Annotated in this window: 199 protein-coding genes, 4 tRNA genes, 2 other RNA genes, 2 pseudogenes and 2 riboswitches; of the genes and pseudogenes, 119 read left to right on the forward strand and 88 right to left on the reverse strand. The window is 65.5% G+C overall.

Annotated features, from left to right (window positions below; all coding sequences use genetic code 11):
- The coding region (locus EUV02_RS02325; protein ID WP_341533698.1) for an nSTAND1 domain-containing NTPase at positions 1–2,973 on the reverse strand (2,973 nt) is incomplete at its 3' end.
- A 2-nt stretch (positions 2,974–2,975) separates the two neighbouring features.
- Positions 2,976–4,691, reverse strand: coding sequence for a CHAT domain-containing protein (locus tag EUV02_RS02330; protein ID WP_166430466.1), 1,716 nt, complete (start codon positions 4,689–4,691; stop codon positions 2,976–2,978).
- A gap of 745 nt (positions 4,692–5,436) precedes the next feature.
- On the opposite strand from EUV02_RS02330, the gene EUV02_RS02335 reads away from it, so the two are divergent.
- The 8 genes from EUV02_RS02335 to EUV02_RS02370 are packed head-to-tail and all read left to right on the forward strand — an operon-like array spanning position 5,437 to position 11,738.
- Positions 5,437–6,249, forward strand: a complete 813-nt coding sequence (locus tag EUV02_RS02335) for a phytanoyl-CoA dioxygenase family protein (RefSeq protein WP_135244607.1) — start codon at positions 5,437–5,439, stop codon at positions 6,247–6,249.
- A gap of 55 nt (positions 6,250–6,304) precedes the next feature.
- Positions 6,305–7,066: an N-acyl homoserine lactonase family protein gene (locus EUV02_RS02340; RefSeq protein WP_135244608.1), complete on the forward strand. Its 762-nt coding sequence runs from the start codon at positions 6,305–6,307 to the stop codon at positions 7,064–7,066.
- Entirely contained in the window at positions 7,059–7,577 is a 519-nt protein-coding gene (locus tag EUV02_RS02345) for a prolyl-tRNA synthetase associated domain-containing protein (protein WP_135244609.1), read from the forward strand. Before EUV02_RS02340 ends, EUV02_RS02345 begins: the two co-directional genes overlap by 8 nt.
- Positions 7,574–8,032 carry a MarR family winged helix-turn-helix transcriptional regulator gene (locus tag EUV02_RS02350; RefSeq protein WP_135244610.1) on the forward strand — a complete coding sequence of 153 codons (459 nt, stop codon included), beginning with the start codon at positions 7,574–7,576 and terminating at the stop codon, positions 8,030–8,032. Before EUV02_RS02345 ends, EUV02_RS02350 begins: the two co-directional genes overlap by 4 nt.
- Before the next feature lie 49 nt (positions 8,033–8,081).
- A complete protein-coding gene (hppD, locus tag EUV02_RS02355; protein WP_135244611.1) occupies positions 8,082–9,155 on the forward strand; it encodes a 4-hydroxyphenylpyruvate dioxygenase in 1,074 nt (357 codons plus the stop codon).
- Positions 9,152–10,444, forward strand: a complete 1,293-nt coding sequence (gene hmgA / locus EUV02_RS02360) for a homogentisate 1,2-dioxygenase (protein ID WP_135244612.1) — start codon at positions 9,152–9,154, stop codon at positions 10,442–10,444. Before hppD ends, hmgA begins: the two co-directional genes overlap by 4 nt.
- Entirely contained in the window at positions 10,441–11,442 is a 1,002-nt protein-coding gene (locus EUV02_RS02365) for a fumarylacetoacetate hydrolase family protein (RefSeq protein ID WP_135244613.1), read from the forward strand. Before hmgA ends, EUV02_RS02365 begins: the two co-directional genes overlap by 4 nt.
- Complete coding sequence (locus EUV02_RS02370; RefSeq protein WP_207790091.1) at positions 11,439–11,738, forward strand: putative quinol monooxygenase; 300 nt, start codon at positions 11,439–11,441, stop codon at positions 11,736–11,738. Before EUV02_RS02365 ends, EUV02_RS02370 begins: the two co-directional genes overlap by 4 nt.
- On the opposite strand, the gene EUV02_RS02375 is transcribed toward EUV02_RS02370, so the two are convergent.
- The 3 genes from EUV02_RS02375 to EUV02_RS02385 are packed head-to-tail and all read right to left on the reverse strand — an operon-like array spanning position 11,711 to position 14,933.
- Complete coding sequence (locus EUV02_RS02375; protein WP_135244614.1) at positions 11,711–13,033, reverse strand: alpha/beta hydrolase family protein; 1,323 nt, start codon at positions 13,031–13,033, stop codon at positions 11,711–11,713. The two genes, EUV02_RS02370 and EUV02_RS02375, sit on opposite strands and share 28 nt — an antisense overlap.
- Entirely contained in the window at positions 13,026–14,027 is a 1,002-nt protein-coding gene (locus EUV02_RS02380) for a 4-hydroxyproline epimerase (RefSeq protein ID WP_135244615.1), read from the reverse strand. Before EUV02_RS02380 ends, EUV02_RS02375 begins: the two co-directional genes overlap by 8 nt.
- Complete coding sequence (locus EUV02_RS02385; protein ID WP_135244616.1) at positions 14,028–14,933, reverse strand: dihydrodipicolinate synthase family protein; 906 nt, start codon at positions 14,931–14,933, stop codon at positions 14,028–14,030.
- A gap of 76 nt (positions 14,934–15,009) precedes the next feature.
- On the opposite strand from EUV02_RS02385, the gene EUV02_RS02390 reads away from it, so the two are divergent.
- The 6 genes from EUV02_RS02390 to EUV02_RS02415 all read left to right on the forward strand — a co-directional run bounded on the left by EUV02_RS02390 (position 15,010) and on the right by EUV02_RS02415 (position 23,440).
- Positions 15,010–16,233, forward strand: a complete 1,224-nt coding sequence (locus tag EUV02_RS02390; protein ID WP_135244617.1) for an NAD(P)/FAD-dependent oxidoreductase — start codon at positions 15,010–15,012, stop codon at positions 16,231–16,233.
- Between the two features lie 115 nt (positions 16,234–16,348).
- Complete coding sequence (locus EUV02_RS02395; RefSeq protein WP_166430467.1) at positions 16,349–17,593, forward strand: cytochrome c peroxidase; 1,245 nt, start codon at positions 16,349–16,351, stop codon at positions 17,591–17,593.
- Positions 17,594–17,688: 95 nt separating this feature from the next.
- Complete coding sequence (locus EUV02_RS02400) at positions 17,689–18,888, forward strand: M24 family metallopeptidase (RefSeq protein WP_135244619.1); 1,200 nt, start codon at positions 17,689–17,691, stop codon at positions 18,886–18,888.
- Positions 18,889–18,925: 37 nt separating this feature from the next.
- On the forward strand, positions 18,926–20,875 hold the full coding sequence (locus EUV02_RS02405; protein WP_135244620.1) for an alpha/beta hydrolase family protein: 1,950 nt from the start codon (positions 18,926–18,928) through the stop codon (positions 20,873–20,875).
- Positions 20,875–21,258 carry a nuclear transport factor 2 family protein gene (locus tag EUV02_RS02410; RefSeq protein ID WP_207790093.1) on the forward strand — a complete coding sequence of 128 codons (384 nt, stop codon included), beginning with the start codon at positions 20,875–20,877 and terminating at the stop codon, positions 21,256–21,258. The genes EUV02_RS02405 and EUV02_RS02410 overlap by 1 nt, the downstream gene beginning before the upstream one ends.
- A gap of 352 nt (positions 21,259–21,610) precedes the next feature.
- Entirely contained in the window at positions 21,611–23,440 is a 1,830-nt protein-coding gene (locus EUV02_RS02415; RefSeq protein ID WP_135244622.1) for a bifunctional helix-turn-helix transcriptional regulator/alpha/beta hydrolase, read from the forward strand.
- On the opposite strand, the gene EUV02_RS02420 is transcribed toward EUV02_RS02415, so the two are convergent.
- Positions 23,441–24,034, reverse strand: a complete 594-nt coding sequence (locus EUV02_RS02420) for an HdeD family acid-resistance protein (RefSeq protein WP_135244623.1) — start codon at positions 24,032–24,034, stop codon at positions 23,441–23,443.
- Positions 24,035–24,114: 80 nt separating this feature from the next.
- Positions 24,115–25,485, reverse strand: a complete 1,371-nt coding sequence (locus tag EUV02_RS02425; protein ID WP_135244624.1) for an aromatic ring-hydroxylating oxygenase subunit alpha — start codon at positions 25,483–25,485, stop codon at positions 24,115–24,117.
- A 128-nt stretch (positions 25,486–25,613) separates the two neighbouring features.
- On the opposite strand from EUV02_RS02425, the gene EUV02_RS02430 reads away from it, so the two are divergent.
- Genes EUV02_RS02430 through EUV02_RS02440 form a run of 3 tightly spaced genes read left to right on the forward strand, consistent with a single transcriptional unit; the run spans position 25,614 to position 28,720 of the window.
- On the forward strand, positions 25,614–26,078 hold the full coding sequence (locus EUV02_RS02430) for a DUF3237 domain-containing protein (protein ID WP_207790094.1): 465 nt from the start codon (positions 25,614–25,616) through the stop codon (positions 26,076–26,078).
- Positions 26,075–26,986, forward strand: a complete 912-nt coding sequence (locus EUV02_RS02435; RefSeq protein ID WP_135244625.1) for a winged helix-turn-helix transcriptional regulator — start codon at positions 26,075–26,077, stop codon at positions 26,984–26,986. Before EUV02_RS02430 ends, EUV02_RS02435 begins: the two co-directional genes overlap by 4 nt.
- 48 nt (positions 26,987–27,034) lie before the next feature.
- Positions 27,035–28,720, forward strand: a complete 1,686-nt coding sequence (locus tag EUV02_RS02440; RefSeq protein WP_135244626.1) for a class I adenylate-forming enzyme family protein — start codon at positions 27,035–27,037, stop codon at positions 28,718–28,720.
- 227 nt (positions 28,721–28,947) lie between these two features.
- Here EUV02_RS02440 and rnpB read toward each other — a convergent pair.
- An RNA gene (rnpB, locus tag EUV02_RS02445) (RNase P RNA component class A) lies at positions 28,948–29,330 on the reverse strand.
- A gap of 90 nt (positions 29,331–29,420) precedes the next feature.
- Here rnpB and EUV02_RS02450 point away from each other — a divergent pair.
- The gene (locus EUV02_RS02450; protein ID WP_135244627.1) at positions 29,421–29,663 is read left to right on the forward strand and encodes a hypothetical protein; all 243 of its coding nucleotides are present in this window, start codon (positions 29,421–29,423) and stop codon (positions 29,661–29,663) included.
- Positions 29,664–29,760: 97 nt separating this feature from the next.
- On the opposite strand, the gene EUV02_RS02455 is transcribed toward EUV02_RS02450, so the two are convergent.
- The 6 genes from EUV02_RS02455 to EUV02_RS02480 all read right to left on the reverse strand — a co-directional run bounded on the left by EUV02_RS02455 (position 29,761) and on the right by EUV02_RS02480 (position 33,497).
- On the reverse strand, positions 29,761–30,432 hold the full coding sequence (locus EUV02_RS02455) for an N-acetylmuramoyl-L-alanine amidase (protein WP_135244628.1): 672 nt from the start codon (positions 30,430–30,432) through the stop codon (positions 29,761–29,763).
- On the reverse strand, positions 30,429–31,304 hold the full coding sequence (locus EUV02_RS02460; RefSeq protein ID WP_135244629.1) for a DMT family transporter: 876 nt from the start codon (positions 31,302–31,304) through the stop codon (positions 30,429–30,431). Before EUV02_RS02460 ends, EUV02_RS02455 begins: the two co-directional genes overlap by 4 nt.
- A complete protein-coding gene (locus EUV02_RS02465) occupies positions 31,301–32,038 on the reverse strand; it encodes a J domain-containing protein (RefSeq protein ID WP_135244630.1) in 738 nt (245 codons plus the stop codon). Before EUV02_RS02465 ends, EUV02_RS02460 begins: the two co-directional genes overlap by 4 nt.
- 3 nt (positions 32,039–32,041) lie before the next feature.
- A complete protein-coding gene (locus EUV02_RS02470; RefSeq protein ID WP_166430468.1) occupies positions 32,042–32,629 on the reverse strand; it encodes a histidine phosphotransferase family protein in 588 nt (195 codons plus the stop codon).
- A 188-nt stretch (positions 32,630–32,817) separates the two neighbouring features.
- Positions 32,818–33,078: a cold-shock protein gene (locus tag EUV02_RS02475; RefSeq protein WP_135244632.1), complete on the reverse strand. Its 261-nt coding sequence runs from the start codon at positions 33,076–33,078 to the stop codon at positions 32,818–32,820.
- On the reverse strand, positions 33,078–33,497 hold the full coding sequence (locus EUV02_RS02480; RefSeq protein WP_135244633.1) for a M67 family metallopeptidase: 420 nt from the start codon (positions 33,495–33,497) through the stop codon (positions 33,078–33,080). Before EUV02_RS02480 ends, EUV02_RS02475 begins: the two co-directional genes overlap by 1 nt.
- Before the next feature lie 30 nt (positions 33,498–33,527).
- On the opposite strand from EUV02_RS02480, the gene EUV02_RS02485 reads away from it, so the two are divergent.
- From EUV02_RS02485 to EUV02_RS02500, 4 genes are all read left to right on the forward strand, one after another.
- A complete protein-coding gene (locus EUV02_RS02485) occupies positions 33,528–34,508 on the forward strand; it encodes an RluA family pseudouridine synthase (protein WP_424022166.1) in 981 nt (326 codons plus the stop codon).
- A 10-nt stretch (positions 34,509–34,518) separates the two neighbouring features.
- Positions 34,519–35,418, forward strand: coding sequence for an RNA polymerase sigma factor RpoH (gene rpoH, locus EUV02_RS02490; RefSeq protein ID WP_135244634.1), 900 nt, complete (start codon positions 34,519–34,521; stop codon positions 35,416–35,418).
- A 177-nt stretch (positions 35,419–35,595) separates the two neighbouring features.
- On the forward strand, positions 35,596–36,333 hold the full coding sequence (gene mtgA, locus EUV02_RS02495; RefSeq protein WP_135244635.1) for a monofunctional biosynthetic peptidoglycan transglycosylase: 738 nt from the start codon (positions 35,596–35,598) through the stop codon (positions 36,331–36,333).
- A gap of 45 nt (positions 36,334–36,378) precedes the next feature.
- Positions 36,379–36,888, forward strand: coding sequence for a nuclear transport factor 2 family protein (locus tag EUV02_RS02500; RefSeq protein ID WP_135244636.1), 510 nt, complete (start codon positions 36,379–36,381; stop codon positions 36,886–36,888).
- 10 nt (positions 36,889–36,898) lie between these two features.
- On the opposite strand, the gene EUV02_RS02505 is transcribed toward EUV02_RS02500, so the two are convergent.
- On the reverse strand, positions 36,899–37,678 hold the full coding sequence (locus EUV02_RS02505; RefSeq protein ID WP_135244637.1) for an arginine deiminase family protein: 780 nt from the start codon (positions 37,676–37,678) through the stop codon (positions 36,899–36,901).
- Between the two features lie 261 nt (positions 37,679–37,939).
- Between EUV02_RS02505 and EUV02_RS02510 the strand changes: the two genes are divergently transcribed.
- The 6 genes from EUV02_RS02510 (at position 37,940) to EUV02_RS02535 (ending at position 48,704) form a co-directional block, all read left to right on the forward strand.
- On the forward strand, positions 37,940–40,738 hold the full coding sequence (locus EUV02_RS02510) for a TonB-dependent receptor (protein ID WP_135244638.1): 2,799 nt from the start codon (positions 37,940–37,942) through the stop codon (positions 40,736–40,738).
- An 83-nt stretch (positions 40,739–40,821) separates the two neighbouring features.
- Positions 40,822–42,333: a tryptophan halogenase family protein gene (locus EUV02_RS02515; RefSeq protein ID WP_135244639.1), complete on the forward strand. Its 1,512-nt coding sequence runs from the start codon at positions 40,822–40,824 to the stop codon at positions 42,331–42,333.
- Between the two features lie 2 nt (positions 42,334–42,335).
- Positions 42,336–44,147 (forward strand): alpha-amylase family glycosyl hydrolase, encoded by a 1,812-nt coding sequence (locus EUV02_RS02520; RefSeq protein ID WP_135245344.1) that lies wholly within the window; start codon positions 42,336–42,338, stop codon positions 44,145–44,147.
- Positions 44,147–45,763, forward strand: coding sequence for an alpha-amylase family glycosyl hydrolase (locus tag EUV02_RS02525; RefSeq protein WP_135244640.1), 1,617 nt, complete (start codon positions 44,147–44,149; stop codon positions 45,761–45,763). The genes EUV02_RS02520 and EUV02_RS02525 overlap by 1 nt, the downstream gene beginning before the upstream one ends.
- A complete protein-coding gene (locus EUV02_RS02530) occupies positions 45,760–47,796 on the forward strand; it encodes a glycoside hydrolase family 97 protein (protein ID WP_135244641.1) in 2,037 nt (678 codons plus the stop codon). The genes EUV02_RS02525 and EUV02_RS02530 overlap by 4 nt, the downstream gene beginning before the upstream one ends.
- Positions 47,793–48,704: an alpha/beta hydrolase gene (locus EUV02_RS02535; RefSeq protein ID WP_135244642.1), complete on the forward strand. Its 912-nt coding sequence runs from the start codon at positions 47,793–47,795 to the stop codon at positions 48,702–48,704. The genes EUV02_RS02530 and EUV02_RS02535 overlap by 4 nt, the downstream gene beginning before the upstream one ends.
- A gap of 115 nt (positions 48,705–48,819) precedes the next feature.
- Here the strand turns inward: EUV02_RS02535 and EUV02_RS02540 are convergent, their stop codons facing one another.
- The gene (locus tag EUV02_RS02540; RefSeq protein ID WP_135244643.1) at positions 48,820–49,830 is read right to left on the reverse strand and encodes a LacI family DNA-binding transcriptional regulator; all 1,011 of its coding nucleotides are present in this window, start codon (positions 49,828–49,830) and stop codon (positions 48,820–48,822) included.
- Between the two features lie 162 nt (positions 49,831–49,992).
- Between EUV02_RS02540 and zwf the strand changes: the two genes are divergently transcribed.
- Genes zwf through EUV02_RS02570 form a run of 6 tightly spaced genes read left to right on the forward strand, consistent with a single transcriptional unit; the run spans position 49,993 to position 57,368 of the window.
- Positions 49,993–51,438 carry a glucose-6-phosphate dehydrogenase gene (gene zwf, locus EUV02_RS02545; protein WP_135244644.1) on the forward strand — a complete coding sequence of 482 codons (1,446 nt, stop codon included), beginning with the start codon at positions 49,993–49,995 and terminating at the stop codon, positions 51,436–51,438.
- Entirely contained in the window at positions 51,431–53,254 is a 1,824-nt protein-coding gene (gene edd / locus EUV02_RS02550; protein WP_135244645.1) for a phosphogluconate dehydratase, read from the forward strand. The genes zwf and edd overlap by 8 nt, the downstream gene beginning before the upstream one ends.
- On the forward strand, positions 53,254–54,219 hold the full coding sequence (gene glk, locus EUV02_RS02555) for a glucokinase (protein WP_135244646.1): 966 nt from the start codon (positions 53,254–53,256) through the stop codon (positions 54,217–54,219). The genes edd and glk overlap by 1 nt, the downstream gene beginning before the upstream one ends.
- Positions 54,216–54,833: a bifunctional 4-hydroxy-2-oxoglutarate aldolase/2-dehydro-3-deoxy-phosphogluconate aldolase gene (gene eda / locus EUV02_RS02560; protein WP_135244647.1), complete on the forward strand. Its 618-nt coding sequence runs from the start codon at positions 54,216–54,218 to the stop codon at positions 54,831–54,833. The genes glk and eda overlap by 4 nt, the downstream gene beginning before the upstream one ends.
- Positions 54,826–55,851: a LacI family DNA-binding transcriptional regulator gene (locus EUV02_RS02565; RefSeq protein ID WP_135244648.1), complete on the forward strand. Its 1,026-nt coding sequence runs from the start codon at positions 54,826–54,828 to the stop codon at positions 55,849–55,851. Before eda ends, EUV02_RS02565 begins: the two co-directional genes overlap by 8 nt.
- Before the next feature lie 38 nt (positions 55,852–55,889).
- Entirely contained in the window at positions 55,890–57,368 is a 1,479-nt protein-coding gene (locus EUV02_RS02570) for an MFS transporter (protein WP_135244649.1), read from the forward strand.
- Positions 57,369–57,492: 124 nt separating this feature from the next.
- Here EUV02_RS02570 and EUV02_RS02575 read toward each other — a convergent pair whose 3' ends face one another.
- Both EUV02_RS02575 and EUV02_RS02580 read right to left on the reverse strand, forming a co-directional pair.
- The gene (locus EUV02_RS02575) at positions 57,493–58,284 is read right to left on the reverse strand and encodes an enoyl-CoA hydratase-related protein (RefSeq protein ID WP_135244650.1); all 792 of its coding nucleotides are present in this window, start codon (positions 58,282–58,284) and stop codon (positions 57,493–57,495) included.
- 7 nt (positions 58,285–58,291) lie between these two features.
- A complete protein-coding gene (locus tag EUV02_RS02580) occupies positions 58,292–59,794 on the reverse strand; it encodes a tryptophan halogenase family protein (protein ID WP_135244651.1) in 1,503 nt (500 codons plus the stop codon).
- 122 nt (positions 59,795–59,916) lie between these two features.
- Between EUV02_RS02580 and EUV02_RS02585 the strand changes: the two genes are divergently transcribed.
- The gene (locus tag EUV02_RS02585; RefSeq protein WP_135244652.1) at positions 59,917–60,156 is read left to right on the forward strand and encodes a hypothetical protein; all 240 of its coding nucleotides are present in this window, start codon (positions 59,917–59,919) and stop codon (positions 60,154–60,156) included.
- Complete coding sequence (locus EUV02_RS02590) at positions 60,153–60,563, forward strand: group II truncated hemoglobin (RefSeq protein WP_135244653.1); 411 nt, start codon at positions 60,153–60,155, stop codon at positions 60,561–60,563. The genes EUV02_RS02585 and EUV02_RS02590 overlap by 4 nt, the downstream gene beginning before the upstream one ends.
- A 3-nt stretch (positions 60,564–60,566) precedes the next feature.
- Here the strand turns inward: EUV02_RS02590 and EUV02_RS02595 are convergent, their stop codons facing one another.
- Complete coding sequence (locus EUV02_RS02595; RefSeq protein ID WP_135244654.1) at positions 60,567–61,253, reverse strand: Crp/Fnr family transcriptional regulator; 687 nt, start codon at positions 61,251–61,253, stop codon at positions 60,567–60,569.
- 109 nt (positions 61,254–61,362) lie between these two features.
- On the opposite strand from EUV02_RS02595, the gene EUV02_RS02600 reads away from it, so the two are divergent.
- Positions 61,363–62,760, forward strand: a complete 1,398-nt coding sequence (locus EUV02_RS02600; RefSeq protein ID WP_166430469.1) for a DUF1254 domain-containing protein — start codon at positions 61,363–61,365, stop codon at positions 62,758–62,760.
- Entirely contained in the window at positions 62,757–64,067 is a 1,311-nt protein-coding gene (locus tag EUV02_RS02605) for a DUF1254 domain-containing protein (protein ID WP_135244656.1), read from the forward strand. Before EUV02_RS02600 ends, EUV02_RS02605 begins: the two co-directional genes overlap by 4 nt.
- Positions 64,068–64,088: 21 nt before the next feature.
- Here the strand turns inward: EUV02_RS02605 and EUV02_RS02610 are convergent, their stop codons facing one another.
- Positions 64,089–67,280: an amidohydrolase family protein gene (locus EUV02_RS02610; RefSeq protein ID WP_243445790.1), complete on the reverse strand. Its 3,192-nt coding sequence runs from the start codon at positions 67,278–67,280 to the stop codon at positions 64,089–64,091.
- A gap of 248 nt (positions 67,281–67,528) precedes the next feature.
- Here EUV02_RS02610 and EUV02_RS02615 point away from each other — a divergent pair, with 248 nt between their 5' ends.
- Both EUV02_RS02615 and EUV02_RS02620 read left to right on the forward strand, forming a co-directional pair.
- Positions 67,529–68,488: a TauD/TfdA family dioxygenase gene (locus EUV02_RS02615; RefSeq protein WP_135244658.1), complete on the forward strand. Its 960-nt coding sequence runs from the start codon at positions 67,529–67,531 to the stop codon at positions 68,486–68,488.
- A gap of 9 nt (positions 68,489–68,497) precedes the next feature.
- On the forward strand, positions 68,498–71,329 hold the full coding sequence (locus EUV02_RS02620; RefSeq protein WP_135244659.1) for an AMP-binding protein: 2,832 nt from the start codon (positions 68,498–68,500) through the stop codon (positions 71,327–71,329).
- A 10-nt stretch (positions 71,330–71,339) separates the two neighbouring features.
- On the opposite strand, the gene EUV02_RS02625 is transcribed toward EUV02_RS02620, so the two are convergent.
- From EUV02_RS02625 to cysD, 3 genes and pseudogenes are all read right to left on the reverse strand, one after another.
- A complete protein-coding gene (locus tag EUV02_RS02625) occupies positions 71,340–72,086 on the reverse strand; it encodes a 3'(2'),5'-bisphosphate nucleotidase CysQ (RefSeq protein WP_135244660.1) in 747 nt (248 codons plus the stop codon).
- Entirely contained in the window at positions 72,083–73,984 is a 1,902-nt protein-coding gene (gene cysN / locus EUV02_RS02630) for a sulfate adenylyltransferase subunit CysN (RefSeq protein ID WP_135244661.1), read from the reverse strand. The genes EUV02_RS02625 and cysN overlap by 4 nt, the downstream gene beginning before the upstream one ends.
- Positions 73,984–74,901 (reverse strand): annotated as a pseudogene (cysD, locus tag EUV02_RS02635) (sulfate adenylyltransferase subunit CysD); the annotation flags it as partial. The pseudogene cysD and the gene cysN, both read right to left, overlap by 1 nt.
- A 220-nt stretch (positions 74,902–75,121) precedes the next feature.
- Here cysD and EUV02_RS02640 point away from each other — a divergent pair.
- Together EUV02_RS02640 and EUV02_RS02645 are read left to right on the forward strand one after the other, a co-directional pair.
- On the forward strand, positions 75,122–76,348 hold the full coding sequence (locus tag EUV02_RS02640) for an acetyl-CoA acetyltransferase (protein WP_135244663.1): 1,227 nt from the start codon (positions 75,122–75,124) through the stop codon (positions 76,346–76,348).
- Entirely contained in the window at positions 76,345–76,773 is a 429-nt protein-coding gene (locus EUV02_RS02645; RefSeq protein WP_135244664.1) for a nuclear transport factor 2 family protein, read from the forward strand. The genes EUV02_RS02640 and EUV02_RS02645 overlap by 4 nt, the downstream gene beginning before the upstream one ends.
- A 26-nt stretch (positions 76,774–76,799) precedes the next feature.
- Here EUV02_RS02645 and EUV02_RS02650 read toward each other — a convergent pair whose 3' ends face one another.
- The gene (locus EUV02_RS02650; protein ID WP_135244665.1) at positions 76,800–77,468 is read right to left on the reverse strand and encodes a lambda-exonuclease family protein; all 669 of its coding nucleotides are present in this window, start codon (positions 77,466–77,468) and stop codon (positions 76,800–76,802) included.
- Positions 77,468–78,130, reverse strand: a complete 663-nt coding sequence (locus tag EUV02_RS02655) for a uracil-DNA glycosylase (RefSeq protein WP_135245345.1) — start codon at positions 78,128–78,130, stop codon at positions 77,468–77,470. Before EUV02_RS02655 ends, EUV02_RS02650 begins: the two co-directional genes overlap by 1 nt.
- A gap of 26 nt (positions 78,131–78,156) precedes the next feature.
- Here EUV02_RS02655 and folK point away from each other — a divergent pair, with 26 nt between their 5' ends.
- The 3 genes from folK to EUV02_RS02670 all read left to right on the forward strand — a co-directional run bounded on the left by folK (position 78,157) and on the right by EUV02_RS02670 (position 79,650).
- Positions 78,157–78,678, forward strand: coding sequence for a 2-amino-4-hydroxy-6-hydroxymethyldihydropteridine diphosphokinase (gene folK / locus EUV02_RS02660; protein WP_135244666.1), 522 nt, complete (start codon positions 78,157–78,159; stop codon positions 78,676–78,678).
- Positions 78,679–78,717: 39 nt separating this feature from the next.
- Positions 78,718–78,793, forward strand: a tRNA-Lys gene (locus EUV02_RS02665).
- A 137-nt stretch (positions 78,794–78,930) separates the two neighbouring features.
- Positions 78,931–79,650, forward strand: a complete 720-nt coding sequence (locus tag EUV02_RS02670) for a PEPxxWA-CTERM sorting domain-containing protein (protein WP_243445737.1) — start codon at positions 78,931–78,933, stop codon at positions 79,648–79,650.
- Between the two features lie 195 nt (positions 79,651–79,845).
- Here EUV02_RS02670 and EUV02_RS02675 read toward each other — a convergent pair whose 3' ends face one another.
- The 3 genes from EUV02_RS02675 to ffs all read right to left on the reverse strand — a co-directional run bounded on the left by EUV02_RS02675 (position 79,846) and on the right by ffs (position 82,045).
- Positions 79,846–80,163, reverse strand: coding sequence for a YbaB/EbfC family nucleoid-associated protein (locus tag EUV02_RS02675; protein WP_135244667.1), 318 nt, complete (start codon positions 80,161–80,163; stop codon positions 79,846–79,848).
- Positions 80,147–81,889, reverse strand: a complete 1,743-nt coding sequence (locus EUV02_RS02680) for a DNA polymerase III subunit gamma/tau (protein WP_135244668.1) — start codon at positions 81,887–81,889, stop codon at positions 80,147–80,149. Before EUV02_RS02680 ends, EUV02_RS02675 begins: the two co-directional genes overlap by 17 nt.
- A 59-nt stretch (positions 81,890–81,948) precedes the next feature.
- Positions 81,949–82,045: signal recognition particle sRNA small type (ffs, locus tag EUV02_RS02685), an RNA gene on the reverse strand.
- Between the two features lie 80 nt (positions 82,046–82,125).
- Between ffs and EUV02_RS02690 the strand changes: the two genes are divergently transcribed.
- On the forward strand, positions 82,126–83,061 hold the full coding sequence (locus tag EUV02_RS02690; RefSeq protein ID WP_135244669.1) for a bifunctional riboflavin kinase/FAD synthetase: 936 nt from the start codon (positions 82,126–82,128) through the stop codon (positions 83,059–83,061).
- 157 nt (positions 83,062–83,218) lie between these two features.
- On the opposite strand, the gene EUV02_RS02695 is transcribed toward EUV02_RS02690, so the two are convergent.
- The 5 genes from EUV02_RS02695 to EUV02_RS02715 all read right to left on the reverse strand — a co-directional run bounded on the left by EUV02_RS02695 (position 83,219) and on the right by EUV02_RS02715 (position 88,582).
- Positions 83,219–83,599: a limonene-1,2-epoxide hydrolase family protein gene (locus EUV02_RS02695; RefSeq protein WP_135244670.1), complete on the reverse strand. Its 381-nt coding sequence runs from the start codon at positions 83,597–83,599 to the stop codon at positions 83,219–83,221.
- Between the two features lie 574 nt (positions 83,600–84,173).
- The gene (locus tag EUV02_RS02700; RefSeq protein ID WP_135244671.1) at positions 84,174–84,788 is read right to left on the reverse strand and encodes a glutathione S-transferase family protein; all 615 of its coding nucleotides are present in this window, start codon (positions 84,786–84,788) and stop codon (positions 84,174–84,176) included.
- Positions 84,785–85,654: a TauD/TfdA dioxygenase family protein gene (locus EUV02_RS02705; RefSeq protein ID WP_135244672.1), complete on the reverse strand. Its 870-nt coding sequence runs from the start codon at positions 85,652–85,654 to the stop codon at positions 84,785–84,787. The genes EUV02_RS02700 and EUV02_RS02705 overlap by 4 nt, the downstream gene beginning before the upstream one ends.
- A gap of 10 nt (positions 85,655–85,664) precedes the next feature.
- The gene (locus EUV02_RS02710; RefSeq protein WP_135244673.1) at positions 85,665–86,774 is read right to left on the reverse strand and encodes a YeiH family protein; all 1,110 of its coding nucleotides are present in this window, start codon (positions 86,772–86,774) and stop codon (positions 85,665–85,667) included.
- 20 nt (positions 86,775–86,794) lie between these two features.
- Positions 86,795–88,582, reverse strand: a complete 1,788-nt coding sequence (locus EUV02_RS02715; protein ID WP_135244674.1) for a flavin-containing monooxygenase — start codon at positions 88,580–88,582, stop codon at positions 86,795–86,797.
- 162 nt (positions 88,583–88,744) lie between these two features.
- Here EUV02_RS02715 and EUV02_RS02720 point away from each other — a divergent pair, with 162 nt between their 5' ends.
- Positions 88,745–90,091, forward strand: coding sequence for an amidohydrolase (locus EUV02_RS02720; RefSeq protein WP_207790095.1), 1,347 nt, complete (start codon positions 88,745–88,747; stop codon positions 90,089–90,091).
- A 267-nt stretch (positions 90,092–90,358) separates the two neighbouring features.
- Here EUV02_RS02720 and EUV02_RS02725 read toward each other — a convergent pair whose 3' ends face one another.
- From EUV02_RS02725 to EUV02_RS02750, 6 genes are all read right to left on the reverse strand, one after another.
- The gene (locus EUV02_RS02725; protein WP_166430471.1) at positions 90,359–90,763 is read right to left on the reverse strand and encodes a hypothetical protein; all 405 of its coding nucleotides are present in this window, start codon (positions 90,761–90,763) and stop codon (positions 90,359–90,361) included.
- 313 nt (positions 90,764–91,076) lie between these two features.
- Entirely contained in the window at positions 91,077–91,988 is a 912-nt protein-coding gene (locus EUV02_RS02730) for a glutathione S-transferase family protein (protein ID WP_135244676.1), read from the reverse strand.
- A 40-nt stretch (positions 91,989–92,028) separates the two neighbouring features.
- Complete coding sequence (locus tag EUV02_RS02735) at positions 92,029–93,228, reverse strand: acyl-CoA dehydrogenase family protein (protein WP_135244677.1); 1,200 nt, start codon at positions 93,226–93,228, stop codon at positions 92,029–92,031.
- 15 nt (positions 93,229–93,243) lie between these two features.
- Positions 93,244–94,398, reverse strand: a complete 1,155-nt coding sequence (locus EUV02_RS02740) for an acyl-CoA dehydrogenase family protein (RefSeq protein ID WP_135244678.1) — start codon at positions 94,396–94,398, stop codon at positions 93,244–93,246.
- A gap of 33 nt (positions 94,399–94,431) precedes the next feature.
- Positions 94,432–96,036 (reverse strand): fatty acid--CoA ligase, encoded by a 1,605-nt coding sequence (locus EUV02_RS02745; protein ID WP_135244679.1) that lies wholly within the window; start codon positions 96,034–96,036, stop codon positions 94,432–94,434.
- 192 nt (positions 96,037–96,228) lie between these two features.
- The gene (locus EUV02_RS02750; RefSeq protein ID WP_135244680.1) at positions 96,229–96,867 is read right to left on the reverse strand and encodes a MarC family protein; all 639 of its coding nucleotides are present in this window, start codon (positions 96,865–96,867) and stop codon (positions 96,229–96,231) included.
- A 168-nt stretch (positions 96,868–97,035) separates the two neighbouring features.
- Here EUV02_RS02750 and EUV02_RS02755 point away from each other — a divergent pair, with 168 nt between their 5' ends.
- Positions 97,036–98,739 (forward strand): flavin-containing monooxygenase, encoded by a 1,704-nt coding sequence (locus EUV02_RS02755; RefSeq protein ID WP_135244681.1) that lies wholly within the window; start codon positions 97,036–97,038, stop codon positions 98,737–98,739.
- A gap of 7 nt (positions 98,740–98,746) precedes the next feature.
- Here EUV02_RS02755 and EUV02_RS02760 read toward each other — a convergent pair whose 3' ends face one another.
- From EUV02_RS02760 to EUV02_RS02770, 3 genes are read right to left on the reverse strand one after another with little or no spacing between them, the layout of a single operon-like run.
- Positions 98,747–99,535: an SDR family NAD(P)-dependent oxidoreductase gene (locus EUV02_RS02760; protein WP_135244682.1), complete on the reverse strand. Its 789-nt coding sequence runs from the start codon at positions 99,533–99,535 to the stop codon at positions 98,747–98,749.
- A gap of 56 nt (positions 99,536–99,591) precedes the next feature.
- Positions 99,592–100,467 (reverse strand): alpha/beta fold hydrolase, encoded by an 876-nt coding sequence (locus EUV02_RS02765; RefSeq protein WP_135244683.1) that lies wholly within the window; start codon positions 100,465–100,467, stop codon positions 99,592–99,594.
- A 5-nt stretch (positions 100,468–100,472) separates the two neighbouring features.
- Positions 100,473–101,270: a glutathione S-transferase family protein gene (locus EUV02_RS02770; protein ID WP_135244684.1), complete on the reverse strand. Its 798-nt coding sequence runs from the start codon at positions 101,268–101,270 to the stop codon at positions 100,473–100,475.
- A gap of 128 nt (positions 101,271–101,398) precedes the next feature.
- Here EUV02_RS02770 and EUV02_RS02775 point away from each other — a divergent pair, with 128 nt between their 5' ends.
- The 11 genes from EUV02_RS02775 (at position 101,399) to EUV02_RS02825 (ending at position 114,002) form a co-directional block, all read left to right on the forward strand.
- Complete coding sequence (locus tag EUV02_RS02775; RefSeq protein ID WP_135244685.1) at positions 101,399–102,199, forward strand: enoyl-CoA hydratase/isomerase family protein; 801 nt, start codon at positions 101,399–101,401, stop codon at positions 102,197–102,199.
- Positions 102,200–102,309: 110 nt separating this feature from the next.
- Complete coding sequence (locus tag EUV02_RS02780; protein WP_135244686.1) at positions 102,310–104,415, forward strand: alpha-galactosidase; 2,106 nt, start codon at positions 102,310–102,312, stop codon at positions 104,413–104,415.
- Entirely contained in the window at positions 104,412–106,355 is a 1,944-nt protein-coding gene (locus EUV02_RS02785) for a beta-galactosidase (protein ID WP_135244687.1), read from the forward strand. Before EUV02_RS02780 ends, EUV02_RS02785 begins: the two co-directional genes overlap by 4 nt.
- On the forward strand, positions 106,352–107,479 hold the full coding sequence (galK, locus tag EUV02_RS02790) for a galactokinase (RefSeq protein ID WP_135244688.1): 1,128 nt from the start codon (positions 106,352–106,354) through the stop codon (positions 107,477–107,479). Before EUV02_RS02785 ends, galK begins: the two co-directional genes overlap by 4 nt.
- A complete protein-coding gene (locus EUV02_RS02795) occupies positions 107,476–108,471 on the forward strand; it encodes a UDP-glucose--hexose-1-phosphate uridylyltransferase (protein ID WP_135244689.1) in 996 nt (331 codons plus the stop codon). The genes galK and EUV02_RS02795 overlap by 4 nt, the downstream gene beginning before the upstream one ends.
- On the forward strand, positions 108,462–109,481 hold the full coding sequence (locus tag EUV02_RS02800; RefSeq protein ID WP_135244690.1) for an aldose epimerase family protein: 1,020 nt from the start codon (positions 108,462–108,464) through the stop codon (positions 109,479–109,481). The genes EUV02_RS02795 and EUV02_RS02800 overlap by 10 nt, the downstream gene beginning before the upstream one ends.
- Positions 109,482–109,496: 15 nt before the next feature.
- On the forward strand, positions 109,497–110,942 hold the full coding sequence (locus tag EUV02_RS02805; protein WP_135244691.1) for an SLC5 family protein: 1,446 nt from the start codon (positions 109,497–109,499) through the stop codon (positions 110,940–110,942).
- A gap of 199 nt (positions 110,943–111,141) precedes the next feature.
- Positions 111,142–111,756: an outer membrane protein gene (locus EUV02_RS02810; protein WP_135244692.1), complete on the forward strand. Its 615-nt coding sequence runs from the start codon at positions 111,142–111,144 to the stop codon at positions 111,754–111,756.
- A 103-nt stretch (positions 111,757–111,859) separates the two neighbouring features.
- The gene (locus EUV02_RS02815) at positions 111,860–113,374 is read left to right on the forward strand and encodes a M20/M25/M40 family metallo-hydrolase (RefSeq protein ID WP_135244693.1); all 1,515 of its coding nucleotides are present in this window, start codon (positions 111,860–111,862) and stop codon (positions 113,372–113,374) included.
- A 4-nt stretch (positions 113,375–113,378) separates the two neighbouring features.
- On the forward strand, positions 113,379–113,561 hold the full coding sequence (locus tag EUV02_RS02820; protein ID WP_135244694.1) for an SHOCT domain-containing protein: 183 nt from the start codon (positions 113,379–113,381) through the stop codon (positions 113,559–113,561).
- A gap of 135 nt (positions 113,562–113,696) precedes the next feature.
- A complete protein-coding gene (locus tag EUV02_RS02825) occupies positions 113,697–114,002 on the forward strand; it encodes a hypothetical protein (protein ID WP_135244695.1) in 306 nt (101 codons plus the stop codon).
- A gap of 48 nt (positions 114,003–114,050) precedes the next feature.
- Here EUV02_RS02825 and EUV02_RS02830 read toward each other — a convergent pair whose 3' ends face one another.
- From EUV02_RS02830 to purT, 4 genes are all read right to left on the reverse strand, one after another.
- Complete coding sequence (locus EUV02_RS02830; protein ID WP_135244696.1) at positions 114,051–115,601, reverse strand: class I adenylate-forming enzyme family protein; 1,551 nt, start codon at positions 115,599–115,601, stop codon at positions 114,051–114,053.
- Between the two features lie 41 nt (positions 115,602–115,642).
- Positions 115,643–116,521, reverse strand: coding sequence for a glutathione-dependent disulfide-bond oxidoreductase (yghU, locus tag EUV02_RS02835; protein ID WP_135244697.1), 879 nt, complete (start codon positions 116,519–116,521; stop codon positions 115,643–115,645).
- A gap of 71 nt (positions 116,522–116,592) precedes the next feature.
- Complete coding sequence (locus EUV02_RS02840; RefSeq protein WP_135244698.1) at positions 116,593–117,264, reverse strand: hypothetical protein; 672 nt, start codon at positions 117,262–117,264, stop codon at positions 116,593–116,595.
- 5 nt (positions 117,265–117,269) lie between these two features.
- Positions 117,270–118,445: a formate-dependent phosphoribosylglycinamide formyltransferase gene (gene purT, locus EUV02_RS02845; protein ID WP_135244699.1), complete on the reverse strand. Its 1,176-nt coding sequence runs from the start codon at positions 118,443–118,445 to the stop codon at positions 117,270–117,272.
- A gap of 111 nt (positions 118,446–118,556) precedes the next feature.
- Between purT and EUV02_RS02850 the strand changes: the two genes are divergently transcribed.
- From EUV02_RS02850 to EUV02_RS02860, 3 genes are all read left to right on the forward strand, one after another.
- Positions 118,557–120,296, forward strand: a complete 1,740-nt coding sequence (locus tag EUV02_RS02850; RefSeq protein ID WP_135244700.1) for an N-acyl-D-amino-acid deacylase family protein — start codon at positions 118,557–118,559, stop codon at positions 120,294–120,296.
- 5 nt (positions 120,297–120,301) lie between these two features.
- Positions 120,302–121,318: a TauD/TfdA family dioxygenase gene (locus tag EUV02_RS02855; protein WP_135244701.1), complete on the forward strand. Its 1,017-nt coding sequence runs from the start codon at positions 120,302–120,304 to the stop codon at positions 121,316–121,318.
- 141 nt (positions 121,319–121,459) lie between these two features.
- The gene (locus tag EUV02_RS02860) at positions 121,460–123,043 is read left to right on the forward strand and encodes a L,D-transpeptidase family protein (protein WP_135244702.1); all 1,584 of its coding nucleotides are present in this window, start codon (positions 121,460–121,462) and stop codon (positions 123,041–123,043) included.
- Positions 123,044–123,056: 13 nt separating this feature from the next.
- On the opposite strand, the gene EUV02_RS02865 is transcribed toward EUV02_RS02860, so the two are convergent.
- A complete protein-coding gene (locus EUV02_RS02865) occupies positions 123,057–124,502 on the reverse strand; it encodes an MATE family efflux transporter (protein ID WP_135244703.1) in 1,446 nt (481 codons plus the stop codon).
- 184 nt (positions 124,503–124,686) lie between these two features.
- Here EUV02_RS02865 and EUV02_RS02870 point away from each other — a divergent pair, with 184 nt between their 5' ends.
- Positions 124,687–126,936: a transferrin receptor-like dimerization domain-containing protein gene (locus tag EUV02_RS02870; protein WP_135244704.1), complete on the forward strand. Its 2,250-nt coding sequence runs from the start codon at positions 124,687–124,689 to the stop codon at positions 126,934–126,936.
- A gap of 82 nt (positions 126,937–127,018) precedes the next feature.
- Here EUV02_RS02870 and EUV02_RS02875 read toward each other — a convergent pair whose 3' ends face one another.
- The gene (locus EUV02_RS02875) at positions 127,019–128,428 is read right to left on the reverse strand and encodes a helix-turn-helix domain-containing protein (protein ID WP_135244705.1); all 1,410 of its coding nucleotides are present in this window, start codon (positions 128,426–128,428) and stop codon (positions 127,019–127,021) included.
- Positions 128,429–128,602: 174 nt separating this feature from the next.
- On the opposite strand from EUV02_RS02875, the gene EUV02_RS02880 reads away from it, so the two are divergent.
- The 3 genes from EUV02_RS02880 (at position 128,603) to EUV02_RS02890 (ending at position 132,529) form a co-directional block, all read left to right on the forward strand.
- Positions 128,603–130,201, forward strand: a complete 1,599-nt coding sequence (locus EUV02_RS02880; protein ID WP_135244706.1) for an isocitrate lyase — start codon at positions 128,603–128,605, stop codon at positions 130,199–130,201.
- Between the two features lie 199 nt (positions 130,202–130,400).
- A complete protein-coding gene (locus EUV02_RS02885; protein ID WP_135244707.1) occupies positions 130,401–130,973 on the forward strand; it encodes a carboxymuconolactone decarboxylase family protein in 573 nt (190 codons plus the stop codon).
- 158 nt (positions 130,974–131,131) lie between these two features.
- Positions 131,132–132,529, forward strand: a complete 1,398-nt coding sequence (locus EUV02_RS02890; RefSeq protein WP_166430472.1) for a phosphatase PAP2 family protein — start codon at positions 131,132–131,134, stop codon at positions 132,527–132,529.
- On the opposite strand, the gene EUV02_RS02895 is transcribed toward EUV02_RS02890, so the two are convergent.
- Entirely contained in the window at positions 132,511–133,065 is a 555-nt protein-coding gene (locus tag EUV02_RS02895) for an HD domain-containing protein (protein WP_135244709.1), read from the reverse strand. The two genes, EUV02_RS02890 and EUV02_RS02895, sit on opposite strands and share 19 nt — an antisense overlap.
- Before the next feature lie 80 nt (positions 133,066–133,145).
- Positions 133,146–134,132: a helix-turn-helix transcriptional regulator gene (locus tag EUV02_RS02900; protein ID WP_135244710.1), complete on the reverse strand. Its 987-nt coding sequence runs from the start codon at positions 134,130–134,132 to the stop codon at positions 133,146–133,148.
- Between the two features lie 149 nt (positions 134,133–134,281).
- On the opposite strand from EUV02_RS02900, the gene EUV02_RS02905 reads away from it, so the two are divergent.
- Positions 134,282–135,430 (forward strand): NAD(P)H-dependent flavin oxidoreductase, encoded by a 1,149-nt coding sequence (locus EUV02_RS02905; protein WP_135244711.1) that lies wholly within the window; start codon positions 134,282–134,284, stop codon positions 135,428–135,430.
- On the opposite strand, the gene EUV02_RS02910 is transcribed toward EUV02_RS02905, so the two are convergent.
- From EUV02_RS02910 to EUV02_RS02925, 4 genes are read right to left on the reverse strand one after another with little or no spacing between them, the layout of a single operon-like run.
- A complete protein-coding gene (locus EUV02_RS02910) occupies positions 135,427–135,876 on the reverse strand; it encodes an SRPBCC family protein (protein ID WP_135244712.1) in 450 nt (149 codons plus the stop codon). The two genes, EUV02_RS02905 and EUV02_RS02910, sit on opposite strands and share 4 nt — an antisense overlap.
- 1 nt (position 135,877) lies before the next feature.
- The gene (locus EUV02_RS02915; RefSeq protein WP_135244713.1) at positions 135,878–136,351 is read right to left on the reverse strand and encodes a VOC family protein; all 474 of its coding nucleotides are present in this window, start codon (positions 136,349–136,351) and stop codon (positions 135,878–135,880) included.
- The gene (locus tag EUV02_RS02920) at positions 136,348–137,115 is read right to left on the reverse strand and encodes a VOC family protein (RefSeq protein ID WP_135244714.1); all 768 of its coding nucleotides are present in this window, start codon (positions 137,113–137,115) and stop codon (positions 136,348–136,350) included. The genes EUV02_RS02915 and EUV02_RS02920 overlap by 4 nt, the downstream gene beginning before the upstream one ends.
- Positions 137,112–137,726, reverse strand: coding sequence for a TetR/AcrR family transcriptional regulator (locus EUV02_RS02925; RefSeq protein ID WP_135244715.1), 615 nt, complete (start codon positions 137,724–137,726; stop codon positions 137,112–137,114). Before EUV02_RS02925 ends, EUV02_RS02920 begins: the two co-directional genes overlap by 4 nt.
- Before the next feature lie 115 nt (positions 137,727–137,841).
- Here EUV02_RS02925 and EUV02_RS02930 point away from each other — a divergent pair, with 115 nt between their 5' ends.
- The 3 genes from EUV02_RS02930 (at position 137,842) to EUV02_RS02940 (ending at position 141,062) form a co-directional block, all read left to right on the forward strand.
- The gene (locus EUV02_RS02930) at positions 137,842–139,233 is read left to right on the forward strand and encodes an aspartate aminotransferase family protein (protein WP_135244716.1); all 1,392 of its coding nucleotides are present in this window, start codon (positions 137,842–137,844) and stop codon (positions 139,231–139,233) included.
- A gap of 99 nt (positions 139,234–139,332) precedes the next feature.
- Entirely contained in the window at positions 139,333–140,217 is an 885-nt protein-coding gene (locus EUV02_RS02935; protein ID WP_135244717.1) for an alpha/beta fold hydrolase, read from the forward strand.
- Positions 140,214–141,062 (forward strand): class I SAM-dependent methyltransferase, encoded by an 849-nt coding sequence (locus EUV02_RS02940; protein ID WP_135244718.1) that lies wholly within the window; start codon positions 140,214–140,216, stop codon positions 141,060–141,062. The genes EUV02_RS02935 and EUV02_RS02940 overlap by 4 nt, the downstream gene beginning before the upstream one ends.
- Before the next feature lie 9 nt (positions 141,063–141,071).
- Here the strand turns inward: EUV02_RS02940 and EUV02_RS15845 are convergent, their stop codons facing one another.
- Together EUV02_RS15845 and EUV02_RS02950 are read right to left on the reverse strand one after the other, a co-directional pair.
- A complete protein-coding gene (locus EUV02_RS15845) occupies positions 141,072–142,175 on the reverse strand; it encodes a PEPxxWA-CTERM sorting domain-containing protein (RefSeq protein WP_243445738.1) in 1,104 nt (367 codons plus the stop codon).
- Between the two features lie 214 nt (positions 142,176–142,389).
- Positions 142,390–144,294, reverse strand: coding sequence for a tetratricopeptide repeat protein (locus tag EUV02_RS02950; protein WP_135244719.1), 1,905 nt, complete (start codon positions 144,292–144,294; stop codon positions 142,390–142,392).
- A 116-nt stretch (positions 144,295–144,410) separates the two neighbouring features.
- Between EUV02_RS02950 and EUV02_RS02955 the strand changes: the two genes are divergently transcribed.
- Complete coding sequence (locus EUV02_RS02955) at positions 144,411–145,592, forward strand: CaiB/BaiF CoA transferase family protein (protein WP_243445739.1); 1,182 nt, start codon at positions 144,411–144,413, stop codon at positions 145,590–145,592.
- Between the two features lie 206 nt (positions 145,593–145,798).
- Here EUV02_RS02955 and EUV02_RS02960 read toward each other — a convergent pair whose 3' ends face one another.
- From EUV02_RS02960 to EUV02_RS02970, 3 genes are read right to left on the reverse strand one after another with little or no spacing between them, the layout of a single operon-like run.
- Positions 145,799–146,626, reverse strand: a complete 828-nt coding sequence (locus EUV02_RS02960) for an enoyl-CoA hydratase/isomerase family protein (protein ID WP_135244720.1) — start codon at positions 146,624–146,626, stop codon at positions 145,799–145,801.
- A gap of 25 nt (positions 146,627–146,651) precedes the next feature.
- The gene (locus tag EUV02_RS02965; protein WP_135244721.1) at positions 146,652–148,163 is read right to left on the reverse strand and encodes an AMP-binding protein; all 1,512 of its coding nucleotides are present in this window, start codon (positions 148,161–148,163) and stop codon (positions 146,652–146,654) included.
- Positions 148,164–148,165: 2 nt separating this feature from the next.
- Positions 148,166–148,816, reverse strand: coding sequence for a Pr6Pr family membrane protein (locus EUV02_RS02970; RefSeq protein WP_135244722.1), 651 nt, complete (start codon positions 148,814–148,816; stop codon positions 148,166–148,168).
- A 168-nt stretch (positions 148,817–148,984) separates the two neighbouring features.
- On the opposite strand from EUV02_RS02970, the gene EUV02_RS02975 reads away from it, so the two are divergent.
- Positions 148,985–149,629, forward strand: a complete 645-nt coding sequence (locus EUV02_RS02975) for an alpha/beta fold hydrolase (RefSeq protein ID WP_135244723.1) — start codon at positions 148,985–148,987, stop codon at positions 149,627–149,629.
- Here the strand turns inward: EUV02_RS02975 and EUV02_RS02980 are convergent.
- The gene (locus EUV02_RS02980; RefSeq protein WP_135244724.1) at positions 149,599–150,873 is read right to left on the reverse strand and encodes an alpha/beta hydrolase; all 1,275 of its coding nucleotides are present in this window, start codon (positions 150,871–150,873) and stop codon (positions 149,599–149,601) included. The two genes, EUV02_RS02975 and EUV02_RS02980, sit on opposite strands and share 31 nt — an antisense overlap.
- 97 nt (positions 150,874–150,970) lie before the next feature.
- Here EUV02_RS02980 and EUV02_RS02985 point away from each other — a divergent pair, with 97 nt between their 5' ends.
- The 5 genes from EUV02_RS02985 (at position 150,971) to ppdK (ending at position 159,358) form a co-directional block, all read left to right on the forward strand.
- Positions 150,971–153,094: a molybdopterin-dependent oxidoreductase gene (locus tag EUV02_RS02985; protein ID WP_135244725.1), complete on the forward strand. Its 2,124-nt coding sequence runs from the start codon at positions 150,971–150,973 to the stop codon at positions 153,092–153,094.
- A gap of 45 nt (positions 153,095–153,139) precedes the next feature.
- On the forward strand, positions 153,140–153,517 hold the full coding sequence (locus EUV02_RS02990) for a DUF6481 family protein (RefSeq protein WP_135244726.1): 378 nt from the start codon (positions 153,140–153,142) through the stop codon (positions 153,515–153,517).
- Between the two features lie 132 nt (positions 153,518–153,649).
- A complete protein-coding gene (locus tag EUV02_RS02995; protein ID WP_135244727.1) occupies positions 153,650–154,543 on the forward strand; it encodes a glycine--tRNA ligase subunit alpha in 894 nt (297 codons plus the stop codon).
- Positions 154,540–156,621, forward strand: coding sequence for a glycine--tRNA ligase subunit beta (glyS, locus tag EUV02_RS03000; protein ID WP_135244728.1), 2,082 nt, complete (start codon positions 154,540–154,542; stop codon positions 156,619–156,621). The genes EUV02_RS02995 and glyS overlap by 4 nt, the downstream gene beginning before the upstream one ends.
- A gap of 52 nt (positions 156,622–156,673) precedes the next feature.
- A complete protein-coding gene (ppdK, locus tag EUV02_RS03005; RefSeq protein ID WP_135244729.1) occupies positions 156,674–159,358 on the forward strand; it encodes a pyruvate, phosphate dikinase in 2,685 nt (894 codons plus the stop codon).
- A 95-nt stretch (positions 159,359–159,453) separates the two neighbouring features.
- Here ppdK and EUV02_RS03010 read toward each other — a convergent pair whose 3' ends face one another.
- On the reverse strand, positions 159,454–160,020 hold the full coding sequence (locus EUV02_RS03010) for a hypothetical protein (protein WP_135244730.1): 567 nt from the start codon (positions 160,018–160,020) through the stop codon (positions 159,454–159,456).
- A gap of 120 nt (positions 160,021–160,140) precedes the next feature.
- Here EUV02_RS03010 and EUV02_RS03015 point away from each other — a divergent pair, with 120 nt between their 5' ends.
- Positions 160,141–161,808, forward strand: coding sequence for an MDR family MFS transporter (locus tag EUV02_RS03015; protein WP_207790096.1), 1,668 nt, complete (start codon positions 160,141–160,143; stop codon positions 161,806–161,808).
- On the opposite strand, the gene EUV02_RS03020 is transcribed toward EUV02_RS03015, so the two are convergent.
- Both EUV02_RS03020 and EUV02_RS03025 read right to left on the reverse strand, forming a co-directional pair.
- Entirely contained in the window at positions 161,805–162,758 is a 954-nt protein-coding gene (locus tag EUV02_RS03020) for a Coq4 family protein (protein ID WP_166430473.1), read from the reverse strand. The two genes, EUV02_RS03015 and EUV02_RS03020, sit on opposite strands and share 4 nt — an antisense overlap.
- A gap of 104 nt (positions 162,759–162,862) precedes the next feature.
- On the reverse strand, positions 162,863–163,942 hold the full coding sequence (locus tag EUV02_RS03025) for an NADH:flavin oxidoreductase (RefSeq protein WP_243445740.1): 1,080 nt from the start codon (positions 163,940–163,942) through the stop codon (positions 162,863–162,865).
- A 127-nt stretch (positions 163,943–164,069) separates the two neighbouring features.
- Between EUV02_RS03025 and EUV02_RS03030 the strand changes: the two genes are divergently transcribed.
- Positions 164,070–165,005, forward strand: a complete 936-nt coding sequence (locus EUV02_RS03030) for an alpha/beta fold hydrolase (protein WP_135244732.1) — start codon at positions 164,070–164,072, stop codon at positions 165,003–165,005.
- Positions 165,005–166,138 (forward strand): NAD(P)/FAD-dependent oxidoreductase, encoded by a 1,134-nt coding sequence (locus tag EUV02_RS03035; protein WP_135244733.1) that lies wholly within the window; start codon positions 165,005–165,007, stop codon positions 166,136–166,138. The genes EUV02_RS03030 and EUV02_RS03035 overlap by 1 nt, the downstream gene beginning before the upstream one ends.
- A gap of 32 nt (positions 166,139–166,170) precedes the next feature.
- Here the strand turns inward: EUV02_RS03035 and EUV02_RS03040 are convergent, their stop codons facing one another.
- The 4 genes from EUV02_RS03040 to ispH all read right to left on the reverse strand — a co-directional run bounded on the left by EUV02_RS03040 (position 166,171) and on the right by ispH (position 168,830).
- Entirely contained in the window at positions 166,171–166,341 is a 171-nt protein-coding gene (locus EUV02_RS03040) for a YegP family protein (RefSeq protein WP_135244734.1), read from the reverse strand.
- A gap of 97 nt (positions 166,342–166,438) precedes the next feature.
- Positions 166,439–166,912, reverse strand: a complete 474-nt coding sequence (gene rnhA / locus EUV02_RS03045) for a ribonuclease HI (RefSeq protein WP_135244735.1) — start codon at positions 166,910–166,912, stop codon at positions 166,439–166,441.
- The gene (gene thrB, locus EUV02_RS03050) at positions 166,909–167,871 is read right to left on the reverse strand and encodes a homoserine kinase (protein ID WP_135244736.1); all 963 of its coding nucleotides are present in this window, start codon (positions 167,869–167,871) and stop codon (positions 166,909–166,911) included. Before thrB ends, rnhA begins: the two co-directional genes overlap by 4 nt.
- Positions 167,871–168,830 (reverse strand): 4-hydroxy-3-methylbut-2-enyl diphosphate reductase, encoded by a 960-nt coding sequence (gene ispH / locus EUV02_RS03055; protein WP_135244737.1) that lies wholly within the window; start codon positions 168,828–168,830, stop codon positions 167,871–167,873. Before ispH ends, thrB begins: the two co-directional genes overlap by 1 nt.
- A gap of 92 nt (positions 168,831–168,922) precedes the next feature.
- On the opposite strand from ispH, the gene EUV02_RS03060 reads away from it, so the two are divergent.
- From EUV02_RS03060 to EUV02_RS03095, 8 genes are all read left to right on the forward strand, one after another.
- Positions 168,923–169,561 (forward strand): hypothetical protein, encoded by a 639-nt coding sequence (locus EUV02_RS03060; RefSeq protein WP_243445741.1) that lies wholly within the window; start codon positions 168,923–168,925, stop codon positions 169,559–169,561.
- A gap of 63 nt (positions 169,562–169,624) precedes the next feature.
- Positions 169,625–169,724, forward strand: a riboswitch (glycine riboswitch).
- A gap of 1 nt (position 169,725) precedes the next feature.
- A riboswitch (glycine riboswitch) is annotated at positions 169,726–169,831 on the forward strand.
- A 44-nt stretch (positions 169,832–169,875) separates the two neighbouring features.
- On the forward strand, positions 169,876–170,985 hold the full coding sequence (gcvT, locus tag EUV02_RS03065) for a glycine cleavage system aminomethyltransferase GcvT (RefSeq protein WP_135244738.1): 1,110 nt from the start codon (positions 169,876–169,878) through the stop codon (positions 170,983–170,985).
- On the forward strand, positions 170,982–171,353 hold the full coding sequence (gene gcvH / locus EUV02_RS03070) for a glycine cleavage system protein GcvH (RefSeq protein ID WP_135244739.1): 372 nt from the start codon (positions 170,982–170,984) through the stop codon (positions 171,351–171,353). The genes gcvT and gcvH overlap by 4 nt, the downstream gene beginning before the upstream one ends.
- A gap of 3 nt (positions 171,354–171,356) precedes the next feature.
- Positions 171,357–172,106: a class I SAM-dependent methyltransferase gene (locus EUV02_RS03075; RefSeq protein WP_135244740.1), complete on the forward strand. Its 750-nt coding sequence runs from the start codon at positions 171,357–171,359 to the stop codon at positions 172,104–172,106.
- An 18-nt stretch (positions 172,107–172,124) separates the two neighbouring features.
- Positions 172,125–173,483 (forward strand): aminomethyl-transferring glycine dehydrogenase subunit GcvPA, encoded by a 1,359-nt coding sequence (gene gcvPA, locus EUV02_RS03080; RefSeq protein ID WP_135244741.1) that lies wholly within the window; start codon positions 172,125–172,127, stop codon positions 173,481–173,483.
- On the forward strand, positions 173,480–175,045 hold the full coding sequence (gene gcvPB, locus EUV02_RS03085) for an aminomethyl-transferring glycine dehydrogenase subunit GcvPB (RefSeq protein WP_135244742.1): 1,566 nt from the start codon (positions 173,480–173,482) through the stop codon (positions 175,043–175,045). The genes gcvPA and gcvPB overlap by 4 nt, the downstream gene beginning before the upstream one ends.
- A 5-nt stretch (positions 175,046–175,050) precedes the next feature.
- Positions 175,051–175,482 carry a hypothetical protein gene (locus EUV02_RS03090; protein WP_135244743.1) on the forward strand — a complete coding sequence of 144 codons (432 nt, stop codon included), beginning with the start codon at positions 175,051–175,053 and terminating at the stop codon, positions 175,480–175,482.
- Between the two features lie 233 nt (positions 175,483–175,715).
- Positions 175,716–177,014, forward strand: a complete 1,299-nt coding sequence (locus EUV02_RS03095; protein ID WP_135244744.1) for an alpha/beta fold hydrolase — start codon at positions 175,716–175,718, stop codon at positions 177,012–177,014.
- A gap of 147 nt (positions 177,015–177,161) precedes the next feature.
- On the opposite strand, the gene EUV02_RS03100 is transcribed toward EUV02_RS03095, so the two are convergent.
- The gene (locus EUV02_RS03100) at positions 177,162–177,908 is read right to left on the reverse strand and encodes a helix-turn-helix transcriptional regulator (RefSeq protein ID WP_135244745.1); all 747 of its coding nucleotides are present in this window, start codon (positions 177,906–177,908) and stop codon (positions 177,162–177,164) included.
- A gap of 145 nt (positions 177,909–178,053) precedes the next feature.
- On the opposite strand from EUV02_RS03100, the gene msrA reads away from it, so the two are divergent.
- Positions 178,054–178,584: a peptide-methionine (S)-S-oxide reductase MsrA gene (gene msrA, locus EUV02_RS03105; protein WP_135244746.1), complete on the forward strand. Its 531-nt coding sequence runs from the start codon at positions 178,054–178,056 to the stop codon at positions 178,582–178,584.
- Between the two features lie 531 nt (positions 178,585–179,115).
- Here msrA and EUV02_RS15755 read toward each other — a convergent pair.
- The 6 genes from EUV02_RS15755 to EUV02_RS03135 all read right to left on the reverse strand — a co-directional run bounded on the left by EUV02_RS15755 (position 179,116) and on the right by EUV02_RS03135 (position 185,041).
- Positions 179,116–179,685, reverse strand: coding sequence for a DUF3011 domain-containing protein (locus tag EUV02_RS15755; protein ID WP_135244747.1), 570 nt, complete (start codon positions 179,683–179,685; stop codon positions 179,116–179,118).
- 16 nt (positions 179,686–179,701) lie between these two features.
- Positions 179,702–180,151: an EF-hand domain-containing protein gene (locus EUV02_RS03115; RefSeq protein ID WP_166430474.1), complete on the reverse strand. Its 450-nt coding sequence runs from the start codon at positions 180,149–180,151 to the stop codon at positions 179,702–179,704.
- A gap of 154 nt (positions 180,152–180,305) precedes the next feature.
- Entirely contained in the window at positions 180,306–182,354 is a 2,049-nt protein-coding gene (locus tag EUV02_RS03120) for a S9 family peptidase (RefSeq protein WP_166430475.1), read from the reverse strand.
- Between the two features lie 181 nt (positions 182,355–182,535).
- Positions 182,536–183,225, reverse strand: a complete 690-nt coding sequence (gene aqpZ, locus EUV02_RS03125) for an aquaporin Z (RefSeq protein WP_135245353.1) — start codon at positions 183,223–183,225, stop codon at positions 182,536–182,538.
- A gap of 75 nt (positions 183,226–183,300) precedes the next feature.
- Complete coding sequence (locus EUV02_RS03130) at positions 183,301–184,017, reverse strand: PEPxxWA-CTERM sorting domain-containing protein (protein ID WP_166430476.1); 717 nt, start codon at positions 184,015–184,017, stop codon at positions 183,301–183,303.
- Between the two features lie 94 nt (positions 184,018–184,111).
- Positions 184,112–185,041, reverse strand: a complete 930-nt coding sequence (locus EUV02_RS03135) for an L-threonylcarbamoyladenylate synthase (protein ID WP_135244750.1) — start codon at positions 185,039–185,041, stop codon at positions 184,112–184,114.
- A 117-nt stretch (positions 185,042–185,158) separates the two neighbouring features.
- Between EUV02_RS03135 and EUV02_RS03140 the strand changes: the two genes are divergently transcribed.
- Positions 185,159–186,922, forward strand: a complete 1,764-nt coding sequence (locus EUV02_RS03140) for an acyl-CoA dehydrogenase (protein ID WP_135244751.1) — start codon at positions 185,159–185,161, stop codon at positions 186,920–186,922.
- A 9-nt stretch (positions 186,923–186,931) separates the two neighbouring features.
- Here the strand turns inward: EUV02_RS03140 and EUV02_RS03145 are convergent, their stop codons facing one another.
- A complete protein-coding gene (locus EUV02_RS03145) occupies positions 186,932–187,270 on the reverse strand; it encodes a GntR family transcriptional regulator (RefSeq protein WP_135244752.1) in 339 nt (112 codons plus the stop codon).
- A gap of 135 nt (positions 187,271–187,405) precedes the next feature.
- Between EUV02_RS03145 and EUV02_RS03150 the strand changes: the two genes are divergently transcribed.
- Positions 187,406–187,930, forward strand: a complete 525-nt coding sequence (locus tag EUV02_RS03150; protein ID WP_166430477.1) for a hypothetical protein — start codon at positions 187,406–187,408, stop codon at positions 187,928–187,930.
- Between the two features lie 133 nt (positions 187,931–188,063).
- On the opposite strand, the gene EUV02_RS03155 is transcribed toward EUV02_RS03150, so the two are convergent.
- The gene (locus EUV02_RS03155; RefSeq protein WP_135244754.1) at positions 188,064–188,657 is read right to left on the reverse strand and encodes a nitroreductase family protein; all 594 of its coding nucleotides are present in this window, start codon (positions 188,655–188,657) and stop codon (positions 188,064–188,066) included.
- 156 nt (positions 188,658–188,813) lie between these two features.
- Here EUV02_RS03155 and EUV02_RS03160 point away from each other — a divergent pair, with 156 nt between their 5' ends.
- The 9 genes from EUV02_RS03160 to EUV02_RS03200 all read left to right on the forward strand — a co-directional run bounded on the left by EUV02_RS03160 (position 188,814) and on the right by EUV02_RS03200 (position 199,395).
- Positions 188,814–190,577 (forward strand): peptide MFS transporter, encoded by a 1,764-nt coding sequence (locus tag EUV02_RS03160; RefSeq protein ID WP_135244755.1) that lies wholly within the window; start codon positions 188,814–188,816, stop codon positions 190,575–190,577.
- Between the two features lie 2 nt (positions 190,578–190,579).
- Positions 190,580–191,986 carry an amidohydrolase gene (locus tag EUV02_RS03165; RefSeq protein WP_424022176.1) on the forward strand — a complete coding sequence of 469 codons (1,407 nt, stop codon included), beginning with the start codon at positions 190,580–190,582 and terminating at the stop codon, positions 191,984–191,986.
- Between the two features lie 2 nt (positions 191,987–191,988).
- Positions 191,989–193,293: an amidohydrolase family protein gene (locus tag EUV02_RS03170; RefSeq protein WP_135245354.1), complete on the forward strand. Its 1,305-nt coding sequence runs from the start codon at positions 191,989–191,991 to the stop codon at positions 193,291–193,293.
- 4 nt (positions 193,294–193,297) lie between these two features.
- Positions 193,298–193,984, forward strand: coding sequence for an NnrU family protein (locus EUV02_RS03175; protein WP_135244757.1), 687 nt, complete (start codon positions 193,298–193,300; stop codon positions 193,982–193,984).
- 34 nt (positions 193,985–194,018) lie between these two features.
- Positions 194,019–194,831 carry an SDR family oxidoreductase gene (locus EUV02_RS03180; protein ID WP_135244758.1) on the forward strand — a complete coding sequence of 271 codons (813 nt, stop codon included), beginning with the start codon at positions 194,019–194,021 and terminating at the stop codon, positions 194,829–194,831.
- A 207-nt stretch (positions 194,832–195,038) separates the two neighbouring features.
- Positions 195,039–196,376 carry a phosphoglucosamine mutase gene (gene glmM / locus EUV02_RS03185; protein ID WP_135244759.1) on the forward strand — a complete coding sequence of 446 codons (1,338 nt, stop codon included), beginning with the start codon at positions 195,039–195,041 and terminating at the stop codon, positions 196,374–196,376.
- Positions 196,377–196,759: 383 nt separating this feature from the next.
- Positions 196,760–197,554: a bifunctional hydroxymethylpyrimidine kinase/phosphomethylpyrimidine kinase gene (gene thiD / locus EUV02_RS03190; RefSeq protein ID WP_135244760.1), complete on the forward strand. Its 795-nt coding sequence runs from the start codon at positions 196,760–196,762 to the stop codon at positions 197,552–197,554.
- Positions 197,551–198,138 (forward strand): ribonuclease HII, encoded by a 588-nt coding sequence (locus tag EUV02_RS03195; protein WP_135244761.1) that lies wholly within the window; start codon positions 197,551–197,553, stop codon positions 198,136–198,138. Before thiD ends, EUV02_RS03195 begins: the two co-directional genes overlap by 4 nt.
- Positions 198,139–198,318: 180 nt before the next feature.
- On the forward strand, positions 198,319–199,395 hold the full coding sequence (locus tag EUV02_RS03200) for a site-specific DNA-methyltransferase (RefSeq protein WP_135244762.1): 1,077 nt from the start codon (positions 198,319–198,321) through the stop codon (positions 199,393–199,395).
- A gap of 17 nt (positions 199,396–199,412) precedes the next feature.
- Here EUV02_RS03200 and EUV02_RS03205 read toward each other — a convergent pair whose 3' ends face one another.
- On the reverse strand, positions 199,413–199,652 hold the full coding sequence (locus EUV02_RS03205; protein ID WP_135244763.1) for a hypothetical protein: 240 nt from the start codon (positions 199,650–199,652) through the stop codon (positions 199,413–199,415).
- Positions 199,653–199,791: 139 nt separating this feature from the next.
- Here EUV02_RS03205 and EUV02_RS03210 point away from each other — a divergent pair, with 139 nt between their 5' ends.
- The 10 genes from EUV02_RS03210 (at position 199,792) to EUV02_RS03255 (ending at position 210,822) form a co-directional block, all read left to right on the forward strand.
- Positions 199,792–201,846 carry a M13 family metallopeptidase gene (locus tag EUV02_RS03210; protein ID WP_135244764.1) on the forward strand — a complete coding sequence of 685 codons (2,055 nt, stop codon included), beginning with the start codon at positions 199,792–199,794 and terminating at the stop codon, positions 201,844–201,846.
- A gap of 290 nt (positions 201,847–202,136) precedes the next feature.
- Complete coding sequence (locus EUV02_RS03215; RefSeq protein ID WP_207790097.1) at positions 202,137–203,450, forward strand: Zn-dependent hydrolase; 1,314 nt, start codon at positions 202,137–202,139, stop codon at positions 203,448–203,450.
- Positions 203,451–203,535: 85 nt separating this feature from the next.
- A complete protein-coding gene (folP, locus tag EUV02_RS03220) occupies positions 203,536–204,624 on the forward strand; it encodes a dihydropteroate synthase (RefSeq protein ID WP_135244765.1) in 1,089 nt (362 codons plus the stop codon).
- Between the two features lie 167 nt (positions 204,625–204,791).
- Entirely contained in the window at positions 204,792–206,123 is a 1,332-nt protein-coding gene (locus tag EUV02_RS03225; RefSeq protein ID WP_135244766.1) for an ABC1 kinase family protein, read from the forward strand.
- A gap of 123 nt (positions 206,124–206,246) precedes the next feature.
- Entirely contained in the window at positions 206,247–206,393 is a 147-nt protein-coding gene (locus tag EUV02_RS03230; RefSeq protein ID WP_135244767.1) for an aa3-type cytochrome c oxidase subunit IV, read from the forward strand.
- 6 nt (positions 206,394–206,399) lie between these two features.
- Positions 206,400–207,527, forward strand: a complete 1,128-nt coding sequence (locus tag EUV02_RS03235; protein WP_135244768.1) for a Re/Si-specific NAD(P)(+) transhydrogenase subunit alpha — start codon at positions 206,400–206,402, stop codon at positions 207,525–207,527.
- Between the two features lie 10 nt (positions 207,528–207,537).
- Complete coding sequence (locus EUV02_RS03240) at positions 207,538–207,831, forward strand: proton-translocating transhydrogenase family protein (RefSeq protein WP_135244769.1); 294 nt, start codon at positions 207,538–207,540, stop codon at positions 207,829–207,831.
- Between the two features lie 44 nt (positions 207,832–207,875).
- Complete coding sequence (locus tag EUV02_RS03245; RefSeq protein WP_135244770.1) at positions 207,876–209,351, forward strand: NAD(P)(+) transhydrogenase (Re/Si-specific) subunit beta; 1,476 nt, start codon at positions 207,876–207,878, stop codon at positions 209,349–209,351.
- A complete protein-coding gene (locus EUV02_RS03250) occupies positions 209,348–209,722 on the forward strand; it encodes a cupin domain-containing protein (RefSeq protein ID WP_135244771.1) in 375 nt (124 codons plus the stop codon). The genes EUV02_RS03245 and EUV02_RS03250 overlap by 4 nt, the downstream gene beginning before the upstream one ends.
- 191 nt (positions 209,723–209,913) lie before the next feature.
- Complete coding sequence (locus EUV02_RS03255) at positions 209,914–210,822, forward strand: LysR family transcriptional regulator (protein WP_166430478.1); 909 nt, start codon at positions 209,914–209,916, stop codon at positions 210,820–210,822.
- Positions 210,823–210,985: 163 nt separating this feature from the next.
- Here the strand turns inward: EUV02_RS03255 and EUV02_RS03260 are convergent, their stop codons facing one another.
- Positions 210,986–212,092 carry a choice-of-anchor E domain-containing protein gene (locus tag EUV02_RS03260; RefSeq protein WP_166430479.1) on the reverse strand — a complete coding sequence of 369 codons (1,107 nt, stop codon included), beginning with the start codon at positions 212,090–212,092 and terminating at the stop codon, positions 210,986–210,988.
- A gap of 414 nt (positions 212,093–212,506) precedes the next feature.
- On the opposite strand from EUV02_RS03260, the gene EUV02_RS03265 reads away from it, so the two are divergent.
- Positions 212,507–213,049 (forward strand): superoxide dismutase family protein, encoded by a 543-nt coding sequence (locus EUV02_RS03265; protein WP_135244774.1) that lies wholly within the window; start codon positions 212,507–212,509, stop codon positions 213,047–213,049.
- 71 nt (positions 213,050–213,120) lie between these two features.
- Positions 213,121–213,197, forward strand: a tRNA-His gene (locus EUV02_RS03270).
- Positions 213,198–213,280: 83 nt separating this feature from the next.
- On the opposite strand, the gene EUV02_RS03275 is transcribed toward EUV02_RS03270, so the two are convergent.
- From EUV02_RS03275 to EUV02_RS03290, 4 genes are all read right to left on the reverse strand, one after another.
- A tRNA-Ala gene (locus tag EUV02_RS03275) sits at positions 213,281–213,356 on the reverse strand.
- A 65-nt stretch (positions 213,357–213,421) separates the two neighbouring features.
- The gene (gene phhA / locus EUV02_RS03280) at positions 213,422–214,297 is read right to left on the reverse strand and encodes a phenylalanine 4-monooxygenase (protein ID WP_135244775.1); all 876 of its coding nucleotides are present in this window, start codon (positions 214,295–214,297) and stop codon (positions 213,422–213,424) included.
- 38 nt (positions 214,298–214,335) lie between these two features.
- Positions 214,336–215,832 (reverse strand): ArnT family glycosyltransferase, encoded by a 1,497-nt coding sequence (locus EUV02_RS03285; RefSeq protein WP_166430480.1) that lies wholly within the window; start codon positions 215,830–215,832, stop codon positions 214,336–214,338.
- A gap of 69 nt (positions 215,833–215,901) precedes the next feature.
- Positions 215,902–215,975 (reverse strand) — tRNA-Gln (locus EUV02_RS03290).
- A 178-nt stretch (positions 215,976–216,153) separates the two neighbouring features.
- Here EUV02_RS03290 and EUV02_RS03295 point away from each other — a divergent pair.
- The 3 genes from EUV02_RS03295 to EUV02_RS03305 all read left to right on the forward strand — a co-directional run bounded on the left by EUV02_RS03295 (position 216,154) and on the right by EUV02_RS03305 (position 219,153).
- Positions 216,154–217,257 (forward strand): Ppx/GppA phosphatase family protein, encoded by a 1,104-nt coding sequence (locus EUV02_RS03295; RefSeq protein ID WP_135244777.1) that lies wholly within the window; start codon positions 216,154–216,156, stop codon positions 217,255–217,257.
- A gap of 377 nt (positions 217,258–217,634) precedes the next feature.
- On the forward strand, positions 217,635–218,294 hold the full coding sequence (locus EUV02_RS15850) for an RlmE family RNA methyltransferase (RefSeq protein WP_243445791.1): 660 nt from the start codon (positions 217,635–217,637) through the stop codon (positions 218,292–218,294).
- Positions 218,287–219,153: an NAD(P)-dependent oxidoreductase gene (locus EUV02_RS03305; RefSeq protein WP_243445744.1), complete on the forward strand. Its 867-nt coding sequence runs from the start codon at positions 218,287–218,289 to the stop codon at positions 219,151–219,153. The genes EUV02_RS15850 and EUV02_RS03305 overlap by 8 nt, the downstream gene beginning before the upstream one ends.
- Before the next feature lie 37 nt (positions 219,154–219,190).
- On the opposite strand, the gene EUV02_RS03310 is transcribed toward EUV02_RS03305, so the two are convergent.
- The 6 genes from EUV02_RS03310 to EUV02_RS03335 form a co-directional block, all read right to left on the reverse strand.
- Complete coding sequence (locus EUV02_RS03310) at positions 219,191–221,251, reverse strand: protein-disulfide reductase DsbD family protein (RefSeq protein ID WP_135244780.1); 2,061 nt, start codon at positions 221,249–221,251, stop codon at positions 219,191–219,193.
- 252 nt (positions 221,252–221,503) lie between these two features.
- Positions 221,504–222,019, reverse strand: coding sequence for a 30S ribosomal protein S9 (gene rpsI, locus EUV02_RS03315; RefSeq protein WP_135244781.1), 516 nt, complete (start codon positions 222,017–222,019; stop codon positions 221,504–221,506).
- Positions 222,019–222,501 (reverse strand): 50S ribosomal protein L13, encoded by a 483-nt coding sequence (rplM, locus tag EUV02_RS03320; RefSeq protein ID WP_135244782.1) that lies wholly within the window; start codon positions 222,499–222,501, stop codon positions 222,019–222,021. Before rplM ends, rpsI begins: the two co-directional genes overlap by 1 nt.
- A gap of 109 nt (positions 222,502–222,610) precedes the next feature.
- A complete protein-coding gene (locus EUV02_RS03325; RefSeq protein ID WP_135244783.1) occupies positions 222,611–223,570 on the reverse strand; it encodes a hypothetical protein in 960 nt (319 codons plus the stop codon).
- Positions 223,560–223,925: a DUF2237 family protein gene (locus EUV02_RS03330; protein ID WP_135244784.1), complete on the reverse strand. Its 366-nt coding sequence runs from the start codon at positions 223,923–223,925 to the stop codon at positions 223,560–223,562. The genes EUV02_RS03325 and EUV02_RS03330 overlap by 11 nt, the downstream gene beginning before the upstream one ends.
- Positions 223,922–224,965, reverse strand: a complete 1,044-nt coding sequence (locus EUV02_RS03335) for a COX15/CtaA family protein (protein WP_135244785.1) — start codon at positions 224,963–224,965, stop codon at positions 223,922–223,924. The genes EUV02_RS03330 and EUV02_RS03335 overlap by 4 nt, the downstream gene beginning before the upstream one ends.
- A gap of 126 nt (positions 224,966–225,091) precedes the next feature.
- Here EUV02_RS03335 and EUV02_RS03340 point away from each other — a divergent pair, with 126 nt between their 5' ends.
- The 4 genes and pseudogenes from EUV02_RS03340 (at position 225,092) to EUV02_RS03360 (ending at position 227,795) form a co-directional block, all read left to right on the forward strand.
- Positions 225,092–225,433, forward strand: a complete 342-nt coding sequence (locus tag EUV02_RS03340) for a hypothetical protein (RefSeq protein ID WP_135244786.1) — start codon at positions 225,092–225,094, stop codon at positions 225,431–225,433.
- Complete coding sequence (locus tag EUV02_RS03345; protein WP_135244787.1) at positions 225,433–226,344, forward strand: diguanylate cyclase domain-containing protein; 912 nt, start codon at positions 225,433–225,435, stop codon at positions 226,342–226,344. Before EUV02_RS03340 ends, EUV02_RS03345 begins: the two co-directional genes overlap by 1 nt.
- Positions 226,268–227,260, forward strand: a pseudogene (locus EUV02_RS03355) (EAL domain-containing protein). Before EUV02_RS03345 ends, EUV02_RS03355 begins: the two are co-directional and overlap by 77 nt.
- A 91-nt stretch (positions 227,261–227,351) precedes the next feature.
- Positions 227,352–227,795 carry a hypothetical protein gene (locus tag EUV02_RS03360; protein ID WP_135244790.1) on the forward strand — a complete coding sequence of 148 codons (444 nt, stop codon included), beginning with the start codon at positions 227,352–227,354 and terminating at the stop codon, positions 227,793–227,795.
- Positions 227,796–227,834: the final 39 nt, after the last annotated feature.

The following is a 227,834-nucleotide window of genomic DNA, read 5'->3' on the forward strand; positions in this document are numbered from 1 at the left end:
CGTCACGATGGTCCGGCCGTCGGGGCTGAAGGCGGCACTGGTGACCGCATCGCTATGTCCCACGAGCTTTCGCAATTCGCGCCCGCTGGCCACGTCCCACAGCCGCGCGGTCTTGTCGGCCGACGCCGTCACGATGGTCCGGCCGTCGGGGCTGAAGGTGGCACTACGGACCCAGCCCTGATGTCCCACGAGGTTTCGCAATTCGCGCCCGCTGGCCACGTCCCACAGCCGCGCGGTATTGTCGTACGACGCCGTCACGATGGTTCGGCCGTCGGGGCTGAAGGCGGCACTGTTGACCCGAACCTCATGTCCCACGAGCTTTCGCAATTCGCGCCCGGTGGCCACGTCCCACAGCCGCGCGGTCTTGTCGGTCGACCCCGTCACGATGGTCCGGCCGTCGGGGCTGAAGGCGGCACTTCTGACCCACTCCTCATGTCCCACGAGCTTTCGCAATTCGCGCCCGCTGGCCACGTCCCACAGCCGCGCGGTCTTGTCGGTCGACCCCGTCACGATGGTCCGGCCGTCGGGGCTGAAGGCGGCACTGCAGACCGGCACCTCATGTCCCACGAGCTTTCGCAATTCGCGCCCGCTGGCCACGTCCCACAGCCGCGCGGTATTGTCGGACGACGCCGTCACGATGGTTCGGCCGTCGGGGCTGAAGGCGGCACTGGAGACCGCACCATCATGTCCCACGAGCTTTCGCAATTCGCGCCCGCTGGCCACGTCCCACAGCCGCGCGGTATTGTCGGACGACGCCGTCACGATGGTTCGGCCGTCGGGGCTGAAGGCGGCACTGTAGACCCGATCCTCATGTCCCACGAGCTTTCGCAATTCGCGCCCGCTGGCCACGTCCCACAGCCGCGCGGTCTTGTCGGTCGACCCCGTCACGATGGTCCGGCCGTCGGGGCTGAAGGCGGCACTTAAGACTAGGCCGTCATGTACCACGAGCTTTCGCAATTCGCGCCCGCTGGCCACGTCCCACAGCCGCGCGGTATTGTCGTACGACGCCGTCACGATGGTTCGGCCGTCGGGGCTGAAGGCGGCACTGTTGACCCGAACCTCATGTCCCACGAGCTTTCGCAATTCGCGCCCGGTGGTGGCATCCCACAGCCGCGCGGTCCTGTCGTTCGATGCCGTCACGATGGTCCTGCCGTCGGGGCTGAAGGCGGCACTGTTGACCGGGCCGTCATGTCCCACGAGCTTTCGCAATTCGCGCCCGCTGGCAACGTCCCACAGTCGCGCAGTGTAGTCGTCCGACGCCGTCACGATAGTCCGGCCGTCGGGGCTGAAGGCGGCACTGGAGACCTGATCTTGATGACCGATGAAGCGTCTAAATTCACGATGCGCGGCTGCTTGCGCTAGAGCAACACTTAACAGTGGTTCATCCCAGTGTGTAAGAAACAGCGAAATCGGGAAGCGTCCAGCCGGATCTGCCTTCGCAATCCGTGCCATGGCGGAGGACGGGTCGGCGTCTGCTTCCTGTAACGCGAGAAGTGCGCTCGCCTGGATCAGCGCCTTTTCCGCGTTGAAGAAGGAGCGTCCTGCCAGCGCGGTCAGCAGCAACATCACCAGCGCTGCGGCCGCAACCCAGCGTGTGCGCTGCTTCGCGACATGCGCAGCGCGTTCGTTGGCCGCCGAAAGCGCCCGCTCGCGCGCCAGTTCGGCCTGTCGTCGCGCTTCTTCTGCGGCTTCGGCCTGCGCCACCTTTTCGACACTGCCGTTGTAAAAGTCGTACTCTGCGGGCGACAGGCGCAATGTTGCAAACGTGCTGCGTACCAGCGTCGTTTCTTCGGCATTGAGCCAGGTGCCGGTCTGTTCGAACGCTGACAAGCGGTCGCGGATGATCTTTTCGATCTTGAGCGCCGCCTTGCTGTCGGCGCTACGCCGGTCTGCGACGCGCAACGCCAGACTGTCGTGTGCGAGTTCAAGCAGGCCGTCGGCGTCGCGCAGGATGCGCGATTCCTGCAACTGCTGCAGGCAATAATCGTCCGCGGCATCCTCGGCGCCGCTCAGGTCGCGCACCTGCGCCTTGTCGCGCGGGATCTTGGTGCCTTCAAGCGTTGCAAATTCTTCGAGCAGATGCTGCACCATCAACGGCGCGACGCCCGGAAACTGCGCCGCCACGCGCGCCTGGATCGCGGCGGTCTGTTCGTCGAGGAAACTGCCAAGCACGTCGTCGATCTGCCCGGTGTGCGCTATGAGCGTTTCGGTAAAGACCACTGGCCCATCCTCATCCGCGGCGACCGCTTTGCGCCACAGCGAGTCAAGATAGACCTGCAGAAACGCCAGTTGTGCGCCGCTGCGCGGCCCGAGCTGCGTCATGATCCGCGACGCGGTCGCATCCCCATTTTCCAACGCAATGCCATAGGCCGCGCACATGTTGACGATGACCTGCCGCAACATCTTTTCGCCCATGGGCTCGATACGGATGCGGTGATCGAACAGTGTCGGCAGTGCTGCCTCGAACGCCCGCAACTGCGCGATATACTCCTCGCGAATGCTCAGGATGATCTTGCAGTTTACGTCGGAGGCGACGATCGTCTGCAGCGTCGCGATGAACTCGTTCTGCTCGGCCTCGCTGCCGAAGATCAACAATTCCTCGAACTGGTCGAAGATCAGGTAGATCGGCCGAAAATGATCGCGGAACAGCGCCTCGATGGCAGCGAGCGGCGCGACGTCGTCGGGAATCTTGCGCTTGGCGTGGTTGCGGATTTCATCGTGGAGCGACTGCTTTATCGAGCCGCGGCGGCGGACGAAGACCTCGAGCCAGTCGGTGGGGCGGAAGCAATCGGCAAGGCCACACTGGATGATGCTGGTCTTGCCGGTGCCCGACGCGCCGTAGACCAGAATCAAAGATGACTGGAACGTCAGCTCATAAAGCGCCTCGACCTCGGGCGTCCGGCCAAAGAACACATTGGCGTCATCGCGGTCATAGGCATCGAGGAACTTGAAGGGCGAAGGACGCGGCACCATGGCTAAAGCTGCCGTTCGATGGTGCTGCGGAAATCCAGGATCTGATCGTGGATTTCCGGATAGGATTGCGCGTCGATGTCCATCGTCCGCTTTTCATTCTCGATGAACCGGAAGACGCTGCCCTCGGCCTGACGGCCTGCGAAAAAATGCAGCTTGGAGCCGCTTTGCCCGTTGAGGGCGTTCTGATCGATGATGAACGGTGTCAGGTTGATCCAGCGTGGGCTGCCACCCTTCATCCGGTCCATCAGCAGGACTGAGTCATTATCAGCATAAAAGTCGTAATTGACCGCATTGTCTTTGCTACTGACCGTGGAAATTTGCGCCAGCCGCACCTTCAGGTGGCGGAATTGAATGACCTTCATCCGTGATTGCAGGATTTTGATGTCCTTGAATGCTGCCAGATCGTAGCCGGTGATGAAGGCGAACGGGGCCAGGAAATGGGCCAGTTGCGCTTCCGTCTGAGCGCAGAGTGCGTCATCGGCCATGTCGGCAGGAAAGTCGGCAAGCCGCCCCTGCAAGGCTTGCAGCCCTGCACGGGCTTCGGCCACCGCCGGCATCGACAGCGCTTGCGAAAGGTCGGCACATTGCGGTGGAAACGGGGTCACGTCATTGACCCGCAGCGATTCCAGTCCGGCCAGGATCAAGCCGACATAGTCGAACGTCGGGTCGTCATCCGCCACCAGCTTTGAAAAGTTGAGCACGATTTCACGCTGGTCGGTCGCCCACTTCCATTTGTTGTTGGTGCGGACGTTTTCCCAAAGCTGAATCATCACGACGAAGGCGAAGAATTTGCTTGTCGCCTTGTAGAGTCCAACAGCATCGGTCAACCATTCGCGCCCGGCATTGGAATCGGCGTTGAGGCGGCGGATGCCGAGCCCGACTGGAAAGGGAAATGCCTTGGCAACTTCTTCCCAGGTGGCGTCGATATCAATCGGTTCCCCAGTTCTGCCCGCATTCCGGATGCAGTCCTGAACTTCCCAGCAGTAGGGCGCGGCGGCTTCGAATAGCCGTGGGCCCAGCACCGTGTTGAGGACATTGGCACGGCCGCGTTCGGGTTCGGGAAGCGCGATCTTGACCGTGCGGGTATCTTCTGTCGGTATTTTCCAGTTGAGCACATCGCCGGCCGAGGGGCCGACATGCAGTGCCCAAAGCATGATCGGATCGATCGGCTCGGCGCCCAGCCGCCCGATGCCCCGCGTTTCCATGATTGGTGCCGCGTCACCCGACCTCGATTTGACCTCGGCTGCGGCGTCCAGAAATGCATCCTGGATGCACCTGCCACCGCCCAGCGATCTGTAGAACGAAAGTGCGAAATCCCGCGCGATCTCGTCATTGACGGGAGCAGCCGTGGCTATGACGGCCTTGACTCCGGCCGCCAACAGCAGCTCCACGTGACCGACAGTCGAACAGGCATTGAGAAACACCAATTGCAGACCGCGTTGACGGCCAAGGAAATCTGCAAGGCCTTCAGCATGGGCGACTTCGCCAGCCCCGTCTACCGCCTTCAATTCAAGTGTGCTTTTGCTCGCGTGCCCGCCATAGTGGAACACGGCGCCGCGCCCGTCATTGCGGATGAACAGCTGGAAAATGTCGGCGATTCCGGAACTGGGCTCGATGGCGAAGTCGATCGAACCGCGCGCTTTAGCGGGATAAAGGGCGTCGGTGATGCCTTTGCGCTCGGCATTCAGTGCTGGCAGCCCGTCGTCGGCAAATGCCATCAGAACCACCGGCTGTGTCATTGGTCATTTGCCGGCAGATCTGAATCGCTCATTGTAGAAGTCGCCCCCGCCACTTCTTCGATTGTTATCAAAATGACAGCAAATAGAAAAACATAATTTCGTTTGCATACTATCGCCGAGAGAACGGGGCAGATGGCGTGTACGGATATGTCATGTGCAGCTGTGTGAATTTGCCTAGCCGACTTGACGTTTCACCCGCTTCAATATCAGGGATGCAAGGCGATTTTCCGCTGAGAGTGCCGATCACACAGTAGGCGGCGCACCCCCAAAACCGCCCGCAGGTTAAAGCGGAATGACCGCTTTCGGGATCGACCTAGATGCCGTTGAACGACTGATTTGGAGCGCGAAGCTGCCGGGCAGCTTTTGGCCCCGCAGGCACCGATTGCGCTATCTGAGGGTTAGCCAAAACCTAAGAGTTCCCCAACGATTCCAATCCGTGAGTTTATGTAGTTAGCCAAATTAACTCATTGAATCATATACATTTGTGCAGTCCCGTAGGGATCACCATGCACCGGGCTCCAGTTTTCAGCATTATGCGGCGGCGGTACCATTTGTTTAGCGCACCGAAATGGCATGATCCTTTAACGTTCAGAACTCGAGTCTGGGATGACTGGCGTCATTCAACAAGAGTGCGGGCATTAGCTTTCGCACGGGGCTCAGCTTTAAGCGATTTGCCTTGGCTGATGCGCACTATAAGCTCGGCGGAAACTGGGGAGGGTGCTGAATGACCGATTGGGCGGAGAAGCGCGCAGCTTTCCAGCGTGATGGCGTGGTTCACATTCCCGGGTTGCTAGGTCGCGACCAACTTGAGGCGGCTTTGAAGGCTTGGGAGTGGAGCCTCGCGAATCCGACGCCGCGGAACGCACCGTGGTTGAAGCGCGACGGCAAGCCGCTGTTCTACAACGATTCCTTTCACCCCAATGTGCTCGATGGGTATCGGGAAATGCTTGAGGGCTCGCCAATCCCGGAAGCATGCGCGCAGATATGGGGAACCGATCCCGTCTGGTTCATCTACGAGCAGGTGTTCCTGAAGGAGGGCGGCGACACGCGGCGCACGCCCTGGCATCAGGATGGATCCTATATTCCGATGGATGGCGAGGACACGGCGGTTGCCTGGATCACCTTCGAGCCGTTGGCCAAGAACGACAGCCTTGAGTTCATTCCGGGATCGCACCGCGGCCCGATGTACAACACCTCGGCGTTCGATCCGAAGGACGATACGCGGCCGATCGACGAGCGACTACCGTTGCCGCGGCTGCCCGACTTCGAGGCCGAGCGCGACAGGCACAGCATCGTCTCATGGGCGGTCGAACCGGGCGACGTCATCTTTTTCCACTTTCGCACCATGCATGGCGGCGCGCCGACGCGGCCTGGCCAACGTCGGCGCACGCTGACATTACGCTTCTTCGGCGAACGGACGCATTACGATCCGAAGGCGGCTAAGTCGCTGCCGAATTTTCCCGATATGGCGACCAAGCTGAAGCCGGGCGACATCATGCGCGCGCCCGGATTCCTCCAACTGTATCCCAAGCCTTAGGCGGGGGCGCTGGAGCAGCTTGCGGCCCAAACGGTGCCAGCCTAGCAATAGCCTTATGAAGATGCATTTCCTGTCGGGCGGGCGCCTGCGCATGCGCCAACGTACTTACTATCCAGGCGCCGACCGTGATGCGCTGTTCGAGCTGCCGGTGTCGTGCACGCTGTTGCGCCACGCGCAGGGCAATGTGCTTTTCGACAGCGGTTGCCACCCCGGCGTTGTCGACGATGCAATGGGGCATTGGGGGGCGCTGGCGGCGCGGATGGAGCCGCTGCATGCGGCCACTGACAATGTCGTGGCACAACTGGCACTGGCCGGTGTTGCGGCGGACGATATCGACGCGGTGATCTGCTCGCACCTCCACACCGACCACTGCGGCTGCAACCGGTTTTTCCCGCGCGCCAGCGTCATTGTCCATGCCGCCGAGCTTGCCGCGGCGCGTGCTGATGCCGACGCTGCCAACGGCTATTACGCCGCCGACTGGGACACCGGCCAAAGTTTTGACGAACTGACCGGCGCGCGCGACGTGTTCGGCGACGGTGCGCTGACGCTGCTGCCGCTGCCCGGCCATTCGCCGGGGATGACAGTGGCGCATGTCGTGCTGCCGCGTGACGGGGCGTTCGTGCTGGCCTCCGACGCGGTGCCGGTGGCGGTCAACCTCGACCAGCGCTTCGCGCCGCGCAACAGCTGGGACATGGAATTGACCATGGCGGGTTTCGACGAAATCGCGCGGTTGCAGGCGGATGGCGCGCAGGTCATTTACGGTCATGACGATGCCCAGTGGCAGGCATTGCGCAAAGGGGCCGAATGGTATGAATGACACTGCCACCGCGCAGTCGCCAGCCGAAGCGCGGCTGCATGCGGCGCTCGATGCGCTGGGCATCGCCTGGTCGCAGGCCGAGCATGACGCGGTGTTTACTGTCGAGGAAAGCGCCCATCTCCACGTCGCGCTGCCGGGGCTGCACAGCAAGAATCTGTTCCTCAAGGACGCCGGCGCGCGCTTCTGGCTGGTGACGGTGCCCGCCGATTTGCGTGTCGACCTGAAGGCGCTGCCCACGGTCATCGGCAGCAAACGGCTGAGCTTCGGCAATGCCGTCGACATGGAGCGGCTGCTCGGGGTGACGCCGGGGTCGGTGACGCCGCTTGCCGCGATCAACGACGGCGAGGGCGCGGTGACGGTGGTGCTCGACCGTGCGGTGGCAACGGCGCCGTGCTTCCATGTCCACCCGCTGCGCAACAGTGCGTCGCTGGCGCTGGCGGGTGCCGATCTGGTGCGCGCGCTCGGCGCCTGGGGGCATGTGCCGGCGGTCGTCGCGGTGCCGGGCCTGTGACCGACAAACTCGGCCTAGACTCGTTTGTGCCCTACCGGCTGTCGGTGGTGTCGAACCTTGTCAGCGACGTCATCGCGCAGTCGTACGACCGGCTGTTCAACATCAGCATCGCGCAGTGGCGTGTCATCGCCGTGGTGGGGGAGGCCGGGCGGCTGACCCCGCAGGCGATCGGCGCGCGCACGCGGATGGACAAGATGACCGTCAGCCGCGCGGTCAAGCCGCTGATCGAACGCCGGCTGCTGGCGCGCGAAGACAATGCCGACGACGGCCGTTCGCATCTACTCAGCCTGACCGACACCGGCGCGCGACTCTACGCCGATGTCGTGCCGGCGGCGCGCGCGTTCGAAGCGCAGATGCTCGCCGATTTCGCACCTGCCGAGGTGGCAGCACTGATGTGTGCGCTCGACCGGCTCGAAGCTGCCGCGGCCCGGCTTGAGATGCCGCACGACAGTTGATGTATTTGGTAACGTATGTTACTAGATGTGCGGATAGGGAGAATTCCGCATGACTGATGCTGCACACGATAATCCTTTGGGTCTCGACGGGTTCGAATTCGTCGAATTCACTGGCCCCGATCCGCAGGCGATGGCCGACATGTTTGTCGCGATGGGCTTCACGCATCTGGCAACGCACAAGTCGAAGCCGGTGCGGCGTTACGCGCAGGGCGACGTCAATTTCCTGCTCAACATGGACACGGTGGGGCAGGCGGCCGAGTTCCGCAACGCCCATGGCCCGTCGGCAAACGCCATGGCGTTCCGCGTGGCGGACGCCGGCAAAGCGCTGGCCGAAGCGTTGAAGCGCGGTGCGAAACAGATTGTCGGCCCCGTCGGCCCGATGGAGCTCAACATCCCGGCGATCGAGGGCATCGGCGGCTCGAACCTGTATCTGGTCGACCGCTACGGCGCGCACGAAATCTATGACGTCGATTTCGTCACTGAGCCAGGCGCGGTGCGTGACAGCAATTCAGTCGGCCTGCACACGCTCGACCATTTGACGCACAATGTCGGGCGCGGCCGCATGAACCATTGGGCGGCGTTCTACGAGCGCATCTTCAACTTCCGCGAAATCCGCTATTTCGACATCGAGGGCCAGGCGACTGCACTGCTCAGCAAGGCGATGACCGCGCCCGACGACAAGATCCGTATCCCGTTGAATGAAAGCCAGGACGAGCACAGCCAGATCGAGGAGTTCCTGCGCGAATATAAGGGCGAGGGCATCCAGCATCTGGCGCTCGCCACCGACGACATTTTCGCCACCGTCGACAGGTTGCGCGCGCGCGGCATCGTCTTCCAGGACAGCCCCGACAGCTATTTCGACCTGATCGACAAGCGCCTGCCCGGGCACGACCATGACATCGAGGAAATGCGCAAGCGCCGCATCCTGATCGACGGCTCGCCCGAAACCGGCGGCGGCTTGCTGCTGCAGATTTTCACGCAGAACATGGTCGGACCCATCTTCTTCGAAATCATCCAGCGCAAGGGCAATGACGGGTTCGGCGAGGGCAATTTCAAGGCGCTGTTCGAATCGATCGAGCTCGACCAGATCCGTCGCGGGGTCATCCCGGGGACGAAGGCGTGAGCGCCTACCAGACCGGCTTCGGCAACCATTTCAGCACCGAGGCTGTTGCCGGCGCGCTGCCGATCGGCCGCAACTCGCCGCAGCGGCCGGCTTTCGGGCTCTATGCCGAGCAATTGTCCGGGACGGCGTTCACCGCGCCGCGTGCCGACAACCGCCGGTCGTGGCTGTACCGGCTGCGGCCGACGGCGCTGCACGGCGCCTATCAGCCTTACACCGGCGCACCTGACTTTGACGCAGCGCTGCCCGATGTGCCGCCGTCGCCGAACCGACTGCGCTGGTCACCGCGCGCCGCCGTCACCGGCACCGACCTGATCGACGGCACCGCAGTGATGCTGGCGAACGGCGACGCAACCACCGGCGCCGGCGTCACCGTTGGGCACTACGGGGCGACGCAGGACATGGTGGGCCGCGTGTTCCTCGATAGCGATGCCGAGCTGCTCTTCATCCCACAGACCGGCAGTATCGACTTCCGCACCGAATTCGGCCGGCTGGTCGTGGCGCCGGGTGAAATCGCCGTGCTGCCGCGAGGTATGCGTTGGCGCGCGCTGCTGCCTGATGGGGCGGCGCACGGATATGTCGTGCAGAATTTCGGCGCCGATTTCCGGCTGCCGGAGTTGGGCCCGATCGGTTCGAACGGCCTCGCCAATGTCCGCGATTTCGAAGTGCCAGTGGCGGCGTTCGAGGACGACGACACCCCGCACCAATGCATCAACCGCTACTGCGGCGCGCTGTGGGTGGCGGACGTACCGCACAGCCCGCTCGATGTGGTGGCGTGGCACGGCAATCTCTCGCCGTACAAATATGACCTGGCGAAGTTCAACACCATCGGCACCGTCAGCTATGACCACCCCGATCCGTCGATCTTCACCGTGCTGACCTCGCCCAGCGACACGCCGGGCACTGCCAACGCCGATTTCGTCATCTTCCCGCCGCGCTGGATGGTGGGCGAGGACACGTTCCGGCCGCCGTGGTTTCACCGCAACGTGATGAGCGAAGCGATGGGGCTGATCACCGGCGCCTATGACGCCAAGGCCGGCGGTTTCGCACCGGGCGCATTGAGCCTGCACAACCGCTTCACCAGCCACGGCCCCGACCTTGCGAGCTGGCGCGCGGCCACCGATGCCGACCTGCAGCCGCACAAGATCGACAACACGATGGCGTTCATGGTCGAAAGCCGCTGTCCGCTGCAGCCGACGAAGGTTGCGCTGGCCTCGCCGGCGCTGCAATCTGGCTATGACAGCGTTTGGGACGGGTTCCCGAAAGCGCGACTTGGGGATGTGAAACCATGAAGCTGGCATCGTTGAAGCATGGTCGCGACGGGCGGCTGGTCGTGGTGTCGGACGATCTGGTGTGGTGCGCCGCGCCGCCGCCGGCATGGCAGACGCTGCAGGCCGCGCTCGACGACTGGCACCATGCCGAGCCGATCCTGCGTGGCGTCGCCGAAAGCCTGGCGCATGACGCGGTGCCGCACAGCCGCTTCCATGAACGCGCCGCCGCCTCGCCGCTGCCGCGCGCGTTCCAGTGGGCCGACGGCTCGGCTTACGTCAATCACGTCGAGCTGGTGCGCAAGGCGCGCGGCGTCGAAATGCCGCCAAGCTTCTGGGAGGATCCACTGATCTATCAGGGCGGCTCCGACGGCTTTCTCGGGCCGCGCGATGCCATCCCGCTCGCCGACACCAGCTGGGGTTGCGACTTCGAAGCCGAGGTGGTCGTGGTGACCGGCGATGTGCCGCTCGGTGCAGACTATGCGACAGCGGCCGCGAGCATCCGGCTGGTCGGGCTATGCAACGACGTCACGCTGCGCAACCTAATCCCTGCCGAGCTCGCCAAGGGGTTCGGGTTCTTCCATGGCAAGCCCGCAACCGCGTTTTCGCCGGTGTTCGTGACGCCCGATGCGCTGGGTGCGGCGTGGCGCGACAACAAGCTGCACGGCCAGCTCAAGGTCGATTTCAACGACGCGCCTTATGGCCGCGCCGATGCGGGCGAGGACATGACCTTCGACTTCGCGCGACTCATCCAGCACGCCGCGAAAACCCGCGCGCTCGGGGCCGGCACGATCATCGGGTCGGGCACTGTCTCGAACCGCGACAGCGACGGCGGCCCCGGCCGGCCGGTGGCCGAAGGCGGGCGCGGCTACAGCTGCATCGCCGAACAGCGCATGGTCGAAACCATCGCCAGCGGTGCACCCAAGTCGGCGTTCATGACGCACGGCGACCGCGTCCGCATCTGGTTCGACGACGCCGGCGGCCACCCGCTGTTCGGCACCATCGAGCAGGTCGTGGCGTGACAATCATCGTTCGCGGTGACGTGACCGCGCGTCCCGAAAGCTTCGAACGCTTGCTCGAAGCATCGCTCGCACATGTTGCGCGCTCGCGCACCGAGACAGGCTGCGTCGAGCACGGCGTCGCCGTCGATGCCGAAAACCCGCTGCGGCTGGTGTTCTTCGAAATCTGGTCCGATGCCGCTGCGCTCAAGACACACTTCGCGCAACCTGGCTCGGCCGAGTTCATGGAAGCCGTCGCCGAATTCGCCGCAGACCGCGGCGGGCTTCACATCTATTCGGCGGACCGCGTCAAAGTCTGACCGGGCGCAGCGTGGCGCAGTTCGAGCCCCGTCGCATGGCCCTTCAGAAAGCCCTTCCATACCGTCACGCCGCCGGTGCCTGGGCTGTAGCCGGCGTAACGTGGCACCGCATCGGCGGCGCCCGGCGTCACCGGCCAGACGCCGTCATCCGAACTGACCACCGGCACGTCGAGATAGGTACCCATCGCGGCCTCACCCTTGAGCGTGCGGGCCAGGAATGCGGTGATGAAGTGCTGGTTGATGGCGTTGACGCGGCGCTTGCGCCACACCGCATCCTCGAACCAGTCGAAGTCCCACAATGTCGAGGTCATTTCGGGCGGCGCCGGGTTGAGCCCGATGCTGTGCCCGGCCTCGCGGAAGGTCAGCAAATAGCGGTCGGCGCGCGGCGTTGCAGCGAAGAACCCCGCTGCGCCCTTGTCATAGCCGACGACCTTGTCGCGGTTGCCGGCGATGAACAGCAACGGCACCGAAACGCCCGCCAGCCCGTCGCTGCCCCAGATGTCGAGGCCGTTGCCGCCGAACGGTGAAATCGCCACGACCGCTTTCAATCCGGCGACCTGCAGCGTGGCGGGGTTCTTGGCCAGCGTCACCAACTCGCCGCCAGGCACGCCTTTGGCGAGCATCCCCACCGGATCGATCGCGGCGCCCGCCACTGTCAGCACGCCGTAGCCGCCCATCGAATAGCCGATCAGCGCGGTGCGCGTCGGGTCGATCAGGTCGGGCAACTGCTTCTGCAGGCTGGCGGCGACAAAGGCGATGTCGCGCGGCCGGTTGACCAGCGGCCCGACGAACTTGGCGCGGTCGGCGATATCGGGGTCGTCGTGGCGGATCGCAGCGACGACATAGCCCTTCGATGCGAGGTTTTCGGTGAGCCAGCTTAGCGCCGCAGTGACATTGCCGTAGCCGTGGCTGAGCACCACCAGCGGATAGCGCCCCGGCGCCGGCTTGGCATTTTCGACCGCGATGCCCGGCACGCTGAACGCCACCGGCGGCAGCGGCGGCTCGGCGGTCATTGCGGCGCGGTAGGTGACGCGCGCGGCTTTGCTGGCTTGAGCGGGATAGAAGATATCGACCTTGAGGACGCGGTCGTGGCGCGGCACGACGCCGGTCTTGGGGTCAGTCGCCAGCACGTCGGGCTGATCCTTGTTGACCAAAGTCAGCGTCCGCACGCCGACCGCTGCCGCGCCGAGCTTCGCCAGTTCGGGGGCATCGACTTCGGGGATGCTCGGCGGCGCGACCGATTGTGCTAGCGCCGGTGCGGCGAGCAGCAGCGCAACCGCGGCAAGCCTAAACAAGCTGGAACCCCGCGGCGAACGGCTGTTCGCTATCGATCCACAGCGTGTTGAAGCCGGTGGTCCAGGCGCTACCTTCGATGCTCGGGATGATCGCGTCGAAGTCGCCGACCTTGGTGTGCGCTTCGACGCGGCCGATGAAGCGGCTGCCGATGATGCTTTCGTGGACGAAGTGGTCGCCGATACCCAGACGGCCGGTCGCGGCGAGCTGCGCCAATCGCGCCGACGTGCCAGTGCCGCAGGGCGAACGGTCGATGGCGCGGTCACCGTAGAACACGGCGTTACGGCCGTTGGCGTCGTTGGCTTTGGGTACGTCCGCCCATTGCACATGGCTGACGCCGTTGATGCGTGGGTCGTCGGGGTGAACGGGGTGGAACACCGCGCGCACCGCTTCGCGGACCTTCGGGCTGAGTTCGAGGATGCTTGCCGCACCCAGCGCGTCGATGCCGGGATAGCCCGGTTGCGGTTCGACGATGGCGTAGTAGTTGCCGCCGTAGGCGACATCGAGTGTCAGCGGCCCCAGCCCTTCGACCTCGATCTTGAGGCCGCGCGCCGCGAGGTAGGAGGCGATGTTGCGGATCTTGACCGAGGTGACCTTGTTGCCATCCTGTACATAGTCGATCTCGATGATGCCGGCGGGCACCTCGACACGCAGATGGCCGGGCGCGCGCGGGGTAATCAGACCGTGCTCGAGTCCGAACGTCACCATGCCGATCGTGCCGTGGCCGCACATCGGCAGGCAGCCGCTGGTTTCGATGAACAGGATGCCGAAATCGGTGTCGGGCAGCGTCGGCGGATACAGGAAACCGCCTGACATCATGTCATGGCCGCGCGGTTCGAAGCACAGCCCGGTGCGAATCCAGTCGAAGCGCTCCATGAAATCGGCGCGGCGCTCGGACATCGAATTGCCGCGCAGCAGCGGCGCGCCGCCGGCGACCAGCCGCACCGGGTTGCCCGCGGTGTGGCCGTCGATGGCGAAGAAAGTGTGGCGCGTCATTTAAAGCGCAGGGCGGGTGGCGGCGGCCTTTTCGACCATCGCGGTGACTTCGGCACGGCGTGCACCGGTCAGCGGCATGCGCGGCATGCGGACGCGTTCGGAACCGCGGCCCATGATCTGCTCGGCGAGCTTGATCGACTGCACCAGGTCATGTTCGGCGTCGAGGTGTAGCAGCGGCATGAACCAGCGATAGATGGTGCGCGCCTTGTCCCAGTCACCGGCCTTGACCGCTGCGACCAGCGCCACCGATTCGCGCGGGAAGGCACTGGTCAGCCCCGACACCCAGCCCTTGGCGCCGAGCATCAAGCCTTCCAAGGCGACGTCATCGAGCCCGGCCATCAGCACGAAGCGGTCGCCGAACGCATTGATCAGGTCGGTGAAGCGGCGCGGGTCGGGGGCGCTTTCCTTGACCGCGACGATGTTGGGGATGTCGGCCAGCCGCTTCAGCACGTCGATATCGATGCTGACGCGGTACGCGGGCGGATTGTTGTAGAGCATGATCGGCAGGCTGGTCGCCGCCGCGACCGCCGCGAAATGTGCGTAAAGCTCGTCGGGTTTGGGCACATAGACCATCGCCGGCAGCACCATCAGCGCATCGACGCCCAGTGCTTCGGCATCGCGCGCGAACTGCACGGCGCGTGGCGTGGTCAGTTCGGAGACGCCCGACAGCACCGGCACGCGGCCGCGCACGCTGTCCTGTGCCGCCGCCAGCACCGCGCGCTTTTCATCGGGCTCAAGGCTGTTGTTCTCGCCGCAGGTGCCGAGCAGGATCAACCCGTCGACGCCGTCATCGATCAGCGCCGATTGCACCGCCTTGGTGGCGGCAAGGTCGACCGACAGGTCAGCGTCGAACTGTGTCGTCACCGCAGGGTAGACACCGGTCCAGTCGAGCTTTGCATTTGCCACGGCAGTTCTCCAAAAAGGCCCAGAAACAGGGATGCAGCCTTATAGCGCGCCGCCCGCGAACCGAAAGCCCCGCCCCATGTCCAATTCGCCCCGCACTGCCATCGTCATCGGCGGCGGCTTGGTCGGCAGCGCCTGCGCGTTGCGGTTGGCCGGCGCCGGTCTGGCGGTGACGGTGATTGATGATGCCCCGAAGCAGCGCCCGGCATCGTGGGGCAATGCCGGGCATATCGCCGTCGAGCAGGTCGAGCCGATTGCGTCATGGGCGACTTTGCGGTCGGCGCCGCGTCGGCATTTTGCGCGCGGCGGTGCGCTCGATTTGCCGGTCGCGGCGATTGGCGCATGGCTGCCGTTCGGGCTGCGTCTGGCGGCGGCGGCAACGCGCTTCGATGCCGGCAAGGCAGCGCTGACGCGGCTGATGGCGGGCGCGATGCCGGCGTGGCGACGGCTGGCAGCGGACCTCGGAGATGCGGCGCTGCTGCGCGAGGATGGGCATTTCATTCTGTGGGAAACTGCCGCGACCGCCGCCGCCGGGCGCGCTGCCTGGGCCGCGACCGACACCGGCTCCGCGACCATCCGCGAGGCGACCGCTACCGAGATTGAGGTGCTGCGCGGTGCGATGGGGGCGGCGTTTGCCGGGGCCGTGCGGTGCGAAGGCTCGGCGCAGATTGCCGACCAAACGCAGCTTGCCGAGGCATTGGCGGCCGCGCTTGCGCGGGCAGGGGTGGTCCGGCACCTTGGCGCGGCGACGTTAGTAAAGCGAGGCGACCGTGTGACGGTAGAAGTCGGCGGCGAAGGTCTCGACGCCGATGTCGTGCTCGTTGCGGCAGGGATCGGTTCTGCAGCGCTGCTCGCCGGCGTCGGCGTGCGCGTGCCGCTGATTGCCGAACGCGGCTATCACATCGAAGCGCCCACCAGCGGCGCGATGCTGCCACCAAGGGTATTCGAGGATCGCTCGATGATCGTCACGCGCTTCGGCAACCGGTTGCGCGCCGCGAGCTTTGTCGAATTTTCACGCGCCGACCTGCCGCCCGACCCGCGCAAATGGGCGCGACTGCAGCGCCACGTTGCTGAACTCGGGCTGGCGTTCGAAGGCGAAGTCACCCCGTGGTACGGCAGCCGCCCGACGCTGCCCGACTATCTGCCCGCCATTGGCCGCGTGGCCGGCACCGCCAATCTTGCCGCGGCGTTCGGCCACAACCACCTAGGACTTACTTTGTCAGCTGTGACCGGCGAAATCGTCGCCTATATGCTGGTCGGCGAAGCCGCACCCGACCCGGCATTCTCAACGGTTCGCTTCTGAAGGCGGCTGCTGCAATTTGCTGCCTTCACAATTCTGCAATGTAAATGCGGTTGATTCTCAATAGCAATGTATGCTCTACGCAGTTGTGGATATTGCTAGAGGGCAGGGGCAGACGATGTGGCATTGGACTTGGGTGGGTGTGGCAGCAATCATAGCGCTGGCGTCGCCGGCAAAAGCGGCGCTGACGGCGCAGCAGGCATTGGGCAAATCGCTGTTTTTCGATGCGACATTGTCGCACAGCGGCAACCAGTCCTGCGGGTCGTGTCACAGCCCTGCGTCGGCATTTACCGACCCCGACAAGACGCATGCCACCTCCAAAGGCGACAATCCGACGCTTTTCGGCAACCGGAATGCGCCGAGTGCAATGTACATGGCGTATAGCCCCGACTTCCATTTCGATCCGGTCGAGGGGCTCTACGTTGGCGGCCAGTTCGGTGATGGTCGTGCCGCGACGCTCGAGGCGCAGGCCAAGGGCCCGTTTCTAAACCCGGTCGAAATGGGCAATGCCAGCCGCGCCGATGTCGTCGCGCGGCTGCAGTCCGGCGCCAACGCGGCAGCGTTCATGACGGTCTACGGTACCAATGTCTTCGATGACGTCGATGTCGCCTACAACAACCTCGCCGGCGCGATTGCCGAATATGAACGTTCGAGCGAGCTGTCGCCGTTCACGTCAAAATATGACTATTCGCTCAAAGGGCAGGCGCGGTTGAGTTGGCAGGAAATGCGCGGGCTGGCGGCATTCAATGACCCGATGAAGGGCAATTGCGCGGCATGTCACATCAGTACGCCGGGCGATGACGGCAGCCTGCCGCTGTTCACCGACTTCACCTATGACAACATCGGCAGCCCCAAGAACTGGCACAGCGATTTCCTCAGCCTCGATTTCCAGTACAACCCCGATGGCGCAGCGTTTCTCGACTATGGCCTGGGCGGCGTGGTCGGGGATGACAGCCTTTACGGCGCCTTCAAGGTGACGACGCTGCGCAACATCGCGTTGACCGCGCCCTATGGCCACAACGGCTGGTTCACCAGCCTTGACCAGGTCGTCGATTTCTATGCGACGCGCGACAGCAAGCCGGTGTGCGTCGATCCGACCGTCACCGCGACCGAGGCTGTCACACTCGGGTGCTGGCCCGCGGCCGAATTCGACGCGACCAAGAATGCCGATGAACTCGGCAATCTGCCGCTGAGCAAGCGCGACAAGGCCGATATCGTCGCCTTCCTCAACACGCTGAGCGATGGCTATGTGCCGTCCTCGAACGTTCCCGAGCCCGCCAGCTGGGCGATGATGATCGCCGGCTTCGGGATGGTTGGCGGTGTTGTTGGCTGGCGGCGGCGCCGAAACCCGCAAGCAATCTGATTTGTCTGGTTGAATCGCGCCATCAACCACCTTGCCGGCTTGTCTGGCGCGCCTGTCTGACGCAAGGTGCGGGCCGGTCAGAACAGGGAACGCGCATGGCTAACGGCATCGGTGGTTCGACGGCAGCGGCAGAGCTCGCCGCAATCAAGCCCTGGGACAAACCTGCGCCGCGCATTACCCGCGATGAGCGCGAGGCGCGTATCGATCATGCCCGTGCGCTGGTGCACAAAGCCGGCACGCATGCGCTGCTGATTGGTGCCGGCGCCAGTCTTGACTATTTTACCGGCATCCCTTGGGGCGCGAGCGAGCGGCTGGTGGCGCTGCTGTTACCGCCGCGCGGCCTGCCGATCATCATCTGCCCTGAGTTCGAGCGCGGCTCGCTCGATGCCGTGCTCGATATCGCCTGCGAAGTCCGGACCTGGGAAGAGCATGAAAGTCCCTATGCGCTGGTTGCGCACGCGCTCAACCAGACTCAAAGCAGCGTTCTGTCGGTCGATCCGCAGATGTCGTTCGTCATGGTCGACCGGCTGCGGCACGCCACCACGGGCCTGCGGACGATTGATGCCAGCCCGATTGTCGATGGCTGCCGACGTATCAAGTCGCCCGCCGAACTCGCGCTGATGCGGCAGGCCAAGCTGATGACGCTCGAAGTGCAGCGCCGTGCCGCGGCAATCCTGCGTCCCGGCATCACCGCGACCGAAATCCGCAACTTCCTCAATGACGCGCACCGCGCCATCGGGGCCGCGGGCAGCAGCTTCGCCATCGTCCAGTTCGGGCGCTCGACGGCGTATCCGCATGGGTTGCCCGGTGAAAGCGTGCTCGCCGAAGGCGACATGGTGCTGATCGACACCGGCTGTCTGGTTGCCGGTTACAACAGCGACATCACGCGCAGCTATGTGTTCGGCGAACCCAGTGCCGAGCAGCGCCGCATCTGGAATATCGAGGCGGAAGCGCAGCAGGCGGCGTTCAACGCGGTGCGTCCCGGCGTCGCCTGCGAGGCGGTCGACTGGGCGGCGCGTCATGCGCTGCAACGCCACGGCCTCGGGCCCGATTACCGGCTGCCCGGCCTGCCGCATCGCACAGGCCATGGCATCGGCCTGAGCATCCATGAAGCGCCGTATCTGGTGCGCGGCGACATGACATTGCTCGAGCCCGGCATGTGTTTTTCGAACGAGCCGATGATCGTCATACCCGACCGTTTCGGGGTGCGGCTTGAGGATCATTTCTTCGTCACTGAAACCGGCGCCGAATGGTTCACCAGCCGTTCGGTCGCTATCGACAAGCCGTTTGGCTGACACACAAGCCTTCTCGGTGGATTCAAAGGACATCCGCATGACCCATTCCGTCTGGCGCGCGCCCGCGCTCGTCGCGCTGCTGCTGCTCGGCACCACTGCAATTGCGGCGCCGGCTCCAGCGCCGAGCGTGCGCATGGTCGGCACGACGAAGCTCGAGAATGTGCCACCGATTCCAGCGGGCGTTTCGGCAGCAGTTCAGCGCTTCCAGAACTATCGCGCTGCAGTGTTGCAGGACTGGCTCGCCGACGGCTCGATGCTGATCACCACGCGGTTTGGTGCGACCAACCAGATCCACCGTGTTGCGGCACCCGGTGCGGCGCGCACGCAGTTGACGTTCTTTGCTGAGCCGGTGGCGGGGGCCGAGACCATCCCCGGCACCACCGACTTCGTGCTCGGCCGCGATACCGGCGGCGACGAATGGTTCCAGCTTTACCGCGCTGGGCTGGCGGGCGTGCCGGTGCAGCTGACCGAAGCCGGCACACGCAATGGCGGGCCGGTGATTGCAAAGGATGGCTCGCTGGTGCTGTGGGCGCGCGCCGTCAAGGGCTCGGGCGACTATGCGCTGATGGCGGCGAACCCCGCCGACCCCGCCAGCCGCCGCCTCATCTATCAGGCGCAGGGCTCGGTCAGCACCAACGACCTGTCGGCTGACAAGACGCAACTGCTGTTCGAGCGTGGTATTTCGAACCGCGAATCGCAGCTGTTCATTCTCGACATCGCCAGCGGCAAGGCGCGGCAGATCCGCAGCCAGGGCCAGCCGGCGCGTTTCGAGGGCGCCAAGTTCAGCCACGACGGCCGCAGCGTGCTAGCGATCACCGACGAAGCCAGCAACCTGCGCCGGCTGGTCAGCATCGACATCGCCACCGGCGCGCTGACCGAAGTCGCCAGCGATCCGCAATGGGATATCGAAGGCTTTGCAGTGTCGGATGATGGCCGCATCCTCGCCACCGTCATCAATGTCGACGGTGCGTCGAAGCTGGTGGTGCGCGACTTCGTCACGCGCCGCGCGTTGCCGCAGCCGGCATTGCCGCTCGGCGTTATCGATAATCTGCATTTCGCGCCCGACAACAACCGTCTCGGCTTTTCGATGCAGACACCGACGTCGGCGGGCGATGCTTGGAGCTGGGATTCGACCGCCGGCACGCTGACGCGCTGGACCAGCTCCGAACTCGGCGGGCTCGATCCGGCGAAGCTCGCGTCGCCCGAAGTCATCCGCTTCAAATCGTTCGACGGCGAGACGGTGTCGGCGCTGGTCTATCGCCCGAAGGTGGCACCCGGCACGCGCACGCCGGTGATCATCGACATCCACGGCGGGCCGGAATCGCAGACGCGCACCGGCTGGAACCCCGGCGCGCAATATTTTGCCAGCGTGCTCGGTGCCACCGTCATCCTGCCCAACGTCCGCGGCTCGGACGGTTACGGCAAACGCTTCCTCAACCTCGACAATGCCGCCAAGCGCGAGGACAGCGTCAAGGACATCGGCGCGCTGCTCGACTGGGTCGGCAAACAGCCAGATATGGATGCGGGCCGCGTCGCGGTCTATGGCCAGTCGTACGGCGGCTATATGTCGCTGGCGGTGATGACGCATTATTCGAACCGGCTGGTCGGCGGTGTCGAACGCTACGGCATCAGCAACTTCACGACGTTCCTGCAGAACACCGAAGCCTATCGCCGTGACAACCGCCGCGCCGAATATGGCGACGAACGCGACCCCGCGATGGCCAAGGCGTTCGTGACAATTTCGCCGATGAACAATCTGGCGAAAATCACCAAGCCGATGCTGGTGATGCAGGGCGCCAACGACCCGCGCGTGCCGCAAAGCGAGTCCGAACAGGTCGTCGCAGGCCTGCGCGCCAACGGCGTTGACACCTGGTACGTGCTCTATGCCGACGAAGGCCATGGCTTCCAGAAAAAGCCCAACAATGACTTGCGCCGCGAAGTCGAAACGGTCTTCCTGGGCAAATTGTTCGGAGAGGAATTGCGCTGATGGGTCACCCTGTCGAAGGCTGGTATGCCTATATGAAATCGCACGATCACGCCGCGCTCGACGCGATGCTCGCCGATGACGTGGTGTTCGAGTCGCCGGTGGTGCACACGCCGCAGCGCGGCAAGGCGATCACGCTGAAGTATCTCGGCGCGGCGGGCAGTGTGCTCGGCGGCTCGGGCTTCCGCTACGTCGGCGAATGGCGCGCCGACAATTCGGCGATCCTCGAGTTCGAGAACGAAATCGACGGTATCAAGATCAACGGCATCGACATGATCTGGTGGAACGACGCCGGCAAGATCAGCCGCTTCAAGGTGATGGTGCGGCCGTTGAAGGCGATCAATATGCTGCACGCGATGATGGGGGCCCAGCTGGCGAGCGCGTAAGGCATAATTCGCCCTTCGCGAATTCTGTCTTACGCGCCGACTCAGCGCAGCGCCCGGCCGGCGGGGTAGCGGCGATCTCGCCGATGAACCCGTCCGACGCGCGGGCTTTGCCCGCGCCCCTTCCTGCTCTTGCTATCCGCAAACACCAAAAAAAGTGGAAGCCGGCCGTGGGTTAGGGGGTCCGGCCGGCTTCCAGTTGGTCAGGCGGGCCGCATCTGCATGCGGTGCGCCCGGATTCGTCGCGGCGCTGATGCCGCCAATACTGAGCCCGATATTTGCCGCGTCTGGCCGCGGAGCCACACCCCCATTTGGGGGGTATTGGCAAAAGATTCTCAGGCGTTAAGCATCAATCATGAGCCGCGCCGCCGCCTTCCTCGATCGCTTCCGCCGCGCCACCCCCGATGATGCGTTGCTGGCGTTGCTTGCCGACGACCATGAGGGCTGGGGCGAAGCAATGGCGAAGGCGCCCGATGCGCTGCTCGCAGCCGCCACTGAAGCGATCGGCACCCGCAGCCCGCCTGCCGATTTGCAGGCCGACAGCTTCGCCTCGGCGGCGTGCGACCGCGACGGCAACATCGTCATCGCCGATCCGCGCTTCGTTGTCTGGCTCGACGGTGTCGATCCGCTCGCGGCGGTGGTGCGCCGGCTGACCCCGGAGCGACCGAGCGTTTCGGCGATTGCCGATGACCGCACCGGTCGGCCGGTGGCGCTCGCCGCTGCCGCGCCGGCGCTCGCTGCACACTGGCCGATTGCACCCGATGTCCGCGCCGTGCTGGCCGATGGCCGGGCGAGCTATGCGGTGATCGCGTTTCGCCCAGGCGCGCTGGCGTGGGAGCGAGCCGCGCAAATCTATGCCCTGACGCCGTCGCAAACCCGCCTGGTGGCGGCGCTGGCGCGGCGCGGAAATCTGCGTGCCGCAGCAAGCGACGCAGGTGTTACTTATGAAACCGCCCGCAAGCAGATTGCGCTGGTGATGGATAAGGTCGGGGCACAGCGTCAGACCGACCTTGTGCGCCGATTGCTCGCTTCCGCCGGCGGTGACTGGCGCCCGCCCGAGCATGCCGCGCGGCTGTTTTCCGACCTGTTCGCGCTGACACCGGGGCAGGCGCAACTGGCGCGCGAGATCGCCAACGGGGCAACGCGCGATGCCGCTGCCGCGGCGCAGGGCAAGTCACCGCATAGTGGCAAGGCCGATCTCAAGCTGATTTTCGCGGCGTGCGGGGTCGCCAATGCCGTCGATCTGGCGCGTATCGTCGCCGAAGTCGATGCGCTCGCCGGCCTGGTGACGGCGTGCAGCATCGAAATCATGCATATGGGGGGCCAAAATGAGCCGCTGCGTCTGCTCGCCCGCAGCAACGGCAGTGGCTGCATTGCCGTAGCCGACCATGGCCCGACGGGGGCGGCACCGGTGATCGTTTTTCACAACTCGGTGGCTGGGCGCCACCAGCCGCAGGCACTGATTACGGTGCTGCAAGCACGTGGCTTCCGGCCAATCCTTTTTGAACGTGCCGGCTTCGGGCTCAGCGATGCCGTTGCGGGCGATCCTTATGCAGCAGCCGTCAGCGATTTCGGCGATATCCTTGAGGCACTTGGCTTGGCACGTGTGCGGCTGCTGGTGCGCGGCGGCAGCACAGCGGCGCTGCATTGCGCCGCGGCCTATGCCGACCGCGTAACCGGCGGCGTGCTGCTCGGCCCTGACCCGCCGGTCGATCTTGACCGGCGCCTTGTCGGTATGATGGGACGCGGCAAGGCGCTGTTCTTCGGCACGCCGATGCTGGCGAACGCGTTTGCCAGGTTGATGTCGCGACGCTCCAATTCGGCGGTGATCGCCCGGCTCTACCGCGAAAGCGTTGTCGGCAGCCCCGTCGACACAGCAGCGCTCGCAGACGAGCAGGTGATTGCCGACCTGGTACGCGCCGGCCGCCAGTCGGCGCTCGGGATGCACGGGTTTCTGGCAGAAATGCTCTCGCACGGCGGCGGTGCGCGGCCGCCGGCACTGCCTGACGCATCAGGCTGGGTGGTGCTGACCGGCGCGCAGGACCCGCTCTATGCGTTTGACGATGCCGCCGGTTTCTGGCGCGACACGCTGCCGGGCGCACGCTTTCAAACCGTCGCCGAAGGCGGCCGCTTCCTGCACATTACGCACACGCAGGAAGTGGTCGCCGCGCTCGGCGCCACCTGATCAGCCTTGTAGGCGCTCGACCCCGGCGCTCGCCAGCCGGCGCGCCGCCATCGCCACCGTCAGTGTCGTGAAGCCGTTGAACAGCACGCTGATGCCGACGAGCGTGCCGACCAGCCAAACCGCCGAAACCGGGAACTGGTTGAACACCATCACCGCCAGAATGACCGAGACGATGCCACCGAACAGCATCCAGCCCCAGCCGTTCGCCGGCTTCATCTGGAACGACATGATGACGCGCATGACACCGTCAATGGCGAGCGCCACCGCGACGAACAGCGTCAGCGATTTCAGCCCCAGCGCCGGATGCGTGACAAAATAATAGCCGGCAACCGTAACCAGCAGCCCCCACAGGAACGCCAGCACGCCGCTGCCGAACGACCCCGCCATGAAGGCGCTGATGATGCGTGTGATGCCGACAATCAACATGACCACGCCGACCGTGATGACCACGGCGACGCCGGCAATCAGCGGCGAGAATATTGCGGCGAGGCCGACCAGCACCTCGAGCACGCCGAGCGCCATCAACCAGCCGGCATTCTTCTTGGCACGATGCAGCCAGGTTTCGATCCGTGTTTCGACTTCGCTATTCATCATCAGTCTCCCCTACCGTCAGGGCCGACAGCGTAAACCTGCAGCCGTAACGACGCAACAAGCCACCGATTTCGGGCGCGCAGTCAGCCGTTGCCGCCGGCCATATAGCTGTCAAGTGTCGCGTGATAGTGGCGAATCCGGCTTTCCTGATATGCCGCGAGCGTCACGCCGGGCTTTTTGGATGCGCGCAGGCCGCGCTGGATGCGTTTCAGATTGTCGGTGTCCTGGTCGGCGACCATCGCCGCCGAGCCGAGTTCCTTCGCGGTCGCCCAGGGCTCGTCGATGCCGAGCCAGGTGATTTCCGCGGGCTTGGGGTGGCTGCCATCGGGCGCCTTGGCGAACAGGAACATGATTTCCATGATGCAGGTTTCAGGGTCATCGCCATTAGGCCGGAAGCGATAAGTAATCGGCAGCGACTGGCCACCCCACGGCACCATGTTGGGGAACAGCAGATATTCGATCAGATCGAGCGATTCGGCGTCCGACAGCGCCGACATGTCGGTGCCCGACGACTTGCCGATCTTTTCGCGGGCGCGGGCGGCGAGCGCGGCACGCGGCGTCGTGCCGTTGGTGTCGATCGGTTTGCCGGCAAAGAACGGCATGTCGCGGCGCATGTGTTCGACGACGACATCATCAGGGGTGTTGGCGCGCGCGGGGCTCGGCACACCTTGTACGCTGATCATCCGGCTGACATGGCGGACGCCCGGCCAGACGTCGTACTGGGTATTTTCGTCGCCGTAATAGGCCATGACCTGCGGGTGCGCGCACGGCACGTGATAGGCCTCGATGAAGGCTTCGAGCGCCAGTTTCCAGTTGCACGGCATGATCTTGGCAACATGCGCGGCCTTGTAGCGGTCTTCGAGGCGGAACGCGTTGAAGTGTTCGGGCAGGATTTCGAGATAGGTTTCGAGCGGCTCGCACGTCGGATCGAGATTGACGAAGACGAAGCCGGCCCAGGTGCCGACCTTGGCTTCGGGCAGGTTGAAGTCGTGGCGGTCGATGTGCGCGAAGTCCCAGCCGCCTGGGATGACGGTCAGCTTGCCGTCGAGGTTCCAGGTGAAGCCGTGGAACGGGCAGCGCAGCGCCTTGACACAGCCACCGCTGTCGCGGAGCCGCGTGCCGCGGTGCAGGCAGGAGTTCACATAAGCGCGGATTTCAGTGGGGCCGGTGCGGACGACGATCAGCGAATCATGGACGATGTCATAAACGACATGGTCGCCGACATTGGGGATTTCCTCGATGCGGCACGCGAGTTGCCAAGTCCGGCGCCATACTTGTTCGACTTCGCGGTCGTGCCAGTCTTTCGAAAAATAGCGTTCGGCCGAAACGTCGGCGGTGGACTGTCCGGTCGCGGGCGATTCGGCACGCAACACTGCGGGCGCGGGGTTGGTGTCGCGGTCATAGACCTGTTGCACCGACGGCGCTGGACGGCCGGCCGGAATCGCTGCGGACATGGTGAGTCTTCCCCGGTTGTTTGAAACGATGATACGCAGTCAATTACACTATGCAACCGTGATTCTATATACTAGCTTCAATTCATCATAAACATGCTACAGTTGTGCAATGATGGGGGGAGGTCGATATGGTCCAGTTGCAAAGCGCGCCGCTGATGGTGCTCGACCTTGATGTGCCGTTTGCCGAGATGCTGTCGATCGGCGCGACTCCGGCCGGCCGTCGCCGCATCGCCCCGGTTGCCGGCGGCAGCTTCAGCGGTGACCGGCTGCGCGGCACGGTGTTGCCGGGCGGTGCCGATTGGGTGCTCAACCGTGCCGACGGGGTGATGCTCATCGATGTGCGGCTGGCGCTGCTGACCGACGACGGTGCGCGGCTGTACCTGACCTATCAGGGCAGCTTTCGCGCACCTGACGACGTGATGGCGCGTTTCAACCGCGGCGAACGGCTGGGTGACGATGAATACCTGCTGCGCACCGTGGCACGCTTCGAGACGGGCGCGGAAGCCTACCGCTGGCTCAACGACACGATTGTCGTCGGTATCGGCCACCAGCGCGCCGGTGGCCCGCGCTACCATTTGTTCGAGATTCTGTGAGCGCACCGCCGTCGCCGCGCGCAACTGCCGCCATTCTCGTCGCGGTGCGGCAGGCGGCCGACCTGCTGTGCGACCGCTGGACGCTGATGCTGCTCGCGCTGTTGGCGAATGGCGCAACACGCTTTGCAGCCCTGGTCGACGGTGGCGTGCCGGCGCGGCTGGCGGCGCTGCGGCTGCGGACGCTGGAAGGTGCCGGGCTGGTGGTCAAGCTGCCGTATTGCCTGCGGCCGGTGCGCCACGAATACCGCCTGACCCCGGCGGGCGAGGCATTCCTGCCGGTGCTCCACGAAATGCTGCGCTGGGAGGCTGCACACAACGCCATGCCACCGCCGGCTGCATTGCTTGGCGGGCGCACCTTGCGCAACGTGATGGCATGTGCGGCATGTGGTGCCGATGCCGATGCGCGCGGCGTCGCGCTGCAGGTTACCGGCCGCGGCATTGCAGCGCTGCCGGCCAAGCAGCGTGCGACCCGGCGCTCGACGCTCGACAGCGCTGACGGACAGGCATTGCCGTGGCTTGCCGCCAGCCTCGACATCTTCGGCGACAAATGGGGCATCGAGATCCTCGTCTGCGCCTTCATGCGCGTCCGCCGCTTTGGGGCGCTGCGCGACGCCACCGGCATTGCCGCCAACATATTGTCGAACCGGCTTGAGCGGCTGCAGGCGCTCGGGCTGCTGACGCCGGGCGGGGAGGGCTATTGGCTGACGCCGCGCGGGCTCGACCTGTACGGCGTGCTCGTCGCAATCCAAAATTGGGCCGATCACTGGCTCGTCGCGCGCACCCGCGCGCCCATTCGGCTGGTGCATCGCAGCTGCGGCGCCGCCTTCCTGCCGTCGGCATTTTTGCCCGACCCGGCAGTTGCGCACGCATCGGCACTTGCCGTGAGCGTCAACCACGCTATGCGTTGACGGTCGAACCGGAAAACCGGTCGCTTATCAGTCAATGGGGAACTCGCCATGCATTATGCGGAACTGGCGCAAGCGCGCGCCGAACTGACCGGCCCGGGCGGAACATTCGAGATCGAGGAGGTCGAGGTCCTCGGCCAGCGCCTGCGCAACTACAAGAATGCACCGCCGAGCGTCCGCGAATTCTGGCTGTCGACCGCCGCGTTCGCCGACCGCCCCTACCTTGTTTATGGCGACGAGACGCTGACCTATGCCCAGACGCACGCCAAGGCCGATGCGGTGGCGGCGTGGCTGCTGGCCCACGGCGTCAAGCCCGGCGACCGCGTTGCGGTTGCCATGCGCAACTTCCCCGAATGGATGGTGATCTACTGGGCGTGCGTGTCGGTGGGTGTGGCGGTTGTCGGTATGAACGCCTGGTGGACGACTGACGAGATGGCCTATGCGCTCGGCGACTCGGCGCCCAAGGTGCTGTTCCTCGATGACGAGCGGCTGGTACGCGTGCAGGCGCGGCCCGACATGGTGGCGGGCATCAAACTCGTCGGCGTGCGGCTGGTGGCTGCGCATCCCGGCATCACACCCTGGGACGATGTCGTCGCCAACGGCGGCGCGATGCCCGATGTCGCGGTCGACCCCGAAGCTGACGCTTGCATTTTCTACACCAGCGGCACCACCGGCAACCCGAAGGGTGCGCAGCTGACGCACCGCGGTTGCGTCGCGAACCTGTTCAACCTGATGTACGCTGGCGCTTCGACAGCGCGTGCCATGCAGCTGGCGACCGGGCTTGAACCCCCGGCGGAAGCGCCGATCCCGGTGACGCTGATCACGACGCCGCTGTTCCACGTCACCGCGAACAACTGCGGTGCCTATGCAACGACGGCGGCGGGCGGCAAGCTGGTGATGATGTACCGCTGGGATGCCGGCGAGGCGTTGAAGCTAATCGCGCGCGAGCGTGTGTCGTCGATGAGCGGCGTGCCGGTGATGGCGCGCGAGCTGATCAATCATCCCGACTTCCTGACCAGCGACACCAGCAGCCTCGTGGCGCTGGCCGGCGGCGGCGCGCAGGTGCCACCCGACCTGGTGCTCAAGATCGAGGACAAGGTCTCCACCGCACGCCCCGGCACCGGCTACGGCATGACCGAAACCTGCGGCATCATCACCTCGGTTTCGGGCGACTTCTTCGTCGACAAACCTGACACCGCAGGGCCGTCGATGCCCAACTTCGAAGCCAAATGCGTTGATGATGATGGCAACACCGTGCCGCCCGGCGCCATCGGCGAGCTGTGGGTCAAGGGTTCGTCGGTCATCAAGGGCTACATCAACCGCCCCGATGCCACCGCCGCATCGATCACCGATGGGTGGCTGCACACCGGCGACATCGCGCGCATCGACGAAAACGGCTTTATCTTCATCGTCGATCGCAAGAAGGATATGGTGCTGCGCGGCGGCGAGAACGTCTATTGCGCCGAAGTTGAAGCCACCGTCTATCGCCACGCCGCGATCGCCGAATGCTGCGTGTTCGGCGTTGCTGACGAGCGACTGGGCGAGGAAGTTGGCGTCGCTGTGGTGCTCAAGCCGGGCGAGGTGCTGTCGGACACCGAGCTTCGCGAGCATTGCGCGGTGCTGATCGCCAAGCACAAGGTGCCGCGGTATGTGTGGTTTTTGGACGAGCCGCTGCCGCGCAACGCCAGCGGCAAGTTCCTGAAGCGCGAGTTGCGCGACCGGCTAAGCCCGGCCTGACCTGACCTCCCTCCCCCTTGCAGGGAGGGCGACTCGCGGAACGCGAGCGGGGTGGGGGTTGGCCCTTGGCGCCGGGAGTAGGGAAGCAAAGAAGAGCGTCGTGGCAAAGCCACGCCGTCGAACGGGTTCGTCGGCCGAGGCCTCCGCCCCGCCGGCCGGGCGCTTCGCCGAGTCTGCGCGCAAGGCCAAAATTGCGAAGGGCAATTTTGGCCTTGCGCGCAGCCGGCTCGGCCAGACCATCTGTAAGCCGGGTTCTGTCCCGGGGCTTGCGCTCCATAGACGGTCATTCCTCTAGGACGAACGTTACCGTCCGCCTCAAGCAACCAACCCGGACGACTGGGCCGCAGCGGGCCTTGCACGTTGCCGTGCGCGCCGTCCCTATTCGGTCTTGCTCCCGGTGGGGTTTGCCGTGCCGCTTCGGTTGCCCGTCGCGCGGTGCGCTCTTACCGCACCCTTTCACCCTTGCCCTTCTCGAAAGTCAGGCGGTCTGCTCTCTGTGGCACTTTCCCTGGGGTCACCCCCGCCGGGTGTTACCCGGCACCGTTGCTGCGTGGAGCCCGGACTTTCCTCCCCCACACTCGCGTGCAGCGGCGACCGTCCGATGGTCTGGCCGAAATCCCCGTCTAGGCGTGCCGGCGCCCCTTGCCAAGCGCCACGTCGCACGGCAAAGCGCGGGACAAGCCCCAAGCGGAGACCCGACATGCGTGCGCTGCTGATTGCTACACTGCTGCTGCTGCCCGCCTGCTCGACCATGCGGGACGCCGCCGCCAAGCAGCGCGAACTCGCCGAACACGGGATTCCGGGCGTCACCACCGCCGCTGCCTATGAAGCCGCGAACCCTACCGAACCGGCAGCGGCACCGCCCGCCGACAAGACCAAGGCTCTGCCAAGCGGGCTGGGTGGCGATAAGGAAAACGCCGCGCACTTGCCGCCGCCGCAGTAAAGCGAAGGGCCTCCGGCGGGCAGGGGCTTGCCCCTGCACCCAGTTATCATACGCTCTTCAAATGGGTGCAGGCCTCAGGCCTGCCCGCCGGAGGCCCCTAACCTGCCACTAGAATGCTGCGAAGCAGCGTCCGGCACTCAGCATCGATGACACCGTCGATCTTCGCCGGCCGGAACCGGCGCTGGAATGCGACAACCGCGGCGTGCGCGTCGTCGATGTCATAGCCCCAGCGCTTGAGCGCGGCGAGGAAGCCGATGTCGTACCAATTCGGGTCGAAGCCATCGGTCGGGATCGGTGTGGCGAGGCCGGCGCGGGCCAGGCGGGGCCAGTCGAACAGTTCGCCGGGGTCCTGCTTGCGCGCCGGGGCGATATCGCTATGGCCGACGACCATGCAGGTGGAGATCTTGTAGCGGTGCGCGATATCGGAGACCAAGGCCTCGACAGCGGCCATCTGCAGCTCGGGGAAGGGGCGGTAGCCGAATTCGTGGCCCGGGTTGACGATCTCGATGCCGATGCTGGCGCTGTTGACATCCATGATGCCGCGCCACTCGCTGCGGCCGGCGTGCCAGGCGCGATTGGCCTCATCGACCATACGGACGATTTGCCCGTCTTCGGCGACGACATAGTGCGCCGAGACTTTGGCGGCCGGGTCGGCGAGGCGGTCGAGCGCGGCCTGCGCGGTTTCCATACCGGTATAGTGCAGCACGATCATCGAGATGGGGAAACGGCGTTGGTCGAAGTTGGGGCTCGGCAGGTCGATGAAATTCATGCCAGCACCTCGACTTCGGGCGCGTTCGCGGTGCGCAAGGTGATGATAGCGATGCCGATCATCGTCAAGATGCCGCCGATGACCATTTCGATGGTGACCGGCGTGCCGAGCACGACGGTCGCGACGATGACCGATAGCAGCGGCGTCGGCAGCGTCATCGGCGACACCATGCTGACCGGATAGTGGCGGAACAGATACGACATACCGGCATGGCCGATAACCGATGCGCCAAGCGCCGAATAGGCCAGCCAGCCCCAGATATTCGGGGCGATGGCCCCGACTTGCATGATCGCGCCAGGCTCCTCGACATAACTCGCCGCGCCGAGGAGCGGGATGCTGATCAGTGCCAGCCAACCATGAACGTTGAGCGGGTTGAGGTCGCGCAGCGACCGGAACAGCAGCGTGCCGACCGCCCAGCAGAACGTGCCGGCGATGGTCAGCAATATGGCGATACGCTCGTCAAAGATGCGCGGATCGAAAACCATCACCGCAACCCCCAGGAACGACAACACAATCCCGAGCATCCGCACCCAGCGGATGCGTTCGCGGTAGAAGATGATCGCCAGCAACAAGCTGAACGGCACGCCGAGTTGGCCGGCAATCGCCAGCGCCGACACATTGTACGCTGCCTTGAACGACATCGCGCCGAGGCCCATGGCCAGCGCCCCGGCAATAACGCCGGTGATCCCGATCAGCCGCATCCGGCCCGGTACCCAGCGCATGAATGGCAGGCACGCGGCCAGCACGATGCCATAGCGGATTGCCACCGCGAGCAACGGCGGCACCGCATTGACGCTGAACTTGATCGCCACCGTATTGAAGGCCCAGATGCAGTCTATCAGCAGGATGAAGGCGATGTGGATCGGTTTCATGCAGCGCCCTTTGGCATGATTGCAGCATAAGCTGCGTTGAGCGCCGCCATGCGCGCTTCGGCGACCTTGATGAATTCGAGCGGCGTGCCATCGGCCATGTGGCGATCGGGATGCGTGGTCTTGACCAGCGCGCGATAGGCAGCGCGCACGACTTCCGGGGCTGCGCCGGGTTCGATGCCGAGTACGGCGTAGGGGTCATCGCGCCCGATACCATCGCCGCTCGGCAGATGCCGCGCCCGAATGCGGGCGTATTCGGCGGGCGTAAACCCCAGCCGCGTCGCCACAGCATCGAGATAGGCGAGCTCGTCGGGGTGGATGCCGTCGGTCTTGGCAATCAGCAGCAGCGCTTCGAGCAGGTCTTCGAGCACCGGCGTGCCGCGGCCGAGCAGCGCGGCGGCCTGATCGGCATAGGCTTCGAAGCCGGCGGTCGAGCCTTGCGCCAGCCGGTAGAAGCGCGTGGCGTTGCTGCGTTCGGCTTCAGGCACCTGGAACAGCCGCTGGAAGGTGGCGAACTCCGCGTCGGTGGCATCGCCGTCAGCGCGCGCCATTTTGGCCGCGAGCGCAATCGCCGCGATGGTAAACGCCACCTGGCGCCGCGCGGCGCTGGTCGCGCTGCCGCGCTGCTGTAACGCCAGATCGGCAGCGCCGCCCGCCGCGGCGCCGGCAAGCGCACCGAGCGGGCCGCCGAGCAGCAGCCCGGCAGCCGTGCCGATGAGCGTGCCCCAGATGGCCATGCGCTAGGCGGCGATATCGCCGGAATTATGGACGCGCAGGCGGAGTGTTTGCGGCACGGCGGTCATCGCCACGCGCTGGCCGTCAACGCCGGCATTGGCGATGACGACTTGCGCCAGTGCGGCACGTGGCGTCACGGCACCGCTGGCGCCGCCGATGGCATCATGGACATCGCGGTCGAGACGCAGATTGGGGCCATCGGCCTCGACGAAATCATCGCCAACGGTCAGCTTGCCGCCGCGCGTCAGCGCCTCGCAGGCCACCAGCGCCAGACCAAGCAGGGTCGCGGCAGCCGGCGCGGCGATCTGATCGCCACTGACCTGCCAATCGAGCGTCACCGCGTTGCGTGCGCTGACCCAGTCGGCGAGCAGGGCGCGTGCCTCGTGATTGGCGAGCGGGGCTTCGCTCGGCGACAAGATGACACGATACAGGCGCAGCGCGGCAGCCAGACCGCGAGCGCTATCGCGGATCAGGCCGCGGATTTCGGGGTTGTTGTCGTCTTCGAGCAAATCGAGCGCGGTTGAAATCGCGCCAATCGGACCCGCGAAATCGTGGCAAAGCCGTCGCGCTACAAGTCCAGCCAATTCAGTCATTTGCCTCAACTTCCCCCTGTCGATCCCATGTCGTGGGCCCTGCATGGGAGGCTATGCATGACCAACGGCAGCACGGGCACTCGCTCATGCCTGACTGGATTGCAACTGCAATCCGTATCAAATCATACCGAAAGATTAAGCGTTATCAGGCTAATGCCATTCAGGCAATTGCCTGTCGGCACCTGGACTCAGGGGATTGTGCCCGGCGGTTCGTCGGTGTTCGGATTTTCGATTTCCTCATCTTCGAGCAGCCGCAGGCCGAGCGCGGTCAGCCGGCCGTCACGCATCTGCGTCAATTCGAACTCGATGCGCTGGCCCTCCTCGATGACGTCAAGCCCGGCGACATGCACTGCAGAGACATGGACGAAGGCATCGCGCGCGCCGATGTCGGGCCGGATGAAACCGAAGCCCTTGGCGCGGTTGAACCATTTGACGGTGCCGGTGGCCATCAGACGACCACCAGTTCGACCGGCGCGAAGCGGCCATGCAATGCGCCGCCCGCCACAGCCTGCCAGGCGCACACGCCGGCGGCGCTGACGATGATCCATAATTGACCATCCTCGACCGCGCGCGCCGCGTCGGTCTTTGAGGGTTCAAGGCTGCCGTTCGGGTGCGAATGATAGTGTCCGATAACGGCTTCACCGTGGCCGCGGGCTTCGCGGTGCTCGCGCAGCAGCGCCGCCGGGTCGATTTCAAAGCTGCGTTCGGGGTGCGGCGCGACGTTTTTGGTGCTAATGGCGGCGCGTATGGACCCCGCATGACCCAGCAACAGCCCGCAGGCTTCCAGCGGCGCAGCGCTGCGCGCATGCGCCTGCATCGATTCAAGCGCCACCGTGGCAATCGTGCAACTTGCAATCTGACCATTCATCCCGACATCGGCTAGGCGATGGGGGACAAAATGTCGATGCTTGCTGATTCTGGGGGGCTTGCTGATGCGCCTGCGGAAGTGCGCGTTGCGGTCACGCCCGAAATGGCGGGCTGGCGGCTTGACCGGGCGCTCGCCGTCCTGGTGCCGACCTTGTCGCGTGAGCGTCTCAAGGCCTTGATGAGTAGTGGCGCGGTTGCCGGCGCCAGCGGGTTGCTGCGCGACCCAGCCAAAAAGGCGGTCGCCGGTGACCGGCTGACGGTGACGATCCCGGTGCCGGCGCCGTCGCATTCGGTGGCGCAGGATATCGCGCTCAACGTGGTGTTCGAAGACGCGCATCTGCTGATCGTCGACAAGCCCGCCGGGCTGGTCGTGCATCCGGCCGCAGGCAATCTCGACGGCACTTTGGTCAACGCGCTGCTGCATCATTGCGCCGGGCGGCTGTCGGGCATCGGCGGCGTGGCGCGGCCGGGCATCGTCCACCGTATCGACAAGGACACGTCGGGGCTGCTGGTCGTCGCCAAGGACGACCCGACGCATGAGGGCCTGTCGCGGCAATTCGCAGCACACACTGTTGAACGGCTCTACACCGCCGTCGTCTTCGGCCAGCCGGTGCCGCCCGCCGGGCGCATCGAAGGCGCACTGGCACGCAGCAGCGCCAACCGCCAGAAGATGGCGATCGTCCCCGAAGGCCGCGGCAAGCACGCCGTCACGCATTACCGGCTGGTGCAACCTTTGCGCGATGCCAGCGTTGTCGAATGCAAGCTTGAAACGGGCCGCACGCATCAGGTGCGTGTTCATATGGCGTCCATCGGCCACCCCTTACTCGGAGATCCAGCCTATGGACGCACCCGCAGCCAGCATCGTGCCGATCTCGCCGAGCTCGGCTTCGCGCGCCAGGCGCTGCACGCTGCGACGCTGGGCTTCATCCATCCCATCACCAAAGAAAAAGTTTCTTACCTGAGTCCGCTGCCAGCGGATATACAGGACTTGATTAGTCGTCTTTCGAACTAAGGAATTGCCGATGGCCAATGTGCCCGCTGTTATCCCCGCGATCGGCCCCGAAGCCGGGCTGAACCGCTACCTTGCCGAAATCCGCAAATTCCCGCTGCTGGCGCCCGAGCAGGAATACATGCTCGCCAAGCGCTGGGCAGAACATCAGGACCCCGAAGCTGCCGCGAAGATGGTGACGAGCCACCTGCGTCTGGTCGCCAAAATCGCCATGGGCTACCGTGGCTACGGGCTGCCCGTCGCCGAGCTGATTTCCGAGGGCAACATCGGCTTGATGCAGGGCGTCAAGAAGTTCGACCCTGAGCGCGGCTTCCGCCTCGCCACCTATGCAATGTGGTGGATCCGCGCCTCGATCCAGGAATACATCCTGCGCTCGTGGAGCCTCGTGAAGATCGGCACGACTGCCGCGCAGAAGAAGCTGTTCTTCAATCTGCGCCGGCTCAAGGGCAAGATCAACGCGATGGAAGACGGCGACATGCATCATGACGATGTCGCCAAGATCGCCACGACGCTCGGCGTGTCCGAAGACGAAGTCGTCAACATGAACCGTCGCATGGCGATGGGCGGCGACACCTCGCTCAACGCGCCGATGCGCGAGGACGGCGACGGTGAGTGGCAGGACTGGCTGACCGATACCGGCCCGATCCAGGACGAAATCGTCGCCGACGCGCAGGAGCGCGACCAGCGCCACGCGCTGCTCACCGAAGCCATGGACAGCCTCAACGAACGCGAAAAGCACATCCTGACGCAGCGCCGGCTGATCGACGAACCCGAAACGCTCGAGGAACTTTCGCAACAGTATAACATCAGCCGCGAACGCGTCCGTCAGATCGAGGTGCGCGCGTTCGAAAAGCTGCAGCGCGCGATGTATAGCCTCGCGGGCGCGCGCAATCAGTTGCCTGAACTGGCATAGGATCTAAGAGCCTCCGGCGGGCAGGGCCTTGGCCCTGCATCCGGGTAATGGGTGGGCGCTGCTGTATCCGGCGCTGCTTGCGGTGCACCGTCCCGATAAGTGGGTGCAGGGCCAAGGCCCTGCCCGCCGGAGGCTCTTTACAATTCCCTAGTTGACCTTCGCCGCCACCCCCGCAACATGGGTACCAGCTTTGTACCCGGGGGTTCCACTTTGCCAGCAGCGCGCCGCAGCCCGAGCCTGATATCGCGGGTGCTGCGCTTTGTCGCGCGGGCGGTGGTGGTGCTGGTGGTATTCAGCCTGGTCTGGGCGCTGGCGTATCGCTGGATCAATCCGCCGACGACATTCCTGATGCTGCGCAATGCGGTGCGCGGCGATCATGTCGAGCAGCATTGGGTCGGGCTGGATCAGATTGCCAAGTCGGTACCGCGCGCGGTCATCGGCGCCGAAGACGCCAATTTCTGCGCGCATAACGGATTCGACTTTGCCGCGATGGAGGCGGCGATGGCGCGCAACGCCGACGGCAAGAAGTTGCGCGGCGGCTCGACGATATCGCAGCAGACCGCGAAGAACGTATTCCTATGGCCAGGCCGTTCCTATGTCCGCAAGGGTCTCGAGGCCTGGTTCACCGGCCTGATCGAGCTGATGTGGGGCAAGCCGCGTATCATGGAGGTTTATCTCAACGTCATCGAGATGGGCCCGGGCATCTTTGGCGTCGAAGCGGCCGCACAACATTACTTCCACACCAACGCGGTCAAGCTGACGCCAGCGCAGGCGGCGCGGCTCGCCGCCATCCTGCCGCAACCGATCAAGCGTGATGCCGCCGACCCTGGGCGCTACGTCCGCCGTTACGCGCACCGCATCGAAAAGCGCATCCGCATCGTGCGCAACGAAGGCGTGGATAGTTGCCTGTCGTAGCGCGGACGGGTTGACTGTGTATTATTCAGACAATACACATTTTGCATGATCAAAGCCCTGTTTCTTGTCGCGTTGCTTGCGGCGCCCGTATTCGCCGGCCCACGCGAAGGCCCGGCGACCGATGCCGCCACCGTCAAGGCGCTTGAGGCGCGCGACGCCGAACTGTTCGATATCATTTTCAACAGCTGCGACACGGCAAAGCTGCCCGGGCTGATCGCAGACGATTTCGAATTCTACCATGACAAGGACGGGCTGAGTTCAACCAGCGGCGCGCAGTTCATTGCCGGCATCACCGCGACATGCGCGCGCCAGAGGACCGGTGAGGACTATCGCGCCCGCCGCGAAATCGTCCCCGGCTCGGTGCAGGTCTATATGCTCAACAACTATGGTGCCATCCAGACCGGACAGCACCGCTTCTACGGCGTTGGCGGCAAGCTCGACGGCAAGTTGATCGAAACCGCGACCTTCTTCGATGTGTGGAAAAACGAAGCCGGCAGGTGGAAACTGGCGCGGGTGTTCAGCTATGGCCACGCGCTCGATGCGGGGGTGAAGTAGCCCCGAGACGCTATGCCTGCCAGCGCAGCGACATGCACGACAGGCCGGCGTCTATCTTGCCGATTTCGCGGGTGGCGAGCGGCACCAGCTTGAAACCGCGGGCGGCGAGCTTGTCGATGGTGCGCGGAAAATGCGCGCCAACCAGCAGCCAGTCGTTGAGACGCAGTGCATTGGCGGCGGCGTCCTCGCCGTCGCCGACGGTGATGCAGTCGAAGCCGGGGAACATACCCGCTGCCGCCATCGGCGCGGTGACGAGCAGCACGTCTTCATCGATCAGGTTTGCGCCGGTCTTGAGGTGCAACACGCCCGGCGGCGGCGTGACGATACGCGCCTTCCGGCCGATCTGCGCCAGCGCGCGCGCCAGTGCCGCCGCACCGGTGGCGTCGGTGCGCGCCGACAATCCGATATAGACCGCATCGGGTGTCACCATGACGTCGCCGCCATCGGCATGGCCGGCGTCGAGTTCGATGACCTGCGCGAACTGGCGAGCGAGCTCGGTGCGGATTTCGGCGGCCTCGCCGGCGCGGCTCGGGGCGCCGGGGTTGAGCACGATTGCAGTGTCGCCGAACACTAGCGCCGGGTCCTCGACGAACACCGAATCGGGAAAGGCTTCGAGCGGCGGCAGCGTGGTCACCTTCAGTCCGGAGTCCGCGAGCGCCACGACATAGGCAGCATGTTCGGCGGCAACGCCAGCAGCGCTGGGGCCGGCATGATCGCCGGCGCGCAGCCCGTCGACCACCGAGCGTGCAGGGGTACGGACGATGGCGTTGTTGAAGCTGAAAACCGACATACTGCCTGCGAATTGTTGTTGCACGGCTTAACCTTAGCCTAGTTTACCTGCCGTGCCACCCGCCACGGAGCAGGGGTGTGGCGAAAATGCAACCGATTGCACTGCATTTTTGAATACGTATTCAATCGGCTTGGCTTTGGCGCGGAAAGTCATAATAGCTTCATGCAATCGTTTGAAATTCGAATTTCGGCGAGAGTTTTGGCGTAAACAGGCGGTTTCCGACGCGATCAGGACGCGGTGACCGAACTTGGGGAGTGACACATGATTGATTCAGGCAGCCGTTTTGGCGTGCGCGGTGCTGCGCGTCTTTCGTTGAATGCCAGCACTGGCGCCATTGCGGCGTCACTGTTGTTCGTGGCGACCAGCCAGGCCGCGTTCGCGCAGGTCGGCACCGACCCTTCGCTTACCCCCAACGTAGAGACCGCTTCGAAGAAGGTCGCCGAGGAAAACCCGGACGACATCATCGTCAGTGGCCTGCGCTCGGCCATCGCCGCGTCGATCACCGAAAAGCGCCTGTCGAACCAGATCGTTGAATCGATCTCGTCCGAAGACATCGGCAAGCTCCCCGACAACAGCATCGCCGACTCGATCGCCCGCCTCCCCGGCGTCACCGCGCAGCGCGTCGACGGCCGCTCGCAGGCAGTGTCGATCCGCGGCTTCGGCCCCGACTTTTCGACCACGCTGCTCAACGGCCGCGAACAGACCACCGTCGGCGACAACCGCGGCGTTGAATATGACCAGTTCCCGTCGGAACTGATCAGCCAGGTCGTCATCTACAAGACGCCGTCGGCGGCACTCGTCGGCGCCGGCATGTCGGGCACCGTCGACCTGCGCACCATCCGCCCGCTCGAATATGGCAAGCAGGCGATCGCGGTGAACGCGCGCGGCGAATGGCTGTCACTGGGTGCGCTCAATTCGGGCTCGAAGGACACCGGCTACCGCGTGTCGGGTCTGTATGTCGACCAGTTCATGGATAACACGCTCGGCATCGCCGTCGGTATCGCGCACATGGAATCGCCGACGCAGATCGAACGCTTCAACGCCTGGGGCTACCCCAACTATGACGCGACCAACATCATCATCGGCGGTGCCAAGCCGTACGTAACGTCGACCGAGCTCAAGCGCACCGGCGTCGTCGGCACGCTCGAATACACCCCCAATGACAACTTCACCACCGTCGGCGACGTCTATTGGTCGAAGTTCGACGATTCGCAGATCCTGCGCGGCATCGAATTCCCGCTGCAGTGGAGCTCCGCCTCACTGGCGCCGGGCTACACCGCCGCCGGTGGCCGCATCACGAGCGGCACCTTCAACGGCGTCAAGGGTGTTGTGCGTAACGATGCCAACGCCCGCGATGCGACGAACCTCGCGCTCGGCTGGAACGCCAAGTTCCAGAAGGACGGCTGGATGGCGTTCACCGACGTCAGCTACAGCCACGTCACGCGCAATGACACCATTCTCGAATCCTACTCGGGCACCGGTCCGGCGGGTTCGGGGCCGTATGACAGCCTTGGCTTCACCACCAACAGCAACTCGACGACCAGCTTCAACCCGTCGATCAACTATGCAGACGCCAACCTGATCAAGCTCACCAGCCCGCAGGGCTGGGGCAGTGACGTCATCCCGGGCGGCCAGGTCGGTTACGTCAACTACCCGACGATCGACGACGAACTGTTCGCGTGGCGTACAGGCTTCGAACGCGACCTCAACATGGGCTTCCTGAAGAGCGTCAGCTTCGGCTTCAACTACGCCGACCGTACCAAGTCGCTGACGCAGGACGAATATTTCCTCGGCCTCAAGAACGGCGCGCTCAGCCAGCCAATCCCGACCGGCAGCCTGCTGGCACCGACCGAACTCGCCTTCCTCGGCGTGCCCGGCATGGTCAGCTATGACCCGATCGCACTGGTCAATGGCGGCACCTACAACCTCGTCCGCAACCCCAACGCCGATGTGTTGACCAAGGGCTGGAGTGTCTCCGAGCAGGTGATGACCGGCTATCTGCAGTTCAACATCGACAGCCAGATCGGGGCCAACACGCTCACGGGTAACGTCGGCGTCCAGGTCATCAACACCAACCAGCGTTCGAACGGCGAAGCCGCCAGCGGTACACCGGCGTTCACCTCGAACAACGTCACCGGCGGCGCCGAGTACACCTACGCTCTGCCGAGCCTCAACCTCGCGCTTCGGACACCTGAACAATTTGTGGCGCGTTTCGGCCTGTCGAAGCAGATGGCGCGTGCACGCCTCGATCAGATGCGCGCGTCGATCAACTTCAGCTACAACCCGGCGCTGGCCGGTTCGACGGATCCGGAATTCTCGCCGTGGGGTGGCAGCGGTGGCAACCCGGCGCTGCGCCCGTGGATCGCTAACGCGGTCGACGTTTCGTTCGAAAAATACTTCGGGCCAGTTGCCTATGTTGCGGTCGCGGGCTTCTACAAGAACCTCGACACATACATCTATGACCAGCAGGTGCTCTACAACTTCACCGGCTTCCCGGTGTCGAGTGGCCCGGCGCCGGTGCTCAACGTCGGTTATGTCACCATCCCGACCAACGGCAATGGCGGCGAGATGTACGGCGTCGAATTCTCGGGCACGCTGCCGTTCAACAAGTTCGCCAGCGCGCTTGATGGCTTCGGCCTGCTCGGTAACTTCTCGATCACCGAAAGCAACATCCAGCCCGACCCGAACAACCCGAAGTCGCCGATCCCCGGCCTGTCGAAGTACGTCGGCAACGCCACGCTGTACTTCGAAAAGCAGGGCTTCCAGGCACGCGTTTCGGTCAGCTATCGCTCGGAGTTCCTGGGTGAAGTTGCCGGCTTCGGCAACGCGCGTACCTTCCGCACCGTCGACCCCGAAACGCTGGTCGATGCGCAGATCGGCTATGAGTTCCAGGCGGGCTCGAAGTTCGCCGGTCTGTCGATCCTGCTGCAGGGCCAGAACCTGTCGAACGAGCCGTTCGTCACCTATCAGGCTGGCGACACGACGCAGGTCATCGACAACCAGAACTTTGGTCGTCGTTTCCTGTTCGGCATCGGCTACAAGTTCGGCATGAACAAGTAAGCATCCCCACTAACGCGTGGCGGTGCCCGGCGCCGCCACGCGCCTTTTCTCGGGATGCTGAAGCCGGGTTGCCGTGAGGGTGCATGACTGACAATCGGCAAAGCGACTTCGTTATCGTCGGCGGTGGCACCGCCGGCTGGATGACCGCGGCTGCACTGGCGCGTTTCGCGGTCAAGGGTACGCGCATCAGGCTGGTTGAATCGGATGCCATCGGTACCGTCGGCGTCGGCGAGGCGACAATCCCGCAGATCAAGCTGTTCAATGCGGCGCTGGGTATCGACGAGGCCGACTTCCTGCGCGCCACGCAAGGCACCTACAAGCTCGGCATCGAATTCGTCGACTGGACGCGACCGGGGCATCGCTACATGCACGCCTTCGGTCCGGTCGGTCGCGACCTCGGGCTGGTACCGTTCCATCACTATTGGCTGCGCGCCGGAGCAAGCGCCGGGCCGCTGGGGCAATATTCGCTCAACGAAGCCGCGGCGCGTGCCGGGCATTTCGGCAACGCACCTCCAGCCGCCGGCTCGGTCATCCCGCCGCTTGCCTGGGCTTATCATTTCGACGCCGGGCTCTACGCCGCCTATTTGCGCAAATTCGCCGAAACACGCGGTGTCGTGCGCCACGAAGGCCGTATCACGCAGGTGCCGCTGCGCGCCGACGACGGCCATATCGAGGCAGTGGTGCTCGAAGACTGCACGCGCATCGACGGCGACCTATTCATCGATTGCTCGGGCTTCCGCGGGCTGCTGATCGAGGAAGCGCTGGGCGCGGGTTATGACGACTGGTCGCATTGGCTGCCGGCCAACCGCGCGCTGGCGGTGCCGTGTGCGCGCGCCAACGGCGAAATCACGCCCTACACGCGATCGACGGCGCGCCCGGCCGGCTGGCAATGGCGCATCCCGCTGCAGCATCGCACCGGCAACGGCTATGTCTATGCCAGTGACTTCATCAGCGACGATGATGCGGCGGCGACGTTGCTTGCCAATCTCGACGGCAAGGCACTCGCGGAGCCGCGACCGCTGCGCTTCGTGACGGGCAAGCGCCGCAAGCAATGGCACCGCAACTGTGTCGCGATCGGGCTAGCGAGCGGGTTTCTCGAACCGCTCGAATCGACCAGCATCCATCTGGTGCAATCGAGCATTTCGCGACTGCTGGCGCTGCTGCCGGGCAAGGTCATCCACGACGCCGACCGCGACGAATACAACCGCCAGGCCGATTTCGAATTCGAACGCATCCGAGACTTTATCATCCTGCACTATCGCGCCAATGGCCGAACCGGCGAGCCGCTGTGGGACTATTGCCGCAATATGGGCATCCCCGATACGCTGGCAGCGAAAATCGAGCTGTTTCAGGCCAGCGGGCGGATTTTCCGCGAGCATGAGGAACTGTTCACCGAAGTTGGCTGGGCGCAGGTGCTGATCGGGCAGGGAGTGCAGGCGGCTGCCTATCACCCGCTCGCCAACGCGATTTCGGACGCCGACCTTGGCGACTACCTCGGCAAGCTGCGTACCGTTGCAGCACGCGGTGCGGCCAGCATGCCGGGACACGCGGATTTCATCGCCGGCTTTTGCCGCGCACCATCGGCGGAGGCATGACGATGCGGCTTTGGCGCCAGGGATTGCTCGCAGCGGCGACGCTGCTTTCGGCCAGTAGCGCGCTCGCAGCCGACTATCGCGCCCGGCTGCCGCAGGACGAGACGATCTATTTCGTGTTGCCCGACCGCTTCGAAAACGGCGACCGTGCCAATGATCGCGGCGGGCTTAACGGCGACCGGCTGGTGACGGGCTATGACCCAGCACACAAGGGCTTCTACCACGGCGGCGACCTCAAGGGTCTGACCGCGCGGCTCGATTATTTGCAAGGCATGGGGATAACCGCGATCTGGCTGGCGCCGGTGTTCAAGAACAAGGCGGTACAGGGCGCGCCAGGCAAGGAATCCGCCGGCTATCACGGCTATTGGGTCACCGATTTCACCCAGGTCGACCCGCATTTCGGCAGCGAGGCCGATATGGCGGCGTTCGTTGCGGCGGCGCACGCACGCGGAATGAAGGTATATCTCGACATCATCGCCAACCACACCGCCGACGTCATCAAATACCGCGAATGTCCCAAGAACGACTGCGCCTATCGGTCGCGCGCCGATTATCCGTATCAGACACGCGGCGGCGTGCACGGCGCTCCGATCAATCCAGGGTTTGTCGGCGACCGCGATGTTCACCAGACCGCGGCGAACTTTGCCAAGCTGAAGTCGCCCGACTTCGCCTATACGCCGTACGTTCCGGCAGGCGAGGAAAACCTCAAGGTGCCGGGCTGGCTCAATGACCCGATTTACTACCACAACCGCGGCGATTCGACCTTCACCGGCGAAAGCTCGACGATGGGTGACTTCAGCGGGCTCGACGACCTCTACACCGAGCATCCGCGCGTCGTGGCGGGGTTCATCGAGATTTTCGGCAATTGGATCGACCGCTTCAAGATCGACGGTTACCGCATCGATACCGCGCAGCATGTGAACCCCGAATTCTGGGCGGCGTTCGCCCCCGCCATGGCAGCGCGCGCCAAGGCCAACGGCATCGACAATTTCGCCATCTTCGGCGAGGTTTTCACTTCCGACATGGACCCGGCGCGGCTGGCGCGCCACACGCGTGTCGACAAGCTGCCGACGGTGCTCGATTTCGCCTTCCGCGCCGCAGTTGCCGGCACCGCCGGCGGCACTTCACCAACCAGCCTGTTGTGGCGGCTGTTCGCCGATGACGCGCTCTACGAAGGCGGCACTGCGACGGCGATGCAGTTGCCGACCTTCCTCGGCAACCATGACGACGGCCGCTTTGCGATGACCATCCGCAAGCAATTGCCGAACATCAGCGACGACGAATTGCTGGCACGCGACAAGCTCGGCCACGCCATGCTGCTGACCTTGCGCGGCGCGCCGGTCATCTATTCAGGCGACGAGCAGGGCTTCACCGGCGACGGCGGCGACCAGGACGCACGCGAGGACATGTTTGCGAGCCAAGTCGCGAGCTACAACGACAACAAGCTGGTCGGCACCACCGCCACCACCGCGCAGTCGAGCTTCAACACCGCGTCGCCGCTCTACCGCGAAATCGCCGCGCTGGCGGCACTGCGGCAGGCGACTCCGGCGCTGCGGCGCGGCACGCAAATCGTCCGCGCCTGGGGCGAGGCGCCCGGCCTTTTCGCGGTGTCGCGATTCGACCCGGTGACAGGGCAGGAAGTGCTGATCGCCTTCAATACCGCTACCAAGCCGCTCGACGCGCAGGTCGAGGTCGAAGTGACCAGCCTCGGCTTCACCGCCTTACGCGGGCCGTGCGCAGCCAAGGCCAGCGCGCCCGGCAGCGTCCGTGTCACGCTGCCGCCACTCGGCTATGCCATTTGCGCCGGAACCAAATGATGAACGAAGTTGCTTCCCGCCTTGTCGCCGAAACCGTTTCGCCATGGTGGCGCGGCGCGACGATCTATCAGGTATATCCGCGCAGCTTCGCCGATTCGAACGGCGACGGCGTCGGCGACCTCGCCGGCATCACCGCGCACCTCGACTATATCGCCGGTCTGGGTGTCGACATGGTCTGGCTGTCGCCGTTCTTCAAATCGCCGATGCGTGACTTCGGCTATGACGTGTCGGATTACTGCGACGTCGATCCGATTTTCGGCAACCTCGCCGATTTCGACGCGCTGATCGCCCGCGCGCACGCGCTGGGCCTCAAGGTCATCATCGATCAAGTCTATGCCCACACCTCGGACGAACACGACTGGTTCCGCGAAAGCCGCGCCAGCCGGGACAGTGTCAAGGCCGACTGGTATGTCTGGGCCGATGCCAAGCCCGACGGATCGCCGCCGTCGAACTGGCAATCGGTGTTCGGCGGCCCGGCATGGACCTGGGACGCGCGCCGCCAGCAGTATTACCTGCACAATTTCCTGAGCACCCAGCCCAATCTCAACGTCCATAATCCGGCGGTGCAGGACGCGCTGCTGGCCACCGCGAAGTTCTGGCTCGACCGCGGCGTCGACGGTTTCCGCGTCGATGCGATCAACTTCGCGATGCATGACCCGCAGTTACGCGACAATCCGCCGGCACCGGGTAACCACCTGCGGACGCGCCCATTCGATTTCCAGCAGCACATCTACAACCAGTCGCACGCCGACATCCCGCTGTTCCTCGAAAGGCTGCGCACGCTGACCGACAGCTACGGTGGCCGCTTCACCGTCGCCGAAGTCGGCGGCGACGACAACGAGCGCGAGATGAAGCTGTTCACTGCGCACGACCGCCGGTTGAACAGCGCCTATGGCTTCAACTTCCTCTACGCCGACGCGCTGACGCCGAAACTGGTGCGCGAGGCGGTCGAAGCCTGGCCCGACGCGCCGGGCATCGGCTGGCCGAGCTGGGCGTTCACCAACCATGACGCACCACGCGCTGTATCGCGCTGGGCCGCACCCGCCGACCACGACGCGTTCGCGCAAATGGCGATGCTGCTACTGGTCGCGTTGCGCGGCAACATCTTCGTTTATCAGGGCGAGGAACTCGGGCTGACACAGGCCGAAATCGCCTTCGAGCATCTGCGCGACCCCGAAGCGATTGCCAACTGGCCGCTGACGCTGGGCCGCGATGGTGCGCGCACGCCGATGCCGTGGGTTAGCCAAGCGGTCAACGCCGGCTTCTCGACCGCGACGCCGTGGTTGCCGCTCGGCGCTGACCATGCAGCGCGCGCGGTAGACGTGCAGGCCAGTGATGCGACGTCGCTGCTCGAAGTCACCAGGCGCCTGCTGGCGCTGCGCCGCGGTTATCCGGCGCTGCATCACGGCAGCATCAAAGTCATCGAGGCAACCGACAAGCTTCTCGTCTTCGAACGCGTTGAAGGCGACCAACGGCTACTCTGTCTGTTCAACATGGGCAGTCCGCCCCTCGGCTATTCGCCCAAAGGCGCGTGGCAGGTCATCGCCGCGGTGGGCGGCGCGGATTGCTGGACGCTGCCTGGTCTATCGGGACTGATCGTCGAGGCACGTGCATGAGCTGGCTCGCGCGTCTGGCGGCACTGGTGCTGCTCGCGCTGGCACCGATGGTGCACGCCGCCGAAGCCGCAGCGGTCGCATCGCCCGACGGCAAGATCCGCGTCAGTATCGATGTCGATGGCGAGGGCCACGTCCGCTACAGCGTCGCGCGCGGCACTGCAGCGCTGATCACCCCGTCATGGCTCGGCTTCCTGTTTACCGATGCACCCAAGCTGCATCGCAACCTGTCGGTCACCGGCAGCGAAGCCCGCAGTTTCGACGAGACCTGGACGCAGCCGTGGGGCGAGCGGACGCAGGTGCGCAATCATTTCAATGAACTGCGCGTCCACATCAAGGAAACCAAGCCGCTGGCGCGCGGCTTCGATATGGTGTTTCGCGTCTTCGATGACGGCGTCGGCTTCCGCTACGAATTCGCCGACCAGCCCAACCTCCACACGTTGAGCATCGCTGAGGAACTGACGCAGTTCAACCTCGCGCAGGACGGCACCGCGTGGTGGGTGCCGGCGTTCGAATGGAACCGCGAGGAGTATATCTACAACACGACGCCGATCCGCGAGATTGCGACGGCGCAGACGCCATTGACGGTCAAGCTCGCCGACGGCACGCACATCGCGTTCCACGAAGCGGCGCTGGTCGATTATGCCGGCATGAACATCGCGCGCGTTCAAGGCACAGCATTGAAGGCGGTGCTGACGCCGTCGGCGCGCGGGCCCAAGGTCGTGCGCGCCGCGCCGTTCACGACGCCGTGGCGGACGTTGCAGATTTCGCCCGACGCTGCCGGGCTGGCGATGTCGAACCTCATCCTCAACTTGAACGAGCCCAACAAGCTCGGCGACGTCAGCTGGGTCCACCCACGCAAATATGTCGGCATCTGGTGGGGCATGCACCTCGACAGCCAGAGCTGGGCATCGGGCGTCAAGCATGGCGCGACGACCGCCAACGCCTTCAAGACCATCGACTTTGCCGCCGCCAACGGCTTCAAGGGCGTGCTCATCGAAGGCTGGAACCTCGGCTGGGACGGCGACTGGTTCGCCGACGGCAAGGACTTCAGTTTCACGCAGGCCTATCCCGATTTCGACCTGCCGAAGATCGCCGCCTATGCCAAATTAAAGGGCGTACACCTGATCGGCCATCACGAAACCTCGGCAAACATCGCGCATTACGAGGACCAGATGGACGCGGCGTTCGACCTTTACGCCAAGCTCGGTATCGACGCCATCAAGACCGGCTATGTCTCTGACGCCGGCGGCATGCAGGCGCGCGGTGCCGACGGCAAGACCATGTTCGAATGGCACGAGGGGCAGGTGTCATCGGTGCACCACCTCAAGGTCGTCACCGAAGCCGCCAAGCGCCACATCAGCATCGACGCGCACGAGCCGATCAAGGATACAGGGCTGCGCCGCACCTATCCGAACTGGGTAAGCCGCGAAGGCGCGCGCGGTATGGAATACAACGCCTGGGGCGCGCCACCTAACCCGCCCGAACATGAATCGGTGCTGGTGTTTACGCGCATGCTCGGCGGGCCGATGGACTTCACGCCCGGCGTGCTGTCGCTGACCGGCAAGCACGGCCAGCAAATCCAGTCGACCGAGGCCAAGCAGCTGGCGCTGTATGTCGTGCTCTATTCGCCTATTCAGATGGCCGCCGATCTGCCTGAGAATTATGTGAAATATCCGCGCTCATTCCAGTTCATCAAGGACGTCCCGACTGACTGGTCGGACACGCGCGTGCTGAACGGCGAAGTCGGCGACTATGTCACCATCGCCCGCAAGGACCGCGCCGGTGACAATTGGTACCTCGGCGCCGTCGGTGACGAACAAGCGCGCACCAGCACCATCAAGCTCGACTTCCTCGACCCCGGCCGCAGCTACACCGCAGAAATCTACCGCGATGGCGACGGTGCCGACTGGAAGACCAACCCGCACGCGGTCGCTTATGAAACACGCAAGGTGACCAGCGCCGACAGTCTGACGCTGGCACTTGCGCCCGGTGGCGGGCAGGCGATCCGCTTCGTCGCGGGCCCACGCAAATGATGCGGATGCTTTTGGCGCTGATGTTGTTGCTCGCAGCGCCCGCGCTGGCAGCACCACCCGCATCGGGAACGACCATCGAAATTCCCGAATTCGCGTCGAAGTTCGTCAAACCGCGTCATGTCAGCATCTGGCTGCCACCGGGCTATAGCGCGCAAGGCAAGCCGGCGCGCGTGCTCTACATGCACGACGGGCAGAATATCTTCGACGGCGCCAACGCCTATGGCGGCAACGAATGGGGTGTCGACGAAGCGGTCACCAAGCTTCTCGCCGAACATAAGCTGCCGCCCATGATCGTCATCGGCGTGTGGAATACCGACAAGCGCTACGAAGAATATTTCCCGCAGAAACTAGTGCAATATCTGCCGCCGGCGTTGCAGGCCAAGCTTGACGCCGCGACCAAAGGTGGCCTGCAAGGCGACGCCTACCTCAAATTCCTCGTCCGCGAACTCAAGCCCTATATCGACAGACACTACCGCACGCTGTCGGGGCCGGCCGATACCGCAGTCATGGGCTCATCGATGGGCGGGCTGATTTCAATCTATGCGATGGCGGAATATCCGCGCGTCTTCGGCCAGGCCGCAGCGCTGTCGGTGCACTGGCCGCTGGTCGCGCCGTCGGACGCTGCCAATGCCGCGGGCGACGCCGATGCCGTCGCCGCAGCGTTCACCCGCTACTTCGCCACCGCCAAATGGGCGCCCGGTCGCAACCGCCTCTACATCGATCACGGCGACCAGGGCCTCGACCAATACTACCGGCCCTACAGCGCGCGCATCGAAGCCGAAATGCCGGCACTCGGCTGGAGCGGCGACAGCTTCGTCAGCCGGACGTGGCCAGGCGCGACGCATAACGAAGTGAGCTGGCGCAAACGGCTGGATGTGCCGTTGTTGTTCTTGTTTGGAGAGCGGTAGAGCCTCCGGCGGGCAGGGTCACAGGCCCAGCACCCATTAATCTGCAGTGCCACAATCGCGCCGTGGCGTTTGGTGCGTGGACCCAATTTATGGGTGCAGGGGCAAGCCCCTGCCTTTAAGCCGAGGCGCGCAGGACCAGCTCTGGCGCAAACGCGACCGAAGGCGTTGCCGTCCCCGCCATCCGTTCGAACAGCGCAGCTACCAACAGTTCGGCGCCTTTGCCGAGGTCCTGGCGGATGGTGGTCAGTGGCGGTGTGGTGTGCGCGGCGAAGGGGACGTCGTCATAGCCGATGACGGCGACGGCTTCGGGAACGGCGCGGCCGGCTTCGCTGAGTGCGCGGATGGCACCCATCGCGGCGACGTCGGAGGCGGCGACGATGCCGTCGATGTCGGGGTGCGCGGCCAGAAAGTCGCGGGTCAGGCCGAACGCAGCTTCGGAGCCGAGTTGCAGCGGCAGCAGCAGGCTGGGCTCTGCCGTGACGCCGGCACCCGCGAGTGCCGCGAGATAGCCGGCATGGCGTGCACCGATTTCAGGGGCTGCAGGATTGCCGAGAAAGGCGATACGGCGGCGGCCAAGACCGAGCAGGTGCGCGGTCGCCAGCCGGCCACCCTCGCGGTTGTCGGTGCCGATGGCGCAATGCTTTTGGCCGATGCCGGCCTCGCCCCAGACCACGAGCGGCAGGTAGCGCGCCGCAGTGCGGTCGAGCACGGCGCGCTGGTCGGACTGGCCGATGACAATGACGCCGTCGACGCGGCCCGAAATCGTCAGCCGGTCGAGCCATTTGTCATCGGCGGGCACGATGCGCGTCAGCAGCAGGTCATAGCCACGCTCGGTCAGCGCATCTGCCAGAAAGCCGAGCAGCGTCATGATGAACGGGTCGGAGACATGCTGCGCGCTTTCGTCGCCGAGCGGCAGCACAACGGCGATCGCCTGCGTGCGGCCAAGCCGCAGGTTGCGGGCGACCTGGTTAAGCTGGAAACCATGCTCGCGCGCCAGTTCGGCAATGCGCGTGCGGGTCTTTTCACTGATCAGCGGGCTGTCGGCGAGCGCGCGTGACACGGTCGAGGTTGAAACCCCGGCGATGCGGGCGAGATCGGCGAGATTGCCGATGGACGGCGCGGTCATGCAAAGATTACCCCAGAAACTGACTCGCCCGCTTCATGGCGCAGTTTCAATGCCTTGTTAAGCGTTTTCTGCAATCGATTGCAAAATTGATTGTCGGCAGCTTGGCCAAGTGCTACGAAGCTATCGACCGCAGATAAGCAAGAGGGTTCAGGGGTGGGTTCGATGTCGGCGCTGTTGCTGTTTGGCGCCACCGGCGATCTGGCGCGGCGCATGTTGTGGCCGTCGCTGTACGCGCTCGATGTCGATGGGCTGCTCGCGGCCGATTTGCGCATTGTCGGCACGGCACGCAGCGCGCTCGACCGCGACGGGCTGGCGGCGCTAGTTGCCGATGCCATTGCGGCGCATGTCTCGGGCGGGCTCGGAAATGACGCGGCAGTGGCGAAGTTCCTCGCGCGGCTTGACTATGTGCCGCTCGATGCCACCGACATGGCGGGTTATGGCGCGCTGCGCGCCGCCGCCGGCCCCGATGGTTGCCCGGTGGCGATCTTCCTGTCGACGGCGCCGAGCCTTTTCGGCGCGACGATTGCCGGGCTGCAGGCGGCCGGGCTGGCGTGCGACAATGTCCGGCTGGCGCTCGAAAAGCCGCTGGGCAGCGACCTCGCCTCGAGCCGCGTCATCAACGACGCGGTGGCCAGCGCCTTCCCCGAAGACCGCACCTTCCGCATCGACCATTACCTCGGCAAGGAGACGGTGCAAAATTTGCTGGCGCTTCGCTTTGCCAATTCGCTGTTCGAGCCGCTGTGGAACGCCGGCCATATCGACCATGTCCAGATCACCATCGCCGAAACCGTCGGGTTGGAGGGCCGCGTCGATTTCTACGACGGCGCCGGCGCACTGCGCGACATGGTGCAGAACCACATGCTGCAGTTGTTGGCACTGGTCGCGATGGAGCCGCCGGGGCATTTCGGGCCGACGTCGGTGCGCGACGAAAAGGTCAAGGTTCTGAATGCGCTGCGCCGCATCGATACCGGTAATGTCGCGGCGCACTGCGTCACCGGCCAGTACGGCCCCGGCGTTGCTGATGGCAAGTCGGTGCCGGGCTATGCCGAGGAGCTGGGGCATGCTTCCAACACCGAGACGTTTGTGGCGCTCAAGGCCAATATCGACAATTGGCGCTGGAAGGGCGTGCCGTTCTACCTGCGCACCGGCAAACGGCTGCCGTCGCGCGCGTCGCAGATCGTGATCCAGTTCAAGCCGGTGCCGCACCTAATTTTCGATACCAAGGGCGCCACCGTCAGCGCCAACAAGCTGGTCATCGAGCTGCAGCCGAATGAGAATATCCGGCTGATGCTGATGACCAAGACGCCGGGGCTTGACCGCGACGGTATTCGGCTGCGCGAGGTGCCGCTCGATATCGGGATGGACAACGCCTTTGCCGATACGCGGCGGCGCATCGCCTATGAACGGTTGTTGCTCGACTTGATCGAGGGCCGTTCGACCTTGTTCGTTCGACGTGACGAGGTCGAGGCGCAGTGGCGTTGGATTGACGGCATCCGCGCCGCGCTTGCTGCCAATGGCATCGCGCCCAAGCCCTATGCGGCGGGCAGTTGGGGGCCGTCGGCCGCCATCGGCCTCGCCGAACGCGATGGAGTAAGCTGGCATGACTAGACTCGACGCGCGCGTTGCCGCTGTCACCGACCGGGTCATCAAGCGCTCGGTAGCGGGGCGCGCGCAGTATCTGGAGATGATCGCGCGCGAACGCGACAGCGGCGTCGATCGGCCCAATCTGAGCTGCGGCAACCTCGCGCACGGTTTCGCCGCGAGCGGTGACGACAAGGCCGCCATTCGCGGCGGCAAGGCAATGAACATCGGTATCGTCACCGCGTTCAATGACATGCTGTCGGCGCACCAGCCCTATGGTCGCTACCCGGAACAGATGAAGCTGTTCGCGCGCGAGGTCGGTGCCACCGCGCAGGTCGCGGGCGGCGTGCCGGCGATGTGCGACGGCGTCACCCAGGGGCAACGCGGCATGGAGCTATCGCTGTTCAGCCGCGACACCATCGCGCTGTCGACGGCAGTGGCGCTCTCCCACGGCATGTTCGAAGGCGCCGCGCTGCTTGGCATCTGCGACAAGATCGTGCCGGGGCTGCTGATCGGCGCGCTACGCTTCGGGCATCTGCCGGCGATTCTGGTGCCTGCGGGGCCGATGCCATCTGGACTGGCAAACAAGGAAAAGCAGCGTGTCCGCCAGCTTTATGCCGAGGGCAAGGCGAGCCGCGAGGAGTTGTTGGAGGCCGAAGCGGCAAGCTATCACGGTGCCGGCACCTGCACATTCTATGGCACCGCCAACTCGAACCAGATGATGATGGAGGTGATGGGGCTGCACATGCCCGGCGCCGCGTTCGTCAATCCGGGCACCAAGTTGCGCGACCGGCTGACTCGCGCCGCGACACAGCGGCTGACCGAAATCGGCTGGGACGGCGACGATTATCGCCCGCTGGGCAAGGTCATCGATGAAAAGGCCATCATCAATGCGGTGGTTGGCCTGCTGGCGACCGGCGGCTCGACTAACCATGCCATCCATATCCCGGCCATTGCGCGAGCCGCGGGAATTTTCATCGACTGGGAAGACATCGACAATCTGTCGGCGGCGGTACCGCTGATCGCGCGCGTCTATCCCAACGGGTCGGGCGACGTGAACACCTTCCAGGCTGCGGGCGGCATGGCGTTCACCATCGCGACACTGCTCGAAGCCGGGCTGCTGCACCGCGACGTGCTGACCGTGGCCGGACGCGACCTTGGCGACTATGCGCGTGCGCCGATGCTGGCCGACGACAAGCTGGTCTGGGGCGACACGCCGCTGGCCAGCCTAGACACGACCATGCTGCGGCCCGCCAGCGACCCGTTCGGCCCCGATGGCGGCATGCGATTGGTAAGCGGCAATCTCGGCCGCGCCATCTTCAAGACCAGTGCGGTGGCGCCCGAGCGGCTGACCATCGAGGCCCCGGCGCGCATCTTCAACGACCAGGATGAAGTCATCACCGCATTCAAGGCGGGCGAACTCGACCGTGATGTCGTGGTGGTCGTGCGCTTCCAGGGGCCCCGCGCCAATGGCATGCCCGAACTGCACAAGCTGACGCCCAACCTCGGCGTGCTGCAGGACCGCGGCTACAAGGTGGCGCTGGTCACCGATGGCCGCATGTCGGGCGCCAGCGGCAAGGTGCCCGCCGCGATCCATGTCTCCCCCGAAGCGCTCGGCGGCGGACCGCTGGCGGCGCTGCGCGACGGCGATATCGTGCGGCTGTGCGGCGTCACCGGCGAACTGTCAGTGCTGCTCCCCGATGACGTGCTCGATGCGCGCCCCGACGCGATGCCGCCGCTGCCCGGCGTCGGCACCGGTCGCGAACTGTTTGCGTTCATGCGCTTCGGCAGCGACGGCGCCGAGCGCGGCGGCTCGGCGATGCTCGCGGCGGCTGGCCTGTGATGGAAATCGTCGCCTGCGATATCGGCGGTACGCACGCGCGCTTCGCGATTGCCAGTGTCGAATATGGCCACGTCGTCGCACTGGGTGAGCCGGTGACGCTGGCGACCGCGGATTTCGCCGGGCTGCCGACCGCGTGGGAAGCATTTGCAGCGCGGCTTGGGCGGCCTTTGCCGCGCCATGCCGGCATCGCGGTGGCGGCGCCCATCGACAGCGACGTGCTCAAGATGACCAACAGCCCGTGGATCATCCGCCCGGCGCTGATAGCCGAGCGGCTGGGGCTGGAAAGCTTCGCTTTGGTCAATGATTTCGGTGCCATTGGCCATGCAGTGGCGCAGCTTGGCGATGATGCGTTCGTCCACATCTGCGGTCCGACCGATGTGCCGGCGGACGGCGTGACGACAATCGTCGGGCCGGGGACGGGGCTGGGGGTCGCGCAGTTGCTGCGGCGGGCCGGTCATGCGCATGTCATCGAAACCGAAGGCGGTCACATTGATTTCGCACCGCTCGACAGTATCGAGGACGGCATCCTCGCGGCGCTGCGGCGCCAGTACCGCCGCGTCTCGATCGAGCGGCTGGTGTCAGGGCCGGGGCTGGCGGCAATCTACGCCGCGCTCGCCGCGATCGAGGGTCGCGCGGTGCTGCAACGTGAGGACCGGGAACTCTGGCAAGCGGCGCTGGCGGGCGACGAAGCCTTGCTCAACAGCACGCTCGACCGCTTTTGCCGGATCCTCGGCGCGGTGGCGGGCGACCTGGCGCTGGCGCACGGCGCCAATGCCGTGGTGCTGGCCGGCGGCATCGGGCTGCGGCTGGCCGACCGGCTGGCGACATCGGGGTTCGCCGAACGCTTTGCCGCCAAGGGCCGCTACGAAGCGCGCATGGCGGCGCTGCCGGTGCGGTTGATTACCCACCCACAACCCGGCCTGTTCGGCGCGGCGGCGGCGTTTGCCAACGGAGTGTCCGGATGAACGACATCGATACCCTGATGCAGGTCGCGCCGGTGATTCCGGTGCTGGTCATCGACGATGTTGCCCACGCGGCACCGATTGCCGCGGCGCTGGTCGCGGGCGGCTTGCGGATGCTCGAAGTGACGCTGCGCACGCCGGTCGCACTTGATGTGATGCGCGAAATGGCGAAGGTCGAAGGGGCCATCGTGGGGGCCGGGACCGTGCTTAATCCCCGCGACCTTGATGCCGCGCTATCGGCAGGCGCGCAGTTCATTGTCAGCCCCGGCCTGACCGAGCCGCTGGGGCGCGCGGCGATTGCCAACGGTGTCCCGTTCCTGCCCGGCACCGCGAGCGCCGGCGACATCATGCGGGGGCTCGACATGGGGCTCGACCGCTTCAAGTTCTTCCCCGCCGAAACCTCGGGAGGACTGCCGGCACTGAAAGCGCTGGCGGGCCCGTTCGGCGCGGTGCGTTTCTGCCCGACCGGCGGCATCACGCTCGCCACCGCACCGGCGTGGCTGGCGCATCCGGCGGTGCGCTGCGTCGGCGGCAGCTGGCTGGTGCCGGCGGGCGTGCCCGACCTCGCCGCAATCACCGAACACGCCCGCGCGGCGTGCGGCTTGCGACGTGGATAAGACGACCTCGTTCGATATCGCGCAGGCGGCCGGCGTGTCGCAGCCGACGGTGTCGCGCGCCTTGCGCGGCAGTCCGCTGGTCAACGAGGCGACGCGGCGGCGCATCGAAGCGATTGCCCGCCAGCTCAATTATACCGTCGACAAGAACGCCTCGAGCCTGCGGACCAGCCGGTCGCGGACGCTGGCGCTGCTGTTCTTCGAAGACCCGACACCCGACGAGTCGAACATCAATCCGTTCTTCCTGTCGATGGTCGGCGCGATCACCCGGGCGTGCGCGGCGCACGGCTATGACCTGCTGATTTCGTTTCAGCAGCTGTCGTCGAACTGGCACGTCGATTTCGAGGATAGCCGCAAGGCTGACGGCATATTGCTGCTCGGCTACGGCGACTATCACCTGTCGCGCGCCCGGCTCGAAGCGCTCGATGCGCAGGGTACGCATTTCGTGCGCTGGGGCTCGGTGCGCGACGGTCAGCCCGGCATCACCATTGGCTGCGACAATGTCGCCGGCGGCCGCGACGTGACCGCGCACCTGCTGGCGCTCGGCCGCCGTCGCATTGCGTTCATCGGCGCGGCCACCGACCATTATCCCGAATTCGAGGACCGCTTCACCGGATACGGCGCCGCGCATGCCGCTGCCGGGCTGGTGGCCGACCCGGCGCTGCAGGTCGATGCCATCGCCACCGAAGCCGCCGGCTTCGACGCGACCACTGCGCTGCTGGCGCGCGGCGTGGCGTTCGATGCGGTATTCGCGGCGTCGGACCTTATCGCCATCGGCGCCTTGCGCGCGCTGCACGCGGCGGGGCTGCGCACCCCGCACGACGTTGCGGTTGCCGGTTTCGATGATCTGCCCGCCGCCGCGATGGCCAATCCGCCGCTGACCACCGTGGCGCAGGACGTGGCGCGCGGCGGCGCGGCGCTGGTCGGCGCGCTGCTCGACCGTATCGAAAATCGCGACGTTGGCGACCGGCTACTGCCGGCGCGGCTTGTCGTTCGAAAAAGCTGCGGCGCGGCTGCATAAACGCAAGGACCGGCCGAAGCCGGCAGTAGGGGAGTCTCATGACCAAGCCACGCCAGAGCCATATGGGGCTATGGAATATCAGCTTCGGCTTTTTCGGCATCCAGATCGGTTTCGCGCTCCAGAATGCCAATGTCAGTCGCATCTTCCAGTCGCTCGGCACCAGCATCGATGACCTGCCGATCCTGTGGATTGCCGGGCCGCTGACCGGGCTGCTGGTGCAGCCGCTGATCGGGCACTTTTCGGACCGCACCTGGGGGCGCTTCGGGCGGCGGCGGCCGTACTTCCTGCTTGGCGCGGTGCTGGCGACGCTGGCGCTGGTCGGCATGCCAAACGCGCCGGTGCTGTGGGTCGCGGCGGTACTGCTGTGGGTGCTCGACGCCTCGCTCAATATCTCGATGGAGCCGTTCAGGGCGTTTGTCGGCGACATGGTCGATGATGACCAGAGCACCGCCGGCTATGCCTTCCAGACAGCGTTCATCGGTGCCGGTGCGGTCGTCGCCAGCCTCGCGCCGACGCTGCTCACCGAGGTGTTCGGGGTCGGCAATGTCGCTGCCGCGGGCGAGATTCCGCCGTCGGTGCGGCTGGCGTTTTACCTTGGTGCGGCGGCGCTGCTCGGCGCGGTGCTGTGGACGGTGCTGTCGGTCAAGGAGTATTCCCCCGAACAGCTCCGCGCTTTCGATGGCGAGAGCCATGAACCGCAACGCGGCGCGGTCGCCACCCCGGCGATGGTGCGCCAGGCGCCGCTTTGGATTGTCGCCGGACTGGCGGTGATTGGTGCCGTGCTGGGACTTGGGCTCGACAAGCCGGTCTATATTCTGGGCGCGATGCTGGCAGCGTTCGGGCTGGCGCAGCTGGCCAGCGCGCGCTTGGTCGCGACCGGCCACGGCGACAACGTCCTGTGCCACATCGTCGCCGATCTCGCTGCGATGCCGGCGACGATGCGCAAGCTGTGCCTCGTCCAGTTCTTCACCTGGTCGGCGCTGTTCATCATGTGGATCTACACCACGCCGATCGTCACCGCGCGCGTGTTCGGCGCCACCGATACGGCGTCACAGGCCTACAACGACGGTGCCGACTGGGTCGGCGTGCTTTTTGCCGTCTACAGCGGCGTCGCCGCGCTCTACGCCTTCGTCCTGCCGCGCGTCGCCAAGGCCATCGGCCGCCGCAACACGCATGTCATCGGGCTGCTGGCGGGCGCCGCCGGCTTCGCGTCGTTCCTGTTCATCCGCGACGCGCAGGCGCTGATCGGCTCGATGGTGCTGATCGGTATCGCCTGGGCCTCGATCCTGACCATGCCCTACGCCATCCTTGCCACCACGCTGCCGCCGGCCAAGCTCGGCATCTACATGGGGCTGTTCAACATCTTCATCGTGCTACCGCAGCTTATCGTGTCGAGCGTCATGGGCGAAGTCGTCGGCAGCCTGTTCCCCGACCAGCCGGTCTATGCGATGGCGATTGCGGCGGGGGTTCTGGTGTTGGCGGCGGGCGCGATGGTGCGGGTGAAGGAAGGCGTGTAGGGCCTCCGGCGGGCAGGGGTGACCCCTGCACCCGAATTTTGCAGTCCATGAAACGCGACCGTGGCCTTTGGTGCACCGACGCCAACATATGGGTGCAGGGCCAAGGTCCTGCCCTCCGGAGGCTCTACCCGTCTTCCCACTGCGGCGGCCGCTTCTCGAGAAACGCCGCAATCCCCTCCTTGGCGTCGGCGTGTGCGACGTTGGCAATCGCCTCGGCCTTGGCGAAGCAATAGGCGTCGGGCACGGACATCGCGGCTTGCGCATTGAAGCTGCGTTTGCCGCGCGCCAGCGTTGCGGCGGATTTGCTGGCGATGCGTGCAGCGAGCGCGTCGACGGCGGCGGGCAGGTCGTCGGGGTCATGGACGGCGTTGATCAGTCCGATGTCGCGGGCGTGGCTGGCGGGGAACAGTTCGCCGGTGGCGAGCATCAGCATCGCCGCCTTGCGGCCGATGTTGCGGGACAGCTGGATCTGCGGCGTGTGGCACCAGAAGCCGATGTTGACGCCCGGCGTGGCGAAGCGCGCGGTGCTGGCGGCGAGCGCAAGGTCGCACGCGGCGACCAGCTCGCAGCCCGCGGCGGTGGCGACGCCGGTGACTTCGGCGATGACGATCTGCGGGGCGTTCATCACCGCCTGCATCAACGCGCCGAGCCCGTCGAAATCCTGTTCGAGGAATGCCGGATCGGGGTCGCCGGTGAATTCGTTGAGGTCGTGGCCGGCGCAGAAAATGCGGCCGCCGGCGCCGGAAATTATGATGACCTTGATATCGCGGCGTTCGGCGAGGTCGGCGAGCGCGGCACGCAGGTCTGCGGCAAGTTCGAATGATAGGCTGTTGCCCGCCGCCGGCCGGTTGAGCACCAGCCGCGCGACCGCGCCGTTTTCGTGGCGTAACAATCTGGGGGCGGGGGATTCGGTCATCGCGGCCTCAACGGGGTGAAGAACAGTGACGTGCGATATAGTCGCGGTGCGTCGGCATGGCGTCGGCGGCTTCGCCGATGACGCGCTTGAGGCCCGACAGCAGCCGCGGCGCATCGACATTGCGCGCGTCCGCCAGTGGGTCATAGCGCGCTGGGATGATACCTTGCCCGAGGAACACTGCGAGCCAGCTGACGTTGACGAATAACTCGCCGGGGTCGGCGACGACACGCGCGTGCGCGGCGAAGTGCGCGATCTTGTTTGCCAGTTCGTCGGGGATGTCCATCGCCGCAACGTGGCGCCACAGCGGCGTGTCGGCGCGCGTCGTCGCCTTGTAGTGCAGGATGATGAAGTCGCGGACGCGTTCGAATTCGCGCGCGGTCAGCTTGTTGTATTCGGCCGCGACCAGCGGATCGAAATCGCGGTCGGGCCATAGCGCCAGCAGCCGGTTGATGCCCGACTGGATGAGGTGGATGCTGGTCGATTCGAGCGGTTCGAGGAAGCCGCTCGCCAGGCCAAGGGCAACGACATTGCGATTCCAGAATTGCTTGCGGCGGCCGGTGGTGAATGCCAGCCGGCGCGGTTCCGCAAGTGCTTCGCCATCAAGGTTGGCAAGCAGCGTTGCCTGCGCGACGTCATCATCGAGGAAGCTGCTGGCATAAACATAGCCGTTGCCGGTGCGATGCTGCAGCGGGATGCGCCATTGCCAGCCGGCGTCACGTGCCGTCGAGCGCGTGTAGGGGGTGAAATCGTCGCTGCTCGCGCACGGCACGGCGACGGCGCGGTCGCAGGGCAGCCAGTGCGTCCAGTCGTCATAGCCGCTGTCGAGTGCGCCCTGGATGAGCAGCCCGCGGAAGCCCGAGCAGTCGATGAACAGATCGGCCTCGATGCGGCGCCCGTCTTCGAGTTGCACCGCGCTGACGAACCCGCGCGCGTCCTGTTCGACCGTGGCGACCTTGCCTTCATGGCGCGTCACGCCACGCTTTTCACCATAGCCGCGCAGATACAGCGCATAGCGCGACGCATCGAAGTGATAGGCATAGTCCATCGTCGACTGCACCAGCCGGCGGTCGCTGGTCGGCTTGTCGAAGCGGTTGGCGCGCGCGGCAGCCCAGGCCATCGAATAGTCCGACAGCGGCGTGGTGTCGCCGCGCTGGCGTTCGCGCAGCCAGTAGTGGTGCAGCGTCACGGCATCGAAATCGGCGCCGAATGTGCCGAACGGGTGGAAATAACGGTTGCCGGTCCAGCCCCAGTCGACGAATTCGATGCCGAGCTTGAAGCTGCCATAGGTGCATTTGAGAAAGTCGTTCTCGTCGATGCCGAGCTGCGCGTTGAACAGCTTGATCGGCGGGATCGTCGCCTCGCCGACGCCGACGGTGCCGATATCGTCCGATTCGATTAGCTCAATGGCAACGCCGTGCTGCAGCGCGTTGGCCAGTGCCGCCGCCGCCATCCAGCCCGCGGTGCCGCCACCGATGACGGCGACGCGGCGGATATTGCGGGACTCAGGCATGCGGGGTTCCGGCGATTGGGGCTTGCAATCGATTTCATCGTCTGCGAACCGCGCCGCGTCAAGTTGCTGCGGGTTGATCCATGTCAATGCCGCGCCAATCGCCAAAGTCCAGAAAGCTGACCATGAGCCCCGACGAATTCACCGCCGCTGCCCGCACCATTACCGCCACGCTGAGCGGCCATGCTGCGCATCGGGCATTCGACCTGCTAACCAACGACCTGCTGCGCGCGCTCGGCTACGGCGACGGCGTTGCGACGTTCGAGGCGGCGGTGCTGCACTGGCACGAGGCTGCACACCCCTATCCGCACATCGGGCCGTGCCCTGATTGCGAAGCGGCAGCGCCGCTGCGCGCGGCTGCATGACTGTCGAAGTCGCCACCAAAGCCCCCGCAGCGCCGACGCCGTTCGAGCTGTTCGGCGGTGCAGTGGCGGTGCGCAAGCTGGTCGACCGCTTCTATGATTTGATGGAGGGCGACCCCGACTACGCGGCGCTACGTGCGCTGCATGCCGCCGATTTGGACCCGATGCGTGACTCGCTGACGGGCTTTCTGATCGCCTGGCTCGGCGGCCCGCGCGACTGGTTCGACGCCCGCCCCGGCGGTCCGTGTGTGATGTCGATGCATCGCAAAGTCGCCATCGACAGCACGGTCGCCGATCAATGGCTGTTCGCCATGTCGCGCGCGCTCGATTCCTGCGCCATTGATGCGCCGTTGCGCAGCGCCATCATCACCGCCTTCACGCGCATGGCGGGCGGCATGGTCAACCGCTGAGGACTACCGCCAGATGCGCTCGTCGTTGTTGGCGAGCTGCTGTAGTGCGGTGCGGTCGATGATTTCGAGATTGCGGTAACCGATCGCGATTATGCCGCGCTCGACCAGACCGTGCAGCACCTTGTTGGTCGTCTGCCGCGACAGCCCGCACATTTCGGCTAGATCGCTTTGTGAAAACCCCAGTTCGTGGCGCCGCGTCGCATCGAAATAGCCGCTGAACGACAGCAGACGTTGCGCGATGCGGATTTCGGGCACCGGCTGGATGAGGTTGGCCACGACCGAAACCGCCAGGCTAAGTGACTCACCGCCGTTGATGGCGAAATGCCGGCAATTTTCAGCATCCTGCGCCATTTCGTCGAAATCGTTCTGCGACAGGTGCAGCACCTCGACCGGCGTGCCGGCGACCAGCGTTACCCAGCGCGGTGCGCGTTGGAATGCAGTCGCTTCGCCGATCCAGTATCCAGGCTGCTCCGAATTGACGAGCACATCGGCCGGCGGCACCCGCGTCAGCAACCGGCCGCTGACCAACCCGAACATGCCGCTGGGGGGATCGCCGGGGTTGTACAGCGCTTCGCCGGTTGCGAACTGCCGTAACCGGCAGCGCGCTATGACCGCGTCACGGAACGCCGCCGGCCGCCGTGACAGCCAGCCCTGCGCGGTAACAACGGCGGCGGCTTCGGCCTTGTCCATCGTGCGCCCTTAACCTTCAGCTAACACTGTCAATACCGCGACAGTCCGGCAGCGGCAAATGCGCTACCCGCGGTATCCAGCACAAATCGACAATTGCGGGAGCTTCACCATGAGCAGTTCAACCAGCGTCGCGACCCGGCTAGGCGCGCTTGAATTCGAAAACGGCTATCCAAGCGTCGCAACCGCGGCCCGGTTGTATGACGAGATGGATTTCCAGCGCGCGACGCAGGCCTATATCTGGGCGTTGCCGGCGATCGGCTTCAAGGCGCTTTATGACGCGCAGGCCAAGACGCTGGGCACCAAGAACGGCGATGTCCTGATGTATCAGGACCTCAAGGACAAGGCAGGGATGCTGACCCCCAACATCACGACGCTTTATGCGTTCAGCTTCTGGGATCTGGCGGCGCAAGGGCCGCTGGTTGTCGATGTGCCGGCCGGGCTGACCGCTGGCGGGGTGATGGATATTTGGCAGCAGCCACTGTGCGACATGGGCCAGACCGGTCCTGACAAGGGCGCCGGCGGCAAGTATCTGATCCTGCCGCCGGGGCATCCTGGCGTTGACGCGCCCGACCACCGGATTTTCCAGTCGCCGTCGAACCAAATCTGGTTCGGCACGCGTGGGCTCGACCCTGACAAGGCGGTCGCCGAAGCCACCGTCAAGCAACACCGGCTGTACAGCTGGAACGACCGCGCCAACCCGCCGGTCAGCCAATATGTCGGCGTCGGCGGGCGCGCCTGGGAATCGGCGCATCCGAACACCCTCGACTATTGGCGCCTGCTCGCTGAACTCTATGCCAATGAACCGGTGGCGCCGCGCGACCGCATGATGTTCGGCATGTTGAAGCCGCTGGGCATCGAACCCGGCAAGCCGTTTGCGCCCGATACGCGCGCCGCGAAAATCCTGACCGATGCCGCGCAGGTCGGCGAGTTGATGGCGCGCACCATCGCCTTTGAAAAGCGCATCGAAGGCTCGGTCGTCTATCCCGGCAAGCGCTGGGAATACGCGGTTAAGTTCGACCTCGATCAGGAAAACCCCGAAAAGACCCGTGTGCAGTTCGATGAACGTGGCTCGTGGTTCTACGAAGCCATCGGCATGTCGACGGGCATGCAGGGCCGCGTGCTCGGCTTCGGGCAGGTCTATCTCGAAACCTCGAAGGACAAGGCCGGCAACTGGCTCGACGGCGGCAAATGCTACCGCATGCGTGTCGATGCCAATGCGCCGGTCAAGCAGTTCTGGTCAATCACGCTCTACGACAATGTCGATCGCGGCCCGCTGGTGACGCCGCAGGGCGCCGCCGACATGAGCTCGCGCCGGCCCGACCTTGTCACCAACGCCGATGGCTCGGTCGATGTCTATTTCGGCCCCGAAAAGCCCAAGGGCGCGACCAACTGGATCGAGACGCTGTCCGGACGCGGCTGGTTCCCCTATTTCCGCTTCTATGCCGCAACCGAAGCCTATTTCGATAAGAGCTGGCAGTTGAACGATATCGAGGAGATTGTCGGATGAGCGCGTTGACCCCCGCCGATGCCAAAGCCATTGCCGGCGAGGCCTGGCTTTATGCCTTTGCACCCGTGGCGCTGTACAACACCATGTTTGCTCAGGCGATCGACGCCGCCTCGCCCTCCTTTGTCGGCGGCTTCAACCGCTTCCGCCACTATGACCGGCTGGCGACACCCGATGACAAGGACATCGTCACGCCCAACAATGACACGCCCTATAGCTGGGCCTGGCTCGATCTGCGCGCCGAGCCAATGGTGCTCAGCCTGCCGGCGGTCCCCGATCGCTATTATGTCAACCAGTGGTTCGACCTTTACACCCATAACTTCGCCTATACCGGCGTACGAACGACGGGGCGCAAGGCGGCCCATTATCTGTTCGCCGGGCCCGATTGGCAGGGCGAGGTGCCAGCCGGTATCACCAAGGTGTTTCGCGCCGAAACGCGGATCGTCGGCACGTTGACCCGCACCGCCGTCAGCGGCGCCGATGACATTCCGGCGATGAAGGCCGTGCAGGCGCAATATCTGTTGCAGCCGCTGTCGGCCTTTGCCGGCACGCCGGCGCCCGCTGCGGCCGCGATGCCGGCCTGGCCGGCCTGGGACGACGCCACGGCCAAGGGGCTGGGCTTTATCGGGTATCTGAACACGTTGCTGCCATTCTTGCCGGTGGTGTCGTCAGAAGCGGCGATGTTTGCTCGCTTTGCAAAGATCGGCATTGGCGCGGGCCGCGGCTTTGACGAAGCGGCCCTCGATCCGGCGCTGCGCGACGCGATGCGCGCCGGCGTTGCCGAGGCGGCGGCGGCGTTTCAGGCCAAGGCAGCGAAGGAAACCAGCTCGGTGGCAATGTTCGGATCACGCGCCGAACTGGGCCCGGATTACATCTATCAGCGCAGTTGCGGCGCGGCGCTGGGCATCCTTGGCAACACCAAGGAAGAGGCGATCTATGGTAGCCAGCAGACCGAGCCCGATGGCACGGTTCTGAGCGGCGCGCGTGACTGGAAGATGCGCTTTGCCCCCGGACAATGGCCGCCGGTCAATGAATTCTGGTCGATCACCATGTATTCGCTGCCCGACCGTTTTCTGGTGCCCAATCCGGTCAATCGCTTCTCGATCGGTGACCGGACGCCAGGGTTGAAGGCCGATAGCGATGGCGGGCTGACGATCTACCTCCAGTCCGAAAGCCCCGGGCCGGACAAGGAATCGAACTGGCTGCCGACACCCAAAGGGCCGTTCTTCTTTGCCGGTCGCTTTTATGGGCCGAAGGCGGAGGCGCTCGATGGCCGCTGGACGTTGCCACGGCTGGTTGCGACGTCCTGAGACGTCGCAACCGGCAAGCGCCTATTCCCACCAATAAGGCGCGCGTTTGCGGGTGCCGGTGACGTCCTCGTTCATCGTTCTGGGGTCATACATGCGGCCGCCGATCATGACGCGGTGGACGGTTTCGCTGTTGCGGATATCGACCGTCGGGTCCTTGTCGAGCACGACGAGGTCGGCGAGCTTGCCTGGTTCAAGGCTGCCGATGTCCTTGGCCATGCCGAGCGATTTCGCGGGGACGATGGTGCCGGCCGCCAGTGCCTCGATCGGGCTCATGCCGCCGCGGACAAATGACCAGAGCTCCCAGTGCGGGCCGATGCCGGCCTGCTGGCCGTGCGCGCCGATCGAGACCAGCACGCCGCGCTTTGCCAGTTTGTGGGCTTCGCGGGCGTTGTCGTCGTCGACGAATTCGCTTTCGGGTGCCTTGGTGCGGCGGACGTTGTTTTCGGCGAGTTCGGTCGGCGGGATGTTGGCGACGAGCAGCGGCTGCGCGAACACATCGGTCGCCTGCCGCCAATAGGGGTCGCCGGCCAGCCCGCCGTAGGTAACCACCAGCGTCGGCGTGTAGTTGGTCGTCGTTTGCGGGAAGAAGCTCAGCACATCGTCGTAGAACACCCCGAGCGGGATATTATGTTCAAGCGTCGAATTGCCGTCAGCGGCAATCGTCATGTCCATGCCGAACAACGACCCGCCTTCGGCGACCACCTGCATGCCTTCGCGGCGCGCCGCCTCGACGACCTGCTGGCGCTGTTCGCGCCGCGGTTGGTTGTAGTTCTTGATGCTGTAGGCGCCCTGCGCCTTGAGGCGGCGGACGTGTGCAAGTGCATCGTCGAGGCTATCGATCTGCGCATACACATCGGCGGCCTTGGCGCCGTAGACGATCTCGCCGGTCGAGAAGATGCGCGGGCCGAGGATGATACCGGCTTGCTGCATTTCCTTGGCGGCGAAGATCTCGCTGGCGCGCGCCGACGGGTTGTGGATCGTCGTCGTGCCGAGCGCGAGGTTGACCATCGAGCTCCAGTTCTGCTGCGGCACCAGCTCGTCGCTGCCCTGCGGGCCGTGCGCGTGCGCATCGATGAGACCGGGGATGATCGTCTTGCCCGCCATGTCGACAGTTTTGGCGCCCGCCGGAACGGTGACGCTGCCCGACGGCCCGACAGCGAGGATGCGGTCGCCCTGGATGACGATGGTGCCGTTGTCGATGATGCCGCCGTCGTTAGCGCCACCGTCGCCGCCGGCCACAGGTTTGCCCGCCATGGTGACGATGCGTGCGCCCGTGAGCGCGACGATGCCGGTTGGGCGGTCGGCGCTGACTTCGCGTGCTAGCGAAACGCCGGTCGTCGGCGCTGCGAACTTGGCGCTGTCACCCGGCGCCGAGCGGAAGAACTCATTGGTACGTGCGGTGTAGAGCGTCGGTCCGACGCTCCAGTGGAGTTCGTTGCCGCCGTTCGACCAATGGATGAAATCGGCACCCCCGCGGCTGACGCGGGTGACGGGCAGGCCACCGCCGCTGCTCGACACCGACACGTCCTGCGTGCCTGGCATCAGCGGCATGACAAAGGCTTCGTAGTTCTGGCGGAACGCGAAGTATCTGCCGTCAGGCGAAACGCTATAGTCACTGACTAGTTCGCCGGTGGCGTGGACACGCTTTTCATCGCCTGCGAGGTCGGTGCTGACGAGCTGCAGCTTGCCCTTCTCACTACCAATCATGAACAGGCGGTCGTTCGAAGCGCCGAACTGCGGCGCGGCATAGTCGCGGCTGATCAGCGTTGCAGCACCACCGGCGGCGGGGATGCGATAGACGCCGGGCGCGACGCCCCAGTTGGGCGAGGTCAGCCCGCCGCCGCTGGCCTTTTCGAAAACGATCGTGTTGCCGTCGGGCGAAAAGCGCGGGCGCGCATAATGGCCGGGCTGGGTGGTGACGGTCTTGGCGCCGCCGCCGCTTGCCGACACGGTGCGGATGCTGCCGAGCTTGCCGTCGTTCCAGCTGACGAAAACGATCTTGCTGCCGTCGCGCGACCATGACGGGAACAGCTCGAAGTCGGCCTCGTCGTTGGTCAGCCGGCGCGGGGCGCTGCCGTCGGTCGGCTTGATGTAGAGTTTGCCGAGGCTTTCAAACACGACCTTGCCGCCGTCGGGCGAGACGCTGGCAAAGCGCGTCATCTTGGTGGTGAAATGGTCAGGCGCCACGGTCATTTGCGGGTGCGGTGCATCGATGACGCCGCGCGTATCATTGACCTTGAACGGGATGACCGCGGCGTCGCCGCCGCTGCCGGAAACCTTGCGGATCTTGCCGCCGGCCCAGAAGATGATGGTCTTGCTGTCGGGTGTCCACGCCATGTTCGGGTAGACGCCGGTGACCGCCCAGGTGCCCTGAAGGTCAGGATCGAGGCCGTCATAGAGTTTGCGCTGCACGCCCGAGGCGAGGTCCATCACATAGAGCCGCGAGCTGCCCTGTTCGCGTCGTACAAAGGCGATCGACTTGCCATCGGGGGAGGGGGTGGGGCGCACCGAGCCGCCGTTGCCCGACAGCACCGTGGTCACCTCGCCGGTGTCCATGTCGTAGCGTTCGACGTTGAACAGGTCGGTGTTCCAGTCCTGCGCATATTCGAAGATCGGGCCGCGCGTGATGTTGCGCGTGTAATAGATGCCCTTGCCGTCGGGGCTGAAGGTCGGTTCGCCGAGTTCCTTCTGCAGCTTCTCGTCGGCGCGCTTGACCAGCACCACGCCGCCGCCGCCCGAGACGTGATAGAGCCACACCTCGCCGGTGCCGAGCGAGCGGCCAGTGGTGAAATGCTTTTTCGCGGCAATGAAGCGCCCGTCGGGGCTCCAGGTCGGCTGGTTGAGCAGGCGGAAATCTTCCTTGGTGACTTGCAGCTTGTTCGAGCCGTCGCGGTTCATCACCCAGATGTTGTCGCCGCCGCCACGGTCCGAGGTGAAGGCGATGCGGCTGCCGTCGGGCGAAAACCGCGGCTGGACTTCCCAGGCGAGACCTTCGGCAATGCGCGTCGCTGTGCCACCGCTGATCGGCATCGTGTAGATGTCGCCGAGCAGCGTGAAGGCGATGGTGCTGCCGTCGCGGCTGACATCAAGGTCCATCCAGCTGCCCGAGTCGACCGAAATCGGCACTTGCCGCACGGCGGCGGCAGGCGGCGCGTTGACATCCCATTTGGGCGCGGCGGGTTCGGCAGCTGTTGCCGGCAAGGCGTGCATCATGGCAGCAGCGGACGCCACCCCCAGCAGGCGGGTGACAAGGCGCGGTTGGTTGGTCATTGGATTTCCCCTGAACTGACTGGCCCGATTGGGCGTATGCACCATCACTAACGCCGCGCGGGCGGCGTGCAAGTGCGCTGACGTCGCCAGATGCCGGTTGAATTACAGTGGCCAAGCAGGCAAAACGGCGGCCGTAAGCCAGTGCCCCGGCGTCAGGCTATGACGCGCCCCGTTTTGCGAGCACCAACGCCATGTCGCCGCGTGAATTTTCGGCAACGATTGAAGCCTTTGAAGGCGGTGGTACGGTCAGCATGCTGCCGTGGGTCGATGCCAATCTGGGCGAGGTCAAGGCGATGCTGGCGTCGCAGGGCGCAGTGCTGCTGCGCAACTTCGCCGACAGCGCGGGTGACGACCTCGCCGAAACCGTGCTTGGCCGCATCGGCAACGAGTTGCTCGACGACGCCTATTGGTCGACGCCGCGCAAGGGCGTCAAAGGCAAGACCTTCACTGCCACCGAAATGGCTAGCAACCGCACGATCGCGCTGCACAGCGAGATGGCGTACATGCCTGCCTGGCCGCGGCTGGTGGCATTCCATGCGCTGATCGTCGCCGAAACCGGCGGCGAGACTACGGTGTGCGACCTTGACGCCGCGAGCGCGCTGATGGGCGATGTGGCGGCGAAGTTCGCGGCGCAGGACATCATCTACCAGCGCAGCTTCCACAAGGGCATCGACATCCCGTGGCAAACGGCATTCCGTACCGAAGACCGCGCTGACGTTGACGAGGTCGCAGCGCGCAACGGCATGACGGTGCGCTGGCTCGACAACGGTGTGCTGCAGACCGAGCACCGCGCGCAAGGCACCGTCGCCGACGAGGCCGGGCGGCCGCTATGGTTCAACCAGGCGCATGTTTTTCATGCCTCGTCGCTCGGGCCGGCGCGGGCGCAGCTTGAAAAGCTGGTGGGCGCCGACAAGCTGCCGCGTAACGCAATTTTCGCCGACCGTACTCCGATTGCCGATGCCGACATGGCGAAGGTCCAGGACGCCTTCAACACCACGACCTGCGCGATGGCGTGGCAGCCCGGCGATGTGCTGGTGCTCGACAACATGCGTTTCGCGCACGGCCGCGCGCCGTTCACCGGCGCACGCAAGCTGCATGTAGCCATGGCCGACGCGCAAACGGTGCGCACCCGCACGCCGCTGTTCGGCTGAGCCGTAGCCATGGCCGCATCGCCTTCGCCAAATCCGGCCGCATGGGCGCCCGGCCCCGTTGTCGGCGTGGTGCAGGCGGCGAGCCTCGATTTCATCGGGACGATGCTGGCGCTCGAGGCCGAAGGTGCAGTAGCGGTGCTGCTGCGTGCCGTGGATGATGCTGAACGCATCGCTTCGACCGGAGTGTCGCGCGTCATCGTGCCCGCCGCCGGGGCAGGGTGGAGCCAGGCGACCTATGCGCCGCGCGGCGGCGACGCCATAGCGCAGATCGCTTTTACATCGGGGACGACCGGCACCGCGACCGCAGTCGCGCTCACGCACGCCAATCTGGCGAACACGCAGGGCCGGCTGATCGCGGCGCAGGGACTCGACAGCGACGTCCGCGAATATCTCGGCGTGCCACCGGGCTATTCATTCGGGCTGGGGCGGGTGCGGGCGGTGGCGGGTGTCGGCGGGCAGTTGTTCGTGCCGGCGCATGGGTTTGACCCGCATGAATTTGGCCAGATGTTGCAGACCGGCGCGGTCAACGCGCTGTCGGCGGTGCCGACCTTGCTGCGCGTGCTGCTCGCCAATCGCGACCAACTGGGCGATGCAGGGGCACGATTGCGCTGGCTCGAAATCGGCAGCCAGGCGATGACGCGCGGCGAAAAGGAGGCGGTCAAGGCGCTGTTCCCCAACGCGCGCATCGTCCAGCACTACGGGCTGACACAGGCGTCGCGCACGACCTTCCTCGATCTCCATGCCGCCGAAGGTGCGCAACTCGACAGCGTCGGGCGAGCGGTGGCGCCGGTCGAACTGCGCGTCGATGCTGATGGCGAACTCCATGTGCGCGGGCCGCATGTCGCGCCGTTCCGGCTGGTCGCAGGCGCATTGCAGCCGCTGACTGACGCGGATGGCTGGCTCGCCACCGGTGACCTCGCCCGGCTCGATGACGACTGGCTAACCTTTGAAGGCCGCCGCGACGACCAGATCAACTGCGGCGGCATCAAGCTGCAACCCGATGCCATCGAAGCCGGCATCACTGCCGCGCTCGGTGCGGTGCCGGTCGGTGTCACGCGGCTCAGCGACGCATTGCGCGGCGACGGCATATTGGTCGCTGCCGAACGCGGCGCCGGGGTCGATGTCGACGCGCTGCGGGCTGCCGCCGACAAGGTCATCGCAGGGCTGGGAGTCCACGCCGGCACCGCACTCGACGTGACCTTGGTCGATGCGTTGCCACGCACTGAAACCGGCAAATTGCGCCGCGCTGCACTCGCGGCCGCGCACGTGCCGCACAGCTACGCCGATACGCCTGAAGCGCGGCTGGTCAAGCTGTGGCAGCAAGTGCTTGGTATCGAAGCGGTCGGCGTCAACGACAGCTTCTTCGACCTCGGCGGCGATCCGCTGGTCGGCCATGACCTGATTGCCGCCATGGAAGCGCAGGGCATTTCGGCGTCCGCGGCGAGCGGCTTGTGGGACGGGCTGAGCATAGCGCAGATCCTGACACTCGATGCCGCGCCAGTAGCGGGCGCGGGCGCCGAGGCGCAAATCCTAGCGCTGTGGCGCGAGACTTTGGGCCGCGAGGATGTCAGCCTGACACAGGGCTTTTACGACGTCGGCGGCGACTCGCTGTCGGCGATCACGCTGGCGCTCAACATGGAGCGCGCCGGCTTCGATCCCGAACTTGCGCGCGCAATCTTCGACGGCAAGACCATCGCCGAAATCGCCGCCGAGGCCGATGCTGCCGCCGGCCCGCAGGTCGCCGACCGGCCGGCGCCGGTGCGCACCAAGAGCCAGATCGCGCTGCTCAGCGAGGGGATGAACCTCGTCAAGGGTATCCTCGTTCTGTGCATGATCGCGTCGCATTGGGTTCCAATTTATCTCGGCTATCTCGGGCTGCGCGGTGGGCTGATTTCGAAGGCCATCCAGCCGGCGCTGTCGATGGGCACGCCGACGCTGGCGTTCATTTTCGGCATCGGCATCCCGGTGTTCCACGCGCGGCAATATGCCGGCAGCGGGCCGGCGTTCCGCGCCAATGTGCGCAAGGGCGGGCTGCTGCTCGCGGTCGGTTTGCTCGTCGGCTTCTTCCTCGAGGCGGCGACGCGTCTGGTGGCGGGCGAGACGTTCGACGCAACGCTGGTCGCTTCGTCATTCACCAACGGGCCGTTCCTGTACTTCCTCGCCGCGACGCTCTCGATGCCGCTTTGGATCGGGGCGGTGCGGCGCGACACGGCGTCGATGGTGCGGCTGGCGCTGGTCGCGCTGGTGTTCATGGCGGCGTATCTGGTGCTGCTCGCGGTGCTGCCGGCAGACGCCAGCGGTGCGGCGGCGGTGTTCCTGCGCGAGGCGTTCGCCGGCCACTGGAGCCTGTTCCAGCTCGGGTCGCTGACGCTGGCGGGCGTTGTCGTCGGGCTGCTGATCGAGAACCATCTGGCGGCGGGCGGCAACCTCCGCGCTATCGCGCCGGTCGGGGTGATCGTGTTCGGCACCGGCATGGTGATGTCCGCGGCGGCGCACGACCTTGCCAGCTGGATCACCCCGCATGAGTCGATCACCTTGTGGTCGGCGATCGCTTATGCAGGCATCGCGCTGTGGCTGGTGGCACGTTTCGAGGGCATCGCACAGGCCGCAGCGCCAGTCGCCCCGGCGCGGCTCGGCGTACAGCTGCTCGCCAGCCTCGGCATCCTGCTGTTCCCGCTCTACGTGCTGCAGAGCCTCGTCTACCACTCGGCGTCGATTATCGAGATGCTGACCGGGCAGAGCCTGATCAAGATGCTGACGCTGTGCATCGCGATCTTCCTGGTGCTGGCCAGCTATCCGGTGTGGCGTGTCTGGCGGCTGTACTACGCCGACCGGCGCTAGCGCCGGGGGTTCACGCCGCAGCGGGCATTTCGCGGACCAGACGCAGCACCTGCTCGCCCCATTCGGCGCGGCAGATCAGCAGGTCAGGCAGGTAGACGTTGCGCTGGTTGTAGACGAGCGGGCTGCCGTCGATACGGCTGACGTGCAGGCCATGCGCAGCAGCGACCGCGACCGGCGCACAGCTGTCCCATTCATATTGCCCGCCAGTGTGGAGATAGATTTCGGCCTCGCCGCGCACCACCGCCATCGCCTTGGCGCCCGCCGAGCCCATCGCCACGAGCTCGCCGCCCAGCGCTTCGGCGACCGCCAATGCCTCGCGCGGCGGTCGCGAGCGGCTGACCAGCATCCGTGGCGGGTGCATCGCGACGGGTAGCAGCGCCGGCTGGTCGGAGCGCAGCACGAGGCCCAGCGCCGGCAGCGCCACCGCGCCGATGGACGGCACGCCGTCGATGGCGAGCGCGACATGCACCGCCCAGTCGGTGCGGCCCTCGCCATATTCGCGCGTGCCGTCGACGGGGTCGATGATCCAGACGCGCGACTTGCCGAGGCGTTCGTTGGTGTCCTTGCTCTCTTCGGACAGCAGCCCGTCATCGGGGCGCTGTTCACGGATGGCGTGGATGAGGAACTGGTTGGCGGTCTGGTCGCCGGCCTTGCCGAGCGATTTCAGCGACAGCAACCCGCAGTCGCGCACCTGCAGCAGCAATTGCCCGGCGACCGTCGCCAGTTGCGCCGCGAGTTCAGCGTCGGTCATACTCATCCCAGCAGCCTTTCGACGATCAGGTCGGCGGCCGCATCGGGGGTCATCGTTGTGGTGTCGATGCGGATTTCGGGGTTGGCGGGGGCTTCATACGGGCTGTCGATGCCGGTGAAGTTCTTGAGCTGACCGCTGCGGGCTTTCTTGTAGAGACCCTTGACGTCGCGGGCTTCGGCGTCGGCCAATGGCGTATCGACGAAGATCTCGATGAACTCGCCGTCGGGGACCATCGCGCGCACCATTTCACGCTCGGCACGGAACGGCGAAATGAACGCGGTGATGACGATCAGCCCGGCTTCGGTCATCAGCTTGGCGACCTCGCCGACGCGGCGGATGTTTTCGATGCGGTCGGCCTCGGCAAACCCCAGGTCCTTGTTGAGCCCGTGGCGGACATTGTCGCCGTCGAGCAGGAAGGTGTGGCGGTTCATGTGGTGCAGCTTTTTCTCGACGAGATTGGCAATCGTCGATTTGCCCGACCCCGACAGTCCGGTGAACCACAGCACTGCAGGCTTCTGGTTCTTCAGATTGGCGTGCATGTCGCGGGTGATATCTACCGTCTGCCAATGGACATTCTGCGCGCGGCGAAGGCTGAAGTTGAGCATGCCGGCAGCAACGGTGCCGTTGGTGATCTTGTCGATCAGGATGAAGCCGCCGAGCGCATGGTTATCGGCATAAGGTTCGAACACGATCGGTTTGTCGGTGGCGATTTCGGCGACGCCGATGGCGTTGAGGTCGAAGGTCTTCGCCGCCAGATGTTCCATGGTGTTGACGTTGACCTGATACTTCGGCGCCTGCACCGTCGCCGACACCAGCTGCGTGCCGAGCTTGAGCCAATAGGCCCGACCGGGGATCATCGGCTCGTCGGCCATCCAGACAACGGTGGCTTCGAACTGGTTGGCGACCTGCGGCGGATTATCGGCAATGCTGATGACATCGCCGCGCGAGCAATCGACTTCATCGGCAAAGCACAAGGTCACCGACTGGCCGGCTACGGCCTCGGCGAGGTCGCCGTCCTGCGTGACGATGCGCGAAATGGTCGAGGTCTTGCCCGACGGCAGCACGCGGATGGCATCGCCGGACTTGAGCGTACCGGTGGCAATCTGGCCCGAGAAACCGCGGAAATCGAGGTTGGGGCGGTTGACCCATTGCACTGCCATGCGGAACGGCTGGCCCTGCGCCGCGGTCACATCGAGCTCGACGGTTTCGAGGTGCTCGATCAGCGGCTTGCCCATGTACCACGGCATGTTGGGCGAGAGCGTGGTGATGTTGTCGCCCTTGAACCCCGAAATCGGCATTGCGGTAAATTCGGTGATGCCGATCGAGCGCGCGAACGCGGTGTAGTCGGCGACGATGGCGTCATATTGCGCCTGATCATAGTCGATCAGGTCCATCTTGTTGACCGCGAGCACGATGTTGCGGATGCCGATCAGGTGCGCGAGGTAGCTGTGGCGCCGCGTCTGGACGAGCACGCCCTTGCGCGCGTCGATCAGGATAACCGCGAGGTCGGCGGTCGAGGCACCAGTGACCATGTTGCGGGTATATTGTTCGTGGCCGGGGGTGTCGGCGACGATGAACTTGCGCTTTTCGGTGGCGAAAAACCGGTAGGCGACATCGATGGTGATGCCCTGTTCGCGCTCGGCCGCCAGCCCGTCCACCAGCAGCGCGAAATCGATGTCCTGGCCCTGCGTGCCCATCTTTTTGGAATCGGCTTCGAGGCTGGCGAGCTGGTCTTCGAAGATCATCTTCGAATCGTAGAGCAGCCGGCCGATCAGCGTCGATTTGCCATCATCGACCGAGCCGCAGGTAATGAAGCGCAGCAGCGACTTGTGCTGGTGCGTTTGAAGATAGGTGTCGATGTCCGAGGCGATCAGATCGTCGGTTTTGTAGATAACATCCGACATTAGAAATATCCCTCGGCCTTCTTCTTTTCCATGGATGCCGCCTGGTCATGGTCGATGACGCGGCCCTGGCGCTCGGAGGTGGTCGTCAGCAGCATTTCCTGGATGACCTCAGGCAAGGTCTTGGCGTCGCTCTCGACCGCACCGGTCAGCGGGAAGCAGCCAAGCGTCCGAAAGCGGATCGAGCGTTCGATCACATCAAGCTTGCGCCCCAGCACTTTTTCGACCCGGTCGATATCGTCGGCCATGAACAGCCCGCCCTCCCATTCGTAGGTTGGGCGCGGGGCAGAAAAGTAGAGTGGCACGATTTCGATGTTTTCGAGGTGGATGTATTGCCAGATATCGAGCTCGGTCCAGTTCGAGATCGGGAAGACACGGATACTCTCGCCCTTGGCTTTCTTGGCGTTGTAGAGATTCCACAATTCAGGGCGCTGCGCCTTGGGGTTCCAGCCGTGCGCGGCCGAGCGGAAGCTGAAGATGCGTTCCTTGGCGCGCGACTTTTCCTCGTCGCGGCGGGCGCCGCCGAACGCCACGTCGAAGCCGTATTTGTCGAGTGCCTGCTTGAGCCCTTCGGTCTTCCACATGTCGGTGTGCAGGCTGCCGTGGTCGAACGGGTTGATGCCACGCGCGATGGCTTCGGGGTTCTGATAAACCAGCAGTTCCATGCCGGCATCGCGCGCGGCCTTTTCGCGCAGGTCGTACATCGCCTTGAACTTCCACGTCGTATCGACATGGAGCAGCGGGAATGGCGGCGGCGACGGGAAGAACGCCTTCTTCGCCAGATGCAGCATCACCGCGCTGTCCTTGCCGACCGAATAGAGCATCACCGGGCGCTCGGCCTCGGCAACGACCTCGCGCATGATCTGGATGCTCTCGGCCTCCAGCCGTTCGAGGTGGGTCAGGGTTCTGGTCATGACGACGTGGTTCCGGCTCTGGCGGGCAGCAAATTGAACGCGCTACCCGATATGTTCAATCTGCTTGGTGCCTTGGCCTGCCACCCGCGACGGCTCAAGCGAGTTCTTCTTTACCGCCAGTGTATGAACGTTTGCCGGTGCGGGCAAATCCGTGCCGATAGCGGCTTTTGCCAAATCGCCGGCGGCTTGTATAAACAGTGGCAAAGCTTGGGTGGAGGATGCGACAATGGTCTATGTGCTGGGCGGCTGGCAAAGCGATTTCGCGCGCAACTGGGACCGGCAGGGGCTCGATATCGCCGGCGCATTTGCCGAGACGGTGAACGCCGGACTGGAGGCGACGCAGCTTGACGCCGCCGACATCGAGACCGGCCATGTCGGCAATTTCGTCAGCGATCTGTTCGCGCGGCAGGGCCTGCTCGGCGGCTTTTTCGGGCAGGTCGATCCGGCTTTCAACGGCCTGCCGACGTCGCGCCACGAAGCCGCGTGTGCGTCGGGCAGCGTCGCCATCCTCGCCGCCACCGCCGAAATCGAGGCCGGCCGCTACGACCTCGCCTGCGTCGTCGGGCTCGAGCAGATGCGCAACGTGCCGGGGCAGACTGCCGCTGAATATCTGGGGGCCGCGGCGTGGACGGGACACGAATTTGCCGATGCGAAGTTCCTGTGGCCACGGGCGTTTTCCGATCTCGCCGAGGAATATGAGAAGCGCTACGGGCTCAACTACGAGCATCTGATGCGCATCGCCGAAATCAACTTCGGCAACGCCAAGCGCAATCCCAACGCGCAGACACGCGCCTATCAGTTCGGCCCCAAAAGCTTCTCCGCCGATGACGAGGCCAACCCTGTCGTCGAAGGCCGGACGCGCAAGATGGACTGTGGCCAGGTCACCGACGGCAGCGCGGTGGTGTTCCTCGCGTCGGCAGAACGAGCGGCGGCTTACGCGAAAGAACGCGGCATCGCGCTCGAAAGCCTGCCGCGGATCAGCGGCTGGGGCCACCGTTCGGCGCCGATCGAATATGCGCAGAAGATCCGCGATTCGGCGCATGACGCCTATGTCTTCCCGCAGGTGCGCCGCGCCATCATGGATGCCCGCGCCCGTGCCGGCGTCGCCGATATCGACCAGATCGACGCGGTCGAGACGCACGACTGCTTCACCTCGACCGAATATATGGCGATCGACCATCTCGGCCTGACCGCGCCCGGCGAAAGCTGGAAGGCGGTCGAGGACGGCAGCATCGAAATGGGCGGCCGCCTGCCGATCAACGCCTCGGGCGGGCTGATCGGCACCGGGCATCCCGTCGGCGCCACCGGCATCCGCATGATGCTCGACGCCTACAAGCAGGTCACCGGCACGGCGGGCGACTATCAGGTCGAAGGCGCGCGCCGCGTCCAGACGCTCAACATCGGCGGCTCGACGACCACCACCGTCAGCTTCATCGTCGAGCAGGCCGCATGAGCCGCTACGAACAGTTCAGCGCCGTGATCGAGGCGTGGAAACGCCGCGACATCGAAGCCGTGCTCGACGCGATGGATGACGACATCGTCTGGCACTATGCCGCCGCGGTAGCCCCGCCGGCGCGCGGCAAGGCCAAGGCGCGCGCCTTCCTCGAACGCTTCAGCGCGACGATCGCCACGATCCGCTGGCGCATCTTCGCGCACGCCGAAACCGCCGACACGCTGTTTGTTGAAGGCGTCGACGAATATGACAATGTGTCGGGCGTCACCGTGCTGGCGCCCTACGCCGGCGTCATCGACTTCAAGGGCGACAAGATCATCGGCTGGCGCGACTATGTCGACCACAGCGTCATCGCCGCGAGCGAGGCGGGCAATGCCCCGTCGAAGCAGGTCACCGAGCTGATCAGCCGCCCAGTGGCGCGCTAGGCGTCCCCCACAATCGGGTGCAGGGCTCAGCCCTGCCCGCCGGAGGCTCTGTGCGCGGCCACGCGTTCCCAGAACGCCGACTCTGCCGCAGTCAGCCGCGCGATATACGCCTCGTCGCGCGGCACGGTGAGCAGCATCGGTTGCTTGCCCGGCAGCCAGACCCAGAAATCGATCGCGTCAAATCCGGTGACCGCCAGGATATGCTGCAGCTGTCCAATATAATAGCCGGGGACGCCGCGGTTGGCTTCGACATGGGCGTAGACCTTTTCGCCGCACTTGATTTCGAGCGCGCGGTTGGTGCGCAGGCACAGTCCGTCGAGGCTGGCGCGCTGCCACGGCCGGTCGCGCGATTGCAGGCAATTGGCGACAAGCTCGGCGCCGACATGGCGGTTGTAAAGGTCCCGTGCATAGGGTTCGAGCGCGGTGCCGCGCGACGCGGCCGATCGGTACCAGCCGCCGGACAACGGCGGCGTGGTCGGCGTCGCGGCGGCGTAGAGGTCGGCGAACGCCGACCGCGGCGGTGCCGGCTGTTCGGGGCCGTGGCGCGACGGCGCAACCTTTTCGGCGAACAGCGCCTTGGCCGACCGCCAAGGGTTTTCACCCATCAGCGCGGGCGCGTCGGACCCGCCGATGCCATTGTGGCGCCAGCGCAACCATGGGATGCTGCCCTGGTCGTGATCGATAATCTCGAACATCAGCGTGCTGCCAGTGCGGCTTCGAATACCGCGTCGAACATTTCGGGGGTCAGGCGGCCGGTGCTGGTGTTGAGCCGCGACGGGTGGAAGCTGTCGATCAGCGTGACCGCGCCGAAGCGCTGGCCGTGCAGGCGGTGGACATTGCCGTGGCCGAACGGCGCCTTGGGCAGCTTGCCGCCGCAGGCCTTGACCGCCGACTGGTGCGCGATCTCCCCGAGCGCGACCACCACTTGAAGATTGGCCAGCCCCGCTAGCTGCGCGGCGAGGAACGGCCGGCAGGCGTGGATTTCGGCGCTGCCGGGCTTGTTGCCGGGCGGCACGCAGCGCAGCGCGTTGGTGATGAACACGCCGTGCAGTTCGAGCCCGTCGTCGGCGGCACCGGCATAGGCGCCGTTGCTTAGCCCGAACTTCGCTAGCGTCGCGTGGAGCAGGTCGCCCGACGCATCGCCGGTGAACGGCCGGCCGGTGCGGCCCGCGCCGTTCAGCCCCGGCGCCAGCCCGACGACGGCGAGCCAGCCGCCGCTGTCGCCCCAGCCCGGCACGGGGGCGTTGAACGCGTCGGGGTGGGCCGCCGCATTGGCGGCGCGGTAGTCGACCAGCCGCGGGCAGCGGTCGCAGTCGCGCGGCGGGTCAGCAGGAAAGGGTTCGGCGGTGGCGTCCATGACGATAACGCTGTAGGGCGCTGGCGATGAAATCCGCAATGGTTCTTGTCGCACTGGGGTCGAACAAGCCGCATGGCCGCTACGGGCCGCCAAGCCGCGTGCTGGTTGCGACGATGGCGGCGCTCGACAGCCACGGCATCAAGCTGGTGGCGCGGTCGCGGATTCGCACGACCGATCCGGTCGGTCCGTCGTCGCGCAGCTATGCCAATGCCGCGGTCGTCGTGAAGACCAAGCTGTCGCTGCCCGACCTGCTGCGCCGATTCAAGGCGCTTGAGGCGCAGTTCGGCAAGCGTCGTGGCCAGCGCTGGGGCGCGCGCACGCTCGACCTTGATATCATTGGTGCCGGTGACGCGGTGGTGCCGTCGCGGCTGCGGTGGCGGGCGGCGGTACACGGGCTGATCGTCCCGCACCCCAGGCTCGCCGGACGGCGCTTCGTGCTCGACCCGTGCGTCGAAATCGCCCCCGATTGGCGGCATCCGGTGCTCAACCTTACCGTCAGGCAGTTGCATGCGCGCGCACACCGCCCTAAAGGCATTGCCGACGGCTGACACGCAGCCGCAATGCTCCGCAGGCAAATGCCGGGATTGGAGCCCTTAGCTCAATCGGTAGAGCAACTGACTTTTAATCAGTAGGTCGCGGGTTCGAATCCCGCAGGGCTCACCATCCCGTTGCGGGTGGCACAGAACAATGTCGCCAGATATTTGACCCTAGGATTCGCCGAAATGGACGATTGAGTGGGGTTGCCACTGCGCTATATGCGCGCTTATAAACGGCTTTTAGTTGTTAGTTGCGGGGATTAAATGCTTAACAAATCGACTATTGCCGGCGCCATCGGAGCACTGCTCTTTGCCGCCATGCCAGCGTCAGCGGTCGTCAAGATCGCCACCTATACTGGCACATTTTACGACGGCTATGATACCACGGGTGTGTTCGGGACTGCGAATACCGGCTTGGCCGGTGTTGGTTACGTCGTTACATTTACATACGATCCATCACTTGGCATTCGCTCGACCGTAGCTGGTTACAGTGATTCTAGCCGTGGGGGCGTAGGCTTTGGGTATCCCGGCAAATCGCCTGTGATAACATCTGCAATTACAGTCAACGGGACCACTAAATTACTCGCGGGTGGGTATCTTGGCCTCGTCCAGACAAGCGTGAACGGCATAAAACATGCGGCGGAATATTCATATAACGATGGCGTAGATTACGCCTTCAAACAAATTTCGATATATAATTATCCGGTTGGCGCGCCTACTTCGCTCGATCAGAATTTCGGACCTGTCGCTGCAACTGGCGGGTGGGGCTCGTTCGCTTGGTATCAAACTAAAGTTAACCCTGGCGCGGGCCCTGCCACGGACAGCGCTTACGCAGATTTCAACTATGACACAGTTTATTCGGTGAGCGACCTGCTGCCGTCAGGCGGCGTTCCGGAGCCCGCCAACTGGGCACTAATGGTTGCTGGCTTAGGTATGATCGGCGGTGCGATGCGTCGCCGTGCCGCTATCGCCGCTTCCGCTTAAATCCGCGATAAAGATACAGCCAAGGGCCGGTTCAGCAACGTTCCGGCCCATTTGCGCGCCATCCGGCCAAAGCCGTCGCGTCCTATGCGTCAGGCAATGCCCTAGGCAGCATCGACGTTGACGCCGACATTGCTATGGCTCGACAATACCTGTCAAACCACGCGTGCACAAACTGATCCAGTATGAATGCGGTGCTTAAAATTTGAACCCAGGCGGCAGCGGCATACCTGCGGTCAGCTTTACCATCTCCGCCGTGCCCACCGCATCGGCCTTGGCGCGCGCGTCATTGAACGCTGCGACCAACAGGTCCTCGAGCATGTCCTTGTCGTTCGGGTTGAGCAGCGACGGATCGATATCGAGGCCGAGGATGCGGCCCTTGGCGGTAGCGCGGACCTTGACCATGCCGCCGCCGCTGGCGCCTTCGACTTCAAGCGTGTCGAGCTTGGCCTGCGCCTTGGCCATTTCGGCCTGGACGCCTTGCGCGGCCTTCATGATGTCATCGATATTGGGCATCGTTTTCGCTCCCTAAGTCTGTGGCCGGCACATCAGCAGCCGGCGCTTCAATATCAATCAGTTCGGCGCCCGGAAACACCGCGAATATCGCCTGCACCGCAGGGTCGGCGAGCACGGCGGCGCGCGTCGCAGCTTCGGCGGCAATGCCCTGGTCGAGCAGCGTCGGCGCCGCGTCATGGTCGGCGGCGCGCGCCAGCGTTACCGTCCAGCGCTCGCCGGTCCATAGCGACAGGCACGCCATGATGCGCGCGGCAAAGTCGGTCGGCAGCTGCTCGGACGCGGTGACCGTCAGCGACGGCGGCGTATAATCGACCACGCGTACTTCGTCGTGCAGCAGATGCGCCAGTCGCGGCTCGCGCCGGTCTTCGAAGAGTTGCACCAGTGCTGCGAAATCTGCGGGGGCGGGGACGAGCGCCACCGGTTCGGGCGTTCGCAGGTTGCGCACCTGCGCCACGGGTTCTTCGGGAGCAAAGTCGCGTTCGCCGGGGCCGGGATCACCGTGATCGGCGGTTTCGCGCGGCGGGGTGGCAATACCGCGCTCGGTGAGCTTGCGGACCAGTTCGCCGGGGTCGGGCAGGCTGCTGGCGTGGATCAGTCGCAGCAGCGCCATTTCGGCCGCTTGCGCTGGCACGGGGGCACTCTGCACCTCGGCCAGCCCCTTGAGCAGCAGCTGCCACAGCCGGTGCAACGCGCTGAAGTCGAGCCGCGCCGCCCAGTCGGACACCGCGGCGCGTTCTTCGTCACTCAGCGCCGGATCGGTGGCGCCCGCGACCTTGGCGCGGGTGATGGTGTGGACGAGTTCGAGCAGTTCGCCGAGCAGCTGCGCCGGATCGGTGCCGAGGTCATGGCTGTCGGCGAACGCCTTGAGTGCGCCGGCACCATCGCCCGCCAACAGCAGCGCCATAAGCGCGCGCACCATGCCGCGGTCGGACAGCCCGAGCATGTCGCGCACCGCCTGCGCACTGACATTGCCGGCGCCGTGCGCGATCGCCTGGTCGAGAATCGACAGCCCATCGCGCACCGAGCCCTCGGCGGCGCGCGCGATCAGCGCCAGCGCCTCGGGTTCGGCGGTGACGTTTTCGAGGCTAGCGATGCGGCCGAAATGGTCGGCGAGCATCTCGGCGGGGATGCGCCGCAAGTCGAAGCGCTGGCAGCGCGACAGGATCGTCACCGGCACCTTCTGGACTTCGGTGGTGGCGAAGATGAACTTCACATGCGGTGGCGGTTCCTCGAGCGTCTTGAGCAACGCATTGAAGGCGTTCTTCGACAGCATGTGGACTTCGTCGATGATGTAGATCTTGAAGCGCGCCGATACGGTGGCGTAGCGCACCGCCTCGATGATTTCGCGGACGTCATCGACGCCGGTGTTCGACGCGGCGTCCATCTCGACGACATCGATGTGGCGGCCGGCGGCGATCGCTTCGCAGGCGTCGCAGACGCCGCACGGGCTGATCGTCGGGCCACCCTGGCCGTCGGGGCCGGTGCAATTGAGGGCCTTGGCGATGATGCGCGCGGTCGAGGTCTTGCCGACGCCGCGGACGCCGGTCAGCAGCCAGGCTTGGGCGATCTGCTGGCGGGCAATGGCGTTGCCGAGCGTGCGGACCATCGCGTCCTGCCCGAGCAGGCTGTCGAAGTTCGACGGGCGGTACTTGCGCGCCAGCACGCGATACGCCGGCGCCGGGGCGATTTCGGGAATTTCGTCGGCGGGAAACAGCGCATCATCCATGGCGACAGCGATACGCCGTCGACCAGAGTCGCTGCAAGCGGATTGGGCAAGCGATGTTAGAGGTGGGAGCCGGGAACGACCCAGAACGAATTCGTTACGGCTGCTTCCTTCCGGACCTGACCGGGTTGGCGAGTGCTCTGCCCGCCCGACTCCCGCGCCGCATATGGTTCAACTGGCGGCAAGATGCAAGGATACAGCGCTTGGCGCGTGCCGGAAGCGCGGCTATGTAGCCTGTAATGCACGTGTATTCCTCTGGCGAAAGTGTCGCTTCCGCCATGCGCGGCGGTGTCGTTGCGCTCGGTAACTTCGATGGATTCCATGCCGGCCACCAGGCGGTTGTCGGTCGCGCACTGGCGCGTGCGCGCGCCGAGGGCCGCCCGGCGCTGGTCGCGACGTTCGACCCGCATCCCGCCAGGCTGTTCCGCCCTGATGCGCCGCCATTCGCGCTGACCCGGCTCGACCAGAAGCTCGAACTGTTCGCGAACTTCGGCATCGATGCGACGGTGGTCATCCCGTTCAACGCGGCGCTGGCGGCATTGACCGCCGAGCAGTTTGTCGCCGATTGGCTGCACGCGCGCATCGGTGCGGGTGTGGCGGTGTCCGGTGCCGACTTCACCTTCGGCACCAGGCGCAGCGGCAACACCGCGCTGCTCGCCGAACTGGGGCAGGGGCATGGGTTCGCCGCCGAAGTCGTCCATGCCGTCAGCGACGGCGGCGGAGTCATCTCCTCGACGCGCATCCGCGAGGCGCTGCGTGGCGGCGAGGTCGCAGCGGCGACGGCACTGCTGACGCGGCCGTTTGCGATCCGCGGCGAGGTGCAGCACGGCGCCAAGCTCGGCCGCACGCTCGGCTTCCCGACCGCCAATCTGGTGCTCGGCGCCTATCTGCGGCCGCGCTTCGGCGTCTATGCGGTGCGTGCGCGGCTGGCCGATGGCAGTGTGATCGGCGGTGTCGCCAACCTCGGCATCCGACCGATGATCGAACCACCGGTCGAATTGCTCGAAACCTTCCTGTTCGACTGGGCGGGCGATTTGTACGGCCAGACCATCGATATCGAGCTGGTCGAATTCTTGCGCCCTGAATGGAAGCTCGATGGCCTCGACGCGCTTAAGGCGCAGATCGCCGTCGACAGCGACAACGCCCGCGCGGCGCTGGCGCGCGCGGCGGACTGAGCCAGGTCTCAGGCGCGAAAGGGCCTCCGGCGGGCAGGCCGCGGGCCTGCACCAATTGTTTGCGGGCTTGCAACCATGGCCAGCGTCGCGTCTGATAGCACCGTCCCGAACTTACGGTGCAGGCCTGAGGCCTGCCCGCCGGAGGCCCTTCAAGGCGTTATGCCGTCGGCCACTTGCCCATGATGGTGGCGAGGTCGAAATAGTCGCGCCACACGGTGATCTTGCCGTTTTCGACTTCGTAGACGCCGTTCACCGGCAGCTCGACCCAGCCGGTCGCCAGCCGGTGGCGGTCGAGGCGTTCGAGGAACACCGTGTTGCCGACCGCCGCCTCGCGCAGCACGCGGAACTCGTTTTCGAGTGTCGGCGCAAAGAACGGTTCGAGCACCGCGCGGACGCCTGCCGGGCCGGTCACCGTCCCCATCGGCATGTTGGTGTATTCACAATTGGCGGCGATCAACTTGACCGCATTGTCATAGTCGAGCGGCTCCATAAGCTTCATGAATGCCTTGACGGTTTCGAGCGGCGACAGTGTGGACATGGCGGTCTCCAGTTTATGTAGCACATGCTACATATTTGAAGCGCGCCGGCACGTCAATGTCTGAACCACAGCCACGACGAATTTCCGCCCAGCGGTTATCCCCGCCCGGTCCATCGTCCTTGGGTACTGCCCCCCACCGCCACGGTGGAGATAATCCTCTTCCCGATGACGGCGTCCTTGGGAGGGTTGCTTGGTCATCGGGAAGAGGCAGGCATTGTGACGCTGATCGGGATAGCCGGGTTGCGGAGGACGTTTTTGCGGTTTCTTAGGCCGCTAGCACTAGGGTCAGCACTGGTTTCAGTACAAAGTTTAGCACTAGGGTAGAGGTGTCCTCCTTGGAACACTTGGAGCTGAAGTTCCCGATCTAACAGAGCGCGGGGCTGAAAAGCGCGGCGGTGAGACGTCACGCCAGGGTACGCAAGTGGCGATCGTGAGCCCGGACAGGTTGGACGAGGAACTCCCATTCCCCGTCGCCTTGAGAGTATTACTAACCGATTCGGTTCGTTATGTCAAGTGAAATCGCGCATTCGTCCCTGCCGCCCAAAGGGTCGAGGGCTCAGTAAGACGCAGCCGCTTACGCAGTGGCGCTTGGCCGCGCGCTGACGCGCGCGTGCCAGGCGCGCAGATTGGCGGCGTCTTCGGGCATAGCGATGCCGATGAAGCCGGCGAAGTCGACGGTGGTGAGCAGTGCGATATCGGCGACGCTGTAGCTGTCACCGGCGACGAAATCGCGGCCCGCCAGTACGCCGTCGAACCAGCGCAGCGCGTCGATGGCGCGCGGGCGGTTGTCCTCGCCCCAGTCGGTGCGGCGCGGCATCGGCAGCCGTGCGGTCAGCGGGTGGGTGTGGACCCAGACCGCGCCGACCGGCGGCATCAGCACCATTTCGACGCGGCGCAGCCACATGTCGATGGTGGCGATTTCGAGCGCACCGCGCCCGAACAGCGGCGGATCGGGGTGCAGCGCTTCGAAATAGCGGCAGATCGCAAAGCTCTCGCTGATGACCGTGCCGTCATCGAGCTCGAGCGCCGGCACCTGGCCACGGCCGTTCTTCTCGACAAACTCAGGCGCCTTATGCTCGCGCTTGACCAGCGACAGTTCGGTGATCGGCACCGACAGGCCTTTTTCGGCGAGGTAGATCTTGACGCGGCGCGGATTGGGGGCGGGGTTCGGGGCGCTGTAGAGCATCATGCGGCGGTGGCCTTTCGGGCAGCAATCGGCACTTCGCCGGCGACGGTGGTGCGATGCAGCAGTCGCAGATGGCCGTCATAGCCGCCTTCGGCAAAGTGCAGCATGCGGCGGTTGTCCCAGATCAGCAGCGTGTCGGGCGACCATTTGTGGCGGTAGATGAATTGCGGCTGGGTGATGTGCTTGAACAGGAAACCGAGGATGGCATAGCCCTCGTCCTGCGTCATGCCTTCGAGTCCGATGGTGTAGGTCGGCGAGCAGAACAGCGCCTTCTTGCCGGTCACCGGATGGACGCGCACCAGCGGGTGGAGCTGCGTGGATTCGGCCGCCTCGCCGGTGATGATCTGCATCGTGCGGGTGCCGGTTTCCTTGGCATAGGCGCCGTTGCGGCCATAGGGCAGCTTGGCCGAATGGACGGCGTTGAGGTTTTCGCACAGCGCCTGCATTGCCGGTGACAGCGCCGCAAAAGCCGCGGTGCAATCGGCGAACAGCGTGTCGCCGCCTACCGGCGGGATGACCTTCGAATGCAGGATGGTGGCGGCGGGCGGGGTGGCCTGAAAGCTCCAGTCCGAATGCCAGCCGCTGCCGAAATTGGGCGCGGTTTCGTGCGGCTCGCGGCGCAGTTCAAGGATGTGCGCATGGCCCGCCATCGGCTTGACGAACGGGTCTTCGCCGAAATTGCCGAGTGAAAGCGTGAACGCCTCTTGCTGATCAAGGCTTAGCGGCTGGTCGGGGAAGGCCAGCACGCCATGCGCGGCCCAGGCGGCGAGGACTTCGGCCTTGGTTGCAGCATTGAGCGGCTTCGACAGGTTGAGCCCGGTGACATGGGCGCCAAACCCCGACGGTTGCGGTGTGACATTGATCGGCATGAACGCCTCCTTACACCAGAGATTTGACAGCGATCAGCACGAGCGTGCCGATCCACAGCGTTTCGGCGACCATCAGCCCGACGGGCTTCCAGCCGACCGCCGCGAGCGCCTTGAAGCTGGTTTTCATGCCGAGCGCCGAAATCGCGGTGACCAGGCACCAGCGCGACAGCTCACCGGCGAAATCGGCGACGGGCTTGGGCAGGAAGCCGAGGCTGTTGATGACCACCAGCGCGACAAAGCCGATCAGGAAGGTCGGTAGCTTGGGGGCCGCGCCGGCGTTTGCGGGCGAGCCGCGCCGCACCAGCAGCGCGATCGAAAACACCACCGGCACCAGCATCGCGACACGCAGCAGTTTGACATAGGTCGCGGTGTCGCCGGTTTCGTTCGAAATCGAATAGCCGGCACCGACGACTTGCGCGACGTCGTGGATGGTGCCGCCGATGAAGATGCCGGCCTGAGTGTGGCTGAAGCCCAGCGCCGTCGACAGCAGCGGGTAGACGATCATCGCGATCGTCGACAGCGCCGTCACGGTGACGACGGTCAGGATGGTGTCGCGTTCGCTGTCGCGGGTTTTGGGCAGCACCGACGCGACCGCCAGCGCTGCTGATGCGCCGCAGATCGCCACCGCGCCGCCGGTCAGCACGCCGAAATTGCGGCTGAGGCCGAGGCGTTTGGCGAGCAGCGCGCCGAACAGGATGGTGGTGATGACGCCGGTGACGACGAGCAATATCGGCCACGGCCCGAGGCTCATGATCTGTTCGGCGGTGATGCGCGCGCCGAGCAGGGCGACGCCGACGCGCAATATGGCTTTTGACGAAAATTCGATGCCGGCGATGCACGCGCCTTCTTCGTGAAGGAAGTGGAACGCCATGCCGAGCAGCAGCGCATAGAGCATGACTGGCGCGCTGTAGTGCGTCGACAGCCAGGTCGCGGCGATGCCTATGGTGGCGGCGACGATCAGCCCGGGATAGACGCGGCGCAGCGCGCCTTCGTAGGGGAAACGGTCGGGCTTGACCGGCGCCGCTGGCGCCGGTGGCAGTCCCTCCATGGCGTCGAGCGACGCGAACAGCTGGTGCGCCGCTGCCGTGTCGGTATCGAGATCGGTTATCCGGCCGGCCATGTTTCCCCCTGGTCCGGCCCTCAGTTGAAGGTCAGTCCCTCGAACTTGCCCGATTTGCGCCAGTCATCGATGTAGCTGAAGAACGCCACCGCACCCGCCGGGTGCCCCGCGCCGAACAGCGCCGATTCCTGGTAGCCCTTGCCTTCGTTATTGTAATAGCCCGGCGTACAATCCGGCGCGATGCCGGCCATGCCGCCCGGACTGGTCAACACGAATTCGACCCACTTCTTCTGGGCTTCGGGGAGGACATCGACCTTTTTGGCGCCGGTATCGATGGCGTGGCGGACGATCGTCGCGATGGTTTCGCCGGCATCGGACCAGTTGTGCGGGACATTGACGATGTAGTTCGCGGCCTGCGCGACCTGCACGACGAAGGCGTTGGGGAAGCCGTTGACGTGGAGGCCGTGCAGCGTCCGCATGCCGTCGCTCCAGGCTTCGGACAGCCGCTTGCCGCCGACGCCGGCGATGTCGAACCCGGCGCGGCGCTGGTGGCTGGTGCCGACTTCGAAGCCCGACGCATAGATGATGCAATCGACGTCATAATGCTTGCCGCCGACCCAGAAGCCGGTTTCGTCGATGCGTTCGACGCCCTTGCCGTCGGTGTCGATCAGGTGCGTGTTGGGTTCGTTGAACGCCTGCAGATAGGCGTCGTGGAAGCACGGGCGCTTGCACAGCTGGCGGTACCAGGCCTTTAGCTTCTCGGCGGTTTCCTTGTCTTCGACAATGGCTTCGGCGCGGGCGCGGATTTCGGACATCTTTTCGATATCGGCGTCTTCATAAGCGGCCATCATGCCGGCGGGGTTCATCTGTTCGGGCGGCAGGTTCATGACCTTGGCGCGGATGCGGCGCGTCAGGTCGGTCCAGCCGTCCTTGACCCAATCCTCGGCAGCGCCGCCCATGCCGACATTGCGGGCGAAATTGTCGAGCCAGCGCTTCTGCCAGCCCGGCGTGGCCACGGTCTTGAACCATTCGGGATCGATCGGTTCATTGGCGCGGACGTCGATCGACGACGGCGTGCGCTGCACGACATAGACGGTGCCGCCGGCGCGGGCGAGGTGCGGGACGCACTGCACGGCAGTCGCGCCGGTGCCGATGATGGCGACACGCTTGTCCTTGAGCTTGTCGAGCGGCGCACCGAACGTGTCGCCGCCGGTGTAATCATAATCCCAGCGGCTGGTGTGGAAGCTGTGGCCCTTGAAGGTGTCGATGCCGGGGATGCCGGGCAGCTTGGGGACGTGCAGCGGGCCGGTGCCCATGCCGATATAGTCGGCGGTGAAGCTGTCGCCGCGGTCGGTGGTGATGCGCCAGACGCCCTTGTCTTCCTCCCACACCATGTCGGTGACGCGGGTGTGGAACAGCGCCTTGTCATACAGCCCGAAGGTGCGGCCGATGCGGCGCGACTGTTCGAGGATTTCGGGCGCGTGCGCGTATTTTTCGGTCGGCATGTGGCCGGTTTCTTCAAGCAGCGGCAGATAGATGATCGATGCGGTGTCGCATTGCGCGCCGGGGTAGCGGTTCCAGTACCAGTTGCCGCCGAAGTCGCCGGCCTTGTCGATCAGCCGGACATCGGTGATGCCGGCCTCCGCCAGCCGGGCGCCGACGCACAGCCCGGCAAAGCCGCCGCCGACCATCGCGAAGGTGACGTGGTCGGTGACCGGCGGACGCTCGACACGCGGCGTGTAGGGGTCATCGAGATAGTGCGCGAACTGGCCGGTGGTTTCGAGATACTGGTCGTTGCCATCCTCGCGCAGGCGCTTGTCTCGCTCGGCGCGATACTTTTCCAGAATCGCCGCTTTGTCGGTCGCCATGTCGGTCTCCCCAATATCGTGTTCGCTATTTTCATCCCTGATAGACACATTTGCGCGACGCTGCCAAGCGACCTTGAACGCTGGCGGTGTCGCAGTGTCGTCGCTGGACGCGGGCGGCGGATTTGACGATAGTCCGGGGCAGGATTTTTGGGAGTGGCAGTGATGAAGCGCATGGGTGGCAAGCATATTCTGGTCGCGGCCGCGCTGGCGCTGGCTGCACCTGCGGCGGCGGCCGAGCTGCCGGCGGCGCTGGTCGCCAAGGTCGGTGCCACCGTCGATGCCGATACGGCGCGACTGACGGCGGTCTTCAAGGATTTGCACCAGCACCCCGAACTGGCGTTCACTGAAACCCGCACCGCAGGTATCGTCGCCAAGGAATTGAAAGCGCTGGGTTTTGAGGTCACGACCGGCGTCGGCAAGACCGGCGTGGTCGGCGTGCTCAAGAACGGCGCGGGGCCGACTGTGTGGTTCCGCGCCGACATGGATGCCAACGGCGGCGTCCGCGAAACCACCGGGCTGCCGTGGGCGGCGAAGGGGCCGCAGCGGCTGGCCGACGGCAGCGAAGTCGATGTCATGCACGCCTGCGGCCATGACGGCCATGTCACCTGGCTGCTCGGGCTGGCGAAGGCGATGGTGACGCTTAAAGCGGACTGGTCGGGGACGCTGGTGGTCTATGCGCAGCCCGCCGAGGAAATCGGCATGGGCGCGCAGGCGATGGTCGATGACGGGCTGTGGACGCGCGGCTTCCCCAAGCCCGACTATGCATTGAGCAGCCATGCGGTGCCGGGGCCGGTGGGCTTTGTCGCCAACACTGCCGGCGTGCGCATGGCGGGCACCGACCAGCTCGATATCGTCTTCAAGGGCAAGGGCGGCCATGGCTCGGCGCCCGAGCTGGCGATCGATCCGGTGGTGATGGCAGCGCAGGCGATCCTGTCGTACCAGACGATCATCAGCCGCAATGTCGATCCGCAGTCGGCCGCGGTGCTGACCGTCGGCGCAGTGCAGGCCGGGCGCGACAATAACGTCATTCCGTCAACCGCGACGCTGATGCTCAACCTGCGCTGGCTGCAGAAACCGGTGCGCGAACAGATGCTGACGCGCATCGACGAGATCAACAAGGGCGTGGCGATTGCTGCCGGCATGGGGCCGGACGCGATGCCGACGCGGACAATGAAAGGCACCGCGCCGCCGCTGGTCAATGACGCGAAGCTGGTCGATGCGGTCAATCCGTCGCTGACCGAGCTGCTCGGCGCGGGGAAAGTCATCGGCAACTTCCCCACAGTGATGGGGTCGGAGGACTTCCAGGTGGCGTTCGAACCGCTCGGCACGCCGTATGTGTTCCTGCTGATCGGCATCGCACCGATGGAAAAGTTCGCCGCCGCGCAAAAGGCCGGCCGGGCGTTCCCCTATGCCAACCACAACCCCGACTTCTTCATCGATTTGCCGGCGGTTGCGTTGGGCACCAAGATCGACACCGTCGCGGCACTGGCGCTGCTGGCGCAGAAATAGCCGCGCCGGTGCAACGCGCGGCGCTTTTGCCGCGCGTCGGCGAGGCCGCCGTGCGCCGGGGCGCGAACATGCGACGTTGGGATAATTTTGACTTTGGACGGGGGTGGGAACGTCTGGAATGGGGTGGTAAGCTAACAGGCAGATTTCCGGCTGAAATCAGTTCAACAAACGGGAAATAGGTCACCGCCCATGGTGCAAGGCCCAAACTCTCTTTCAGTAGAAATGACAGGCCCTGTGCGAGGATCGCGGAGAAAAGTATTTGGTTCGTCAGGCTCCCTGCGGTGACCGGCTTCGGTTTGGGCCACAGTAGGTAACCTTTACGCGCTGGATTGAAGGCACATAGTAGCCGTCCACGCGGTCAAACTCCGAGTCATCCAACTCAGGAAAAAGGCGATAAGTTAGGATCTTCTGATCCCCGGGCGCACCTGCATGAACACGCTTCAACGAGAAGTTGATTTTGTCTGTGCTCAGCGCGTCGCTATCGTTCAGTCCGAATGCATATCGCCGATCCCAGAGACTGATATCACTAACACAAGCATCTTGGGAAAGCGTAGCCTCAAGCATCTCTATGATTGTAACAGAAGGCTTACGTTCATCTGCAGCAGCGATTTGAATCGCCATCTGATGACGAGTCACCGGGTCAATATTCTGAGTGGCAGATTGGTCGTTCAATCCAATTAGCAAGGCGGATGAACTGAGCATCACCACAAGACCTAACCCCATGTTCACCCTCATTACCAAGCTGCAGTGAAACCTTATCGGCTATGTAGGAACGTGAACACGCAAAATTGTCGTTTGAATTTCGGTCGGCGGAAACCCGCGCTCCGACAGACCATTTCACGTTGACGGCTACCAGAACGACAAACGCTGATAAGCGTTGCCACCATCGCGAATGTCCGCAACGGGGTCGTTAGCTGACCGGCAGCTAAGGCCCACCCCCGACCCCTCCCTTTCAGGGAGGGGAGCAGAAAGTAAGCCAGCGCGGTCAGCCCGCCGGGGTCAGGTGATAGCCGACGCGCGGGAAGTGGACGTGGACGGTGCCGGTTTCGGCGGAACTGCGCGCGATGATGACGCGGTCGGGGGTGGCAGCGACCAGCGTGCCGGCGACCGGGTCGCGGCCATAGTCATCGGCGGACACATGCACCGCTGCCCCCGGCGACAGGCCGGCAACGTCGTGCGGGTCGTGCGCCGGCGGCGGTGCGGGGGTGGCGGCGCGGGCGATCGCGAGCGCCTCGGCGGGCGCCATTTCAGTGCGCGTGCCATGGCCGAGCGCCTGCATTCGGCCGCGCCACGCCTGCACGCCGTTGAAGCCGGCGAGCAGCGTCGCCGCCACATCGGGCACGGCGAGGCTGAGCCACCAGATGTTCATATAGGCGGCAACATCGCCCAGCGACGGCGTCGCGCCGCCGAGGTAGGGTTGTGCCTTGACGCCCTGTTCGATCCAAGCGGCTTGCGCCCGCCACTGCGCGCGCATGACGCCGGCGCCGGCCTTCATCGCGGCGACATCGAACGGGCGGCCTGACAGTTTTTCGCGGTCGGCCATGAAGTCCGCCGGGGTCTTGTCGCCGAGCGCCGCGAACACTGCAGTGACCGTGGCCTGAAACCACAGCCGGTCGGCCCACAGGTTCACCGCCCAGTCGCCGGGGCGGACGATGGCGGGCGCCGGAAAGCGCGCCTCCAGCTCGGCAATGGCCACCTGGCTATCGCAATAGACATCGGCGCCGATCTGCAGCACCGGGATGCGGCGGTAGCCGCCGGTCAGCGGCGTCAGGTCGGGCTTGGGCATGATGACCGGCTGGATGACCGAGCGCCATGCCAGCCCCTTAATGCCGAAGACCGTGCGGACCTTTTCGGAAAACGGCGACACGTCATACTGGTGCAGGATCAGGTGGGTCATGGCGCGGTTCTCCGGTGGTGTTGCGGTGCGGGCAGGGCGGTTACTTCAGACCCATCGCGGCGCGGGCGACGATGTTGTGCTGCACCTCGCTGCTGCCGCCATAGATCGTGCAGGCGCGCAGGTTGAGGAACTTCGCTACCGGGCGCGCGGCATAGTCGGGGCCGATCGGCGGGATATTGCTCGACAGGTGCAGCGACTGGCGCTGGTCGGCGAGCGCATAGTCGCCGAGCGCTTCGACGCAGAGTTCGGAGGCCGCCTGCTGCAGCGCGGTGCCGCTGAGCTTGAGCATCGACGCGACGATGTCGCCGGGGTTGTTGCCACCAGCCAGCGCAGTCATCACGCGGTGTTCGGTGGCGGCTTGCGCCAGCATGTCAATTTCGAGCTCGGCGGTCTTGCGCTGGAACTGCGGGTCATCCCACAGCGTCGCGCAATCGTCGCCGGGCTGCTGCGCGGCGATCTTCTTCGCGGCCTCCAGCATGCCCTGAGCCGACGGCGCATAGGCGCCGCCGCGTTCGAACTCGAGCAGGTATTTGGCGACATCCCAGCCCTTGTTCTCGTCGCCGATGCGGTTGGCGATGGGGATGCGGGCGTTGTCGTAGAAGGTCTGGTTGAGCTCGTGCTCGCCCGAGATCGAGATGATCGGCCGCACCGAGATCCCCGGCGTCGACATCGGCGCGAGCAGGAAGGTGATGCCCTGCTGCGGCTTGCCTTCGGTCGAGGTCCGCACCAGCAGGAAGATCCAGTTGGCGAAGTGCGCGTGCGTCGTCCAGATTTTCGAGCCGTTGACGAGATAGTCGTCGCCTTCGCGCACCGCCGACGTGCGCAGGCTGGCGAGGTCGGAGCCCGAGCCCGGCTCCGAAAAGCCCTGGCAAAAATACAGCTCGCCCGACAGGATGCCGGGCAGGAAGAAGTCCTTCTGCGCCTGGGTGCCGAACTTCATAACCACCGGCGCAACCATCGCCAGCCCCTGCACCGCGAACGACGGCGTGTTGGCGGCGGTGCATTCGCTCATGAAGATGTGCTTTTGCACGGCGTCCCAGCCGGTGCCGCCGTATTCGACCGGCCATGACGGCGCGCCCCAGCCGCGCGCGTGCAGCGTACGCTGCCACCATTGGCCGAGCTCGGGTTCGGCGAACATGCCGGCCTGGCGCTGGTTGAGCTCGCGCTTCGAGGCGGGGTAGCTGGTGGCGAGAAAGTCGCGGACTTCGTCGCGGAAGGCGTTGTAATCGATGCTGGTCATGGCTGTTTCCCCGTTTCAGGCGGCGATGGCGGCGGGCGCATTGGCGAGCCGCGTGTAGCGCGTGAGGTGATATTCGACGCTGCCGAACTGGCGTTCGATCTCGATGGCGCGCTTGAAGAAGAAGCCGACCGCGAGTTCGTCGGTCATGCCCATGCCGCCGTGCAGCTGGATCGCCTGCTGGCCGATGTAGCGCAGCGACTTGCCGACATAGACCTTGGCGGCCGATACCGCGCGGGCGCGTTCGGCGGGGTCGGCATCGAGCAGCTCGATGGCGCGTGCGGTAATCGACTGTGAGTGTTCCATCGCCACCAGCATGTCGACCATGCGGTGCTGGAGGACCTGGAAGCTGGCAAGCGGCTTGCCGAACTGCTCGCGCTGGCTGGTGTAGGCGAGCGTGTCGCCGTGCAGGCGGCGCATGACGCCATTGGCTTCGGCGCACAGCAGCGCGGTGGCTTCATCGACGACGCGCTCGATCAGCGGCAATGCGGTGCCTTCGGGCACCAGCAGCGCCGACGCCGGCACGGTGACGCCGGTAAAGGTGATGTCCGACGCCGGACCGCCCGAAATGGTGCGATAGTCGCGCCGCGTGATGCCGGGCGAATTGGCGTCGACGACGAACAGCGAGATGCCTTCAGGGTCGCGGTCGCCGCCCGACGTGCGCGCCACGACGATCAGGTGCGTCGCACCGACGGCGCCGAGCACCACGGCCTTCTGGCCATCGATGACATAGTTGGCACCGCGGCATTCGGCGCGCGTTTCGACATGCGCGGGGTTGCTGCGGGCGTTGGGTTCGCCAGCGGCATAGGCGAAGATCGCGGTGCCGGCGATGGCATCGGCGATGAGCTGCGGTGCGGCAGCAGCGGTGCTCGCCTTGAGGAAGCCGCCGGCGATCACCGCCGTCGACAGATAGGGTTCGACCACGAGCGCGCTGCCGAATTCTTCGAGGATCAGCGCATGTTCGGCAGCGCCGCCGCCGAGTCCGCCGGCAGCCTCGGCAAAGCCGGCGCCGAGCAGGCCGAGTTCGCCGGCGAACGCCTGCCAGTGCGGGGCGCTCCAGCCGGCTTCGGAATCGATGATGCGGCGGCGTTCGGCGTCATCATAACGGTCGCGCAGATAGCCGGCGACCGAATCGCGGATCATCCGCTGGTCGTCTGAAAGAGGGGTTTCCATCGTGAAGTTCCTGTCGAACGGGAGGTGAGGGGGTCAGTTGACGCGGCGCGTGTGGCCGGCCCAGAACGGCTCGCGCAGTTCGCGGCGCAGGATCTTGCCCGACGGGTTGCGCGGCAGGATGTCGATGAAGTCGACGCTCTTGGGCGCCTTGAACGCCGCGATGCGGGTGCGTGCAAAGGCGATGATGTCGGCGGGCGTCGGGTTGGTGCCGGGCTTGGCAACAACGATCGCCTTGACCGCTTCGCCCCATTGCGCGTCGGGGACGCCGATGACCGCGACTTCGGCGACATCGGGGTGGCCGTAGACGGCGCTTTCGACTTCGGCGGGGTAGATGTTTTCGGCGCCCGAAATGATCATGTCCTTCACCCGGTCGTGGATGAACAGATAGCCGTCGGCGTCGAGGTAACCGGCATCGCCCGAGCGCAGCCAGCCGTCGGCACCCATCGTCGCGGTGGTGGCTTCGGGCAGCTTCCAATAGCCCGCCATGTTGGCGACCGAGCGGATGGCGACTTCGCCGACTTCGCCGGTGGGCAGACTGTTGCCGGCATCGTCGATAATCTTGATCTCGACGCCGGGCATCGGCAGGCCGGCGGCGCGCATCCGCGCATTGCCGGCCGGATCATGGTCTTCGGGCGGCAGGTAGACGATGGTGCCGGTGGTTTCGGTCATGCCGTACTGCTGGCAGAAGCCGCAGCCAAACACCTCCATGCACTCGCGCAGCAGGTCGAGCGGGATCGGGCTGGCACCATAGAGGATGTACTTCAGCCGCGAGTAATCGACTTCGCGGGCGCGCGGCTGGCGGACGACGATCTGCAGCGCGGCGGGCACCATGAACATCTTCGAGATGCGGTCCTGTTCGATGAAATCGAGCACCTTGAACGGGTCGAATTCACGCGCAACGACGCCCTTGGCGCCGTTGACCAGCCCGACAATGCCCCAGCCGGTGCCGCCGATGTGAGAGACCGGCATCGCCACCAGGCTGACGTCTTCAGGGCCCCAGTCGTTCCACGCGAGGCCGGCGGCGGCCGCGAGCTTGCGCCCGCCGAGCAAGTTGCGGTGCATCAGCATCGCGCCCTTGGGACGGCCGGTGGTGCCCGAGGTGTAGAGCTGCACGGCGATGTCGGTGTCGTCGATGGCGACGCCCGGGTCGCTGTCGGGCTGCGCGTCGCGCCACGCCTCGAACGTCGGCCAGCCGCGGTCATTGGGTTCCATCGCGACGATTTTGAGGTTCGGCAGGTCGGGTGCGATGGCGGCGGCCTGGTCGGCGACTTCAGGGCCGACGAACAGCATCACCGCATCGGAGTCGCCGACGATATAGGCGACTTCGGGTGGCGCCAGCCGCCAGCCGATCGGCGCGATGACGACGCCGGCCTTGAGCGCGCCGAACATCAGCTCGAAATAATGGTCGCTGTTCTTGCCGAGGTAGGCGATGCGCTGGCCCTTGGTCAGCCCGGCGGCGACCAGCGCATTGGCGACCTGGTTGGTGTGGCGGTCGAATTCGGCATAGGTCGTTTCACGGCCTTCGAACACCAGCGCCAGCTGGTCGGGCCGCACGCGCGCCTGGTAGCGCGCGACGTCACCCAGCGTCGGCATCTGGTCGAAATCGATGGCGGTTGCGGCGGTGTTCGACTTGTCCATGCTCGATCCATTCGTTTGATTTGGCCGGCTTTGCGCCGTGCCGTCTCTTTGTCAGCGCGACGGTGCGTTGGCGGCACCGTCGTGCATCCGCTCCCCCAAGGCTGGATCGGATGTTGCCTCTGTCATGCGTGTAGATGCCCCCGAGTCAATACCAACTGTTCGGGTGGTGGCGTCAAATGCCGGTGGGCGGCGTCAGTTGTTCATTGTCTTGATGGCTTCCATGATGCCATGGAAGACCAGCCCGCCACCCATTGCCGCGACGAAGAAGCCGATGATTTTGGTCGCGGCATCGAGCCCGGCGGCACCGATGAATTTGACGATGTCGTTGGCGCGCACCAGCGTCGCATAGGTAATGATCATTGTCGCCACGAGCGCGCCGGCAATCGCGACGAAAGGCGCGATCTTGTCGGCGTCGGCGCGAATCGTCGAGGTCATGCCGAGGATTGCGGCAATACCGCCGGGGCCGAACATGATCGGCAAGGCGAGCGGCGCGAAGGCGACATCGCCTTGTCCGCCGTCCGACGCCGTAATGGGCGAGGCGCCGGGGGTCGGGGAGAACAGTTCGAACCCGATCTTCATCAGCACGATGCCACCGACGACGCGGATCATTGCCAGCGGCACGCCGAACGCCTTGAGCAGCAGCGGGCCGCAAATCAGGAAGAAAAACATCAGCCCCAGCGCGTAAAGGCAGGCGCGCCTGGCGACGCCGAGCTGTTCGGCGCGCGACTTGCCCGCCGTTAGCCCGAGGAATATCGGCATCGCCTCGAGCGGGTTGATCAATGCCAGCATCGTGGTGAACGTGGCGACGAACAGCGAAAATGATGCGCTCAATCTGGGCCCCTGCCGGAAATTTCGCCGCTGCATACCATGACCGGGCCAAGTGTGCGACACCCGGCGCGGGCTATTGCGATGCATCACTTGACGTAAGCGTCAGCCTCTGGTCAATTTGCCGCTTGCGTTGCCCATAAATCAAGAACGGGCAGTCTGAATTTGGGGAGAATGACCGTGGCGGATGGCGTCTATAGCGAAGTCGATGTGGTGGTTGTCGGTGCCGGCTTCGCCGGCATGTACATGCTGCACCGGCTGCGCGGGATGGGGATGACCGCCAAGGTGTTCGAAGCCGGCAGCGGCGTCGGCGGCACCTGGTTCTGGAACCGCTATCCGGGCGCGCGCGTCGATATCCAGAGCCTCGAGTACAGCTTCAGCTTTGATGAACAGCTTGAACGCGAATGGCGCTGGAGCGAGCGCTATGCGCCGCAGGCCGAACTGCTCGACTATGCCAACCATGTCGCCGACCGCTACGACCTGCGCCGTGACATCCAGCTCGACACCCGCGTCAACGCCGCGCATTTCGATGAAACCGCCAACCGCTGGACGGTGACCACCGACCGCGGCGATACCGTCAGCGCGCGCCATGTCGTGATGGCGACGGGCTGCCTGTCGGTGCCGACCGATGTCGATTTCGCGGGCATCGACAGCTTCAAGGGCACCGTTTACCGCACGTCGCGCTGGCCGCACGAAGGCGTCGATTTCACCGGGCAGCGCGTCGGCATCATCGGCACCGGATCATCGGCGATCCAGTCGATTCCGATCATCGCCGAACAGGCCAAGCAACTGACGGTGTTCCAGCGCACGCCCAACTACAGCGTGCCGGCGCACAACCAGCCGCTGGCGCCCGAACTCGTCGCCGAATGGGACGCCAATCGCACGCGCTACCGCGCCGAACGGCGCTACACCGCGGGCGGCTTCTGGAATACGCCGCGCGACCAGTTGACGATGGATGCCGGTCCCGATGACCATCGCGCCGAATATGAAAAGCGCTGGCAGGTCGGCGGTTTCGACATCCTCGGGGCGTTTGCCGATCAGGGCGTTGACCCGAATGCCAACAAGGTCGCGGCCGAATTCGCCGCCGCGAAGATCCGCGAACTGGTCAAGGACCCCAAGGTCGCCGACTTGCTGACGCCGAAGGACTATCCGTTCGGTACCAAGCGGCTGTGCGTCGATACCAACTATTACGCGACCTATAACCGCGACAATGTCAGCCTGGTCGACATCAAGGCGACGCCGATCGAGACCATCACGCCGACCGGCATCCGTACCAGCGGCGGCGATTATGAATTCGACAGCATCATCCTGGCGACGGGCTTCGACGCGATGACCGGCGCGCTGGCGCGCATCGACATTCGCGGTCGTGGCGGCGAGACGCTCAAGAGCCATTGGGCCGAAGGGCCGCGCAACTATCTCGGGCTGATGGTGGCGGGCTTCCCCAACCTCTACACGATCACCGGCCCGGGCAGCCCGTCGGTGTTGACCAACATGATCATGTCGATCGAACAGCATGTCGATTTCATCGCCGACACGCTCGCCGCGATGGCCGGCCGCCAGCAGGTGACCATCGAACCGACCGCGCAGGCGGAGGCCGAATGGACCACGCACGTCAACGAACTCGCGGCGATGACGCTCTATCCGCAGGCCAACAGCTGGTACATGGGCGCCAACGTGCCGGGCAAGCCGCGCGTGTTCCTGCCGTATGTCGGCGGGCTAGGCGTGTATCGCCTGCTCTGCGACAAGATCGCCGCCGACGGCTACACCGGCTTCGCGCTGGGCAATCTGCCGACGGCGCACTGGGAACGCCCGACGCTGGAAGCGTTTGCGGAACTGGGCGAGGCGGTAAAGGCTTTCCAGCCGGCGCGGGCGGCGTAGCGCCGCGTCAGGCCATCCGCCCCGGCACCACGGGATGCGATGACGACAGCCCGCCGTCGACGGCAATCGACTGGCCGTTGACATAGCTTGCGGCATCGGACGCGAGGAACACCGCGACTTCGGCGATTTCTTCGGGCGCGGCAGCGCGCTTGAGCGGGTTGAGCTGACCGAGCTTGCCCTCGGTGCCGCGCGAGCGCGCGAAGTCGAAAGTGTATTTGGTCATGCCGGTTTCGGTAAGGCCCGGGCAGACGGCGTTGACGCGGATGCCAGTGCCCGAAAGCTGCTGTGCGGCGGTGGCCACCATGTTGATGACGCCGGCTTTCGAGGCGCTGTACGGCATGCCGCCGGCGCCCGAGCGGATACCCGCGACCGAGGCGGTGCAGACGATGGCGCCGCGCCCCTGCGCGACCATGACGCGGGCGGCGGCCTGCAAGGTCAGGAAGGCGCCGACGAGATTGACGCGCAACACCGTGTTCCATTCCTCCACCGTCAGATCGAGGAAGGGGACAAGCCCGCCCGAAACGCCAGCGTTGACGAAGGCGGCGTCGAGGCTGCCGTATTCGCTGACCGCGCGGGCGACGGCGGCATCGACATCGGCCTTTTCACCGACGTCGGCGGTCAGCCCGACCGACTTGCCACCGGCGGCGACAATCGCCGCAACGGTTTCATGGACGCTGTCGGCCCGGTCGACGGCGACGACATTGGCGCCACGCGCCGCAAACAGCTTGGCGGCAGCGCGCCCAATCCCGCTGCCAGCACCGGTCACAAGTGCAGTACGTCCACTGAAATCAGTCATGGTTCTTCCTTCAATTGGGTGCAGGCGTCACGCCTGCCCGCCGGAGGCTCTTTCGTTCAAAGAAATTCGCGCATTTCAGCAACGAACTTTTCGGTCTGGTCATGATGGACCCAGTGGCCTGCCTGTTCATAGCGCGTCACGGTAGCGTTGTTGAAATAACCCAGCCTGCCGTCCTCGGCGGGGTTCGAGGCCCAGCTTTCGGCGCCATAGACCAGCCGCGTCGGGCAGGTGATGCGGCCCCACAGCGTCTGCAGATCGTCGAGCGACATGTCGACGGGCGAGAACGAGCGGACGTAGTTGTCGAACTTCCAGCTGTAGCTGCCGTCTTCGTTCTGCAGGATGCCGTGACGGGTCAGATGTTCGGCCTGGGCCTGCGATAGATGGCTGTTTTCGGCCTGCATGCGGCCGAGCGCTTCCTCGATCGAGGCGTAGCGCTTGGGCATGCGGCTGCTCAGCTTGCGTTGTTCATCGACCCATTCACGGAAGCGGTCGGCGAAGTCTATCTTCTGGCGCGCCGCGACCATCTTGGGCGAGGGCCCAAGGCCTTCGATGGCGACGATCTTGGCGACGTTTTCGGGATACAGCCCGGTATAGCGCAGCGCGATCGAGCCGCCGAGCGAGTGCGCGATGATGTGAACCGGCCCGCGCGCCTGCTGGTGGATGAGCTGCGCGAAGTCATAGGTGAACGCCGACATCGTATAGTTGCCGTCGGGTGACCAGGCGCTGTCGCCGTGGCCGCGCAGGTCGGGGGCGATGATGTGCCAGTCGTTCGCCAGCTCGCCCGCCACCCAGTCCCAGTTGCGGCAATGGTCGCGGCCGCCGTGGAGCAGGATCAGCGTCGGCGCGTCGGGGTTGCCCCAATCGACAAAGTGCAGCCGCAGCCGCTGCGAAAAGAACACGTTCGACGATGGTTTGGGCGGGGTGCGGATCATCGGCGTTACTTCAATTCGTGGCTGAAGCGGATGTTGCCTGCCGCCATCCCGGCCTGCAAGACCTCGAGACCGCCCGACCGCAGCATCCATTCGAGCCGGTGGTCGCGGTATTCGCGCTTGAACGCGCCGCTGGCGAGCGCGGCCTTGAGCAGGCCACTGTCGGTGACGGCCGACGCGGCCGCCTGCGCTTCGGCGGCGGACTGACTGACGCTTGGCCGGGCGAGGCAGCGCTTGACCCATTTGCCGAGTGCCGAGTCAGGGGCGGGGCCGCAGCCATAGCCGGTGGCGCCGAGCACGAACGGAATGACGGCGATATCGCCCCAGCCGAATGCAGCACCGTTGAACCAGTCGGCATCGCCCAGCTGCGTTGTCAGCCAAGCGTGCAGGCCGTCGAGTTGGCCGCGGGCGCGGGCGAGCAGCGCCTCGCCGGCGGCACCCGGCGCGCGGTCGAAGACGCGGACTTCCATCATGCCCCAGGTGATCGCCTCATACTGTGTGTCCATGATCTCCTCGATCATGCGGACGCGGGCGCGCTGCGCCGGTGTTGCGGGCAGCAGCGCCGGTGTCGGCCAGCTTTCCTCGATATAGTCCTGGATGATCGTCGAATCGAAGACGCTGGTGTCGCCGTCGATCAGCGCCGGCACCTCGCCGCGCGGGTTGGCGGCGGCGAATTGCCCGGCGACATGGCCGGTGCCCATCGCCTCGGGCGTCACTACCTCGAACGCCACGCCCTTTTCGCGCAGCGCGATCTTGTTTTTCTGGCTGTAGGGCGACAGCGGATGTTCGAACAGCGTGACGGTCATGGCGTATCTCCCCTTGTGGCGGACGGGGTTAGCACCGTGCCTCAAAGGCTGGCAAGCGCTACGGCTATTGCGGGTTGCGACACGCCGCCACTGTGCCAAGATGGCGCCAACATCTTTGGGGAGCCGCCATGACCGAGACCGAATCCGGGCATTTCCGCCTGAGCCGTGATGGCGCGATTGCGACAATCACGCTGGCGCGCGGCGAAAAGCGCAACGCGCTGACCGGCGCCTCGCTGCGCCAGTTGCAGCGGCTGGCGGAGGACTTCCGCGAAGACGACGCGACGCGCGTCGTCATCATCCGCGCCGACGGCCCCGACTTCAGTGCCGGCGCCGACCTCGGCACCGTCGGCGGCGGGCGAAAGCCACCGCGCACCGAAGTCATGCGACGCGGCGCCACCCAAGGCGCGCTGCTGATCCGCGCGTTGCGTGAAATCCACCAGCCGACGATCGCGGTGTTGCACGGTATCGCCACCGGCGGCGCGACGTGCATTGCGACGGCCTGCGATTTCCGCATCTCCGCCGACAACGCCCGCATCGGCTACGGCGAGGTCAAGCTCGGCATCAACCTGATGTGGAACGCCATCGGCCCCTGCGTCGAACTCGTCGGCCCGGCGCGCGCCAAGACGCTGATCATGTCGGGTGCGCTGCACGATGCCGCAACGCTCGAACGCTGGGGCTTCCTCGACCGCGTCGTGCCGCTCGGCGAACAGGACGCCGCCGCGCTGGCGATGGCGCAGCAATACGCCGCGCTGCCGCCGGTCGCGGTGCAGATGATCAAGCGCTCGGTCAACGCCGTCGCCGGCGCGCTGAACGCCGCAGTCCTCCACGCCGACGCCGACCAATGGCTGCTCGCCGCGCGCACCAGCGATTTCCGCGAGGCGATGACAGCGTTCCGCGAAAAGCGGCCGGGGGTGTTCACGGGGGACTAAGGCGTAAGAAAGGGCCTCCGGCGGGCAGGGCTGAGCCCTGCACCCGAATGATTGCTTTGGGCCTCGCAACATCGGGCGCGCTCGGCTAGCAATGGGGCGGGGAGAGTGGCTTGGACGGGTTCTGGCTGACGGGCAGTGATGACGCGCTGGGCTTGCTGACGCCGGCGCGCGGCGTTGCGCGGCTGGGCTATTGGGGCCCCAGCGGGTTCGACCAAAGCCTCGACGAATTGGCGGCACTGGTGGCCGCACTCGTGCCGCACGGCATCCTCGATGACGGCGAGGCGATGTGCTGGTTTCCCGAAGCCGGGCAGGGCTTCACCGGCCATCCGGCACTGCTCGGCCACCGCGACGGCATCGAACTGGTCACCCAGTTGGAACTGGTGCGCCGCGACGGTGGCACGCTGACCTATGCCGACGCCCGCGCTGAAATCGAAGTCGAGCTGGCACTTACGATTGACGCCGCAACCAACGTCGTCACCAGCCGCACCACCGTTCGCAACCTGTCGGCCACGCCGTTGACACTTGACTGGTGCGCCGCCGGCGCGGTCGAAGTGCCGCACGCCGAACTGCTGCTGTTCGATGGCCGCTGGGTGCGCGAATTCACCCCCGTCCGGCAAACCTTGGTTACCGGCATCATTGCCAAGGAAAACCGCACCGGTCGCACCTCGCACCATGCCCCACCGTTCATGCTGGTGGGCGAAGCGGGCTTTGGCGAGGCGCATGGCGAAGTGTTCGCGCTGCACCTGGCGTGGAGCGGCAACCACCGGATGTTCGCCGAACGGCTGCGCGACGGCCGCATCCAGTTGCAGGCGGGCGAGCTGCTGGCGCCCGGCGAAATCATCCTCGCGCGGGGCGAAAGCTACACCAGCCCGGCGCTTTACATCGCGCGGTCGGATGTAGGCCTGAACGGCATTTCGGCGCGGCTGCATCCGTTCGTGCGCGACATCATCCTCGGCGGCCGGCTGCGCGGCAAGCCGCGCAAGGTGCATATCAATAGCTGGGAGGCGGTGTATTTCGCGCACGACCATGCCGGGCTGTGCGCGCTGGCCGATGCAGCGGCCCAGGTCGGCGCCGAACGCTTCGTCCTTGATGACGGCTGGTTCAAGGGGCGCGGCGATGACAGGGCAGGTTTGGGCGATTGGGTGCCCGATGCCGTCAAATATCCGCGCGGGCTCAAGCCGCTGATCGACCATGTCCACGGCCTCGGCATGGATTTCGGGCTGTGGGTCGAACCCGAAATGGCCAATGCCGATTCCGATTTGTTGCGCGCGCATCCTGATTGGGTGCTTGGCGCGCCGGGTCGGACGCAACTGCTGGGGCGCGGCCAATATGCGCTCGACCTGACGCGATCCGAGGTCACCGACCACCTGTTCGGCGTGCTCGACGGCCTTCTCCGCGACAACGCCATCGCCTATCTCAAATGGGACATGAACCGCGACCTCGTCCACGCGGTCAGCGGCGGGCGCGGCGCGGTGCATCGCCAGACGTTGGCGCTCTATACGCTGATCGACCGGTTGTGCGCGGCGCACCCGCACGTCGAAATCGAGGCCTGCGCGTCGGGCGGGGCGCGCGCCGATTATGAAATCCTGAAGCGCACCGACCGCATCTGGACGTCGGATTGCAATGACCCCATCGAGCGCCAGGCGATCCAGCGGGCGTTTTCGATTTTCTTCCCGCCCGAAGTCATGGGCGCGCATTTCGGCCCCGCCGATTGCCACACCACCGCCCGTCGCAGCAGCGCCGCGATGCGCGCCTGGACGGCGTTTGCCGGACATATGGGCATCGAGGCCGACCTGCGCCGTTGCAGCGAGACCGAACTGGCGACGCTCGCCGGCACTATCGCGCACTATAAGGCATGGCGCGACGTGCTGCACGGCGGCGCGACACTGCGGCTTGAAACCGCCGACCCCGGCTGCATCGCGGTGGCGTTTGGCGGACCACGCGACTGGATCGTCAGCGTCGCACAGGTCGCCACCGCGCCGCACGCCGCGCCTCTTCCGCTGCGGCTGCCGATGTGTGCTGAGGAGACAAGCTATCGTGCCGAGTTGCTCAACCCGCGCGCCGGTCGCCAGCGCGCGATGCGCTCGACGACGCCGTTCATTCGCGGCGACGCCATCGCGGTTGACGGTGCGTTGCTCGCCCGGCGCGGGCTGCATTTGCCTATCCTCCACGCCGGCGAAATCGCTGTCGTGCAACTCACCGAGGTGACGTCATGAAGCTGGGCGTTTGCTACTATCCCGAACACTGGCCCGAAGCCTGGTGGGACGAGGACGCGCGCGCCATGGTCGCGATGGGGCTATCGGTGGTGCGCATTGGCGAGTTCGCGTGGAGCCGCATCGAGCCCGAACCCGGCGCCTTCGACTGGGGCTGGCTCGACCGCGCGCTCGATACGCTGCACCGCCACGGGCTGCAGGTCGTGCTCGGCACGCCGACCGCGACGCCGCCGAAGTGGCTGGTCGATGCCGATCCGTCGATGTTGGCGGTCGACTACCACCGCCATGTGCGCGGCTTCGGCTCGCGTCGGCATTATTGCTTTTCGAGCGAAAGCTACCGCGACCAGTGCACGCGCATCGTGACGGCGCTCGCCGAGCGTTACGGCAACCACCCGGCGGTGGTCGCATGGCAGACCGACAATGAATATGGCTGCCACGCGACGACGCTGAGCTATTCGGCGGGTGCCGTGCGGCGTTTCCGGCGCTGGCTGGCGGCGCGCTACGGCGACATCGCCGCACTCAATGCGGCATGGGGCAATGTCTTCTGGTCGCAGGAATACCGCAGCTTCGATGAAATCGACGCGCCCAACCTGACGGTCACCGAAGCCAATCCGGCGCACCGGCTCGACTATCAGCGCTTTGCCTCCGACGAGGTCGCGAGCTTCAACCGGCTGCAGGTCGAGATATTGCGGGCCGCGTCGCCGGGCCGCGATATCATCCATAATTTCATGGGGTTCGTCACCGATTTCGACCATAACGACGTCGCCGCCGACCTCGATGTCGCGAGCTGGGACAGCTACCCGCTGGGCTTCACCGAGCAATTCTGGTTCGATGACGACTGCAAGGCGCGCTACCTGCGGCAGGGCCATCCCGACATCGCCGGCTTCCACCATGACCTGTACCGCGGTGTCGGGCGCGGGCGCTGGTGGGTGATGGAACAGCAGCCGGGGCCGGTGAACTGGGCGCGGTCGAACCCGGCGCCGCTGCCCGGCATGGTGCGCGCCTGGAGCTGGGAGGCGTTCGCGCACGGTGCCGAGGTCGTCAGTTATTTCCGCTGGCGCCAGCTGCCGTTCGGGCAGGAGGCGATGCACGCTGGGCTGACCTTGCCCGACCGCAGCACCGATGTCGGCGGTGTCGAGGCGGCGCAGGTGGCGCGTGAGATCGCCCAGCTCGGTCCGCTGCCGGCAGCAAGCCGGGCCGAGGTGGCGCTGGTGTTCGGCTACCCCTCGGTGTGGATGAGCGAGATCCAGCCGCAGGGTCGCGACCTGTCGGCGCTGCGTGCAGCGTTTGAAATGTACACCGCGTTGCGCCGGCTCGGGCTCGATGTCGATATCGTTGCGCCCGGGGCGGATCTGGCGGGATATCGGTTGATCGCCGTGCCGATGCTGCTCGATGCCGATGCGGCGCTGGCGACGAAGCTGGCGGCGAGTGGCGCGCAGATTTTGATCGGCCCGCGGTCGGGCTCGAAGACGCGCGATTTCCAGATTCCCGCAGCGCTGGCGCCGGGGGCGTTGCAGGCGCTACTGCCGCTGGCGGTGACGCGCGTCGAAAGCCTGCGGCGCGGCGCCAGTGTCGGCGTCAGCATCGACGGCGTCGCGCATGGCGTGACGCGCTGGCGCGAGTGGGTGCGCACCGACCTGACGCCGCGTGCGCGCTTTGCCGACGGTGGCGGTGCGTGGTTCAGCCATGGCAAGGCGCATTATCTGGCGGGCTGGCCCGAGCCGGCGATGCTGCGCACGGTGCTGCGCGCCCTGACCGAGGCGGCGGGCATCGCCACCACCGACATGGCCGACGGCGTGCGCTGGCGCCGGCGCGGCGGGCTATGCCTGGCGATCAACTACGCCGCTGAACACCGCCCGGCGCATGCCCCGGCCGGCGCCAAGTTCGTGCTCGGCGGCCCCGACCTGCCGCCGGCGGGGATTGCCGCGTGGCGCCTCGCGTGAACGACGCCGACCTGTCCGCACGGTTTACTGAGCGTTTCGGCGCGACGCCGCGGCTGTTCCGCGCGCCGGGCCGCATCAACATCATCGGCGAGCATGTGGACTATTGCGACGGGTTGGTACTGCCCGCCGCGATCGACCGCTGGTGCAGCGTGGCAGCGGCGGCGAACGGTAGCGACATGCTGCGGGTTACGGCGATCGACGTGGATGCCGAAGTGACGCTCGACCTTGGCGCGCTGACGCCACGCAAGGACTGGAGCGACTATGTCGCGGGCGTCGCGCAGGTGCTGCGCCGCGACGGCATTGCGGTGCCGGGCGCGGATTTGATGGTGACCAGCGATGTGCCGATCGGCGCCGGCGTCAGTTCTTCGGCGGCGCTCGAAGTGGCGGTGCTGCTGGCGTTGCTGGCGCTCGCCGGGGTGCGCGATGTGCCGCGCGTGCAAATGGCGCGCTGGGCGCAGGCCGCGGAGAACGATTTTGTCGGCATGCCGTGCGGCATCATGGACCAGTTCGCCAGCGTCCATGGGCTTGCCGGACACGCGCTGCGGCTGGACTGCCGGACGCTGGATTTCACGCCGGTGGCGCTGCCCGATAAAGCCGCATTCGTGCTGGTCGATTCGATGCAGCGTCACGCGTTGGTGGACGGCGGCTATGCCGAACGCCGCGCCGATTGCGAGGCGGCAGCTGCGGCGCTGGGGGCCAGTTTGCGCGACGTGACGCTGGCGCAACTGGCGGGTGCGGTGCTGCCCGAACGCCCCGCCAAGCGTGCGCGCCATGTTGTCAGCGAAATTGCCCGCGTCAATGCGGCGGTGGCGGCGCTGGCGGCGGGGGATTTGCGGACATTGGGTGCGTTGCTCGACGCCTCGCACGCCAGCCTGTCGGTTGACATGGCGGTGAGCACGCTTGCGCTCGATACGCTGGCGGCGTGCGCGCGGGCGGTGCCCAGCGTTTACGGCGCGCGGATGATGGGTGGCGGCTTCGGCGGCAGCGTGCTGGCGCTGGTCGATGCGAAACAAGCCAGTTCGGCGCAGAATGCGATTGTCGCGGCCTATGCAGCTGCGACCGGCGTCAAAGCCAACGCCATGCTGGTGCGCGCCGGTGACGGCGCCGGCGAGGTCCTGCCATGACGGCGCGCCCCGAACGCCGGCTCAACCTGCTCAGCGGCGACTGGGTGCTGGTGTCGCCGCAGCGCGTGTCGCGGCCGTGGCAAGGCGCGACCGAGGATGACGCCGCACCACCGCCGCCTTCCTATGACCCCGAATGCTACCTGTGTCCCGGCAATGCCCGTGTCGGCGGTGTGCATAACCCCGACTACGCCGGCGTGAATGTGTTCGATAACGACTTTCCGGCGCTGCTGCCTGGTGTCGTGCGCGCCACTCCGGCCGACCCGCTGCTTGTCGCCGAGCCCGAAGCCGGCGTCTGCCGCGTCATCTGCTACGGCCCCGACCATGGCCGCACGATGGCGGCGATGACGCCCGCCGAAATCGCGGCAGTGGTGGAAGTCTGGGCGGCACAGACTGCCGAACTGGCGGCGCGCGACGATGTCGGCGCGGTGACGATCTTCGAAAATCGCGGCGCGATGATGGGGGCGAGCAACCCGCATCCACATGGCCAGATCTGGGCGACGCAGCATTTGCCCAACGAGCTCGACCATGAAGTCCGGCGCCAGCGCGACTGGGCGGCGACGCATGGCAGCCTGCTGCTCGATGACTATCTGGCACGCGAACTTGCGGAGGGCGTGCGGCTGGTGACGGCCAATGACAGCTTCGTTGCGCTGGTGCCGTTCTGGGCGGCGTGGCCGTTCGAGCTGCTGGTATTGCCGCGCCGTGCCGTCGCCTCGTTCGATGCGCTGACACCGGCCGAACGCGACGGGCTGGCGGCTCTGCTTTCAGTGGTGACGCGCGCCTATGACCGGCTGTTCGATTGTGCCTTTCCCTATTCGCTCGGCTGGCACCAGCACCCCGGTGACAAGGATTTCACCCTCCACGGCCACTTCCTGCCGCCACTGCTGCGCTCCGCGACAGTGCGCAAGCATATGGTCGGCTTCGAGCTACTCGGCATGCCGCAGCGCGACCTGACCCCCGAAGACGCTGCGGCGCGGTTGCGGGCGTGCCTGTGAACGTCAGCGTCAGCGATTTCGGCACGCTGCCCGACGGCAGCATGGTTCAGGCGGTGACGCTGTCGGCAGGCGCGGTGCGGGCAACCATTCTGACGCTCGGCGGCATCCTGCAATCGCTGCAAATGCCCGGCCGCGACGGTTGCTGCGCCGAGGTGACGCTGGGCCATGACGATGTCGCGGGCTATCTCACCAGCCGCAGCTACCCTGGCGCCATCATCGGGCGCACCGCCGGGCGCATCGCTGGCGGGCGTGTCAGCGTCGATGGTGTCACCCATCAGCTCAGCCAGAACGAAGGCGACAATACGCTGCACGGTGGCGCGCAAGGCTTCGACCGCGCGCTGTGGCGACTGGTTGCGGCGATGGTCGAGGATGGTGCCGCGGTTTTGCGCTTGAGCCATCAAAGCACAGCGGGCGATCAGGGCTATCCCGGTGCGTTGACGGTGGTGGCGACCTACCGGCTTGATGCGGCAGGGCTGACGTTGGCGCTGGCGGCGACGAGCGACGCGCCGACACCAGTCAATTTGACCTGGCACCCGTATTGGAATCTGTCGGGCGCGGGCACACCGGTCGGCGACCATGTCCTTCAGCTCGATGCGTCGGCGTATTACCCCAGCGGTGCGGGGCAGGTGACGGCGGGTGCCGCACCGGTCGCTGGAACGGTATTCGATTTTCGCGTCCCGCAGCAGCTGGGCGACATCCTTGCCTCGGCCGACCCGCAGGCGGTGGCCGCAGGTGGCATCGACCATGTCTTCGTGCGCGGCAGCGGCACGGCGGCGGTGCTCAGCCATCCGGCATCGGGGCGGCGGTTGACGGTGACCAGCCCGGCGCCGGCGCTCGTCGTCTACTCCGGCGTCGGGCTGGCCGGCGGCCCGCCGGGGCATGGCGGGCAGGTCATCGGGCGCCACGGTGGCATCGCGTTCGAGCCGCAGGCGCTGCCCGATGCTTTGCCGGTGCTACGGCCAGGCGCGACGTTCGACTGGCAGATGACGCTGGGGTTCGACACGGATTAACAGGGGGGAGGCGGCATGACCGCAAATGGGCTGCAATGGCTGGTGTTCGGCGGGCTGACGCTGCTGATGGCGCTGGCGACGACGTTCACCGTGCGCCGCATGGGCGGGCGTTCGACCGATTCCAACCGCGAGTATTTCCTGGCGGGCGGCAACCTGACCTGGCCCTATATCGCCGGATCGATCACGCTGACCAACCTGTCGACCGACCAGCTCGTCGGCATGAACGGCAACCAGATGCTGCTGCTGGCGTGGTGGGAACTGTCGGCGATCGTCGGGCTGCTGATGCTCGCGTTCATCTTCCTGCCGATTTATTACCGCAACCATTGCACCACCACGACCGAGCTGCTCGAACGCAAATATGGCTCGATCCAGCTGCGCGCTTTGGTGTCGGTGCTGTTCCTGCTCGGCAATGTCTTCATCTATTTGCCGATCATGCTCTACACGGGATCGCTGTTCCTGAAATCGATGTTCGGGGTCGATCTGCCGGTGCTGTGGATTGCCGCCGCGATGGCGGTGATGGGCACCGCCTATGCGGTCGGCGGCGGGCTGCGCGCGGTCGCGGTCTATGATACGATATCGGGCGTTGGGGTGCTCGGCATGGCGCTGCTGGTGACGTTCCTGGCGCTGGCCGCAATCAATTTCGATTTCTCCGGTATCCCGCCCGAACGGCTGTCGATGATCGGCGGACCGGACTCGCCGATCCCGTGGCCGACGCTGCTGACCGGCATGATCTTCATCCAGATGTTTTACTGGAGCACCAACCAGACGATTACCCAGCGCGCGATGGCCGCACCGTCGATCCGCGAGGGGCAGAAGGGCGTGCTCGCGGCGGTCGCCATTCGCATTCTGATCGTGCCGGCGGTCGTCGTGCTGCCGGGTGTCGCGGGTTACAAGCTGTTTGGCGACATCGGCGATGCCACCTACGGCCGCGTGGTGGCGACGGTGATGCCGGGCTGGCTGTCGGGGGCTTTCGCGGCGTTCATGCTGGCGGCAGTGCTGACCAGCTACACCTCGGTGCTCAACTCATCGGTGACGCTGTATGTCTGCGACCTCCACGAAAAGTTTTTGACCGCCAAGCCTGATGTCGGGCGGCTCAACCGCCTCATCTCGCTGGCGTTCATGGTGGTGTCGATTGCGCTGGTGCCGGTCTATTCGGGCGCGGACTCGATCATCAACCTCGTGCAGCAACTCAATGGCCTGCTGTCGATGCCGATTCTGTCGGTGTTTATCGTCGGGCTGCTGTTCACCGATGTCGATGCGCGCGCAATGATGGCGGCGCTGCTGTTCGGCGTCGGCCTGTATGCGGTGTTCACGTTTCTGTGGACGCCGGTGCACTATATCCACCTGATGCTGGTGACACTGCTGGCGTGCATCGCGCTGGCGCTGGCGCTCAACCGGCTGGTGTTCGGGCGCCACGCGCGCTGGGTCGGGCGGCTGCGCCTGGCCGATGGTACAGTGTGACATGCGGGCAACAGTTTGAGCCATTCTATGGACTCTAACCGGTTAGCACTGGCAAATTCGTGATCCACCGACTATCTGGCGCTGCAACAGGGAACGCCGACGCTGATTATCTCGCTTTTTGTTTGAGAATATCAGCTTGTTTCATTTCTGTTGCACAAAACGTGCGTTATTCATCGCGCGTTCATTATAGGAGATAATTATGTTGCGCACTCTTACTGTTGCTGCTGTTCTGGCGACCGCTGCTGCTGCTATGCCGGCTGCTGCTGCTGAATTCAGCGGTTTCCGCGCTGAACTGCAGGGCGGTTGGGATTCGACCTCGATCGGTTACGTCGATCGTTTCGGCACCAACTGGGAAAAGTCGAACAGCGCTTTCGGTTATGGCGCCGAAGTCGGCTATGACTTCCCGGTCTCGGAAACCGTCATTCTCGGCGTGCTCGGCAACGTTGCCGGCAGCACCGCCAGCTTCGACGACATCCTCTGCCAGACCTCGGCTTGCCTTCTCGGCCGCAACACCGTCAACGCCAACATGGGCGTGAACTTCTCGGCGATGGCGCGTGCCGGCTTCAAGGTTGCTGACTCGACCCTGCTGTACGGCGGCGTCGGCTATGCCAACCAGAGCATCAAGTTCTACGACACCCCGGTGGGTGGCGCGACGGTCGAAGATTCGCGTTCGTACAGCGGCTTCCGTTTTGCTGCCGGTGGCGAGCAGGCTTTCGGTGAAAGCTTCTACGGCAAGATCGAGTATCGCTACTCGAACTACAAGGACAACGTCTCGACCAACCAGGTCTGGGCCGGCGTCGGCATGCGCTTCTAAGCGCTGCCAACGCAGTCTGAAGAATTGGGGCGGGCCGAAAGGTTCGCCCCTTTTCGTTTGGGCAAACAGCATCTAGCATCGCCTTGAAAACAGGGAGATTGTGATGACCGATCCTATCGCACGCCGGACGATGCTGCAGGGGGCCGCGCTCGGCGCCGCCGCACTGGCGATGCCGCAAATGGCGCTCGCCAGCCCCGCCGACTTGAAGGCGCTCGCCGCCGAACTGGCCAAATCGCACGATACCAACGTCAAGCGCCTGCAGGACTGGATTCGCCTGCCGTCGATCGCCGCCGAAAACCGCGGTTATCCCGAAGGCGCCGAACATCTGGTCAAGCTGCTCCTGGACGCCGGCTTCAACCACGCCGAAGTCGTGCCGACCAGCGGCAAGCCCGGCGTATTTGCGAAACTTGACGCCGGCGCCAAGCGCACCATCGGCGTCTATTTCATGTACGACGTCAAACAGGCCGACCCCAGCGAATGGGTGGTGCCGCCGTTCGATGGCGCGCTCGTCGACAAGCCCGGCGTCGGCCTCAGCCTCGTTGCGCGCGGCGCCACCAACCAGAAAGGCCCGCAGGCAACGTTTCTCGCCGCGCTGCATGCGTTCAAGGCGACCGGCCGCAAGTTGCCGGTCAATCTGGTGTTCGTCGGTGAGGGCGAGGAGGAAATCGGCTCGCCGAACTTCCACGAAGTCGTCCACCGCGCCGATGTGCTGGCGGCGCTCAAGCGCTGCGAAAGTGTCTTCATGCCGTTCGCCTCGCAAAACCCAGATGGCGGCGTGACGATCAACCTCGGCGCCAAGGGCATCATCGAACTCGAACTCATCGCCAGCGGTGAAAAATGGGGCAAGGGCCCCAAAACCGACATCCACTCCAGCTACAAGGCCAGCATCGACAGCCCGGCCTGGCGGCTGGTCAAGGCGCTCGACACGTTGGTGTCGGACGACGGCAACACCCCGATGATCGACGGCTATGGCGACAATATCCGGCCACTCACAGCGCAGGAAAAGGCGCTCAACGCCGACTATGCCAAGCGCACCAGCGAAGCGGCGGCGAAAAAGTCGTTCGGCGTGACGCAGTGGGTCGACAACATCAGCTGGGAAGAAGCCGTCACCCGCAACACCAGCCGCCCCACCGTCAACATCGAAGGCCTCGTCGCCGGCTATACCGGCCCCGGCGGCAAGACCGTGCTGCCCGGCAAGGCGGTCGCCAAGATCGACATGCGCATCGTTCCCGACATGACCGCCGCCGACAGCCTTGCCAAACTCAAGGCGCACCTCGCCAAGCGCGGCTACGGCGATATCGAGGTCAAGATGAGCGGCGGCTATGACCCGACCACCACCTCGATCGACAGCGCCCTCATCAAGACGCAAGCCGCAGTCTACAAGGCCAACGGCATCGATCCGGTGATGAACGTGCGCCTCGCCGGTAGCTGGCCCGGCTATCTGTTCACCGGCCCGCCACTCAACCTCCCCGCCGGCCACTTCGGCTTCGGCCTCGGCAGCGGCGCCCACGCCCCCAACGAATTCTACGTCATCGAATCGGCCAACCCCAAAGTCCGCGGCTTCGACGGCGCGGCGCTGGGCTACGCCGAATTCCTCTACGCACTGGGTGCACGCTAACCCGATGCGCGCGCTCGCCCTGCCTGCCGTACTGCTGCTCGCGGCGTGTGCCACCACACCGGCACCCGCGCCGGTTAGCCCTGCGCAAAAGGCGCAACTGACGCAGATCGAAAAGGCCTATGCCGGCGGAGTGATCACCCGCGACCAGTATGAGGCGCAGAAGAAGAAAATTCTGACGCCGAAGTGAAGGGCCTCCGTCGGGCAGGGGTGACCCCTGCACCCGGCAATTGGCGGTGCTTGCCTGACTGCGGCGTGGTTTTGTGGCATTGGGTGGGTGACTGGGTTAGATTGGCGCTCCGTTGGTCAATCCGGTGTGACGGCAATGGTGTTCGATCTTGGGCGGGCGTTGCGCAAGAAGGAGGAGTTCGAATCCGCACGCCTTGTGGATTTCGAGTTTCGACGGCGCGCCCGCGCGACGCGGCTGCTGCTGCAGGCGATGGGCCGCGATGACGCCGAAGCCGCGGCCATCGTTGCCAGCCTGGGCGAAGATGCCATACCCGCGCATCTCGCCGCGCTGATGCAAACGCCGGTCAAAGACGTGGCTGCCGAATTTCAGAAATGCCTGGTGATCGCCCACCGGCAACTCGTCGCCGAACAAGGCGACCCGGCACCGTTCAGATTGGCCTGAACCACAATCGGGTGCAGGCCTCAGGCCTGCCCGCCGGAGGCCCTTCTCTTAACCCTTATACCCGTCGCGCAGTTCGCGCTTGAGTACCTTGCCGATGGCGCTGCGGGGCAGGCTGTCGACGAGCTTGATCGCGGACAGGCGCTGGGTCTTTCCGACTTTGGCGTTGGCCCAACTGCGGATTTCCTCCGCGTCTGCCTCGCCCTTGGGCACGACGAAGGCGACGGGGGTTTCGCCCCAGGCGTCGGACGGCACACCCACCACCGCGACATCGGCGACGGCGGGGTGGCCGAGCACGACGGCTTCGAGGTCGCTGGGGTAGATGTTGAAGCCGCCTGAGATGATCATGTCCTTGCGACGGTCCATCAGGGTGAGGAAACCGTCGGCATCGAAGCGGCCGACGTCGCCGGTGCGGATGAATTCGACGCCGTCGGCGTTTCGCCAGATTGCGGCTTCGGTGGCGTCGGGGCGGTTCCAGTAACCGTTCATGACGCTGCCCGAGCGGCCGACGATTTCACCGATTTCGCCGGTGGCGACTTCGTTGCCTTCCTCGTCGATCAGGTGGACATCGACACCGGGCAACGGCCGCCCGACGGTGGCGAGCTTGTCGGGGTGTTCGTGCGCGATCAGCACGCAGCCGCCGCCGCCTTCGGTCATGCCATAGTATTCGATCAGCCCGCCGGGCCAGCGCGCGAGGATGTCGGCCTTGAGCGCGGCGGAAAACGGCGCGCTGGTGCAGAACTTCATGACGAAGCTCGACAGGTCGAACTTGCCGAAGTCGGGGTATTCCATGATGCGGCGGTATTGCACCGGCACCAGCATCGTGTGGGTGACCTTGTGGCGTTGCGCGAGGTCGAGATATTTGGCGACGTCGAACTTTTCCATCAGCACCGCGCAGCCGCCGAGCGCCATGGTCGGGAAGAAGCTGACCAGCGTGGTGTTCGAATAGAGCGGCGTCGACAGCAAGGTCACGCAGTTCGGGCCGTAGCCCGAGCCGCCGCCGCGATTGACATGACCCCAGCGCATCTTGTGCGACTGGACGATGCCCTTGGGCGTGCCGGTGGTGCCCGACGAATAGATCAGGTTGAATGCCATTTCGGGGGTGATGGTGACCGGCTGCGGCACGGCGCCGACGGCCGGCAGCCAGTCGGCGAACGGCGTGCCGCTTTCCGAGCCGTCGAAGCTGATGCGCTTGGTCGGAATCTTGACGCCGGCGGCGTCGATTTCGGTGGCGACGCTGCGGTCGAGGAAGAACAGCTTGGCGCCGCAGTCGGCAATCATTGCCGCGAGGCTGTCGGGCGTCGAGGACGGCGCCAGCGGGGCGACCGCGATACCGGCGCGCAGGCCGGCGAGGAATGTCGCGGCGTAGTTCAGCGACGACAGCGCGCAGATGGCGATGCGGTCGCCCGGCGCGACGCCGTCGCGCTGGAAGCCCGCAGCAATGCGGTCGACAAGCGCATCGAGCTCGCCCCAGCTCAGTTTTGCGTCACCGTGGATCAGCGCCGGTGCTGACGGGCGCTCGCGGCCGTGGATGCGGACGAGGTCGGCGACGGTGCCGAAATCCTGGTCGAGGTAAGCGGGGGCGGCACTGGCAGCAGACATGCGTACTGAACTCCTGATCGGCATCTGGATCGGCGACGGGGCTAAGCTTTGGCGGCGGCAGCTTCGATCTTGTCCTGCGTCTTGGTGTCGAAGTCGCTGGCGTCGTGGCGTTCGCGCAGCTGGCTGGCGGGGTCGCCCATAACGCGGTTGACCATACGGCCGCGCTTGACCGCCGGGCGCTCGGCAATCATGTCGGTCCAGCGCTGGACGTGGGTGTAGTCCTGCACCGACAGGAACTCGCCGGCGTCATAGACCAGTCCCTTCACCAGCGCGCCATACCACGGCCAGATCGCCATGTCGGCGATGCTGTATTCGTCGCCCGCCATGTAGGCGTTTTCGGCCAAGTGGCGGTCGAGCACGTCGAGCTGGCGCTTCACCTCCATCGCGAAGCGGTCGATGGCGTATTCGATCTTGAACGGCGCATAGGCGTAGAAGTGCCCGAAGCCGCCGCCGAGATACGGCGTCGCACCCATCTGCCAGAACAGCCATGACAGCGCTTCGGTGCGCTTGGCCGGGTCCTTGGGCAGGAAGGCGCCGAACTTTTCGGCGAGGTAGAGCAGGATGGCACCCGATTCGAACACGCGCTGCGGCTTCGCGCCGCTGCGGTCGACGAGCACCGGGATTTTAGAATTGGGGTTGGCCGCGACATAATCGCTACCGAACTGGTCGCCGCTGCCGATGTTGATCAGCCAGGCGTCATATTCGGCGCCGCTGTGGCCGGTGGCGAGCAACTCCTCGAGCATGACCGTGACCTTGACGCCGTTGGGCGTGCCCAGCGAGTAGAGCTGCAGTGGATGCTTGCCGACGGGCAGTTCCTTGTCGTGCGTCGGGCCGGCAATCGGCCGGTTGATATTGGCGAAACGCCCGCCGCTTTCCTTGTTCCAGGTCCAGACTCTGGGCGGCTCATAGGCGTCGGTCATCGGTGGCTCCTCCAAGGTTTTGCCCATGCTATGGCAGCAAGCGCGCAAGCGGGGCAAGGGGGTCGCGATAGTCAGACCAGGATGAGCGCAATGCCAATCAACACCACCAGCAGCATCGCCAGCCCCAGATAGCGCATCGCCAGCCCGAATGCGGTCCACCAGCCCGGTTCGATCTGGTGAAAGAACCAGCGCGTCTGCACGGTGATGAACCACACCGCTGCAACGACGAACAGTACGCCGCCGATCAGTTGGTGATGTGGCCCCGGAACTGCAAGCAGCGATGTGGCGGTGCCCGCCATGACGGCGAACGGTGCGGCAAGATAGCATTGCAGATAGAAGGGGCTGCGCAGCGTGTTGCGGTCGATTGGCTGGCCGCGCGTGCGCAGCAGTCCGGCCGCCATTACAATCGGAAACATCGACAGGAACAGCGCGCGAAACGCCAGCAGGTTTTCGACGTTGCCGGTGATCGCGCGCAAAGTTTCGCTTTCGTTGGATTGCATGCGCGCGCCAAGTGCCAGCCCGATGCCATAGGTGAGGGTGATCGACATGATGAGGAACAACGGCGGGCTGATCGTGTCGACAAACTGCTCGCCCGGCTTTTCGCCGAGTTCCTTGTCGGTATAGGCGATGATCCAATCGGGATGGAACAGGCAGCGCCACAGCGTGCGCGGGTAGAACAGCAGCCACGTCATCGCTTCGTAGAGCAATTCCTCGAACGAGCGGATGATTTTGAGGAAATCCATGTAGCTTAGTCGTAGCTGAGCTTGATGCACGCCGCGGCTGTCGTGGCGGTGGCGCGCGCGGCTTCGCAGGTGGCGCCGGTGGCGAGCGCGACGCCCATGCGGCGGCGGTCGCGCGTGGTTGGTTTGCCGAAGATGCGGGCGTCGACATGCGCGTCGGCGGTGGCGAGCGCCAGTGCGTCGGCGAGGCCGGTGACGGTGAAGTTTTCGGCAATGCGGTCGGCCAGCACGACGGCAGAGGCAGCGGCGGGGGCGATCATCCTGATCGGCGGAATCGGCAGCCCGAGGATGGCGCGCGCGTGCAGGTCGAACTGCGTCAAATTCTGCGAAATCAGCGTCACCATGCCGGTGTCGTGCGGGCGCGGCGACAGTTCGGAAAAGATGACCTCGCCGCCCGCCACGAAGAACTCGACGCCGAAGATGCCGCGCCCGCCGAGGTTGGTGACGACCTTGCGCGCCATGTCCTGTGCCGACGCAAGTGCGGCGTCGGACATCGGCGCCGGCTGCCAGCTTTCCTGATAGTCGCCGCGTTCCTGCCGGTGGCCGATGGGCAGGCAGAAGTGGATGCCGTCGGCGGCACTGACTGTCAGCAGCGTGATTTCATAGTCGAAAGCGATGAATTCCTCGACGATGACCTTGGCGCGGTCGCCGCGCATATTGGCGACGGCATAGTCCCAGGCGGCGGCGAGGTCAGCGGCGTCGCGCACCGTCGACTGGCCCTTGCCCGATGACGACATCACCGGCTTGATAACGCACGGCAGCCCGGTGAAATCGGCGGCCGCCAGTACGTCCTCCAGGCTTTCGGCGTAGCGGTAGCGCGAGGTGCGCAGCCCCAGCGTGTTGGCGGCCAGGTCGCGGATGCCGTCGCGGTTCATTGTCATCGCGGCGGCGCGGGCAGAAGGCACAATGTGCACGCCGCGGTCCTCGAACGCCTGCAGGACTTCGGTGCGGATCGCCTCGATTTCGGGGACGACCAGATCGGGGGCATGGCGGGTGATCGCGTCCGCCAGCGCATCGGCGTCGAGCATCGAATACACCTCGCAGCCGTCAGCCACCTGCATCGCCGGCGCATGCGCATAGCTGTCGCAGGCGATGACGGTGCAGCCGAGCCGCTTGGCCGAAATCACGAACTCGCGCCCCAGTTCGCCCGAGCCGAGCAACAGGATTTTCGCGGTGGGGGTCATCGACGGGGCTCCTCGAACGGCACCCGACCCGCAATAGTCGCGGGCAACTTGACTCGCAATCACTTCGGGGACAGCTTCGCGGTCAATAAATAAAATTGGGTGAGGCTGGCGATGCAAAAGGCATATGATCTGGTAATTCGCGGCGGCACCATCGTCGATGGCAGCGGCGGCGACCGCTTTGTCGGCGATGTCGCGGTGGCCGACGGGCGGATTGTCGCGGTGGGCACTGTCAGCGGGCAGGGCGCCGAGGAAATCGACGCACGAGGGCATCTGGTCACGCCGGGCTTTGTCGACGTCCATACCCATTACGACGGGCAGGCGAGCTGGGACGAACGGTTGCAGCCGTCAAGCTGGCACGGCGTCACCACCGTCATTTCAGGCAATTGCGGCGTCGGTTTCGCGCCGTGCAAGCCCGAGGACCATGACCGGCTGATCCGCCTGATGGAGGGGGTCGAGGACATCCCGTTTCCGGTGCTGACCGAAGGCCTGCCGTGGAACTGGGAGAGCTTCCCCGACTATCTCGATGCCATCGGCAAACGCAACTTCGACATCGATATCGGGCTGCAACTGCCGCATGCGGCGCTTCGGGTGTTCGTCATGGGCGAGCGCGGCGCCAACCGCGAGCCGGCGACGCCGACCGACATCAACGCGATGGCGGCGATTGCCAAGCGCGCCGTCGATGCCGGGGCGCTGGGGTTCAGCACCTCGCGTACGCTCAACCACCGCACCAGCGACGGCCAGCCGACACCGACGCTGACGGCCGCCGAAGACGAACTGATGGGCATCGCGATGGGGCTGAAGGCGGCGGGGAAGGGTGTGCTGCAGTTCGTCTCCGATTTCGCCAATCCGGTCGAGGAATTCGCGATGTTCCGCCGGCTGTGCGAAGCTAGTGGCCGGCCGCTGAGCTTCAGCCTGGCGCAGTCGGCGCGCGCCAAGGACGGCTGGAAGACGCTGCTTGGCGAGCTGACCGCAGCGACCGAGGCCGGGCTCGAAATGCGCGCGCAGGTGGCGCCGCGCGCGGTCGGCGTGCTGCTCGGGCTCGAACTGACGCTCAATCCGTTCAGCCTGTATCCGGGCTACAAGGACATTGCGGGGCTGCCGATTGCCGAGCGTGCGGCCAAGCTCGCCGATCCGGCATTCCGTGCCGCGCTACTCAGCCAGCCGCCGACCGAAAGCCATGCGCTCGCGGCGAACATGCTGGCGCGCTGGGACGATATGTATGCGCTGGGGGCGGAGCCGAACTACGAACCGACCGCCGACCAGAGCTTCGGCGTGCTGGCCAAGGCGCAGGGCCGCTCGCCGCAGGAAGTCGCGCTCGATGCGATGCTCGACCACGGCGGCAAGGGCATGATCTATGTGCCGTTCCTCAACTATGCCGATGGCTCGCTCGACCCGAGCTACATGATGCTGCGCCACCGCGACACCGTGCCGGGGCTGTCGGACGGCGGCGCGCATGTCGGGATGATCTGCGATGGCAGCTTCCCGACGTCGCTGCTGACGCACTGGACACGCGACCGCGTGCGCGGCCCAAAGCTGACCGTCGAACAAGCCGTGCGGATGCAGGCCGCTGATACCGCAGCGCTGATCGGACTGCACGACCGCGGGCGCATCCATGTCGGGCTGCGCGCCGATATCAACATCATCGACTATGATAATTTGCGACTGCATCCACCTGAAGTTGCGTATGATTTACCCGCCGGCGGGCGCCGCCTGATCCAGCGTGCGACTGGCTATGTCGCGACGATTGTCGCGGGGCAGGTGACCTACCGCGACGGTGAACCGACCGGCGCATTGCCCGGTCGGCTGGTGCGTGGTGCAAAATCGGCCCCGATGGCCGTGGCAGCGGAGTAGGCGACATGAAGCTCGAAATCCTCGAACCGCAATGCGAATGGACCGCCGACGCGGTCAAGGACCCGGCTTTGTGGACTGAATGGCTGACGCCGGCCGAGCTCGCCGAACTGGACGCGGCGACGAAGGCCAACGCCGGCCGCGACTTGCGCGAGGTCGGCAAGGCTGATTTTCCGCTGCCGACATTGGGCGCGCGCATCAAGCGCATCGAAAACGAGCTGATCAACGGCCGCGGCTTCGTACAGATCCGCGGGGTCGACCGCGCCGCCTACAGCAACGACGAAATGTGCATGATCTACTGGGGCATCGGCGCGCACCTCGGCAAGCCCTGGGCACAGAACAAGCACGGTCATATTCTGGGCGACGTCACCGATCAGGGAAAGAGCGCCGATGATCCCACCGCGCGCGGCAACGAACTCGGCGGCATCAAGCTGGGGTTCCACTGCGATGGCTCCGACCTCGTCGGGCTGATGTGCCTGCAGACTGGCGTGTCGGGTGGGCTGTCGGCGGTGGCCAATTCGGTCGCCATCCATAACGCCATGGTGCGCGAAGTCCCCGAACTCGCTGCCGAACTCTATGAGCCGCAGCCGTATGACTATCGCGGCGAGCAGGCACCGGGGACCAAGCCCTATTACATGATTCCGGTATTCACCAACTGGCACGGCCGGCTGTTCGTGCGCGCCATCGTGCCGTACATCCTCGCCTCGCAGCGCCACCCCGAGGCGCCGCGATTGACCGACCGGGCGCGCGAAGCCTTGAAATGGCTCGACGATGCCGCCGAAAGCGGGCGCTGGAACGTCATCATCGACTTCACGCCGGGTGACATCCAGTTCATCAACAACTTCCACGTGATGCACGGCCGTACCGAATATGTCGACGACCGCGCGGCGGGCAAGGTGCGCCACCTCAAGCGCCTATGGCTCGAAACCGAAGTGCTCGCCGACCGTCCGCCGGTGTTCCAGCGCAACGTGTCGAGCCATTGGAGCGATAAGGCGGTGATCAGCCGGTTGGACGCAGCGGAATAGATTTACAGAGCCTCCGGCGGGCAGGGGTGACCCCTGCACCCAATAATCGGGTGCAGGGACGAGTCCCTGCCCGCCGGAGGCTCTTCCCGTTCCGCGCGCCAGCGCCTAGGGTTGGCGCGTCACGTGCGTTGGAGAACCAGGTTGAGCATTCGTCTTTCGTTGATGCCGGTCATCGCGGCACTGTTGTTGGCGTCCCCGATTGCGGCGCAAGGTCTGGACCCTCAACTCGCGACATTGAGCACCGCGACGCGGATCAACGGCGCGCCGATTGTCGATCCGCTGTTCGTGCGCGCGGTCTATGCGGCGAACGGTGGCAAGCTGCTCTGGACCGACCCGGCGCGCTTCGCGTCGCTGCAAAAGGCGATCGCCGACAGCGCCAAGGACGGGTTGACGCCGGCGGACTATCACGCCGCTGCACTGGCGAATTTCAAGGGCAGCGTTGGCGAGCGTGACTTGCTCGCCACCGATGCAATGGTGCTGCTCGCCGACCATCTGCGCCATGGCAAGGTTCACCCCGAAACCTATGATCCGCAATGGAATTTCGGCCAGAATGGCCACAAGCCGGGGACGCCGCCGACACAGGCCGAAATCGACCGCGCGATGGTCATCATCAACGCCCCCGATGTCGCGGCGGCGGTCGCCGCGGTGGCGCCGACGCATCCGGTCTATACGCAGGTACGCGCCGAGCTGGCGCGTTATCAGGCGCTCGCGGCGCGCGGTGGCTGGTCCGACGTGCCGGCGGGGCCGACGATCAAGTTCGGCGAGACCAGCCCGCGCGTCGCTGCGGTGGCGACGCGACTGTCGGCCACCGGCGACCTGCCGGCCACTGCCGTGCGTCCCGATCCGGCGCGCTATGACGAGCCGCTCAAGGTCGCGGTCATGCGCTTCCAGACGCGCATGGGGCTGACCGCCGATGGTGCGATCGGTGCCGGCACGGTGACTGCGCTCAACACGCCGGTGGCGACGCGCATCGAGCAGCTGCGCATCAACCTTGACCGCGCCCGCGTGCTGATGGCCGACCTCCCCAAGCGTTTTGTGATCGTCAACATTGCCGGCTTCCAGATCTATGTGCTCGACGGCGAGACCGTCGTCTGGCGCTCACGCGTCATTGTCGGCAAGCCGTTCCGCCAGACTCCGGTGTTCAAGTCGGCGATCAACCATCTGGTGTTCAACCCGACCTGGACGGTGCCGCCGACGATCCTCAAGCACGACATTGCACCCGCGGCGCGCAAGAACCCAGCCTATGTGACGAAAAAGGGCCTCAAGGTCATCAACTCGAGCGGGCAGGTGGTGTCGCCGTACAGCGTCAACTGGTCGGGCAGCATCCCCTATACGCTGCGCCAGGACGGCGGGCCGGACAATGCGCTCGGCCGCGTCAAGTTCATGTTCCCCAACCCCTATTCGGTCTACCTGCACGACACGCCGTCGAAGACGCTGTTCGATACGCCGATGCGGACGCTGAGTTCGGGCTGCGTGCGCGTGCAGAACCCGTTCGAGCTGGTGCAGATCCTGCTCGGCGCCGATGATCCGACCTGGACCCCTGCAAAGTCGCAGGCCATCGTCGACAGCCTCAAGACCACCACCGTCAACCTGAAGACGCCGGTGCCGGTGCTGCTGGCGTATTGGACGGCGTGGGTCGACAACAACGGGCTGATGAACTTCCGCCACGATGTCTATGACCGTGATGCGCTGTGGTTGAAGGCGCTCGACGCGCCGGTCGGCTAGGCGCGTAATTCGGTCAGCCGTTGGGAAACAGCCGGCCGGCGGGATCGCTTTCGGACTGCACGAATTCCTCGGCCTCTTCCATGGTGGCGAGCAGTGAAATCTTGCGCCAGCCACCCCAGAAATAATAGGCGATGGTCAGCAGCAGCGACACCGCGGCGCTGATCGGAAAGCTCCACCATAGCGCTTCGATCCCGAGGAACGGCGTCAGTGCAAACACGACACCGAGGCGGCCCGGGATATAGGCGATGACCATGATGACCAGCGGCACGAAGGTGGCGCCGTTGGCGCGGGTGATCGACGACAGGATCATCGTCACGCCCATAACCATGAAGCTCCAGCTCGCCACCAGATTGACGTGCGCGGCAATTGAAATCGACTGGCCGCTATGCGGCAGGAACAGCTGCAGCACCTGCACGTCGAGCAACACCGTCAACAGCACGACAGCGCCGGTCATCGCCAGGTTGATGGCGATACCGGCGCGCGCGATGCCGTCGATGCGGTGCCACTGGCCGGCGCCGATATTCTGCGCCGCCATGGCGCTGACTGCCATGCCTACCGCCACCGCAGGCATCTGGATATAGGTCCACAGCTGGTTGACCGCGCCATAGGCGGCAACCGTGTCGATGCCCTGCCGGTTGACCAGCCACATCATGCCGATGGCGGAGCCCGACATGACCATCATCTGCAGCGCCATCGGAAAGCCCTTTTGCAGGATGGTCACGACGATTTCGCGGCGCGGCAGCAGATAGGCGAACTCGCGGCCGCGCAGCCGCACCGGCAGGTCGCGCGCATAGATGAAGCCGATCAGCAGCGTGAATGACACCGCATTGGCGCACAGCGTGGCGACACCGGCGCCCATGATGCCGAGCGCCGGTGCCGGCCCCAGCCCGGCGATCAGCACGGGGTTGAGCGCGATATCGACGGCCATGCCGGGCAGACCGAGCAGCATCGGCGTCAGCGAGTCGCCGGTGCCGCGTAGGGCCATCGAGAGGAACACCGTCAGCAGCGCGGACGGCAGGCCGAGGAACATCACGCGCAGGTAAATCAGCGCCTGCGGAAATACTTCGGCGGGCGTGCCGAGCAGGTGCAGCAGTTCGGGCGCGAATACCCAGCCCAGTGCCGCGCTCGCCAGCCCCATAAGGCTGAACATCGTCAGCCCGGTGCCGATGGCACGCCGCACGCCGGTAGTGTCGCCGCGCCCGACGCATTGCCCGATGATGATCGTCGCGGCCATGCCGAAGCCGAACACCAAGGTGAACATCATGAACATGACGAGATTGGCATTGGCGGTGGCCGCCAGCCCGGTTTCGCCGAGCAATTGTCCGACCCAGATCGCGTTGATCGAGCCGTTGACCGACTGCAGCACGTTCGACGCCAGCGCCGGCAACGCGAACAGCAGCAGTGAAGCCGCAACCGGCCCCTGCGTCAGGTCGCGGCCACCGTGCGGGCGTGAAGGCATGGCCTCGCTCATTTGCGCTTCAAAATCCCCCCACCGCACGCCGGTTGTTCTACCAGCCCTATGGCAGTCGCCATGCGGTTGCCAGAAAAAGCTGTGTACAGGTCGTTGGCATCAGTCGCAGCACCCCTTGCGCCGTGCACCCGGCGGGGGCAGTGTCGGCGCAGCTCATTCGGGGGATTAATTGATGAACCGCAAGATTTTCGGCCTGCTCGGTGTGGCGGGCAGCCTGGCATTGGCGACCGCAACGTTGGCCGCGACTCCGGCCGCTCAAGCTGCGAACGAAAAGACCTTCGACAGCCACGTCAGTGCCACCGACCAGCTGGCGTGGCTGAAGCAGATGACCTCGGCGCCCAACCATGTCAGCTCGGTGCACGACAGGGCCAATGCCGAGTTCATTCTGTCGCAGTTCAAGGCCTGGGGCTGGGACGCACATATCGAACAGTTCGACGTGCTGTACCCGACGCCGATTTCGACCAGCGTTGCGCTGGTCAGTCCCAAGGCTATCGCGCTCGGCGGGCAGGAGCCGGTGATTGCCGGTGACGCGACTTCGGGCAACACCGCCGACGCGCTGCCGCCGTATGTGGCGTTCCAGGGCGACGGCGATGTCACCGCCGATGTGGTCTATGTGAACTACGGCATGCCGGCGGACTATAAAGCGCTCGAACGGCGCGGGATTTCGGTCAAGGACAAGATCGTGCTGGCGCGTTACGGCGGCGGCTGGCGCGGCTTGAAGCCCAAGCTGGCGCAGGAACATGGCGCGGTCGGCACAATCATCTATTCCGACCCCGCCGATGACGGCTACGCCGACGGCGACGTCTATCCCAAAGGTGGCGCGCGGCCCGATAGCTCGGTGCAACGCGGCTCGGTCGCCGACATGACGACCTATCCCGGCGACCCGCTGACGCCCGGCATCGGCGCGGTGCCCGGCGCCAAGCGACTGACCAAGGAAACCGCGGCAACGGTGCTCAAGATTCCGGTGCTGCCGATGAGCTACGGCGATGCCAGCAAGATTTTGGCCGAACTCGGCGGGCCGATGGCACCTGAAAACTGGCGCGGCGGCTTGCCGCTCGCCTATCACATCGGCGGTGACGGCAAGACCAAGGTGCATCTGGCGGTCAAGTCCGACTGGTCGCTCAAGCCGCTGTACGATGTCATCGCGACGTTGAAGGGCAGCAAATATCCCGACCAGTGGATCGTCCGCGGCAACCATCACGACGGCTGGGTATTCGGCGCGCAGGACCCGCTGTCGGGCAATGTCGCGATGTTGTCCGAAGCCAAGGCGTTGGGCGCGATGTACAAGGCCGGCTGGCGGCCTGATCGCACCATCGTTTACGCGAGCTGGGACGGCGAGGAGCCGATGCTGCTCGGGTCGACCGAATGGGCCGAAACGCACGCCGACGAGCTCAAGAAGAAGGCGCTGATCTACATCAACACCGATGGCAACAGCCGCGGTTTCCTCGGCGCCGAAGGCAGCCATGACTGGCAGAAGCTGGTCAACAGCGTCGCCGACGATGTCATCGACCCGCAGACCGGCGTCAGCGTCAACAAACGGGCGCGCGCCAAGATTCTTGTCGATGCCTATGACAACATCGGCAAGCCCGACGAAGCCGAAGTCGCAGCGGCTGAAAAGGGCGGCGACCTGCCGATCGGCGCGCTCGGGTCGGGGTCGGACTATTCGTCGTTCCTGCAACACCTTGGCATCGCGTCGCTCAACATCGGCTACGGCGGCGAAGGCACTGGCGGCGACGCCTATCACTCGATCTACGACAGCTATGACCACTACACGCGTTTCGGCGATCCGGGTCTGGCGTACGGCGCGGCATTGTCGAAGACTGTTGGCCGGCTGGTGTTACGCATCGCCGATGCCGACACGCCGCCGATGCAATTCACCGACTTTGCTGACACGATGTCGCGCTATCTCGGCCAAGTGCAAAAGCTCGCCGCCGACCGCCGCGCGCAAGACCCCAAGCGAGTCAGCCTGACCGCCGACGGCGCATTCAAACTGGCGAGCGATCCCGAAAATCCGGTCGCCGCACCCGCGCCCGAACCCGCGACGCCCTACTTCAACCTCGCGCCGCTCGAAAACGCCGTCGCCAAGCTGCAGGCCAGCGCCAAGGCGTTCGACGCGGCCTATGCGGCGAACGGCGCGGCACTGTCACCGGGCGCGCGCGAACGCCTCAACGCCAGCTTGCGCGACATCGACCAGTTGCTGCTCGACCAGAAGGGCCTGCCCGGACGGCCGTGGTACCAGAACATGGTCTATGCCCCCGGCCGCTTCACCGGCTACGGCGCGAAAACGCTGCCCGGCGTGCGCGAGGCCATTGAGGAGCGGCGCTTCGCCGATGCCGATACCTACGCCGTGATCACCGGCAACGCGCTCGCGGCCTATGCGGCACGGCTCGATGCCGCGACGGCGATTGTAAAGGCACGCTGACGGAAAGGGCCTCCGGCGGGCAGGGGCTCGCCCCTGCACCCAATAATCGGGTGCAGGCCTCAGGCCTGCCCGCCGGAGGCTCTCAAGCGTCGCTGAAGCCGAACGGCGCACTTGCACGGCGATAATCGTCGGGCAGCATGTCGCGCCCGATTGGCGGCGCCGAGCGCGCAGTGCATTGCGTGCGGTGGCACAGCCGGCAGGTGACGCCGATGGGCGTCGCGGTATCGGGGGTCAGCGCCGGTTGCGCCTGCGTATAGACCAGCCGGCCGGCGTGTTCGGCGGCGCAGCCGAGTGCGATGGCGCGTTCGACGCGGACGCTGCCGAAGGCACCGCCGCCAGCGGTGACGGTGCGGGCGATCGAAAAGAACCGGCTGCCGTCGGGGAGCTCGAGCCACTGGGTGACGATCTGGCGCGGGGTGCGGAAGACCTGGTGGACGCTCCACAGCGGGCAGGCGCCGCCGTGGCGCGCGAACGGGAAGCCGGCGCCGTCGAGGCGCTTCGAGACATTGCCCGCGGGATCGACGCGGATGAAGAAGAACGGCACGCACTCGGCGCCGGGCTTTTGCAATGTGGTCAGCCGGTGCGCGGTCTGCTCGAAGCTGGCACCGAACTGGCGGGCGAGCATTTCGACGTCATAGTGGCGTGCTTCGGCGGCGCGCGCGAACGCGGTGTAGGGCATCAGCAGCGCCGCGGCGGCGTAGCTGGCGAGTGCGCGCTGCGCGAGGCGACGGCCGCTTTCGGTGGCGAAGCTGCCTTCGGCGAGCGCCGCGTCGATTTCGGCGCGCCAGTCGAGCCAGGCAATCTGCAGCGCCAGCTGGAAGGTCTGGCTTGCGGTGTCGAGCGTCGCATCAAGCAGCACTTCGCCGCGGTGACGGTCGAGGCGGCGCATCGAACTGCCCATGACGTCGGTGGGCAGGCGGCGGACGCGCAGCTTGTGGCGCGCCAGCAGGTGGGCGATCAGCCCGTCCTGACCGCGCACGGTTTCGGCGAGCGCCTCGGCGGCATCATCGAGCGTCGGGAAATTGTTGCGCCGCGCCGCGAGGAAGCGCCGTGCCTCGGCAACCGGGTCGGTGGTGTCATCGCTTTCGTCACGGCCTTCGGCGCCGCGGTCGGCGAGTTCGAGCTGCTCCTCGCGGTAGGCGGTATAGAGCCGCAGCAGCACTTCGGTAATGCCGGGGAAACCGGTGACGACGTCGGTGGTCTCCAAAGGTGGGATGTCGATATCGGCGAACATCGGGTCCTTGAGCAGCGCCTGCAGTCGCGCCGTGGTCTCGGCGCCGCCGTCGCCTGCCAGGCTTGTCATGTCGAGCTTATAGACGCGCGCCAGCCGCAGCAGCATGTCGGCGGTCAGCGGGCGCTGGTTGCGTTCGAGCAATGCGACGTAAGATGCTGAAATATCAAGGTCCGTGGCCATGTTGGCCTGCGTCAGGCCAAGATCGCGACGCAGCCGCCGCAATCGCGGGCCCATATAGACGGGACGTTCGTTCGACATCGCTCTACCCTCGGGTGACGCTCGATATTTGTGCAATCCTTACAACATTACAAGGAAAATCTGTAAAGTCTTACAGTTGAACTTTATCGCGCTTTCAAAATGCTGCACTGCACCCTAGGTCGGATGCAACACGCAGCCCCATTTCCTGTCTCATCAGCATTCGAGGTACCGGCCATGTCGTATCAAGATCATATCACCGCCACCAACAAGCTCATCCGCAGCTACAACGGCACCTGGGACGGCATCAGCGCCGAATCCGTCGCCCGCATGCGGCTGCAGAACCGCTTCAAGTCGGGCCTCGACATCGCGCGCTACACCGCCGCGATCATGCGCAAGGACATGGCGGCGTACGACGCCGACCCCGCCAACTACACCCAGTCGCTGGGTTGCTGGCACGGCTTCATCGGCCAGCAGAAGATGATTTCCATCAAGAAGCACTTCGGCACCACCAAGGGCCGTTACCTGTATCTGTCGGGCTGGATGATCGCCGCGCTCCGTTCGGACTTCGGCCCGCTGCCCGACCAGTCGATGCACGAAAAGACCAGCGTTCCGGCGCTGATCGAAGAACTCTACACCTTCCTGCGCCAGGCTGATGCGCGTGAACTCGGTATGATGTTCCGCGACCTCGATGCGGCCCGCGCCGCCGGCGACCAGGTCAAGGAAAAGGCGATGATGGCGGCCATCGAAGGCTACCAGACGCACGTCGTGCCGATCATCGCCGACATCGACGCCGGTTTCGGTAACGCCGAAGCCACCTATCTGCTCGCCAAGAAGATGATCGAAGCCGGCGCCTGCGCGCTGCAGATCGAAAACCAGGTGTCGGACGAAAAGCAGTGCGGCCACCAGGACGGCAAGGTCACCGTGCCGCATGAAGACTTCCTCGCCAAGGTCCGCGCCTGCCGCTACGCCTTCCTCGAACTCGGCGTCGAAGACGGCATCATCGTCACCCGCACCGACTCGCTTGGCGCCGGCCTGACCAAGCAGATCGCCGTCAGCCAGACCCCGGGCGACCTCGGCGACCAGTACAACAGCTACCTCGATTGCGAAGAAATCGACCCCAAGACCGCACGCAACGGCGACGTCATCCTCAACCGTGACGGCAAGCTGCTGCGTCCCAAGCGCCTGCCGAGCAACCTGTTCCAGTTCCGCGAAGGCACTGGCGCGGACCGTTGCGTCATGGATTGCATCGCCTCGCTGCAGAACGGCGCCGACCTGCTGTGGATCGAAACCGAAAAGCCGCACATCGAACAGATCGCCGGCATGGTCGACCGCATCCGCGAAGTCGTCCCCAACGCCAAGCTCGTCTATAACAACTCGCCGTCGTTCAACTGGACGCTCAACTTCCGCCAGCAGGTCTATGATGCCTGGGTCAAGGCCGGCAAGGACGTGTCGAAGTATGACCGCGACCGCCTGATGAGCGTCGACTATGACGACACCGACCTCGGCGCCGAAGCCGACGAGCGCATCCGCACCTTCCAGCGCGATGCCGCCAAGCGCGCCGGCATCTTCCACCACCTGATCACGCTGCCGACCTATCACACCGCGGCGCTGTCGACCGACAACCTCGCCAAGGAATATTTCGGCGACGCCGGCATGCTGGGCTACGTCAAGAACGTCCAGCGCGCCGAAATCCGCCAGGGTATCGCCTGCGTCAAGCACCAGAACATGTCGGGCTCGGACCTCGGCGATGACCATAAGGAATATTTCGCCGGTGAGGCCGCATTGAAGGCCGGCGGCGTGCACAACACGATGAACCAGTTCGCCGCCGAATAGGCTACGCGACTGCTGAACGGATTGGCCCGGGGCGGAAACGCTCCGGGCTTTTTCGTTTTGAAGGGCCTCCGGTGGGCAGGGGCTCGCCCCTGCACCCGATTATTGGGTGCAGGCCTCAGGCCTGCCCGCCGGAGGCTCTTGTCGTCCCCCTCTGGATTTGTCATGCCAAGATCAATGAAAACAACCTTGGGGACCCGACATGCGCCTGCGCCAACCACGTATCACGCCGCTAACCGCCAGCGCGTGCACCCCCGAACAGACCGCGGTGCTGGCGCCGTTCGAGGCCCGCGGCGGGGCGTTCAACATTTTCAAGACGATGGCGCGCAAGCCGCTGGCAGCGACGAAGTTCCTCGAATGGGGCAATTATATCCTGTCGAAGTCGAACAGTCTGCCGGCACGCGAGCGCGAGATTGTCATCCTGCGCACCGGCTTCAACTGCAAGTCGGGGTATGAATGGGCGCAGCATGTGGTCATCGGCAAACGCAGCGGCCTGACCGATGACGAGGTGGCACGCATCAAGGCGGGGGCGGGCGCACCGGGCTGGAGCGCTGCGGACGCCGCGCTGATTGCCGCGACCGATGATTTGTCGCGCAACCATTGCGTGTCGGATGCGAGCTGGGCCGAACTCGGCAAGCACTACAGCGACGAGCAGCGCATGGACCTTGTCTATACCGTCGGCCAGTACACGCAGGTGTCGATGCTGCTCAACAGCTTCGGCGTGCAGCTTGACGACGGGCTGACGCTCGATCCGGACCTTGCCGGCGTGGCATAACCGCACAGCAGGGGTTCGCGCGTTGACCCGGGGTAATTAAGCGCCGCTAGTGCCGGTGTGGCTGGCGTTGGGGTAGCCGTCGCGCGTCGTGCGTCGCCGTTGCCGGCCGGATGAGCAAATCCGGACGCAACACCCAATCCTCCCGAAGGTTATTCCCCATGAAATCGATACTGAGCGGCGCTTTTGCGCCGACTGCCGGCGTGCGCGCCGTTTGCGTGGCATTTGGCGCGGCGGTGCTGCTGGCGCCGGCCGCGGCACAAGCCAATGCGGTAACCGACGTCAATGCCGCGCTGGTCGCGGCGATCCGCAGCGCCGCGATGGCACCGCCCGGCGCTTCGCGCGCCATCGCGATGGTCGACATTGCGGTTTTCGACGCGGTCAACGCCGCGACCGGCCTGCGCTACGACGCCTATTTCTACACCGGCACCAAGGCCAGCGGCGTGTCGGCCGATGCGGCGGGGTATGTCGCGGGATATACGATGCTCGCCAAGCTGTTTCCCGCCCAGGCATCGGCGCTGACGGCTGCGATGCACACCTCGGTCGCGGCGCTGCACCTGACGCCGGCGCGGCAGGCGGCGGCCATGGCGCTGGGCAGCGGCATCGCCAACGGCTATTTCGCGGCGCGCGCGAACGACGGCGCGGCGACCGCGCAGACGCCCTATGTCTTCGGCACCAATCCGGGCGATTTCCAGAGCGTCAACGCCGGCGCCCAGCCGGTGCTGCCGTCATGGGGCAAGGTCGATCCGTTCGTGATGGCGAGCGCCGGGCAGTTCAGCCTCGGCGCCCCGCCGGCGCTCGGCAGTGCGGCGTGGGTCGCCAGCTATACCCAGGTCCGCGATCTGGGTTGCGTGACGTGCGGCACGGCGTGGCAGCAGGACACCGCGCGCTTCTGGGCCGATGACGGCGGCGGCACGGTGACGCCGCCGGGGCATTGGGTCGAAATCGCCGCGGATATCTCGGTGGCGCAGCGGCTCGACCTACTGGCGTCGGCGCGGCTGTCGGCGATGGTCGGTGTGGCGATGGCCGATGCCGGCATTTCGGCATGGGACATCAAATACACCTATGATTTCTGGCGCCCGGTTACCGCCGTCCGGGCCTGCACGCTGGCGCTATGCGGCAGCACCGGCGACATAGAATGGACGCCGTATCTGCCGACGCCGAATTTCCCGTCGTACGTGTCGGGGCACAGCAGCTTCAGCGGCGCGGGCGCGGCGGCGCTGGCCAACTTTTTCGGCAGCGACAGCATGAATTTTTGCGTTGAATCCGATCCGCTGGCCGGACTCGCCACGCGCTGCTTCACCAGCTTTGCCGCCGCTGCGGCGGAATCGGGGATCAGCCGGATTTATGGCGGCGTGCATTATCAGCTCGACAATGCGCCGGGGCTCGGCATGGGTGGCGACGTCGGCGACTACGTCGTCAGTCACGCCTTTCAGCTGGCGGCGGTGCCTGAGCCGGCAAGCTGGACATTGCTGGTCGCCGGCTTCGGGGTCGTCGGCGCCACGGCGCGGCGGCACAGGGCCGTTACCGACGCCTTGCTTCAACCGCGCGCGGCATAAGCCTTGTCGAATGCCGCTTCGAGCTGGGGGTTGGTGCCGCGGACGCCGTCGATGACCTGCTTGGCCCAGTCGAAATAGTCGCGGCGGCGTTCGATCGACCAGTCATGCGGCGGCGTGCTGGCGAGGTCGCGCAGATTGGCAATCTTGTCGGCGAGCTTGACCAGCTTGGCGCGCGGCGAGGCCTTGGCGGCGTGCGCGATCTGTAGCTTCTTGCGCTCGGCCTTTTCGAGCGACTTGTCGTCGGTGACCTCCATCACGACGTCGGCAATTTCGGTGCCGAAGTTGCTTTTCAGTTCGGCATAGGTCGTCTTGGTATCCTCGATGGTGTCGTGGAGGATGGCCGCACACAGCACGACAGCATCGGATACGCCGCCTTCGCTGATCAGGATGTGCGCGAGCGCGATCGGATGGTTGATGTACGGTGAGGCGTCCTTGTCCTTGCGGCGCTGGTCGCGGTGCTTGTGCGCGGCAAACGCCAGCGCGTGGATGAGGCGGCGGGCTTCGCCGAACGAATGCGCGACGGTGGAATCGGTCATGGCCAAAATGATGCTCTCCTGTTGGGATGCCTCATCATAACCGGAGCGGGTGTCATTCGGGGACATGGTCGTGGTTCCAATCAGGGTAATGCAGGCCAGGCGGGCATCTGCGCCGGCAGCAGGTCGCGCAGTGCGGCGGGTTCAAGGACTTCGACGGCGTCGCCCCAGCTCATCAGGTGCCATGCCATTTCGAGCAGGCCGCCGGCGTGGAAGCGCACGACCAAGCGGCCCTCGGCGTCAATTTCGCTGGTCTGGCTCGGGTGAAACTGGAACTGGCGCGCGATGGCGGAAGCCTCGGCGGTGAAGCGCCAGACGATATCGACGGGGGCTTCTTCGAACACGCCGAAGGAGGGCGCGACAAAGGCACGCAAGTCGAACCCGGGGTCGCGCACGAAGCTCTCGCCGGTCAGCCGCAACCGTGAAATCTGCGGCAGGCTGTAGAAGCGCACTGTCGCGGCGGGGTCGGCGTCGTTGATCGCTACCAGATAGTGGCGGTGGCCGTACAGGAACCCCAGCGGCCGTACAGTGCGCGTTGCGGTGTTGCCGCTGGCGCGCCCGGCATAGCTGAAACTGACCTTGCGGCAGGCTTTGACCGCGCCGCGGAGTGTGGCGAACAGCGCCGGGGCGATGGCGGGGCGCGGACCGGGGCGCAGCGCGATGCCTTCGGCTTCGGCAAGCGCACCCAGATCGGGCTCGATGCGACGCATCAACTCGGCGGCGATCGATGCGCGGATTTTGGACGCCAGCCCGCGCAGGTCGTCGGCGGCCTCGATCAGATTGTCGGCGGCCATGCGGCTGGCTGCGACTTCGATGGTCGCTAGGTCGTCAGCAGTAATGCCGAGCAGCGGGCGCGTCGCCGGGGTCGACAGCCGCCAGCGTTTCGAGCGGTCGTTCGATGGCACTTCGTCGGCCTGCGGGAACACGCGCAGCACCGCATCGCGCATGCGGATCGCGGTGCGGCGGCTGACTTCGAAGCGCGTTTCGATATCGGTCAACGTCAGCCCGCCGCGCGCGGCCTGCATTTCAAGCGCGAGCTGGATTAGCCGGTCGGCGCGTGCATAGCGCATGGTTTGCCCCCGTTCGCCGCAATATGTCATTCCCCTTCAAGGCTTTGGCGGGTTTTGCAAGCGCCGTTACATCCACAACGGCGCTATGGTTGCCTCTACGGGCGGACTGCCGCATGTAGGCTGCAAACAAGCCTTTGGGAGATTCGACGATGAAGTCACCGATTTGCGAGATGCTGGGCATCGATTTTCCGCTGCTGGCGTTCAGCCATTGCCGCGATGTGGTGGCGGCGGTCAGCAAGGCGGGCGGGTTCGGCGTGTTCGGTGCGACTGGCCATACACCCGAAAGCATCGAAGTCGAACTCGCGTGGATCGATGCGCACTGCGGCGGCAAGCCTTACGGGCTCGACGTGCTGATCCCCGAAAACCTCGTCACCGGCGGCGCCAAGGGGCTGACCTCGCGCGGACTGGCCGAGAAAATCCCGCAGGGCCACCGCGATTTCGTCGATGACCTGCTCAGCCGCAACGGCGTGACGCCGTCGCCGCGCAATGAACGCCCCGCCGGTGAGCCCGCCAAGGACAGCGCGCCGCCGTTCGACCCGACCAATGCGCTCGAACTGCTCGAAGTTGCGTTCCGGCATCCGATCAAGCTCATCGCCAACGCGCTCGGCGTGCCGCCCAAGGCGATGCTCGACATGGGCAAGAAGCACGGCGTGCCGGTCGCGGCACTGGTCGGCGCCAAGGAGCACGCCATCCGCCAGGTCGAGGCCGGGGTCGACATTCTGGTCGTTCAGGGCGGCGAGGCCGGCGGCCATTGCGGTGAGGTCTCGACGCTGGTGCTGGTGCCTGAAGTATTGAACGCGCTGAAGGCGATTGGTGCCAAGACGCCGGTGCTTGCGGCAGGCGGCATCATGAACGGCCGCCAGATGGCGGGCTGCATGGCGATGGGCGCGGCGGGCGTGTGGACCGGCTCGGTATGGCTGGCGACTACCGAATCCGAAACCAGCGAAATCTTCCGCGAGAAGATGGTCGCCGCGACGTCGCGCGACACCGTGCGGTCGAAGGGCCGCACCGGCAAGCCGTCGCGCCAGCTCAAGTCGGGCTGGACGCAGGCGTGGGACGGCCCCGACAGCCCCGGCGCGCTGCCGATGCCGTATCAGACTCTGATCAGCGAGCGCGCGCTGCTCGCCATCGAAAAGTCGGCGGCAACGGGCAATGCCGCGGCGCGCGACATGGTGACCTACTTCGTTGGTCAGGGTGTCGGGCTGGTCGATCAGGTCAAGTCGGCCGGACAGGTCGTGCAGGAGTTCAAGGAGGACTTCGTCGCGGCGTATGAAGATATGACGGCGCTGTTCGACTAACCCTCGACGAGCGACGCGAGCTGGTCGGCCGCGGCGCCCCAGCCGGCTTCGAAGCCCATCTCCTTGTGCCGCGCGCAATCTGCCGCGTTCCAGTGGCGCGCGCGTGCGGTGTAGCGCGTGCCGTCGCCTTCGGGTTCGATTTCCCAGATGCCGACCATCATCGGCCCGGCGGGTACCCAGCCTGCCGTGAAGGCGTCAGTCGAAACCCAGCGCTTGCCGGGCACGAATTCGAGCACGATGCCGTCATTGGGCATGACCTCGCCGTTCGGCCCGAGCATTTCCATCGACGAGCGGCCACCGGCGCGCCATTCGACGTCGATGATGCGCACACGCCATGGCTTGGGGCACCACCATTCCTCCATCCGTTCGGTCATGGCGTGCCAGACCTTGGCCGGCGGCGCGGCGATATAGCGGGTTACAGTCAGTTCATGGGCGGCCTGCGTCATGTCAGTCTCCAGCGAATGCGGCTTCGAGCGCCGCGACATCGAATTTGCGCATCTTCATCATGGCAGCCATCACGCGTCCGGATTGTTCGGGCGTGCCCGCAGACATCAAACGGCCGAGTGCCGCGGGCACGACTTGCCATGAAACGCCGAAGCGGTCCTGGAGCCAGCCGCATTGCGAAGGGCTGCCGCCACCGGCAAGCAGCCCGTCCCAATAATGGTCGACCTCGGCCTGGTCGGCGCAGGCAACCGATAGCGAAATCGCTTCGCTATGCGGAAACTGTGGCCCACCGTTGAGCGCCTGGAAGCGCTGGCCGCCAAGGCTGAATTCGACCATCAGCGCGGTGCCGGCGGGGAAGGGCGCGCCGGCGCCGTAGCGCGACACCGCGCCGATGCTGCTGTCCGGAAACAGCGCGGTGTAGAGCTTTGCGGCATCCTCGGCCTCGCCGTTGAACCACAGGCACGGCGTGATGGTCATGCGGCAGCGCGCTTGCCGACCAGCGCGAAGCTGGCGCCCTGTGGATCGGTGCCGATGATGATGTGGTCATCGCCGGGGACTGCGCTGGGGCCGTGCGCGATGCTGCCGCCGGCGGCAATGACGCGCGCCACGGCGGCATCGATATCGGGGACGCGAAAGTAATAGGTCCACACCGTCGGCGGGCCGCCGGGCGGGCAGGGGGTGACCGCACCGATGCCGCCATCGGCACGGTTGATGAAGCGGTATTGCCCCAGCGCGCCCATGTCCATCGCGTCGCCCTGCGTCCAGCCGAACAGCCCCTGATAGAAGGCGAGTGCGCCGTTCTGGTCGGTCGTCGACAGCTCGTTCCAGCTGCAGCGTTGCAACAACTCCATCGAGAACGACGTGCTGGCGCCGACGCCCTTGGGGGTCATCACGTAGAACACGCCGCCCTGCGGATCGGCGACCATCGCGATGCGGCCGGTGCCGGGAATATCGTTCGCCGGCATGTGGATGGTGCCGCCGGCGGCGGTGATCGCGGCCAGTGTGGCATCGACATCATCGACGCAGATATAGCCGAGCCAGCCTGCCGGCATCGGCGCGCCGTTCGGCAGTGCCATCAAGCCGGCAACCTGCTCGCCATCGGCAGCAAAATGACCATAGCCACCGTGGTCGGCGGGCGCCGACGCACTCCAGCCGATGACCTGCGCATAAAAGCGCGCGGCGGCGGCCGGATCACTTGTCAGCAGTTCGTACCAGATGAATTTTCCATGCGTGCTGGTCATTGAAGCTTCTCCTCTTGCTTGAACAACAACATCAGATAGCGGCGCAGATGGTCGATACTGGCGACGACCGCCGCGGTATCGTCGAGCGCCTTGGCAACGACGTAACCGCCTTGCAGTACCACCTGGGTATGCAGCGCGAGGTCGGCTGCCTCGACCACGTCGCCCAGCCCATGTTCAGCAATGGCGGCCGCAAAGTCGGCCTCGAGCGTCGCGGCATGACCGGCGATGCTGACGCCACAAGCATCGCGGATCGCCGGCTGGGTTTCGAAAACTTCCTGCGCCATAGTGCCGGCGACGCAGCTGAACTGTGCCGGCGCGCCGGCAATCATCGCGCGCCGCAGGTCGAGATAGGCGAAGATGCGCGCGAGCGGCGTCGGTGCGGCGTGGTAGTCGGCGGCGGCGAACATCGGCGCAGTGATGTTGGTCCAGTGCTGCGCGGCGGCGACACCGTAATCGGCCTTGCTGGCGAAATGATGGAAGAACGCGCCCTTGGTGACGCCGGCGGCGCTGCACAGATCCTCGACGCGCGTCGCATCATAGCCGCGTTCGCGCAGCAGCTGCATGCCGGCATCGAGAAGGCGCGTTCGCGCGTCGGTTTTGGGGGTGCTCATGCATCAAACATACCAACCAGTCGGTATCGAGTCAATGCGCAAGCAGGGACTGGCGGGGCGGCGCGCTGCGGCCTAGAACAGCGGCTGCAACACAGAGATTCAGGAGCCTTGGGCCATGTCGACCGTCCCCGTCCGCAACTATGACATTCCCGAATTGCGCCGGCTCGATGTCGCGCACCACTTGCCGGCGCAGACCGACTATGGCCTGCAGCAGCGCAATGGCGGCTCGAAGATCATCACCCGCGCCGATGGCTGCACAATCTGGGACGGCGAGGGGAAACCCTATCTCGACGGCATGGCGGGACTTTGGTGTGTCGCTGTCGGCTATGGCCGCGAGGAGTTGGCGAAGGCAGCCTATGAGCAGATGCTCGAACTGCCGTATTACAATACCTTCTTCAAGACCGCGACGCCGCCGGCGGTGAAGCTCGCTGCAAAGATCGCCGAACTGGCGGGCGGCAACCTCAGCCATGTATTCTTCAACTCGTCGGGCTCCGAAGCTAATGACACGGTGTTCCGCATGGTGCGCCATTACTGGACGCTGAAGGGCCAGCCGCAGCGCAGCATCTTCATCAGCCGTTGGAACGCCTATCACGGCACCGGCGTCGCCGGCGTGTCGCTCGGCGGCATGAAGGCGATGCACGCCCAAGGCGGCCTGCCGATCCCCGGTGTCGAACACGTGATGCAGCCCTACAAGATGAACGAGGGCCTGCCTGGTGAAAGCGACGCCGATTTCTGCGCGCGTGCCGCACAAGCCATTGAAGACCGCATCCTCGAAGTCGGCCCCGAAAACGTCGCGGCGTTCATCGGCGAGCCTGTCCAGGGCGCCGGCGGCGTCATCATCCCACCCGAAGGCTATTGGCAGAAGGTCGAGGCGATCTGCCGCAAATACGGCATCCTGCTTGTTTGCGACGAAGTCATCACCGGCTTCGGCCGCACCGGCAACTGGTTCGGCTTCCAGCATTACGGGCTGAAGCCCGACATGATCGCGATGGCGAAAGGCCTGTCGTCGGGCTATCTGCCGATCTCCGCGGTGGCGGTCAGCAGCGAGATCGTCGAAGTGCTGCGCGCCGGTGGCGATTTCGTCCACGGCTTCACCTATTCGGGCCACCCGACGGCGTGCGCAGTGGCACTCGCCAACATCGCCATCTTCGAACGCGAGCACCTCGTCGAACGCACCCGCGATGACACCGGGCCGTATCTGGCGAAAGCCTTGCAGCGCCTCGCCGACCACCCGCTGGTCGGCCAGGTCCGCAGCCTCGGGCTGCTCGGCGCCGTCGAAATCGTCAGCAAGCGCGGCACCAATGAACGCTTCGGCGGCAAGGAAGGCACGGCGGGGCCGATGGTCCGCGACGCCTGCATCGAACGCGGGCTGATGGTGCGCGGCATCCGCGACACCATCGTCATGTGCCCGCCGCTGATCATCACCCACGAGGAGATCGATCGCATCGTCAGCATAATCGGCGCTGCGCTTGATGCGTGCGAGCCGGAATTGCGGAAGATCGGCTAAAGTGAAGGGCCTCCGGCGGGCAGGGGTGACCCCTGCACCCATTTGTTTGACGCTCTACAATCGGGTGCAGGGCTCAGCCCTGCCCGCCGGAGGCCCTGAATGACCTCACTGACCCGCCAATACCGACAAATTCCTGACGGCGAAGTCTGGACGCTCGAATGGCGCGACGCCGGCGAGCGCGCGCCATGGCTGCATTTTCTCCACGCGACGGGGATGAATGCCGAACTCTATCGGCCACTGCTCGCGCCGCTGGCGGGCGAGTTCAACATCGTCGCCAGTGACGCGCGCGGCCACGGCATGACGAAGCTGCCCGCCGACCCTGACCAGTTGCAGCGCTGGACGACGTATCAGGATGATTTGGGCGCGCTGCTCGCCAGCTACGGGCGCAGCGAGCCGTGGCTGCTTGCCGGTCATTCGATGGGTGCGACGGTGACGCTTGAACTGGCGGCAAGGACGCCGGGACTGGCGCGCGCGGTGCTGATGATCGAGCCGGCGACGGTGCCCTTCGCCAATGCCGCGGCGTTCGAGGCCGAGCGTGTCGCGGGCACTTCCGGGCCGAGCCATATGGATGCGCAGGCGCGCCGCCGCCGCCGCGACTGGCCATCGCTTGCCGAACTGCGCGCGGCGTATCACGGCCGCGGCGTGTTCAAGACCTGGGGCGATGAATGGCTCGACGCCTATCTGGCGGGCGGCACGCGACCCAACGCGGAGGGCGGCGTCAGCCTGAGCTGCGATCCGTTGTGGGAGGCGGCGACCTTCCGCGCCGTGTCGGCGACGCTCGAAGCCAGCCTGCACGACTGGCACGGGCCGATGGCGCTGCTGTTCGCCAATGAAGGCAGCACGGTGACGCGCGCCGATGTGCCTGTATTCATGGCGCGGCCGGGACGTACCGAGGCCTATTTCGAACAGGCCGGGCATTTTCTGCCGGTCGAGCACCCTGACGAGGTCGCAGCGGCGATCCGCGAACTGGCCGCGCGGTCGTGATCGAACCGCGCACCCGGCAAACGCGTGTCGAGGTCGCGGGGCATTATGACGAGCTCGACAAGGTCTACCGTGAAGTCTGGGGCGAGCATGTCCACCACGGCTATTTCAAGCGCGGCGACGAAAGCATTGCCGAGGCGACCGACGCGCTGACCGACCTGGTGGCGGAAAAGTTGCGCATTACGCCGGGCATGGCGCTCGTCGACATCGGCTGCGGTTACGCCAAAAGCGCCGAGCGGCTGGCCGAAAATTTCAACGCGCAGGTCACCGGGCTGACGGTGTCGGCCGAGCAGGCGGCAGTCGGCCAGGCGCGGCGGCCCAAGGCGGGCGGGCTTGATATCCGTGTTGCCGACTGGATGGCGAACGGGCTGCCCGACGCGGCCTTCGACCGTGGCTACGCGATCGAATCGACCGAGCATATGGTTGATAAACAACGCATTTTCGACGAGGCGTTCCGCGTGCTCAAGCCCGGCGGCCGACTGGTGGTGTGCGCCTGGCTATCGGCCGACGAACCGACCAAGTGGCAGGTCAAGCATCTGCTCGAACCGATTTGCCGCGAGGGCGCACTGCCCGGGATGGGGACGAAGGGCGAATATGACGCCTGGGCGGAGACGGCCGGTTTCACCGTCTATGGCAGCCATGAGATCAGCGACTATGTCGCCAAGACGTGGACAATCTGCCTGAAACGTCTGGGCGCCAAGCTGCTGACGCGGCCCGACTATATGCGCATGCTGCTGAGCCCGAAGACGCAGAACCGCGCGTTTCTGTGGAGTATGTTCCGGCTTGTCGAAGCTTATCGCAGTGGCGCGATGCGCTACGTGCTGCTTACTTACGACAAGCCCAAATAGCCGAGCTGATCAGGCAAACGCCGCGCGGCGCCGGCGCAACGTTGCGCCGACCATGCCGAAGCCGCCGATCATCAGCGCCCAACTCGCCGGTTCAGGCACCGGCGCGGGCAGGAAAACGCCGAGTTGGCCAGTGTCTGAATCAAAAGTCGGTGCCAGCAATGGGGTCAGCGTGTTGAACGCGATACCCGCAACCGGAATGCCCGACAGTGGCGCAGTCAAAAACGGCGAGTCCCCGCCTACCATGATGCTATTGATGATGCCGCCGCTACGTACCGGGTCGCCGAACACCGAATAGCCGATGGCGCAGGTCTTGTTAAAGGCATTGGTGCCGGGAACCGGCGCACAATTACCGGTGGCACTGGCCCAAGTATAGACGCGGTAGGTCAGCGTTCGGCTTTGGCCGGCACCGAGCGCCGCCAGCGTCAGTGTGACATGCGTCATATCCCAGCTGTAGCCGATCGCCGAGGAGTCGCCTGGGACGGTGTCGAGCCCGAAGTTGAGCAAGGTACTGCGTGCCGCGCCGAGGTTCTCGACGACATTGCCGTTCGCATCGATCGCCATGTCACCGCTCAGCGTATAGATCGAAGTGCCACCATCGAGGATGTCGAACTTGAATCCGGCAGTAGCGTTTTTGACCTGGCTGATGCTCGCGCCCTTGGTGGTCTGGCTGCAGTTGTTAAGTTGCGTCGGCGCACAGGTACCCGGCGCGACATCGGACACGATGTCGCCGAGCAGGAAGCCGAGGCCCGCAGGCAGTAGCGTCGAATCAAGAATAGGTATGACGCTCTTGCTCGACGTGTTCTGGAATGTCACAGCTACTTCCGTGAAGGCGTCGCCGACGCTCCCCGGGCCCCCCGAGATCACGCCATTCTGGAATTCGATAAGCCCGCCGGTGAGCTGCGAAGTCGCCTGAATGCCGCCGCCGGTCAGCCCGGTGCCGCCGACTGCGGCGTTGATTTGCGCACCGCTAAAGCTGGTCTTGGGCTGGCCGCTGACCTTGATATTGCCGTTGGTCGCGGTTAGTACCGCGGTGACATTGGCCGATGCTGGGATAGCCGCGAACACCGCAGTTACCGACAGCAACGCCAAACCGGTCGAATTCAAGAAACGCATTGCGACAACCCCTCCTCAAAACGCATACACAGATCGAGATATGCGAAGGATTGTTCGCAATCTTCAACTTCTTGCAGTGCAGCATAGCACAGCCGCAATGTCAATATCTCGGTATCACTGTTAACCATATTGCAAGCAACAGGCTGCCCTCACACCTTGATGCGGATGTGAAATCACTCGGCGCAGATAATAATATCAATTTATTATCAATTTATTACGCTACCTTGGCCATGAGCGCGGCACAGGTTGCGGCAGAGCTCTTATAAAAGCCGTCGGACTTGCCCATGGTCTTTTCGAGAATCGCCAGTCCCTTGGCGCAATTTCCGCGCGCTTCGGCGTGGCGACCAGCCTTCGCCAGAATCACGGCGCGGTTGACCATCAGGTCTCCGTGATTGGGGTGCAATTTGCCGTAGCTGACGTCGTAATTGATCTTGGCATCATCGAGTTGGCGCAAGGCCTCCGACGTCCGGCCCAGATCGGACAAGGCGAGCGCCAGATAGACTTCTGCCGTACCAATCAGATAGTGCGGCTTGCCAAAGCTCTTGCGATAGACGTCGACCGCCTGCGTCAGCGCCTTGACGGCATCGGCCGGACGGCGCTGGTCACGTGCGATCTGGCCTTCAAGCATCAGCGCATCGGCGCGGATATAATTGTCGGGATCGAGCACGCGGTCATAGACGGCCAGCGCACGTTCGATCTGTGCCTGCGCCTCGGGAAGCTTGCCCGCATAATATTCATTGGTGGCAATCGCGAAATAGGACTGGCCGACGGTCAGATGCGCGTCACTATAGACTAGTCGGTAAATCTGATTGGCTTCGCTCAGCGATTTGCGCGCATCATCATAGCGCCCGATCCCCGACAGCAGCAGACCGCGATTGTTGAGCACGCGCGCAATGTCGGTCTGTTTTGCTCCAGGCGAAGCGCGGAAAAGCGCCAATGCCTGATCATAGGCCGCCAGCGCCTTGGCGTTGGCAGTCTGGTCGGTGTAGGCCGCCGCCATGATCTCGCGGGCGCGGGCACGGACTTGCCGGTTGCGGCCATCATTGTCCTGTGGGTCCGCAGCCAGCTTGGCTTCGGCGACCTGCGCTGTGCGGACGGCGCCGTCGAGGTTCCCCTGTCGGTAAAGCGTGGTGGCCAGCGTCACCATGGCGTTGGCGCCCTGCGGCCCCGCCTTGTCGATAATCAGCTTCGATCGTTCGAGCGCGTCGCGCGCCTCATCGAACAGCCCAAGGTTGTTGTAGGCGCGCGCCACTGTATCGAGCAGCCGCAGCTGGATTGCCGGCTGCCCTGCAAGTTCGGTGCGCGCGCGGTCAGCCGAGCGCCCCAGAATCGTCAACGCGGTGATGGTGCGCGGGTTCTCGGTCGCTGGATTTGCCAGCTCGAAGGTACCGACAAGATAGTCGGCTGCCGCGCGCGCCGCTGCGCTCTCGGTTTCGGCAATCTTGCGCTGTTCGATTGCGGCGATGCGTTGGGTGTTGGCGTAATAGGCGAGCCCGAGCGCGCCGAACATGCCGATGACCGAGGCGCTGGCGATAATCGCCAGCCGCCGTGCGCGCCGCGCCGCTTCGCGCTGTACGAGCAGATCGAGCTTGAGCCCGGTCAGCCCGGCGAGCAGCTTGAACAGCGCCAGCCGCTTGCCGTCCTTGCCCTTGCGCATGTCGGCGGCGATTGGTTCGGCCGGAATGTCCGAAAGTTCGCCGTCTGGGCCGAGCGTGTATTGCAGTGCCGGCGGGAAGCATTCGCTGTCGGGGTGGCCGGGTTCACCGCTGGCGATCAGCGCGAAAATACGGCCTTCGCCATGCATGCGCTTGAAGCTTTTGACTTCCTCGTTGACCCAGCGCGATTTCGCTGCCGACGGCGAACAGATCAGCAGCAGGCACAGCGAATTTTCGAGCGCGCTTTTGAGCTCGAACGACAGGTCGCCCGATGCCGGCAGCTCGTCGCGGTCGCGGAAGATCGGCGTCAGTCGCTTGGGTACCGGCCCGAGTGCGGTCTCGGTGCCGACCAGCTTCGCCGGCACATGATAACGTTCGACAGCGCCGTGCAGCCAGGTCGCGACATGCTTGTCGGCGTGGCTGTAGCTGATAAATGCGCGGTAGTGCTTCGGCTCGGCGGTCATGCGGTGTCCGGTTGGGGCGACTGCGAATGCGTATCAGAAATATAAGTGTCGCTCAAAGGTGACTTTGCGTGGAGTGCGGTGCTGCTATGGTGGCGCCCGAATCCGGGGAGATTTGAATGACTGTCATGCCTACCGCCGCCAATTCCGTTCTGGGCGGCATCCGTATCGTCGACCTGACGTCGGTGATTTTCGGCCCCTATGCGACGATGATGCTTGCCGACCTCGGCGCCGATGTCATAAAGATCGAGCCGCCGACGGGCGACACCTTCCGCATGTCGGGAAAGCCCGCCAAGACCAAGGGCATGGGTGCCTGCCACATGACGCTCGGTCGCGGCAAACGCTCGGTGGCGCTAGATTTGAAGCAGGCCGCCGATAAGGAAATCTTACGCAAGCTGCTCGGCACCGCCGATGTCTTCATCCACAACATCCGCGCCGATGCCATCGAACGCCTTGGTTTCGACTATGAAAGCGTCAAGGCGATCAAGCCTGACATCATCTATGTCCATTGCGTCGGCTTCGGCTCGGACGGTCCGTACGCCGAGCTCCAGGCCTATGACGATGTCATCCAGGGGCTGACGGGCTGCACCGACATGATCTGCAAGGTCGATGGCAACCCGGCGCCGCGCTTCCTGCCGATGGCCGCCGCCGACAAGGTCGCGGGACTCTACGGCGCACAGGCGGTGCAGGCGGGCATCATCCACAAGCTGCGTACCGGCAACGGCCAGCATATCGAAGTGCCGATGTTCGAAACCATGACGCACTTCAGCTATGAAGAGCATCTGTTCGGCGCGACCTTCGTGCCGCCCAATGGCCCAATCCTCTACACGCGCCAGATCGATCCCGAGCGCCAGCCGTACAAGACGCTGGACGGTTACCTGTGCATCGTTCTCTACACCGATGACAAACAGGTCGAATTTTTCCACCGCACCGGCAATGGCCACTACATGTCCGAGCCGCGCTTCGCCGACCGCGTCGCGCGCTTCAAGAACCTCAGCCAATTGTTCGCGGTGATGGGCGAAATCATCGCGACGCAAACCACCGCCTATTGGGTGGACTGGTGCCGCACCAACAGCATCCCCGCCATGCCCGCGCACCGCGTCGAGGAGGTCATGAGCGACCCGCACCTCGTCGCCACCGGCTTCTTCCGCCAGCGCGAGCACCCGACCGAGGGCACCTTCATCGAAATGCAGCCGCCGCTGCGCTTTTCAGGCAGCGCGCCGCGCGATCTGCGCATGGCGCCGCAGATTGGCGAGCATACTGAAGAGGTGCTTGCCGAGTTGGGGATTTCGCGGAGGTAGGGGCTTAAGGGCCTCCGGCGGGCAGGGCCTCAGGCCCTGCACCCATTAGTTTCTTACTTTTCGTCATCCCGGCGAAGGCCGGGACCCATCTTTCTTTCGGACCGTGGAACAGAAAGCTGGATCCCGGCCTTCGCCGGGATGACGACGGCTCCAACAAATGGGTGCAGGCCTCAGGCCTGCCCGCCGGAGGCCCTTGAACTTCGGCCTTACTTCCCCTTGAAGTCCGCAGGACGCTTTTCGAGGAACGCCAGCATGCCTTCGCGCGCGTCCCCCGAGCGCAGCAGCGGCAGTAGTTGCAGGAAGACGTGATGGACATGGTCGTTGAACGTCTCGTTCAGCCCCATGCGCATCATGCGCTTCGACGCCTGCACGGCGAGCGGTGCGTTGCCGGCGATTTCTTCGGCGAGCGCGCGCGCGCGGGCCGGCAGGTCGGCGGGTTCGACGATTTCGCTGACCAGGCCGAGGCGGAGGGCTTCATCGGCATCGAGCGTGCGACCGGTGAAGATCAGCTCCGCGGCCTTTGACCAGCCGAGCAACTTCGGCAGCAGCCAGGTGCCGCCTGATTCGGGCAGGATGCCGCGCTTGACGAAGGCGGCCGACAGCTTGGCGCCGCGCGCCATCAGGCGGATGTCGGCGATCAGCGCCATGTCGAGGCCGTAGCCGGCGGCCGAGCCGTTGAGCGCGGCGATCAGCGGCTTTTCGAGGTTGAACATCACCGTCGGCGGGGTCGCCTTGAGGTCGAGGTTCGACGGGTTCGAGCTGGCGTTGGCGACGCCGCCTTCGCCTTTGGTCGCCGAGGTCAGGTCGAGCCCGGCGCAGAAGGCGCGGCCGGTGCCGGTCAGGACGATGACGCGGACGGCGGGGTCATTGTCGGCCTTGAGCATCAGTTCGGTGATATCGCCGAGCATGGTGTGGCTGATGGTGTTCATCCGCTCGGGACAGTTGAGCGTGATCGTCGCGACATGGTTGGCGACGCTGTAGAGCACTTCGGCGGGATTGGCTGCGACGGCAGCGGCAGTGGCGGTCTGTGACATTTTTGGTCTCCCCAGAGATGAAGGTTCAGGCTTTGGCCCAATATTTGTCCTTGAGCAGCCGCTTGTACAGCTTGCCCGTATCGTGGCGCGGCAGTTCCGGCAGGAAATCGATGGTCTTGGGACATTTGACGTGGCTGAGCTTGCTGCGCACGAACGCTAGCAATTCGGCTTCGAGCTCGGGCCCGGCGTCGGCCCAGTTGTGCGGCCGGACGACGGCCTTGACGGCTTCGCCCATGACTTCGTCGGGTACCCCGAACACCGCGACATCGGCGACCTTGGGGTGCATCGTCAGGACGTTTTCGGCTTCCTGCGGATAGATGTTCACGCCGCCCGAAATGATCATGTAGGCGACGCGGTCGGTGAGGAACAGGTAACCGTCGGCATCGACATAGCCGATATCGCCGAACGTCGCGCCGTGCTCGGTGATCGTCGCGGCGGTCTTTTCGGGGTCATTGTGATACGAAAACGCCGGCCCGCCGGCGAAGAAGATCCGCCCCGGCACGCCCGGCGGCAGGTCCTTGTTGTCGTCGTCGAGAATGCGGATGGTGCCGAGGATGGCCTTGCCGACCGAGCCCGGCCGTTCGAGCCATTCCTTCGGGCCGATTGAGGTAAAGCCGGCGCCTTCGGTGGCGGAGTAGTATTCGTGGATCTTCGGCCCCCACCAGGCCAGCATCGCCTGCTTGACGTCGACCGGGCAGGGCGCGGCGGCGTGGATCGCGGCTTCGAGCGACGACAGGTCGTATTTGCTGCGGACGTCTTCGGGCAGCTTGAGCATGCGCACGAACATCGTCGGCACCAGCTGGCTGTGGGTGATGTGGAACTTCTCGATGTTGGCGAGATAGGCTTCGGGGTCGAATTTTTCCATCACCACGACGGTGCCGCCATAGCGATGCACCGACATGCAATAGCGCAGCGGCGCGGCGTGATAGAGCGGCGCCGGCGACAGATAGACCATGCCGGGGCGGAAGCCGTAGAGCATCGCCACCATGCCAGTCAGCGCCTCGCCGTCCTCGAGCTTGCCTTCGGGCAGCGCGCCGCGAACGCCCTTGGGGCGCCCGGTGGTGCCGCTCGAATAGAGCATGTCGCGGCCGCAGGATTCGTCGGTGATGCGGCTGGTCGGCTGCGCGGCGACGGCGGCCTCGTAAGGTTCGTAGCCAGCAATGGCACCGCCGAGAGCGTAGCGCGCCGTGACCACCGGCAGGTTCGCCGCGACCGCGGCCAGCGAGGCGCCGGCGAAGATCACCGAAGCGCCCGAGTCGCTGACGATATAGCCGGCTTCCTCGGCGGTCAGCTTGGTCGCCATCGCGACATAGACGAGGCCCGCGCGCTGCGCGCCCCAGCAGATCGCCAGATATTCGAGGCAGTTTTCCATGAACACGACCACGGTGTCGCCGCGCTTCAGGCCGTTGGCGCGTAGCAGGTGCGCGACCTGGTTCGACCGTGCTTCAAGCTCGCCATAAGTCATGGTGGCGCCGCTGCCCGCCATCACGGTGGCGATACGGTCGGGATGGCTGGCGGCGTGAACGAACGGATGCATCTTTACTCCCCGGGTTGGATTCTTGTTTGTCGTGACAGGCGCCCCAGCACGCGGTCGAGCGCGATGACGGCGAGCGCCAGCACCACGAACAACGCGAACAGCAGCACGATGTTGCGCGTTACCGTTGCCCCGTCGAGCTTGGTCAGGTCAAGAAAAGGATAGGCGTACTTGTCGGTGAGCGCGCCGCGAACCATCGCGAAGCCGAGATAGCCGGCGGGGAACCCCAGCCACGCCAGCGCCTGTCCGGCGCGCAAGCCACCGTGCGGCACCAGCGCCAGCCAGAACAACGGCACCGCCAGCGGCGTCACAGTATGCAGCAACGTGTCGGCAAGCTTGTGCAGCCCGACCGGGTGCCATTGCGACGCGAGGACGAGATTGTACACCGCGCCGACGATGATGATGTAGACGCTGAGTGCTGCGACCGTGCCGCGCCGTGACAACCAGCCGGCATCGAGACCGTGGCGCGCAATCGCGGTCATCACCAGCGCGACCAGCAGGTTAGACCAGATGGTGAAATAGCCAAACAGCCCGATCAGGCCCGGCAGCCCGCCGTTGCCGGTCATCGGCGCCAACGTCGACAATGCCGACTGCAGACCGACCGCGCCCCATGCGGTCAAGGCGATTGCCAGCGCGGCGGCGCGCAGCTTGTCCATCGATTGCTCCCCAGTTTGCGATGTTTGTCTTTTCCTAGCATGGCGTGACACGCTGACAAGCGCGCCGGGCATTGCCGCGCGCCGCACAATATCGCATCAAGCGCCATTGCCTGCAGTCCCGGAATCGCTGCCTTGCCCGAACCAACCGCCGCGCCTGGCCCAGACTCTTTGCCCGGGGGCGTTATCCTGCTCCATGGTCATGGCCGTACCGGCCTGTCGATGCGACCACTGGCGTCGGCGCTGCAGGCGGCGGGGTTCACGACGTTGACGCCGTCGTACGGGCTGCGGCGCACGATGCCCGAAATCATCGACTATTTGCGCCCGCGCGTTACGGCGTTTGCAGACACGCACGATGGACCGCTGCATGTCGTGACGCATTCACTCGGCGGGCTGGTGGCGCGGGCGTGGCTGGCGCGGCACCGGCCGCAGCAGCTCGGGCGGGTTGTCATGCTGGCGCCGCCCAACGCCGGCAGCCCGCTCGCTGATGCGCTGCACCGCTACGGGCTGGGCAACATCGTGCTCGGGCCGGTCGGTGATTTTCTGCGGACGCGGCGGACGCGCGCGGCCGAGGCCGCGCTGGGCGCGGTCAATTACGACCTTGGCATCATCGCCGGCGACCGCATGCTGCTGCCGGCGCTGACGCGCGCCTTCATCCCCGATGCCGGCGACGGCAAGGTCGCGGTCGCCGCCACGCATGTCGCGGGCATGTCCGACCATATCGTGCTGCCCGTCGCACACACCTTCATGGTGCGTGACCCCCGCGTCATCGCGCAGACTCTGGCCTATTTGACGACGGGCGCGTTCGACCGCTGAGCCGCCAGCACCGCCGCCAGCCGGTCAGGGTAGTCGGCCGGGAAGCTCCAGTATTGCGCCCCCGACGGCGCTGCACCCGGCGCCAGACCGCGCTCGGCCGGCGGCAGGCCCAGCAGCAGCGTCAGCAGCACATCGCTGCTCGCCCAGGGGTCGTCATACCAGAAGGTGTGCGCGCGCGCCGAAATGCCGCTCATCGTCTCGGGGCGGACGTCGATCAGGTCAAGGCCTTGGCGGCGGTTGGCCTCCAGCAGAAAGCGTGTGGCATTGGGGCTGAGTTCGGCGAAATCGGGGCGCCCGGCGCGCGAGGCGCGATTGATCAGCTGCGACAACCGCAGCGCAGAGTCATTGAGGTTGGCCGCCACGGTGACGCGCGTCGCCACACCGGCATAGTCGCGCAAGTCGTCGACAAAGCCGCGCGTGTCGGCATCGGGCGCGGCGTGATAGACCTCGCCGAGCCGCGGGTTGACGGCACCGGCGACGCGCGACTTGCGGCCGACCAGCGCCAGCCCGTCGCTGCCGACCATGCCGCCGGCGCTATAAGTCAGCACGTCGATCTTTCGTGCCTTCGTGTGCACCGCCAGCAGCTCGATCAGCTTCGCCAGCTGCGGTGCGGCACCGAACGCCGTCTGGACATCGCGCGGATAACGCAGGAAATTTTCCGCCGTCGGCCAGGCGAACAGCAGCACAACCGAATTCTGCCCGGTGAAGTGGCGCAGCTGCGCGGCTTGGCCGGCGGCGCGTTCGACGGTGGCATTGGCGCCGTGGACATAGATGATGATGTCCTTGTCGGCCGAACGCTCGAGCGCGGCGTTGACCAACCCGAGCCACGCGCGCGCACCTGGCGACAGCGGCTCGCCCTCCGCCAGCGTCGCGAGTTCCGCCATTGTTTCAAGGTTCAGCTGCGGGCGCCGGTCATCGCCGGCGCCGGTCGACAACGCGTAGATCTGCTCCCACGTCGTCTGCTCGCCGCCGATGCGGATCTGTGACACGCCGAGCTGCAGGTCACGCCCCGGTACCACTGCATACAGACGGTTGGTGCGCGGCCCGACGGGCAAACGGTTGGTGGCGTAGAACAGTTCAATGGTGTTGCTGCGCGCCAGCGCGGGGTTCGCGGTGAAGGCGTTAGGGCCGCCATCGAGGAACAGCTTGGGCGTCGGCATCAACCGCATCGGCGGCTGGTGGAACGACATCGCGATGATGACCGCGACGATGATGAATAGGGCAATGAAAAGGATCCGGCGCATGGCTTTCCATAGCGCGGGCGCGGCGGATTGCACACGCTCTTCCCATCAACGCCGCGCGCGCTTAACCTGCCCGCAAAAGTCCGGGGAGTTCTACGCCATGCCGACCACGCACATCCGCACTTGCCATTTGTGCGAAGCCAATTGCGGCCTGCTCATCACCACCGAGGGCCGCACCGTGCTGAGCATCAAGGGCGACCCCGACAATGCATTGAGCCGCGGTCACATCTGCCCCAAGGCGACCGCGATCACCGACCTGCAGGACGACCCTGACCGGCTGCGCGCGCCCGTCAAGCGTGTCTCCAATGCCAGTGGGGGCGACCAATGGCAGGAAATCAGCTGGGAAACCGCGTTCGCCGAAATCGCCGCCAAGGCAGCAGCGGTGCTGGGCGAGGGCGGGGCTGCCAGCGTCTATGTCGGCAACCCGACTGCGCATAATTATTCGGTCGGCGGCATGATCGGGCATTTGAAGCGCGCCGTCGGCGCCCGCACCAATTTTTCCGCCTCGACCGTCGACCAGATCCCGCACCAGCTCGTCCAGATGTGGATGTACGGCCACAACGGGCTGTTCCCCGTCGCCGACATCGACAACACACAGACGATGCTGATGCTCGGCGCCAATCCGCTGGCGTCGAACGGCAGCGTCTGGACTGCGCCCGACGTCAAGAAGCGCATCGAGGCGCTGCAGGCACGCGGCGGCAAGCTGATTGTCGTCGATCCGCGCCGCACCGAAACCGCTAGGATCGCCGACGAGCACCACTTCATCCGCCCCGGCAGCGATTCAGCGCTGCTTATCGGCCTGCTGCTGGCGCTCGACGAGGCCGGGCTCGTTAACCCGCGCGCCGCCGCCGCGTTGCTCGATGCGCGCTGGGATACCGCCTGGGCGGCGCTGCGCCGCTTCGATATCGCAACCTGCGCTGCTGCCTGCGGCATCGACGAGGCCACCATCCGCGACATCGCCGCGCGGTTGGGTGGCGGCGAACCCGCCGCGGTCTATGGCCGCATGGGCGTGTCGGTCACCAGCTTCGGCAGCCTCAACCACTGGCTGATCCAGTTGCTCAATATCGCCAGCGGCAATTTCGACCGCGTCGGCGGCGTCATGTTCAACCAGCCCGCCGCCGATATCGTCGCCACCGCCGGCGCCGGCAGCTATGGCCGGTTCCATTCGCGCGTGTCGGGCCATCCCGAAGTGCTGTCTGAGTTCCCGGTGGTGGCGCTCGCCGAGGAAATCCTCACCCCTGGCGCGGGGCAAATCGACATGCTGTTCGTCGTCGCCGGCAATCCGGTGCTGTCGACGCCCGACGGCACCAACCTCGATCGCGCGCTCGAACGCCTTAAGCTGATGGTTTCGGTCGACATGTATGTCACCGCCACCAGCCGCCATGCGCACTATATCCTGCCGCCGTGCGGCCCGCTCGAAAAGGACCATTACCCGACCTTCCTCGCGCCAATCATGGTGCGTAACTTCGCGGCCTACTCGCCCGCAGTGTTCGACCAGACGCCCGGCACCAAGTCCGACTGGGAAATCCTGGCCGAAATGGCGCGCGCCATCAGCCAGGCCCGCGGTGAGCCGGCGCCCAACATCATGCACCCGCGCGAGGCGCTCGACCGGCTGCTGCAGCGGAGCCCGCGCGGGCTCAGCCTTGCCGACATCGAAAAGCATCCGCACGGCATCGACCTCGGGCCGCTGCAGCCGACCGGCGACACCAAGCTGGCGACCCCCGACAAGAAAATCGACGCCGCGCCGGCGCTGCTGCTCGCCGACCTCGACCGCTTTGCCGACTGGCTCGCGGCGCTGCCCCCGATCGGCGGCGATACGTTGCTGCTGTTTGGCCGCCGCAACGTGCGCTCGAACAACAGCTGGATGGCCAACAGCCGCCGCCTCGCCAAGGGCCCGGCGCGCTGCGTGCTGATGATCAACCCCGCCGATGCGGCAGCGCGCGGCCTCGAATCCGGTCAACTCGTCGATATCGAATCGCGCGTCGGCAAGGTGCAGGTGGCATGCGAGGTCAGCGACGACGTCATGCCCGGCACAGTGTCGTTGCCGCACGGCTACGGCCATAATCGCCCTGGCATCCAGCTGCGCGTCGCCGCCGAACGCCCCGGTGTCAGCTACAATGACCTGTCGGATCCGCTGCTGATCGACCCGGTTTCGGGCAATGCGGCGCTGACGGGTGTGCCCGTCACCATCACCGCCGCAGCGTCAGTGGTTGCCGCGGCGTGAGCGAGCGGCTATGGAGCGCCGCATCCACACATCAAAGCGAGACTCATGGGCTTCAAACTTCCCGATCATAAAGACCGCGCTGCCGTTGCAGCCAAGGCCCGTGCTGCCGCACTCGAAAAGTTCAAGACTGCCGCCGAACCCACGCCCGAAGAACTCGCCGCACGCGACGCGCGTGCTGCCGCTGCCGAGGAAAAGCGCCTCGCCAAGCTCGCGGCCTTCGCCGCCAAGCGCGAAGCCCAGCGCCAGGCTGCGGCCGACGCGCGTGCCGCCAAGGAAGCTGCCAAGCTCGAAGCGCTGAACCGCATCATCCTCAGCGAGGAAGAAGAACTCGCCGCCAAAAAGGCCGAGCGTGACGCGCGCTACGCGGCGCGCAAGGCTGCGAAGTCGACCGCCAAGGCGGTCAAGAAGGCCAAGCGCACCTAAAGGGCCTCCGGCGGGCAGGGGTCACCCCTGCACCCGATTGAAGACTTGGGGCCGGTGTTTGCCTTGACCCTTGGCCTGCCGCACCGCTAAACGCGCACTCGTTGTTTTTGCACCTGCGAACAGGGAAATTGCGTGGCCAATTCGTCATCCTTCCAGGGCCTGATCCTGACGCTGCAGAATTACTGGGCGGCGCAGGGCTGCGTCGTGCTGCAGCCCTATGATGTCGAAGTCGGCGCCGGCACCTTTCACCCCGCCACCGTGCTGCGCGCGCTCGGACCGGAACCGTGGAAGGCCGCCTATGTACAGCCCTCACGCCGCCCGTCGGATGGCCGCTACGGCGAAAACCCCAACCGCCTCCAGCATTATTACCAGTTCCAGGTCATCCTGAAGCCGTCGCCCGCCGACATCATCGACCTGTATCTCGGGTCGCTTGAAGCACTCGGTATCGACACCAAGAAGCACGACATCCGCTTTGTCGAAGATGACTGGGAAAGCCCGACGCTCGGTGCCTGGGGCCTTGGCTGGGAAGTCTGGTGCGACGGCATGGAGGTGACGCAGTTCACCTATTTCCAGCAGGTCGGCGGCTATGACTGCCTGCCGGTAGCGGGCGAAATCACCTACGGGCTCGAACGCCTCGCCATGTATGTGCAGGGCAAGGACAGCATCTACGACCTCGCCTATAATGACGAGGGCGTCACCTACGGCGACGTGTTCCTTGCGCAGGAGCAGCAGTTCAGCGCGTTCAACTTCGAACACGCCAATACCGAAAAGCTGTTTGAGCATTTCCGCGCCGCCGCCGCCGAATGCAACGCGCTGGTCGCCGCCGGACTGCCGCTGCCGGCGTATGACCAGGCCATCAAGGCGAGCCATTTCTTCAATCTGCTTAACGCCCGCGGCGTCATTTCAGTCGCCGAGCGCCAGGCCTATATCGGCCGCGTCCGCGACCTGACCAAGGCAGTGTGCACCGCACAGATCGAAAAGCACCGCGCGCGCTGGCAAGCACAGTTTCCGGAGTGGGCGGCATGAGCGATTTCCTGCTCGAACTCGCCTGCGAGGAAATCCCGGCGCGCATGCAGGCGAAAGCCGCCGAGCAACTGGCGGCGCGCTTTGCCGACGGGCTCAAGGGCCGTGTCAGCACCGACAAGATCGAGGTGTTCGCGACGCCGCGTCGCCTCGCGCTGATCGCCACCGGGCTGCCTGACCACGGCGCCGCAGTTTCCGAAGAACGCCGCGGCCCGCGCGCTGATGCACCCGCGCAGGCGCTCGAGGGCTTCCTGCGCTCGACGGGCATGACGCGCGACCAGCTCGAAGAACGCGAGACCCCCAAGGGCGTGTTCCTCTATGCAAACTTGCGCAGCGAAGGCCGCCCGACCGCCGAGTTGCTGGCCGAACTGATCCCGCAGATCATCCGTGATTTCGACTGGCCCAAGTCGATGCGCTGGGGTCCCGCCTCGGTGGTCAGTAGTTCCCCGCGCTGGGTGCGGCCGCTGACCGGCATCATCGCGCTGCTCGGCGACCATGTCGTGCCGTTCGAAATCGCCGGCATCACCTCGGGCCGCAGCACGCGCGGCCACCGCTTCATGAGCCACGGCAGCATCGAGATCGCCCACCCGCGTTTCTACGCCGCCGAACTGCGCGACGCGCACGTCATCCTCGACCCCGCCGAGCGCCGCGACATCATCCTGACGCGCGCCCGCAAGCTCGCCACCGACGCCGGGCTGACGCTGATCGAGGACGACGGTCTGGCGACCGAAAATGCCGGTCTGACCGAATGGCCGGTGCCGCTGCTCGGCAAGTTCGATCCGGCGTTCCTCGACGTGCCGCCCGAAGTCATCCAGCTGACGATGCGCACCAACCAGAAGTATTTTGCCGCGCAGGACGCGAACGGCAAGCTCGCACCGGTGTTCATCGCGGTCGCCAATATCGAGGCGAACGACGGCGGCGCCGCCATCGCCGCGGGCAATGCGCGCGTGCTCAGCGCGCGGCTGTCGGACGCCAAATTCTTCTGGGACGGCGATGTCGCCAAGGTCAAAGCCGAAGGGCTGGAAGCGTTCACGCCCAAGCTGGCGGACATTGTCTTCCACGAAAAGCTCGGCACCGTCGCCGACAAGGTCGAACGCGTCGCCAAGCTGGCCCGCTACCTCGCCGCTTTCATCCCCGGCTGCGACGCCGATCAGGCCGAACATGCAGCGCGCCTGTGCAAGGCCGACCTCACGACCGGCACCGTCGGCGAATTTCCCGAGGTGCAGGGCCTTGCGGGCGGTTATCTGGCGCGCGCCGCCGGCCTCCCCAATGCCGTCGCCGACGCGATCCGCGACCACTACAAGCCGGTCGGGCAGGGCGACGATGTGCCGACCGCGCCGGTGAGCGTGGCGGTGGCACTGGCGGACAAGCTGGATACCGTCGTTCAGTTCTTCGACGTTGATGAAATGCCTTCGGGCTCGCGAGATCCGTTCGCACTTCGCCGAGCAGTGTTGGGAATTATTTCCTTAATCATCGACAATGGTTTGCGCTTAGAACTTGCGAAGGTTTTCGTCGCCGCACTGCATGGCAAGGGTCGCAAAAGCGACCGCTGGCCCGACAATTTGGAATTGCTCACCTTCTTCGGCGAGCGCTTGAAAGTGCAGCAGCGCGCGAAGGGCGTGCGGCACGACCTCATTGACGCAGTTTATGCGACCGGTGCGGCGGACCTCGTCCGCCTGCTCGCCCGCGTCCATGCGCTGCAAGCCTTTCTCGCCACGCCCGACGGCGCCAACCTGCTCGCCGGGGCCAAGCGCGCGGCAAATATCCTGCGGATCGAGGAAGCCAAGGACGGCGCCAAGACCGGTGATGTCGATGCCGAGCTGCTCGTCGAACCCGCCGAATCTGCACTCGCGGCGGCATTGGCGACCACATTGCCGGTGGTCGAAAAATCGCTCGCCGATGAAGATTTTGCCAAGGCAATGCAAGCGCTTAGCGCATTGCGGGCGCCGGTCGATGCGTTCTTCGACGCGGTCATCGTTAACGCCCCCGATCCGGCGCTGCGTATCAACAGACTCAACCTTCTCAATCAGTTGCGTAACTCTGTTCAAGCCGTGGCTGACTTCTCGAAGATCGAAGGCTAGGCTACACCCGTAAAGACTGACCAGATTCCTACAGCTCCCGAGGTCTCCGCACATGCCCACCACCACCGCCACGCAATGGGTTTACCGCTTCGGCGGCGGTGTGGCCGAAGGCGACCGCTCGGCGCGCAACCTGCTGGGTGGCAAGGGCGCCAACCTCGCCGAAATGGCGTCGATCGGCCTGCCGGTGCCGCCGGGGTTCACCATCTCGACCGAGATGTGCGCGGCCTATTATGACGCCGGCGAGAAGTTCCCTGCCAGCCTGCACGACCAGATCGCATCGGGCCTCGCGCACATCGAAAAGACCGTCGGGGGCGTTGGTTTCGGGTCATCGACCGCACCGCTGCTGGTGTCGGTGCGTTCGGGCGCGCGCGTTTCGATGCCGGGCATGATGGACACGGTGCTCAACCTCGGCCTCAACGACGACACCGTCGAAGGGCTGGCAGCCGCCTCGGGCGATGCGCGCTTTGCCTGGGACAGCTACCGCCGCTTCATCCAGATGTATTCCGACGTCGTGCTCGGCATCGACCATTATCTGTTCGAAGATGCGCTCGAAATTCTCAAGGAAGACCGCGGCGTCACGCTCGATACCGAACTCACCGCCGAGGACCTGAAAGGGCTCGTCGCGAGCTACAAGGCCAAGGTCGAGGCCGAACTCGGCCACCCGTTCCCGCAGAACCCGCATAATCAGCTGTGGGGCGCGATCGGCGCGGTGTTCGGATCATGGCGCAGCGAACGCGCCAAGGTCTATCGCCGCCTCAACGACATTCCCGACGACTGGGGCACCGCAGTCAGCGTGCAGGCGATGGTGTTCGGCAACATGGGCGAAACCTCGGCGACTGGCGTGGCGTTCACCCGCGACCCGTCGACCGGCACGCGCGCCTATTACGGCGAGTATCTGATCAACGCGCAGGGCGAGGATGTCGTCGCCGGCATCCGCACCCCGCAGTATCTGACGCTCGACGCGCGCACAAAGGCCGGCGCCAAGGCGGCATCGATGGAAGAGGCGATGCCGGTGGTGTTCGGCGAGCTGGCGGCGGTGTTCGACCGGCTCGAGGCGCATTACCGCGACATGCAGGACATTGAGTTCACCGTCCAGCAGGGCAAGCTGTGGATGCTGCAGACGCGGTCGGGCAAGCGCACCGCCAAGGCAGCGCTGAAGATTGCCGTCGACATGGTCGACGAAGGGCTGATCAGCAGCGACGATGCCGTGCTGCGTGTTGACGCGCAGGCGCTCGACCAGCTGCTGCACCCGACGCTCGACCCGATGGCGAAGCGCGACGTGCTGACGCGCGGTCTGCCGGCGTCGCCGGGTGCGGCGAGCGGCGTCGTGGCGTTCGACAGCGACACCGCCGAGCGCCGCGCCGCATTGGGTGAGGACGTCATTCTGGTGCGCATCGAAACCTCGCCCGAAGACATTCACGGCATGGTCGCAGCGCGCGGTATCCTGACCGCGCGCGGCGGCATGACCAGCCACGCCGCCGTGGTGGCGCGCGGCATGGGGCGGCCGTGCGTTTCGGGGGCCGGCGGCCTCGCCATCGACATGAAGACGCGCACCTTGCGTTGCCTCGGTCGTGAGGTCCGCGAAGGCGACATCATCACCATCGACGGCGCCAGCGGCGAAGTGATGGTCGGCGCCGTCGCCACGATCGAACCCGAGCTGTCAGGCGATTTCGGCCGCTTGATGGAATGGGCCGATGTCCACCGCCGCATGACGGTGCGCGCCAATGCCGAAACGCCGCACGACTGCCGCACCGCGCGCAGCTTCGGCGCCGAAGGCATCGGGCTGTGCCGCACCGAGCATATGTTCTTCGATGCCAGCCGCATCACCGCGGTGCGCCAGATGATCCTTGCCGAAGACGCTGCGGGCCGAAACCTCGCGCTCGCCAAGCTGCTGCCCGAACAGCGCAGCGACTTCGCGGCGATCTTCGAAATCATGGCAGGGCTGCCGGTCACCATCCGCTTGCTCGATCCGCCGCTGCACGAATTCCTGCCGCACGCCGACGGCGAGTTCGACGAAGTCGCGCGCGCCACCGGTATCAACGTCGATATCCTGCGCCGCCGCGCCGCCGAACTGCACGAATTCAACCCGATGCTCGGCCATCGCGGCTGCCGGCTCGGCATCACCTATCCCGAAATCTACACGATGCAGGCGCGCGCCATTTTCGAAGCCGCCGTCGATGTCGCCAAGCGCAGCGGCGCAGCCGTCGTGCCCGAAATCATGATCCCGCTGGTCGCCACGCCGCGCGAACTCGAAATCACCAAGGCGCTGGTCGATGGTGCCGCCGAAGCGGTATTCGCGGAAACCGGTATGCGGCTGACCTATCTCGTCGGCACGATGATCGAGCTGCCGCGCGCCGCACTCCGCGCCGGTGAAATCGCCGCGCACGCGCAGTTCTTCAGCTTCGGCACCAACGACCTGACGCAGACCGCGCTCGGCATCAGCCGCGATGACGCCGGCCGCTTCCTCGGCGCCTATGTCGACCAGGGCATCTACCCGCGCGATCCGTTCGTCTCGATCGACGTCGAAGGCGTCGGTGAACTCATCGAAATCGCCGCCAAGCGCGGCCGGGCCACCCGCCCCGATATCAAGCTCGGCATCTGCGGCGAACACGGCGGCGACCCGGCAAGCATCGCGTTCTGCGAGTCGGTCGGGCTCGACTACGTCAGCTGCTCGCCGTACCGCGTGCCGATTGCGCGGCTCGCGGCGGCGCAGGCGGCGTTGCGGGCAAGGGGGTAGTCGAAGGGCCTCCGGCGGGCAGGCCTGAGGCCTGCACCCGATTGAAGAGCGCCAAACTAATGGGTGCAGGCCTCAGGCCTGCCCGCCGGAGGCTCTTATTCTCCCAACTTCCCGAACCGCGTCTCATATTCGGTAATCCGCCCCTCATGCAGCAGCTTGGCCTGCTCAACGAGGCGGTCGCGGGTGATGCGGCCCTGGAACGGCCCGAGCTGCGAGTCGATCACCGCGACATCGGCACCGGTCCAGCCGGCGATCTGGCGCAGGCTGTCGATGCCGAGGTCGCGCAGCTTGGCAGCGAACTTGTCGCCGACGCCCTTGAGTTGCGACAGGTCGTGGCTTTCGGTGACGACTTCGGGTGCTGCTGCTTCGATTGCCGCGGCGGCGGGCGCTGCTGACAGCCGCTTGGCCTCGGCGCGCTTGAGCCGGTCGACTTCGTCCGACAGCGGGCGGATTTGCGCGCGCGCCATGTCGAGGTCAGTGAGCAGCCGGTTGCGCTCGGCGGTGACCATGTCGCGTTCGCCCTCGATGCGGCCGATTTCGCGTTGCAGCGTCGTGATGCGGCGGCGGGACGCGCCGCGCATGATCAGCATGACGATGACCAGCACCACGGCCAGCCCGGCAAGCATCATCAGCGCCATGTTCGGATCATAGGTCGTGGTCATCGCAGGCCTCGTCATTGTTGCGCACTTTGCGCGATGTTTGGCACCATGCCGGCGCCGGTGGCAAGTGCGCATCGCGCCATGCCGTTGCCGACAGCCGTTCAAGCGTTTAGGGCAGGGCCCATGCACATGCTTGCCGCTTCGCCATCGGAACTTTCGCGCCGCGACCGCATATTGGCGTTTGCAGCTGCCCTGCTGGTACTGCTGCTGTCGGCGCTCGACCAGACCATCGTCGCCACCGCCATGCCGCGCATCGTCCGTGACCTGTCGGGGCTCGAACGCATCGCCTGGGTCGGGACGGCGTATCTGCTGACCTCGACCGTCGTGGTGCCAATCTACGGCAAGCTCGGCGACATTTACGGCCGTCGTGCCATCCTGATTTTCGGGGTCATCGTGTTCCTGACCGGCTCGGCGCTGTGCGGGCTGGCGGGCGAGTTCGGGCCGCTGCCACTGATCGGCGACGGCATGAACCAGTTGATCGTCTTCCGCGCGTTGCAGGGTATCGGCGGCGGCGCTTTGGCGACCGGCGCGTTTGCCACCGTTGCCGATCTGGTGCCGCCCGCCGAACGCGGCCGCTACACCGGGCTGTTCGGTGCGGTGTTCGGGCTGGCGAGCGTGCTCGGGCCGCTCATCGGCGGGTTGCTGACCGACCATGCCAGCATGACCATCGCCGGACATTACGTCAGCGGCTGGCGATTTGTTTTCTATGTCAATTTGCCGCTCGGCGCGGTCGCGCTTTATGTGCTGGCGACGCACTGGCCGCATGTCGGGGTACGACGCGGCGGGCGCATCGACTGGCTCGGCAGCGTGCTGGTGCTCGCGTCTTTCGTGCCGCTGCTGCTGGCGCTGAGCTGGGGCGGACATCGCTTTGCGTGGGACTCGCCGGTGCTGATGGCGATGTTCGCCGCCGCGGTTGCCGGGCTGGTGGCGCTGTATTTTGCCGAACGCGGTAACCCCGACGCGGTCATCCCGATCGACCTGTTTTCGAACCGCGTGTTCGCTCGCGGAAATGCAGCGCTGTTCCTGATCAACATGGCGTTCATGGGCATCGTCATGTTCTACCCGCTGTATCTGCAGGTGGTGAAGGGCGAGGCGGCGACGACCAGCGGCTTCGCGATGCTGCCGATGATGGGCGGCATATTGGTCGCCAGCATGATCGGCGGGCGGCTGTCAGCACGCTTCAAGGTTTACAAACCGATCTTGGTCGGCGGCAGCATATTGATGTTGATCGGCGTCGGGCTGTTGCTGACGGTCGACCGCAATACGCCGCTGTCGACGCTCGGCTGGTTCATGGCGGTGCTTGGGCTCGGCATGGGGCCGGCGCAGGGCATGTACACGCTGGCGATCCAGAGCACGGTCGCACCCGCACGCACCGGCGTCGCCACTGCCTCGGCGCAGTTCTTCCGGCAGATTGGTTCGACGGTCGGCGTCGCGATGTTCGGCGCACTGCTTACCAACAGCCTTGCCGCCGACTTGCCGGTGCGTGTCCCCGAAATCGCGCCGGTCGTGGCCCAAGGCCGCAGCGCCGAACCTGTCGATATCAGCCACGCCCAGACGCTGGCGATGGATGATAATGTGTTGCGCAGCGAACTGACGGCGCAGGGGCGCGGCGACGACGCGACAGTGGCGCACGTCAAGGAGGAACTGCGCGACAGCTTTGCCGCGGCGATCCTGGCGCTGTTCCGCGTCAGCGCAGCGCTGATGGGGTTGGCGTTTCTGGTGACGCTGACGGTGCCGGGGCTGAAACTGCGCGGCCGGCAGTTACCGACACCGCCCGCTGACGACGCCTAGGCGGCTTGCGCGACGGCTTCGAGCAGATTGGCCGGGTAAGGCGCGTCGTAAGGTGCGACGCCGAGCCGCGCGCGCACCTCGGCGACGGGCAAGCTCCAAAGCTGCTCCCATGGTGCATCGAGCAATTGCGGTGTCCGTCGGCCATGGCGCCAGCCGCGCAGCACGACATCGAGCATCAGTTCGAGCCCCCCGGGTGTCTGTGAGCCGGCGGCGGTCGCCATGACGAACGCCAGGAACATCGACGAATAGCCATGGCCGAACTGGCCCATCTGGAACCCCGAGATGGCGATTTCGTGCATCGAGGTCAGTTCATAGCCGCCTGTCAGGTGCAGCAGGTCGTGGAGTTGCAGGATGCGTGCGTTGAGATAGCCGAGCGGGTGCGGCAGACTGGCAAGTCCGAGTGCATCGCGGTCGAGCACTTCGAGGTCGAAGCCGTTGTCGACAATCTGCCGGTAGAAATCATGGCCCAGCGAGCCGGCCGGACACGCACCCAGTGCGGCCATGGTGAAGCGGTCGGGGAAGCCGGTGGCTGCCGCAGCTGGCACGCCGGGGTAGGCGAGGCAGGCGGCACTGGCGCGGGCGGCAAAGTCCGCGGGCAATTGCGCCCCGAGTTGCGCCGTCCGCTCCGTGACGCCGAGTGCGCCAATGCTGCCGCCGACGGGATCGACCGCCGCATCGACCAGCGCCCAGAAGTCGGGCCACAGCGCTGCGGGCGGTGCAGCGTCGGGATAGGGCAGCAACGCAATAGCCGGCCCCTCGTCAGGCGTATCGAACCAGCCGCGCGCGGCCGCATCCCAGGTCTCGGCAATGCGCTCAGGGGCGGCAAAGGCGCAATGCGCGAACACCGCCGCAAGCCGCAGCCGGTCGTCGGGACTGGCTGTTGCGCCACGGACCGCGCGCGCCATGGCCTCTATAGCGGCGGGTGTCTGCGCAACGCTGGCTGCTGTCATGAAGGCTTCACGCCAAGCTGTTGATCCGGGTGCTGACATGTGGATTATCCTAAGTGGATTGTGCCCTAGCTGATATCAATTCGGGCGGCGGGTCAATCGCGCCGTCAACCTTCGACGAAGCCTTTCCATGTCGCCATATAGTCGACGAACACCGGCCCCAGTCCTTCGGCCACGAGGTGTGCACGGGTGACGGGCAGCTTGGCCGCGACAAATGCCGGGTCGGCGGCGAGTTTGGGCCAGTCGTGATGCAGGATGGCGCCGCGGCCGATGAGCACGAAGTCGGCGCCGGCGGCGAGGCAGTCACGTGCGATTTCCGCCGACATGATCTTGCCCGCGACGCCGAGCCGGACTTTGCCGCGGTCGAGGCCAGTGAACACCGAGATCAGGCTGGTGCCCTTGAACGCCTCCTCGTTGGGTTCCTTGCGGACGTCCCAAAGCGACATGTCGAGATAGTCGATGTCGCCGGCACGCATCAGTCGCTGCGCGTGGTCGCGGACTTCGGCGAGCCGAAGCCCGAAGCGTTCGGGCGACAGCCGCAGCCCGAGGTTGAAGTCGGGCCGACAGGTGGCGCGGACGCCGGCGATGATGCGGTCGAGCAGGCGTTCGCGGTTGGCGGCGCTGCCGCCCCATTGATCGCCGCGCTGGTTGATTTCGGGGCTCAGGAACTGCGAGATGACGTAGCCGTGTGCGCCGTGGAGTTCGACACCGTCGAAGCCGGCAATTTCGGCGCGCTTGGCGGCGGTGATAAAGTCGGCGATCAGCGTCTCGACCTCTTCCGCCGTCAGCGCGCGCGCGCCGAATTCGGCATTGTCCGATGGACAGACCGGCGCGGTTCCTATCAGGTCCTTGGGGCTACGCATCCCGGCGTGATGGAGCTGGACGACTGCGAGGCTGCCTTCGGCCTTGATCGCCGCTGCGAGCCGCGTCAGCCCGGGAATGTGCGCGTCGCTGAAGATGCCGAGCTGGCCGGGGAAGCCCTGGCCGACCGCCTGGACATGCGCGGCGCAGGTCATTGTCAGACCGAAGCCGCCCTTGGCGCGCAGCGTCAGCCAATGGAATTCGTCCTCCGACAGCGTGCCGTCGGCGTTCGACTGCAGATTGGTCAGCGGCGCCAACATCATGCGGTTGGGCATTGCCGGGCCGTGACTGAAGGTCATTGGCGCGAACAGGTCGGGGGTGGTCAATGCGGCCTCCGTGGGAATTGCGATAGGGCTGGCCTGCGTCGTAGCAACGCGGTGCCTGCGACACCAGAAACTCCGGCTTCGCTGCGCGATGCTTTACCTGTCGCGCGCGCCACCGTATCGACGCTGCATGACCGACGCACTGTCCCATCGCCGCAGCCTGCCACCCGGTGGCATCGTGCGCACGCACGCGGCGGCCGACGGCTGGGCATTGCGCGCCATCGACTGGCCGGGCGAACCCGGCGGGCGCGGGTCGGTACTATTTCTGAACGGGCGCGGCGATTTTATCGAGAAGTACGCCGAAAGCTATTGGCACTGGCGCGCTCGCGGCTTCGGCGTCACCACGTTCGACTGGCGCGGGCAGGGGCTGTCGGGACGGCTCGGCGATGATCCGCTCAAGGGCGATTGTTTCGGCTTTGATGCCTGGTTGTCGGACCTTGACGAGATGGTCGATCACTTCATCGCGACCCAGCCGGGGCCATGGTTCGCGGTGGCGCATTCGATGGGCGGGCATCTGTTCCTGCGCCACCTCGAAGCCAAGCCGCGCGAGTTCAGCCGTGCCGCGTTGCTGGCGCCGATGATCGGAATCGCCGGCGGCAAGGTTGCGCCCGCAATGCTCGAACGCATCGCGCGTTCGGCGTGCCGGATGGGGCTGGGTCCGCGCTTTGCGCCGATGCAGGGCGGAGATGCTGAGTCGCGGCGCTCGGCCTCGCGGCAGGCGATTTTGACTACCGACGCCGAACGCTTCGCCGATGAAGGCTGGTGGGTCGACCAGTATCCGGCGCTGGCCTTGGGCGGCGTTACCAACCGCTGGCTGATGCACGCGTTCGAATCGACTGCGGCGCTGGGCGCCCCCGGCGTCATCGAGCGCATTGCGACGCCGATGCTGGTGTTCACGGCGGAACACGAACGACTGGTTGATAACCGGCTGATCGCCACGCTCGAAGCGCGCATGCCCGACGCCAAGCTCGAGCACGTACTCGGCGCAGCGCACGAATTGCTGCGCGAACGCGACCCTGTCCGCAGCGCCGTTCTGGCGCGGCTCGACGCATTTCTGGTGGCTTGATGAAACCCGAATTCGATATTGCCATCATCGGTGCGGGGATTGCCGGTGCTAGCCTCGGCTATTTCCTTGAAAGCGGCGCGCGGGTGCTGCTGCTCGAAGCCGAATCGGCGCCGGGCTATCATACGACGGGGCGCTCGGCAGCGTTCTGGGTCGCGACCTATGGCGGGCGCTTCATCGAGCCATTGACCAGCGCGTCGAAGACATTCTTCGATGCGCCGCCGCCGGGCTTTGGCGATGCACCGCTGCTCGGGCCGCGCGGCGGACTGCATCTGGCGCCGCCCGAAGGCGCCGACGACCGCGAACATGAAGCGGCGACCGCGCTCGAAGATTTGGAGGCCGAGTTCGCCGGCAGCGGTTTGCGCTTCGAACGTTATGACACTGCGACATTGCGGGCGCGTTACCCGCTGCTGCGTGAAGCCTGGGCGACGGACGCGATGCTTGAGCCTGATAGCTACGACATTGATGTGGCGCGGCTGCACGCTGGGTTTCTGGCGGGGATGCGGCGGCGCGGGGCAAGTCAGGTCTGCGATGCGCGGGTCACCGCGCTGGCGCACGACGGCGCGGGCTGGCGCATTGCGACAACAGCAGGTGAGTTCACCGCGAAGACCATCGTCAATGCGGCCGGCGCCTGGGGTGACGAGATAGCCCGGCTGGCCGGTGCGAAGCCGCTTGGCCTAATGCCGCTACGCCGGACGATGGTGGTGCTGGCAACCGATCCACCGCCGCCGGCCGATCTGCCAGTGGTGCTCGATGCGGGTGGCAGCTTCTATTTTAAGCCCGATGCCGGGCGCATCTGGGTGTCGCCGCACGACGAAATCGCCGATGTGCCGCGCGACGCCGCGCCCGAGGAAATCGACATCGCCATCGCTGTGGATGCGTTCGAGCGGGCGTGCAAGCTACGCGTCGTCCATGTCGAGCGCAGCTGGGCGGGCCTGCGGACGTTCGCGCCCGATCGCCTGCCGGTCTATGGCTATGACGGGCAAGTGCCGGGGTTCTTCTGGTGCGTCGGGCAGGGCGGGTTTGGCATCCAGACCGCACCCGCCGCTGGCGCATTGGCGGCAGCGCTCATCGAGCACCGCGCCGCGCCGTTCGGGCTCGACCCGCAAAATTATACCCCCGGGCGCTTCGCCTGAAGCCGCACGGGGGTATCGTTCAGCGCAATCGGTCAGACCATGTTGACCGGGGCGTCCTTCGAGCTCTTGACGTTGTCGACGCACTTCAGTGCATCGGCCTTGGCCTTGTAGCCTTCGGACGAGGTGGCGAGGATGTTGCCGTTGTTGTGCTTGAGGCGCCAGCGCCACTCGCCCTTCTTGTCCTGATAGACTTCGAACTTCATGTGTCGCTCCTCCCATGGTTGTTACCGCGGCGGAGACTGTCACAGGCTTCAAGCGTCGACAAGCCTGACTTAGCCGCGCGCCTTTGCCCAGTGCCCCCTAGCCGCGCGCCTTCGCGCGCATGGCCTCGATCGCCGCATTGGCCAACGCGTCGCAGCGTTCGTTGTCGGGGTCGCCGCTGTGGCCCTTGACCCAGCGCCAGTCGATGCGGTGCGGCTTGGCTTCCGCCAGCAGTGCTTGCCACAGTTCGACATTCTTGACCGGCTTGTTGTCTGCGGTGCGCCAGCCCTTGCGGACCCAGCCATGGACCCACTTGGTGATGCCGTCACGGACATAGACGCTGTCGGTGGTCAGCGTGACGTGGCACGGCTTGGTCAGTGCGGCGAGCGCCCGGATCGCCGCCATCAGCTCCATGCGGTTGTTGGTGGTGTGGGCTTCGGACCCCGACAGTTCCTTCTCCTTGTCGCCCATGCGCAGCACCGCGCCCCAGCCGCCGGGGCCGGGGTTGCCCTTGCAGGCGCCGTCGGTGGCGATGATCACCTTGGGCAGGTCGGGAAACTGCGGCAGCGTCATGCGCCGGTCAGCGTGTCCGCGGTGGCGCTGTGATACCAGTCGAGCCGGCGGGCGAACGCCAGCGGGTCCTTGCGCGTCACCAGCGCCCCGGCGGGCGTGTTGATCCAGTCGAAGGCGCGCGTCAGCAGGAAGCGCAGCGCCGCGCCGCGGCACAGCACCGGCAGTGCCGCCAGTTCGGCGTCGGTCAGGACGTGGGCGGCGCGGTAACCGGCGACCAGCGCGGCGGCACGTTCGGGAAAGTAGGTGGCGCCGTCGCTGCTGAAGCACCAGGCGGTGTGCATGACCGCAAGGTCATAGGCGCGGATGTCGGTCGCGGCGAAATAGAAGTCGATCAGTGCGCTGACCTTGCCGGCAGTGAACATCAGATTGTCGGGGAACAGGTCGGCGTGGATCGCCGAGGTCGCCAGCCCCTTGGGCCAATTCGCATCGAGAAATGCCAGTTCATCGGCGATTTGCGTGGCCAAGCCTTCAGGCAGTTCGTTTGCGCGTGCTGCGCAGGCGTCGGCAAGGTCATGCCAGCCAGGCAGCGCCAGATCGTTGATGCGGTGTCCCTTGAAATCGGCCAGCGCCACATGCATCGCGCCGAGCGCTTCGCCGGCGGCGCGACATTCAGCGGGCGTCGGCTCGTTGACCGACACGCCGCGCAGGAACTCGATCAGGCAGGCCGGGCGGCCGGCGAGCATCTGCAGCGCGACGCCCTTGCGGTCGGTCAGTGGCCGCGGCACCGGTAGGCCCTTGTCGGCAAGGTGCGTCATCAGGCTGAGGAAGTAGGGCAGCTCGTTCAAGTCGACGCGGTGTTCGTAGAGCGTCAGGAAATAGCGGCCGTGCGTGGTTTCGACGAAATAGTTCGAGTTCTGCACACCCTCGGCAATGCCCTTGAAGGTGACAGCTTCGCCCAGGTCGTAGCGCGACAGGAATTCGGCGAGCGCATCGGCGCTGACCTGCGTATAAACCGCCATCAGACCGTCAGTGCGCGCGGCAGCTTGAACACCACGTCTTCAACCGCCGAAGCGACTTCCTCTATCTCCAGCGCATAGCGCGTGCCGAGCAGCGCCAGCAGCTCCTGCACCAGCACTTCGGGCGCCGAGGCGCCGGCGGTGATGCCGACGCTCTTGACGCCGTCGAACCATGCCCAGTCGAGCACATCGGCGCGGGCAATCAGATGCGCTGCGACACCGTCGCGCTCAGCAACTTCGCGCAGCCGCAGCGAGTTCGACGAGTTGGTGGCGCCGATAACCAGCATCAGGTCGCAACGTGCGGTAATCGCCTTGACCGCCGCCTGGCGGTTCGAGGTCGCGTAGCAGATGTCCTCGCCCTTGGGCCCGATGATGCCGGGGAAGCGGCGCTGGAGTTCGACGACGATTTCGGCGGTGTCGTCGACCGACAGCGTCGTCTGCGTCAGGAACGCCAGCTTGCCGGGGTCAGCAACCTGCACGGCGCGGGCATCCTCGATGGTTTCGACGAGCGTCATCGCGCCGGGACCGACTTGTCCGAAGGTACCAATGACTTCGGGGTGGCCGTTGTGACCAATGAACAGCACGTGGCGGCCAGCCTCGACCATGCGTTCGGCCTGGCGATGAACCTTCGACACTAGCGGGCAAGTCGCATCGAGATAGTTGAGCGCGCGGGCTTCGGCGGCAGCCGGCACCGATTTGGGGACGCCATGCGCCGAAAACACCACCGGCACGCCGTCGGGGACTTCGTCGAGCTCCTCGACGAACACCGCGCCCTTGGCCTTCAGGCTGTTGACCACGAAGGCGTTGTGGACGATTTCGTGGCGGACATAGACCGGCGCGCCGAAGCGCTCGATCGCCAGCTCGACGATATGGATGGCGCGGTCGACGCCGGCGCAAAAGCCGCGCGGTGCGGCGATGAGCACTTTGAGCGGCGGTAGCGGGGTGTTTGGTTCATTCTGCATGCAGGCGCTTTACGCGATTGCTTGTGCAGGCGGAACCCGCTTCCTATGCTAGGGGCCGCAAATCCAGTTGTGATCCCCGAAGGGAAGTTTCGTTGTTCAAGTCCCGACCTGCGCGTGTTTCGGTCTCGCTGGCGCTGCTGGCGCCACTGCTGTTGCTCGCCGGCTGCAATAAGAACCCGCTGCAAGTGACGCGCTCGCTGTGCCCGGCGGTGGCGATCCCGCAGTATACAGGCGACGTGACGCTGTTCGCGCCGGCGAACAGCCGCGATGCCAGCGCCATCGATGTGACGGCGACGATCATCAATCTGCGCGGCACCTGCACCGAATCGCCCGACCAGCTCGGCACCTTGGTTAACTTCGACGTGGTCGCGCAGCGCCGCGATGCCGGGCCGGCGCGCACGGTGATCTTCCCCTATTTCATCGCGATGGTGCAGGGCGGCAACGTCATTGTCTCCAAGCAGGTCAGCAACGTTGCGGTGAACTTCGCCGCCGGCCAGATCCGCGCGCAGACTGCCGGCGGTGGGCAGGCGCAGGTGCTGCGCTCCGCCGCGACGCTGCCGCCCGATATCCAGGCGCAGATCAGCCGCAAGCGCAAGGCCGGCGACGCAGATGCCGCGATCGACCCGCTTGCCGATCCGACGGTCAAGGCGGCGATTCGCGCCACCAGCTTCGAAGTGCTCGTCGGCTTCCAGCTCGATGACCAGTCGCTCGCTTATAACGCGTTGAAGTAGCGCCGCGCGATTGACTCGCACGCCGGGTTGACGCAAAGCGCAAGGGTCGTCGGACGCAAGTCCGGTGGCCGCGCGGGAGAGTGTGGGGGGCGAAAACGCTGCTCCACCGCCGAAGGAGCAACCGCCCCCGGAATCTCTCAGGCAAATGGACCGCGCGGGCACGATAGCGACATTCTGGAAAGCGGGGCCGCAAGGCTCCCACCGATGGGGTAAGCGCCAGTTTGGGAACCGGCGTCAAAACTCTCAGGTCCAAGTGACAGACGGGGGCACGGCCGGTGGATTTCCCGCCGGCCGAGAGCTGTCATGGTGTGCCGATGTCCGATTTCGATTCAAGTCCTCAGCCGCTCGTCCTCGATGCGCTGCACCGCGAACTCGGTGGCCGCATGGTGCCGTTCGCCGGCTATGCGATGCCGATACAGTATGAGGGCATCATCGCCGAACACCTGTGGACGCGTGAAAGCGCCGGGCTGTTCGATGTCAGCCACATGGGGCAGGTGTTGTTGCCGCTGGCGGCCGACACCGCGCTCGAAACATTGCTGCCGGGTGACATCAAGGGGCTGGGCGAGGGCGTGCTGCGCTATTCGCTGCTGCTCGATGCCAAGGGCGGCATTCTCGACGACCTGATGGTGACGCGGCGTTCGGGCGACCTGTACCTCGTCGTCAACGGCGCGGTGAAGGCCGCCGACATTGCGCACATGCGCGCCGCTGGATTGAGCGTCGACGAGCGTACCGACTGGGCACTGCTGGCGCTGCAAGGTCCCAAGGCGGTCGATGCGCTTGAGCGGCTGGTGCCCGGCGTCAGTGCGCTGCGCTTCATGCGCGCCGCGGGCTTCGACTGGCAGGGCCATGCACTTTGGGTCAGCCGTTCGGGCTATACCGGCGAGGACGGTTTCGAGATTTCAGTCCCCAACGCCGCCGCCGAAGCGCTGGCGCGGGCGCTGCTGGCGCAATCCGAAGTCCGGCCCATCGGGCTCGGTGCGCGCGATTCGCTGCGCCTGGAAGCCGGGCTGCCGCTCTATGGCCATGACCTCGACCCCGGCACGACGCCGGTGACTGCGGGGCTGGCGTTCGCGATTTCGAAGCGCCGCAAGACCGAGCTGGGTTTCCCCGGCGCCGATATCGTCATGGCGCAACTGCTGAACGGTCCGCCGGTCAAGCGCGTCGGCCTCGCGGTCGAGGGCAAGCTGCCGGCACGTGAAGGCGCCGAAGTCTTTGTCGGCAGCATCAAGGTCGGCACCGTCACTTCGGGTGGTTTCGCGCCGAGCCTCGGCTTGCCGATTGCCATGGCCTATGTCGATGCGGCGCACGCCGCCGATGGCACGCCGCTTGAAATCGAGGTGCGGGGCAAGCGCCTCGCCGCCACAGTTGTTCCGATGCCGTTCAAACCCAAGAACTATGTCCGCGCCGAAGGAGGGCCAGCATGACGACCTACTATACCCAGGACCATGAGTGGCTGTCGGTCGATGGCGCCACCGCCACCGTCGGTATCACCGACTATGCGCAAGGCCAGCTCGGCGACGTCGTGTTCGTCGAACTGCCGGCGCCGGGCGCCAAGCTGACCAAGGGCGGCGACGCCGCAGTGGTCGAATCGGTCAAGGCCGCGTCGGACGTCTATGCGCCGGTGTCGGGCACCGTCACCGAAGGCAATGCCGCGCTGGAAGCCGATCCAGCGCTGGTCAACACGGCGGCCGAAACCGACGGCTGGTTCTTCAAGCTGACGCTTGCCGATGCCGGTGAACTGTCGGGCCTGATGGACCGTGCCGCCTATGACGCGTTCATCGAGACGCTGTAGCCCATGGCCTGGGACGCAACCGCCTATGCAAACCACGGCGGCTTCGTGCCGGCGCTGGGGGCGGCTGCGCTCGACCTGTTGGCGCCCAAGCGCGGCGAGGCTATCCTCGATCTTGGCTGCGGCGACGGCGTACTGACACAGCGATTGGTCGAGGCCGGTGCGACGGTCGTCGGTATCGATTCGGACGCCGCGATGATCGCCGCAGCGCGAGAGAAGGGCCTCGATGCGCGGCTCGCCGATGGCCGCCAGTTGGCGTTCGACGGTGAATTCGATGCGGTGTTCACCAACGCCGCGCTGCACTGGATGGGCAATCCGCGCCCCGTTATTGCCGGCGTCCACCGTGCGCTCAAGCCCGGCGGGCGCTTCGTCGGGGAGTTCGGCGGCTTCGGCAATCTGGCCGCGGTGCGCGTCGCGGTGCGTGCCGTGCTCGCCGCGCGTGGCTACCGCGCCCCTGACGACAACTATTACCCGACCGCCGAAGCCTTCTCCGCGGCACTGACCGCCGGTGGTTTCGCGGTGCATAGCTGCGCGATCATTGCCCGCCCGACACCGCTGACCACCGGCATCAGCGCCTGGCTGCAGACGTTTCGCGGTGCCACCATCGACGCCGCCGGTGTCCCGCCCGCCAAGCGTGCGCAGGTCATCGAAGATGTCCGCGCGCTGCTGCGCCCGGTGCTCGCCGACGACGACGGCAATTGGACTGCCGACTATGTCCGCCTGCGTTTTTCCGCCACCCGCTCTGAACCCGCCTGATTGAAAGGCCTGCTCCCGATGCGCTACCTCCCCCTGACCCCTGCCGACCGGAGCGCCATGCTTGGCGTGATCGGCGCGCCCGATATCGACGCGCTGTTTGTCGATGTGCCCGCTGCCGCACAGCTGTCGGCACCGATTGCCGGGCTGACCCCGCACATGACCGAGCTTGAGGTCGAGCGGAAACTCGGCGCGCTGGCGCGGCGCAACATGACCGCGTCCGACGGGCCGTTCTTCGTCGGGGCCGGGGCCTACAAGCACCACGTGCCTGCCAGCGTCGATCATCTGATCCAGCGCGGCGAGTTCCTGACCAGCTACACGCCGTACCAGCCCGAAATCGCCCAGGGCACGCTGCAGGTGCTGTTCGAGTTCCAGAGCCAGGTCGCCCGGTTGCTGGCGATGGATGTGGCCAACGCCTCGATGTACGACGGCAGCACGTCGATGACCGAGGCGGTGTTCATGGCGCGCCGCGTCACCCGCCGGAAGGTGGCGCGCGTGTCGAGCGGCGTCCACCCGCACTACACCGCTGTGCTCAATACGCTGACGCGCTTCACCGATGACGAGATCGTCACCCGCGCCCCCGATTTCACGCCCGACGATGATCTGGCCGCACTTGCCGCGGCGGTCGACGCCGACACCAGTTGCGTCGTCGTGCAGAACCCCAACATCTTCGGCCATGTCGCCGACCTGACGCCGCTGGCAGATGCCTGCCACGCCGCCGGCGCGCTGCTGATCGTCGTGGTCACCGAAGTCGTGTCGCTCGGGCTCATCAAGGCGCCGGGCGAAATGGGCGCCGATATCGTGGTGGGCGAGGGCCAGTCGATCGGCAATGGTCTCAACTTCGGCGGGCCTTACCTCGGCCTGTTCGCGACGCGCGACAAATACGTCCGGCAAATGCCGGGCCGGCTGTGCGGCGAGACCGTCGATGCCGATGGCAAGCGCGGCTTCGTGCTGACGCTGAGCACCCGCGAACAGCATATCCGCCGCGAGAAGGCGACGTCGAACATCTGCACCAACTCGGGGCTGTGCGCGCTGGCGTTCAGCATCCACATGACGCTGCTCGGCGAAAGCGGCCTGCGCAAGCTCGCGGCGCTTAACCATGCGCGCGCGGTGCAGCTTGCCGACCGGCTGGGGCGCATCCCCGGTGTCGAAGTGGTGACGCGCAACTTCTTCAACGAGTTCACCATCCGGCTGCCGCAGGAAGCACGGCCGGTGGTGCGCAAGCTGGCGGAGAAGGGCGTGCTTGCCGGTGTGTCGCTCGGGCGGCTCTATCCGGACAATGCGGCGCTGGCCAACGGGCTGGTCGTCGCGGTGACCGAAACCGCGACCGATGCGGATTTTGATGCGTTCGAAGACGCGCTTGACGAGGTGCTGGCATGACTGTTTCCGCTTCCAACCACCGCGTCGTCAGCGGCGCCCCCGAAGCTGGCGGCGCGCCCGTCACCACCTTCACCGGCAACCGCGCGCTGATGCTCGAAGAGCCGTTGCTGTTCGAAAAGGGCGCTATTGACCGTTGGGGCGTCGACCTGCCCGATGTGCCCGCCGTCGCGACGCGGCTCGGCGGCCTCGAACGCACCGCCGAAATCGGCCTGCCGGGCCTCAGCGAGCCCGATACGGTGCGCCACTACACGCGGCTCAGCCGGCAGAACTACGCCATCGACATGGGCATCTTTCCGCTGGGTAGCTGCACGATGAAGCACAACCCGCGGCTCAACGAGAAGATGGCGCGGCTGCCGGGCTTTGCCGATATCCACCCGCTGCAGCCGATCGACACCGTCCAGGGCGCGCTGGCGCTGATCGACCAGCTCGCGCACTGGCTCAAGACGCTGACCGGCATGCCCGAAGTCGCGATGTCGCCGAAGGCCGGCGCGCACGGCGAACTGTGCGGGATGCTGGCGATCCGCGCCGCGCATGACGCCGCCGGCTCCGACCGCCGCGTCGTGCTGGTGCCCGAAAGCGCACACGGCACCAACCCGGCGACCGCGGCGTTCTGCGGCTATACCGTCGAGGACATTCCCGCCGATGCGCGTGGCCGTGTCGACCTCGCGGCACTCAAGGCGCGGCTGGCGAACGGCAGCGATGTCGCGGCGGTGATGATCACCAACCCCAATACCTGCGGGCTGTTCGAACCCGACATGATCGAGATCTGCGCCGCCGTTCACGCGGCCGGCGGCTATGTCTATTGCGACGGCGCCAACTTCAACGCCATCGTCGGCCGCGTCCGGCCGGGCGACCTCGGCATCGACGCGATGCACATCAACCTGCACAAGACCTTCTCGACCCCGCACGGCGGCGGCGGGCCGGGTTCGGGGCCGGTGGTGTTTTCGGCCGCACTGGCGCCGTTTGCGCCGCTGCCGTTCGTGCGCAAGACCGGCGATCATTATGAGCTGGTCGAGGAAGAGCAGGCGCATGTCTCGACCGACCATGACCACAGCTTCGGGCGCATGGTGGCGTTCCACGGCCAGATGGGCATGTTCGTCCGTGCGCTGAGCTACATCCTCAGCCACGGCAATGATGGTCTGCGCCAGGTTGCCGAGGATGCGGTCTTGAACGCCAACTATGTGCTCGCCAGCCTCAAGGACCTGTTCAGCGCACCGTTCGGCGACGCCGGGCCGTGCATGCACGAGGCGCTGTTCTCCGACGCGTTCCTCGAGGGCACCGGGCTGACGACGCTCGATCTCGCGAAGGCGCTGATCGACGAGGGCTTCCACCCGATGACGATGTACTTCCCGCTCGTTGTCCATGGCGCGATGCTGATCGAGCCGACCGAAACCGAGAGCAAGGCCAGCCTCGACCAGCTGATCGGCGCGCTGCGCTCGGTGGCGAACCGGATGCTGACCGAGGACGCCAACATCTTCAAGGGCGCCCCCTATCTGGCACCGCGCCGGCGGCTCGACGAGACGGCGGCGGCGCGCAAGCCGGTGCTGAGCTGGCAGGGCTGAGTCGCTTGCCGGCGGTGCAGTCATTTACGAAATCGGTCATCTTAGGCGGGCTGGCCGGTGCTGCACCCTTTCTGGTCTTTCTCGTTTTCATCATTGCCGGGTCGCCATACCCGGGTACGAGCGAGGACAGGGTGATGTTGCTCGTTAAGATGCCTGCATTAATACTGGCGATCTCCACGACAGTGGTACTCGTGGCGAGCGTCATTATCGGCCTTCCGCTGACCGCTGTCCTCAAACGCCGGCAGTGGGAGAGCGCCGACGCTTACACGGTGTCTGGTGCCGTTGCCGGCGCGGCATTGCCGGTATTGCCTATGTTGTTTACGGGCGAGTTCGGTGCATTCATGCTAGTCATCTGTGGCGCATTCGGCGGCGCGATAACCGGGCGCACATGGTGGTTGTCGGCGCGCCGAGGCGCGGTTGCCGATCGACCGCAATAGGCGCGCAAGCCGGTGCTGAGCTGGCACGAACCGGTCGCGGCTGCGGCGCAATAGCGTCCGGCAGCGCCCGGCGCCGCTGCTGAACTGCGGTTTTCCCTTACTTGCCGGGGCTGCGGCATTCTGGCACGTGAAGCGCGCGCCGGGCAGGCTCGCTGCCGGTGCGGACAGGTGATGTTCAACGCCGCGCCGGCGAGCCCGGTAACCCGCGCTGCGGGACTCATGGGAAGATTGCCATGCACAAGACCATCATCCTTGCCACGTCGATTGCCGCCGCACTTGCCGCGCCCGTCCTCGCCGATCCGGCGGTGGCGCCGTTCTACGAAGCCGCGATGCGCATCAAGCCCGACGGCAAGCTCGGCCACGTGGTCAAGCAGGAAGAGATCAAGACCGCCATCCCCGGCGCGCGCGCCTGGCGCATCGCCTATGTCTCGTCGGACGCGCGCGACGTGCCGACGATCGTCACCGGCGTTGTCGTGGCGCCGACCGGTGCGGCGACCGCCGGCGGCCGGCCGGTGATTGCCTGGGCCCATGGCACGACGGGAACCGCGCAGAACTGCGGGCCGTCGCAGATCCTCGACCCCGTTCAGGAGCTCAACGAATACTTCCTCGTCGGCGGCGACTCATGGACCGACTACGGCCTGCCCAGTGTCGCCGCGCTGCTCAAGGCCGGCAATGTCGTCGTCGCGACCGACTATCAGGGCCTCGGCGGCGGTGGCCGGCATCAATATGCGGTGGCGACCGCACAGGCGCATGACGCGATCAATTCGGTGCGCGCCGCCAATGCGATGTCCGAAACCGGCGCCGGCCGCAAGGCGATCATGTACGGCTGGTCGCAGGGTGGCGGCGCGACGATCGCCGCGGCCAGCATGGGCGACTATATCGCGCGTCGCGGCAGTGCTGCCGACGGGGTCAGCTTCGTCGGCTTCGTCGCCATGGCGCCGCAGGATGCAGCGGTGCTGACCGGCGGCAAGGCACTCGACCAGGCGCTTGCCGACAAGGTGATGACGGACATCGTCACGCAGTTTTCGGGCAACGTCTTCGACTTTGCGCATTTTTCGATGAACATGTGGGGCAACCAGGCGGCCTATCCGAACCTCAAAATGTCCGACCTGTTCACCGACGAGGGCGTCAAGGCACTCGACGAGATCTATTCGAAGAAGTGCATGCACGCCGGGTCGGACACCATCAGCTTCAACTATGGCACCGGCTACAAGGCGCTGCTGCGGCCGCAGCCGGTGAACACGCTGGCGTGGGTACAGGCGATCGTCGATGGCAGCGTGCCGCCGGTCAAGCCGGTGGCGCCGGTCATTATCTATTGGGGTTCGAAGGACACCACGGTGCCGCCGGTGATGGGCAAGCTCTATCAGGCGCAGATGTGCAAGCTCGGCGGCAACGTCACGCGCGTGCAGCTGCCCGGCGAGCAGTCGCACTTCACCACGCCGGGGTCGGCTGCGCCGCTGTATCAGGCGTGGATGAAGGACCGGCTGGCAGGCGTGCCGGTGGCCGATGGCTGCGCTGCGGTGGGGCAGTAAGTAGGTAAGGGCGTCGAGGCAAAGCCACGCCGTCGGACGGGTTCGGGCGGTTAGTCCGCCCGCCCCGCCGGTCGGACTGCGCGCGAGTCCGCACACAAGTCGAAATTTGCGAAGGGCAAATTTGGTCTTGTGTGCTGGCCGCGCTTGTCAGTTGATTATATCGTTGAAGCTGAGCTGCCCGTCGAACAGCGCGCGCACCACCAGTTCGGTGCGGCTCGACACGCCGTAGCGGCGCTTGGCGCTTTCGAGGTATTTGTGGACAGTGTCGGGCGACAGGCCGAGCAATTGGCCCGACACCCAGTTCGACTTGCCCTTGGCGGCGAGCACGACGCAATCGAGCTGGCGCTGCGTCAGCCGGGGCGTGCTGTCGCCTTCACCGCCGTCGCGGTTGACTGCCAGCCGCCGTGCCGCCTCGAACGCGAAGCAGGCGAGATACTGCGCCGCCGGTAGCGAGTCGGCGGGCAGCTCGCGGTCGCCCGCCATGACGAACGAGCATAGCCCCGACGCCTCGCCGGGCACGTGGATTGGCACGGTATAGCCCTGCGACAGGCCCTGGCTTTGCGCTGATTGCATGTAGGTGTGGTGGTGCTTGGTCATGTTGACCATCGTCGGCAGCTCGGCCCAGCTGAACGGCGCGACCGAGCGTTCGACCGCGACCAGCACCGGGTCATGGACGTAATAGTCACCTGATATCAACAGGTCGACCCAGTCTGCCGGGAAGTCCGATAGCTGCACCGGCGCCGCCTGTAGTCGCAAGCTGACACGCTGGACCATCGCAAAGTGGTCGAACCGGAAATGCCGCGTCGCATCCGACAGGGTTGTCGAAATGCTTTCGAGGCTGTCGGCATCGCGCACGGTTTTGACAAAAACCTGAACGTCCGAAAAAAGCGTCACACGAGTTCCCTGGGAAAAGCTGTCCCCCCGAATCCAATATCGCAACTGCCCGTATTGCGGTATCAGACCTTTCCGTCCCCCGTCAGTTACACTATGCGGAATATGTTAACAGTCAAATAATAATTCTTGTGGAGTAATTGTGACAATGACCACCGAAGTTGCAACACTCGCCGGCGGCTGTTTTTGGTGCACCGAAGCGGTATTTGTCGAATTGAAAGGCGTCATCGCCGTAGAATCGGGCTATATTGGCGGCGCTCGTCCGTCGCCGAGCTACGAGGCCGTCTGCACCGGCACCACCGGCCATGCCGAAGCGGTGCGCGTGACTTTCGATCCGGCACAAGTCAGTTACCCCGACTTGCTCGACATCTTCTTCCATACGCACGACCCGACGACGCTCAACCGCCAGGGCGGCGATACCGGCACGCAGTACCGGTCGGCGATCTTCCCGAACTCGCCCGAACAGGCTGCCGCAGCCAAGGCCGCGATCGCCCGCAACCAGGCCGACTGGGACGCGCCGATCGTCACCAGCATCGAAGCCGATGCGCCGTGGTACAAGGCGGAGGCCTATCACCAGAATTATTTCGCCAACAACGCCGACAAGAATCCCTATTGCTCGGTCGTGGTGGCGCCCAAGCTGGCGAAGTTCCGCAAGGGCTATGCGGCGCGGCTGAAATAGGCACGACGAATTTCCGGCCAGCGGATATCCCCGCCCCGGTCCATCGTCCTTGGGTACTGACCCCCACCGCCACGGTGGAGATAATCCTCTTCCCGATGACGGCGTCCTTGGGAGGGTTGCTGGGTCATCGGGAAGAGGCAGGCTTTGTGTCGTTGGTCGAGGTAGCCGGGGGCGGAGGGCGTTTTGCGGTTTCTTAGGCCGCATACGCGGTTTGGACGCGTGTTTGACGCGGTTGAAGTACGCGTTTGGTAGACGTGCCCTCCTTGGAACACTTGGAGCTGAAGTCCTCGACCTGACAGAGCGCGGGGCTAAAAAGCGCGGCGGTGAAACGACACGTCCGGGTACGCAAGTGGCGATCGTGAGCCCGGACAGGTTGGACGGGGCATACCACTACCCCGTCGCCTTGATTGACCTATTAACCGATTCGGTTCGTACTGTCAAGTGAAATCGCTATTCCGGTTCCACTGTCCCGCTTGTGTGAGCGGGCAGGGGTGGGCGACGCGGCGAGGTCCGCCGCGTCGCTGCATCACCTCAGTTCGACCAGCACTTGTTGTAGCCACTCGAATAGGCCTGCTCGTTCGAGCCGCTGTAGCTTCCGCTGTGGCGGGTATAGTCGCGGCTCTTGCCGGCGTTGCGGTCCTTGGTGCCGGCGTTGCAGCCGTTGTTGTAGGTCGTTTCGTAGCTGTCGCCCGAGTTCGACTTGTTCTTGCTCGACGACGAGGCCACCACGGCCGCCCCGATGATTGCGGCGAGTGCGACTGCGGCGACCGCGCCGTCGTTGTTGTTGTTGTGGTGATTATTATTGTTGTTCGGATAATAGCCGTTCGGGTTGTAGCCGTTGGGGTAGTAGTTGCCGCCGGTCTGGAAGATCGCGCGGCAGCCGGCGCTGACCCAGATACCGCCGCCGTCATAGCCCCAGGTGTCGCCCTGATAGCAGCCGCTGCTGCTCAGCTGCGTCTGCAGATAGACCCCGCCACGGGTGTTGCCGCGGCAATAGCGTTCGCGACCGTTGTCGGATTCGCAGCGAATGGTGTCGGCCAGCGCCGGTGCGACGGTGGCGAAGGCAACCAGCACCGCGATACCAAGTTTCATCGTGTTCATGGCTCTTGCTCCCGTCTCAGCGGATCTGGTTGGCGATGTTGCTCGGGCGCACGACGTCGTGCCACTCGGCGGGCGTCAACGCGCCGTCCTTGTTCTTGTCGGCATCATCAAAATATTTGCGCAGCACGGCGTTATAGGTGGCGATGCTGATATCGAACGGCGCCGGCTTGGCATCAGGCCCTGCGAAAGTTGCCAGTTCGCTGATTTCCATCACGCCGTCGCCGTTGGTGTCGATATTGGCGAACAGCCGCATCGCGCGGTTGCGATATTCTTCCCAGCTGACGTAGAGGTCGGCGTCGCGGTCGGCATAGGCGAAGGCAATCTGCGACACCGTGTCACCGGCGGGCACCAGCGCAATACCGTTGCCGGCGAGCGGATCGACGTATTTGACCGGTGCGTCAGCAGCGTGTGCACCGACCGCAAAGGTCGCCGCCAAGATGCTGAATCCAAGCAGTTTTCGAATCATTGAAAATCTCCCCATCACTCAATCGTCGAGCCCCCGACGCGGCGCATCAAACACCGCTGGGCGTGACAATTCAACCGCAAATGACAGGGGTTTCCGTGCGCGGGGTGCAGTTATTTGAACTTGAAGCGCCGGTCATTTCACCTTGAAGCGCCGGTCACTTCACCTTGAACCGATTGTACCAGTCGATGACCGTCAGATTGGTCTGAAGCCATTGCGACGGGCGCCCCATGCCGTGGCCGGCGCCGATCAGCCGCACCATCTCGGTCGGCACACCGTTGATCTTGAGCGCCTGGTAATAGGCTTCGGTCTGCGCGATCGGCGTGCGCCAGTCCTCGTCGCCTTCGATCAGGATCGTCGGGGTCTTGACGCTGCCGACCATCGACAAGGTCGAGCGCCGCCAATAGTCCTCGTGATGCTCCCACGGCTTGCCGTTCATCCAGTAGTTGCCGAACAGCGCGGTGCCGTCGGCTGTCAGCACCTGCACCGTCCAGTCGGTGACCGGGCGCAGCGCGGCGGCGGCGCGGAAGCGGTCGGTCTTGGCGATGGCGTTGGTGGTCAGCACGCCGCCGCCCGAGCCGCCGCCGATGAACAAATTGCGTTTATCGACGAAGGGCTTGGCCTCCATCATGTCGACGCCGGCCATCAGGTCGCTGTGGTCCTCGCCGGGATAGGTCTTGTCGATGCCGTTGGCGAACGCCTCGCCGTAGCCGATACTGCCGCGCGGGTTGGTGAACAGCACGATGTAACCGGCGGCGGCGTAAAGCTGGTGGGTGATCGAGAAATACGGGCCATAGTCGGTGTTCGGGCCGCCGTGGATTTCGAGCGCGAACGGATATTGCTTCGCGGGATCGAAGTTCGGCGGATAGACCACCCAGCCGTCGATCATCGGCAGCGTGCCGTTGGCGAGCGGCACGGTGGCGCGGAATTTCACCGGCTCAAGCTTGCCGACGGTCTTGCCGGCGCGCCATTCGGCGTTGAAATCGACGGCGGCGAGTTCCTTGGCGCCGCGCGACACGCCGAGCCCGGCGGGGCGGTCGCTGAAGCTGCTGGTGTAGGCGAAGGTGCCGCCGCCGTACGAGAAGGTGCCGCCCGATGACGGCAGATACAGGCGCGTGCCGCCGACTTCGGGGATGACGATGCGGGCGTCGGCTGCCGACTTGAGCCCCGACTTCGGCACATAGGCGACGCGCGTCAGTCCGGCGTCATTGTACTGCGCATACAGCCCGCGACCGTCATCGGCCCAGTGATAGGCGATAATCGGCCGGTCGAGCGCCTTGGTCAGGTTGACCGCCGCACCGCCGCCCGCCGGCATCACCCACAGGTCGTCCTGCGCGTAGAAGCCCGGCGTATCGAGCGTGCCGGTATAGGCCAGCGTGCTGCCGTCGGGCGACAGCTGCGGATCGCCCTCGGTGCCCTTGGTGCTGGTCAGCTGGACGGGGGTGCCGCCGCCGGCGGGGATCTTCCACAGGTCCATTTCGCGGCCCATGTTGTCGCGGCCTTCGCGCATGTTCGCGGGGTAGATCAGCGCGCTGCCGTCGTGCGTCCATTCGGCGGGGCCGAAGATCTGGTCGGTGTCGCCCTTGGTGACCTGCACCGGCGTGCCGCCACCGGCGTCGACGATGAACAGATGGTCGGCACCGGCATTGAAGAAGCCTTCGCCGTCGGCGCGCCAGCTGAAGTCGCTGATGATCTTCGGCGGCGGCGCCCAGGTCGCGCCTTCGGGCTTTTCGGGCATGCCGCCGATCTTGCGCGGCGGCGCCTCGACGCGGCCGCCGAACGCGATGCGGCGGCCGTCGGGTGACCAGCGCAGGAAGTTCGGCCCGACCTTGCCGGTGGTCAGCACGCTGGCGATGCCGTCGGACAGCTTCATGATCCAGATCTGCGGCTTACCGAGCCATGGCGCGATATAGGCGATGCGGGTGCCGTCGGGCGACCAGGCGAAGCCGCCGGCACTGGCGCTGGCGGGGATGAGCAGTTGGCGGGTGAAGCGGTCACCGTCGAGCGTGCCGAGCCAGATTTCGTTCTTGCGCGTGTCGGTGGCGAGGTCTGCATAGTTGCGGCTGAACAGCACGTGCTTGCCGTCGGGCGAGACCTCGACGGTGTTGACCTGCGAGATGCGGTAGAGGTCCATCGGTTCGACCGGGCTTGCGGCATAGAGCGGCGCAGCGCCGGCGAGCAGCGCGAGGATGAGCATGGTTTTCATTGAAAATTCCCCCGGGGTGAGCCTGTTGCGCCAACGCATATCGCATCGGGGGCGGAGTGCAATGGGGGGCGGGGCGAAAGAACAAGGAAGTAAGGGCGTCATGGCAAAGCCATGCCGTCGGACGGGTTCAGCGGCTTGATAGCCGCTGCCCCGCCGGCCGGGACTGCGCGCGAGTCGGCGCTTAGTCCTTTGACAGCGCCCGCCAGGTGAAACCCGCAATCAAGGCGCCGGTAATCGGATAGACCCAGAAAAACCACAGCTGCTGCAGCGCGATGCCGCCTTCGACCAGCGCCGGGCCGGTGCTGCGCGCCGGATTGACCGAGGCGTTGGTCACCGGAATGCTTACCAGATGCACCAGCGTCAGCGCCATGCCGATGGCGAGCGGTGCGAAGCCCGCGGGTGCGCGGGCGTCGGTGGCGCCGAGGATGACGATGACGAAGCCGCCGGTGAGCAGGATTTCGATGGTCAGCGCCGACATCATCGAGAAGCCGCCGGGCGAATGTTCGCCGAAGCCGTTCGACGCGAGGCCGTTGGTCGCCAGCACATAATCGGGGCTGCCCGACGCGATCTGCAGCAGCACGAACGACGCGACGATGCCGCCGATGACCTGCGCGGTGATGTACGGCGCGACATCGCGGCCGGGGACGCGCCCGCCCGCCCATAGCCCGATGGTGACGGCCGGATTGAAATGCGCCCCCGACACATGGCCGAGCGCATAGGCCATCGTCAGCACCGTCAGCCCGAACGCCAGCGCGACGCCGGCAAAGCCGATGCCGTACTGCGGAAACGCCGCCGACAGCACGGCGCTGCCGCAGCCGCAAAAGACCAGCCAGAATGTGCCGAATGTTTCGGCAAATAGCCGGTGCGCCATGGTTGGCATGTGTCACTCCCCGTGGTTGTTATGGGAGCGATGCTAACGCCTGCGCGGCACGGTGCAAGCGGCGATTCAGGCCGGCTTCAACCCCGCGCGTGACCGCAGCGCACCGCCGACCAGCCCGAAGCCGGCGAGCATAAGCGCCCAGCTTGCGGGTTCGGGAACGCCGGCAGGCGCGGTGACGAAGGTAAAATCGTCGAACGCGACAAAGTCCTGATTGGTGGCGCTCGGCGTGACGCGCACCCGCGCGATCGCGGCGCCGTTCGAGATGAAGCCGGCGAAGCCGTTGGGGGCATTGTCATTGCCGACCAGGCCGGCGGCGCCAAAGGTGTAGTTGCCGAGGCTGGCATTGCCCGCATCGAACAGTTCGAATGTGTGCGCGATGGCGCTATGGCCAAAGCCTTGCACCGTCAGCCCAAAGTGCGAGACGCTCTGCGCGAAGCTGATGTCGAAGGCGCGAAATGTGCTGCCTGAATAGTCGGGGGCATGCGAGATATCCGAAATCAGGCCGTTGCGGCTGTTGCCGACAGCGTTGCTGCCAAGGCTGCCAATGCCCGAATAAAAGCCGGGGCCGGTAACGAAACTGTGCGCGCTGCTGTCTGCGCTGGCGATGGTGACGCCGTAGTTGGCTGCGACCTTGGCAATCGTGTTGCTGGTCGCGGTGTCGAAACTGATCGCCGTCGACGGACCGAACGCTGCGGCACTGTTGACGATCTGGATGGCAGCGCTGGCGCTGGAAGCGGCCAGCAATGCCGCAGCGCTGCCGATGATGATGTGAAGATGTCGCAAGGCTTTGCTCCCCGTTGCCATGGGGCCCAATTCGCCATGGAGACACTACCATAGCGATCAAATGCGCCGACGCGAGTCTGTTTCGGAATCTTAACTAATTTTGGTGGCGCTCGGCAGCCGCACGGGCCAGCCGGTCGTTGATCGCGACGCCGAGCCCGGCCATCGGCACTGGCGCGACGGCAATTGCGGCGCGGCCGCTGGCTTGCGCGACGTGGAGCGCTTCGAACAGATTGGCGGCGGCCTCGATGGTGTCACCCGCCGGCGATAGCGACAGGTCGCCGCGCACCGCGCCGAAGCCGATGTGGAATTCATGCGCGGCGGCGGTCAGCGCGCCGAGGCGTACCGGCTGCTCGGGGGCGTAGTGCGACGCCAGCTGGCCGGGCGCGGTGATGCTGCTGCTGGTCGAAGGCCGCCAGTCGGGCGCTGCCGCCACCGCGCCGGGGCGCAGCAGCGTGACGAGGTCGCCGTCGACGCCGATGATGGTGCTTTCGACGCCGGCCTGCGACGGCCCGCCGTCGACGACCAGCGGGATGCGGCCGCGCAGGCTCGCCAGCACGTGGCGCGCGTGCGTCGCGCTGATCTTGCCCGAGGCGTTGGCGCTCGGCGCGGCGAGCGGCCCGACCGCGGCGATCGCCGCCTGCATCACCGGATGCGCCGGACAGCGCACCGCCAGCGTCGGCAGTCCGGCGCTGACCAGCCCGGCGACGGGGGCATCGGGCTTGAGCGGCAGCACCAGCGTCAGCGGTCCAGGCCAATGCGCCGCCATCAGCGCGGCGGCGGTGGCGTTGACCTCGACCAGCGTTGCGGCCTGCGTTGCATCAGCGACATGGACGATCAGCGGGTTGAAACTCGGGCGGCCCTTGGCGGCGAAGATGCGCGCCACCGCGGCACCGTTGGCGGCGACGGCCGCCAGCCCGTAGACGGTCTCGGTCGGCAGCGCGACGACCTCGCCGGCGGCCAGCAGCGCCACCGCGCGCGCCATGCCGGCAGCGTCGGGCGCGACGATTTGCGTGTCATGTTCCATCGGTGACTGCTCTAGCGCCAATTGTGCCGCGCGCCCACCCTGCGGCGCCGTCGCCATATTGCCCGCCGCGCCAAGGCTGCGTAGGGGAGGGGCTTCTCCATTCCGGGACGCCGCGCCATGACCTACACCGCCCCCATCGCCGAGCAGCGCTTCGTGCTCGACACCATCGCCGACCTGCCCGGGCTGGCGGCACTGCCGGGGTTCGGCGACGCGACGCCCGACATGGTCGAGGCGATCCTGTCGGAAGCCGGCAAGCTGACGGGCAATGTCTTTGCGCCCTTGAACTGGAGCGGCGACCAGGCCGGCAGCCGGCTTGAAGGCGACCAGGTGTTCATGCCCGAAGGCTTCAAGGACGCTTATGCGCGCTACGTCGAAGGCGGCTGGGCCGGGCTCGGTGCGCCGGTGGCGCATGGCGGGCAGGGGCTGCCGTTCGTGCTGGCGAGCGCGGTGCAGGAGCAGCTGACTTCGGCGAACATGGCGTTCAGCCTGTGCATGATGCTGAGCATGGGGGCGATCGAGGCGCTGGCGGCGCATGCCTCGCCCGAGTTGCAGGAACGTTATCTGACCAAGCTCATCAGCGGCGAATGGACCGGCACGATGAACCTGACCGAGCCGCAGGCCGGTAGCGATGTCGGGGCGCTGCGATCGCGCGCCGAGCGCCAAGCCGACGGCACCTACCGCATCAAGGGCAGCAAGATCTTCATCACCTGGGGCGAGCATGATGTCGCGGAAAACATCATCCACCTCGTGCTGGCGCGGCTGCCCGATGCGCCGCCGGGGACCAAGGGGATTTCGCTGTTCATCTGCCCGAAGTTCCTGCCCGACGGCGCGCGGAACGACCTGCGCGTGACCGGCGTCGAGCACAAGCTCGGCATCCACGCCTCGCCGACCTGCTCGATGAGCTTTGGCGAGCATGACAAGTGCGTCGGCTATCTGGTCGGCGAGGAGGGCGCCGGGATGCGCGCCATGTTCACCATGATGAACCATGCGCGCATCAATGTCGGGCTGCAGGGCGTGGCAATTGCCGAGCGCGCCTACCAGGGCGCGCTGGCGTTCGCGAAGGAACGTGTCCAGTCGGCGAAGTTCGGCGGTGGTCGGGACCCCGTGCGCATCATCGAGCACGCCGACGTGCGGCGCATGCTGATGACGATGAAGGCGACGACCGAGGCGGCGCGGGCGCTGACCTATCTGACCGCCGCGGCTGTCGACCGTGCGCACGCGACCGGCGATAAAGCTGCGGCCGGATTGGCCGATTTGCTGACGCCGGTGACCAAGGCCTATGCCACCGATATCGGTGTCGAAATGGCCAGCATCGGCGTGCAGGTGTTTGGCGGCATGGGGTTTGTCGAGGAGACCGGCGCGGCGCAGCACCTGCGCGATTCGCGCATTGCGCCGATCTACGAAGGCACCAACGGCATCCAGGCGCTCGACCTCGTCGGGCGCAAGCTGGGGATGGACGGCGGCACGCATTGGCGGACGCTGTTCCTTGAAATCCGCGACTTCATTGGCGACCTGCCCAAGGCCGGCGACCTTGGCGCGCTGCGGCCGTACCTCGAGGACGGGCTGGCGGCGCTCGAAAATGCCAGCGTCTGGATGACGGGCAACAGCGGCGACGCACTGACCGACACTGCCGCGGGCGCGACGCCGTATCTGCGGCTGTTCGGCGTGACGGTCGGGGGCTATTTGCTGGCCAAGCAGGCGGCAGTGGCGGCGCAGCGGTTGGCGGCGGGCGAGGGCGACGCGGCATTTCTGCGCGCCAAGATCGCGACGGCGCGGTTCTTTGCCGAACAGTTGATGCCGCCGGCGACGGCGCTGCTCGGGCCGATCACGCGCGGGTCGGGGTTGTTTTACGCGATCGAGGAAGCCGCGCTGGGGGCCTGAGGCACGCCGTCAGGCTTGCGCGAACAGGTCTTCGGGCGCCAGCCCGAGTTGCGCGATGCGGCGCTTGATGCGCGGCCATTCGGTTTCGAGGAAGGCGGCGCGCTCGGACTTGAGCAGCGCGGCGCGAGCACCCTGCTCGACATACAGGCCGACGCCCTTTTTGGCGACGACCAGCCCGGCGAGCTGGAGTTCCTGATAGGCCTTGGCGACTGTCAGCGGGTTGACATCGAGCTCGGCGGCGAGCGCCCGCACCGAAGGCAACGGCCCGTCGCCGTGGACATTATCCAGAATGCGCACGACGATGATGTCGCGAATCTGGAGGTAAATGGGTCGATCATCCTGCCACATGCTGTCCTATTGCTATACAACACTAACCAAGTCAACAATTGTCGCGCATTTAGCCGGTGACCTGCGCGCAGGGCTGGTCTAGGTTCCGCCGCGTGCTGCCGGAATGTTGCAGCCCATGAGATGCAGGAGTCGCAGATGAACCGTGCCCGCATAGTGATTTTGGCGTTGGGATTTGCCTTCGGCGCGGCATTGCCGGCGCACGCGGCGGGGATTGACGACACGCTGGTAAGCTGCGCGCGCATGGCGAACAACGCCAAGCGGCTGGCGTGTTACGACGCGGCCGTGGCGACGATTTCGAACGATGCCAAGGCAGCAACCGCGCAGCGCGAGGCCGAAATGGCGGTGCTCGCGGCCGAGCAGGCCAAGGCCGACGAAGCCGCGAAAAAGGCGGCGTTCGGCGGCGAGCGGCTGGCGCGCGGGCAAGTGCCCGCCGGGACGATTACCCGCGTCGATGCCAAGGTCACCGAAGTGCTGACCGCCAGCGACGGCATGGCAGTGCTGGTGCTCGACAACGGCCAGATGTGGCGCCAGACGACCGGCGTGGCGCTGCCGCCGGTGCGCAACGGCGATGTGGTGGTCATCACCGTCGCTTCGATGGGCAGCTTCCAGGCCGAGCTGGTCCGCCAGCACCGGGCGTTCAAGGTCAAGCGGATCAAGTAGGCGGCAGCAGCTGCTGCCCGTTTGAACAGCCTAACCCCGCTCATCCCGAGCGAAGTCGAGGGACGCGCTGACGGTTTGGTGTGTCCCTCGACTTCGCTCGGGATGAGCGGCGTTGGGTAAACTTGGAAGGCGCTTAAGTCGCGTCGGGCGTGAAGGCGCGCACCACGGTTCCCGGCGCCGGGCGCGGACGTTCGGCGAGCGGGCGGCCCTGCGTGCCGATGAACACGAAGCCGGCAATGCGGCCATCTTCGATACCGAGCGCATCGGCGACGTCGCGCGAATAGCACGCCCAGCCGGTCAGCCAGTTGGCGACAAAGCCCTGGGCGTGCGCGGCGTTGCACAGCTGCATCGTTGCGGCACCCGCCGAAAGCTCCTGTTCCCAGCGCGGGATGTGGCTGGCCGACACCGGCTGGCTGACGACGATGACCAGGCACGGCGCCTGATGCGCGAAGCTGCGGATCGCCTCGATCTCGGTGGCGCCGGGGGCCGCGTGCTCGTGGCGGTAGGCGGTCTCCAGCAGCGCCGCGAAACCAGCCCGCGCTTCGGGGGCAACGGTGATGAAGCGCCACGGCGCCAGCTTGCCGTGGTCTGGGACGCGCGCCGCGCTGGCGAGCATGGCGGCGAGTTGTGCGGCGTCGGGGCCGGGCGCAACCATTTCGCGTGCCTTGCCCGAACGTCGGGTCGCCAGCAGCGCGCGCGGCGACGAGATGTCGTTGAAATTGTCCATGGCGGCTGCGCTAGCATCGCTGCCGGCGCGGCGCCAGTGTTCAACACGGCGCAAAGCCGCCGCGCTGCCCCTTCCTTTCCGCGAAAGCCACGCTAGTGTGTTACCTAACGCGCCCGAGTCAACGTGCGCCGTGTAACGCTTAAAGATAGGGGAATAATGGCAACCAAGGCAGCGGCCGCAGGGGAAACCTGGTTCGGTCATCCGCGCCAATTGGCACGACTGTTCACCACCGAAATGTGGGAACGCTTCGGTTTCTACGGCATGCGGGCGCTGTTGACGCTCTACCTTGCCGACCACTTCCTGTTCAGCGATTCGACGACGAACGGCCTGTATGGCGCCTTCACCTCGCTGGTCTATCTGACGCCGCTGTTCGGCGGGTTGCTGGCCGACCGCTATCTCGGGTCGAAACGCGCGGTGAAGCTCGGCGCGATCCTGATGTCGATCGGCTATCTGACGCTGGCGTTCGGCGGCGATGCTGCCAAACCGTTCGCCACCGTCGGCGGCCAGCGCTACGAAGTCAGTGTCGAAAAGTCCGGCGAGGACAAGAGCCAGTACATCACCATCGGCAGCGAAAAGCTGAAGATCGACGGTCAAGCCGATGGCTCGATCGCGCTCACCCGTGCCGATGGCAGCACCGCGCAGACCGTGGCGGGCAGCGATTTCGTGTCGAGCGCCGAGCGGTCGAACTTCCACGTGCTGCTGATGCTGGCGGCGCTGTCGGTGATCACCGTCGGCAACGGCTTCTTCAAACCCAATATCTCGACGATGGTCGGCTCGCTGTATGCCGATGGCGACCGCCGCCGCGATTCGGGGTTCACGATTTTCTACATGGGCATCAACGTCGGGGCGCTGCTGTCGCAGTTCCTGCTGCCGCTGGTCGCGGTGTATTTCGGCTGGTCGACGGGCTTTGCGCTGGCCGCCGCCGGCATGGCGTTCAGCTGGGTGCTGTTCCAGTTCGATGGCGGCCGGCTGGCAAGCTACGGCAATCCGCCCGAAAGCGCCGGTCCCGACCGCAGCAAGCTCATCTATGTCTGCGCGCTGATTGCCATTCCGGTGGTCTGGCTACTGTTCCGCAACATGATGGAAGGCGCCGATGCCGCCGCCGCCGCCGCCAAGAACGGCAGCGGTTTCCTCGGCTACATCGCCTCGTTGCCGATCCTCGGCAAGTTCCTGTTCTTCACCTTCTTCGCGGCGGTCATCGGCATTCCGGCCTGGGCCTGGCGCACCGGCAGCAAGCAGGAATTCCAGATGATGATGGCGGCGTTCGTGCTGATCGTCTTCAACGTCGTGTTCTGGACGCTGTTCGAACAGGCGGGCAGCTCGCTGACCTTCTTTGCCGACCGCAACACCGACCGCGACCTCGGCTTCTATCTGGTGCCGGCCGGTCAGGTGCAGGTGTTCAATGCGCTGTTCATCGTCGGCCTCGCGCCGGTGTTCGGGGCGCTGTGGCTGTGGCTCGCCAAGCGCAACATGGAACCCGGGATTCCGGTCAAATTCGCTATCGCGCTGATGGGCGCCGGGCTGGGCTTCCTCGTGCTGGTCTATGGCGCGCGCTTTGCCGGTGATGACTTCAAGGTCGGGCTGGGCTGGGTGGCGATGCTCTACCTGATCCAGTCGATGGCCGAATTGTGCATCTCGCCGGTTGGCTTAAGCATGATCACCAAACTGTCGATGGCGCGCATCGTCGCGATGATGATGGGCGTGTGGTTCCTGTCGATTGCCGTCGCGCAATACGTCGCCGGTGTCGTCGCGCAGTTCGCCAGCGTCGAAACCGTCGGCGGCGAGGTCACCAACCTGCAGGTCAGCCTGCAGACCTATGTCGGGGTGTTCAACACCATCGGCTGGATTTCGGTCGGCATCGGCGTGTTGCTGCTCGCCATTTCGCCATTGCTCAAACGCTGGATGCACGGGGTAAATTGATGATGCGCAAGGTCATTCTGGCGAGCTTGCTGCTCACCGCCGCATGCACCACCACAAATGCGCCACCGCCACCGCCGGCGAGCGTGGCTGCCGCACCCGCACCGAAGCCGTTCCCGTCGACGTACAAGGCCTATCCGGGGGTGACCACGGTGATCCGCGGCGCCACCATCTATGACGGCGCCGGCCACCGCATCGATAACGGCCAGATCCGCCTCGAAAACGGCAAGGTCGCCGAAATCGGCACGACGGTCAGCGTGCCGGCGGGGGCGACGGTCATCGAGGCCAATGGTCGCTACGTCACGCCGGGCATCATCGACATCCACAGCCACCTCGGCGTCTACCCGAGCCCCGGCGTCGACGCCAACAGCGACGGCAACGAGGCGACCGCCCCGGCGCGTCCCGAAGTCTGGTCGGAACATTCGATCTGGCCGCAGGACCCCGGCTTCACACGGGCGTTGGCGGGTGGCGTGACCAGCCTGCACATTCTGCCGGGTTCGGCGAACCTGTTCGGCGGTCGCGGCGTGACGGTCAAGAACGTGCTCGGCCGCACCGCGCAGGACATGAAGTTCCCCGATGCGCCGATGAGCCTGAAGATGGCGTGCGGCGAAAACCCCAAGCGCGTTTACGGTAGCCGCAACCAGATGCCGTCGACGCGGATGGGCAACATCGCTGTCGACCGCCAGACTTGGGCCGATGCCACCGCCTACAAGCGGCGCTGGGATGACTATAACAAGCGCGTCGCGGCGGGCACCGCCAAGCCGAGTGATATGCCGCGCCGCGAGCTCGGCAACGAGACGCTGATGGGCGTCTTGAACGGCGAAATCCTCGTTCAGAACCACTGCTACCGCGCCGACGAAATGGCCAACACGATCGCGATGTCGAACGAGTTCGGCTACAAGGTCACGACGTTCCACCACGCCGTCGAGGCATACAAGATCGCCGACCTGCTCAAGGCCAACGGCATCTGTTCGGCGATGTGGGCCGACTGGTGGGGCTTCAAGATGGAAAGCTATGACGGCATCCGCGAGAATGTCGCGCTGGTGCAGAACGCCGGGGCCTGCGCCATCGTCCATTCGGATGACGCCAACGGCATCCAGCGCCTCAACCAGGAAGCCGCCAAGGCGGCCGCCGCCGGCAAGCGTGCCGGCATCAACATCCCGCCCGAAGTCATCTGGGAATGGGTGTCGCTCAATCCCGCCAAGGGGCTCGGCATCGCCGACAAGACCGGCAGCCTCGAGGTCGGCAAGATGGCCGATGTCGTGCTGTGGAACGGCGATCCGCTGAGCGTCTATTCGCGGCCCGAAAAGGTCTGGATCGACGGTGCGGTGATGTTCGATACCAGCGATCCCAAACGTCGCCCGATGACCGACTTCGAGCTCGGCCAGCCCGGCATGGGAGATGTGAAGTGAAACTGTTCCGCACCGCCGCCGCCGTCGCGGCCTTGCTTGTCGCCGCAGCACCGCTAAGCGCCGAAACCATCGCCATCACCGGTGGCCGCGTCGCCACCGTCGCCAACCCCGAACCGCTCGACGGCGCCACTGTCGTCATCCGCGACGGCCGCATTGTCGCGGTCGGCAAGGGTGTCGCGGTGCCCGCGGGCGCGCGCGTCATTGATGCGACGGGCAAATGGGTGACGCCGGGGCTGATTGCCGGCAACTCGATGCTCGGGCTGTACGAAGTCGATGCCGTCGATGAAACCAACGATACCGAAGCGCGCAAGTCGCCGTGGTCGGCCGCTATCGACGTGTCGTCGGGGCTCAACGCCCGCGCCACGCCGGTCTCGGTGGCACGCCTCGGCGGCGTGACGCGCGCCGCGGTGCAACCCGATACCGGCAACAGCATTTTCGGCGGGCAAGGCGCGCTGATCACGCTCGCTGCGGGCGAGGATATCCTGCTGCGGCCGCGCGCCTTCCAGTTCATCGAACTGGGCGAAGACGGCGCGCGCAAGGCTGGCGGCTCGCGCCCGGCGGCGTGGCTTGAACTGCGCAACGCGCTGCAGGAAGCCGAGCGTTATGCCCGCAACCCCGCCGCCTATACCGACGGCCGCGACCGCGAGGCGCTGGTGACGCGGCTCGATGCGGCGGCGCTGGTTTCGGTGGTCGATGGCCGCGTGCCGTTGATGGTGCATGTCGAACGCGCCAGCGACATTCTGAACGTGCTGCGGCTGCCGAAGGAGTTCCCCAAGGTCCGCCTGATCCTGCTCGGAGCGCGTGAAGGCTGGACGGTCGCCGACCAGATCGCCGCCGCCAAGGTGCCGGTCATCACCATGGCGCTGATGGATCTGCCCGATGCGTTTGAAACGCTGGCGTCGACTCGGTCGAACGCCGGGCGGCTGGTCGCCGCTGGCGTGCTCGTCGGGCTCGGCATGACAACCGATGGCACCGGCAACCAGCCGCGCAACCTGCCGCAACAGGCGGGCAATGCCGTCGCGCAGGGGCGGCTACCCGGCGCCGTCGGGCTGACCCCGGCGCAGGCACTCGCGGCGATGACGCGCAGCAACGCGCGCATCTTCGGTATGGACGATGTCGGGACGCTCGAGGCCGGCAAGGCCGCCGATGTCGTGGTGTGGGACGGTGACCCGCTCGAACTGTCGTCGGCGCCGACGTCGGTGATCATCGGCGGCGTCGTCCAGCCGACGGTATCGCGGCAGACGATGTTGCGCGACCGCTATCTCAACCTGCAGCACGACCAGCTGCCTTTGGCCTATCCGAGGTGATGCCATGCCTGAACTCGCACTTGCGCTGATTGCGTTTGTCGGCAGCCACGAACTGCTGTCGCACGTGTTGCGAAAGCCGTTGGTGGCCAAACTCGGCGAGGCCGGGTTCGCCGCGCTTTATTCGGTGGTGGCCGCAGCGACGTTGTTCTGGGCAGTCAACGCCTGGCAGCGCGCCGAGCCGGCGCAGCTGTGGACGGCGCCGCTGTGGATGTGGAGCGTCGGTTCGATCGTCATGCTGATCGCCGCCATATTGTTCGTCGGGTCGATGACCTCGCCCAATCCGGCGCTGCCGGGGCGCGGGGCTGCCGCCAACGCCGCACCGCGCGGGGTATTGCGCATCACCCGCCACCCGATGATGTGGGCGTTCGGGCTGTGGGCGGCGGTGCACGCGACGCTGTCGGGCGACAAGGCGACCATCCTGTTCTGCTTCGGTATCGGATTCCTGGCGCTGTTCGGCGCGTCGATGCAGGACCGCAAGAAGCGCGGCCAGCTCGGCGCGGCCTGGGCAGCGCATGAAGCCAGCACCAGCTATCTGCCGTTCGGCGCGCAGTTCGGCGGGCGCGCGTCATGGTCGAGCATCAACCCCGGGCTGGTGGCGACGCTCGGCGGCATCGTGCTGTGGCTGGCCGCAACCTGGGCGCATCCGATGATGGGCGCGCCGGTGGTCGGCATCTGGAGCATGATCGGTTAAAGCCCGACACGCATTAGTTCCTGGGGAGTTGAACATGGACGTAGCCGGTAAAACGGTCTGGATTACCGGTGCCTCGTCGGGCATCGGCGCGGCGCTGGCGACGGCGTGCGCGCGCGCCGGGGCGAAGCTGGTGCTGTCCGGGCGGCGCGCCGACGCGCTGGCCGAAGTCGCCGGCCGCTGTCAGGCGCAGGCGCTGGTGCTGCCGTTCGAAACCACCGACCTCGACGCGCTGCCCGGCATCGTCGCGCAGGCGGAAGGCTGGAGCGGCGGCATCGACATTCTGGTCAACAACGCCGGCATCTCGCAGCGTAGCCTGGCGCGCGACACCAGCTTCGACGTCTATCGCAACATCATGGAAGTCGATTATTTCGCGCCGCTGCGGCTGACGCAACTCGTGCTGCCCGGCATGCGCGCCCGCGGCTCGGGGGCGTTTGTCGCCATCTCCAGCCTCGCCGGCAAGTTCGGCTCGCCGCTGCGTACCGGCTATTGCTCGGCGAAGTTCGCGCTGATCGGCTATTTCGATGCGCTGCGCGCCGAAACCGCACACGAGGGCATCGAGGTATTCGTCGTCACCCCCGGCTTCGTCAAAACCTCGATCGCGGCCAACGCGCTCACCGCCGACGGCAGCGTCCGTGGCCGTTCGGACGACAATATCGAAGCCGGCATCACCGCCGACGAAGCCGCGCAGCAAATCCTCGACGGCATGGCCGCCGGCCGCCGCGAAATCCCCGTCGGCCGCGGACCCGAAATGGCGATGCTCGACCTGCTGCGCGCCGACCCCGACAAGATCTTCGACATGATGGCAGCGCAGGGCAAGACGATTGCGACGGCGGAGAAGTTGCCCTGAGGGGGAAGGTCTAACAGCCTCCGGCGGGCAGGGCCTTGGCCCTGCACCCGATAATTGTGCCGGCGCCGCTTTCGCCACTGCTGCTTATGGAGAACCGACCAAATGTTTGGGTGCAGGGCCAAGGCCCTGCCCGCCGGAGGCCCTTTATCTCTTCCCGTCACCCCGCCAACCGCGATATGACAGCGGCGCATTTCAGACAGGCACGCCATGACTCGCAAATATTTCGGCACTGACGGTATCCGCGGGCTGACCAACACGCCGCCGATGACGGCCGAGGTAGCGATGAAGGTTGGCCAGGCGGCGGGGCAGAAGTTCCTGCGCGGGTCGCACAAGCATCGCGTTGTGATTGGCAAGGACACGCGGCTGTCGGGTTACATGATGGAATCGGCGCTGACCGCGGGGTTTACCTCGGTGGGGATGGATGTCGTACAGGTCGGGCCGATGCCGACGCCGGCGGTGGCGATGCTGACGCGGTCGATGCGCGCTGATTTGGGCGTGATGATTTCGGCGAGCCACAACCCGTTTCACGACAATGGCATCAAGCTGTTCGGGCCCGACGGCTACAAGCTGTCCGACGATGACGAGCGCGAGATCGAGGCGTTGTTGGGCACTGACATTGCATTGGCGGCCCCGGCGGCGATCGGCCGGGCGCGGCGCATCGATGACGCGCAGGGCCGCTACATCCATTTCGCCAAGTCGACGTTTCCCGAGGCCCTGCGGCTTGATGGTTTGAAGGTCGTGCTCGATTGCGCGCATGGTGCGGCCTACAAGGTCGCGCCGGAGGCGCTTTGGGAGCTGGGCGCCGAAGTCATTGCCATTGGCGTTTCGCCTGACGGCTTCAACATCAACGACCAGATCGGCTCGACCCACCCGGCGGCGCTGCAGGCGAAGGTTGTGGAGACCGGTGCGGCGATTGGCATCGCGCTCGACGGTGACGCCGATCGGCTGATTGTCGTCGACGAGAAGGGCAAGATCATCGACGGCGACCAACTGATGGCACTGATCACCCAGCGCTGGCAGCAGGATGGCCGGCTGCGCGGCGGCGGGCTGGTGGCGACGGTGATGTCGAACCTCGGGCTCGAACGCTTCCTGAAGGGCATCGGGCTGGAATTGTTCCGCGCGCAGGTCGGCGACCGCTATGTGCTGGAAATGATGCGCGCGCGCGGCCTCAACGTCGGCGGCGAGCAGTCGGGGCACATCATCCTCAGCGACTATGCGACGACCGGCGACGGGCTGGTTGCGGCGCTGCAGGTGTTGAGCGTGCTGGTCGCGACCGGCAAGCCGGCGTCGGAGGTACTGCACCTGTTCGACACGCTGCCGCAGCTGCTCAAGAATGTGCGTTTTGCCGGTGGGGCGCCGCTGGAGGCCGCTTCGGTCAAGGCGGCGATTGCCGCGGGCGAAGCGCGCTTGAACGGCACCGGCCGGCTGCTCATCCGCAAGTCGGGCACCGAGCCGCTGATCCGCGTCATGGCGGAGGGCGAGGACATTGGCGTCGTCACCGAAGTCGTCGACGAGATTTGCGCGGCGGTGCAGGACTCAAAATGATTGAAATAATGGCAAGCAAAAGATTTAGAACTGCCGGATGGGTACTTCTATGGATCTCAGCAGTAACCGCATTTTTTGGTTTCACGCCAGGCCTTGTTATGTGGATATATGGTTGCGATTCAATCAACGCAGGTGGTACTGCGACGTGTTTGTCCGGAGGTGCCCAAATTGAATTGATGATAATGTCCATGATAGGAGTGCTCATGTTTCCGGCACTATACTTATTCCCTCTATCATTGGGTGTTTTTGTTATAAATTATGTGGCTAAGCGACGTTTAAGCGCCAATATTGAAGAGGATAGTGAGTGGAAATAGTATTTTGATACTGCGCAATGAGTCATATCGAATTATTGCACGGTTGACCGTTCAGTCTCGGGCTTGCGAATGACCGTAAATACACGCGTCCTTATCGTCGCCGGCTCGGACTCGGGCGGCGGCGCCGGCATCCAGGCCGATATCAAGACGGTGACGATGCTCGGCGGCTATGCGGCCACCGCGGTCACCGCGATTACTGTGCAGAATACGCTTGGCGTCAGCGCCATCGTGCCCATCGCGCCCGACGTGGTCGCGGCGCAGATGCGCGCGGTGCTCGATGATATCGGCGCCGACATCGTCAAGATCGGCATGTTGGGTGATGCCGCGGTGATTGCGACCGTCGCCGAGGTGCTGCGCGACGCGCGGCTGCCGGTGGTGCTCGACCCCGTCATGGTCGCCAAGGGCGGCGCGGCGCTGCTCGAAGATGATGCGGTCGAGGCGATGCTGCGGTTGCTGGTGCCGCTGGCGACGGTGGTGACGCCGAACACCCCCGAACTCGCGGCGCTGGCGGGCAGCGATATCGAGGACGAGGGCGATGTCGTGCTGGCCGCACAGGAGCTGCTCGACCTTGGTGCGGGCGCGGTGCTGGCCAAGGGCGCGCACATGGACGGCGCGGAGATTGCCGACTGGCTGGTGACGCCGTCGCTGCAGACGCGCTTTGTGTCGGCGCGCATCGACACGGTGCACACGCACGGCACCGGCTGCACGCTGGCGTCGGCGCTGGCGACTTTGCTGGGGCAGGGCGTGGCATTGCCCGAAGCGGTCGAACGCGCCCGCGACTATGTCCAGGCGGCGATCCGCGCGGCACCGGGGTTCGGCGCCGGTCACGGGCCGCTGGGGCACAACTGGGCGCTGGCGCGCTGAAACCCGATTTCGCGCATGAAGCGGCGCTCGGCGGCCGCGTCGCCGGGGTCGACGAGGCCGGGCGTGGGCCGTGGGCGGGGCCGGTGGTCGCCGCGGCCGTAGTGCTCGATCCGGCGCGGATTCCGCCGGGGCTCAACGATTCGAAGCAGCTTTCGGCGGCGCGGCGTGCAGCGTTGTTCGATGAGATCTTGGCAGTCGCCGCCGTCGGTATCGGTATCGTCGAGGTCGCCGAAATCGACCGCATCAACATCCTGCAGGCGACGTTCGCAGCGATGACGCGCGCGGTGGCGCCGCTCGACCCGGACCATGTGCTGGTCGACGGCAACCGCGCGCCGCGCTGGTATTATGCGACGCAGACGGTGGTCGGCGGTGACGGGCGCTGCCTGTCGATCGCGGCGGCCAGCATCATCGCCAAGGTGACCCGCGACCGCATCATGGAGGCGCTTGCCGCCGATTTCCCCGGCTATGGCTGGGCGGCGAACAAGGGCTATGGCACGCCCGAGCACAGCGCAGGTCTCGACCGGCTCGGCGTGACGATCCACCACCGCCGCAGCTATGCGCCGATCGCCAAACGAATAGTCTGAAGGCTGAGTCTTTTGAGTCACACCACTAGGGGTGGTGGGTTCGCGCAGCGACAAGACTCAATGTCTAGCGATTTCGCGCTTGGAATCAGCTATTCGCGCTAAATGACTGAAGTGTGACGCTATTGACGCGCGACTCGCGACGAATCACGGATAGCCCAACCAAGTTTCAGGGGCTGCACGATGATCAAATTGAAGACCGACCGCGTCATTCTGGGCGACTGCATCGAAGCGATGAACGCATTGCCGGCAAAGTCTGTCGACCTGATTTTCGCTGATCCGCCGTACAATCTGCAGCTGGCGCAGGATCTGTATCGCCCCGAAGGCAGCCGCGTCGATGCGGTCAACGATGACTGGGACAAGTTCGACACCTTCGCGACCTATGACGCCTTCACCCGCGCGTGGCTGAAGGCCGCGCACCGCGTCCTGAAGGACGACGGCACGATCTGGACGATCGGCAGCTATCACAACATCTTCCGCGTCGGCACCGCATTGCAGGATCTGGGCTTCTGGGTGCTGAACGACATCATCTGGCGCAAGGCCAACCCGATGCCCAATTTCAAGGGCACGCGCTTCACCAACGCGCATGAAACGCTGATCTGGTGTTCGAAGTCCGAAGATGCGCGCTATCACTTCAACTACACCGCAATGAAGGCCTTGAACGAAGACCTGCAGATGCGGTCGGACTGGGTGCTGCCGATCTGCACCGGCAACGAGCGCATCAAGATCGACGGCATCAAGGCGCACCCGACGCAAAAGCCTGAATCTTTGCTCTATCGCGTGCTGCTGGCGTGCACCAAGCCCGGCGACATCGTGCTCGACCCGTTCTTCGGCACCGGCACGACGGGCGCGGTGGCAAAGCTGCTCGGCCGCCACTGGATCGGCATCGAGCGCGAGGAAAAATACGCACGCGTCGCCGAAAAGCGCATCGCCGAGCTGCTGCCGCTGTCGGGCGGCGCGATGGCCGTTACCGCAAGTGCGCGCGCGCAACCACGGGTTGCGTTCGGCGCCTTGGTCGAAAACGGCATGATCCGCCCCGGCACCGAACTCGTCGACCATGCGCGGCGCTTCCGCGCCCGCGTCCAGGCCGACGGCTCGCTCAACATGGGCGAGACGGTGGGGTCGATTCATCAGATTGGCGCGGCGGCGCAAAAGGCCCCGGCGTGCAACGGCTGGACGTTCTGGCATGTCGAACAGGCCGGCAAGCTGGTGCCGATCGACACGATGCGCGCCGCCTATCGGCAGGCGGCGGCGCTCTGACCGGAGATAGCTGAAGGCTAAGCTGCCAGCGCGGCGAATATATAGACGCCGAAGCCGGCGCCCGCGCAGGCCAGCACCCACGCTGCGGCGATGAAATGCGCGACGCGGAAGCCCGTGCTGCCCTGCCATTCCAGCGGGACGCGCGGGTCGGGCATGGCGCCGGTCAACGGCGCGACAGCGGCCAGCGCGTCGGCGATACGGTGCGGTGGCACCCAGATCTGCGGCACGAAATCGCGCTGGTTTTGTGGAATGTTCACGAAACTTCCCCCGTTCAGCCTGTCCCCGTCACGGCCCCCGCAAAGTGCCCGACGGCACTGTTACGACTTGATGACAACACTGGCGTCCGCCGTGTTGAATCTCTAATACGGCACGCAGCCCTTTAGCTTGAGGATTCCCATGTCGAAATTTCTACTGTTGACCGCGTCGATGCTGGCGCTTGCCGCGCCTGCCTATGCCGCTGCACCTGCCACCACGACCGCCGCACCGGCCGGCAAGCCGATGTACGGGACCTTCGGTTTCGATACCACGGGCATGGACAAGTCAGTGCTGCCGGGCAACAATTTCGCCGAATATGTCAACGGCACCTATGAAAAGGAGCTGGTAATTCCCGCTGACCGCGCGAGCTATGGCATGTTCAACAAGCTGCGCGATCTGAGCCAGGAGCGCACGCGCACGGTGATTGAAACCGCTTCCAAGACCAATGCCGCGCCGGGGAGCGAGGCGCAAAAGGTCGGCGATTTCTATGCCAGCTTCATGGACGCGACCGCGATCAACGCCAAGGGTGCGGCGCCGGTCAAGCCGGCGCTCGACGCTATCGCTGCAATCCAGACTCCGGCGCAGCTTTCAACCGCGCTCGGCAAGGCCAATCGCGTCGGCATCGAAACGCCGTTTGGTGTCGGTGTGCTGCAGGACCTCAAGAACCCCGACCGGATGGCGGCGTATATGGGGCAGGGCGGTCTGGGGATGCCCGACCGCGACTATTACCTCGATGTCAAATTCCTCGAGACGCGCGACAAATACCGCAAGCATGTTGCCAACATGCTGCGGCTGGGCGGTATCGCCGGCGCTGACGCCGAAAAGCGCGCCGATGCCATCGTCGATCTGGAAACCAAGCTCGCCAAGGTGCAATGGACCAAGGTCGAGGAGCGTCAGGTCGACAAGGCCTATAATCCGGTCAAGCTGTCGGCGATTGCCGCGGCCTATCCCGGCGTCGACTGGCCGGCGCTGCTCGGCGCCGCCGGGCTTGGTGCTGTCCCTGAAATCATCGTGACAACGCCGAGCGCCATCGCCGGATCGGCGAAGTTGATGAAGACCGAGCCGCTGGCGGTGTGGAAGGACTACCTGGCGTTCCATACGCTCAAGAATGCCGCGCCGATGTTGTCGGATGCCATCGCCGCCGAAAACTTCGCGTTTGACGGAACGGTGCTCAACGGCACCCCCGAAGACCAGCCGCGCTGGAAGCGCGGGGTCGACATGACGACCAATGCGCTGGGCGAAGCGGTCGGCAAGCTTTACGTCGCCGACTATTTCCCGCCCGCATCAAAGGCGGCCGCCGACGCGTTGGTCAAGAACATCATTACGTCGATGGATGCGCGGCTGGCGGCGCTGACCTGGATGGACCCGGCGACCAAGGTGCAGGCACGTGCCAAGCTCGCCGCGTTCACGCCGAAGATCGGCTACCCCGACAAATGGCGCGACTATAGCAAGCTGGACGTCGTGCGCGGCGACGCGTTGGGCAACTATCTGCGTGCGCAGGAATTCGAGACGCAGCATGATCTCGACAAGCTCGGCAAGCCGATCGACCGCAGCGAATGGGGCATGACGCCGATGACGGTGAACGCCTATGCCAATCCGCTGTGGAATGAAATCGTCTTCCCGGCGGCAATCCTGCAGCCGCCGTTCTTCGATCCCAATGCCGACGCGGCGGTCAACTACGGCGGCATCGGCGCGGTCATCGGGCATGAAATCAGCCATCATTTCGATGACCAGGGCCGCAAGTTCGACAAGCATGGTGCGCTCGCCGACTGGTGGACGCCGCAGGATGTCGAGCGCTTCAAGAAGCTGACCGATCAGGTCGTCAAGCAATACGCCCAGTACGAACCGATCAAGGGCACGCACGTCAACGGCGAGCTGACGCTGGGCGAGAACATGGCCGATCTGGCCGGCATCACGGTCGCCTATGACGCATACAAGCGTTCGCTCGGCGGCAAGCCGGCGCCGGTTATCGACGGCTACACGGGCGACCAGCGCTTCTTCCTCGGCTTCGGCCAGGTCTGGCGCCAGAAGTACCGTGAGCCGTCGTTGATGAAGCAGTTGACCACCAACCCGCACACGCCGGGCAACTGGCGCCCGCAAGTCGTGCGCAATATTGACGCCTGGTATCCGGCGTTCGGGGTGAAGCCCGGTGAAGCGCTGTATCTGACGCCGGAGGAGCGCGCGCGGGTTTGGTGAGGCCCAGCCGGCGACGCACAACGTCGAATTTGCCCTTCGCGAATTCGGCGTTGTGCGTCGACTCGGCGCAGCGCCCGGCCGGCGGGGCAGCGGCCAAACGCCGCTGAACCCGTCCGACGGCGTGGCTTCGCCACGTTCTGCCTACCTGCCTGTTTTACCTTCCGACCCAGCCGCAATCCCCACGCCCGACCGGCGCGGCTTGGCCGCGACGCCCCACGGCCCGCCAAACCAATTGCAGTTGACCACCGCCACGCCGCAGCCCATCCTCAACCAAACAGGGGGGCCTGCCAATGACCACCGATATCAACCGCCGCACGATGCTCGCCGCTGCTGCTGCAGTCCCGCTCGCCGTCGCTGCAACGGGCGCGGCACCCGCCGTCCGTGTCAATGGCCCGCGCCTCGAAACGACACTCGAACAACTCAGCACCTTCGGTCGACCGCCCGGCACCGGCTTTGAAGGCGGGGTCAACCGTACCGCCTATTCGGATGCCGACATTGCCGGCCGTGCCTATGTCATGGGGCTGATGCGCGACGCCGGCCTGAACCCGGTGATCGACCCCGCGGGCAACATTATTGGCCGCCGTGCCGGGACGAAATCCGGCCTCAAGCCGATCATCATCGGGTCGCACATCGACTCGGTGCGGGCGGGCGGCAACTTCGACGGTGATCTCGGCTCGATGGGGGCGCTCGAAGTGTTGCGGACGCTCGACGACCACGGCCTCAAGACCCGCCATCCGGTCGAAATGGCGATCTGGTCGAACGAGGAGGGCGGCACCTGCGGCAGCACGGCGTTTGCCGGCAAAACCGCCCCTGGCGCGCTCGACAACACCTACTACGGTATCACGTTGCGCGACGGGTTGAAGCGCATTGGTGGCGACCCCGACCGGCTGGCCGAAGCGGCGCGTGCGCCAGGGTCAATACACACCTATCTCGAGCTGCATATCGAACAGGGCGGCATCCTCGCCAAGGCCGGAATCCCCATCGGCGTGGTCGACGGTATCGTCGCGATCGACCGTTATGACGTGGAGATCAAGGGCTTTGCCAATCACGCCGGCACGACACCGATGGCCGGCCGGCACAATGCGCTGATTGCGGCATCGCAGCTGGTGCTGGCCGTCGATACAGTGGTCAAGACCGAGCCCGGCCGGCAAGTGGGGACTGTCGGGCAACTCGCGGTGTTTCCCAATGCCCCCAACGTTATCCCCGGGCGCGTGACGCTGACCGTCGAACTGCGCGACCTGTCCGAGGCCAAGGTCGCGGCGCTGGGGCAGGCTGTGCAGGCGCGGGCGCGCGAAATTGCCACTGCGACCGGCACTGAAATCGTGTTCCACCCGACCGAACAGGTCCGCGCGGCGCTCGCCAATCCGGCGGTGCAAGCCAAGATCGAGGCGGCGGCCAAGCAGCTTGGGCTGGCCTACATGCACTTGCCGAGCGGGGCGGGGCATGACGCGCAGTTGCTCGCCTTTCTGGGGCCGATGGGCATGATCTTTGTTCCGTCGGTCGCCGGCATCAGCCATTCGCCCAAGGAACTGACCGCGTGGAGCGACTGCGCCAATGGCGCGAATGTGTTGCTGCAGACCCTGCTGGCGGTCGATGCGGGCTAGGCGGCGTCAATTTCCCGGCAAAGTGCGTGCGTCAGCCAACCGAATAGCCGGTTGAAAGCCCGCGGTTTTGCTGTGCAATAGCGCGATGAAACTCGAACGATTGTCGACGGGCGCGAAGCTTTACTTGCGCCCCATCGGACTGGGCAGCGGCTTGCCGCTGGCGGGTGGCCGCGCGCGGTTTGCCGCGGTCGAACTCAGCGTGCGGCAGGTTGATGTGGTCGAAATCGTCGGCACGTTCGCGGTCGAAGACGCGGCCAACGTCGTGGCGCGGCTGCCCGCAGTACTGGCGGCACGTTTCGACACCCTATGGACACGGCTGACCACGCCACGCGCGGCGCTGGCGCTGCCGACCGGCGCGCTCGACCTGGCGACGCCGCAGGTGATGGGCATCCTCAACGTCACCCCCGACAGCTTTTCGGACGGTGGCCGCCATGACGACCCCGCCAAGGCCGTTGCCGCCGCTCAGGCGATGGTCGCGGCCGGCGCGGCGCTGGTCGATATCGGTGGAGAATCGACCCGGCCACGCGCGCCGCATGTGCCACTCGATGTCGAACTGGCTCGCGTCGGGCCAGTACTCGACGGGCTGCAAGGGCAGGGGATGCCGCTTTCCATCGACACGCGGCAATCGGCGGTGATGGCGCGCGCACTGGCGGCGGGGGCGGGGCTGGTCAACGATGTTTCGGCACTCGCGCATGACCCGCAGACGCTGCCGCTGGTCGCAGCCGCCGGCTGCCCCGTCGTGCTGATGCATGCGCAAGGCACGCCGCAGCACATGCAGGATGCACCGCAGTACGACAATTGCCTGCGCGACGTCTTCGACTGGCTCGAAGCGCGCATCGATGCCGTCGCTGCCGGCGGCGTCGCCCGCGACCGCATCATCGTCGATCCCGGCATCGGCTTCGGCAAGACCATCGCCCACAACCTCGAACTCATCGCAGGCATCGGCATGCTCCACGGCCTCGGCTGCCCGATCCTGCTCGGCGTCAGCCGCAAGAAACTCATCGGTGTCATCGACGGCGACGTCGAGGCGCACGACCGCCTCGGCGGCAGCCTGACGCTGGCGCTCGCCGGCCTAGACCAGGGCGTGCAGCTGCTGCGTGTGCATGATGTGCCGGCGACGATGCAGGCGGTCAGGGTTTGGCAGGCATTAAGAGCCTCCGGCGGGCAGGCCTGAGGCCTGCACCCATATGTTGGCCGCGGTCTAACCGAACCGACGGCAATTGGTGCACGCGTCGCAAGTAATCGGGTGCAGGGCCAAGGCCCTGCCCGCCGGAGGCTCTTAAACCCCTGCGACATGCCGCACGCTGGCAAATCGCGCCGGCACCCCGTATCAGCACCGCCATGGCGGAAAACAACAGTATCGGCGGCCGGTTGGCGCGCTACGCGAATGTCGGCGGCACGGGCCTGGCACTGGCCGGGCGGCTGGGTGCGGCGCGGGTGTTTGGCGGGCCGCTGGATAACGCGGCGGCGGCAGTGCAGCTACGCGAGGCGCTGGGTGGGCTGAAGGGCCCGGTGATGAAGATCGCGCAGATATTGTCGTCGATTCCCGATGCGGTGCCGCCCGAGTTCGCGGCCGAGCTGGCGCAGTTGCAATCGAACGCGCCGGCGATGGGCTGGCCGTTCGTCAAGCGCCGGATGAAGGCCGAGCTGGGCGCCGACTGGGAGGGAAAATACGCCGAATTCGGCCATGAAGCGGTGGCAGCGGCGTCGCTGGGGCAGGTGCATCGCGCGCGGCTGCACGACGGGCGATTGGTGGCGGCGAAGCTGCAATACCCTGACATGGCTTCGGCGGTGGAGGCCGATCTGGCGCAGCTCGACCTGCTGTTTTCGATTTACCGGCGCATCGACAAGTCGATCGACACCGGCGAAATCCGTCATGAAATGGCCGACCGGCTGCGCGAGGAGCTGGATTACGCGCGCGAGGCCAAGCATATCTCGCTTTATCACGACATTCTGGCTACCCACAGCGATGTGCATGTGCCCGAGGTCGTGGCGGAATTGTCGACGGCGCGGCTGCTGACGATGGGCTGGCTCGACGGCCGCCCGATGCTGAGTTTCAAGGACGCCGGCGCCGACGTGCGTAACACCATTGCCGCGACGATGTTCCGCGCCTGGTATGCGCCGCTGCACCGCCACGGCATCATCCACGGCGACCCGCATCTCGGCAATTATTCGGTGCGCGAGGATTTGAGCGTCAACCTGCTCGACTATGGCTGCGTGCGGGTGTTCCCGCCGCGCTTCATCGGCGGCGTCGTTGATCTCTACCGCGCCATCCAGTCGGGCGACGAGGAACTGGCGGTCGATGCCTTTGAGCGCTGGGGTTTCAAGGGGTTGAGCCGCGACATCATCGATACGTTGCTGATCTGGGCGAAGTTCCTGTACGGCCCGCTGCTCGATGACCGGGTGCGGCTGATCGATGCCAGCGGCAGCCCCGGCGAATATGGCCGCGCCACCGCGCAGAAGGTCCACCGCCAGCTCAAGGCGCAGGGCTCGGTCACCATCCCGCGCGAGTTCGTGTTCATGGACCGCGCCACCATCGGCGTCGGCGGGGTGTTCCTGCACCTGCGCGCCGAACTCAACTGGTGCCGGATGTTCAACGAGATGATCGAGGGCTTTGACGAGGCGAAACTCGCCGCCGACCAGCGCGCCGCGCTCGAACTGGCCGGCCTGTAGCGCAGCCTTCGCCAAGTTTTGCTGCGCTGCAGCGTAGTATAATGTCGTGCAAGAGTGCTTCACAGCCGCGCGCTGCCTGCCTATGAAGGCGGTTCAATCGCGAGCTATGGGGATTCTTCAGCGATGAGCGAAGTTTTTGAATCGAACGACAAGCAGGTCAAGGCGCACGTCGAAACCTACAAGGGCATGCTGGCGCTGTTCAAATATGGCACGGTGTTCTGCGTGCTCGTGCTGCTGGGCATGCTGATCTTCCTCGTGCCGCACGGTTAATTGACCATGCAAATCGGTGTGTTGCGTGAAACGGCTGATGCGGAGCGCCGCGTCGCCGCCACGCCCGAAACGGTCAAGAAGCTGATCGGGCTGGGCGCCAGCGTTGCGGTCGAATCCGGCGCGGGTGCGGGCGCGAACATTTCGGATGCGGCGTTCAGCGAAGCCGGCGCGACCGTCACCGACCGCAAGGCAGTGGTTAGTGGCAGCGAGCTGCTGTTTGCGGTCCAGGGCCCCGACGCCAAGGATCTGAAGGGGGCCAAGGCCGGCGCGACGCTCGCCGCCATTCTGGCGCCGTTCGCCGACCGCGCACGCATCGACGGCTATGCCAAGGCCGGGCTGACGACGCTGGCGATGGAGTTCATGCCGCGCATCACCCGCGCGCAATCGATGGACGTGCTGTCGTCGCAGTCGAACCTCGCGGGCTACAAGTCGGTGATCGACGCTGCCGAAAGCTATGGCCGGGCGTTTCCGATGATGATGACCGCTGCCGGCACGATTTCGGCGGCACGGGTGTTCGTCATGGGTGTCGGTGTTGCCGGCTTGCAGGCGATCGCCACCGCGCGGCGGCTGGGCGCACTGGTTTCGGCGACCGACGTGCGCGCCGCGACCAAGGAGCAGATTGAATCGCTCGGCGCCAAGGCGATTTTCGTCGAGAACGTCAAGGGCATCGAGGGCGAGGGCACCGGCGGCTATGCCACCGAAATGTCGGACGAATACAAGGCGGCGCAGGCGGCTCTGGTCAGCAGCCATATCGCCAGGCAGGACATCGTCATCACCACCGCGCTGATTCCGGGGCGTCCGGCACCGCGGCTGATTACCGATGCGCAGATCGCCAGCATGAAGCCGGGGTCGGTGATCGTCGATCTGGCGGTCGAAAGCGGCGGCAATGTCGAAGGTGCGGTCGCCGGCCAGTCGGTCATCGTCCACGGCGTCACCATCATCGGCCACAAGAACGTGCCGAGCCGGTTGGCGGCGGACGCATCGGCGCTGTACGCGCGCAACCTGTTCAACTTCATCAACGCGTTCTGGGACAAGGACGCCAAGGCCCCGGCGTTCGCGGCGGATGACGAGATTGTGAAGGGCGTCAAGCTGACCGAGGGTGGCGCCGTCGTCCACGAACGACTGGCGAATTAGGAGCGAAATCATGGATTTCATGTCGATCTTGTCCATCTTCGTGATGGCGTGTTTCGTCGGCTATTATGTCGTGTGGAGTGTCACACCGGCGTTGCATACGCCGCTGATGGCGGTGACCAACGCGATTTCGAGCGTCATCATTGTCGGCGCGCTGATCGCGTCTTCGGCAGCGGCTGGGGGGTCGGCGACGTCGAAGTGGCTCGGGCTGGTGGCGGTGGCGCTCGCCAGCGTCAACATCTTCGGCGGCTTCGCGGTCACGCAGCGCATGCTCGCGATGTACAAGAAAAAAGACAAGAAGGCCTGAGCGGGCCGAACGCCATGAGTGCACGCGTTTAGGGGACGACGAAGATGGAACACGCCGCCGCAGCCACGCCCGCCTGGGTGATGCTCGCCTATCTGATTTCGGGTGTCCTGTTCATCCTGTCGCTGCGCGGACTGTCGTCGCCGGTGACCAGCCAGCAGGGCAACCGCTTCGGCATGATCGGCATGGCGATTGCCGTGGTGACGACGCTGCTGACGCATGAAGTCGCGTCGCTGCCCGAAATCGTCGGCGCGATTGCCATCGGTGGCGGCTTCGGCTGGTTCGTCGCCAAGCGCATCAAGATGACCGACATGCCGCAGCTGGTGGCGGCGTTCCACTCGCTCGTCGGCCTTGCGGCGGTGCTCGTCGGCGTCGCGGCGTATCTCAATCCCGGTGCGTTCGGCATTGCCGATGCATTCGGCAACATCTTCCCGGTCAGCCGCATCGAGCTCAGCCTCGGCGTCGCCATCGGCGCGATTACCTTCTCGGGCTCAGTCATCGCGTTCCTGAAGTTGAACGGCAACATGAGCGGCGCGCCGATTTTGCTGCCGTTCCGCCATGTCATCAACTTGAGCGTGCTCGCCGGCATCATCGTGCTGATCGGCGCATTCGTGCTGCACCAGAACCCGACGGCGATTGTCGCGGCAGACGGTGACCTATGGGCCGTCAGCATGAACACCGGCGGCTGGATGTTCTGGGCGATCGTGCTGCTCAGCTTCGCCATCGGTTTCCTGCTGATCATCCCGATCGGCGGTGCCGACATGCCCGTCGTCGTATCGATGCTCAACAGCTATTCGGGCTGGGCGGCGGCGGCGATGGGCTTCACGCTGCAGAACACCGCGATGATCATCACCGGAGCGCTGGTGGGGTCGTCGGGCGCCATCCTGTCGTACATCATGTGCAAGGCGATGAACCGCAGCTTCATCAGCGTCATCGCCGGCGGCTTCGGTGCCGATACCGGTGCGGCCGCCAAGGGCAGCGGCGTCGAGCGCGCCTACAAGCGCGGCTCGGCCGACGATGCGGCGTTCGTCATGAAGAACGCCGAAAGCGTCATCATCGTACCGGGCTACGGCATGGCGGTCAGCCAGGCGCAGCACGCGCTGCGCGAGATGGGCGACCTGCTCAAGAAGGAAGGCGTCAGCGTCAAATACGCCATCCATCCCGTCGCCGGCCGCATGCCGGGGCACATGAACGTGCTGCTGGCGGAAGCCAATGTGCCGTATGACGAGGTCTTCGAACTCGAGGACATCAACGGCGAGTTCGCGCAGGCCGATGTGGCGTTCGTCATCGGCGCCAACGACGTCACCAATCCGGCTGCAAAGACCGACAAGACCTCGCCGATCTACGGTATGCCGGTGCTCGACGTGGAGAAGGCCAAGACAGTGCTGTTCGTCAAGCGCAGCATGGGCGGGGCAGGGTACGCCGGTGTCGACAACGAAGTCTTCTACATGGACAACACGATGATGCTGCTGTCCGACGCCAAGAAGATGGTCGACGATATCGTCAAGGCTTTGGGCCATTGATTCGCGCCGCAACGCTGGCGCTGCTGTTGGCAGCGCCCGCGACTGCGGCTGAACCATCGCTGCCAAGTGCGTTCGATGCCGGCTGGCACGGCCAGAAGGTCTGCGAACTGCTGTTTGACAACGCCCAGATGCGCGCGGCGCGCTGCACTTTTCCGCCCGGTGTCGGCCATGAACGACATTTCCACGCGCCGCACTGGGGCTATATCGTGCAGGGTGCGACAATGCGCATCACCACCGCTACGGGCACGACCGACCGCGTGCTCAAGGCCGGCGAAAGCTGGTGGAGCGACGGCATCGACTGGCATGAGGGCGTCAACATCGGCACCGAGACCGGCGTTTATATCATTGTCGAGCCGAAGACGGCGCGTTAAGCTCCCGTCAGGCCGAGGTTAACTTTCGCCATCGAAACAGGGCATTTTCGGCGCGGCGATTTGGCGCAGGGGCCTGAATAACAACCAAAATGGCGCAAAGCTCGTTTTGTCTGTGGAACGACAGTCCGGATATTGATACAACCGTAACTATCGGCGGTTTGTGCGCCGATAGTTTTTGTGTGGAGATTCAGGTGCCGCTGCGTCGGAATATCGACATTGATTTGCTGCGGACTTTCGTCTCCATCGTCGAGACAGGCAGTTTCACGCGCACTGCCGAACGCATGCTGCGGACCCAGTCCGCGGTCAGCCTGCAGGTCAAGCGGCTCGAAGATGCGCTCGGCATCTCGCTGTTCGAACGCGGCAGCAAGCCGGTGCGGATCAGCGCCGATGGCGAAATGCTGCTGGTGCATGCCCGGCGCGTGCTCGCCGCCAATGACGCGATGGTCGCGCAGATGCTCGAACCTGAAGTGCGCGGCGTGGTCCGCATCGGCGTCAGCGATCATTTTTCGGCGCTGCACCTGACCGGGCTCGCGGCGCGTTTCGTGCGCGCCTATCCGCAGGTGTCGTTGCAGATCACCTGCGACGTCGAAAGCGTGCTGGCGTCGAAGTTTGCCGACGGTGAATTTGACCTGATGTTCGGCCAATCGATTGCATCGCCGCGGCGCGCGTCGCCGGCGAAGGACGGGGTGACGCGGCTCTGGCACGAACCGATGGTGTGGTTCGGCCGTGATGCGCTGACCACCAGGGACAAGGCATCAATTCCGCTGGTGGTGCCACCGGCCGGCAGTACCGAACGTTCAGCCGCGACCAAGACACTCGATGGCCATGGCCGGCCCTGGCACATCAGCTATGCCAGCACCTCGACATTGGGGCTGCATCCGGCGGTTGCCGCCGGGCTCGGCGTGGCGGCATTGCCGCGGTCGGCGGTGGACAATGGCACCGGCAATCATGGTGGCATCCGCGTGCTCGATGCTGACAGCGGCCTGCCGCCGCTGCCCGATGTCGAAGTGATGCTGCACCGCGGCGGCGGCGCCGGCGTTGCCGCGCAGCGCATGGGTGACTTCATCACCGCCGCGCTGGTCGGCAAGGAGACCCCCTGAAACCTGCGGCCGGCTGACGCGCGCCGCGCGGTCCCGACCCTTGATCATCGCCATCGCATTTGGGCACCGCGAAGCTGTGCCGGTTTGCTGGACGTGCGCTGCACACAGCAAAACGGCTGGCCCTGTTTCCAGGGCCAGCCGCCTGCGTGTCCGTGCCTAGGGCTTAGGCAGCAACGGACATGCGCGCACGGCGGCGGCGCTGACCGAAACCGGTCAGGCCAAAGCCCGCAACGAGCAACGCCCAGACCTGCGGCTCGGGCACCGAAGTGACCGGCGGCGGCGGCGGTGCGAGCACGTTGCCGATGGTGTTGACCTTGAGCTGGTACGTCTTGGCACCGATGCTGCCGGCCGGTGCATAGTCCGCCAGGTCGAGCGTAAAGGTGTCGGTGCTCGCACCAAGCACCGTCGGCAGGAACGTCATCGCGAAGCTCGACGACGCGCCGCCAACGAGGTCGCTGAAGTTCGCCAGCGTCGTCGTGAAGTCGGCGTTGTTGTTCGAACGCGCGATCGAATTGAGGCTGACACCGGCGCTGTTGGCGTTGCCGATATTGAAGATCGAGAAGTTGAGCGTTATCGGGCCGCTGCCGGTGATGAGCGAACCGAAGTCGAGGTCGATCGAGCTGACGTTGGTCAGGCCGTCGAACGACGGGTTGGCGAAGTTCAGATAGTCATAGGTGATGCTGTAGATGTTGTTCGCCGGCGTCACGCCACCGAAAGTGAACAGGCCGTCAGCGGTACCCGACTTGCCCTTGGTGCCGAGGGTGACCTTGGTGCTGCCGGCTGCCGACTGGGTGAAGGTGACGTTGCCGGTACCGGCATACGACGCAAGGTTGGCCAGCGGCACCGTCGCCGAGCTGTTGATCGAGCCCGACGTGGTGGCGGTCTGGTTGCTGGGCGACTGCTTGCAGTTGTTGCCCGAGCAGCCCTTGTTCGCCGTCAGCGTGCTCGACGTGAAGCTCACGCCGCCGCCTGCAACGGTGCCGGCCAGTGCGGCTTCGGCAGCGACCGTGCGGCCGTTGCCGCTGTCTTCGACGTCGCCGGTGACGCGGATCGTCGTCGAGACGGCCGTGTTCACCAGCACCGACGCACCGGTGAGAATGCCGTTGGCGGTGTTGTACTGTGCGACATTGACGCTGTTGGCGTTGGTCGGCGCCGTCGTGGTCGACTTCTTGCCGTTCGCGTCCTTGGCGGTCGCGGTCTGCATGCCGGTCGACGACTGCGTTGCGTTCGTCGTGGCCGTGATCTGCAGCGGGGTGGCTGCCATTGCCATGGCGTTGATGGAAACGGTAGCTATCAACGCCGCTGCTATTTTGAATGAAGTGTTCATAATTGGTGTCCCTCTCGGAAAAATATTCCGCGTTTCGCTAAGCACACGTCGTGCCAAAATGGGGTATGCTCAGCGGATCGTACATTTATGGTGTAGATTCATTGACTTGAGGCAATGGTCCGGACTCATTTTGAGTTAAGGAAATTTTCACTTTCGGTTGCGAATCGCGAAGCAGTAATTGCAAAACGCGAATTTCGTCGCGTTCTGCTACAAAAAATGCAAGATGGTAAAGCACCCGTTCAACCGTTCGCCCGACAAGCGTTGGCAGCGATTATCCGCCGCTCAGAACCCTGCAATCCGGCTTGCGGCATGACCCGTTTGGGTGGACACTGGCGCAAATCAACCGGGAGAGTTTGTATGCGTGCACTTGTGATGGTTGCCGGACTAGGGTTGCTCGCGGCGTGCAGCACGCCGCATCCCGACCGCGTGACGAACAAGCCGCCGTCGCTGACGATGACGGTGCAGCTGCTCGGTCCCAACGGCGAACTGCACGGCACCGCGACGCTGGCGCAGACCGGCACCGATACGCGCGTCCGCGCCCAGGTCAGCGGGCTGGCACCGGGCAGCTATGCCATCCACCTGCACAGCGTCGGGCAATGCGTCGGGCCGGACTTCAAGACCGCCGGCGGCCATTTCAACCCGACGGCGCACCAGCACGGCAAGGACAACCCCGCCGGACCGCACATGGGCGACCTGCCGAACATTACTGTCGGCACTGACGGGCAGGGCAGCCTCGATGCCACCATCGCCGGCTTGCAGATGAAGGGCGGCAGCGCGCCGCTGCTCGATGCCGACGGCGCCGCGGTGGTGCTGCACGCCGGGCCCGATGACTATAAGACCGACCCGTCGGGCAACAGCGGTGCGCGCATCGCCTGTGGCGCACTGGTCGCGACGGGCTGATATTACGCCAAGTTGCGCCGCCAAGCTTGACGTGAAGGCCCTGCCGCCCCTATGGGCTTCCTTCGCGCGTGGCGGTCGTAGCTCAGTTGGTTAGAGCGCCGGTTTGTGGTACCGGAGGTCGCGGGTTCAAACCCCGTCGTCCGCCCCACGCGCACCACCCCTGCATGTTGATAGAACGCACGAACGCAACGCCTTGCGGCGGCGGAACTATGGACGATTTCGGGAAATCCGTGGTGGAGCAAGGGAGGATCGAACTCCCGACCTCAGCAGTGCGATTGCTGCGCTCTCCCATCTGAGCTATTGCCCCACACGACGGAAGGCCCCCGCTTTAGCGGCGTGCGCCGCCGGATGCAACGGGCGAAATCGGCGGCTTCAGCTTTTCGCGGCACGCGACCGCGCATAGGCTTGCGTACCCTTGGTCAGCACCGTGTCGCCCGGTGCCAGCGCCGCAATGTCGAGATCGGGCAGTTGTGCAAGTTGCGCATAGAGCGGCGCGAAATCGGTATCGAGCGTCGTGCGCAACAGGCTTTCGAAGCTGTCGATGACGAAATAGCCCTGTTGATAGTCATCGATGCGGTACGGCGTGCGCATGACGCGCAGCAAATCAAAGCCGATGCGGTTGGGCGAGGCGTCATCGAGCGCAAAGGCGCTTTCGCCGTGGCTTGACGCAATGCCGGCGCCGTAGAGCTTGAGGCCGTCGCCCGAGCGGATCAGCCCGAATTCGACAGTGTACCAGTATAGCCGCGCCAGCTTGTGCAACGCGCCGAATTCCAGGCTACGCAGGCCGCCTTCGCCGTATGCCTGCATATAGTCGGCAAACACCGGGTGGCTGAGCAGCGGGACATGGCCGAACACGTCGTGGAACACGTCGGGGGCTTCGAGATAGTCGAGCTGGTCCATGCGCCGGATGAAACTGCCCGCCACGAAACGCCGCTGCGACAGGTGGTGATAGAAGACATCGTCGGGCACCAGCCCGGGCACCGCGACGACGCTCCAGCCGGTCAGCTTTGTCAGGCGCTCGCTGAGGTCTTCGAAGTTCGGGATGCCCGGCTGGTCGAGCCCGGCGAGCGTCAACCCCGACAGATACTCGGGCGTCGCACGGTCGGCCAATTGCCGCGTTTGCCGCGCGTAGAGCCGGTCCCACACCGCATGGTCGATCGGCGCGTAATGGTCCCAGTTCTGCGGCACCGTCCAGTCGGCGGCAGCTTCGGGCGGGGGTTGAACTTGCGGCGACGGGTTGCTCAGCATGGCCGCATCATAGCGGTTGCGAAGGTGCGGCAACAGCCTCAGTTCGCGCCGCGCCGATACAGGTTGACGGTCGGCGTGCGGCGCTGGCTCGACAGGGCGATGGTGGCTGTGACGGGCACGCCGAGCACCTGCATGGCCCGGACGCTGAGCGGCGCGCGGCCCGGTGGCGAGCGCCATAGCAACGTGTCGGTGGCGGCATGGACGCCGTCATCGTCATCGCCGGGGCGCTCGATGGTCAGCGCCAGCGTATCGGCCAGCGGCGGGGCGGTGGTCAGGCGGTCGGTTACCGACGCCGGCGCCAGCGCCAGCTGACTGCGCGTCCAGCGCGACACGTGGACGGGGCCGTCGGCCAGCGCCAGTGCTGTCGCGGCTTGCGCGGCGACGTCGGGCTGCGCCGGGGCAAAGTCGACGGCAATGAAGGTCAGGATCAGCTTCGACGCCAGCAAGGCCGCAACCAGCGCGCGGCCGGCGCGGTTCGTGCCGAGCGACTGCGCGGCGAGCGCGAACAGCAGCGCCGCCGGCAGCAGCGACGGCATGAACATACGCGGCTTGGGGTCGGTCGCGATGACATACAGCACCACCGCGACCTGAATGACGATGACCGCCACCAGCGGTCCGCACAGCGCGCGCAACGGTGCCGACGGTGCGCGCCGGAAGGCGGCGAGGACGGCCAGTGCCGTAGCGGCAAAGCCGAGGCCATAGCCCGGATTGGCGAACAGGTTGAGCCACGGGTCGATGGCCCAGTGCAGCCGGATCGGCCCGGCGCCGTGCCAGCGCGACATGAGTTCGGGGTTGAGCAGCACCTGATGACCGGCAAAGGTCAGACCATCGAGGTTGGTGCTGGCAATCTTCACATGCGCAAGGTCGACCCGCACGCGGTAGAAGGCGTCACCACTGGCGAGGGCAAAGCTGATAAGCTCGGGCAGCGCAACTGCGGCAAAGCCGAGCGCGATCCAGCCATAGACGCGGCGCGGCAGCCGGTCGCTTCGCCAGCCTTTCACCCAGCCGAGCGCCAACACCAGGCACAGCCCGACCGCCGTCTCGCGCGTTGCGAACGCCAGCCCGGTCGCGAGGCCGGTGGCCAGAAGCCACAGGCGCTGGTGTCGCGTCGCGGTGCCGGCAAACCAGTAGCTCCACAGTGCCAGCGCCCAGAACAGTGTTTCGGTAAGGTCGGCGGTCAGCCGCGTTGCCGCGAACAGTATCGCCGGCGTCGTCACCAGCGCCAGCGTCGCGATGCTAGCGACAGCAAGGCCGAACGCCCGCCACGCCGCCGCGAACTGCACCGCCAGCAGCGCCACCAGCAGCAGCAACCCGGGCAACATCAGCGCCGGCCTGGTGTCGCCGAACAGCTTGATGGCGATTGCGGCGGGACCGACAACCGTGGCGCGCAACGCCCAATGGTCATGGCCAAGCTGCGGGCCATGCGTTGCCCAAAGCTGCGCCGTCGCCAGATAGCGCCCGTCGTCCCAATGCCCGCCAATATAGCCGACGGGGTTGATGGCGATCAGCATCGCGGCCAGCAGCGCAATGGCCAAGCCGATCGCCGCGCCCCGCCCATAATGGGTTGTTGGACGGTTGGACGAAGACGCTTGCATGAAGGTTGCTGGATGCCCCGCGAGGATTCGAACCTCGATTAACAGAGTCAGAGTCTGTGGTCTTACCTTTAGACGACAGGGCAGCGCAGGCCGCGGTGGATAGCCACATGGGCTTTTTCTGTCAACGTCTTCCACATCGCCCAACCATAACGATTTGCCGCAGTGCAGCGCGCGATTTGCGAAAACCCATCAACCGGTGCTAGTCTGTCGCCAAGTGCTGGCCGGTAAATCCGGGGCAGCAGAGAATGCAAGGCGAAGATCATGCCGTTCGATACCGTCCAGGGGCAGCCGGGGATAGCCCGTGCGCCCGACCCCGATACCCCGCCACGCCCGACAGCGTCGCGTGCCGAGCCGGCGATTCGCGTCGGCGGTGCACAGCGCGGCGGCCGCCGTGCCTATGCGGCGATCGACCTCGGGACCAATAACTGCCGCCTGCTGATTGCGCGCCCCGGCTACGGCGCCGATGCCGCCGGCAATTTCATGGTTGTTGATGCGTTTTCGCGCGTCGTGCGGCTCGGCGAGGGGCTGTTGCAGACCGGCGCGCTTTCCGAAGCGGCGATGGACCGTGCGGTGGCGGCGCTGCGCATCTGCAGCGACAAGTTGCGCCGCCGTGAAGTCTGGCTGACGCGCAATGTCGCCACCGAAGCCTGCCGGCGCGCCAGCAATGGCAGCGAATTCGTCGAGCGTGTCTATGCCGAAACCGGCATCGCGCTCGATGTGATTTCGCCCGGCGAGGAGGCCCGGCTGGCGGTGCTTGGCTGCCAGTCGCTGATCGATTCGGAAGGGCCACCAGCACTGGTCTTCGATATCGGCGGCGGCTCGACCGAACTCATTCTGGTCACCCGCGGGCCGCGCGGCGAGGCAGTCATCCAGGGCTGGACGAGTGTGCCATGGGGCGTCGTGTCGCTGACCGAAACCGAGCCGCACGACCTGTCCGAAAGCCAGCGCCTGCTGGCGTATGAACGCATGCGCGCGCGCGTCAGCGAGCATCTGGTGAACTTCCGTGCCAATGTCCAACGCGTCGCGCCGGGGCCGCTGCAGCTGCTTGGCACGTCGGGCACGATCACCACGCTGGCCAGCGTCGACATGGGGCTGGCGGGCTATGACCGGCGGCTGGTCGATGGCTGCATGGTGACGAGTGCGGCGATGCGCGCGATTTCGGCCGATCTCGCCGCCAAGTCGCCTGCCGAGCGCGCATTGCAGCCGTGCATCGGCCACGACCGCGCCGATCTGGTGGTGGCCGGCTGCGCCATTCTCGAGGCCATTCTCGACGCCTGGCCGGCCGAAACAATCCGCGTTGCCGATCGTGGCATCCGCGAAGGTATCCTGCGGACGCTGATCGCCCGCGACGGAGGACGTGGATGAGCAAGCCACCCAAACAACGCAAACCCGCCAGCACGCGCGCGCCCAAGCGCACCGGCGGCAAGGCGGTCGCGTCGAAGCTGCTCAGCGGCACCGACAAGGCGGTCGCGGCGCGCAAGGCCAATGCGGCGGCGAAGCTGCTGCGCACCAAGCCCAAGTCGGTCAAGCCGACCAAGGGCGGCGCGGCCCCGGCGGCCGCGAAGCCGGGCGCAGCGAAGTCGAAGCCCAAAGCCGCCAAAGCGGCACCGGTGGCACATGTGTCGGCGGCGCAAACCACCGTGCTCGCCGGCAAGACCTTCAACGCAGCCGCCACCGAAGCCGGCGGTGCCGGCGTCAAGTCGGGAGGCGGCGCCGGGCGCTCGCTCGGCGGCCATGTCCGCGTGCTGACCGCACGGCGGCGCAGCAATTCGTCGACACGCTGGCTGGCGCGGCAGTTGAACGACCCCTATGTCCGCGCCGCCAAGGCTGCCGGCTATCGGTCGCGCGCGGCCTATAAGCTGATCGAGCTTGATGAACAGTTCGGGCTGTTCGCCGGTGTCAGCCGCGTCATCGATCTGGGCGCTGCACCCGGTGGCTGGTGCCAGGCGGTGCTGGCGGCGCGGCCCAAGGCGAAGATTGTCGCGATCGACCTGCTCGAAATGGAGCCGCTGCCCGGCGTCACCATTTTCGTGAAAGACATTCTCGATGACGATGCGCCGGTGCTGCTGCGCGAAGCGCTTGGCGGCAGCGCGCAGCTGGTGCTTTCGGACATGGCGGCGAACACCGTCGGCCACAAACCTACCGACCATATCCGCACGATGGCGCTGGTGCAGACAGCACTCGACTTTGCGGTGCAGATGCTCGGGCCGGGCGGCGCATTCGTGGCGAAAGTGCTGGCGGGCGGCGCCGACCCTGAACTGGTCAGCGCGCTGAAGCGCCACTTCGTTACCGTGCGCCACGCCAAGCCGCCGGCCAGCCGCAAGGGCTCGTCGGAATGGTATGTCGTGGGGCAGGGATTCAAGGGTCTCGCGACCGAAAGCAAGGACGATATTGATGGCTAAGGTGGCGTTTCTCGGGCTCGGCGTGATGGGTTACCCGATGGCGGGGCATCTCGCCGCCGCCGGCCACGCCGTCACCGTCTACAACCGCACCGGCACGGTTGCCGAACGCTGGACCGATGAGCATCGCGGCACGCGCGCTACGACGCCGGCGGCGGCTGTGGCGGACGCCGATGCGGTGTTCGCCTGTGTCGGTGCCGACAATGACCTTCGCGAAGTGACGCTGGGCGCCGACGGCGCTCTCGCGGCAATGCGGCCGGGCGCGGTGTTCGTCGACCACACCACCGTGTCCGCCGAGATCGCGCGCGAGCTGGCGGTGGCGGGCGAAGCACTAGGATTGTTGGTCGCCGACGCGCCGGTGTCGGGCGGCCAGGCAGGCGCGCAGAACGGCCAACTGACAATCATGGTCGGTGGCAGTGCTGCGGCTTATGCGGCCGCCGAACCGATCATGGCGGCCTACGCCAAGCGCATCGGCCATATGGGGCCGGCGGGCAGCGGCCAGCTGACCAAGATGGTCAACCAGATCGCGATTGCCGGCATTGTCGAAGGGTTGGCGGAGGCGCTCAACTTCGCGCTGGCAGCGGGACTGGATGCCGACAAGGTCGTCGATGTCATTTCAAAGGGCGCGGCGCAAAGCTGGCAAATGGAAAACCGCAGCGCGACGATGATCCGCGGCGAGTTCGATTTCGGCTTTGCCGTCGACTGGATGCGCAAGGATCTGGGGCTGGTGCTCGACGAGGCCAAGCGGCTCGGCATCAGCCTGCCGGCGACGGCGCTGGTTGATCAGTTCTACGGGGATGTCCAGGCGATGGGCGGGCGGCGGCAGGATACGTCGAGCCTGATCCGGCGCTTCCGCGGCTGACCCATTCTACTCCCCTCCCGTTCCGGGTGGGGTGAAACTAGGCGGCGAGCGCGATGAGTTGACCGGGCGTCAGGAGCTGCGGCAGTTCGGTAACTTGTCCGTCGCGGCCATAGAACAGGTAGAGCGGCACGCCCGAACGGCCCTTGCTTTCAAGGAAGGTGCTGATCGCTGCGTCGCCGTTGGTCCAGTCGCCGACGAGCACGTTGATCCCTGCCTTGGCGAACGCCGCCGCGACATCGGCATTGGCGAGTGCGCCGCGTTCGTTGACCTTGCAGGTCACGCACCAGTCGGCGGTGAAATAGACGAATGCCGGCTTGCCCGATGCCTGCAATGCCGCCAGCCGGTCGTTGCTGAACGGCTGCGCGGAAAGCCCTGCCGGTGCATCGATGGTCACCGCCGCGGGCGTCATGCCGCCGACCATGATCAGCGCGGCAATGCCCGCCGCCAAACCGCCCGCCAGCGGCAGTGCGAAACTGCCGCCGCCACGCTGGCGCGCGCCGAGCCACCATAGCGCCAAGCCGAGCAGCAACGCCGCAAGCAGCCCGAGCGCCATGCCGCCGACGCCAGCCTGACGGCCGAGCACCCACGCCAGCGCCACCGCGGTCAGGAACATCGGGACGCTGAGGATTTGCCGCATCGTCGCCATCCACGGCCCCGGTTTGGGCAGGCGGCGGCGCAGTGCGGGGATGAAACCGAGCGCGAGGAACGGCAGCGCCAGCCCGAGCCCGAGCCCGGCGAACACCAGCAGCCCGGCGACCGGCGGCAACACCAGCGCCGCGCCGAGCGCGCCCGCCATGAACGGTCCGGTGCACGGCGTCGCGACGAACGCTGCCAGCGCGCCGGTCCAGAAGCTGCCCGCTGCACCACCCTTGGACGCCAGCTTGTGGCCGGCGTTGCCCGAAGAAACATTGACCTCGAACAGCCCGGCGAGGTTGAGCGCGATCGCCGTCATCAACAGCAGCAGCGCCAGGATGACGCGCGGGTCCTGCAACTGGAACGCCCAGCCGATCTGGCTGCCCGCGGCGCGCAGGCCCAGAATGACGCCGCCGAGCGCGGTGCACACCAGCATGATGCCGGCGGTATAGGCGAGCGCGTCGCGGCGTGCAGCGGCTTCGGGGAGATGGCCCTTGGCGAGCGCCAGCGCCTTGAGGCTGAGGATCGGGAAGACGCACGGCATGACGTTGAGCAGCAGCCCGCCGGCAATCGCCAGCAGCAGCGCCGGGGCGAACGCCGCCCAACTGCTGCCGCTGTCGCGCTCGCCGGGCAGCACTGCGCCGGCCGCGCCGACATTGCCCGGCGTTGCGGTCAGCGCAAAGCCTTGCGGTGCCGGGTTGCCGACGAAACTGACCTTGAGCACACCGCTGACCTTGGCGGGCGGCTTGCCGCTGGCGCGGGTTTCGATGCGTAGGCTGTCGGCGGTGGCAGTGACCAACTGGGGGGCTGCGTAGTCGATGACGCCGTCGGTGGCGGCGAAGAAATAGGCGGTTTTGACCTTTGCCGGATTGCCGAACGGCACCGACAGGATGAAGCGGTCACCGCGCACGGTAAACTTTGCCGGCCAGTCGACGGGCTTGGGCAACGCCGCGCGCGCAGCGGTGAAGCGTGCGGTGGTGGCGCTATCGAGTGCGCCGTCGCCGATGGTCAGCGGCAGGTCGAGTGTCGCGGTTTCGGGGACGCACAGCGTCGGATCGCAGACCAGCCAGTCGAGCTTGAGCTTGAGCGGGAACGGCGCGCCCTTGGCAAGACCGGCAGGCACGTTGACGGTCGCTAGCAGCGCGTTCTGCCGGTCATAGACATAGTTCATCAGCCCCGAAGTCAGATAGGTGCCCGGCGTCGGATAGCTTAGCGCGCTGGCGGTGGCGCCCTTGGGCAGCGTCCAGGTGGCGCGGGTTTCGACTCCGGCGTCGCCGGGGTTCTGCCAATAGGTGTGCCAGCCGGGTTGTGGGGTCATCACCAGCGCGACTGCAAGCGGCGTGCCGGCGGCGGGGGTGCGGCTGGCGGCGATTAGTTCGACCTTGGTGTGCTGGGTTTGCGCGGTCGGTGCAGCGGTCGCGGGGAGGGCGATGAGCAGCAGCAGGGCGAGGAGGGCGCGAATCATGTGGGGAGTTATGCCCGAGAGCGTGGTGGGTGGCAAAGTGCGGGGTTGGGGCGTGTTGACGCAGAAACGGCGAGCTTTTTGGGGGCTCGCCGTTTTGTAGTGGTAGGTCGGTAGGAAGTAAGGGCGTCGTGGCAAAGCCACGCCGTCGGACGGGTTCGTCGGCTTTGCCTCCGCCCCGCCGGCCGAGCGCACAGCGAGTCTGTGCCGAAGCCGAAATTCGCAAAAGCAAATTTCGTCTTCGGCGCAGCCGCTTTAGCGCTTGCTGAACTGGAAGCTCTTGCGCGCCTTCGCCTTACCGTACTTCTTACGCTCGACAACGCGCGGATCGCGCGTCAGGAAGCCGGCCTGCTTGACGACGGTGCGGAGCACCGGTTCGAAGCGGGTCAGGGCCTGGGCGATGCCGTGCTTGACGGCGCCGGCCTGGCCCGAAAGGCCACCGCCCTTGACCGTTGCAACAACGTCATAGGCTTCGATGCGGTCGGCGACCGAGAACGGCTGGTTGATGACCAGGCGCAGCGTCGGGCGGGCGAAATAGACCGTCTGGTCGCGACCGTTGACGGTGACCTTGCCGGTGCCGGGCTTGAGCCAGACGCGGGCGACCGCGTCCTTGCGCTTGCCGGTGGCATAGGCGCGGCCGTGGGCGTCGATCTTTTGTTCGCGCAGCGGTGCCGGCGAAACGCCGTCATTCGCGGTCGACAGGGCGCCGGCTTCGGTCAGCGTGCCGAGATCGGCGAGCGACTGGCGGGTATCGAGGGTATCGTCGGACATTATGCGCCCACCTTGTTCTTGCTGTTCATCGCAGCGACGTCGAGGACGGTCGGCGACTGTGCTTCATGCGGATGCTCGGTGCCCTTGAAGACGCGCAGGTTGCGCATCTGCTGGCGACCAAGCGGGCCGCGCGGCACCATGCGCTCAACGGCCTTGACCAGCACGCGCTCGGGGAAACGGCCAGCCAGGATCTTGTCCGGGGTGGTTTCCTTGATGCCGCCGGGGTGGCCGGTGTGGCGATAATAAACCTTGTCAGCCGACTTCTTGCCGGTGAAACGCACCTTTTCGGCGTTGATGACAATGACGTTGTCACCGCAGTCGACGTGCGGGGTGTAGTTCGCCTTGTGCTTGCCGCGCAGGCGGTTGGCGATGATCGAGGCGAGGCGGCCAACGACCAGGCCTTCGGCGTCGATCAGCAGCCAGTTCTTGACGACTTCTGCGGGCTTGGCCGCAGGCGTCACCTTGCTGAGAGTGGTGGGCATGGGTGCGTATTCCAAACGTAAACCGGCCCGCGAAATGCGAGCCGGACGCGGGGTCTATCGTGGAAGTCGCGCTAAAATGCAAGGAAATAGGCGGGATTCGCGTGAGGTATTATAATACCTTCGTGCTGACCAGCCGGCATTCGCGGCTTTCGATACGCTTCGGGCGGCCCGGCAATTCGGTTGTCGTGGCGGTGCTGAAGCGCGTGCGCAGCCCCGTCGGCAGGCTGATATCGCTGGTGATTTGCGTGCCACTGGTCATCTGCGACAAGATGGCACGCGTCGCGGTCGCCTCGTTCTGGCCGGGCGCGGCGTCGGGGAACATCTGCGCGACCATCTCGGCGGCGTAGCGCTGGACGTCTTCAGGGTCGGCGGTCAGGTCATGGAACACCTGCGCGCTTTTGCCCGGCACATAGTCGCGCAGGCCGTAGCGTAGTTTGTAGCGCAAGGCCCCGCCGCCGATCGGCGCCTGTGCCTCGACATCGGCTTTGACTACGGCGTCCGGCACCAGCGGCGCCTCGCCGCCGAGCAGCGGTTCGACGACTTCGAGCCAGCTGGCCGCGAATTCCTCCGGCGTCTGCGGGTCGAGTGCGGCGAGCTCGTCATCGAGCAGCGTCTGCAGCGCGGTGCGCGTGGCTTCGGGTGCCGGCGCGAATACCGGCACGAATGTTGCCTTGACTGCGGGGGTGGCGGCGCGGACGTGGGCGCGCAATGCCGCCTCGTTGGTGATGGCTGCGGTGGCGCCATCGGCGGTGAGCGCGATGTCGACGGGTTGGCCGACCGCGATATCTCCGGTGGCTTGCAGCATCTGGCGCACCGGCTCGTCGCCGCTGACGGCCAGCGACTTGACCGTCCAGCGCACGCTGCGTTTGTCGGCGGCGCCGGCGAACTGGAGTTCATGCGCGGAGGTGATCGTTAGCGGCCGGCCGCCCAGCGTGCGAAGCGCGGTGCAGTCATAGCGGATCGGCACGCCGTTGGGTGGTGCGAACGGCAGCGTCACCGCGGTGTCGGGCGCTGCCGCGACCAGCAGCAGCGCGGCGGCGCCGACAGCCAGACGCAGCTCAGACCGCATGGGCCTGCAGATGGCCGAGTGCGACGGTTTCGAGCGTGCGGATGTGGCAGGCTTCGAGCACGACATCGGGGGCGAAGCCGGCGACGCGGGCTTCTTCCCAGCGCGCCGCGCACAGGCACCAGCGGTCGCCTTCGCGCAGGCCGGGAAAGCCGTAGTCGGGGCGCGGCGTCGACAGGTCATTGCCGACCGCCGCGCTGAATGCCAGGAACTCGGCGGTCATTACCGCGCAGACGGTGTGGACGCCGGTGTCGTTGGCATCGGTGCTGCAGCAGCCGGTGCGGTGCCAGCCGGTCAGCGGGTCGGTCGAACACGACGCCAGCGGCGCCCCGAGCACATTGAGAGCGGTTTCGGTCATCGGCGCAGACTAGCGCCGCGCCCCTGCCAGCACCAGTGCGCCGCGATAACGCTGATGCCGAGCAGCAGCGCCGCGCCCGCCTGATGCGCGACACCGAGCGGGATCGGCACGTCATGCACCAGCGTCAGCACGCCGAGCGCGAACTGCACCAGCACCATCGCCGCGAGTGCGCCGCCATGATGCGGCGCCCCGGCGCGCACCAGCCGCGTCGCCACCCAGATCGCGGACAGCGCCACCAGCAGCGCCAGCGTGCGGTGGGTGAACTGGATCGTCACCGGATTGTCGAGCAGGTTGCGCCACAGCGGCGTGAACAGCCCGAGGTCGGGCGGCACCAGCCCGTCGCCCATCAGCGGCCACATATTGTACATGTGTCCGGCGCGCAGCCCGGCGACGAACGCCCCGAAACCGATCTGCACGACGAGCAGCACGAAGAACGGCACAATCCAGCCGGTCGGGCGCCGCACGTGCACCGGACGCCCGGCACCGAGCAGATCCAGCGCCGTCCATAGGCACGCCGACATGATCGCCAGCGCCATCAGTAAATGTGTCGCCAGCCGCTCATGCGCGACCGCGGGTCGGTCGACCAGTCCCGACGCAACCATCCACCAGCCGATGGCGCCCTGCAGCGCGCCGAGCGCCAGGATGATGCCGAGCCGAAGTCCGTAGCCCGACGGAATCGCGCGGCGCCACGCAAACCACAGCAGCGGCAGTGCGAACGCCACGCCGACGCTGCGCGCCAGCAGCCGGTGCAGATATTCCCAGAAATAGATGCCCTTGAAGGCCGCCAGCGTCATGCCGGCGTTGACGCTCTGGTATTGCGGGCTCGCTTGGTACGCCGCGAATTCGCGCGCCCAGGCATCGGCGTCGAGCGGCGGCAGCACGCCTTTGATCGGTTCCCAGCGCACCATCGACAGCCCGGATTCGGTCAGCCGGGTGATGCCGCCGACGACGACCATGCCGAACACCATGGCTGCGATCAGCAGCAGCCAGATGGCGACGGCGCGAGGACGGGCGGTGGCAGGAGGGGCGGTGAGGCTCATGCCGCGCCCTATGCCGCGCGCGCGGCGTTCCGCCAAGTGCCAGTTCGTCGCGGCCGTTCCCTCACCCTAGAAAATCCGGCGGTGCTGCCGTTCTGGAACAAGGGCAGGGCGCGGAAGGACGGCATCATGGGTTTGAGTTTGCTGGGTTTCGCGCTGGTGCAGGTTTTGGCTTTGTTGGTCGCGCACCGCGGCGGCGCCCGGCGCTTGCGCGACACACTGGCCGCCGCCGGCGATGTCGCAGGCGCGTCCGAAGCGCAATTGTTCGGACTGCTCGGGGCGCCGGCGCGGCTGCGCATCGCGACCGAGGCCGATGATGTGTTTGACGCTGTACCCGAGTCGGTCGCCGACTGGATCGAGCCGGGGCCGCGCGGCAGCTGGCATGTCGCGCTGGCGTTCGTCGGTGAACGCTGCCTCGGGGTCAGCGCCTGCAACTTCCAGCCGGTCTATGACCTGCGGGGGCGTGGCTGATGGCGGCGGTCACGACACCGCCGCGGACGCCTTCGGCTTACGGCGTCTACCGCCGGGTTACCGTGCGCTATTCGCTCGCCGTCGGACTTATTGCGGTGCTGGTGCTCGGGTCGGGGATGCTGCTCGGTGGACTGGCGACGCGCCACGCACGCGACAGCGAAGTCACTGCGACCGCGAGCAAGCAGCGCAAGCTGGCGCTCGACATCGCGCTCGCGGCGCGCGACGCTGCCGAGGAGACCGGTTCCGAACGCGCCAAGCAGATCGTCCTGCTCGGCGAGGCGAGCGACGCGCTCGAAGCACAGCACCGCGTATTGCGCGATGCCGCGATGTCCGACGCCAGCGGCAACGACGACTTGCGGCTGATCTACCAATATCTCGATTCGGGTGTCGCCGGGCTGGTCAGCGTCGCGCGCGATTTCGCGCGCGATGCCGCCAGCCCCGATACCAGCGACAGCGCCGTCAATGCCGAGGCGCGCGAAGTCGAACGCCAGGCCGGCGGCTCGTTCCAGTCGCGGCTCGAACGCGCGGTGCGGCTGCACATCGCCGCGGGCGCTGCGGCGGGACAGACGATCATCGACCTCAACCTCGCGTTGACGCTGGCCATTCTGGCGCTGCTGGCACTGACGGTGCAGCTGATCTTCCGGCCGCTGGCGCTTGAACTCAGTGCCGTCACCACCCGTTTGTCGGACGAGGCATCGACCGATCCGCTGACCGGGCTGCTCAACCGCCGGGCGTTTCGCGCCGCACTCGACCGCCGCGCTGCCGAGGCGGGCAGCGTCGGGCTGATGATGATCGACCTCGACTGGTTCAAGCTGGTCAACGACAGCGATGGCCATGCCGGCGGGCGAGGTGACGCGCCATTCGAACGAGCTGCCGATTTCGGCGACCGTCGGTGTCGCCTGGGGCGATGACGGCGCGCGCGGGCTCGAGGCCGTGCTGGCCGCCGCCGATGACGCGGCGCGGCGCGGCAAGGAAATCGCCCGCGGCACGCTGTACCCGGCGCTGCCCGAAGATTTCGCGCGACTCGACCGCGAGATCATCATCAAACAGGCGTTCGAGCGTCACGACGGATGCCCTCCCGAAGCGCGCGCCTGGCTGCAGCCGATTGTCCGGCTGAGCGATGGCCGCGTGTTGGGCATGGAATTGCTGGCGCGCTGGGAACATCCACAACTGGGGCGGATTGCCCCCGACGAGTTCCTCGACATTGCAACACGCTCGGGCTAGATGCTGGCGCTGGGGTCGCATCTGCGCGCGTCGGGGTTCGCCGCCGTCGCCGGGCTGCTGGCATCGGGGCACCGCATCGAACGCGTCGCAATCAACCTCGGCCAGCCCGAACTGGCGCGCGATTCGATCCTGACGACGATCGAGGCCGAGCTGGCGGCGTGCGGGCTGCCGCTGTCGATCCTCGAAATCGAAATCACCGAAGATCTGCTGCTCGACCGCGTCCCCGAAGTCGTGCGTGAACGACTGACGGCGCTGCGCCGGCGCGGCGCGCGGCTGGCGCTCGACGACTTCGGAACGGGCTATGCCGGCATGTCGCAACTGCTGCGGCTGCCGCTCGACGCGCTCAAGCTCGACCGCAATTTTGCGTGTGCCGAAGGCGTCGCGGCCGAAGTCGTGCGCGCCACAGGCGGGCTGGCGCAGGGGCTGGGGCTCGAACTTGTCGTCGAAGGCATCGAAACCCCCGAACAACTGGTGCGGCTCGCCGACATGGGCGTGCTGCAGGGGCAGGGCTTTCACTTCACCGCGGCGCTGCCGCCCGAAGCGATGGCGCAGTGGCTCAATGCGCGCGCCGCCGCCAAAATCAGCGTGTTGCGCGTCGCGTGACCGGCTTGCGGGGGCGGCGGCAAGGGGTATAGACTGCGGCGCAGTTGCAGTTGCGTACATCCGGTTTCCATAATGCGAGGGGATGCGCGCCATGGCGATCACGACTGCCGACCTGCTCAAGATGAGCCAAGTTCAACTTGACGACGTGTTCAAGGCCGCCAAGCCCGGGCCGATCCCCAATGGCGAGGCGCACGGGCTTGCCGTCATTGCGCCGGGCACGGTATTTTCCGAACAGATTGCCAAGGCGATCAACATCTTCGCCTGGAAGGGCAAGGTGTTCGACGCCAAGTACGGCTTTCTGCGCAACGAAATTCTACCGCTGGGCGTCAAGGCCATCGTCGCCAAAGTCTATAAGGGCAAGAGCTGGCTCGACGGCAAGGAATGCATCGTGCTCGACTATTCGGAGACGTCGACAGTCGCGCAGTGGGTGCGTGACGAAATCCGGATGATCGGGCCGGGCCTTTATCTTGGCAAGGTCTATTGGAAGAAGAAGCGCCTGATCGATTTCGCGCTCGAATTCCCCCCGAAGGCTTAACGTCAGGCACCACTATCGCGACAGGAGGCCCGGCTGACT

Origin of the sequence: Glacieibacterium arshaanense (assembly GCF_004681125.1) — a bacterium.
Taxonomy (GTDB): domain Bacteria; phylum Pseudomonadota; class Alphaproteobacteria; order Sphingomonadales; family Sphingomonadaceae; genus Polymorphobacter_A; species Polymorphobacter_A arshaanense.

What these genes read in the sequence shown, in the direction of transcription:
- EUV02_RS02575 (WP_135244650.1), bottom strand. Translation starts at nt 58,284, where the DNA reads ATGACCGAATCCCCCGCCCCCAGATTGTTACGCCACGAAAACGGCGCG.
- EUV02_RS02475 (WP_135244632.1), bottom strand. Translation starts at nt 33,078, where the DNA reads ATGGCCACCGGCACCGTCAAATGGTTCAACCGCGCCAAGGGCTTCGGT.
- EUV02_RS03015 (WP_207790096.1), top strand. Translation starts at nt 160,141, where the DNA reads ATGCACATGCTTGCCGCTTCGCCATCGGAACTTTCGCGCCGCGACCGC.
- EUV02_RS15755 (WP_135244747.1), bottom strand. Translation starts at nt 179,685, where the DNA reads ATGAACACGATGAAACTTGGTATCGCGGTGCTGGTTGCCTTCGCCACC.
- EUV02_RS03150 (WP_166430477.1), top strand. Translation starts at nt 187,406, where the DNA reads ATGAACCGTGCCCGCATAGTGATTTTGGCGTTGGGATTTGCCTTCGGC.
- EUV02_RS03040 (WP_135244734.1), bottom strand. Translation starts at nt 166,341, where the DNA reads ATGAAGTTCGAAGTCTATCAGGACAAGAAGGGCGAGTGGCGCTGGCGC.
- EUV02_RS02425 (WP_135244624.1), bottom strand. Translation starts at nt 25,485, where the DNA reads ATGTCCGCAGCGATTCCGGCCGGCCGTCCAGCGCCGTCGGTGCAACAG.
- EUV02_RS02465 (WP_135244630.1), bottom strand. Translation starts at nt 32,038, where the DNA reads ATGGCCATCTGGGGCACGCTCATCGGCACGGCTGCCGGGCTGCTGCTC.
- yghU (WP_135244697.1), bottom strand. Translation starts at nt 116,521, where the DNA reads ATGACCGACGCCTATGAGCCGCCCAGAGTCTGGACCTGGAACAAGGAA.
- EUV02_RS03335 (WP_135244785.1), bottom strand. Translation starts at nt 224,965, where the DNA reads ATGAGCCTCACCGCCCCTCCTGCCACCGCCCGTCCTCGCGCCGTCGCC.
- EUV02_RS02450 (WP_135244627.1), top strand. Translation starts at nt 29,421, where the DNA reads ATGCGTGCGCTGCTGATTGCTACACTGCTGCTGCTGCCCGCCTGCTCG.
- edd (WP_135244645.1), top strand. Translation starts at nt 51,431, where the DNA reads ATGACTAGACTCGACGCGCGCGTTGCCGCTGTCACCGACCGGGTCATC.
- EUV02_RS02530 (WP_135244641.1), top strand. Translation starts at nt 45,760, where the DNA reads ATGAGCTGGCTCGCGCGTCTGGCGGCACTGGTGCTGCTCGCGCTGGCA.
- EUV02_RS02745 (WP_135244679.1), bottom strand. Translation starts at nt 96,036, where the DNA reads ATGGACAAGTCGAACACCGCCGCAACCGCCATCGATTTCGACCAGATG.
- EUV02_RS02515 (WP_135244639.1), top strand. Translation starts at nt 40,822, where the DNA reads ATGACTGACAATCGGCAAAGCGACTTCGTTATCGTCGGCGGTGGCACC.
- EUV02_RS02500 (WP_135244636.1), top strand. Translation starts at nt 36,379, where the DNA reads ATGATCAAAGCCCTGTTTCTTGTCGCGTTGCTTGCGGCGCCCGTATTC.
- EUV02_RS02605 (WP_135244656.1), top strand. Translation starts at nt 62,757, where the DNA reads ATGAGCGCGTTGACCCCCGCCGATGCCAAAGCCATTGCCGGCGAGGCC.
- EUV02_RS03180 (WP_135244758.1), top strand. Translation starts at nt 194,019, where the DNA reads ATGGACGTAGCCGGTAAAACGGTCTGGATTACCGGTGCCTCGTCGGGC.
- EUV02_RS02625 (WP_135244660.1), bottom strand. Translation starts at nt 72,086, where the DNA reads ATGAGTATGACCGACGCTGAACTCGCGGCGCAACTGGCGACGGTCGCC.
- EUV02_RS03210 (WP_135244764.1), top strand. Translation starts at nt 199,792, where the DNA reads ATGTCGAAATTTCTACTGTTGACCGCGTCGATGCTGGCGCTTGCCGCG.
- EUV02_RS03215 (WP_207790097.1), top strand. Translation starts at nt 202,137, where the DNA reads ATGACCACCGATATCAACCGCCGCACGATGCTCGCCGCTGCTGCTGCA.
- hppD (WP_135244611.1), top strand. Translation starts at nt 8,082, where the DNA reads ATGACTGATGCTGCACACGATAATCCTTTGGGTCTCGACGGGTTCGAA.
- EUV02_RS02340 (WP_135244608.1), top strand. Translation starts at nt 6,305, where the DNA reads ATGAAGATGCATTTCCTGTCGGGCGGGCGCCTGCGCATGCGCCAACGT.
- EUV02_RS02840 (WP_135244698.1), bottom strand. Translation starts at nt 117,264, where the DNA reads ATGGATTTCCTCAAAATCATCCGCTCGTTCGAGGAATTGCTCTACGAA.
- EUV02_RS02905 (WP_135244711.1), top strand. Translation starts at nt 134,282, where the DNA reads ATGAAGTCACCGATTTGCGAGATGCTGGGCATCGATTTTCCGCTGCTG.
- EUV02_RS02965 (WP_135244721.1), bottom strand. Translation starts at nt 148,163, where the DNA reads ATGCATCCGTTCGTTCACGCCGCCAGCCATCCCGACCGTATCGCCACC.
- EUV02_RS03325 (WP_135244783.1), bottom strand. Translation starts at nt 223,570, where the DNA reads ATGCGGTCTGAGCTGCGTCTGGCTGTCGGCGCCGCCGCGCTGCTGCTG.
- EUV02_RS03020 (WP_166430473.1), bottom strand. Translation starts at nt 162,758, where the DNA reads ATGACAGCAGCCAGCGTTGCGCAGACACCCGCCGCTATAGAGGCCATG.
- EUV02_RS02390 (WP_135244617.1), top strand. Translation starts at nt 15,010, where the DNA reads ATGTCCAATTCGCCCCGCACTGCCATCGTCATCGGCGGCGGCTTGGTC.
- rpoH (WP_135244634.1), top strand. Translation starts at nt 34,519, where the DNA reads ATGGCCAATGTGCCCGCTGTTATCCCCGCGATCGGCCCCGAAGCCGGG.
- EUV02_RS02645 (WP_135244664.1), top strand. Translation starts at nt 76,345, where the DNA reads ATGAGCCGCTACGAACAGTTCAGCGCCGTGATCGAGGCGTGGAAACGC.
- EUV02_RS02990 (WP_135244726.1), top strand. Translation starts at nt 153,140, where the DNA reads ATGGGCTTCAAACTTCCCGATCATAAAGACCGCGCTGCCGTTGCAGCC.
- EUV02_RS02735 (WP_135244677.1), bottom strand. Translation starts at nt 93,228, where the DNA reads ATGACCAGCATCGATTACAACGCCTTCCGCGACGAAGTCCGCGACTTT.
- EUV02_RS02820 (WP_135244694.1), top strand. Translation starts at nt 113,379, where the DNA reads ATGCGCGCGCTCGCCCTGCCTGCCGTACTGCTGCTCGCGGCGTGTGCC.
- EUV02_RS02345 (WP_135244609.1), top strand. Translation starts at nt 7,059, where the DNA reads ATGAATGACACTGCCACCGCGCAGTCGCCAGCCGAAGCGCGGCTGCAT.
- EUV02_RS02650 (WP_135244665.1), bottom strand. Translation starts at nt 77,468, where the DNA reads ATGTTCGAGATTATCGATCACGACCAGGGCAGCATCCCATGGTTGCGC.
- EUV02_RS02460 (WP_135244629.1), bottom strand. Translation starts at nt 31,304, where the DNA reads ATGAAACCGATCCACATCGCCTTCATCCTGCTGATAGACTGCATCTGG.
- mtgA (WP_135244635.1), top strand. Translation starts at nt 35,596, where the DNA reads ATGGGTACCAGCTTTGTACCCGGGGGTTCCACTTTGCCAGCAGCGCGC.
- EUV02_RS02480 (WP_135244633.1), bottom strand. Translation starts at nt 33,497, where the DNA reads ATGAATGGTCAGATTGCAAGTTGCACGATTGCCACGGTGGCGCTTGAA.
- EUV02_RS02640 (WP_135244663.1), top strand. Translation starts at nt 75,122, where the DNA reads ATGGTCTATGTGCTGGGCGGCTGGCAAAGCGATTTCGCGCGCAACTGG.
- ppdK (WP_135244729.1), top strand. Translation starts at nt 156,674, where the DNA reads ATGCCCACCACCACCGCCACGCAATGGGTTTACCGCTTCGGCGGCGGT.
- EUV02_RS02970 (WP_135244722.1), bottom strand. Translation starts at nt 148,816, where the DNA reads ATGGACAAGCTGCGCGCCGCCGCGCTGGCAATCGCCTTGACCGCATGG.
- EUV02_RS02510 (WP_135244638.1), top strand. Translation starts at nt 37,940, where the DNA reads ATGATTGATTCAGGCAGCCGTTTTGGCGTGCGCGGTGCTGCGCGTCTT.
- EUV02_RS03245 (WP_135244770.1), top strand. Translation starts at nt 207,876, where the DNA reads ATGGAACACGCCGCCGCAGCCACGCCCGCCTGGGTGATGCTCGCCTAT.
- EUV02_RS02935 (WP_135244717.1), top strand. Translation starts at nt 139,333, where the DNA reads ATGACCTCACTGACCCGCCAATACCGACAAATTCCTGACGGCGAAGTC.
- thrB (WP_135244736.1), bottom strand. Translation starts at nt 167,871, where the DNA reads ATGGCGGTTTATACGCAGGTCAGCGCCGATGCGCTCGCCGAATTCCTG.
- gcvPB (WP_135244742.1), top strand. Translation starts at nt 173,480, where the DNA reads ATGACTGTTTCCGCTTCCAACCACCGCGTCGTCAGCGGCGCCCCCGAA.
- rplM (WP_135244782.1), bottom strand. Translation starts at nt 222,501, where the DNA reads ATGCCCACCACTCTCAGCAAGGTGACGCCTGCGGCCAAGCCCGCAGAA.
- rnhA (WP_135244735.1), bottom strand. Translation starts at nt 166,912, where the DNA reads ATGACGCTGCCGCAGTTTCCCGACCTGCCCAAGGTGATCATCGCCACC.
- rpsI (WP_135244781.1), bottom strand. Translation starts at nt 222,019, where the DNA reads ATGTCCGACGATACCCTCGATACCCGCCAGTCGCTCGCCGATCTCGGC.
- EUV02_RS03035 (WP_135244733.1), top strand. Translation starts at nt 165,005, where the DNA reads ATGAAACCCGAATTCGATATTGCCATCATCGGTGCGGGGATTGCCGGT.
- EUV02_RS02815 (WP_135244693.1), top strand. Translation starts at nt 111,860, where the DNA reads ATGACCGATCCTATCGCACGCCGGACGATGCTGCAGGGGGCCGCGCTC.
- EUV02_RS02715 (WP_135244674.1), bottom strand. Translation starts at nt 88,582, where the DNA reads ATGGCGACCGACAAAGCGGCGATTCTGGAAAAGTATCGCGCCGAGCGA.
- EUV02_RS03230 (WP_135244767.1), top strand. Translation starts at nt 206,247, where the DNA reads ATGAGCGAAGTTTTTGAATCGAACGACAAGCAGGTCAAGGCGCACGTC.
- EUV02_RS02485 (WP_424022166.1), top strand. Translation starts at nt 33,528, where the DNA reads ATGTCGATGCTTGCTGATTCTGGGGGGCTTGCTGATGCGCCTGCGGAA.
- EUV02_RS02415 (WP_135244622.1), top strand. Translation starts at nt 21,611, where the DNA reads ATGAGCCGCGCCGCCGCCTTCCTCGATCGCTTCCGCCGCGCCACCCCC.
- EUV02_RS02535 (WP_135244642.1), top strand. Translation starts at nt 47,793, where the DNA reads ATGATGCGGATGCTTTTGGCGCTGATGTTGTTGCTCGCAGCGCCCGCG.
- EUV02_RS02585 (WP_135244652.1), top strand. Translation starts at nt 59,917, where the DNA reads ATGAGCCCCGACGAATTCACCGCCGCTGCCCGCACCATTACCGCCACG.
- EUV02_RS02710 (WP_135244673.1), bottom strand. Translation starts at nt 86,774, where the DNA reads ATGGCCGGCCGGATAACCGATCTCGATACCGACACGGCAGCGGCGCAC.
- EUV02_RS02875 (WP_135244705.1), bottom strand. Translation starts at nt 128,428, where the DNA reads ATGTCGAACGAACGTCCCGTCTATATGGGCCCGCGATTGCGGCGGCTG.
- EUV02_RS02430 (WP_207790094.1), top strand. Translation starts at nt 25,614, where the DNA reads ATGGTCCAGTTGCAAAGCGCGCCGCTGATGGTGCTCGACCTTGATGTG.
- EUV02_RS03115 (WP_166430474.1), bottom strand. Translation starts at nt 180,151, where the DNA reads ATGATTCGAAAACTGCTTGGATTCAGCATCTTGGCGGCGACCTTTGCG.
- EUV02_RS02540 (WP_135244643.1), bottom strand. Translation starts at nt 49,830, where the DNA reads ATGACCGCGCCGTCCATCGGCAATCTCGCCGATCTCGCCCGCATCGCC.
- EUV02_RS03360 (WP_135244790.1), top strand. Translation starts at nt 227,352, where the DNA reads ATGGCGATCACGACTGCCGACCTGCTCAAGATGAGCCAAGTTCAACTT.
- EUV02_RS03030 (WP_135244732.1), top strand. Translation starts at nt 164,070, where the DNA reads ATGACCGACGCACTGTCCCATCGCCGCAGCCTGCCACCCGGTGGCATC.
- thiD (WP_135244760.1), top strand. Translation starts at nt 196,760, where the DNA reads ATGACCGTAAATACACGCGTCCTTATCGTCGCCGGCTCGGACTCGGGC.
- EUV02_RS02890 (WP_166430472.1), top strand. Translation starts at nt 131,132, where the DNA reads ATGAAATCGATACTGAGCGGCGCTTTTGCGCCGACTGCCGGCGTGCGC.
- EUV02_RS15845 (WP_243445738.1), bottom strand. Translation starts at nt 142,175, where the DNA reads ATGCGTTTCTTGAATTCGACCGGTTTGGCGTTGCTGTCGGTAACTGCG.
- EUV02_RS02765 (WP_135244683.1), bottom strand. Translation starts at nt 100,467, where the DNA reads ATGATCCGCACCCCGCCCAAACCATCGTCGAACGTGTTCTTTTCGCAG.
- EUV02_RS02335 (WP_135244607.1), top strand. Translation starts at nt 5,437, where the DNA reads ATGACCGATTGGGCGGAGAAGCGCGCAGCTTTCCAGCGTGATGGCGTG.
- EUV02_RS02980 (WP_135244724.1), bottom strand. Translation starts at nt 150,873, where the DNA reads ATGCGCCGGATCCTTTTCATTGCCCTATTCATCATCGTCGCGGTCATC.
- EUV02_RS03075 (WP_135244740.1), top strand. Translation starts at nt 171,357, where the DNA reads ATGGCCTGGGACGCAACCGCCTATGCAAACCACGGCGGCTTCGTGCCG.
- EUV02_RS03010 (WP_135244730.1), bottom strand. Translation starts at nt 160,020, where the DNA reads ATGACCACGACCTATGATCCGAACATGGCGCTGATGATGCTTGCCGGG.
- EUV02_RS02610 (WP_243445790.1), bottom strand. Translation starts at nt 67,280, where the DNA reads ATGATGCACGCCTTGCCGGCAACAGCTGCCGAACCCGCCGCGCCCAAA.
- folK (WP_135244666.1), top strand. Translation starts at nt 78,157, where the DNA reads ATGAAATCCGCAATGGTTCTTGTCGCACTGGGGTCGAACAAGCCGCAT.
- EUV02_RS02915 (WP_135244713.1), bottom strand. Translation starts at nt 136,351, where the DNA reads ATGACCATCACGCCGTGCCTGTGGTTCAACGGCGAGGCCGAGGATGCC.
- EUV02_RS02705 (WP_135244672.1), bottom strand. Translation starts at nt 85,654, where the DNA reads ATGCCGATCAATGTCACACCGCAACCGTCGGGGTTTGGCGCCCATGTC.
- EUV02_RS02810 (WP_135244692.1), top strand. Translation starts at nt 111,142, where the DNA reads ATGTTGCGCACTCTTACTGTTGCTGCTGTTCTGGCGACCGCTGCTGCT.
- EUV02_RS03145 (WP_135244752.1), bottom strand. Translation starts at nt 187,270, where the DNA reads ATGTGGCAGGATGATCGACCCATTTACCTCCAGATTCGCGACATCATC.
- phhA (WP_135244775.1), bottom strand. Translation starts at nt 214,297, where the DNA reads ATGCTGAGCAACCCGTCGCCGCAAGTTCAACCCCCGCCCGAAGCTGCC.
- EUV02_RS02755 (WP_135244681.1), top strand. Translation starts at nt 97,036, where the DNA reads ATGACCGTGGCGGATGGCGTCTATAGCGAAGTCGATGTGGTGGTTGTC.
- EUV02_RS03140 (WP_135244751.1), top strand. Translation starts at nt 185,159, where the DNA reads ATGACCTACACCGCCCCCATCGCCGAGCAGCGCTTCGTGCTCGACACC.
- EUV02_RS02825 (WP_135244695.1), top strand. Translation starts at nt 113,697, where the DNA reads ATGGTGTTCGATCTTGGGCGGGCGTTGCGCAAGAAGGAGGAGTTCGAA.
- EUV02_RS02615 (WP_135244658.1), top strand. Translation starts at nt 67,529, where the DNA reads ATGTCGCCGCGTGAATTTTCGGCAACGATTGAAGCCTTTGAAGGCGGT.
- EUV02_RS03265 (WP_135244774.1), top strand. Translation starts at nt 212,507, where the DNA reads ATGCGTGCACTTGTGATGGTTGCCGGACTAGGGTTGCTCGCGGCGTGC.
- EUV02_RS02960 (WP_135244720.1), bottom strand. Translation starts at nt 146,626, where the DNA reads ATGTCACAGACCGCCACTGCCGCTGCCGTCGCAGCCAATCCCGCCGAA.
- EUV02_RS02880 (WP_135244706.1), top strand. Translation starts at nt 128,603, where the DNA reads ATGTCGTATCAAGATCATATCACCGCCACCAACAAGCTCATCCGCAGC.
- folP (WP_135244765.1), top strand. Translation starts at nt 203,536, where the DNA reads ATGAAACTCGAACGATTGTCGACGGGCGCGAAGCTTTACTTGCGCCCC.
- EUV02_RS03235 (WP_135244768.1), top strand. Translation starts at nt 206,400, where the DNA reads ATGCAAATCGGTGTGTTGCGTGAAACGGCTGATGCGGAGCGCCGCGTC.
- EUV02_RS03200 (WP_135244762.1), top strand. Translation starts at nt 198,319, where the DNA reads ATGATCAAATTGAAGACCGACCGCGTCATTCTGGGCGACTGCATCGAA.
- glk (WP_135244646.1), top strand. Translation starts at nt 53,254, where the DNA reads ATGGAAATCGTCGCCTGCGATATCGGCGGTACGCACGCGCGCTTCGCG.
- EUV02_RS02900 (WP_135244710.1), bottom strand. Translation starts at nt 134,132, where the DNA reads ATGCGCTATGCACGCGCCGACCGGCTAATCCAGCTCGCGCTTGAAATG.
- EUV02_RS02700 (WP_135244671.1), bottom strand. Translation starts at nt 84,788, where the DNA reads ATGATGCTCTACAGCGCCCCGAACCCCGCCCCCAATCCGCGCCGCGTC.
- EUV02_RS02420 (WP_135244623.1), bottom strand. Translation starts at nt 24,034, where the DNA reads ATGATGAATAGCGAAGTCGAAACACGGATCGAAACCTGGCTGCATCGT.
- EUV02_RS02920 (WP_135244714.1), bottom strand. Translation starts at nt 137,115, where the DNA reads ATGACCAGCACGCATGGAAAATTCATCTGGTACGAACTGCTGACAAGT.
- EUV02_RS03160 (WP_135244755.1), top strand. Translation starts at nt 188,814, where the DNA reads ATGGCAACCAAGGCAGCGGCCGCAGGGGAAACCTGGTTCGGTCATCCG.
- EUV02_RS02785 (WP_135244687.1), top strand. Translation starts at nt 104,412, where the DNA reads ATGAAGCTGGGCGTTTGCTACTATCCCGAACACTGGCCCGAAGCCTGG.
- EUV02_RS03330 (WP_135244784.1), bottom strand. Translation starts at nt 223,925, where the DNA reads ATGACCGAAACCGCTCTCAATGTGCTCGGGGCGCCGCTGGCGTCGTGT.
- EUV02_RS02670 (WP_243445737.1), top strand. Translation starts at nt 78,931, where the DNA reads ATGCTTAACAAATCGACTATTGCCGGCGCCATCGGAGCACTGCTCTTT.
- glmM (WP_135244759.1), top strand. Translation starts at nt 195,039, where the DNA reads ATGACTCGCAAATATTTCGGCACTGACGGTATCCGCGGGCTGACCAAC.
- EUV02_RS02580 (WP_135244651.1), bottom strand. Translation starts at nt 59,794, where the DNA reads ATGCCTGAGTCCCGCAATATCCGCCGCGTCGCCGTCATCGGTGGCGGC.
- EUV02_RS02805 (WP_135244691.1), top strand. Translation starts at nt 109,497, where the DNA reads ATGACCGCAAATGGGCTGCAATGGCTGGTGTTCGGCGGGCTGACGCTG.
- EUV02_RS03310 (WP_135244780.1), bottom strand. Translation starts at nt 221,251, where the DNA reads ATGATTCGCGCCCTCCTCGCCCTGCTGCTGCTCATCGCCCTCCCCGCG.
- EUV02_RS03165 (WP_424022176.1), top strand. Translation starts at nt 190,580, where the DNA reads ATGCGCAAGGTCATTCTGGCGAGCTTGCTGCTCACCGCCGCATGCACC.
- EUV02_RS02405 (WP_135244620.1), top strand. Translation starts at nt 18,926, where the DNA reads ATGACCCATTCCGTCTGGCGCGCGCCCGCGCTCGTCGCGCTGCTGCTG.
- EUV02_RS02520 (WP_135245344.1), top strand. Translation starts at nt 42,336, where the DNA reads ATGCGGCTTTGGCGCCAGGGATTGCTCGCAGCGGCGACGCTGCTTTCG.
- EUV02_RS02590 (WP_135244653.1), top strand. Translation starts at nt 60,153, where the DNA reads ATGACTGTCGAAGTCGCCACCAAAGCCCCCGCAGCGCCGACGCCGTTC.
- EUV02_RS02380 (WP_135244615.1), bottom strand. Translation starts at nt 14,027, where the DNA reads ATGACGCGCCACACTTTCTTCGCCATCGACGGCCACACCGCGGGCAAC.
- EUV02_RS02525 (WP_135244640.1), top strand. Translation starts at nt 44,147, where the DNA reads ATGAACGAAGTTGCTTCCCGCCTTGTCGCCGAAACCGTTTCGCCATGG.
- EUV02_RS02985 (WP_135244725.1), top strand. Translation starts at nt 150,971, where the DNA reads ATGCCGACCACGCACATCCGCACTTGCCATTTGTGCGAAGCCAATTGC.
- EUV02_RS02865 (WP_135244703.1), bottom strand. Translation starts at nt 124,502, where the DNA reads ATGCCTTCACGCCCGCACGGTGGCCGCGACCTGACGCAGGGGCCGGTT.
- EUV02_RS02795 (WP_135244689.1), top strand. Translation starts at nt 107,476, where the DNA reads ATGACGGCGCGCCCCGAACGCCGGCTCAACCTGCTCAGCGGCGACTGG.
- EUV02_RS03345 (WP_135244787.1), top strand. Translation starts at nt 225,433, where the DNA reads ATGGCGGCGGTCACGACACCGCCGCGGACGCCTTCGGCTTACGGCGTC.
- EUV02_RS02505 (WP_135244637.1), bottom strand. Translation starts at nt 37,678, where the DNA reads ATGTCGGTTTTCAGCTTCAACAACGCCATCGTCCGTACCCCTGCACGC.
- EUV02_RS03260 (WP_166430479.1), bottom strand. Translation starts at nt 212,092, where the DNA reads ATGGCAATGGCAGCCACCCCGCTGCAGATCACGGCCACGACGAACGCA.
- EUV02_RS02365 (WP_135244613.1), top strand. Translation starts at nt 10,441, where the DNA reads ATGAAGCTGGCATCGTTGAAGCATGGTCGCGACGGGCGGCTGGTCGTG.
- EUV02_RS02885 (WP_135244707.1), top strand. Translation starts at nt 130,401, where the DNA reads ATGCGCCTGCGCCAACCACGTATCACGCCGCTAACCGCCAGCGCGTGC.
- msrA (WP_135244746.1), top strand. Translation starts at nt 178,054, where the DNA reads ATGACCACCGAAGTTGCAACACTCGCCGGCGGCTGTTTTTGGTGCACC.
- EUV02_RS02680 (WP_135244668.1), bottom strand. Translation starts at nt 81,889, where the DNA reads ATGGATGATGCGCTGTTTCCCGCCGACGAAATTCCCGAAATCGCCCCG.
- EUV02_RS02930 (WP_135244716.1), top strand. Translation starts at nt 137,842, where the DNA reads ATGTCGACCGTCCCCGTCCGCAACTATGACATTCCCGAATTGCGCCGG.
- EUV02_RS03120 (WP_166430475.1), bottom strand. Translation starts at nt 182,354, where the DNA reads ATGAAAACCATGCTCATCCTCGCGCTGCTCGCCGGCGCTGCGCCGCTC.
- gcvPA (WP_135244741.1), top strand. Translation starts at nt 172,125, where the DNA reads ATGCGCTACCTCCCCCTGACCCCTGCCGACCGGAGCGCCATGCTTGGC.
- EUV02_RS03175 (WP_135244757.1), top strand. Translation starts at nt 193,298, where the DNA reads ATGCCTGAACTCGCACTTGCGCTGATTGCGTTTGTCGGCAGCCACGAA.
- EUV02_RS02690 (WP_135244669.1), top strand. Translation starts at nt 82,126, where the DNA reads ATGCACGTGTATTCCTCTGGCGAAAGTGTCGCTTCCGCCATGCGCGGC.
- EUV02_RS02855 (WP_135244701.1), top strand. Translation starts at nt 120,302, where the DNA reads ATGAAGCTCGAAATCCTCGAACCGCAATGCGAATGGACCGCCGACGCG.
- EUV02_RS02655 (WP_135245345.1), bottom strand. Translation starts at nt 78,130, where the DNA reads ATGGACGCCACCGCCGAACCCTTTCCTGCTGACCCGCCGCGCGACTGC.
- EUV02_RS02955 (WP_243445739.1), top strand. Translation starts at nt 144,411, where the DNA reads ATGACTGTCATGCCTACCGCCGCCAATTCCGTTCTGGGCGGCATCCGT.
- EUV02_RS02440 (WP_135244626.1), top strand. Translation starts at nt 27,035, where the DNA reads ATGCATTATGCGGAACTGGCGCAAGCGCGCGCCGAACTGACCGGCCCG.
- EUV02_RS03340 (WP_135244786.1), top strand. Translation starts at nt 225,092, where the DNA reads ATGGGTTTGAGTTTGCTGGGTTTCGCGCTGGTGCAGGTTTTGGCTTTG.
- purT (WP_135244699.1), bottom strand. Translation starts at nt 118,445, where the DNA reads ATGACCCCCACCGCGAAAATCCTGTTGCTCGGCTCGGGCGAACTGGGG.
- aqpZ (WP_135245353.1), bottom strand. Translation starts at nt 183,225, where the DNA reads ATGGCGCACCGGCTATTTGCCGAAACATTCGGCACATTCTGGCTGGTC.
- EUV02_RS02570 (WP_135244649.1), top strand. Translation starts at nt 55,890, where the DNA reads ATGACCAAGCCACGCCAGAGCCATATGGGGCTATGGAATATCAGCTTC.
- EUV02_RS02910 (WP_135244712.1), bottom strand. Translation starts at nt 135,876, where the DNA reads ATGACGCAGGCCGCCCATGAACTGACTGTAACCCGCTATATCGCCGCG.
- EUV02_RS02395 (WP_166430467.1), top strand. Translation starts at nt 16,349, where the DNA reads ATGTGGCATTGGACTTGGGTGGGTGTGGCAGCAATCATAGCGCTGGCG.
- EUV02_RS02925 (WP_135244715.1), bottom strand. Translation starts at nt 137,726, where the DNA reads ATGAGCACCCCCAAAACCGACGCGCGAACGCGCCTTCTCGATGCCGGC.
- EUV02_RS02720 (WP_207790095.1), top strand. Translation starts at nt 88,745, where the DNA reads ATGAAGCGCATGGGTGGCAAGCATATTCTGGTCGCGGCCGCGCTGGCG.
- EUV02_RS03295 (WP_135244777.1), top strand. Translation starts at nt 216,154, where the DNA reads ATGCCGTTCGATACCGTCCAGGGGCAGCCGGGGATAGCCCGTGCGCCC.
- EUV02_RS03305 (WP_243445744.1), top strand. Translation starts at nt 218,287, where the DNA reads ATGGCTAAGGTGGCGTTTCTCGGGCTCGGCGTGATGGGTTACCCGATG.
- EUV02_RS02830 (WP_135244696.1), bottom strand. Translation starts at nt 115,601, where the DNA reads ATGTCTGCTGCCAGTGCCGCCCCCGCTTACCTCGACCAGGATTTCGGC.
- EUV02_RS02760 (WP_135244682.1), bottom strand. Translation starts at nt 99,535, where the DNA reads ATGACTGATTTCAGTGGACGTACTGCACTTGTGACCGGTGCTGGCAGC.
- EUV02_RS03240 (WP_135244769.1), top strand. Translation starts at nt 207,538, where the DNA reads ATGGATTTCATGTCGATCTTGTCCATCTTCGTGATGGCGTGTTTCGTC.
- ispH (WP_135244737.1), bottom strand. Translation starts at nt 168,830, where the DNA reads ATGCAGAATGAACCAAACACCCCGCTACCGCCGCTCAAAGTGCTCATC.
- EUV02_RS02600 (WP_166430469.1), top strand. Translation starts at nt 61,363, where the DNA reads ATGAGCAGTTCAACCAGCGTCGCGACCCGGCTAGGCGCGCTTGAATTC.
- EUV02_RS02455 (WP_135244628.1), bottom strand. Translation starts at nt 30,432, where the DNA reads ATGAATTTCATCGACCTGCCGAGCCCCAACTTCGACCAACGCCGTTTC.
- EUV02_RS02730 (WP_135244676.1), bottom strand. Translation starts at nt 91,988, where the DNA reads ATGACCCACCTGATCCTGCACCAGTATGACGTGTCGCCGTTTTCCGAA.
- EUV02_RS03135 (WP_135244750.1), bottom strand. Translation starts at nt 185,041, where the DNA reads ATGGAACATGACACGCAAATCGTCGCGCCCGACGCTGCCGGCATGGCG.
- EUV02_RS03095 (WP_135244744.1), top strand. Translation starts at nt 175,716, where the DNA reads ATGCACAAGACCATCATCCTTGCCACGTCGATTGCCGCCGCACTTGCC.
- EUV02_RS02895 (WP_135244709.1), bottom strand. Translation starts at nt 133,065, where the DNA reads ATGACCGATTCCACCGTCGCGCATTCGTTCGGCGAAGCCCGCCGCCTC.
- EUV02_RS02950 (WP_135244719.1), bottom strand. Translation starts at nt 144,294, where the DNA reads ATGACCGCCGAGCCGAAGCACTACCGCGCATTTATCAGCTACAGCCAC.
- EUV02_RS02770 (WP_135244684.1), bottom strand. Translation starts at nt 101,270, where the DNA reads ATGACCGTCACGCTGTTCGAACATCCGCTGTCGCCCTACAGCCAGAAA.
- EUV02_RS02675 (WP_135244667.1), bottom strand. Translation starts at nt 80,163, where the DNA reads ATGCCCAATATCGATGACATCATGAAGGCCGCGCAAGGCGTCCAGGCC.
- EUV02_RS02850 (WP_135244700.1), top strand. Translation starts at nt 118,557, where the DNA reads ATGCAAAAGGCATATGATCTGGTAATTCGCGGCGGCACCATCGTCGAT.
- EUV02_RS02775 (WP_135244685.1), top strand. Translation starts at nt 101,399, where the DNA reads ATGACCGAGACCGAATCCGGGCATTTCCGCCTGAGCCGTGATGGCGCG.
- gcvH (WP_135244739.1), top strand. Translation starts at nt 170,982, where the DNA reads ATGACGACCTACTATACCCAGGACCATGAGTGGCTGTCGGTCGATGGC.
- EUV02_RS02410 (WP_207790093.1), top strand. Translation starts at nt 20,875, where the DNA reads ATGGGTCACCCTGTCGAAGGCTGGTATGCCTATATGAAATCGCACGAT.
- EUV02_RS02595 (WP_135244654.1), bottom strand. Translation starts at nt 61,253, where the DNA reads ATGGACAAGGCCGAAGCCGCCGCCGTTGTTACCGCGCAGGGCTGGCTG.
- EUV02_RS02870 (WP_135244704.1), top strand. Translation starts at nt 124,687, where the DNA reads ATGAACCGCAAGATTTTCGGCCTGCTCGGTGTGGCGGGCAGCCTGGCA.
- EUV02_RS02740 (WP_135244678.1), bottom strand. Translation starts at nt 94,398, where the DNA reads ATGGAAACCCCTCTTTCAGACGACCAGCGGATGATCCGCGATTCGGTC.
- gcvT (WP_135244738.1), top strand. Translation starts at nt 169,876, where the DNA reads ATGTCCGATTTCGATTCAAGTCCTCAGCCGCTCGTCCTCGATGCGCTG.
- EUV02_RS02470 (WP_166430468.1), bottom strand. Translation starts at nt 32,629, where the DNA reads ATGACTGAATTGGCTGGACTTGTAGCGCGACGGCTTTGCCACGATTTC.
- EUV02_RS02400 (WP_135244619.1), top strand. Translation starts at nt 17,689, where the DNA reads ATGGCTAACGGCATCGGTGGTTCGACGGCAGCGGCAGAGCTCGCCGCA.
- EUV02_RS02695 (WP_135244670.1), bottom strand. Translation starts at nt 83,599, where the DNA reads ATGTCCACACTGTCGCCGCTCGAAACCGTCAAGGCATTCATGAAGCTT.
- EUV02_RS02620 (WP_135244659.1), top strand. Translation starts at nt 68,498, where the DNA reads ATGGCCGCATCGCCTTCGCCAAATCCGGCCGCATGGGCGCCCGGCCCC.
- eda (WP_135244647.1), top strand. Translation starts at nt 54,216, where the DNA reads ATGAACGACATCGATACCCTGATGCAGGTCGCGCCGGTGATTCCGGTG.
- EUV02_RS02330 (WP_166430466.1), bottom strand. Translation starts at nt 4,691, where the DNA reads ATGGCATTTGCCGACGACGGGCTGCCAGCACTGAATGCCGAGCGCAAA.
- EUV02_RS03225 (WP_135244766.1), top strand. Translation starts at nt 204,792, where the DNA reads ATGGCGGAAAACAACAGTATCGGCGGCCGGTTGGCGCGCTACGCGAAT.
- zwf (WP_135244644.1), top strand. Translation starts at nt 49,993, where the DNA reads ATGTCGGCGCTGTTGCTGTTTGGCGCCACCGGCGATCTGGCGCGGCGC.
- cysN (WP_135244661.1), bottom strand. Translation starts at nt 73,984, where the DNA reads ATGTCGGATGTTATCTACAAAACCGACGATCTGATCGCCTCGGACATC.
- glyS (WP_135244728.1), top strand. Translation starts at nt 154,540, where the DNA reads ATGAGCGATTTCCTGCTCGAACTCGCCTGCGAGGAAATCCCGGCGCGC.
- EUV02_RS03155 (WP_135244754.1), bottom strand. Translation starts at nt 188,657, where the DNA reads ATGGACAATTTCAACGACATCTCGTCGCCGCGCGCGCTGCTGGCGACC.